The organism is Hydrogenophaga sp. NFH-34 (assembly GCF_021401345.1).
Lineage (GTDB): Bacteria > Pseudomonadota > Gammaproteobacteria > Burkholderiales > Burkholderiaceae_C > Hydrogenophaga > Hydrogenophaga electricum.
The window spans coordinates 1-225,852 of record NZ_JACBGE010000004.1 but is presented as its reverse complement, the minus strand read 5'-3'; the positions used below and the strand labels follow the sequence as shown (position 1 = coordinate 225,852).

Annotated in this window: 206 protein-coding genes, 4 pseudogenes and 2 riboswitches (1 of these 212 only partly in view); of the genes and pseudogenes, 134 read left to right on the top strand and 76 right to left on the bottom strand. The window is 68.2% G+C overall.

All coding sequences use genetic code 11. The features are described from left to right. The 5 genes from L0977_RS05790 to L0977_RS05770 form a co-directional block, all read left to right on the top strand. On the top strand, nt 1-638 hold the 3' portion of the coding sequence (locus L0977_RS05790) for a GntR family transcriptional regulator (RefSeq protein WP_234263877.1). It extends 115 nt beyond the left edge of the window; the window shows 638 of its 753 coding nt (coding positions 116-753); its start codon lies beyond the left edge, outside the window; the stop codon is at nt 636-638. Between the two features lie 217 nt (nt 639-855). Continuing rightward, on the top strand, nt 856-2,055 hold the full coding sequence (locus tag L0977_RS05785; RefSeq protein WP_234263876.1) for a urate hydroxylase PuuD: 1,200 nt from the start codon (nt 856-858) through the stop codon (nt 2,053-2,055). 19 nt (nt 2,056-2,074) lie between these two features. Continuing rightward, nucleotides 2,075-2,779: an alpha/beta hydrolase gene (locus tag L0977_RS05780; RefSeq protein ID WP_234263875.1), complete on the top strand. Its 705-nt coding sequence runs from the start codon at nt 2,075-2,077 to the stop codon at nt 2,777-2,779. A 109-nt stretch (nt 2,780-2,888) separates the two neighbouring features. Then, nucleotides 2,889-4,838, top strand: coding sequence for a methyl-accepting chemotaxis protein (locus L0977_RS05775; protein WP_234263874.1), 1,950 nt, complete (start codon nt 2,889-2,891; stop codon nt 4,836-4,838). 117 nt (nt 4,839-4,955) lie between these two features. After that, on the top strand, nt 4,956-5,708 hold the full coding sequence (locus L0977_RS05770; RefSeq protein ID WP_234263873.1) for an SDR family NAD(P)-dependent oxidoreductase: 753 nt from the start codon (nt 4,956-4,958) through the stop codon (nt 5,706-5,708). Between the two features lie 33 nt (nt 5,709-5,741). On the opposite strand, the gene L0977_RS05765 is transcribed toward L0977_RS05770, so the two are convergent. After that, a complete protein-coding gene (locus tag L0977_RS05765; RefSeq protein ID WP_234263872.1) occupies nt 5,742-7,199 on the bottom strand; it encodes an 8-oxoguanine deaminase in 1,458 nt (485 codons plus the stop codon). A gap of 1 nt (nt 7,200) precedes the next feature. After that, nucleotides 7,201-8,106: a LysR family transcriptional regulator gene (locus L0977_RS05760; protein ID WP_234263871.1), complete on the bottom strand. Its 906-nt coding sequence runs from the start codon at nt 8,104-8,106 to the stop codon at nt 7,201-7,203. 124 nt (nt 8,107-8,230) lie between these two features. On the opposite strand from L0977_RS05760, the gene gcl reads away from it, so the two are divergent. The 8 genes and pseudogenes from gcl to L0977_RS05720 all read left to right on the top strand — a co-directional run. Beyond that, nucleotides 8,231-10,090 carry a glyoxylate carboligase gene (gene gcl, locus L0977_RS05755; protein ID WP_234263870.1) on the top strand — a complete coding sequence of 620 codons (1,860 nt, stop codon included), beginning with the start codon at nt 8,231-8,233 and terminating at the stop codon, nt 10,088-10,090. Nucleotides 10,091-10,185: 95 nt separating this feature from the next. After that, entirely contained in the window at nt 10,186-10,983 is a 798-nt protein-coding gene (gene otnI / locus L0977_RS05750; RefSeq protein WP_234263869.1) for a 2-oxo-tetronate isomerase, read from the top strand. Nucleotides 10,984-11,007: 24 nt separating this feature from the next. Next, nucleotides 11,008-11,913: a 2-hydroxy-3-oxopropionate reductase gene (gene glxR / locus L0977_RS05745; RefSeq protein WP_234263868.1), complete on the top strand. Its 906-nt coding sequence runs from the start codon at nt 11,008-11,010 to the stop codon at nt 11,911-11,913. A 105-nt stretch (nt 11,914-12,018) separates the two neighbouring features. Beyond that, nucleotides 12,019-13,341, top strand: a complete 1,323-nt coding sequence (locus L0977_RS05740; RefSeq protein ID WP_234263867.1) for a glycerate kinase type-2 family protein — start codon at nt 12,019-12,021, stop codon at nt 13,339-13,341. Between the two features lie 227 nt (nt 13,342-13,568). Beyond that, the gene (locus L0977_RS05735; RefSeq protein WP_234263866.1) at nt 13,569-14,237 is read left to right on the top strand and encodes a DUF3348 family protein; all 669 of its coding nucleotides are present in this window, start codon (nt 13,569-13,571) and stop codon (nt 14,235-14,237) included. Then, a complete protein-coding gene (locus L0977_RS05730; protein WP_234263864.1) occupies nt 14,234-16,948 on the top strand; it encodes a DUF802 domain-containing protein in 2,715 nt (904 codons plus the stop codon). Before L0977_RS05735 ends, L0977_RS05730 begins: the two co-directional genes overlap by 4 nt. After that, nucleotides 16,945-17,598: an OmpA family protein gene (locus L0977_RS05725; protein ID WP_370465345.1), complete on the top strand. Its 654-nt coding sequence runs from the start codon at nt 16,945-16,947 to the stop codon at nt 17,596-17,598. Before L0977_RS05730 ends, L0977_RS05725 begins: the two co-directional genes overlap by 4 nt. Continuing rightward, nucleotides 17,499-18,023: pseudogene (locus tag L0977_RS05720) on the top strand (DUF2894 domain-containing protein); the annotation flags it as partial. The gene L0977_RS05725 and the pseudogene L0977_RS05720, both read left to right, overlap by 100 nt. Before the next feature lie 40 nt (nt 18,024-18,063). Here the strand turns inward: L0977_RS05720 and L0977_RS05715 are convergent. Both L0977_RS05715 and L0977_RS05710 read right to left on the bottom strand, forming a co-directional pair. Next, nucleotides 18,064-19,281: pseudogene (locus L0977_RS05715) on the bottom strand (CaiB/BaiF CoA transferase family protein); the annotation flags it as partial. Next, nucleotides 19,278-20,252, bottom strand: a complete 975-nt coding sequence (locus L0977_RS05710) for a hydroxymethylglutaryl-CoA lyase (protein WP_234263861.1) — start codon at nt 20,250-20,252, stop codon at nt 19,278-19,280. The pseudogene L0977_RS05715 and the gene L0977_RS05710, both read right to left, overlap by 4 nt. Nucleotides 20,253-20,360: 108 nt before the next feature. Between L0977_RS05710 and L0977_RS05705 the strand changes: the two genes are divergently transcribed. Then, complete coding sequence (locus tag L0977_RS05705) at nt 20,361-21,071, top strand: IclR family transcriptional regulator (protein WP_234263860.1); 711 nt, start codon at nt 20,361-20,363, stop codon at nt 21,069-21,071. A gap of 90 nt (nt 21,072-21,161) precedes the next feature. Here L0977_RS05705 and L0977_RS05700 read toward each other — a convergent pair whose 3' ends face one another. Next, entirely contained in the window at nt 21,162-22,049 is an 888-nt protein-coding gene (locus L0977_RS05700; RefSeq protein ID WP_234263859.1) for a LysR family transcriptional regulator, read from the bottom strand. A gap of 94 nt (nt 22,050-22,143) precedes the next feature. Between L0977_RS05700 and L0977_RS05695 the strand changes: the two are divergent. The 3 genes and pseudogenes from L0977_RS05695 to L0977_RS05685 all read left to right on the top strand — a co-directional run bounded on the left by L0977_RS05695 (nt 22,144) and on the right by L0977_RS05685 (nt 23,939). Next, a pseudogene (locus L0977_RS05695) lies at nt 22,144-23,164 on the top strand (NAD-dependent epimerase/dehydratase family protein). After that, nucleotides 23,161-23,640 (top strand): hypothetical protein, encoded by a 480-nt coding sequence (locus L0977_RS05690; protein ID WP_234263858.1) that lies wholly within the window; start codon nt 23,161-23,163, stop codon nt 23,638-23,640. Before L0977_RS05695 ends, L0977_RS05690 begins: the two are co-directional and overlap by 4 nt. After that, nucleotides 23,637-23,939: a single-stranded DNA-binding protein gene (locus L0977_RS05685; protein WP_234263857.1), complete on the top strand. Its 303-nt coding sequence runs from the start codon at nt 23,637-23,639 to the stop codon at nt 23,937-23,939. The genes L0977_RS05690 and L0977_RS05685 overlap by 4 nt, the downstream gene beginning before the upstream one ends. Before the next feature lie 3 nt (nt 23,940-23,942). On the opposite strand, the gene L0977_RS05680 is transcribed toward L0977_RS05685, so the two are convergent. The 10 genes from L0977_RS05680 to L0977_RS05635 form a co-directional block, all read right to left on the bottom strand. Then, nucleotides 23,943-24,710 carry an ABC transporter permease gene (locus L0977_RS05680; RefSeq protein WP_442786612.1) on the bottom strand — a complete coding sequence of 256 codons (768 nt, stop codon included), beginning with the start codon at nt 24,708-24,710 and terminating at the stop codon, nt 23,943-23,945. A gap of 1 nt (nt 24,711) precedes the next feature. Further along, nucleotides 24,712-25,680, bottom strand: a complete 969-nt coding sequence (locus L0977_RS05675; protein WP_234263856.1) for an ABC transporter ATP-binding protein — start codon at nt 25,678-25,680, stop codon at nt 24,712-24,714. Between the two features lie 66 nt (nt 25,681-25,746). Then, entirely contained in the window at nt 25,747-26,103 is a 357-nt protein-coding gene (gene mnhG, locus L0977_RS05670; RefSeq protein ID WP_234263855.1) for a monovalent cation/H(+) antiporter subunit G, read from the bottom strand. Continuing rightward, nucleotides 26,100-26,378 carry a K+/H+ antiporter subunit F gene (locus tag L0977_RS05665; RefSeq protein WP_234263854.1) on the bottom strand — a complete coding sequence of 93 codons (279 nt, stop codon included), beginning with the start codon at nt 26,376-26,378 and terminating at the stop codon, nt 26,100-26,102. The genes mnhG and L0977_RS05665 overlap by 4 nt, the downstream gene beginning before the upstream one ends. Beyond that, nucleotides 26,375-26,863 carry a Na+/H+ antiporter subunit E gene (locus L0977_RS05660; protein WP_234263853.1) on the bottom strand — a complete coding sequence of 163 codons (489 nt, stop codon included), beginning with the start codon at nt 26,861-26,863 and terminating at the stop codon, nt 26,375-26,377. The genes L0977_RS05665 and L0977_RS05660 overlap by 4 nt, the downstream gene beginning before the upstream one ends. After that, the gene (locus tag L0977_RS05655; RefSeq protein WP_234263851.1) at nt 26,860-28,506 is read right to left on the bottom strand and encodes a monovalent cation/H+ antiporter subunit D; all 1,647 of its coding nucleotides are present in this window, start codon (nt 28,504-28,506) and stop codon (nt 26,860-26,862) included. Before L0977_RS05655 ends, L0977_RS05660 begins: the two co-directional genes overlap by 4 nt. Next, a complete protein-coding gene (locus tag L0977_RS05650; RefSeq protein ID WP_234263850.1) occupies nt 28,506-28,850 on the bottom strand; it encodes a Na+/H+ antiporter subunit C in 345 nt (114 codons plus the stop codon). Before L0977_RS05650 ends, L0977_RS05655 begins: the two co-directional genes overlap by 1 nt. Continuing rightward, nucleotides 28,850-31,759, bottom strand: coding sequence for a monovalent cation/H+ antiporter subunit A (locus tag L0977_RS05645; RefSeq protein ID WP_234263849.1), 2,910 nt, complete (start codon nt 31,757-31,759; stop codon nt 28,850-28,852). The genes L0977_RS05650 and L0977_RS05645 overlap by 1 nt, the downstream gene beginning before the upstream one ends. A 125-nt stretch (nt 31,760-31,884) precedes the next feature. Beyond that, on the bottom strand, nt 31,885-33,423 hold the full coding sequence (locus L0977_RS05640; RefSeq protein WP_267966342.1) for an acetyl-CoA hydrolase/transferase family protein: 1,539 nt from the start codon (nt 33,421-33,423) through the stop codon (nt 31,885-31,887). A 125-nt stretch (nt 33,424-33,548) separates the two neighbouring features. After that, complete coding sequence (locus L0977_RS05635; protein ID WP_234263848.1) at nt 33,549-34,457, bottom strand: LysR family transcriptional regulator; 909 nt, start codon at nt 34,455-34,457, stop codon at nt 33,549-33,551. A gap of 111 nt (nt 34,458-34,568) precedes the next feature. On the opposite strand from L0977_RS05635, the gene L0977_RS05630 reads away from it, so the two are divergent. The 5 genes from L0977_RS05630 to L0977_RS05610 all read left to right on the top strand — a co-directional run bounded on the left by L0977_RS05630 (nt 34,569) and on the right by L0977_RS05610 (nt 39,241). Then, nucleotides 34,569-35,345, top strand: coding sequence for an SDR family oxidoreductase (locus L0977_RS05630; RefSeq protein ID WP_234263846.1), 777 nt, complete (start codon nt 34,569-34,571; stop codon nt 35,343-35,345). Nucleotides 35,346-35,441: 96 nt separating this feature from the next. Then, entirely contained in the window at nt 35,442-35,711 is a 270-nt protein-coding gene (locus L0977_RS05625; RefSeq protein ID WP_234263844.1) for a hypothetical protein, read from the top strand. A 4-nt stretch (nt 35,712-35,715) separates the two neighbouring features. Next, nucleotides 35,716-37,503, top strand: coding sequence for a monovalent cation:proton antiporter-2 (CPA2) family protein (locus tag L0977_RS05620; protein ID WP_234263843.1), 1,788 nt, complete (start codon nt 35,716-35,718; stop codon nt 37,501-37,503). Between the two features lies 1 nt (nt 37,504). After that, entirely contained in the window at nt 37,505-38,062 is a 558-nt protein-coding gene (locus L0977_RS05615) for a DUF924 family protein (RefSeq protein WP_234263841.1), read from the top strand. 84 nt (nt 38,063-38,146) lie between these two features. Continuing rightward, the gene (locus L0977_RS05610; RefSeq protein WP_234263840.1) at nt 38,147-39,241 is read left to right on the top strand and encodes a PA0069 family radical SAM protein; all 1,095 of its coding nucleotides are present in this window, start codon (nt 38,147-38,149) and stop codon (nt 39,239-39,241) included. Here the strand turns inward: L0977_RS05610 and L0977_RS25540 are convergent. The 4 genes and pseudogenes from L0977_RS25540 to L0977_RS05590 form a co-directional block, all read right to left on the bottom strand. Beyond that, on the bottom strand, nt 39,165-39,470 hold the full coding sequence (locus L0977_RS25540; RefSeq protein ID WP_326491052.1) for an oxidoreductase-like domain-containing protein: 306 nt from the start codon (nt 39,468-39,470) through the stop codon (nt 39,165-39,167). The genes L0977_RS05610 and L0977_RS25540 overlap by 77 nt on opposite strands. Before the next feature lie 51 nt (nt 39,471-39,521). Further along, nucleotides 39,522-39,755: pseudogene (locus L0977_RS05600) on the bottom strand (DUF1653 domain-containing protein); the annotation flags it as partial. 70 nt (nt 39,756-39,825) lie between these two features. Continuing rightward, a complete protein-coding gene (locus L0977_RS05595) occupies nt 39,826-40,461 on the bottom strand; it encodes a response regulator transcription factor (protein ID WP_234263838.1) in 636 nt (211 codons plus the stop codon). Next, nucleotides 40,440-42,449, bottom strand: a complete 2,010-nt coding sequence (locus L0977_RS05590; RefSeq protein ID WP_234263836.1) for a sensor histidine kinase — start codon at nt 42,447-42,449, stop codon at nt 40,440-40,442. Before L0977_RS05590 ends, L0977_RS05595 begins: the two co-directional genes overlap by 22 nt. A gap of 26 nt (nt 42,450-42,475) precedes the next feature. Between L0977_RS05590 and L0977_RS05585 the strand changes: the two genes are divergently transcribed. The 4 genes from L0977_RS05585 (at nt 42,476) to map (ending at nt 46,202) form a co-directional block, all read left to right on the top strand. Continuing rightward, the gene (locus tag L0977_RS05585; RefSeq protein WP_234263835.1) at nt 42,476-43,525 is read left to right on the top strand and encodes a DctP family TRAP transporter solute-binding subunit; all 1,050 of its coding nucleotides are present in this window, start codon (nt 42,476-42,478) and stop codon (nt 43,523-43,525) included. Nucleotides 43,526-43,700: 175 nt separating this feature from the next. Beyond that, complete coding sequence (locus L0977_RS05580) at nt 43,701-45,050, top strand: dicarboxylate/amino acid:cation symporter (RefSeq protein WP_234263834.1); 1,350 nt, start codon at nt 43,701-43,703, stop codon at nt 45,048-45,050. Between the two features lie 97 nt (nt 45,051-45,147). Beyond that, nucleotides 45,148-45,408: a ParD-like family protein gene (locus L0977_RS05575; RefSeq protein WP_234263833.1), complete on the top strand. Its 261-nt coding sequence runs from the start codon at nt 45,148-45,150 to the stop codon at nt 45,406-45,408. After that, entirely contained in the window at nt 45,408-46,202 is a 795-nt protein-coding gene (gene map / locus L0977_RS05570) for a type I methionyl aminopeptidase (protein WP_234263832.1), read from the top strand. Before L0977_RS05575 ends, map begins: the two co-directional genes overlap by 1 nt. Nucleotides 46,203-46,284: 82 nt before the next feature. Here the strand turns inward: map and L0977_RS05565 are convergent, their stop codons facing one another. The 7 genes from L0977_RS05565 to thiC all read right to left on the bottom strand — a co-directional run bounded on the left by L0977_RS05565 (nt 46,285) and on the right by thiC (nt 53,540). Next, nucleotides 46,285-47,367: a TRAP transporter substrate-binding protein gene (locus tag L0977_RS05565; protein WP_234263831.1), complete on the bottom strand. Its 1,083-nt coding sequence runs from the start codon at nt 47,365-47,367 to the stop codon at nt 46,285-46,287. Nucleotides 47,368-47,466: 99 nt separating this feature from the next. Then, nucleotides 47,467-49,071 carry a PfkB family carbohydrate kinase gene (locus L0977_RS05560; protein ID WP_234263830.1) on the bottom strand — a complete coding sequence of 535 codons (1,605 nt, stop codon included), beginning with the start codon at nt 49,069-49,071 and terminating at the stop codon, nt 47,467-47,469. Then, nucleotides 49,068-49,847 (bottom strand): thiazole synthase, encoded by a 780-nt coding sequence (locus L0977_RS05555; protein WP_234263829.1) that lies wholly within the window; start codon nt 49,845-49,847, stop codon nt 49,068-49,070. Before L0977_RS05555 ends, L0977_RS05560 begins: the two co-directional genes overlap by 4 nt. 38 nt (nt 49,848-49,885) lie before the next feature. Then, nucleotides 49,886-50,266 (bottom strand): aspartate 1-decarboxylase, encoded by a 381-nt coding sequence (gene panD, locus L0977_RS05550; RefSeq protein WP_234263828.1) that lies wholly within the window; start codon nt 50,264-50,266, stop codon nt 49,886-49,888. 26 nt (nt 50,267-50,292) lie between these two features. After that, complete coding sequence (thiS, locus tag L0977_RS05545) at nt 50,293-50,490, bottom strand: sulfur carrier protein ThiS (protein ID WP_234263827.1); 198 nt, start codon at nt 50,488-50,490, stop codon at nt 50,293-50,295. Further along, nucleotides 50,484-51,644, bottom strand: a complete 1,161-nt coding sequence (locus tag L0977_RS05540; protein ID WP_234263826.1) for an FAD-dependent oxidoreductase — start codon at nt 51,642-51,644, stop codon at nt 50,484-50,486. The genes thiS and L0977_RS05540 overlap by 7 nt, the downstream gene beginning before the upstream one ends. 3 nt (nt 51,645-51,647) lie before the next feature. Next, complete coding sequence (thiC, locus tag L0977_RS05535; protein WP_234263824.1) at nt 51,648-53,540, bottom strand: phosphomethylpyrimidine synthase ThiC; 1,893 nt, start codon at nt 53,538-53,540, stop codon at nt 51,648-51,650. A gap of 97 nt (nt 53,541-53,637) precedes the next feature. Beyond that, nucleotides 53,638-53,746, bottom strand: a riboswitch (TPP riboswitch). A gap of 304 nt (nt 53,747-54,050) precedes the next feature. On the opposite strand from thiC, the gene L0977_RS05530 reads away from it, so the two are divergent. Then, a complete protein-coding gene (locus L0977_RS05530; RefSeq protein ID WP_234263823.1) occupies nt 54,051-54,284 on the top strand; it encodes a hypothetical protein in 234 nt (77 codons plus the stop codon). 63 nt (nt 54,285-54,347) lie between these two features. Then, entirely contained in the window at nt 54,348-54,644 is a 297-nt protein-coding gene (locus L0977_RS05525) for an RNA recognition motif domain-containing protein (RefSeq protein WP_326491050.1), read from the top strand. A 69-nt stretch (nt 54,645-54,713) separates the two neighbouring features. On the opposite strand, the gene L0977_RS05520 is transcribed toward L0977_RS05525, so the two are convergent. Beyond that, complete coding sequence (locus L0977_RS05520) at nt 54,714-55,628, bottom strand: LysR family transcriptional regulator (protein ID WP_234263822.1); 915 nt, start codon at nt 55,626-55,628, stop codon at nt 54,714-54,716. A 99-nt stretch (nt 55,629-55,727) separates the two neighbouring features. On the opposite strand from L0977_RS05520, the gene L0977_RS05515 reads away from it, so the two are divergent. The 3 genes from L0977_RS05515 (at nt 55,728) to L0977_RS05505 (ending at nt 60,042) form a co-directional block, all read left to right on the top strand. Beyond that, a complete protein-coding gene (locus tag L0977_RS05515) occupies nt 55,728-56,057 on the top strand; it encodes a nuclear transport factor 2 family protein (protein ID WP_234263821.1) in 330 nt (109 codons plus the stop codon). Then, nucleotides 56,054-56,836 carry an SDR family oxidoreductase gene (locus tag L0977_RS05510; protein ID WP_234263820.1) on the top strand — a complete coding sequence of 261 codons (783 nt, stop codon included), beginning with the start codon at nt 56,054-56,056 and terminating at the stop codon, nt 56,834-56,836. Before L0977_RS05515 ends, L0977_RS05510 begins: the two co-directional genes overlap by 4 nt. A 230-nt stretch (nt 56,837-57,066) precedes the next feature. Beyond that, nucleotides 57,067-60,042 carry a TrlF family AAA-like ATPase gene (locus L0977_RS05505; RefSeq protein WP_234263819.1) on the top strand — a complete coding sequence of 992 codons (2,976 nt, stop codon included), beginning with the start codon at nt 57,067-57,069 and terminating at the stop codon, nt 60,040-60,042. A 116-nt stretch (nt 60,043-60,158) separates the two neighbouring features. Here L0977_RS05505 and L0977_RS05500 read toward each other — a convergent pair whose 3' ends face one another. The 4 genes from L0977_RS05500 to L0977_RS05485 are packed head-to-tail and all read right to left on the bottom strand — an operon-like array spanning nt 60,159 to nt 62,614. Then, complete coding sequence (locus L0977_RS05500) at nt 60,159-60,755, bottom strand: DNA-3-methyladenine glycosylase I (protein ID WP_234263818.1); 597 nt, start codon at nt 60,753-60,755, stop codon at nt 60,159-60,161. Beyond that, a complete protein-coding gene (locus L0977_RS05495) occupies nt 60,752-61,051 on the bottom strand; it encodes a YciI family protein (RefSeq protein ID WP_234263817.1) in 300 nt (99 codons plus the stop codon). Before L0977_RS05495 ends, L0977_RS05500 begins: the two co-directional genes overlap by 4 nt. Nucleotides 61,052-61,064: 13 nt before the next feature. Further along, nucleotides 61,065-61,649, bottom strand: a complete 585-nt coding sequence (locus tag L0977_RS05490; protein ID WP_234263816.1) for a TetR/AcrR family transcriptional regulator — start codon at nt 61,647-61,649, stop codon at nt 61,065-61,067. Nucleotides 61,650-61,690: 41 nt separating this feature from the next. Further along, nucleotides 61,691-62,614: a LysR family transcriptional regulator gene (locus L0977_RS05485; protein ID WP_234263815.1), complete on the bottom strand. Its 924-nt coding sequence runs from the start codon at nt 62,612-62,614 to the stop codon at nt 61,691-61,693. Nucleotides 62,615-62,709: 95 nt separating this feature from the next. Between L0977_RS05485 and L0977_RS05480 the strand changes: the two genes are divergently transcribed. Both L0977_RS05480 and ompA read left to right on the top strand, forming a co-directional pair. Continuing rightward, nucleotides 62,710-63,717 (top strand): sodium-dependent bicarbonate transport family permease, encoded by a 1,008-nt coding sequence (locus L0977_RS05480; RefSeq protein ID WP_234263896.1) that lies wholly within the window; start codon nt 62,710-62,712, stop codon nt 63,715-63,717. A gap of 180 nt (nt 63,718-63,897) precedes the next feature. Next, nucleotides 63,898-64,548 (top strand): outer membrane protein OmpA, encoded by a 651-nt coding sequence (ompA, locus tag L0977_RS05475; RefSeq protein ID WP_234263814.1) that lies wholly within the window; start codon nt 63,898-63,900, stop codon nt 64,546-64,548. A 24-nt stretch (nt 64,549-64,572) separates the two neighbouring features. Here the strand turns inward: ompA and L0977_RS25535 are convergent, their stop codons facing one another. Continuing rightward, nucleotides 64,573-67,179: a sensor histidine kinase gene (locus L0977_RS25535; RefSeq protein WP_234263813.1), complete on the bottom strand. Its 2,607-nt coding sequence runs from the start codon at nt 67,177-67,179 to the stop codon at nt 64,573-64,575. A 144-nt stretch (nt 67,180-67,323) separates the two neighbouring features. Continuing rightward, the gene (locus L0977_RS05465; protein ID WP_234263812.1) at nt 67,324-67,899 is read right to left on the bottom strand and encodes a mechanosensitive ion channel family protein; all 576 of its coding nucleotides are present in this window, start codon (nt 67,897-67,899) and stop codon (nt 67,324-67,326) included. 284 nt (nt 67,900-68,183) lie between these two features. Here L0977_RS05465 and L0977_RS05460 point away from each other — a divergent pair, with 284 nt between their 5' ends. Continuing rightward, nucleotides 68,184-69,371, top strand: coding sequence for a serine hydrolase domain-containing protein (locus L0977_RS05460; RefSeq protein WP_234263811.1), 1,188 nt, complete (start codon nt 68,184-68,186; stop codon nt 69,369-69,371). A 69-nt stretch (nt 69,372-69,440) separates the two neighbouring features. Further along, complete coding sequence (locus tag L0977_RS05455) at nt 69,441-70,460, top strand: AraC family transcriptional regulator (RefSeq protein ID WP_234263810.1); 1,020 nt, start codon at nt 69,441-69,443, stop codon at nt 70,458-70,460. A gap of 18 nt (nt 70,461-70,478) precedes the next feature. On the opposite strand, the gene L0977_RS05450 is transcribed toward L0977_RS05455, so the two are convergent. Further along, nucleotides 70,479-70,778, bottom strand: coding sequence for a hypothetical protein (locus L0977_RS05450; protein ID WP_234263808.1), 300 nt, complete (start codon nt 70,776-70,778; stop codon nt 70,479-70,481). Between the two features lie 33 nt (nt 70,779-70,811). Then, nucleotides 70,812-71,531 (bottom strand): TetR/AcrR family transcriptional regulator, encoded by a 720-nt coding sequence (locus L0977_RS05445; protein ID WP_234263806.1) that lies wholly within the window; start codon nt 71,529-71,531, stop codon nt 70,812-70,814. A 61-nt stretch (nt 71,532-71,592) separates the two neighbouring features. On the opposite strand from L0977_RS05445, the gene L0977_RS05440 reads away from it, so the two are divergent. After that, nucleotides 71,593-72,885: an aspartate aminotransferase family protein gene (locus tag L0977_RS05440; RefSeq protein WP_234263805.1), complete on the top strand. Its 1,293-nt coding sequence runs from the start codon at nt 71,593-71,595 to the stop codon at nt 72,883-72,885. A 37-nt stretch (nt 72,886-72,922) separates the two neighbouring features. Here the strand turns inward: L0977_RS05440 and L0977_RS05435 are convergent, their stop codons facing one another. Further along, a complete protein-coding gene (locus tag L0977_RS05435; RefSeq protein WP_234263804.1) occupies nt 72,923-73,831 on the bottom strand; it encodes a LysR family transcriptional regulator in 909 nt (302 codons plus the stop codon). A 113-nt stretch (nt 73,832-73,944) separates the two neighbouring features. Here L0977_RS05435 and L0977_RS05430 point away from each other — a divergent pair, with 113 nt between their 5' ends. Then, on the top strand, nt 73,945-74,706 hold the full coding sequence (locus tag L0977_RS05430; protein WP_234263803.1) for an SDR family NAD(P)-dependent oxidoreductase: 762 nt from the start codon (nt 73,945-73,947) through the stop codon (nt 74,704-74,706). 126 nt (nt 74,707-74,832) lie between these two features. Here L0977_RS05430 and L0977_RS05425 read toward each other — a convergent pair whose 3' ends face one another. Further along, nucleotides 74,833-75,741, bottom strand: a complete 909-nt coding sequence (locus L0977_RS05425; protein ID WP_234263802.1) for a LysR family transcriptional regulator — start codon at nt 75,739-75,741, stop codon at nt 74,833-74,835. 69 nt (nt 75,742-75,810) lie between these two features. Between L0977_RS05425 and L0977_RS05420 the strand changes: the two genes are divergently transcribed. Then, nucleotides 75,811-76,821, top strand: a complete 1,011-nt coding sequence (locus L0977_RS05420) for a bile acid:sodium symporter family protein (protein WP_234263801.1) — start codon at nt 75,811-75,813, stop codon at nt 76,819-76,821. A 52-nt stretch (nt 76,822-76,873) separates the two neighbouring features. Here L0977_RS05420 and L0977_RS05415 read toward each other — a convergent pair whose 3' ends face one another. The 5 genes from L0977_RS05415 to L0977_RS05395 all read right to left on the bottom strand — a co-directional run bounded on the left by L0977_RS05415 (nt 76,874) and on the right by L0977_RS05395 (nt 80,948). Beyond that, a complete protein-coding gene (locus L0977_RS05415) occupies nt 76,874-77,221 on the bottom strand; it encodes a c-type cytochrome (protein ID WP_234263800.1) in 348 nt (115 codons plus the stop codon). Between the two features lie 15 nt (nt 77,222-77,236). Then, nucleotides 77,237-78,457, bottom strand: coding sequence for a hypothetical protein (locus L0977_RS05410; protein WP_234263799.1), 1,221 nt, complete (start codon nt 78,455-78,457; stop codon nt 77,237-77,239). A gap of 2 nt (nt 78,458-78,459) precedes the next feature. Then, complete coding sequence (locus tag L0977_RS05405; protein ID WP_234263797.1) at nt 78,460-79,863, bottom strand: c-type cytochrome; 1,404 nt, start codon at nt 79,861-79,863, stop codon at nt 78,460-78,462. A 130-nt stretch (nt 79,864-79,993) separates the two neighbouring features. Beyond that, complete coding sequence (locus L0977_RS05400) at nt 79,994-80,401, bottom strand: DUF2946 domain-containing protein (protein WP_326491049.1); 408 nt, start codon at nt 80,399-80,401, stop codon at nt 79,994-79,996. Further along, a complete protein-coding gene (locus L0977_RS05395) occupies nt 80,394-80,948 on the bottom strand; it encodes a GbsR/MarR family transcriptional regulator (RefSeq protein WP_234263793.1) in 555 nt (184 codons plus the stop codon). Before L0977_RS05395 ends, L0977_RS05400 begins: the two co-directional genes overlap by 8 nt. 456 nt (nt 80,949-81,404) lie before the next feature. Between L0977_RS05395 and L0977_RS05390 the strand changes: the two genes are divergently transcribed. The 19 genes from L0977_RS05390 to L0977_RS05300 all read left to right on the top strand — a co-directional run bounded on the left by L0977_RS05390 (nt 81,405) and on the right by L0977_RS05300 (nt 101,282). Further along, on the top strand, nt 81,405-81,782 hold the full coding sequence (locus L0977_RS05390) for a DUF2946 family protein (protein WP_234263791.1): 378 nt from the start codon (nt 81,405-81,407) through the stop codon (nt 81,780-81,782). A 157-nt stretch (nt 81,783-81,939) separates the two neighbouring features. Next, on the top strand, nt 81,940-83,610 hold the full coding sequence (gene cydD / locus L0977_RS05385) for a thiol reductant ABC exporter subunit CydD (RefSeq protein ID WP_234263789.1): 1,671 nt from the start codon (nt 81,940-81,942) through the stop codon (nt 83,608-83,610). Next, the gene (locus L0977_RS05380) at nt 83,607-85,301 is read left to right on the top strand and encodes an amino acid ABC transporter ATP-binding/permease protein (protein ID WP_234263787.1); all 1,695 of its coding nucleotides are present in this window, start codon (nt 83,607-83,609) and stop codon (nt 85,299-85,301) included. Before cydD ends, L0977_RS05380 begins: the two co-directional genes overlap by 4 nt. A gap of 48 nt (nt 85,302-85,349) precedes the next feature. Then, nucleotides 85,350-86,933 (top strand): cytochrome ubiquinol oxidase subunit I, encoded by a 1,584-nt coding sequence (locus L0977_RS05375; protein ID WP_234263785.1) that lies wholly within the window; start codon nt 85,350-85,352, stop codon nt 86,931-86,933. A gap of 33 nt (nt 86,934-86,966) precedes the next feature. Further along, nucleotides 86,967-88,121 carry a cytochrome d ubiquinol oxidase subunit II gene (gene cydB, locus L0977_RS05370; protein WP_234263783.1) on the top strand — a complete coding sequence of 385 codons (1,155 nt, stop codon included), beginning with the start codon at nt 86,967-86,969 and terminating at the stop codon, nt 88,119-88,121. Nucleotides 88,122-88,149: 28 nt separating this feature from the next. Next, on the top strand, nt 88,150-88,269 hold the full coding sequence (gene cydX, locus L0977_RS05365; protein WP_234263782.1) for a cytochrome bd-I oxidase subunit CydX: 120 nt from the start codon (nt 88,150-88,152) through the stop codon (nt 88,267-88,269). Nucleotides 88,270-88,312: 43 nt separating this feature from the next. Further along, nucleotides 88,313-88,519, top strand: a riboswitch (cobalamin riboswitch). Between the two features lie 161 nt (nt 88,520-88,680). Further along, entirely contained in the window at nt 88,681-89,460 is a 780-nt protein-coding gene (locus tag L0977_RS05360) for an acyl-CoA thioesterase (RefSeq protein WP_234263780.1), read from the top strand. Next, the gene (locus L0977_RS05355; RefSeq protein ID WP_234263778.1) at nt 89,441-89,938 is read left to right on the top strand and encodes a hypothetical protein; all 498 of its coding nucleotides are present in this window, start codon (nt 89,441-89,443) and stop codon (nt 89,936-89,938) included. The genes L0977_RS05360 and L0977_RS05355 overlap by 20 nt, the downstream gene beginning before the upstream one ends. Before the next feature lie 152 nt (nt 89,939-90,090). After that, entirely contained in the window at nt 90,091-91,407 is a 1,317-nt protein-coding gene (locus L0977_RS05350; protein ID WP_234263776.1) for a GTP cyclohydrolase II, read from the top strand. Nucleotides 91,408-91,409: 2 nt separating this feature from the next. Continuing rightward, a complete protein-coding gene (locus tag L0977_RS05345) occupies nt 91,410-92,648 on the top strand; it encodes a URC4/urg3 family protein (protein WP_234263775.1) in 1,239 nt (412 codons plus the stop codon). 30 nt (nt 92,649-92,678) lie between these two features. Next, nucleotides 92,679-93,308 (top strand): uracil phosphoribosyltransferase, encoded by a 630-nt coding sequence (gene upp, locus L0977_RS05340; RefSeq protein WP_234263773.1) that lies wholly within the window; start codon nt 92,679-92,681, stop codon nt 93,306-93,308. Nucleotides 93,309-93,380: 72 nt separating this feature from the next. Further along, the gene (locus L0977_RS05335; RefSeq protein ID WP_234263771.1) at nt 93,381-94,382 is read left to right on the top strand and encodes a BMP family protein; all 1,002 of its coding nucleotides are present in this window, start codon (nt 93,381-93,383) and stop codon (nt 94,380-94,382) included. Between the two features lie 39 nt (nt 94,383-94,421). Next, nucleotides 94,422-95,402, top strand: coding sequence for a 5'-methylthioadenosine/S-adenosylhomocysteine nucleosidase (locus L0977_RS05330; protein ID WP_442786611.1), 981 nt, complete (start codon nt 94,422-94,424; stop codon nt 95,400-95,402). Continuing rightward, nucleotides 95,399-97,135, top strand: coding sequence for an ABC transporter ATP-binding protein (locus tag L0977_RS05325; protein WP_234263770.1), 1,737 nt, complete (start codon nt 95,399-95,401; stop codon nt 97,133-97,135). The genes L0977_RS05330 and L0977_RS05325 overlap by 4 nt, the downstream gene beginning before the upstream one ends. Further along, the gene (locus tag L0977_RS05320; protein WP_234263769.1) at nt 97,125-98,186 is read left to right on the top strand and encodes an ABC transporter permease; all 1,062 of its coding nucleotides are present in this window, start codon (nt 97,125-97,127) and stop codon (nt 98,184-98,186) included. Before L0977_RS05325 ends, L0977_RS05320 begins: the two co-directional genes overlap by 11 nt. 3 nt (nt 98,187-98,189) lie before the next feature. Next, complete coding sequence (locus L0977_RS05315) at nt 98,190-99,113, top strand: ABC transporter permease (protein WP_234263768.1); 924 nt, start codon at nt 98,190-98,192, stop codon at nt 99,111-99,113. A gap of 93 nt (nt 99,114-99,206) precedes the next feature. Further along, nucleotides 99,207-99,656, top strand: coding sequence for an HIT family protein (locus L0977_RS05310; protein ID WP_234263767.1), 450 nt, complete (start codon nt 99,207-99,209; stop codon nt 99,654-99,656). A gap of 41 nt (nt 99,657-99,697) precedes the next feature. Then, entirely contained in the window at nt 99,698-99,925 is a 228-nt protein-coding gene (locus L0977_RS05305) for a GNAT family N-acetyltransferase (RefSeq protein WP_326491048.1), read from the top strand. A 76-nt stretch (nt 99,926-100,001) separates the two neighbouring features. Beyond that, a complete protein-coding gene (locus L0977_RS05300) occupies nt 100,002-101,282 on the top strand; it encodes an amidohydrolase family protein (RefSeq protein WP_234263766.1) in 1,281 nt (426 codons plus the stop codon). Here the strand turns inward: L0977_RS05300 and L0977_RS05295 are convergent. The 4 genes from L0977_RS05295 to L0977_RS05280 form a co-directional block, all read right to left on the bottom strand. Beyond that, nucleotides 101,263-102,120, bottom strand: coding sequence for an alpha/beta fold hydrolase (locus L0977_RS05295; RefSeq protein WP_234263765.1), 858 nt, complete (start codon nt 102,118-102,120; stop codon nt 101,263-101,265). The genes L0977_RS05300 and L0977_RS05295 overlap by 20 nt on opposite strands. Next, entirely contained in the window at nt 102,120-103,493 is a 1,374-nt protein-coding gene (locus tag L0977_RS05290; RefSeq protein WP_234263764.1) for an MFS transporter, read from the bottom strand. The genes L0977_RS05295 and L0977_RS05290 overlap by 1 nt, the downstream gene beginning before the upstream one ends. Before the next feature lie 70 nt (nt 103,494-103,563). Continuing rightward, nucleotides 103,564-104,163 carry a TetR/AcrR family transcriptional regulator gene (locus L0977_RS05285; protein ID WP_234263763.1) on the bottom strand — a complete coding sequence of 200 codons (600 nt, stop codon included), beginning with the start codon at nt 104,161-104,163 and terminating at the stop codon, nt 103,564-103,566. A gap of 68 nt (nt 104,164-104,231) precedes the next feature. Beyond that, nucleotides 104,232-105,605 (bottom strand): ABC transporter substrate-binding protein, encoded by a 1,374-nt coding sequence (locus L0977_RS05280; protein WP_234263762.1) that lies wholly within the window; start codon nt 105,603-105,605, stop codon nt 104,232-104,234. Between the two features lie 90 nt (nt 105,606-105,695). Here L0977_RS05280 and L0977_RS05275 point away from each other — a divergent pair, with 90 nt between their 5' ends. Continuing rightward, nucleotides 105,696-106,949 (top strand): ABC transporter substrate-binding protein, encoded by a 1,254-nt coding sequence (locus L0977_RS05275; protein ID WP_234263760.1) that lies wholly within the window; start codon nt 105,696-105,698, stop codon nt 106,947-106,949. Continuing rightward, nucleotides 106,946-108,451, top strand: coding sequence for an ATP-binding protein (locus L0977_RS25530; RefSeq protein WP_234263759.1), 1,506 nt, complete (start codon nt 106,946-106,948; stop codon nt 108,449-108,451). Before L0977_RS05275 ends, L0977_RS25530 begins: the two co-directional genes overlap by 4 nt. Here L0977_RS25530 and L0977_RS05265 read toward each other — a convergent pair. Beyond that, a complete protein-coding gene (locus tag L0977_RS05265; protein WP_234263758.1) occupies nt 108,423-109,370 on the bottom strand; it encodes a ketopantoate reductase family protein in 948 nt (315 codons plus the stop codon). The genes L0977_RS25530 and L0977_RS05265 overlap by 29 nt on opposite strands. 217 nt (nt 109,371-109,587) lie before the next feature. Here L0977_RS05265 and L0977_RS05260 point away from each other — a divergent pair, with 217 nt between their 5' ends. The 7 genes from L0977_RS05260 (at nt 109,588) to L0977_RS05230 (ending at nt 117,285) form a co-directional block, all read left to right on the top strand. Then, on the top strand, nt 109,588-110,478 hold the full coding sequence (locus tag L0977_RS05260) for a transporter substrate-binding domain-containing protein (RefSeq protein WP_234263757.1): 891 nt from the start codon (nt 109,588-109,590) through the stop codon (nt 110,476-110,478). 59 nt (nt 110,479-110,537) lie between these two features. Continuing rightward, a complete protein-coding gene (locus tag L0977_RS05255; protein ID WP_234263756.1) occupies nt 110,538-111,437 on the top strand; it encodes an amino acid ABC transporter substrate-binding protein in 900 nt (299 codons plus the stop codon). Nucleotides 111,438-111,638: 201 nt separating this feature from the next. Further along, nucleotides 111,639-112,379 (top strand): amino acid ABC transporter permease, encoded by a 741-nt coding sequence (locus L0977_RS05250; RefSeq protein WP_234263755.1) that lies wholly within the window; start codon nt 111,639-111,641, stop codon nt 112,377-112,379. A gap of 150 nt (nt 112,380-112,529) precedes the next feature. Continuing rightward, a complete protein-coding gene (locus L0977_RS05245) occupies nt 112,530-113,195 on the top strand; it encodes an amino acid ABC transporter permease (protein ID WP_234263754.1) in 666 nt (221 codons plus the stop codon). Nucleotides 113,196-113,207: 12 nt separating this feature from the next. Continuing rightward, nucleotides 113,208-113,942: an amino acid ABC transporter ATP-binding protein gene (locus L0977_RS05240; RefSeq protein WP_234263753.1), complete on the top strand. Its 735-nt coding sequence runs from the start codon at nt 113,208-113,210 to the stop codon at nt 113,940-113,942. Nucleotides 113,943-114,031: 89 nt separating this feature from the next. Beyond that, nucleotides 114,032-115,921 carry an ATP-binding protein gene (locus L0977_RS05235; RefSeq protein ID WP_234263752.1) on the top strand — a complete coding sequence of 630 codons (1,890 nt, stop codon included), beginning with the start codon at nt 114,032-114,034 and terminating at the stop codon, nt 115,919-115,921. Further along, nucleotides 115,918-117,285, top strand: coding sequence for a sigma-54-dependent transcriptional regulator (locus tag L0977_RS05230; RefSeq protein WP_234263751.1), 1,368 nt, complete (start codon nt 115,918-115,920; stop codon nt 117,283-117,285). The genes L0977_RS05235 and L0977_RS05230 overlap by 4 nt, the downstream gene beginning before the upstream one ends. A gap of 18 nt (nt 117,286-117,303) precedes the next feature. Here L0977_RS05230 and L0977_RS05225 read toward each other — a convergent pair whose 3' ends face one another. From L0977_RS05225 to xdhA, 5 genes are all read right to left on the bottom strand, one after another. After that, nucleotides 117,304-117,573 (bottom strand): DUF167 domain-containing protein, encoded by a 270-nt coding sequence (locus tag L0977_RS05225; protein WP_234263750.1) that lies wholly within the window; start codon nt 117,571-117,573, stop codon nt 117,304-117,306. A gap of 1 nt (nt 117,574) precedes the next feature. After that, entirely contained in the window at nt 117,575-117,913 is a 339-nt protein-coding gene (locus tag L0977_RS05220; protein WP_234263749.1) for a zinc ribbon domain-containing protein YjdM, read from the bottom strand. Nucleotides 117,914-117,977: 64 nt separating this feature from the next. Then, a complete protein-coding gene (locus tag L0977_RS05215) occupies nt 117,978-118,613 on the bottom strand; it encodes a LysE family translocator (protein ID WP_234263748.1) in 636 nt (211 codons plus the stop codon). A gap of 9 nt (nt 118,614-118,622) precedes the next feature. After that, nucleotides 118,623-120,944 (bottom strand): xanthine dehydrogenase molybdopterin binding subunit, encoded by a 2,322-nt coding sequence (gene xdhB / locus L0977_RS05210; RefSeq protein WP_234263747.1) that lies wholly within the window; start codon nt 120,942-120,944, stop codon nt 118,623-118,625. Beyond that, nucleotides 120,941-122,440 (bottom strand): xanthine dehydrogenase small subunit, encoded by a 1,500-nt coding sequence (gene xdhA / locus L0977_RS05205; protein ID WP_442786610.1) that lies wholly within the window; start codon nt 122,438-122,440, stop codon nt 120,941-120,943. The genes xdhB and xdhA overlap by 4 nt, the downstream gene beginning before the upstream one ends. Before the next feature lie 95 nt (nt 122,441-122,535). Here xdhA and L0977_RS05200 point away from each other — a divergent pair, with 95 nt between their 5' ends. The 9 genes from L0977_RS05200 (at nt 122,536) to guaD (ending at nt 133,183) form a co-directional block, all read left to right on the top strand. Further along, a complete protein-coding gene (locus tag L0977_RS05200; protein WP_234263745.1) occupies nt 122,536-123,489 on the top strand; it encodes a LysR family transcriptional regulator in 954 nt (317 codons plus the stop codon). A 33-nt stretch (nt 123,490-123,522) separates the two neighbouring features. After that, entirely contained in the window at nt 123,523-125,064 is a 1,542-nt protein-coding gene (locus tag L0977_RS05195) for an ABC transporter ATP-binding protein (protein WP_234263744.1), read from the top strand. Next, on the top strand, nt 125,051-126,106 hold the full coding sequence (locus tag L0977_RS05190; RefSeq protein ID WP_234263743.1) for an ABC transporter permease: 1,056 nt from the start codon (nt 125,051-125,053) through the stop codon (nt 126,104-126,106). Before L0977_RS05195 ends, L0977_RS05190 begins: the two co-directional genes overlap by 14 nt. A gap of 12 nt (nt 126,107-126,118) precedes the next feature. Further along, nucleotides 126,119-127,039: an ABC transporter permease gene (locus L0977_RS05185; RefSeq protein ID WP_234263742.1), complete on the top strand. Its 921-nt coding sequence runs from the start codon at nt 126,119-126,121 to the stop codon at nt 127,037-127,039. 52 nt (nt 127,040-127,091) lie between these two features. Further along, nucleotides 127,092-128,237 (top strand): BMP family ABC transporter substrate-binding protein, encoded by a 1,146-nt coding sequence (locus L0977_RS05180; protein WP_234263741.1) that lies wholly within the window; start codon nt 127,092-127,094, stop codon nt 128,235-128,237. A gap of 157 nt (nt 128,238-128,394) precedes the next feature. Continuing rightward, nucleotides 128,395-129,462, top strand: a complete 1,068-nt coding sequence (locus tag L0977_RS05175; RefSeq protein ID WP_234263740.1) for an aromatic ring-hydroxylating oxygenase subunit alpha — start codon at nt 128,395-128,397, stop codon at nt 129,460-129,462. Between the two features lie 126 nt (nt 129,463-129,588). Further along, entirely contained in the window at nt 129,589-130,596 is a 1,008-nt protein-coding gene (locus L0977_RS05170) for an adenosine deaminase (protein ID WP_234263739.1), read from the top strand. A gap of 96 nt (nt 130,597-130,692) precedes the next feature. Next, nucleotides 130,693-131,805: a BMP family ABC transporter substrate-binding protein gene (locus L0977_RS05165; RefSeq protein WP_234263738.1), complete on the top strand. Its 1,113-nt coding sequence runs from the start codon at nt 130,693-130,695 to the stop codon at nt 131,803-131,805. Nucleotides 131,806-131,902: 97 nt separating this feature from the next. After that, nucleotides 131,903-133,183 (top strand): guanine deaminase, encoded by a 1,281-nt coding sequence (gene guaD / locus L0977_RS05160; RefSeq protein ID WP_234263737.1) that lies wholly within the window; start codon nt 131,903-131,905, stop codon nt 133,181-133,183. A gap of 48 nt (nt 133,184-133,231) precedes the next feature. Here the strand turns inward: guaD and L0977_RS05155 are convergent, their stop codons facing one another. After that, nucleotides 133,232-133,912 carry a GntR family transcriptional regulator gene (locus tag L0977_RS05155; RefSeq protein ID WP_234263735.1) on the bottom strand — a complete coding sequence of 227 codons (681 nt, stop codon included), beginning with the start codon at nt 133,910-133,912 and terminating at the stop codon, nt 133,232-133,234. A 149-nt stretch (nt 133,913-134,061) separates the two neighbouring features. On the opposite strand from L0977_RS05155, the gene L0977_RS05150 reads away from it, so the two are divergent. Further along, entirely contained in the window at nt 134,062-135,834 is a 1,773-nt protein-coding gene (locus L0977_RS05150) for a CocE/NonD family hydrolase (RefSeq protein ID WP_234263734.1), read from the top strand. 31 nt (nt 135,835-135,865) lie between these two features. Then, nucleotides 135,866-136,825 carry a Bug family tripartite tricarboxylate transporter substrate binding protein gene (locus tag L0977_RS05145; RefSeq protein WP_234263733.1) on the top strand — a complete coding sequence of 320 codons (960 nt, stop codon included), beginning with the start codon at nt 135,866-135,868 and terminating at the stop codon, nt 136,823-136,825. Nucleotides 136,826-136,858: 33 nt separating this feature from the next. On the opposite strand, the gene L0977_RS05140 is transcribed toward L0977_RS05145, so the two are convergent. Beyond that, complete coding sequence (locus L0977_RS05140; RefSeq protein ID WP_234263732.1) at nt 136,859-137,143, bottom strand: hypothetical protein; 285 nt, start codon at nt 137,141-137,143, stop codon at nt 136,859-136,861. Nucleotides 137,144-137,288: 145 nt separating this feature from the next. Here L0977_RS05140 and dcd point away from each other — a divergent pair, with 145 nt between their 5' ends. The 4 genes from dcd to L0977_RS05120 all read left to right on the top strand — a co-directional run bounded on the left by dcd (nt 137,289) and on the right by L0977_RS05120 (nt 141,489). Next, nucleotides 137,289-137,858, top strand: coding sequence for a dCTP deaminase (gene dcd, locus L0977_RS05135; protein WP_234263731.1), 570 nt, complete (start codon nt 137,289-137,291; stop codon nt 137,856-137,858). Nucleotides 137,859-137,877: 19 nt separating this feature from the next. Continuing rightward, a complete protein-coding gene (locus tag L0977_RS05130; RefSeq protein WP_234263729.1) occupies nt 137,878-138,810 on the top strand; it encodes an STING domain-containing protein in 933 nt (310 codons plus the stop codon). Between the two features lie 187 nt (nt 138,811-138,997). Beyond that, nucleotides 138,998-139,894 carry a KPN_02809 family neutral zinc metallopeptidase gene (gene ypfJ, locus L0977_RS05125; RefSeq protein ID WP_234263728.1) on the top strand — a complete coding sequence of 299 codons (897 nt, stop codon included), beginning with the start codon at nt 138,998-139,000 and terminating at the stop codon, nt 139,892-139,894. A gap of 125 nt (nt 139,895-140,019) precedes the next feature. Beyond that, nucleotides 140,020-141,489, top strand: coding sequence for a DEAD/DEAH box helicase (locus L0977_RS05120; RefSeq protein WP_234263726.1), 1,470 nt, complete (start codon nt 140,020-140,022; stop codon nt 141,487-141,489). 39 nt (nt 141,490-141,528) lie between these two features. Here the strand turns inward: L0977_RS05120 and L0977_RS05115 are convergent, their stop codons facing one another. Both L0977_RS05115 and L0977_RS05110 read right to left on the bottom strand, forming a co-directional pair. Beyond that, entirely contained in the window at nt 141,529-142,359 is an 831-nt protein-coding gene (locus tag L0977_RS05115; protein WP_234263725.1) for a symmetrical bis(5'-nucleosyl)-tetraphosphatase, read from the bottom strand. Between the two features lie 7 nt (nt 142,360-142,366). Next, nucleotides 142,367-143,329, bottom strand: a complete 963-nt coding sequence (locus tag L0977_RS05110) for a LysR family transcriptional regulator (RefSeq protein ID WP_234263724.1) — start codon at nt 143,327-143,329, stop codon at nt 142,367-142,369. Between the two features lie 113 nt (nt 143,330-143,442). Here L0977_RS05110 and L0977_RS05105 point away from each other — a divergent pair, with 113 nt between their 5' ends. The 4 genes from L0977_RS05105 (at nt 143,443) to L0977_RS05090 (ending at nt 148,923) form a co-directional block, all read left to right on the top strand. Continuing rightward, the gene (locus tag L0977_RS05105) at nt 143,443-144,864 is read left to right on the top strand and encodes a form I ribulose bisphosphate carboxylase large subunit (protein ID WP_234263723.1); all 1,422 of its coding nucleotides are present in this window, start codon (nt 143,443-143,445) and stop codon (nt 144,862-144,864) included. A gap of 129 nt (nt 144,865-144,993) precedes the next feature. Continuing rightward, nucleotides 144,994-145,347 (top strand): ribulose bisphosphate carboxylase small subunit, encoded by a 354-nt coding sequence (locus L0977_RS05100; RefSeq protein WP_234263722.1) that lies wholly within the window; start codon nt 144,994-144,996, stop codon nt 145,345-145,347. Between the two features lie 283 nt (nt 145,348-145,630). Further along, nucleotides 145,631-146,434 (top strand): CbbQ/NirQ/NorQ/GpvN family protein, encoded by an 804-nt coding sequence (locus L0977_RS05095; protein ID WP_234263721.1) that lies wholly within the window; start codon nt 145,631-145,633, stop codon nt 146,432-146,434. A 131-nt stretch (nt 146,435-146,565) separates the two neighbouring features. Beyond that, a complete protein-coding gene (locus L0977_RS05090) occupies nt 146,566-148,923 on the top strand; it encodes a nitric oxide reductase activation protein NorD (protein WP_234263720.1) in 2,358 nt (785 codons plus the stop codon). Nucleotides 148,924-148,988: 65 nt separating this feature from the next. Here the strand turns inward: L0977_RS05090 and L0977_RS05085 are convergent, their stop codons facing one another. The 6 genes from L0977_RS05085 to L0977_RS05060 form a co-directional block, all read right to left on the bottom strand. Continuing rightward, nucleotides 148,989-150,032 (bottom strand): aromatic ring-hydroxylating dioxygenase subunit alpha, encoded by a 1,044-nt coding sequence (locus L0977_RS05085; protein WP_234263718.1) that lies wholly within the window; start codon nt 150,030-150,032, stop codon nt 148,989-148,991. 127 nt (nt 150,033-150,159) lie between these two features. Next, entirely contained in the window at nt 150,160-150,642 is a 483-nt protein-coding gene (locus tag L0977_RS05080) for a MarR family winged helix-turn-helix transcriptional regulator (RefSeq protein WP_370465255.1), read from the bottom strand. 146 nt (nt 150,643-150,788) lie between these two features. Then, entirely contained in the window at nt 150,789-152,150 is a 1,362-nt protein-coding gene (gene creD / locus L0977_RS05075) for a cell envelope integrity protein CreD (protein WP_234263717.1), read from the bottom strand. A gap of 102 nt (nt 152,151-152,252) precedes the next feature. After that, complete coding sequence (gene creC, locus L0977_RS05070) at nt 152,253-153,710, bottom strand: two-component system sensor histidine kinase CreC (RefSeq protein ID WP_234263715.1); 1,458 nt, start codon at nt 153,708-153,710, stop codon at nt 152,253-152,255. Nucleotides 153,711-153,720: 10 nt separating this feature from the next. Next, nucleotides 153,721-154,440, bottom strand: coding sequence for a two-component system response regulator CreB (gene creB / locus L0977_RS05065; protein ID WP_234263714.1), 720 nt, complete (start codon nt 154,438-154,440; stop codon nt 153,721-153,723). 36 nt (nt 154,441-154,476) lie between these two features. Continuing rightward, entirely contained in the window at nt 154,477-156,828 is a 2,352-nt protein-coding gene (locus L0977_RS05060) for an ATP-dependent DNA helicase (RefSeq protein WP_234263713.1), read from the bottom strand. A gap of 49 nt (nt 156,829-156,877) precedes the next feature. Between L0977_RS05060 and L0977_RS05055 the strand changes: the two genes are divergently transcribed. Next, a complete protein-coding gene (locus L0977_RS05055; RefSeq protein ID WP_234263712.1) occupies nt 156,878-157,699 on the top strand; it encodes a hypothetical protein in 822 nt (273 codons plus the stop codon). 51 nt (nt 157,700-157,750) lie between these two features. On the opposite strand, the gene L0977_RS05050 is transcribed toward L0977_RS05055, so the two are convergent. The 3 genes from L0977_RS05050 to L0977_RS05040 all read right to left on the bottom strand — a co-directional run bounded on the left by L0977_RS05050 (nt 157,751) and on the right by L0977_RS05040 (nt 161,028). After that, nucleotides 157,751-159,199 (bottom strand): alanine/glycine:cation symporter family protein, encoded by a 1,449-nt coding sequence (locus L0977_RS05050; RefSeq protein ID WP_234263711.1) that lies wholly within the window; start codon nt 159,197-159,199, stop codon nt 157,751-157,753. A 69-nt stretch (nt 159,200-159,268) separates the two neighbouring features. Then, on the bottom strand, nt 159,269-160,297 hold the full coding sequence (locus L0977_RS05045) for an asparaginase domain-containing protein (RefSeq protein ID WP_234263710.1): 1,029 nt from the start codon (nt 160,295-160,297) through the stop codon (nt 159,269-159,271). Then, a complete protein-coding gene (locus L0977_RS05040; protein WP_234263709.1) occupies nt 160,294-161,028 on the bottom strand; it encodes an aspartate/glutamate racemase family protein in 735 nt (244 codons plus the stop codon). The genes L0977_RS05045 and L0977_RS05040 overlap by 4 nt, the downstream gene beginning before the upstream one ends. Nucleotides 161,029-161,227: 199 nt before the next feature. Between L0977_RS05040 and L0977_RS05035 the strand changes: the two genes are divergently transcribed. Beyond that, a complete protein-coding gene (locus tag L0977_RS05035) occupies nt 161,228-162,076 on the top strand; it encodes a helix-turn-helix domain-containing protein (RefSeq protein WP_234263708.1) in 849 nt (282 codons plus the stop codon). 23 nt (nt 162,077-162,099) lie between these two features. Here the strand turns inward: L0977_RS05035 and msrB are convergent, their stop codons facing one another. Next, on the bottom strand, nt 162,100-162,510 hold the full coding sequence (gene msrB, locus L0977_RS05030; protein ID WP_234263707.1) for a peptide-methionine (R)-S-oxide reductase MsrB: 411 nt from the start codon (nt 162,508-162,510) through the stop codon (nt 162,100-162,102). A 206-nt stretch (nt 162,511-162,716) separates the two neighbouring features. Here msrB and L0977_RS05025 point away from each other — a divergent pair, with 206 nt between their 5' ends. From L0977_RS05025 to L0977_RS04940, 18 genes are all read left to right on the top strand, one after another. Next, a complete protein-coding gene (locus L0977_RS05025) occupies nt 162,717-164,360 on the top strand; it encodes a 3-(methylthio)propionyl-CoA ligase (RefSeq protein ID WP_234263706.1) in 1,644 nt (547 codons plus the stop codon). Between the two features lie 4 nt (nt 164,361-164,364). Then, entirely contained in the window at nt 164,365-165,645 is a 1,281-nt protein-coding gene (locus L0977_RS05020) for an ABC transporter substrate-binding protein (RefSeq protein ID WP_234263704.1), read from the top strand. A 141-nt stretch (nt 165,646-165,786) separates the two neighbouring features. Then, nucleotides 165,787-167,019 (top strand): branched-chain amino acid ABC transporter substrate-binding protein, encoded by a 1,233-nt coding sequence (locus L0977_RS05015; protein WP_234263703.1) that lies wholly within the window; start codon nt 165,787-165,789, stop codon nt 167,017-167,019. A gap of 141 nt (nt 167,020-167,160) precedes the next feature. After that, the gene (locus L0977_RS05010; RefSeq protein ID WP_234263702.1) at nt 167,161-168,180 is read left to right on the top strand and encodes a branched-chain amino acid ABC transporter permease; all 1,020 of its coding nucleotides are present in this window, start codon (nt 167,161-167,163) and stop codon (nt 168,178-168,180) included. Between the two features lie 5 nt (nt 168,181-168,185). Then, complete coding sequence (locus tag L0977_RS05005; RefSeq protein WP_234263701.1) at nt 168,186-169,472, top strand: branched-chain amino acid ABC transporter permease; 1,287 nt, start codon at nt 168,186-168,188, stop codon at nt 169,470-169,472. A gap of 47 nt (nt 169,473-169,519) precedes the next feature. Further along, a complete protein-coding gene (locus L0977_RS05000) occupies nt 169,520-170,314 on the top strand; it encodes an ABC transporter ATP-binding protein (protein ID WP_234263892.1) in 795 nt (264 codons plus the stop codon). 13 nt (nt 170,315-170,327) lie between these two features. Further along, a complete protein-coding gene (locus L0977_RS04995; RefSeq protein ID WP_234263700.1) occupies nt 170,328-171,023 on the top strand; it encodes an ABC transporter ATP-binding protein in 696 nt (231 codons plus the stop codon). Nucleotides 171,024-171,235: 212 nt separating this feature from the next. Then, nucleotides 171,236-173,344 carry a 3-hydroxyacyl-CoA dehydrogenase NAD-binding domain-containing protein gene (locus tag L0977_RS04990; protein ID WP_234263699.1) on the top strand — a complete coding sequence of 703 codons (2,109 nt, stop codon included), beginning with the start codon at nt 171,236-171,238 and terminating at the stop codon, nt 173,342-173,344. A gap of 33 nt (nt 173,345-173,377) precedes the next feature. Then, nucleotides 173,378-174,553 (top strand): acetyl-CoA C-acyltransferase, encoded by a 1,176-nt coding sequence (locus L0977_RS04985; RefSeq protein ID WP_234263697.1) that lies wholly within the window; start codon nt 173,378-173,380, stop codon nt 174,551-174,553. Between the two features lie 147 nt (nt 174,554-174,700). Next, nucleotides 174,701-176,524, top strand: a complete 1,824-nt coding sequence (locus L0977_RS04980; protein ID WP_234263695.1) for an acyl-CoA dehydrogenase — start codon at nt 174,701-174,703, stop codon at nt 176,522-176,524. Between the two features lie 22 nt (nt 176,525-176,546). Further along, entirely contained in the window at nt 176,547-177,338 is a 792-nt protein-coding gene (locus tag L0977_RS04975; protein WP_234263694.1) for an SDR family oxidoreductase, read from the top strand. Nucleotides 177,339-177,492: 154 nt separating this feature from the next. Further along, nucleotides 177,493-177,921 (top strand): PaaI family thioesterase, encoded by a 429-nt coding sequence (locus tag L0977_RS04970; protein WP_234263692.1) that lies wholly within the window; start codon nt 177,493-177,495, stop codon nt 177,919-177,921. 43 nt (nt 177,922-177,964) lie between these two features. Beyond that, entirely contained in the window at nt 177,965-178,981 is a 1,017-nt protein-coding gene (locus L0977_RS04965) for an NADP-dependent oxidoreductase (RefSeq protein ID WP_234263691.1), read from the top strand. Between the two features lie 35 nt (nt 178,982-179,016). Continuing rightward, entirely contained in the window at nt 179,017-179,964 is a 948-nt protein-coding gene (locus L0977_RS04960; protein WP_234263690.1) for a glutathione S-transferase family protein, read from the top strand. Next, entirely contained in the window at nt 179,961-180,452 is a 492-nt protein-coding gene (locus L0977_RS04955; protein WP_234263689.1) for a GNAT family N-acetyltransferase, read from the top strand. The genes L0977_RS04960 and L0977_RS04955 overlap by 4 nt, the downstream gene beginning before the upstream one ends. A gap of 33 nt (nt 180,453-180,485) precedes the next feature. After that, a complete protein-coding gene (locus L0977_RS04950; protein WP_234263688.1) occupies nt 180,486-181,391 on the top strand; it encodes an SDR family oxidoreductase in 906 nt (301 codons plus the stop codon). Between the two features lie 127 nt (nt 181,392-181,518). Next, a complete protein-coding gene (locus L0977_RS04945; RefSeq protein WP_234263687.1) occupies nt 181,519-182,709 on the top strand; it encodes a multidrug effflux MFS transporter in 1,191 nt (396 codons plus the stop codon). Next, the gene (locus L0977_RS04940) at nt 182,706-184,148 is read left to right on the top strand and encodes an MFS transporter (RefSeq protein ID WP_234263686.1); all 1,443 of its coding nucleotides are present in this window, start codon (nt 182,706-182,708) and stop codon (nt 184,146-184,148) included. The genes L0977_RS04945 and L0977_RS04940 overlap by 4 nt, the downstream gene beginning before the upstream one ends. Here the strand turns inward: L0977_RS04940 and L0977_RS04935 are convergent. Next, nucleotides 184,116-185,213 (bottom strand): DUF72 domain-containing protein, encoded by a 1,098-nt coding sequence (locus L0977_RS04935; protein WP_234263685.1) that lies wholly within the window; start codon nt 185,211-185,213, stop codon nt 184,116-184,118. The genes L0977_RS04940 and L0977_RS04935 overlap by 33 nt on opposite strands. 129 nt (nt 185,214-185,342) lie before the next feature. Between L0977_RS04935 and L0977_RS04930 the strand changes: the two genes are divergently transcribed. Then, a complete protein-coding gene (locus tag L0977_RS04930) occupies nt 185,343-185,912 on the top strand; it encodes a methylated-DNA--[protein]-cysteine S-methyltransferase (protein ID WP_234263683.1) in 570 nt (189 codons plus the stop codon). On the opposite strand, the gene L0977_RS04925 is transcribed toward L0977_RS04930, so the two are convergent. After that, on the bottom strand, nt 185,876-187,468 hold the full coding sequence (locus tag L0977_RS04925; RefSeq protein ID WP_234263681.1) for a Fic family protein: 1,593 nt from the start codon (nt 187,466-187,468) through the stop codon (nt 185,876-185,878). The two genes, L0977_RS04930 and L0977_RS04925, sit on opposite strands and share 37 nt — an antisense overlap. A gap of 503 nt (nt 187,469-187,971) precedes the next feature. Between L0977_RS04925 and L0977_RS04920 the strand changes: the two genes are divergently transcribed. From L0977_RS04920 to L0977_RS04885, 8 genes are all read left to right on the top strand, one after another. After that, entirely contained in the window at nt 187,972-188,472 is a 501-nt protein-coding gene (locus tag L0977_RS04920) for an RIP homotypic interaction motif-containing protein (RefSeq protein ID WP_234263680.1), read from the top strand. Between the two features lie 93 nt (nt 188,473-188,565). After that, nucleotides 188,566-190,341 carry an ATP-dependent nuclease gene (locus L0977_RS04915; RefSeq protein ID WP_234263679.1) on the top strand — a complete coding sequence of 592 codons (1,776 nt, stop codon included), beginning with the start codon at nt 188,566-188,568 and terminating at the stop codon, nt 190,339-190,341. A gap of 113 nt (nt 190,342-190,454) precedes the next feature. Next, complete coding sequence (locus L0977_RS04910; protein ID WP_234263678.1) at nt 190,455-190,832, top strand: DUF1016 N-terminal domain-containing protein; 378 nt, start codon at nt 190,455-190,457, stop codon at nt 190,830-190,832. Between the two features lie 29 nt (nt 190,833-190,861). Beyond that, the gene (locus L0977_RS04905; RefSeq protein WP_234263677.1) at nt 190,862-191,932 is read left to right on the top strand and encodes a virulence RhuM family protein; all 1,071 of its coding nucleotides are present in this window, start codon (nt 190,862-190,864) and stop codon (nt 191,930-191,932) included. A gap of 82 nt (nt 191,933-192,014) precedes the next feature. After that, nucleotides 192,015-194,387 carry a Tex family protein gene (locus L0977_RS04900; RefSeq protein WP_234263676.1) on the top strand — a complete coding sequence of 791 codons (2,373 nt, stop codon included), beginning with the start codon at nt 192,015-192,017 and terminating at the stop codon, nt 194,385-194,387. Between the two features lie 119 nt (nt 194,388-194,506). Further along, nucleotides 194,507-195,334: an HDOD domain-containing protein gene (locus L0977_RS04895; protein ID WP_234263675.1), complete on the top strand. Its 828-nt coding sequence runs from the start codon at nt 194,507-194,509 to the stop codon at nt 195,332-195,334. Between the two features lie 122 nt (nt 195,335-195,456). Beyond that, nucleotides 195,457-196,284, top strand: coding sequence for an HDOD domain-containing protein (locus tag L0977_RS04890; RefSeq protein ID WP_234263674.1), 828 nt, complete (start codon nt 195,457-195,459; stop codon nt 196,282-196,284). Nucleotides 196,285-196,315: 31 nt separating this feature from the next. Continuing rightward, complete coding sequence (locus L0977_RS04885) at nt 196,316-197,431, top strand: patatin-like phospholipase family protein (protein ID WP_234263673.1); 1,116 nt, start codon at nt 196,316-196,318, stop codon at nt 197,429-197,431. A gap of 18 nt (nt 197,432-197,449) precedes the next feature. Here the strand turns inward: L0977_RS04885 and L0977_RS04880 are convergent, their stop codons facing one another. Beyond that, nucleotides 197,450-197,701: a DUF3297 family protein gene (locus L0977_RS04880; RefSeq protein WP_234263671.1), complete on the bottom strand. Its 252-nt coding sequence runs from the start codon at nt 197,699-197,701 to the stop codon at nt 197,450-197,452. Nucleotides 197,702-197,742: 41 nt separating this feature from the next. Further along, a complete protein-coding gene (locus tag L0977_RS04875; protein WP_234263670.1) occupies nt 197,743-198,003 on the bottom strand; it encodes a SlyX family protein in 261 nt (86 codons plus the stop codon). 138 nt (nt 198,004-198,141) lie between these two features. Between L0977_RS04875 and L0977_RS04870 the strand changes: the two genes are divergently transcribed. Continuing rightward, entirely contained in the window at nt 198,142-198,675 is a 534-nt protein-coding gene (locus tag L0977_RS04870; protein ID WP_234263668.1) for an outer membrane beta-barrel protein, read from the top strand. 72 nt (nt 198,676-198,747) lie between these two features. On the opposite strand, the gene L0977_RS04865 is transcribed toward L0977_RS04870, so the two are convergent. Beyond that, nucleotides 198,748-199,689 carry a LysR family transcriptional regulator gene (locus L0977_RS04865; RefSeq protein ID WP_234263664.1) on the bottom strand — a complete coding sequence of 314 codons (942 nt, stop codon included), beginning with the start codon at nt 199,687-199,689 and terminating at the stop codon, nt 198,748-198,750. Between the two features lie 120 nt (nt 199,690-199,809). On the opposite strand from L0977_RS04865, the gene L0977_RS04860 reads away from it, so the two are divergent. From L0977_RS04860 to fba, 9 genes are all read left to right on the top strand, one after another. Next, on the top strand, nt 199,810-200,517 hold the full coding sequence (locus tag L0977_RS04860) for an HAD-IA family hydrolase (protein WP_234263663.1): 708 nt from the start codon (nt 199,810-199,812) through the stop codon (nt 200,515-200,517). A gap of 23 nt (nt 200,518-200,540) precedes the next feature. Next, entirely contained in the window at nt 200,541-201,248 is a 708-nt protein-coding gene (gene rpe, locus L0977_RS04855; protein WP_234263662.1) for a ribulose-phosphate 3-epimerase, read from the top strand. A 39-nt stretch (nt 201,249-201,287) separates the two neighbouring features. Further along, complete coding sequence (locus tag L0977_RS04850; protein ID WP_234263661.1) at nt 201,288-202,382, top strand: class 1 fructose-bisphosphatase; 1,095 nt, start codon at nt 201,288-201,290, stop codon at nt 202,380-202,382. Nucleotides 202,383-202,539: 157 nt separating this feature from the next. Then, nucleotides 202,540-203,415, top strand: coding sequence for a phosphoribulokinase (locus L0977_RS04845; protein WP_234263660.1), 876 nt, complete (start codon nt 202,540-202,542; stop codon nt 203,413-203,415). Further along, nucleotides 203,412-205,487, top strand: coding sequence for a transketolase (gene tkt / locus L0977_RS04840; RefSeq protein WP_234263659.1), 2,076 nt, complete (start codon nt 203,412-203,414; stop codon nt 205,485-205,487). The genes L0977_RS04845 and tkt overlap by 4 nt, the downstream gene beginning before the upstream one ends. Nucleotides 205,488-205,522: 35 nt before the next feature. Beyond that, nucleotides 205,523-206,197 carry a phosphoglycolate phosphatase gene (locus L0977_RS04835; protein ID WP_234263658.1) on the top strand — a complete coding sequence of 225 codons (675 nt, stop codon included), beginning with the start codon at nt 205,523-205,525 and terminating at the stop codon, nt 206,195-206,197. A gap of 57 nt (nt 206,198-206,254) precedes the next feature. Then, complete coding sequence (gene gap / locus L0977_RS04830; RefSeq protein ID WP_234263657.1) at nt 206,255-207,259, top strand: type I glyceraldehyde-3-phosphate dehydrogenase; 1,005 nt, start codon at nt 206,255-206,257, stop codon at nt 207,257-207,259. Between the two features lie 12 nt (nt 207,260-207,271). Continuing rightward, a complete protein-coding gene (locus L0977_RS04825) occupies nt 207,272-208,465 on the top strand; it encodes a phosphoglycerate kinase (RefSeq protein ID WP_234263656.1) in 1,194 nt (397 codons plus the stop codon). Nucleotides 208,466-208,674: 209 nt separating this feature from the next. Next, on the top strand, nt 208,675-209,742 hold the full coding sequence (gene fba / locus L0977_RS04820; RefSeq protein ID WP_234263655.1) for a class II fructose-bisphosphate aldolase: 1,068 nt from the start codon (nt 208,675-208,677) through the stop codon (nt 209,740-209,742). Nucleotides 209,743-210,194: 452 nt separating this feature from the next. Here fba and L0977_RS04815 read toward each other — a convergent pair whose 3' ends face one another. From L0977_RS04815 to L0977_RS04805, 3 genes are all read right to left on the bottom strand, one after another. Beyond that, nucleotides 210,195-210,821, bottom strand: coding sequence for a c-type cytochrome (locus L0977_RS04815; RefSeq protein WP_234263654.1), 627 nt, complete (start codon nt 210,819-210,821; stop codon nt 210,195-210,197). 67 nt (nt 210,822-210,888) lie between these two features. Beyond that, on the bottom strand, nt 210,889-212,169 hold the full coding sequence (locus L0977_RS04810) for an FCSD flavin-binding domain-containing protein (RefSeq protein ID WP_234263891.1): 1,281 nt from the start codon (nt 212,167-212,169) through the stop codon (nt 210,889-210,891). A 24-nt stretch (nt 212,170-212,193) separates the two neighbouring features. Continuing rightward, entirely contained in the window at nt 212,194-212,496 is a 303-nt protein-coding gene (locus L0977_RS04805) for a c-type cytochrome (RefSeq protein WP_234263653.1), read from the bottom strand. Nucleotides 212,497-213,021: 525 nt separating this feature from the next. Between L0977_RS04805 and soxC the strand changes: the two genes are divergently transcribed. The 8 genes from soxC (at nt 213,022) to soxB (ending at nt 220,095) form a co-directional block, all read left to right on the top strand. Further along, nucleotides 213,022-214,365 carry a sulfite dehydrogenase gene (soxC, locus tag L0977_RS04800; protein WP_234263652.1) on the top strand — a complete coding sequence of 448 codons (1,344 nt, stop codon included), beginning with the start codon at nt 213,022-213,024 and terminating at the stop codon, nt 214,363-214,365. A gap of 8 nt (nt 214,366-214,373) precedes the next feature. Continuing rightward, the gene (locus L0977_RS04795) at nt 214,374-215,456 is read left to right on the top strand and encodes a c-type cytochrome (protein ID WP_234263890.1); all 1,083 of its coding nucleotides are present in this window, start codon (nt 214,374-214,376) and stop codon (nt 215,454-215,456) included. An 81-nt stretch (nt 215,457-215,537) separates the two neighbouring features. Then, the gene (locus L0977_RS04790; protein WP_234263651.1) at nt 215,538-215,876 is read left to right on the top strand and encodes a c-type cytochrome; all 339 of its coding nucleotides are present in this window, start codon (nt 215,538-215,540) and stop codon (nt 215,874-215,876) included. A 31-nt stretch (nt 215,877-215,907) separates the two neighbouring features. Then, on the top strand, nt 215,908-216,363 hold the full coding sequence (gene soxY, locus L0977_RS04785) for a thiosulfate oxidation carrier protein SoxY (RefSeq protein WP_234263650.1): 456 nt from the start codon (nt 215,908-215,910) through the stop codon (nt 216,361-216,363). A gap of 55 nt (nt 216,364-216,418) precedes the next feature. Next, nucleotides 216,419-216,730: a thiosulfate oxidation carrier complex protein SoxZ gene (soxZ, locus tag L0977_RS04780; protein ID WP_234263649.1), complete on the top strand. Its 312-nt coding sequence runs from the start codon at nt 216,419-216,421 to the stop codon at nt 216,728-216,730. 76 nt (nt 216,731-216,806) lie between these two features. Then, nucleotides 216,807-217,607 carry a sulfur oxidation c-type cytochrome SoxA gene (soxA, locus tag L0977_RS04775; protein ID WP_234263648.1) on the top strand — a complete coding sequence of 267 codons (801 nt, stop codon included), beginning with the start codon at nt 216,807-216,809 and terminating at the stop codon, nt 217,605-217,607. Nucleotides 217,608-217,624: 17 nt separating this feature from the next. After that, the gene (gene soxX, locus L0977_RS04770; RefSeq protein ID WP_234263647.1) at nt 217,625-218,284 is read left to right on the top strand and encodes a sulfur oxidation c-type cytochrome SoxX; all 660 of its coding nucleotides are present in this window, start codon (nt 217,625-217,627) and stop codon (nt 218,282-218,284) included. Nucleotides 218,285-218,370: 86 nt separating this feature from the next. Continuing rightward, nucleotides 218,371-220,095, top strand: a complete 1,725-nt coding sequence (gene soxB / locus L0977_RS04765; protein ID WP_234263646.1) for a thiosulfohydrolase SoxB — start codon at nt 218,371-218,373, stop codon at nt 220,093-220,095. 81 nt (nt 220,096-220,176) lie between these two features. On the opposite strand, the gene L0977_RS04760 is transcribed toward soxB, so the two are convergent. Together L0977_RS04760 and metK are read right to left on the bottom strand one after the other, a co-directional pair. Continuing rightward, on the bottom strand, nt 220,177-222,201 hold the full coding sequence (locus L0977_RS04760; RefSeq protein ID WP_234263645.1) for a PAS domain-containing sensor histidine kinase: 2,025 nt from the start codon (nt 222,199-222,201) through the stop codon (nt 220,177-220,179). A gap of 285 nt (nt 222,202-222,486) precedes the next feature. After that, a complete protein-coding gene (gene metK / locus L0977_RS04755) occupies nt 222,487-223,668 on the bottom strand; it encodes a methionine adenosyltransferase (protein ID WP_234263644.1) in 1,182 nt (393 codons plus the stop codon). A 191-nt stretch (nt 223,669-223,859) separates the two neighbouring features. Between metK and L0977_RS04750 the strand changes: the two genes are divergently transcribed. Both L0977_RS04750 and L0977_RS04745 read left to right on the top strand, forming a co-directional pair. Then, entirely contained in the window at nt 223,860-224,699 is an 840-nt protein-coding gene (locus L0977_RS04750) for a lysophospholipid acyltransferase family protein (protein ID WP_234263643.1), read from the top strand. A gap of 42 nt (nt 224,700-224,741) precedes the next feature. Continuing rightward, the gene (locus L0977_RS04745; protein WP_442786609.1) at nt 224,742-225,704 is read left to right on the top strand and encodes a lysophospholipid acyltransferase family protein; all 963 of its coding nucleotides are present in this window, start codon (nt 224,742-224,744) and stop codon (nt 225,702-225,704) included. Nucleotides 225,705-225,852: the final 148 nt, after the last annotated feature.

The following is a 225,852-nucleotide window of genomic DNA, read 5'->3' as shown; positions in this document are numbered from 1 at the left end:
CCGCCGCCATCGTGGAAAAGCGCATTCCCCCCGGCACCTGGTTGCGCGAAGAAGCCCTGGGCCGGGTCTATGGCGTGAGCCGCACCAAGGTGCGTGCGGCACTGCTCATGCTGGCCAAGGACAAGCTGGTCGAAACCATCCCCGACAAAGGCACCTACGTGTGCCAGCCCGGCGTGGAAGAGGCGCGCGAGGTGTTTTCGGCGCGCCGCCTCATCGAGGCCGAGATCGTGCGCCGCTTCGTGGCCCGGGCCCGGCCGGCCGACTTCGAACAATTGCGGCAGCACATCCGCATGGAACGCTCCGCGCTCAAGGGGCCGGCGCTCGGCGCCGTGCGCGAAAAGCTGCTGGGCGACTTCCACGTGGCGCTGGCCGAGGCCGCCGGGCACCGCATCCTGACCGAGATCCTCACCGAACTGGTGGCGCGCAGCTCGCTGATCGCCATGCTCTACCAGAGCAGCAACGACGCGCACTGCTCCACCGACGAGCACGAGCAGTTCCTGCGGATCTGCGAATCCGGCAACGTGTCGCTGGCGGTGGCCAACATGATGGACCACCTGCAGCGCCTGGAAGCCAGTCTCGATCTGGGCCAGGTGCGCGCCAGCCGGCAGCTCGATCTGGTCAACGCCCTGATGATGTGAATGCCTCGGCTGGCACGGCACGTGCTTGATGGCCACTCATCCATCGGGGTCAACCCTGTGGTGCTTGTCTTCAAAAAGTGTATACACTTCGCGACCGGTCGCAGCGGAGCCGGGGCTGGTCGATATCAGCTCCGAGCGCGGCCCTCAGCCGACTCAGAGCGCCCGCGGTGGTGAGTCGCAAACCCTGACGGCACGGCCGTCCTTGTGTTGAGGTGCCATGGAAACCTATCTGCTCGACTGGGCCAATCTGCTGCTGCGCTGGCTGCACGTCATCGTCGCCATCGCCTGGATCGGTTCTTCCTTCTACTTCGTCTTTCTCGACAGCAGCCTCACGCCGCCCGAAGACGAACAGCTGAAGCAAGACGGCGTCAGCGGCGAACTCTGGGCGCTGCATGGCGGTGGCTTCTACCACCCGGTCAAGTTCAAGGCCGCGCCGCCGAAGCTGCCCGAACACCTGCACTGGTTCTACTGGGAAAGTTATTCGACCTGGCTGTCGGGCTTTGCGCTGTTCCTCGTCTCCTACCTCTGGAGTCCCAGCGTCTACCTGATCGACCCGCGCATCATGGCGTGGTCGCCCGCCGGCGCCATCGCTGCGGCGCTGGCTTTCCTGGTAGTGTTCTGGCTCGCTTACGACACCATCTGCCGCACGCTGGGGCAGACCAAAAATGGCGATGCCAAGGTGGGTGCCCTGGTGCTGGTGCTGGTCTGTGTGGCCGCCGTTGCCGCCACCCACATGTTCGCCGGCCGCGCAGCGTTCCTGTTGATGGGCGCGATGCTCGCCACGTCCATGAGCGCCAACGTGTTCTTCTGGATCATCCCGGGCCAGCGCACGATGGTGGCCGACATGAAGGCCGGCCGCCCGGTGGACCCGATCCATGGCATCCGCGGCAAGCAGCGCAGCGTGCACAACACCTACTTCACGCTGCCGGTGCTGTTCGCGATGCTCAGCAACCACTACAGCTTCACCTACGCGCATCCGCAGAACTGGCTGATCCTGATCGCCATCATGTTCGCGGGCGCGGCCATCCGCCAGTTCTTCGTCATGCGGCATGGCTACAAGCTGGGCCGCAACCCGCATCCCTGGAAATACGCCGCGGTGGGGGTGGCCGTGCTGCTGGGTCTGATCGTCTGGCTCAAGCCCGCGCCCGTGGCCCCGGCCGCTGCGGCGCCGGCGGCGGTGACCTATGCCCAGTTGCAGCCGGTGGTGGCGCAGCGCTGTGTCATGTGCCACGGCGAGGCGCTGCAGAGCAAGGGCGTGCGCCTGGACTCGGCCGATGCGGTGAAGCAGCATGCCCAGATGATCTACCAGCAGGTCGTGGTGCAAAAACTCATGCCGTTGAACAACGCCACGGGGCTGACGGACGAGGAACGCGCGCTGTTCGCGCAATGGTTCCAGGGCGGCGCCGTGGTGCCATGAGGGCGCTATGCTCGGCGGCATGCATCCGGACACCTTCTCCCTCGATCTGCTTGAATTCCTGACGGGCCCCGACGCGGCCGCTGCGCCGGTGGCCAGTGTGATCGTGCTGCACGGCCTGGGGGCCGATGGCCGCGACTTCGTGCCCGTGGCCCAGGCCATGGACCTGTCCGCCGTCGGGCCGGTGCGCTTCGTGCTGCCCAGCGCGCCGGAGCGGCCGGTGACCATCAACGGCGGCTACCGCATGCGCGCCTGGTACGACCTCTACCCGCCCCCGGCCGATCCGGCCCAGCCCCGTCCGGAGGACGAGGCCGGCCTGCGCGGGTCGCAGGCCATCGTGCAGCAACTCATTCACCGCGAAGTGGCGCGGGGCGTGCCGGCCCACCGGGTGGTGCTGATGGGCTTTTCGCAGGGCTGTGCCATGAGCCTGCTCACGGGCCTGCGCGCACCCGAGCGCCTGGCCGGCCTGGTGGCGCTCTCGGGCTACCTGCCGCTGCCGGACACCACCGCGGCCGAGGCCAGCGAAGCCCACCGCGGTCTGCCGGTGTTTCTGGCGCATGGCACGGACGACGACATCGTGGTGCTCCCGCGTGGGGAGGCGGCCCGCGACGCGCTGACCGCCCTGGGCTGTGCCGTGACGTGGCGCACCTACCCGATGGCGCACGAGGTCTGCCTGGAGCAGATCCGCGACATCAACGCCTGGCTGGTGCAGCAACTGGCCGCCTGAGCCCGGCTACCGCCGGGGACGGTCAGCGGAGGGCCACCCTGGTTTTCCCGCCTTCAGTGTCGGGCGCAATGGCCGATAGACGGCTATCTTTTGCGTTTTGCCTGGTGCCATGCCGTCTTCCTCCCGAATCCCGACACCCCGCTCCGGTACCTGGTCGCTCACCGGCAAACTGGCCACCGCGGCCGTGCTGCTGTGTGTCGCCTGCGTCAGCGCCACCAGCGTGGTGGTCGGCCTCAATGCCAGCGGGCAGGCCCACGCCGCAGCGAGCGCGCAGGCGCAGGAGGCGGCCAATGGCGCGGCCGGCCAGGTGAGCGGTGAACTCGGGCGCAGCTTCTCGGCCGTGCTGGCCTTCGCCAGCCTGCTGGAGGGGCAGCGCGCTGCCGGGCACCCGCCGTCGCGCGACCAGCTTGATGACATGGCCCGGCACCTGTTGCAGCAGCGGCCCGACTTCATCGGCACCTATTCGATCTGGGAGCCGAACGCGCTCGACGGCCTGGACGCCGAGCATGTGAACCAGGCGCCGGCCCACGACGCCACCGGCCGCTACATCGCCTACTGGAACCGCGCGGGCGGGCCGATCGCGGTCGAGGCCCTGGTGGACTACGAAAAACCGGGCGCCAATGCCTGGTACGACACCCCGCGCCGCTCGCTCAAACCCGCGCTCCTGGAGCCCTATGTCTACACGGTGGGTGGCAAGGACGTGTTGATGAGCACCATGGTGGCGCCGCTGCTGGTGGGTGGCCGCTTCGTGGGGGCGGCGGGGGCCGACCTGCCGCTCGCTGGCCTGTCGGAACGGCTGGGCCAGCTGGAGCCGGTGCCCGGGGGGCGGGTGCAACTGCTGTCCAACGGCGGGCTCTACCTGGCCCACCGCGATGCGCAGCGCCTGGGCCAGCGGGCCGACGACCTGCCGGCGCCCGCGCTGGAGAAGGTGCGCCAGGGCGAACCCTATCGCTGGGACGACGGCCAGGGCTGGGCCCATGTCGCGTCGCCCATCACCGTGCTGGACGGCACCGCGCCCTGGAGCGTGGTGCTGTCGTACCCGCAGTCGGTCGCCGCCGAGGCCGCCCGGCGGCAGATTCAGGCTGCGGTGCTCGCGGCTGCGGTGGCCTGCGCGCTCGGGGCCGTGCTGATGATCTGGCTGGTGCGATCGCTGATGAAGCCCTTGCGCACGCTGGGCCACACCATGCATGCACTGGCCAGCGGCGACACCGACCTCTCGGTCGAGCTGCCGGTGCGCGGCAACGACGAGCTGACCGTGATCGCCCGGGGCTTCAACGCGTTTGCCGGCAAGCTGCGCCAGGCGTTCAGCGCCGTGGGCGAGGTGTCGACCGGTGTGGCCGATGCGTCGCGCGAGATCGCCCTGGGCAACACCGACCTGTCGGTGCGCACCGAACAGCAGGCCAGCCACCTGCAGCAAAGCGCCAGCGCCTTGCGCGAGCTGTCGGAAAGTGCGGTGCACAGCGCAGCGTCTTCCGACCATGCCGCGCAGCTGGCGCGCCAGGCGGTGGCGCAGGCACACGCCGGGCAGGACGTGATGGGGCAGAGCCGCCTGGCCATGGACCAGATCAACGACTCCAGCCGGCGCATCGCCGACATCACGGGCGTGATCGATTCGATCGCGTTCCAGACCAACATCCTGGCGCTCAACGCCGCGGTCGAGGCGGCCCGTGCGGGCGACCAGGGGCGCGGGTTCGCGGTGGTGGCCGGGGAGGTGCGTACCCTGGCGCAGCGCAGTGCCGAAGCGGCCAAGGACATCCGCCGCCTGACGCAGGATTCGGAGGAACGGGTCGAGACCGGCACCGGGCTGATGCGCCAGGCCGAATCGGCGCTGAACACCCTGGGGGACGCGGTGCGCCAGGTGGATCAGTTGCTCTCCGAAATCAGCGCCGGTTCGCGCCTGCAGTCCGAACGGGTGCAGTCGGTCACGCAGTCGATCGGCGAGATCGACCAGAACACCCAGCAGAACGCCGCCATCGTCGAGCAGGCCGCGGCCGCCGCCGACGCGCTCAAGCAGCAGTCGGCCCGGCTGGTCGACACGGTGCACCAGTTCGTGCGCTGAGGCCGGCGCGGGTGCCGACCGGTTTGACCGGATCGGTCCCGCCGCGCCGCATCCGGTCGCACAATGGTCCGGAGCAGGCCCAGCCGGTGGGCCTCGCCACAGCACAAGGAGCTTTGCATGCGACTCAAGGACAAGGTGATCATCATCACGGGCGGCGCCAGCGGTATCGGGCTGGCCACGGTGGAGCGCTGCCTCGCCGAAGGCGCCCGCGTCGCGCTGGCCGACATCCCCGCTTCCGAAGGCGCTGCGCGGGCGCAGGCTCTGGCCGCGCAGCACGGTGGGCGCTGCCTGTTCGTGCCGGTGGATGTGACCGCCACCGAGCAGGTCGATGCCCTGGTGGCGACCACGGTGGCGCATTTCGGCCGGCTCGATGGCGTGTTCAACAACGCCGGCATCGGGGGCCTCAACCCGTCGGACAGCTACGCCGACGCCGACTTCCTGCGGGTCATCGACGTCAACCTCAACGGGGTGTTCCGTGTCGCGCGCGCGGCGCTCAAGCCGATGTATGCCCAGGGCGGTGGCAGCATCGTCAACTGCGCGTCCATCCTCGGGGTGTTCGGCCAGAGCCAGACGGCGGCCTACACCGCCGCCAAGGGCGGGGTGGTCAACCTCACCCGAACCCTGGCGCTCGAGTGCGCCGCCAAGGGCGTGCGGGTCAACGCCGTCGGACCGGGCTACATCGACACGCCGCTGCTGTCGGGGCTCGATGACGGTTTCCGCCAGTTCCTGATCGGCCTGCACCCGATCGGCCGCCTCGGCCGGCCGGAAGAGGTGGCCCAGGCCGTGCTGTTCCTGCTGAGCGACGAGGCCAGCTTCATCACCGGCGCCCACCTCCTGGTGGACGGGGGCTTCACGGCCGGCAAGTCCTGATCGGCCCGGTCTGCCGCGCCGCGTCGCACCGTTTCAGGCCGCCGTGCGCGCGGTCTGGACCAAGGTCTGCGCGAGCTGGTTGTGCCGTTCCAGCAGGGGTTCCAGCGCCACGCTGGCCAGCCGGCCTTCGCGCACCACCACCCGGCCGTTGACCACGGTCCAGGCGGCCTGGGGGCTGGCACACAGCAGCAGGCTGGCGACGGGGTCGTGCACGGCGCCGCCCGCGAAGCCCAGCGTGCGCAGGTCGAACAGCGCGAGGTCGGCACACATGCCCGGCGCCAGATGACCGATGTCGCTGCGGCCCAGCACCTGCGCACCACCGCGGGTAGCGATGTACAGCGCGTCGCGCGCAGTCATCTCGGCCGGGCCGAGGTCGCAGCCGAAAAAGGTCTTGCCGTCGCGGGTTTCGGGGGCGGAGAGGGCGCGGCCCACGCGCGCCAGCAGCAGCGCCTGCCGCGCCTCGTTCACCATGTGCGCGCCGTCGTTGCTGGCGCTGCCGTCCACGCCCAGGCCCACCGGCACGCCGGCGTCCAACATGCGGCGGATGGGGGCGATGCCGCTGGCCAGGCGCATGTTGCTGCAAGGGCAATGCGCCACGCCGGTGCGGCTGGCGGCGAACAGGCTGATGCCCTCGTCGTCGAGCTTGACGCAGTGCGCGTGCCAGACGTCGTCGCCCAGCCAGCCCAGTTCCTGGGCGTACTGCGCCGGGGTCTTGTTGAATTTCTCGCGGCTGTAGGCGATGTCGTGGTGATTCTCGGCCAGGTGGGTGTGCAGGCGCACGCCCTGGCCTTTGAAGCTGCGCGCCAGCTCGGCGCTCTGCTTCATCAGCGCAGGGCTGACGGAGAACGGTGAACACGGCGCCAGCGCGATCTGCACCATGGCGCCGTGCGCGGCGTCGTGCCAGGTTTCGATCAAGCGCTGGCTGTCCTTGAGGATGGCGTCTTCGCTCTCCACCACGCGGTCGGGTGGCAGGCCGCCTTGCGACTGGCCCACGCTCATGCTGCCGCGTGTGGCGACGAAGCGCATGCCGATCGCCTGAGCGCCTTCGATGCTGTCCTCCAGCCGCACGCCGTTGGGGTAGATGTAGAGGTGGTCGCTGCTGGTGGTGCAGCCCGAAAGCAGCAGCTCGGCCATGGCGACCTGGGTCGAGACCCGCACCATCTCGGGCGTCAGCCCGGCCCAGATCGGGTAGAGCCCGCGCAGCCAGCTGAAGAGTTCGGCGTCCTGCACACCGGGGATGGCCCGCGTGAGCGACTGGTACATGTGGTGGTGGGTGTTGACCAGGCCCGGCGTGACCAGGTGGCCGCGCGCGTCGATCACCTCGCCCGCCGATTCGCGCAGGGCGCGCGGCAGCTCGGCGGTGGGGCCGATCCACTCGATGACGTTGTCGCTCACGAACAGCGAGGCGTCCTTCAGTTCGCGCCCCATCAAAGGGTCGGCGTGGTCGAAGGTGGCGATGCAGGCGGCGTTGTGGATCAGCAGGGAGTTCATGTCACTTCAACCAGTAGTTCGGTTTGGAGAAAGTCTTCTTCAGGTGCTCGATGAAAAAGCGCACCTTGGCTGGCAGATGGCGCTGCTGCGGGTACACGGCCAGGATGTCGTAGGCGGGCAGGGCGAACTCGTCGAGCACGGTCACCAGCTCGCCGCGCTGCAGCTGCGCCTGGATCTCCCAGGTGCTGCGCCAACCCAGGCCCAGGCCCTCGCTGACCCAGCGGTGCAGCAGCTCGCCATCGTTGCAGTCCAGGTTGCCCTCGGCACGCACCGTCACGGTCTTGCCGTCCTGCTGGAAGTACCAGCCGCGCTGCTGGCCCCCCTGCAGGTTGAAGGCCAGGCAGTGGTGCCGGGCCAGGTCGTCCAGTGTCTGCGGTTTGCCGTGCCGGCGGAAGTAGGCGGGCGTGCCGCACACCACGCGCTGGTTGGTGGCGAGCCTGATGGCGACGAAGTTCGGGTCGATCGCGCCGCCGATGCGGATGCCCATGTCGTAGCCCTCGCGCACCAGGTCCACCACCCGGTCGGTCAGGTTGAATGACAGCTTGACTGCGGGGTGGGCCTTGAGGAAGGCGCTGGCGTGCGGCGCCACGTGCAGCCGGCCGAAGGCCGCGGGCGCGGACACGATGAGGTGCCCGCTGGCCTGGTGCTTCTGTGCCGCCACGCTGGCCTCGGCCTGCGCCCACTGCGCCAGCAGCGGCCGGCATTCGTCGAGGAAGCGCGCGCCCGCGTCGGTCAGCACCAGGCGCCGGGTGGAGCGGTGCATGAGTTGCGTGCCCAGACGTTTTTCCAGCGCGTCGATGCGCCGGCCCATCATCACCGGCGTGATGCCGGCGTGCAGCGCGGCCGCGGCCAGGCTGCCGTGCTCCATCACCTGCACGAAGGCTTCGATCTCTTTGTAGCGGTCCATGGGGGCATGTTATCGGCGCGATTGCGTACCGCAAGTATCGAATCAACTGACCGCGGGTGGCATTCACAAGACCGTATGGCCTCCATAGCATCGACCCCAGTTCACAAACCACTGGAGACAGGCAATGGCCAAGATGAAAGCCGCGATGGCGGCGGTGCTGGTGATGGAGAAAGAAGGCATTGCCCAGGCCTTCGGTGTGCCGGGCGCAGCCATCAACCCGCTCTATGCCGCACTGCGCGAGCGCGGCAGTATCGCCCACGTGCTGGCGCGCCATGTGGAGGCCGCTTCGCACATGGCCGAGGGCTACACGCGGGCCCGGGCCGGCAACATCGGCGTGTGCATCGGCACCAGTGGCCCGGCCGGTACCGACATGATCACCGGCCTGTATTCGGCCAGCGCCGATTCGATACCAATCCTCTGCATCACCGGTCAGGCGCCGCGCGCGCGCCTGTACAAGGAGGACTTCCAGGCGGTGGACATCGAGAGCATCGCCAAGCCGGTGACCAAGTGGGCCGTGACCGTGCGCGAACCGGCCCTGGTGCCGCGCGTGTTCCAGCAAGCCTTCCACCTGATGCGTTCGGGCCGTCCGGGGCCGGTGCTGATCGACCTGCCGTTTGACGTGCAGATGGCCGAAATCGAGTTCGACATCGAAACCTACGAGCTGCTGTCGGTGTACAAACCCGCGGCCACGCGCAAGCAGGTGGAGAAGGCGCTGGACATGTTGGTCGCCGCACAGAAGCCGCTGATCGTGGCCGGTGGTGGAATCCTCAACGCCGATGCGGCCGACCTGCTGGTCGAGTTTGCCGAGCTGACCGGTGTCCCGGTGATCCCCACCCTCATGGGCTGGGGTTCCATCCCCGACGACCACCCGCTCATGGCCGGCATGGTGGGCTTGCAGACCAGCCACCGCTACGGCAACGCGACGATGCTGGCGAGCGACTTCGTGCTCGGCATCGGCAACCGCTGGGCCAACCGCCACACAGGCAGCGTCGAGACCTACACCAAGGGCCGCCAGTTCGTGCACGTGGACATCGAACCCACGCAGATCGGCCGCGTGTTCGAGCCGGACTTCGGCATCGTCAGCGATGCGAAGGTCGCGCTGGAACTGTTCGTGCAGGTGGCGCGCGAGCGCCGCGCCGCGCAGGCCTGGCCCAGCTACGCCGCCTGGGCCGAGCGCTGCGCCGAACGCAAGCGCGTGATGCTGCGCAAAACGCACTTCGAACAGATCCCCATGAAGCCGCATCGTGTGTACGAGGCCATGAACCAGGTCTTCGGCCGCGACACGGTCTACGTCAGCACCATCGGCCTGAGCCAGATCGCGGCGGCGCAGTTCCTGCACGTCTACGGCCCGCGCCAGTGGATCAATTGCGGCCAGGCTGGCCCGCTGGGCTGGACGCTGCCGGCCGCCCTGGGCGTGGTGGCGGCGTTCGCCGGGCCGCCCCAAGAACGACAGCACCCCCCTGGGGGGCCTGGCGAAGCCAGGGTTGGGGGCCATTTCCCGCCGACCAAGCAGGTGGTGGCGCTCTCGGGGGACTACGACTTCCAGTTCCTGATCGAGGAACTGGCCGTGGGCGCGCAGTTCCGCCTGCCCTACGTGCACGTGCTGGTGAACAACAGCTACCTGGGCCTGATCCGCCAGAGCCAGCGCGGCTTCGACATGGACTACTGCGTTCAGCTGGCTTTCGACAACCAGAACCTGCCGGAGGATGCGGGTGGCCTGCGCGGCTATGGCGTGGACCACGTGGCCGTGGTGGAAGGCCTGGGCTGCAAGGCCCTGCGCGTGACCGACCCCGCCCACCTGGAAGGCGCGCTGCGCCAGGCGCAGCAGATGGTGGCCGAGCACCGCGTGCCGGTGGTCGTGGAATGCATCCTCGAACGGGTGACCAACATCGCCATGGGCACCGAGATCGACAAGGTGGTCGAGTTCGAAGACATCGACTGCCGCGCAGCCCAGGGTCTTGAGACGGCAGGGCTGCTCGACTGACCCTCGCACCTCGCTCCGCGCCACCCCCACAAGGGCGACACCCGCCGTCCAGCCAGGCTGGCCTGGTGTTCCCTCTCGATACCGAAGGAAAGAAGATGCCGAAATTCGCTGCCAACCTCTCCATGCTCTGGAACGAGCTGCCCTTCCTCGACCGATTCGACGCGGCCGCCAAGGCCGGGTTCCAGGCCGTGGAATTTCTGTTCCCCTACGACCACCCGGCGGCCGAGGTGGCCGAGCGCCTGCAGCGCCATCGGCTGCAGTTGGTGCTGCACAACCTGCCGCCGGGCGACTGGGCCGCGGGCGAGCGCGGCATCGCCTGCATCCCGGGGCGGGAGGACGAGTTCCGGGCTGGCGTGGCCAAGGCCGCCGAGTACGCGCCGGTGATCGGCGTGCAGCGCTGGCACTGCATGGCCGGCCTCATGCCTGCGGGCGTGAGCGAAGCCCAGGCCCGCGCGACCTGGGTCGGCAACGTGCGTTTTGCCGCCGCCGAAGCGAAGAAGCTGGGGCTGCCACTGCTGATCGAGCCCATCAACACCTTCGACATGCCGGGCTACTTCGTCAACCGACCGCGCCAGGCCATCGCGCTGATGGACGAGGTGGGTGCCGACAACGTGTTCCTGCAGTACGACATCTACCACGCGCAGCGCATGGAAGGCGAGCTGTGCAACACCATCAAGGACCTGTTGCCGCGCATCGCCCACATGCAACTGGCCGACACGCCGGGCCGCCACGAGCCCGGCACCGGCGAGATCCACCACCGCCACCTGTTCGACCACATCGACGCGCTGGGCTACACCGGCTGGATCGGTTGTGAATACAAGCCCAAGGACGCCGCGCCTGGCGGCACGGACCGTGGCCTGGGCTGGATCGCGGCGCACGGGCAGACACTTTGATATCACCAGCGAAGGAACCTTCTCATGACCAAGAGCGGCACCAAAGTCGGCTTCATCGGCCTCGGCATCATGGGCGCACCCATGGCCCTGAATCTCATCAAGGCGGGGCACACGCTGTTCGTGTCCAGCCGCAGCAGAATCCCGGCCGAGCTGGCCGAGGCGGGCGCGACGGTCTGCACCAACGCCACCGAAGTGGCCCGGCGCGCCGACGTCATCATCACCATGGTGCCCGACACGCCGCACGTGCAGGATGTGCTGTTCGGCGAGACCGGCGTGGCCAAGGGCTTGTCGGCCGGCAAGGTGGTGGTGGACATGAGTTCCATCAGCCCGATGGCCACCAAGCAGTTCGCACAGCAGATCAACGCCCTGGGCTGCGACTACCTGGACGCGCCGGTCAGTGGTGGCGAGGTCGGCGCCAAGGCCGGCAGCCTGACCATCATGGTCGGCGGACCCGAAGCGGCGTTCGAGCGCGTGAAGCCGCTGTTCGAGGCCATGGGCCAGAACATCACGCTGGTGGGGGGCAACGGCGACGGCCAGACCACCAAGGTGGCCAACCAGATCATCGTGGCGCTCAATATTGAAGCGGTGGCCGAGGCCCTGCTGTTCGCCAGCAAGGCCGGCGCCGACCCGGCCAAGGTGCGCCAGGCGCTGATGGGCGGCTTCGCGGCCAGCCGCATCCTGGAAGTGCATGGTGAACGCATGGTCAAGCGCACCTTCCACCCGGGCTTTCGCATCGAGCTGCACCAGAAGGACCTCAACCTCGCCCTGCAGGGCGCGAAGGAACTGGGTGTGAGCCTGCCGAACACCGCGAGCGCCGCTCAACTGATGCAAAGCTGTGCCGCGCACGGTCTCGCCGGTCTGGACCATTCCGCGCTGTGCCGCAGCCTGGAAATGATGGCCGGGCACGACATTGCGACCGCACCGCTCTGACGGCCGGGGCCCTGTCCTGGTGAGCACATCGGAAGACCGGCAAGCCGGCTCCCGCCTGAAGTTCGACGAACCCACGGCCTGCCCCGGCATCGCTAGACTGCGCGCATGACTATCCCCCCATTGCCCAGCCTGAACGACCCGCAGGCCCTGCTGCGCCACCTCTACGACGTGGCGGTGCAGCGCGCGCTGCCGCTGCACAACACCGCCGCCAGCCTGCCAGCGCCCCCGAAAGGGCGCACCCTGGTGCTCGGCGCCGGCAAGGCCGGTGGCGCCATGGCGCACGCGGTGGAAGCGCTGTGGCCGGCCGATGCGCCGCTGTCGGGCCTGGTGGTCACGCGCTACGGCCACACGCCGCCGCGCCCGGCAGGGCTGGCCCAGCGCATCGAGGTGGTCGAAGCCGCACACCCCGTGCCCGACGCGGCCGGCCTGCAAGCCGCCCAGCGCATCCTGGCACTGACACAAGGCCTGACCGAGGACGACCTCGTGCTGTGCCTGATCTCTGGTGGCGGCTCGGCACTGCTGACCCTGCCGTGCGAGGGCCTGACGCTGGCAGACAAGCAGCGCATCAACCGCCAGTTGCTCGAAAGCGGCGCCCACATCGGCGAGATGAACACCGTGCGCAAGCACCTCTCGGCCATCAAGGGAGGGCGGCTGGCGGCAGCCTGCGCGCCCGCGCGCGTGGTCACGCTGACCATCAGCGACGTGCCGGGCGACGACGTCAGCGTGATCGCCAGCGGCCCCACCGTGGCCGACGCCAGCACCTGCGCCGACGCGCTGGCCATCCTGCGCCGTTACGGCATCGCCGTGCCCCCTGCGGTGCAGGCGCAGCTCGAAGCCGGCACGCTGGAAACCCCCAAGCCCGGCGACCCGCGCCTGGCGCGCTGCGAAACCCACCTGATCGCCACCCCGCAGCAAAGCCTGGAAGCCGCCGCCGAGGCCGCGCGCGCCCTGGGGCTGCGCGCCTACGTGCTCAGCGATGAGATCGAGGGCGAATCGCGCGAAGTGGGCAAAGTGCACGCCGCGCTGGCGCGCTCCACGGCGCAGCGCCGCAGCAGTTTCGAGGCGCCCTGTGTCCTCCTCAGCGGTGGCGAAACCACGGTCACCGTGCGCCCGCGTGCCGAGGGCCAGCCCAAAGGCCGGGGCGGGCGGGCTGGCGAGTTCTGCCTCGGGCTGGCGCAGGCGCTGGGCGGGCAGCCGGGTGTGTGGGCCCTGGCCGCCGATACCGACGGCATCGACGGCGTGGAAGACAACGCCGGCGCCCGGGTGGCGCCCGACACGCTGGCCCGTGCAGCGACCCAGGGCCTGAAGATCGCCGACCACCTGGCGCGCAACGACGCCTACGGCTTTTTCGCCCCGCTGGGCGACCTGGTGATGACCGGTCCGACCCACACCAACGTGAACGATTTCCGCGCCATCTGGGTGGCCTGAGGCCGGGGCCGGACGGTCGGCGCCGGGCCGGGGCGCCGGATCGTTTCTAATGTCGCCCTGGCCGCTGTCGCCGTTCTCCGGAACGGGCAGGGCCGGAGCCGCTGCCTGCGGGCTGTGCGGCCCTTTGCCGGCCGGGCGTCTGCCCAGGGCCGGCATGGCCGGCTCCCCGGGGGCTGGCGATGGTTCCCGATTCGACTCAAGCGCCCCTGCGGGGGCCTGGCAACGTTTTGCACGCATCCTTTCACCAACCTGCGCTGGTGCGCCTGCTCGCCGACTGGGCGCCGGCCGACAGCGCCGCGCCCGGCGGCGATCTGGCCGAACGGCTCGGCCACTGGCTGAACGTCGCCGACGCGATCACCCTGCGCTCGGCGCTGCAGGCCGTGCCGGCCGTGGCGTCGGCGCGCGCGGCCCGGGCGCCGGGCGCCGCGCCCGATCTGGCGGCCGAACTGCAGCGCCAGCGCAGCACGCTGAGTGCTTCGCTGAGCGCGAATGAGGAGCCGCCCGAGCCGGAGTTCGCGCTGCACCACCAGCGCTACCTGATGGGGCAGCGCCGCATGGAGATGGCCATCGACGCGCTGCGCGAACACGTGCGCCAGACCCTTGCCCGCACCTCGCCCCGGCTGGCGCAACTGGCCGCGCTCGACGCCGTGCTCGACCAGATGCTCGGCGGGCGCGAACAGCACCTGTTGGCCAGCGTGCCCGTCTTCCTCAAACAACGCTTCGAGCAGCGGCGCCGCGAACAGGCCGCCGACGCGCCCGACGCTCCGGCCGACGCCTGGCTCCAGGCCTTCGCGCAGGACTGCCGGGCCGCCGCGCTGGCCGAGCTGGACCTGCGGCTGCAGCCCGTGACCGGCCTGGTCGAGGCGTTCCAACAAGAAACCGCTTTTTCCGCATGACTCCCAAAGCTCTGATCGCTGCCTGCTTGCTGGGCCTGCTGGCCGTTGTCTGGATCGCCGTGGGCTTTGCCGCCTCGGGCAACCCGGTGGCGCTGGCCATGACCGTGCTGATTGGCGCCGTGTTCATCGCCGGCGCGCTCGAAATCCGGCGCTTTCGCACCGCCACCACCGGCCTGGGCGGCGCGCTCGACCGCCTCACCGCGCCCCCCGAGCGCCTCGACGACTGGCTGCCGCAGGTGCCCGCCGAGCTGCGCGACGCCGTGCGCCGGCGCGTCGACGGAGCCCGGGTACCGCTGCCCGGCCTGCCGCTCACGCCGTATTTCATCGGCCTGCTGGTCATGCTCGGCATGCTCGGCACCTTCCTGGGCCTGGTGATCACGTTCAAGGGTGCGGTGTTCGCGCTGGAAGGCTCGACCGATCTCAACGCCATCCGCGCCGCGCTGGCGGCGCCCATCCGCGGCCTCGGCCTGTCGTTCGGCACCTCGGTGGCGGGCGTGGCGACCTCGGCGCTGCTGGGCCTGATGGCGGCGCTGGTCCGCCGCGAGCGGCAGGCCGCCACGCAGCGGCTCGATGCCCGCATCGCGGGCGAGCTGCAGGCGCTGACCCCCGCCTACCGGCGCGAGCAGGGCTGGCAGGCGCTGCAGCAGCAGGCCACCGTGCTGCCCATAGTGGCCGAACGCCTGCAGACCCTGATGGCGCAGCTGGACGCCCGCAGCGAACAGCTCGACCAGCGCCTGAGCGAACGGCAGGCCCAGTTCCACACCGAGGCCGCCAGCGCCTACCAGGGCCTGGCCGCGGCGGTGGCGCAAACCCTGACGCAGAGCCTCGAAGCCAGCGCGCGCGCTGCTGGCGAGAGCCTGCGGCCGGTGGTGTCGGCGGCCATGGACGCCATCGCTGCCGATGCCCGACAGCAGCATCAGCACGTGAGCGAGACCGTGCAGGCCCGGATGGCCGAACTGACCGACCGTTTCGGCGCCCGTGCGGCCGCCGTGGCCGACACCTGGGCCGCCTCGCTGGACCGGCAGGCGCAGGCCGAAGAGCGCCGGCTGCAGGCCCTGGGCCAGACCCTGGACGGATTCAGCAGCGGTTTTGCGCGCCAGTCGGCCGAATTGCTGGCCAGTGTGCAGGCCACCAGCCACCAGGCCCTGACCGCGCAGGCCAGCGCCGACGCCGAACGGCAGGCCACCTGGGCGCAAGCGCTGCAGGCCCTGGCGGCCGACTGGCAGGGCCGCTGGGACGCCGTCGGGCAGCAGGTGCAGACCCAGCAGGAGGGCGTGGCCACCTTGCTGCAGCAGACCGCGCGCGATCTGGCCGAACAGGGGCAACGCCAGGCGGCCCAGAGCCAGAGTCATCTGGAACAGGTCACAGCCCGCACCGATGCGCTGCTGCAAGCGCGCACCGAGGCGGAAGCGCGCTGGGCCGACCAGCACGCCCACCACACGGCCGAACTGCTGACCTTGTGGCGCACCGAATTCGGGGCGCTGCGCGACGCGGAGCAGGCGCGCAGCCTGGCGCAGGCCGAGCAGGGCCAGGCCTTGCAGGCCGGCATCACCACCTTGCTGCAGCAGACCGCGCGCGATCTGACCGAACAGGGGCAGCGCCAGGCGGCCGACAGCCAGAGCCATCTGGAGCAGGTCACGGCCCGCACCGACGCGCTGCTGCAAGCGCGTACCGAGGCCGAAGCGCGCTGGGCCGACCAGCACGCCGGCCACACCGCGGAGCTGCTGGCTCTGTGGCGCACCGAACTCGGGGCGCTGCGCGACGCGGAACAGGCGCGCAGCCTGGCCCAGGCCGAGCAGGGCCAGGCCCTGCAGGCGGCCTGGACGCAGCAACTCGCCCAACTGCGCGCGGCCGAGGCCGAACGCGCCGAAGCCCAGGCGACCCGCCTGGCGGCTTGGCAGGCCGATGCGCAGGCCCAACTGGCTGCGCTGCGCAGCGACGAAGCCGCGCGCCACGAGGCCGTCGCCAGCGCCTGGACCGCCCGGCAGCACGAGCTGGCGACCCAGCTCGCGGCCCTGCGCGACGAAGAGGCCGCTCGCGGGCAGGCCGCCGTGGTACGGCTGGACGAACTGCAGGCCGCCGCCGCACGCCACCTGGCCGATCTGGGCAGCGCGCTGGAAGCCCCGCTGCAGCGCCTGCTGCACACCGCGTCGGAAGTGCCGCAGGCCGCGGCCGAAGTCATTGCCCAGCTGAAACAGGAAATGAGCCAGCTGGCTGAACGCGACAACCGCACCCTGGCCGAACGCGCCACGCTGGTGGGGCAGATCGGCGGCCTGCTCGACAACGTGCAGCAGGCCACGGGCGCGCAGCGCGAGGCCATCGAATCCCTGGTGGCCTCGGCGGCCGAGGTGTTCGACCGCGTCGGCCGGCAGTTTACCGACACCGTGGGCGACCAGGCCGGTCGGGCCGAAGCCCTGACCGAGCGGGTGGGCCGCAGCACCGACGAACTCGTGACGCTGGGCGAGGCCTTCCGCGAGGGCGCCCGCCAGATGGCCGACAGCCACGAAACGCTGGCCGCCAACCTCCAGCGTGTGGAAGGGGCGATCCAGCAGTCGCTGGCACGCAGCGACGAACAGCTGGCCTACTACGTGGCGCAGGCGCGCGAGGTGATCGACCTGAGCATCAGTGCGCAGCAGGGCATCGTGGAAGACCTGCGCCGCCTGCGCGCACCGCTGTCCGCGCGTGCGGGCGCCGGTGAGGGCGCCGCATGATGACCGCAGATGAACCGGACTTCGACGCCGAGGGCGAGGCCGAGCAGACGGCCCCCGTCTGGGCCGTGTTCGGCGACCTCATGGCCGGGGTGCTGGGCGCGTTCGTGCTCATCCTGATCGGCGTGCTGTTCACGCAGATGGATCTGGTGGCCAGCCTGCAGGCCGAAATGCACAAGCGCCAGGCCGAAGAGTCCCGCCGCATGGCGCTGGAAAAAGCGCTTGCCATCCCGCTGCGCAGCGGCCGCGTGACGCTGGACAACGGGCGCATCGGCATCAGCGGCAGCGTGCTGTTCGCGCTCAATGCCGACGAGCTCCGGCCCGACGGGCGCCAGTTGCTGGAAAGCCTGGTGCCGCCGCTGAAGGTGTATCTGGGGGAGCGCGACGAGATGCTGATGGTCAGCGGCTTCACCGACAACTCGCCGGTGCAGCCCGGCAACCCGCGTTTCGCCGACAACCTGGAGCTGTCGGCGCGGCGCGCCGTCACGGTGACGCGCGCGCTCATCGAGCAGGGCATGCCGCCCGACCGCGTGTTCAGCGCCGCTTTCGGCGAGCAGCAGCCGGTGGCGTCCAACGCCGACGAACCCGGGCGCGCGCTCAACCGGCGCGTGGAAATGGCGCCGGTGCCCAAGGTCACGCGCAGCGGCCCATGAACAAGCCAGTGTCGCGCAAGCTGCCGCCACCGCTGTCGCCGCTGGCCGCACTCAACGCCCACATCGCGCAGGCGACGCAGGCCGCACGCGCGGCCGAAGACGGCGGTGCCGCGTCGCCCGGGCGCTGGCCCGAGCTGCGCAGCGCCCGGCGCTTTCGCGCCACCTGGGCCACGTTGCAGGCCGAGGCTTCGCTGGTGCAGGCCGCCGGCCGGGCGCCGGAAAACGCCGGCCCGCTGAACTCGCACCGCCTGGTGCTGGGCACGCTGGCGCTGATGCGCGATCTGTCGCCCGAATACCTGAGCCACTTTCTGCAGCAGGCCGAAACCCTGCTCTGGCTCGATCAGGCGCAGGCCCGGCTCAAGGCGGGCGCGGGCAAGGCGGGCAGCGCCGGCAAGGGCAAGCCCGGCGGCCGCACGCGCCGCTGACAGCGGTTCAGGCTGCGGCAGCCAGTGCGGTGCCGGTGCCGACCACGCCGCTGGCCTGCAGTTCGGTGATCTCGGCATCGCCGTAGCCCAGCTCGTGCAGCAGTGCCAGGGTGTGTTCGCCCAGCGCGGGGGGCGGGCGCCGCAGGGGCAGGCGCTCGCCGTCCAGTGTCAGGGGCAGCAAGGCGGTGCGGGTGTCCACGGTGCGGCCGGCGCCGCTGGCGTCGGCCGGCAGCGTGACCGGGGCCAGGCCCCCGGTGGCCAGCAGGTGCGGGTCATCCAGCAGGTCCTGCGGCCGTGTGATGGGGGCGTGGGGCAGACCGATGCGTTCGAAGCGCTCGGCCAGTTCGGCCGCGCTGAACGCGGCGAAGCGCTCGCGCAGCAGGGGCAGCATCCAGGCGCGGGCCTGCACGCGGGCGTTGTTGCTGTCCAGCCGGGGATCGCTGCGCAGGTCGTCGAAACCGAAGGCCTCGCACATCAGGGCCCACTGGGTGTCGCTCACGGCGGCCAGGAAGATCTGCTCGCCACCGAGCACACTGAAGACGTCGTACACGGCCCAGGCGCTGATGCGGCTGGGCATGGGGGCTGCGGGCCGGCCGGTCACCGCGTATTGCATCATGTGCTGGGCCACCAGCAGCACGTTGTTTTCGAACAGCGCGCTTTGCACGGCCTGGCCGCGGCCGGTCTTTTCCCGCTGCGCCAGCGCCGCCAGGGCGCCGATGGCGCCGAACATGCCGCCCATGATGTCGTTGACGCTGGTGCCCGCACGCAGCGGCCGGCCTTCGGGGCCGGTCATGTAGGCCAGGCCGCCCATCATCTGCACCACCTCGTCGAGCGCCGTGCGGTGTTCGTAGGGGCCGGGCAGAAAGCCTTTGTGCGAGACGTAGACCAGGCGCGGGTTCAGGCGCGCGAGCGCGTCGTGGCCGAAGCCGAGGCGGTCCAGGGTACCGCTCTTGAAGTTCTCGCTGAACACGTCGGCACCGGTGACCAGGCGCAGCACGATCTCGCGCCCGCGTGGGTCTTTCACGTCCACCGCCAGGCTCAGCTTGTTGCGGTTGAACGTGCCGAAGAAGCCGGCGCCCGAGCCCAGCAGGCGGCGCGTGCTGTCACCGGCGATGGGCTCGACCTTGATGACCTCGGCGCCCAGATCGGCCAGGATCATGCCGCAGGTCGGACCCATGACCATGTGGGTGAATTCCACCACCCGCAGGCCTTGCAGGGGCAGGCTGTCGGGGGCGGTGTGCGGGGTGCTTGGGTTCATGCGGCGGCCTGTCGGGGAATGGAAGGGGTGCGGGGCAGCCGGCCGTCGGCGTAGGTGAAGCCCAGCGGCAGGCCGGCTTCCGGCAGCATGCCGTAGAGCGGTTCACCGGGCAGGCCGGCGCGCAGGGGCGCGCGCGCCGCCAGCAGGGCTTCGAGGTCGACGCCAGTGGCGATGCCCATGGCTTCGAACATGAACACCAGGTCTTCGGTGACCACGTTGCCAGAGGCCCCCGGCGCGTAGGGGCAACCGCCCAGGCCGGCCTGCGAGCTGTCGAAGGTCCGCACGCCGGCCTCGTAGGCGGCCAGGCAGTTGGCCAGACCCAGGCCGCGGGTGTTGTGCAGGTGCGCGGCGCCAGCGCGTTCACCCAGCGCGGCGCCCAGCCGGGTGAACAGGCGGCGCACCTGGGCGGGCTGCGCCATGCCGGTGGTGTCCGAGAGGCCGACCTCGTCGACCCCGGCCGCCGCAGCGGCTTCGGCCAGACGCAGAACCTCGTCTTCGGGCACCGGCCCCTGCAGCGTGCAGCCGAACGCGGTGGACAGGCCGACCTCGATGCGCACGGCGGGTGCCTGCGCGTCGCGCAGCGCGACGATGCGGCGCAGTTCGGCCAGCATGTCGGCGCGGGTCTTGCGCACGTTGGCCAGGGAATGGGCTTCGCTGGCCGAGACCGGCAGCGTCAGCTTGTGCACGCCGGTGGCCAGCGCCGCTTCGGCGCCCTGCAGGTTGGGCACCAGGGCCATGACCGTCCAGCCGGGCAGGGCGAGGGCGTGGCGCACCACGTCGGCCACATCGGCCATCTGCGGCAGGCGCCGCGCCGGCACGAACGAGCCGATCTCGATCTCGCGCAGGCCGGCGGCGTGCAGCGCGTCGATCCAGGCGCATTTGGCGGCGGTGGGCATGACCGATTTCACGCTCTGCAGGCCATCGCGGGGGCCCACTTCACTGATGAGAACGGTGGATTCGGAGAGGGGCATGGGTGTTGATGGGTTGTTCTGAAAGATAGAACTATTAATCATTAGATAGAACAATGGTAGGGTGTGGGTCCCGGCTTGTCAAACCGGGTTTGCCGTAAGCTCGGTGCCATGCCCAGAAAGTCCGCGCTTCCTTCCGTGGCCGACGAGCAGGCCGCCCCCGGCGGGGCCGCCGCTGTCGACCGCGCCCTCAGCCTGCTGGCCGCCTTCCGCCAGGGCGACGGCGCGCTGTCGGTCACCGTTCTGGCGGAGCGCACACGGCTGTACAAAAGCACGGTGCTGCGCCTGCTCGCCTCGCTGGCGCATGCCGGGCTGGTGCAGCGCACCCCGGATGGCCTGTGGTCGCTGGGGCCCGAAGTCGCACGCCTGGCCGCGATCTATGCCGACTCGTTTTCGCTCGAAGACGTGGTGCTGCCGGAGATGCGGGCCCTGGTGCAGCGCACGCAGGAAAGTGCGTCTTTTCATGTGCGCCAGGGCGATCAGCGGCTGGTGCTGTTCCGCGTGGACTCGCCGCAGTTGCTGCGCGACCACGTGCGGGCGGGGGACCTGCTGCCGCTCGACCGCGGCGCCGGGGGGCGCATCCTCATGGCCTACACGGGCGCGCGCGGCAAGCTCTACGACGCGATCCGGCAGGACGGCCACGTGATGGTCAGCAGCGACCGGGTGCCCGGGCTGGTGGGCATTTCGGCGCCGGTCTGGAAGGCGCCGCACGAACTGGTGGGGGCCCTCACGCTGACCGCGCCGGAGTCGCGCATCCAGCCCGTGTTCGTGGACGAGGTGCGGGCGTCGGCCGCGCGCCTGTCGGCGCGGCTGGGCGCTTAGGCGCCACGGCCGTCTCCGGGGGCGGTTCAGGGTGGCCCCGCATGGCACTGACGGCGGGCTTGGTGGCGGTGCGGGGCGTGTGGGGCGGGTTCAGCGCGTGTAGCGTCGGAGGCCTTTGACCAGGGCATCGAACGTGGCCTTGCAGCGCGGGCTGTTGCGCAGGCCCGCGTGCATGGTCACCCAGGTCGGCAGCTTCATGCTCAGCCGGGCAGGCAGCACGCGCACCAGTTGCGGGTCGCGCTGTGCCAGGGCGGACTGGCACACACCGATGCCGCCACCGGCCCGCAGCAAAGCGAGTTGGGCCAGGTCGCTGTCGCAGCGCCAGCTGAACTGTTCACGCTGCCAGAGCGGCAGCCGGGAAGCCGCTGCGCGAAGAAAGGGCGTTTCGCGGTCGAAGCCGATCAGCACATGCTGGCGCAGCGCGGCCACCGACGTGGGCTCCCCGTGGCGCTCCAGGTAGCTGCGGTGCGCGTGCAGGCCGAGTTCGACATCGCCCACGCGGGTGGCCAGCAACACGTCCTGCTGGGGAGCGGTCATGCGCACGGCGATGTCCACCTCCCGGTGCACCAGGTCCTGCAGGGCATTGCTCGTCACCAGCTCGATGCGCAGCCCCGGGTGCTGCGCCTGCAGGTCGACGAGCAGGGGTGGCAGCACCTCCACGCCCATCACCTCGCTGGCGGACACGCGCACCGTGCCCTGCACGCCATCGCCAAGGCTGTGGGCGCTGCGCTCCAGCGATGCCGCCATGTGGCGCATGGCTTCGGCGCCATCGCGCAGCGACTGGGCCGCTTCGGTGGGCAGCAGACCGGCCTGGGAGCGGGTGAACAGGGGCGTGCCGAGCGCGGTTTCGAGCAGTGTGATGTGGCGCCCCAGCGTGGGTTGGGTGAGGCCCAGCGAGCGGGCTGCGGCGGACAGGGAGCCTTCTTCCAGCACCGCCAGCAGCGATCGGTACAGCTCCCAGCCAATCGGTTTGGTCATAGAAAAATATATGGCAACTGTTAACGGTTCGGCAATTTTCTTTTGCCACGCGAAGCCCGACCATACCGCCATCCCATTTTTTCAGGAGATTTCCATGGCGGATGCATCAACGGCGCTCGTGCTCGGTGCCAGCGGCGGTATCGGGGGGGAGGTGGCGCGCCTGCTGGTGGCACGGGGCTGGCGGGTCCGCGCCATGAAGCGTGGACTGGGGGCCACACGCCGGGAGCAGGACGGCATGACCTGGGTGGACGGCGACGCGTTGCAGGCTGGTGACGTGATGGCCGCGGCGCAGGGCTGTTCGGTCATCGTGCACGCGGTCAATCCGCCCGGCTACCGCCACTGGGCCGAATGGGTGCTGCCCATGATCGACCACACCATCGCGGCGGCCCAGGCCCAGGGGGCCATGGTGGTGTTGCCGGGCACCGTCTACAACTACGGTCCCGACGTGTTCCCGCTGATCACGGAAGGCGCGCCGCAGAACGCCCACACCCCCAAGGGGCGCATCCGTGTGGCGCTGGAGCAGCGCCTGGAAGCGGCCACCCGGGCCGGCACCATGAAGGCGCTGGTGGTGCGCGGGCGACTTTTTTGGCCCGCTGGCGGGGAACAACTGGTTCAGCCATGGCATGGTCACACCCGGGCGCACGGTGCGCACCATCCGTACCCCGGCCGCGGCGGGCGTGGGCCACCAGTTTGCCTACCTGCCCGACGTGGCGCGGACGATGGTCGACCTGCTGCAGCAGCGCGACAGCCTGCCGGCCTTCGCGACCTTCCACATGGCGGGCCACTGGGACGCGAGCGGAACGGCCCTGGCAGAAGCCGTGCAGCGCGTGGTGGTTCGCCGGGGCGGCGTGGCGCCCGCCATCCGGCCGTTCCCGTGGTGGCTGGTGCGCCTGGCGGCGCCCTTCGTGGTCACCTTGCGCGAGTTGCTGGGGATGCGCTACCTGTGGCAACACGCGGTGCGCCTGGACAACCGCCGCCTGGTACAAACGCTGGGGCACGAACCCCATACCCCGCTGGACGAAGCGGTCGAAGCGACGCTGGTCGGTCTGGGCTGCCTTCCGCCCACCGGGCCGCAGGCGCGGCCGCCGGGCGCAGCGCGTACCATCGCCCCATGACCCAGGATACCCAGGACCCCATCCACGAAGACCGCGTGTGGAGCGACGAGCGCTGGACGGCGCGCGTGATCAAGAACGAAGACGACGATGGCTGGGCGGTGGCCATGTACCTCGATGGCGAGCCCGAGCCCGCGCTGGTCGGCCCCTGGACCATGGGGCGCGACAAGAAGAACCCCAAGCCGCTGGACGTGAACGCCTTCAACACGCTGGTGAAAACCGCGAGCGAGGTGATCCGCCGCACCGAGCAGCAGCGCCACGCCGAACTGAACAAGAGCGTGAACCTGGTGGTGGACGACCGCCGCGTGCGCGTGGCGCTGGCCATCGTGCCCGACGAAGAAGGCGCGACGGCCACGCTGCGAGCCACCGACGAGTACGGCGAAGAGCTGGCCCGGGTGCCGGTGCCGCCCACGTTCAAGCTGAACACCGCCAGCGCCGAGGCCTGGGTGGCTTCGGGGTTTGAAAGGCCTGCCCGATGATCGACGGACTGGTGGCCGGCCGCCTGATGGGCGAGGCCTCGCGCCGCGTGGACAAGGCGGGGCGAGGCTATGTGGTGGCGCGCGTGCTGGCGCGCAACCGGGTGGACGATGAGTACATCGTCAACGTGATCGCCTTCGACGAGGCGCCCGCGGCGGCGCTGCTGGCGCTGGCCGATGGCGACGCGCTGTCGCTGGCCGGCGGGCTCACGCCCAAGGTCTGGGTCGACAAGCAGGGTGTCGCGCGCCCCAGCCTGGACATGGTGGCCGCGCGGGTGCTGAGCGCGGGCGACGGCGGCTGAGGTTCACTGCCGGATGCGTTTGCCGGTCTTGAACACCCACCACACGACGCCCAGGCAGGCGAACATGAACACCAGCGTCATGCCCGTGCTGACGGCGATGTGCACGTCGGCCTGCCCGTAGAAGGCCCAGCGCAGGCCGCTGATGAGGTAGACCACCGGGTTGAACAGCGACACGGTCTGCCAGGGTTCGGGCAGCATGTTGATGCTGTAGAACGCGCCGCCCAGGAAGGTCAGCGGCGTGATGACCAGCAGCGGAATCACCTGCAGCTTCTGAAAGCTGTCGGCCCACAGGCCGATGATGAAACCGAACAGGCAGAACGACACCACGGTCAGCAGCAGGAAGCCCACCATCCACACCGGGTGGGCGATGGAATAGGGCACGAAGCAGCGTGCCGTCAGCAGGATCAGCGTGCCCAGCAGCAGGCTCTTGCTGGCTGCCGCGCCCACGTAGCCCAGCAGCACCTCGACCCAGCCGACCGGCGCTGACAGCAGTTCGTAGATGGTGCCCGACCACTTGGGCATGTAGATGCCGAACGAGGCGTTGGAGATGCTTTCACTCAGCAGCGAGAGCATGAGCAGGCCGGGGATGATGTAGGCACCGTAGTCCACGCCACCGATGTCGCCCATGCGCGAGCCGATGGCCGAGCCAAAGACGATGAAGTACAGCGAGGTGGTGAGCACCGGCGCGATCAGGCTCTGCATCCAGGTGCGGAACGCGCGGTTCATCTCGAAACGGTAGATGGCGCGAACGCCGTGCAGGTTCAGGCGCATTTCAGGCCCCCGCTTTCTGTTCGTGGACCAGGCTGACGAAGATGTCTTCGAGCGAACTTTCGCTGCTGCGCAGGTCCTTGAAGGCGATGCCCTGGGCGCCCAGCGCGGCCAGCAGTTCGGCGATGCCGGTGTCTTCCTGGTGGGCGTCGAAGGTGTAGGTCAGGGTCAGGCCGTCGGGCGCCAGCGTGAGCGGCCAGCGCGAGAGCGCGTCGGGCACCGCGGCCAGCGGTTGCGGCAGCGACAGCGCGAGTTCCTTGCGGCCGAGCTGGCGCATCAGCGTGGTCTTGTCTTCGACCACGATCAGCTCGCCCTTGCGGATCACGCCGATGCGGTCGGCCATGTCTTCGGCTTCTTCGATGTAGTGCGTGGTCAGGATGATGGTGGTGCCGGCCTCGCGCAGTTCGCGCACCAGACGCCACATGTCGTGGCGCAGCTCCACGTCGACGCCCGCGCTGGGTTCGTCGAGGAACAGGATCTGCGGCTCGTGCGACAGCGCCTTGGCGATCAGCACGCGGCGCTTCATGCCGCCCGAGAGCGTCATGATCTTGTTGTCCTTCTTGTCCCAGAGCGACAGGTCTTTCAGGATTTTTTCGATCAGCGCCGGTTGGGGCGCCTGGCCGAACAGGCCGCGGCTGAAGCTGACGGTGGCCCAGACGGTTTCGAAGGCGTCGGTGTGCAACTCCTGCGGCACCAGGCCGATGGCGGCGCGGGCCTGCCGGTAGTCGTGCACGATGTCGAAGCCGGCGGCGTGGATGGTGCCGCTGGTCGGCAGCGTGAGGCCGCAGACGGTGCCGATCAGCGTGGTCTTGCCAGCGCCGTTGGGGCCGAGCAGGGCAAAGATTTCGCCCCGCCGGATGTCCAGGTTGACGTTCTTGAGGGCCTGAAAACCCCCGGGGTAGGTCTTGTGCAGGCCGCGGATCGCAAGGATGGTGCCGTCCGGAGACGGTGCAGAGGCGGGGAGGGACGACATCCTCGCATTCTCACCGAATACTGTTTATGCGTACAGACCGCAGGGTTGATGCGCGGCCCGGGGGCGTCAGCGCGCGGGGGGCTCGGCCGTGGTCGACAGCGGCGGCGGCAGATCGTCCCCGGCACGCCGGCGGCGGAACAGGGCGGCGCGGGCCAGCACGATGGTGGTGACGGGGGCCGTGATCGACAGCACGATGATGATCAGCCACACGTGCAGCGCGAGCCCGGCACCGCGCGTGCTGAAGTGCAGGATGGAGCCAAAGGTGACCAGCCAGGCGGCCAGTGTGGAGGCCAGCGCCGGCGCGTGCATGCGCGAGAAGAAGTCGGGCAGGCGCCACAGGCCCAGCGCGGCGATCAGGACCACGATGCCGCTGCACAGCAGCAGCAGCGCGACGATGATTTCGGGGATCGGCGGCAGGCTCATTCGATCACCTCCCCGCGCAGCAGGAATTTGGCCAGCGCCACCGAGCCGACGAAGCCGAACAGCACCATCAGCAGCGCGCCTTCGAAGTACATGGCGCTGTCGTAGCGGATGGCGAGCACCAGCATGATGAGCATGCCCACCACGTAGAGGAAGTCGAGCGCCAGCACGCGGTCCTGCGCGCTCGGGCCGCGCAGCATGCGCAGCAGCCCGATGCCCATGGACAGCACATAGAGCAGCAAGGTGGCCGTGACGGCCCAGGAGAGCAGGGGGCTCATTCGAAGATCTCCTTGAGCGGGTGCTCGTAGTCGGCCTTGAAGTGCGCGATGAACCGGGCCTCGTCGGCCAGATCGAACACGTGGATCAGCAGGGCGCTGCGGTCGGCGGACAGCTCCGACCACACGGTGCCGGGGATCACGGCCGAAATCATGGCCAGGGCGGCCAGCGCGTGCACGTCGCGCAGCTCCAGCGGCACCGTGACGAAGTGGCCGCGCGGCGGTTGCCGGCGGGCACGCACCACGCCCGCGGCGACGTCGATGGCCGAGCGCACCACGTCGCGGCCGACGCGCAGGATCAGCGCGATCAGCACGCCCCAGCGGCGCAGCGGGCCGGGTGTCGGGCGCAGCGGGCCCATCAGCAGCGGCATGGCCACGGCCACCAGCAGGCCCAGCAGGATCTGGCCCGGGCTGGTGCTGCGCACCAGCAGCAGCCAGCCGGCAAACAGGCCCAGGGACAGCCAGGGCGAAGGGATCAGGCGCTTCATGGGGCGGCTCCGGAGGCGGCCACCGGGTTGGGCACGGGCCAGGTGCCCATCACGGCGTCGATGTACTGCGTGGGGGTGTGCAGGGATTCCGCCGTGGCGCGGGTGTAGCGCAGCACCGCGTCGGCCTGCCAGACCATGGCAATCAGGGCCAGCAGCAGGCCGGCGATCGGCAGGGTCTCGACCACCCGCAGGCGCGGCGCCGGGCGGTCCTGCGTGGTCCAGAAGTGGCGGATGCCCACGCGCATCAGCGCGGTGACGGCAAACAGGCCGGCGACGATCAGCAGGGCGAACAGGGTCCAGGCGGGGGCGGTGCCGATGTCGATCAGCGTACCCAGCATGGCGAGCTTGCCGACGAAGCCCGACAGCGGCGGCAGGCCCGCAATCACCATGGTGCAGATGATGAAGGCCACGCCCAGGAAGGCCAGCGCGGCGGGAATGGCGCGCCCGATCAGGGCTTCCTCGTCGTCGTCGAGGTTGGTGCCGGCCGGCGGCTCGGCGTCGAAGAAGGCGGGCAGGGCGTAGTTGCCGTCGTCCATTTCCGGCGGGTCGGCCTCGACCTCGCGGGCGCGTTCAAGCAGTTCGACCAGCAGGAACAAAGCACAGCCCGCCAGCGTGGAGCTGGCCAGGTAGAACAGGGCACCGCCACTGAGCAGCGGGGTGTCGAAGCCGATGGCGGCGATCAGCGTGCCCGAAGAGGCGATCACGCTGTAGCCGGCCAGGCGCGCCAGTTGCTGCGACGCCAGCATGCCCACGGCACCGAAGGTCAGCGTGGCCAGGCCGCCCCAGATCAGCGCTTCGCCGCCGAAGCCGGCCGAGTCGCCGGCGCTTTCGGGGAAGCACAGCGTCCACAGGCGCAGGATGGCGTAGAAGCCCACCTTGGTCAGGATCGCGAACACGGCCGCCGCCGGTGTGCTGGCGGCGGCATAGGCCGGCGGCAGCCAGAAATTCAGCGGCCACAGCGCCGCCTTGGCCAGGAAGGCGATGGCCAGGATGGCCGCCCCGGCGTGCAGCAGGCCGCGGTCGCTGGCCGGCACCAGGCTGAGTTTCTGCGCCATGTCGGCCATGTTCAGCGTGCCGGTCACGCCGTAGAGCACGGCCACCCCGATGAGGAACAGCAGCGAGGCCATCAGGTTGATGGCGATGTAGTGCAGACCGGTCTTGACACGGGCTGCGCCCCCGCCGTGCAGCAGCAGGCCGTAGCTGGCGGCCAGCAGCACTTCGAAGAACACGAACAGGTTGAACAGGTCGGCGGTCAGGAAGGCGCCGTACAGGCCCATGAGCTGCAGCTGGAACAGCACATGGAAGTACACGCCGGCGTGCTGCCAGCGGGCCAGCGCATAGAGCAGCCCGGCCAGCCCGACCGCACCGGCCAGCACGGCCATCAGGGCCGAGAGCCGGTCGGCCACCAGCACGATGCCGTAGGGCACAGGCCAGTTGCCGGGCAGGTAGATGCCGAAGGCCTCGGGGCCGCCAGCCTGCACGCGCAGCAGCAGCGCGATGGCGATGCACAGGCCGGTGGTCGTGGACAGGGTGTTGACCACGGCCTTGAGCCCGCGCCGGCCTTCGCCGAACATGAGCATCAGGGCTGCCGTGGCCAGCGGCAGCAGCACAGGGGCGACGATGAGGTGGTGGGTCAGGTTCATCAGCGGCGCTCCTCCTGGCCGTCCACGTGGTCGCCGCCGGACAGGCCCCGCAGGGCCAGCAGCACGACCAGGAACAGGGCGGTGGTGGCGAAACCGATCACGATGGCCGTGAGCACCAGCGACTGCGGCAACGGGTCGGTGTAGTTGGTCAGGTTGGCCACCTGGCCCGCGCGCACGATGGGCTCTTCATCGATCGACAGGCTGCCGACGCTGAAGATGAACAGGTTGACGGCGTAGGACAGCAGCGACAGCCCGATCAGCACCTGGAAGGTCCGCGGCCGCAGCACCAGCCAGATGCCGGCGCCGGCCATGACGCCGATGGCGAGGGAGACGATCAGTTCCATCAGAGGGTCTCCTCGGTGTCACCGGCTGCGACGGCCTGGCGGCGGCGCGCACGCAGCGACTGGTGGGCAATGGCGGTGAGCAGCAGCAGGGTCGAGCCCACCACCACGGCGAACACGCCCAAGTCGAAGAAGAACGCGCTGGGCAGGTGCACGTCGCCCACCAGCGGCCAGTGCGCGTGCGCGGTGTGCGTGGTCAGGAACGGGTAGCCCAGGAACAGCGGGCCCAGGCCGGTGGCCAGCGCGAGCAGCAAGCCGAAGGCGATCCAGCGGGGCGGCAGCAGGCGCATGCGTTCTTCCACCCAGCGCGTGCCGCTGACCATGTACTGGGCGATGAAGGCGATGGCCACCACCAGGCCGGCGACAAAGCCGCCGCCCGGCTCGTTGTGGCCGCGCATGAACAGGTGGAAGGCAAACACGCCGGCCACCGGCAGCAGCAGGCGCACCAGCACTGCGGGCACTTCGAGGTAGCGCTGAGGGGTGTCACCCTCGCCCTCGGTGCGGGTCAGCAGATCGCTTTCGGTGTTTTCGGGGGCGGCCCGCTGCTGGGCCGGCTGGTCGATGACCTCGACGGGCGGGCGGAAGCGTCGCAGCAGGGCGTAGACCGTGATGCCCACAATGCCCAGCACGGTGATCTCGCCCAGCGTGTCGAAGGCCCGGAAGTCGACCAGCATCACGTTGACGATGTTGGTGCCGCCACCGAGCGGCAGCGCGTTTTCGATGAAGTAGGGCGAGATCGACAGCGGGGCGGTGCGCGTGAGCAGCGCGTAGGACAGCGCGGCCAGGCCCATGCCGACCAGCACCGCGATCAGCAGGTCGCGCCGGCGGCGCCACCAGATGAGGGAGGTGAACGGCAGCTCGTCCCGCTCGATGCGCTTGGGCATCCAGCGCAGGCCCAGCAGGAACAGCACCATGGTCACGACCTCGACCGAGAGCTGGGTGAGGGCCAGGTCGGGCGCGGAGAACCAGGCGAAGGTGATGCACAGCGCCAGCCCGACCACGCTGAGCATGATCAGGGCCGCGAGCCGGTGGAACTTGGCCTGCACGGCCGCGCCGATGGCACAGGCCCCGGCGATCACCCACAGCGCCACGAACTCCGGCGTCGCCGGCACCCGGGCGCGGTCGCCCCAGGTGAGGGGCACGATCAGGGCCGAGCCGACCCCGGCGAGCAGCGCGATGACCACCATGGCCGCGAGTTGTGGCTGCAGCCGGCGGGTGCCCGTGCGGCGCAGCAGGCGGCGGGCGCCGTCGGTGATCAGTGCCAGCGTGATCTCGAACAGGTGTTTGCCGTTGAACCAGCGCAGGCCGGGCGCCCAGCGGGCACGCCGGGACTTGAAGCGCTTGGCAAAGAGCAAGTAGGCCACCAGGCCACCGGCCGTGGCCACCAGGCTCATCACCAGCGGGGTGTTGAAGCCGTGCCAGACCGCCAGGCTGTATTCGGGCAGCGGGCCGCCCACCACCGGCTGCGCGGCCGTGGCCAGCAGCGGGCCGATGGACCAGGCCGGCAAGGTGCCGACCACGATGCAGGCCAGCACCAGCAGTTCGACCGGCACGCGCATCCAGTGCGTGGGCTCGTGCGGCACGCGGGGGCAGTCGGGCGGCGCGCCGAAGAACACGTCGTGCCCGAATCGCAGCGAATAGACCACGGCGAAGATGCCGGCCAGCGTGGCCAGGGCCGGCAGGCCGTATTCGATGGCCGGACTGGCGTGCACGAACACGGTCTCGGCGAAGAACATTTCCTTGGAGAGGAAGCCGTTGAGCAGCGGCACGCCGGCCATCGCCGCGCAGGCCACGATGGCCAGCGTGCCGGTGATCGGCATCGACTTGAACAGGCCGTCGAGCCGGCGCATGTCGCGCGTGCCGGTTTCGTGGTCGATGATGCCCACCGACATGAACAGCGAGGCCTTGAAGGTCGCGTGATTCATCATGTGGAAGACGGCGGCCACCGCGGCCAGCGGGCTGTTCATGCCCAGCAGCAGGGTGATCAGACCCAGGTGGCTGATGGTCGAATACGCCAGCAGGCCCTTGAGGTCGTTCTGGAACATGGCCGCGTAGGCGCCGAGCAGCAGGGTGGTCAGGCCGGCGCCGCCGACGATCCAGAACCACATGTCGGAGCCGGCCAGCGCGGGCCACAGGCGCGCCAGCAGAAACACACCGGCCTTGACCATGGTGGCCGAGTGCAGGTAGGCCGACACGGGCGTGGGCGCTGCCATGGCGTGCGGCAGCCAGAAATGGAAGGGGAACTGCGCACTCTTGGTCAGCGCACCCAGCAGGATCAGCGCCAGCGCCACCGGGTACAGCGCATGGGCGCGGATCTGCGCGCCGGCGGCCAGCACCTGGTCGAGCTCCAGGCTGCCGACGATGTGGCCCAGCAGCAGCACGCCGGCCAGCAGGCACAGGCCGCCGGTGGCGGTGACGGTGAAGGCCATGCGCGCACCGCGCCGGGCTTCCTTGCGGTGGGTCCAGTAACCGATGAGCAGGAACGAGAAGACGCTGGTGAGTTCCCAGAACACCACCAACTGCACCAGGTTGCCCGAGAGCACCACGCCGAGCATGGCGCCCATGAACCCGAGCAGCAGCGAATAGAAACGCGCGGCCGGGTCTTCGGGCGACAGGTAGTAGCGCGCGTAGATGATCACCAGCAGGCCCATGCCGCTGACCAGCATGGCGAACATCCAGGCAAAGCCGTCGATGCGCACGACCAGGTCCAGGCCCAGGCTGGGCAGCCAGGTCAGGCGCTCACTGATCACGCCAGCGGCCGACACCTCGGGATACAGCAGCGCCAGTGGCAATGCCACTCCCAATGCCACGGCTCCCGACCACAGCGACTCCAGGTTGCGGGCGTTTGTGGGCAGCAGCGCGGCGACCGCGCTGCCGACAAAAGGCAGCAGGAGCAACAGGAACAGGGACATGTGGCTGAGTTTAGAGGACGTTTCCAGCCATCTGGACGGGAAGAACCGTTCGGGAAAACCGAAATTTCCCGAACGGGCCTTCTGCGGCGGCCAGCGCGTTGATCCCGGCGCCGCGGTGAAGGGGGTCAGCCGGCGCGCATGTCGCCCGCGCGCTCGTAGCGCTCGTGCCAGGCCAGCGCTTCGGGCAGCACGTGGGGCGTGTGCAGCCCGCCGAAACCGCTGCGGGCCACGGCTTCGGCGCGTTCGAGGTAGTCGGTGAGCGCGTCGCGGTAGTCCGGGTGGGCGCAGCGCTCGATGATCAGGCGGGCGCGCTGGCGGGGTGCCAGGCCGCGCAGGTCGGCCAGACCCTGTTCGGTGACGATGACCTGCACGTCGTGTTCGGTGTGGTCCACGTGGCTGGCCATGGGCACGATGCAGGAGATCTTGCCGCCCTTGGCCACCGAGCCGGTCATGAAGATGGAGAGGTAGGCGTTGCGTGCGAAGTCGCCCGAGCCGCCGATGCCGTTCATGATGCGCGTGCCCATCAGGTGGGTGGAATTCACGTGGCCGTAGATGTCGGCCTCGATCATGCCGTTCATGGCGATGATGCCCAGCCGGCGGATCACCTCGGGGTGGTTGCTGATCTCCTGCGGGCGCAGCACGATGCGCTGGCGGTAGAAATCCAGGTTGTCCATGAATTCCTTGATGCCGTCCGGGCTGAGTGAGAGCGCCGTGGCCGAGGCCATGGCCATCTTGCCGGACTTGAGCATCTCCAGCATGCCGTCCTGCAGCACCTCGGTGTAGGCGGTCAGGCCGGTGTAGGGGCCGTTGTTGAGCCCGGCCATCACCGCGTTGGCGGTGTTGCCCACGCCCGACTGCAGGGGCAGCAGTTCAGGGGGCAGGCGGCCCTGCTTCACCTCGTGGCCCAGGAAGTGAATGATGTGCTCGGCGATGCGCTGCGACACGGCGTCGGGCGGCGAGAACGGCGTGACGCGGTCGGAAGCGTTGGTTTCCACCACCGCGACCACCTTGGACGGGTCCACGTGCAGATAGGCTTCGCCGATGCGGTCGCCGGGGTGCAGCAGCGGAATGGGCTTGCGGTGCGGCGGCAGTGCGGTGCCGTAATAGACGTCGTGCATGCCCTCCAGCGCGGTCGGATGCCAGTGGTTGACCTCCAGGATCACGCGGTCGGCCTGGTCCAGCCAGGTCTTGTTGTTGCCGATCGACGAGGTGGGCACGAGGCGGCCGTCCGGCAGGATGCCGGCCACTTCCACCACCGCCACGTTGAGCTTGCCCAGGAAGCCGAACCAGACGAACTGCGCCACGTGCGAAAGGTGGATGTCGATGTATTCCATCTCGCCGGCGTTGATGCGCTGGCGGCAGGTCGGGTCGGACTGGTAGGGCAGGCGCATCTCGATGCCGCCCACCTTGGCCAGCGCGCCGTCCAGCTCGGGCGCGGTCGAGGCACCGGTCCAGACGCCGATGCGGAACGGGTCGCCGCCGGCGGCGTTCTGCCGTTCGATGTGGCGCGCCAGCGCGGCCGGCACCACCTTGGGATAGCCGGCGCCGGTGAAGCCGCTCATGCCGACGTTGTCGCCATGGCGGATCAGGGCCGCCGCCTCGTCGGCCGACATGAGTTTGGCTTGCAGGCCTGGGTGCTGGATGCGGGAAAGGGAATGCTTCAAGCGGGTCTCCGGATCGTGGGCAGGGCGGCTCAGACCCCGTCCGGCAGGCCGGTGCGGGCCCGGGGCGGGTGATCTAAGGGAAAACCCTAATTTTCGCTGCTCAGAAGGGCCGGATTTCTGGCTTGTCACATAGGCGACAAAAGATGGGGGTGAAGCAGGGCCTCCATCCAGTGCACGAAGGTCTGCAGCCGGCGCGAGAGGTGGCGCCGGTGCGGGTAGACCAGGTGCACCGGCATGGGGGCCGGCTGGGCGTCGGGCATCACCGCCACCAGCCGGCCGTCCGCGATCAGGTGTGCCACGTCGTAGGCCGGAATCTGGATCAGGCCCAGCCCGGCCAGCGCGCAGGCGATGTAGGTTTCGGCGTTGTTGGCGCTCACCCGGCTGGGCACTTTCCGGGTGCTGGTCTTGCCCTGCGCCAGCCATTCCCACGGAGCGGGGCGGTTGCTGGCCGGCGGCACATAGTCCACGGCCCAGTGGTGGTCGAGATCTTGCGGCTGAGCGGGCGTGCCGTGCCGGGCCAGGTAGTCGGGGCTGGCGCAGTTGATCAGGGCCAGCTGTCCCAGCGGGCGCGCGACCAGGCTGCTGGGCGCCAGCGTGCCGATGCGCAGCGCGCAGTCCACGCCTTCCTGCACCAGGTCGATGGTCCGGTCGCTCGACCCCAGGTCGAGCTGCAGCGCGGGATGTTCGGCCAGAAAGGCCGGCAGGGCGGGCGCGACCAGTCGCCGGGCAATGCGGCTGGGCAGATCGACCCGCAGGCGGCCGCTCAGCGAACCGGCCGAAGGGCGGAACTGGCGTTCCAGCTCGGCCATGTCGGCGATCAGCGTGCGGGCCCTCTCCAGCAGGGCCTGGCCATCCTGGGTGAGGCTGACGCGCCGGGTCGTGCGGTGCAGCAGGCGCGCACCGAGCCGGGTTTCCAACTGCTGCAGCGCCACCGACAGGGTGGCGCGCGGCAGGTTCAGCTGTTCGGCGGCCTGGGTGAAGCTGCCGCAGTCCGCGATGCGCACGAAGATGCCGAGGTGGTCGATGCGGTCCATGCCTATTGTTTGAATTTTTTGAAAGGTAATTTATTGAATGGCTGATTTATTTTATTTTTAACCATCAATAAGCTGCAAACCCTCTGAGTTCTTCGTTTCAGGAGTTTTTGCATGTCTTCATTGCACAGCATCCAGGGCAAGGTCGCCCTCATCGCCGGTGGCGCCAAGAACCTGGGCGGGCTGATCGCCCGCGATCTGGTGCAGCACGGCGCCCAGGCCGTTGCCATCCACTACAACAGCGCCGCCAGCCGGGCCGATGCCGAACAGACGGTGGCCGCCCTGCGGCAGGCCGGCGCTGTGGCGGTAGCGCTCCAGGGGGATCTGACCAGCGCCGCGGCGGTGGAAAAGCTCTTTGCCGACACGCTGGAAGCGGTGGGCCGGCCCCACATCGCCATCAACACCGTGGGCAAGGTGCTCAAGAAGCCGATCCTGGAGATCAGCGAGGCCGAGTACGACGCCATGAGCGACATCAACGCCAAAGCGGCGTTTTTCTTCCTCAAGGAGGCGGGGCGCCACGTCCAGGACCACGGCAAGATCGTCACGCTGGTCAGTTCGTTGCTGGGGGCGTTCACACCGTTTTACGCTTCCTACGCGGGCACCAAGGCGCCGGTGGAGCACTTCACGCGGGCCGCGGCCAAGGAATTCGGCGCGCGCGGCATTTCGGTCACGGCCGTGGGGCCGGGCCCGATGGACACCCCGTTCTTCTACGGCCAGGAAGGGGTCGACGCGGTCGCCTACCACCGGACCGCCGCCGCGCTCTCGCCCTTCAGCCAGACCGGGCTGACCGATATCGAGGACGTGGTGCCCTTCATCCGGCACCTGGTCAGCGATGGCTGGTGGATCACCGGCCAGACCATCCTCATCAACGGTGGCTACACCACCAAGTGAGGGTGCTGGTGGCATGGCCGCAGTGCCGGGTGCGCCGGCATGCCATTTGCGTCACACTGGCGCACCGATGCTGTTTTGTTCACGAGGAGATGCGTCATGCACATGGCCATGGTGATGGGGGCCGGCGTTCTGCTGCTGGTGGTGTTCGTGCTGTTCGGCTGGCTCTGGGGCGCCAGCGCCGCGGGCATGGCGCTGGCCGCCAAGGTGTTTGTGCCGGTCTGGCTGCTGGTCGCGCTGACCAATATGTGGGTCGGCGTCACCCACGCGGGCTACACCGTGCGCCAGGAGGCGCCGATCCTGCTGCTGGTGTTTGCCGTGCCGGCCGTGGTGGCCGCTGTGGTGGCGTGGCAACTCTCGCGTGCCTGAAGTCATGGCAGCGGAAGCCGGTTCGGGCAGCCTGATCCAGGTGGTGAGTCTGCTGGGCGCGGCCGTCGTGGCCGTGCCGCTGTTCAAGCGCCTGGGCCTGGGCTCGGTGCTGGGTTACCTGGCCGCGGGCCTGGCCATCGGCCCGTTCGGGGCTGGTCTGTTCACCGATCCGCAGAGCATCCTGCACACCGCCGAGCTCGGGGTGGTGATGTTCCTGTTCGTGATCGGGCTGGAGATGCGGCCTTCGCACCTGTGGAACCTGCGCCGCTCGATTTTCGGGCTGGGCAGCCTGCAGGTGGTGGTGTGCGGTGCGCTGCTCACGCTGGTGGGGGTGGCGTTCGGCTTTTCGTGGCCGGTGTCCTTCATCAGCGCCATGGGCTTCGTGCTCACGTCCACCGCCATCGTGATGCAGTTGCTGGGCGAGCGTGGCGACTTGGCCGCGCCGCGCGGGCAGAAGATCGTCGCCATCCTGCTGTTCGAGGATCTGCTGATCGTGCCGCTGCTGGCGCTGGTGGCCTTCATGGCGCCACCCGCCGTGGGCGAGGTGGCGGCCTCGGCCGGGGCGCGCTGGACGGCGGTGGGCATGGCCCTGGCCGCCATCGGCGTGCTGGTGGCCGCCGGCCTGTGGCTGCTCAACCCCCTGTTCCGTGCGCTGGCCAATGCCAAGGCGCGCGAGGTCATGACCGCCGCCGCGCTGCTGGTGGTGCTGGGGGCGGCGCTGTTGATGCAGTTGGGTGGGCTGTCCATGGCCATGGGCGCCTTCCTGGCCGGGGTGCTGCTGTCGGAGTCGACCTTCCGCCACCAGCTGGAGGCCGACATCGAACCCTTCCGCGGCCTGCTGCTGGGCCTGTTTTTCCTGGGCGTGGGCATGTCGCTCGACCTCGCGGTGGTGGCGCGCAACGGGCCGCTCATCGTTTCGGGCGTGCTGGCGCTGATGGCTGTCAAGGCGCTGTGCATCTATGGCGTGGCGCGGCTGGCCAGGAGCTCGCACACCGACGCGCTGGACCGCGCGGTGCTGATGGCCCAGGGTGGCGAATTCGCCTTCGTGCTGTTCGCGGCGGCGCTGGCGGCCCGGGTGATCGATCCGGTGGTCAACGCCAACATGACGGCCATCGTGGTGCTGTCGATGGCGCTCACGCCGCTGACCGTGCTGCTGCACAAACGTTTTGCCCGCCAGACCGCGGTGTCGATGGACGGCGTGGAAGCGGTGGGCGAGCACACGGCCAGCGTGCTCATCGTCGGCTTCGGCCGCGTCGGCCAGATCGCGAGCCAGGGTGTGCTGGCGCGCGGGGCCTCGCTGACCATCATCGACAACGACACCCAGGTCATCCGCGACGCGCAGTCCTACGGTTTCAAGGTCTATTACGGCGACGGCAGCCGGCCCGACGTGCTGCACGCGGCCGGGGCGCATGCGGCCAGCGCGGTGCTGGTGTGCATCAACGACCGGGCCGCCGCCACGCTGATTGCCGAGATCGCCAAGGAAGCCTGCCCGCAGGCCCGCGTGCTGGTGCGCGCCTTCGACCGCGAGCACGCGATCGAGCTGGCCAAGGCAGGCGCCGATTTCTTCGTGCGCGAGACCTTCGAGTCGGCCATGCTGCTGGGGCGCGAGGCGGTGATCGCCACCGGCGCCAGCGCCGAAGAGGCCGACGAGGTCATGGCCGAGGTGCGCCGCCGCGACGCGGGCCGCTTCGACCTGGAACTGGCCGGCGGCCTGTTTGCCGGTCGGGCCCTGGTGCTGCGCAACATGACGGACAAGGCCGCGCCTGCGGATGCCGCTCAGGCGGCCCACTGACATGACGGAAATGCCCGTGCCCGACGAGGCCCAACGCGTGGTGGACTACTGGCGCGACGCCGGTGAAGAGGGCCAGTGGTTCCGCCACGACCCGGCCTTCGACCGCGACTTCCGCGAGCGCTTCCTGGCGCTGCACGAGGCCGCCGCGCGCGGCGAGCGGGATGGCTGGGCCGTCACACCGACCGGCCTGCTGGCGCTGCTGATCCTGCTGGACCAGTTTCCGCGCAACGCCTTCCGCGGCACGGCGCGCATGTACGCCACCGATGCGCGGGCCCGCCACTGGGCGCGCCAGGCGCAGGCGGTGGGCGCCATGGACGGGGTTGAACCGGCGCTGCAACTGTTCTTCTGCCTGCCGTTTGCGCATTCCGAAGACCTGGCCGACCAGGACCTGTCGGTGGAACTCAACCAGCGGCTTGGGTCCGAAGCCCGCCGCCATGCCGAAGGCCACCGCGACATCGTGCGGCGCTTCGGCCGCTTTCCGCACCGCAACCCGCTGCTGGGGCGGGAGACCACCGAAGCAGAAGCCGCGTTCCTGCGCGCCGGGGGCTTTGCGGGTTGAACGCAGGGGCCGGCACCATGGCCCCCGTGGGGGCTTTGTTCCGGATGGCCAAAGCTGTTTATACTGTTTTTTTAAACAGTATTTATGGCCGAATACCGCATTCCACCGCAGGCGATCAAGGGCCGGGGCCTGGCTTGGCACCAGCCGCACCGGTTCGAGCGCGAGGCCCGGAATGCGTTTGACGACGGCTGGGGCGGCGCGGACGGTGAGGGCGCCGCCTTCGCCGAAGTGCCGCCGCCGGCCACGCAGGTGACCTGGGAAACTGCCCGCAGCGCCATCGCCCGCAACGAGTCGCCCGACATCGGCTTCACCTACGGCCTCAACCCCTACCGCGGCTGCGAGCACGGTTGCATCTACTGCTACGCGCGCCCCAGTCACAGCTACCTGAACCTGTCGCCGGGGCTGGATTTTGAAACGCGCATCATTGCCAAACACGGGCTGGCGGAACGCCTGCGCGACGAATTGCTGGCACCCCGCTACGTGCCCGAACGCCTGGCCGTGGGCACCGTGACCGATGCCTACCAGCCGGTGGAGCGCGAACTGCGGCTGACCCGCGCCGCGCTGTCGGTCCTGCACGCGGCCAGCCATCCGCTGGCCATGGTGACCAAGGGCAGCGGGGTCGAGCGCGATCTGGACCTGCTTGCCCCGATGGGGCAGCAGCGGCTGGCGGCGGTGTACGTCACCATCACCACGCTCGATGCGGCGCTGGCCCGCCGGCTGGAGCCGCGTGCCGCCGCACCGCACCGGCGCCTGCGCACCATCCGCACGCTGGCCGACGCCGGGGTGCCGGTGGGGGTGAGCGTCTCGCCACAGATTCCCTTCCTCAACGACGACATGGAGCAGGTGCTCGAAGCCGCGGCCGATGCCGGTGCGCGCGCGGCCTTCTACCAGGTGCTGCGCCTGCCCTGGGAACTGGCGCCGATGTTCCGCGACTGGCTGGCGCTGCATTACCCGGACCGTGCCGCGCGCGTGATGGCGCGCATGCACGACCTGCGCGGCGGCAAGGACTACGACGCCGATTTCGCCACGCGCATGAAGGGGCAGGGCGTGTGGGCCGACCTGCTGCGCCAGCGCTTCGCCAAGGCCTGCGCGCGCCTGGGCCTCAACCGCGATAGCGAACCGCTGGACCTGAGCCGCTTCCGGCCGGCGGCGCTGCGGGGGCAGGCCGATCTGTTCTGAGCGGGTGTGCCGCTATGTCCGCGGCGGCCGCATGGTCCGCCCGGTCGCCGTGCGCGGTCAGCAGGGCGCAGGCGTCGTCGCGCCAGTGGTGGATGGCGGTGTAGAAGCCTTCCCACACGCAACCGTTGCAGCCGCGGCCGCAGCAGGTGGTGGGCTCGGGCGGTGGCCGGCGCAGCGCGGTGTCCAGATCCAGGCCGCGCTGGTGGGCCTGGGCACGCAGGTGGGCCACCACGGCGCGGGCGGTGGGCAGGTCGGCCAGCAGCAGACCGGCCGGGTCGCGGCGCACGAAACGGGGCTGGGCGCGGCCTTCGAAGACGCCGCTTTCACCGAACATGGCGGCCGGCCGCACCCAGAGCCCGAAGCCGCCATAGAGCGCGCGGTACAGCGTCATGCCCTGCAGGGTTTCGCTGCAGCGCACGGTGTCGAGCACCTCGTACCAGCCGCCCTTGTAATGGCGGTACAGGCCGGGCGGGGTGGGCAGCAGCGGGGGCAAATCCGTGTCGGAGGCGCTCATTTCGGTGATCCGGGGGGCTGCGTCCGGCGCGGGGGATTTTGTCCAGGCGCGCGGTGGTGCAGAAGGGGCTTCACTCCAGGCCCAGCCGGCCGAGCCGGTGCGCCAGGTCCACCGCCGACCCCACCTGCAGCTTCTCGAAGATGTTGGCACGGTGGAATTCCACCGTGCGCTGGGCGATGCCCAGGTGGTCGGCGATGTTCTTGTTGTAGTGCCCCTGCAGCACCTCGCGCAGCACCTCGCGCTCGCGCGCGCTCAGGGCCGCCAGGGCCTGCTGCATCCGCAGCCGTTCCTGTTCGTGCTGCACCAGCTCCACGGCGGCCAGCCGCGCGGCTTCCACCTTGTCGACCAGCAGGTTGTTCTGGAATGGTTTTTCCAGGAAATCCCAGGCGCCGTTTTTCACCGCCGCCACGGCCATGCCGACATCGCCGTGGCCGGTGAGAAAGAGCACCGGCCAGGGCCAGGCCAGGGCCTTGAGCTGCTCGAAGGTGGCCAGGCCCGACAGCGGCTCCATGCGGATGTCCAGCAGCACCACGGCGCATTCGCGCGTCTGGGTGCCGCTGTGCAGGGCCTGGAGGAAGGCGTCGCCACCGGCCCAGCTGCGTGTGGGCAGGCCGCGCGATTCCAGCAGCCAGACCAGGCCTTCGCGAAAGTCCGGGTCGTCGTCGACCACGTGGACGGGAGGGTTCAGGGATTCAGGGGCAACCACAGGGTGAATTGTGCGCCCTGCAGGGTGGGGCTGTCGCTCACCTCGATCCGGCCGTGGTGCGCTTCCACGATGGAGCGGCAGATGGCCAGGCCCATGCCCATGCCGCCGGGCTTGCCGCTGGCGAAGGCGTCGAAGATCCGGGCGCGCTGCTCGGCCGGCACGCCGGGGCCGCTGTCGGCCACGCAGATGCCGACCTGGCCGCCGGGGGCCACGCTGTCGCCGGGGATGATCGCCACCTGCACGCGGCCGGGCGGGCGCGGTCCCTGGCGGGCCCATTCGCCGGCGTTGAGCACCAGGTTGTGCAGCGCGTTTTCCAGCAGCAGCGCGTCGGCCGGCACCACCGGCCCTTCACCGATCGGCAGGCGCAGGTCGAGCTGCACGCCTTCGGGCAGGGTCGTGCCCAGGGCCACGCGCTCGACAAACGGCGCCAGCGTCAGGGGCTGGCGGCGCATTTCCTGGCGGCGCGCGAAGGCGTTCACCCGGTGGATCACATGGCCGGCCTTTTCGGCCATGCGTTCGATGCGTTCGACCACGGGCACGATGTCGTCGTAGCCGATGCGGCGCTCGCGCATGCGGTTGAGCAGGCCGGTGGCGAAGCTGCTGAGCGCGCCCAGCGGCTGGTTCAACTCGTGCGCGAGGGTGGAGGCCACTTCGCCCACGGCCACTAGGCGTGCCGAGGCTTCGAGCAGCTCCTGCTGGCGCGCGGCCAGGCGTTCGACGCGGCGGCGTTCGGTGAGGTCGAGCACCGAGCCGACCCAGCCGACCACGGTGCCGTCGGCCAGCACCAGCGGGGCACTGTGCGTGAGCACGTCGATGCGGTGGCCTTCGTGGTGCAGCAGTTGCAGCGCCTGGCCGGCCTGCTGCAGTTCGGGCTCGGTGGCGCCGTGGCGCATGCGCTGGAATTCGTCACCCTGTTCGGGCGGCCAGTAGGGCGGGGGCTGGTCGGGCGGGCGGGCCGGGTCGGTCAGCACCGGTGCGGGCCAGCCGACCAGGCGGCTGAAGGCCGGGTTGGCGTAGAGCAGGCGGCCTGCGGTGTCCCAGGCGCGCAGGCCCAGCGTGACCGAGCGTTCCATGGCCGTGCGCAGCGCCAGCTGGGTCTGCAGCCGGGCTTCGGCCCGCTGGCGCCGCAGGGTGTCGCGCCACAGGCGCCACAGCGCCAGCAGCATGCCCACCAGGCAGATCAGGGCGACCACGAAGAACAGGCGCGGGGCCAGCGGCGCCTGCCGGCCCAGCAGGTCCACCTGCAGGCGCCACTGGGCACCGGGCAGGTTGATCGGCGCGAGAAAGCGCACGCGCGGACCGGCGGCGGCCAGGGCGGCGGCGCCATCGTCGCCGGCGCTGCTCAGGCGGTGGTCCTGCAGGAACCAGTCGGGAATCAGGCGCGCCAGCACCTGGTCGACCGAGACGGCGGCCACGTAGTCGCCGGTGAAGCGACCCTGCTCGAACTGCGGCACGGCCAGCCACAGCAGCGGCTGGCCGTCGGGGCCGGGCAGCGGACCGGCGTGCGCGGTGCGTTGCAGCCCGCGGGTGGTGTCGAGCAGCAGGGCCAGCGCGTTTGCGCTCTCGCCGCCCCTGGCCAGGGCCTGCAGGCCGGCGGGCCAGTTGCCGGCCTCGGCCGCACGGCCGTCGCCGGCCGGTACCCAGCCATGGAACACCACCAGGCCCGGTTGCTGCCACCAGAGGCCTGCGGGTTGTGCGGGGGCGGTGGGAGCGCCCGATGCGGGGCGCTGGGCCAGCGCGCCCAGGTCGTTTTCCAGACGGCGGAAATGGAAGCGCAGGGTCTGGTCGAGCCATTCCGCATCGGCCGTGCGGCGGCGGTCGGCTTCGCGGGCCTCTTCCTGGCGCAGGAACACCACCAGCAGCACCGCCGACACGGCCACCAGCAGCAGCAGGGCGACCAGGCCCGCGAGCGCGCGGCGCGTGAGCGCAGCGGCCCGGTGGGTGTCCAGGTCCAGCGTGTCGAAGTCGAGGCGGGGTTCGGTGGCCATGTGTGTTCGGCCCTAGCATAGCGGCCATGCCTGTCCCGCACCGCATGCCGCCGAACGTGCCCGCTCCCGCCGGGCGGGTGCGGCGCCGTGCCGTGCTGGTGGGTGGCGCGGTGGCCGCCGCGTGCGGCGTCGCCATGGCCCGGCAGGCCCCGCTGCTGCTGCGGTTTTCGCACGTGGTGGCGCCCGACACGCCCAAGGGGCAGATGGCCCTGCGATTGCAGGCGCTGCTGCACGAGCGCTCGGGCGGGCGCATCCGGGTCGAGATCTACCCCGATTCGCAGCTCTGGGGCGACGACGACGAGATGGAGGCGCTGCGCCTGGGCGCGGTGGAGATGCTGGCGCCCTCGCTGTCCAAGTTCGGCATGGCCGGCGTGCCCGAGTTCGAGGTCTTCGATCTGCCCTTTCTGTTCCGCGACCTGGCCCAGGTGCGGCGGGTGACGCAAGGGCGTGTGGGCCGCGAGCTGCTGGAGCGCCTGGGGCGCCAGCAGATGGTGGGCCTGGGCTTTCTGGACAACGGCTTCAAGCAGATGAGCGCGCACCGCCCGCTGCGCCGGCCGGCCGACTTCGCCGGGCTGCGGGTGCGGGTCCAGGCCTCGCAGGTATTGGGCGCCCAGATGCGGGCCCTGGGTGCGCGGCCCGTGGTGCTGCCCTTCGGCGAAACCCAGCGCGCCCTGGCCACCGGGGTGGTGGATGCGGCGGAAAACCCGCTGTCCAATTACCTCACCCAGCAACTGGCGCCGCTGCAGCCGCACGTGACGCTCACGCAGCACGGTTACCTGGGGTATGCCGTGGTGACCCATCCGCGCTGGTGGGAACACCTGGGCCGCGCCGACCGCGCGCTGGTGCGCCAGGCGCTCGACGAGGCGCTGCAGCACGGCAACCGCCTGGCGGCCGGGCTCGACCAGGCCGCCCTGGCCTCCCTGCGCACCCAGCCCGGGGTGCAGGTACATATGCTCGGCGCCACCAACCGCGACGCGCTGCGCCAGGCGGTGCAGCCGGTGGTCGAACAGTTCCGGCGCGGCGTCGGGCCGGAACTGCTGGACGCGGTGCACGGCGCCATCGGCGACGCCGCCTGAGCGCTGACACCCGCGCGACATACGTAGTTTCACGACTGTTGAACGCCACAGTTGGCGCGGCCGGGGGCGGTGCGTATCGTCCCGCCTGTCCCGAAAAGGGACGGTTGCGGCCCCGTCTGCTCCGCGGACGCCGGCCATCCAGATCGACAACAGGCCCCGGCCCGGAGACTGCACCATGTCCTCGAAACCCGAGCGCAAGCCGCTCTACAAGTCCCTCTACGTCCAGGTTCTGGTCGCCGTCACCATCGGCGTGCTGCTGGGTCACTTCCAGCCCGACCTGGGCACGCAGATGAAACCGCTGGGTGACGGCTTCATCAAGCTGATCAAGATGATCATCGCGCCCATCATCTTCTGCACCGTGGTGGTGGGCATCGCCGGCATGGAAGACATGAAGAAGGTCGGCAAGACCGGGGGCATGGCGCTGCTGTATTTCGAGGTGGTTTCCACCATCGCGCTGGTGATCGGCCTGCTGATCGTCAACCTGGTGCAGCCCGGTGCCGGCATGCACGTGGATGCGGCCACGCTGGACACCAAGGGCATCGCGGCCTACACCCAGCCCGGCCAGATGCAGGGCACGGTCGACTTCCTGCTGCACGTGATTCCCACCTCGGTGGTGGACGCCTTCGCCAAGGGCGAGATCCTGCAGGTGCTGCTGTTCTCGGTGCTGTTCGGCTTCGCGCTGCACAAGTTCGGCGGCCGCGGCACCATGGTGTTCGACTTCATCGAGAAGTTCTCGCACGTGCTGTTCGACATCGTCGGCATCATCATGAAGGTCGCGCCCATCGGGGCCTTTGGCGCCATGGCCTTCACCATCGGCAAGTACGGCATCGGCTCGCTGTTCTCGCTGGGCAAGCTGATGGGCACCTTCTACCTGACCTGCCTGCTGTTCATCTTCGTGGTGCTGGGCCTCATCGCCCGCGCGCACGGGTTCTCGATCTTCAAGTTCGTGCGCTACATCAAGGAAGAGCTGCTGATCGTGCTGGGCACCTCGTCCAGCGAATCGGTGTTGCCGCGCATGATGGAGAAGATGGAAAACCTGGGGGCGAAAAAATCGGTGGTCGGCCTGGTCATTCCCACCGGCTATTCGTTCAACCTCGACGGCACCTCCATCTACCTGACCATGGCGGCGGTGTTCATCGCGCAGGCGACCGACACGCCCATGACGCTGGTGCAGCAGATCACGCTGCTGGCGGTGTTGCTGCTCACGTCCAAGGGCGCCGCCGGCGTGACCGGCAGCGGCTTCATCGTGCTGGCGGCCACGCTGTCGGCCGTGGGCCACGTGCCGGTGGCGGGGCTGGCGCTGATCCTGGGCATCGACCGTTTCATGAGCGAGGCGCGCGCCCTGACCAACCTGGTTGGCAACGGTGTGGCGACGCTGGTGGTGGCCAAGTGGACGGGTGATCTCGACATGGCCCAGCTGCAGCACGGCCTGGACAACCCGGCGCCCGAAGAGGCCGACGAACCGGAGCTGATCCTCGACCAGCAGGTGGCACACATGGCGGTGCCGCAGCAGGCCCGTTCCTGAGCGGCCAGGGCCGGGCGCTCCCGGGGCGTCGGGCGCCCCGGGTGGTGGTTATGCAAAACATATATGATACGAATATGTTTTGTATATGGTTAACCCCATGGGTATCGTCAAAATCTCGGACCTGATGCACGAGAACCTGCGGGTCGCGGGCAACGCCCTGAGCCGCTCCATCAACGCCCAGGCCGAACACTGGATGCGCGTCGGCATGCTGGCCGAAATGCATCCGGAGCTGAGCCATCAGGCCATCTGCCAATGGCTGGTGCGGGCCGAACTGGCCGGGGGGCTGGACATCGCCGGGGTGGTCGCCAGCCCGGTAGACACCACCCCACCCGTGGTGGCACCGGCGGAGGCCCGCTGATGGCGGCCCCCGGCATCACCCTCAAATCGGCCGACGACATCGCGCAGGCGCGGGAGGCCGGGCGGCTGGCCGCCGAGGTGCTCGCCATGATCGCGCCGCACGTCGTGCCCGGCGTCAGCACGGAAACGCTCGACCGCCTCTGCCACGCGCACATCGTGAAGGTCCAGGGCGCCATCCCGGCCAACCTGGGTTACCACGGCTACCCCAAGACCATCCTCACCTCGGTCAACCACGTGGTCTGCCACGGCATCCCCTCGCCCGACAAGATCCTGAAGAAGGGCGACATCGTCAACATCGACGTGGCCGTCATCCGCGACGGCTGGCACGGCGACACCAGCCGCATGTACTTCGTCGGCGAGCCCAGCCCGCTGGCGCGGCGGCTGGTGGAGACGACCTACGAGGCGCTGTGCGCCGGCCTGCGCGAAGTGCGGCCGGGGGCGACGCTGGGCGACATCGGCCACGCCATCCAGTCGGTGGCGCACCGGGCGCATTTCAGCGTGGTGCGCGAATACTGCGGGCACGGCATCGGCCGCACCTACCACGAGAAGCCGGACGTGCTGCACTATGGGCAACGCGGCGAAGGGCTGCGGCTGGAGCCGGGCATGGTCTTCACCATCGAACCCATGCTCAACGCCGGCAAGCGCGACGTGCGCGAACTGGGCGACGGCTGGACGGTGGTGACGCGCGACCGCTCCCTCTCCGCCCAGTGGGAACACATGGTGGCGGTCACGCCCGAGGGGCACGAGGTGCTGACCCGCTGGCCGGACGGCACCGGGGCTTACGCGCCGGTCTGATTTCCCGCGCGCTGGCGGCCCTTCGGGGCGGGCATAAAAAAAGCGCCCAGAAGGGCGCTTGATGTCAGGGGCTGAGGCAGGCTCAGACCTTGGCGTTGGCGATGTAGCTGTCGTAGCGCCACTCGGAGAACTTGCTCCAGAGGATCTGGTCGCGCTGGAAGGCGCGCATGTCCTCGTGGATCTTCTTGAACTCGGGCGACTTGGCTTCGTGCTCGGCAAACACCTGCATGGAGGCCTTGAAGCCGGCGTCCATCAACTCCTTCGAGAACGGCTTGAGCTTGGTGCCGCCGGCCACCAGGCGCTTGAGCGCGCCGGGGTTCTGGGCGTCGTACTTGGCGGTCATGTCGCGCGCGGCCACGGCACCGGCGGCATGCACGATGGCCTTGTTCTCGGCCGACAGGGCGTCGAACGCCTTCTTGTTGATGAAGAACTCCAGCTCGGCGCCGCCTTCCCACCAGCCCGGGTAGTAGTAGTAGGGCGCCACGCGGCTGAAGCCGAGCTTTTCGTCGTCGAAGGGGCCGACGAATTCGGTCGCGTCCAGCGTGCCTTTTTCCAGCGCCTGGTAGACCTCGCCGGCGGGCATGTTCTGGGCCACCACGCCCAGCTTGGCCATGGCTTCGCCGAACAGGCCGCCGCCCAGGCGCATCTTCAGGCCCTTGAGGTCGGCCACGGTCTTGATCTCCTTGCGGTACCAGCCGCCCATCTGGGTGCCGGTGTTGCCCGCGCTCATGGAGACGATGTTGTACTTGGCGTAGAAGGCGTCCAGCAGCTTGCGGCCGTTGCCATGTTCCATCCAGGCGTCCATGTGGCGCGCGGTCAGGCCGAAGGGCACGGCGCAGCCGAAGGCGAAGATGGCGTCCTTGCCGGTGAAGTAGTAGGGCGCGGTCTGCGCCATCTCGATGGTGTTGTCCTGCAGCGCGTCGACCACGCCGAAAGCCGGCACCAGTTCACCCGCAGCGTGCACCGAGACCTCGAACTTGCCGCCCGAAATGGCCTTGACGGTTTCGGCAAATTTTTCGGCCGAACCGTAGATGGTCGGCAGGGTCTTGGGGAAGCTCGAGGCCATGCGCCAGCGCACCGCGGCTTGCGCGTGCACCGCCGGGGCCACGCCGGCAGACAGCACACCGGCCACGCCGGCGTGCTTGATGAGGGATCGACGATCCATGGTTTTTCTCCTGAGGATGAACAATGCCGGTGCCCCGGGGCGTCGTGCGCCCCGGTCGCCCGGCGGTGGCGAAACAGTCGACCTTACCAGAGACCCGGGTTACCCCTTATCGCCTGCCGGACAAAGGCCTGTGGGCAATGAGGCGTGGGGCAGTTCGGGCACCGGCAGACGGGCGGCATCGGCCCGCCCGCTGGCCCAGGCTTCGCGCCAGGCCGGCAGGGTCAGCGCCGGATCGGCGCCCAGGCCGCGCACCACGCAGCCGCCCGACGCACCGGCGCTGGCCACGGCATGCAGTTGCGCCGGTGCCAGCACGCCGCCAATGCCCACCACCGGCGCGGGCGCCATGTGCGCCCACCAGGCGAGGTTGTCCAGACCCTGGGGCTGCCAGGGCATGTCCTTGGTGGTGGTGGGCCATACCGGGCCACAGGCGATCAGGTCGGGAGCCAGGGCCGCAGCACGGCACAGCTCCCAGAGGCTGTGCGAACTCAGGCCCAGGGCCACGCCGCCATCGCGGGCGGCCTGCAGGGTGGCGCGCTCGTCGGCCGACAGCGCCAGCAGGTCTTCCTGCCCGAGGTGCAGCGCGCGCGCGCCGGCCTTCAGCGCCACCTGCCAGTGGTCGTTGACCACCAGCATCACGCCCGCCGCATCGGCGGCCCGCTGGCTGCGGCCGATGGCCTCGGTCAGCGCGGCCGCCCAGGCTGCGTCGTCCGCCGGCTCGGCCGGGCGCTTCATGCGCAGCTGGATCGTGTCCACCGTGGGTCTGGCGCGCAGCACGGCTTCCACACGCTCGGCGCTGTCCACGATGGCGTAGACGCCCGGCGCGCGGCCGCGCGGTCGCGTGGCCCAGGCGGACGGCGGCATCGCATCGAGCGAGAGCTGCGGCAGCAGGCCGGGGTCGGTGGCGAAGCCGGGGCGCGCGATGACCGGCCCCGCGCCCTGACCCACGGCGCGCGCATGGCGCAGGGCGTGGGTGGTCGCCATCTTGGCCAGCACCGCCGCATCGGCCGCGACCCAGCCCAGCGCAAGGGCTGCTGCCAGCGCGGTGGCGAAGGTGCAGCCGGTGCCGTGGTGGTGCACGGTGCGCTCGCGCGGCAGGGCCAGCCAGCCCTGGGCGTGGGGCGTGTCCAGCCAGTCGAGCGAGAGGTCGGGGTGGCGGGCGCTGGCATCGCCACCGGTGATGACCACCGCCGCCGCGCCCAGCGCGCGCAGGGCGCGGGCCTGCGCCGGCACGTCGGGTGGGCAGGCATCGCCCAGTAGGGCCGCGGCTTCGGCCTGGTTGGGGGTGATCACCGTGGTGCGCGGCAGCAGCCATTCGCGGTAGGCGGCGCGCAGTTCGGCGTCGGCCAGCGCCGCGCCGGTGCTGGCGCGCAGCACCGGGTCGACCACCAGCGCGACGGCCTGTTGCGCGCGCAGGCGGTCGACGAAGGCAGCCAGCACGCGCACGTTGTCGGCGCTGCCGAGCAGGCCGGTCTTGATCACGCGCGGCGGCATGTCGCGCGCCAGCGTGTCCAGTTGCGCCTGCAGCACGGCGGGTGCCGTGGCCGCGATGAGTGAGACCTCGGTGGTGCTCTGGGCGGTGATGGCCGCGACCACCGTGCCCAGGTGCAGGCCGAAAGCGTCGGCCGCGCGCTGGTCGGCGGCCAGGCCGGCGCCGCCGCCGCTGTCGGTGCCGGCGACGCTCCAGATGACGGGTGGGGCGTTCATGGGATCAGGAACGGGTGGCCGCTCACCGGCGTGGAGGCGACCGCCATGTCCTGCGGGGCCATCACGCCGGCTTCGAAGGCGGCGCGGCCGGCTTCGATGGCCAGGCCGAAGGCGCGCGCCATGCGCACCGGGTCCACCGCCTGGCTGACGGCGGAATTGAGCAGCACGGCGTCGAAGCCCAGTTCCATGGCCAGGGCCGCGTGGCTGGGCGCACCGATGCCGGCGTCGACCACCAGCGGCACGCCGGGCAGGCGCGCACGCAGGGTGCGCAGCGCGAACGGGTTGATCAGGCCCTGGCCCGAGCCGATGGGCGCGCCCCAGGGCATCAGCACTTGGCAGCCGGCGTCGAGCAGGCGCTGGCAGGTGACCAGGTCGTCGGTGCAGTAGGGGAACACGGCAAAACCGTCCTTCACCAGTTGCGCGGCGGCCTCCACCGTGCCCCAGGGGTCGGGTTGCAGCGTGTGTTCGTCGCCCACCACTTCCAGCTTCACCCAGCGCGTGCCATACAGCTCGCGCGCCATGTGCGCCAGGGTGATGGCTTCGTGCGCGGTGCGGCAGCCGGCGGTGTTGGGCAGCAGGTGCACGCCGCTGTCCACGATCTGGCGCACGAAACCGTTGTCGCCGGCGGCGGCCAGGGTGCGCTTGAGGCCGACGGTGACGACCTGGGTGTTCGACGCGGCGATGGCATCGCGCAGCACCCGGGGCGACGGGTAGCCCGCGCTGCCCAGCAGGAAGCGGCTGTCGAGCGTGGTGCCGTAGACGGTCAGTGAGGACATGGCGGGGTCGGATGGGGGGCAGGGGAGGGGATGTGGGGTCAGGCGGGCTGCACGGGCACGTGGTCCCGCGAGCCGTTGGCGCGGTTGTGCGCGTCGACGAACACCAACTGCGGCTTGTGCGCGGCGACCTGGTCTTCGTGCACCTGGGCGAAGGCCGCGATGATGATCAGGTCACCCACCGAGGCGCGGCGTGCGGCCGAACCGTTGACGGAAATCATGCCGCTGCCCCGCTCGCCCTTGATGGCGTAGGTGATGAAGCGCTCGCCGTTGTTGATGTTCCAGATGTGGACCTGCTCGTTCTCGGCGATGTTGGCGGCGTCGAGAAGGTCTTCGTCGATGGCGCAGGAGCCTTCGTAATGCAGCTCGCATTGCGTCACGGCGACGCGGTGGATTTTGGACTTGAGCAGGGTGCGGAACATGGGGTCTCCTGGGAAAGGGTTGGGAATCAGCCGCCGACGATGGCCTGGAAGGTCAGCACCGTGTCGCCGGGCCGCAGCAGCGTGGTGTCGCGCTGCGAGCGCGGCACGAAGGCGCCGTTGACGGCGGTGGCGACTGTACCGGCATCCACGTCCTGGGACGCCAGCAACTGGGACAGCGTCAGCCCCTCGGGGCAGGGCAGGGTCTGGTCGTTGAAGTTCAGCATGGGTGGACGGGCGCGAGCCCCAGTGGCTTCAGCGCGTCTTCCACCAGGGCCGGCGCCAGCAGCCAGCCATGGCGGAACAGGCCGTTGATGCGCAGCCGGCCGGGCGTGTGGTCGATGCGCGGTTCGTTGTCGGGCAGGGCCGGGCGCAGGTTGGCTTCCATGTGCACGATGCGGGCTTCGGCCAGGCCGGGCAGCACGCTGTGCGCCGCGGCCATGAGTTCGACCGCGCTGCGCAGGCTCACGGGCGAACGGTCTTCGCTTTCGATCTCGCTGGCACCGACCACGAACAGGTCGCCCGGGCGCGGCACGATGTAGACGCGGTGGCGCGGGTGCAGCAGGCGCACCGGGCGCTGCAGCCGCACGCCCGGTGCGTGCAGCCAGAGCACTTCGCCGCGCACGCCACGCACGGCCATGTCCTCTTCAAGGGCGCGCGCGGAACCGGCTTCGCCGGGTTGCTGTGGGCGCTCCGTGGAGGGGGCCACGTTCACCCCCCGCACGTCGATGGCCAGATCGACGTGCGCGGGCTCACCATCGGCCAGCACGATGCGCCCGGGCTCCACCTGTGCCACCCGCTCGTCCCAGCACCACCACACACCCGGGGCGTGCAGCGCCAGCGCTTGCAGCATGTCGCGGCCCATGACCTGGGCCTCCTGCGGCAGCAGCCAGGCGTGCAGGCCGGGCGTGACGGCCGGCTCCAGCGCGGCCAGTTCGGCGCGTTCGAGGGGCTGCGGTGCCGGCAGTTCGCTGGCCAGCGCGGGCGCGGCCTCCAGCCGGGCGAGCACCCGGCGTGCGGCGCCCAGGTCGGGGCCGTGCGCGAGCATCAGGCTGCCGTGCTGCGCGAACAGGGTGTCGGTGCAGCCCTGCTGGTGCAGCGCGTGCGCCACCCCGGCCCACAGCGCGAGCGAGCGCCAGCCCAGGCGCGCGATGTCGGGCCCGGCGTTGTCCAGCTCGGCCAGCGGGCTGAGCATGCCGGCGGCGGTGAAACCGGCGGCATGCGGCGCCATGGCAGCGCCAATCTGCCCGGTGGTCGGGGCCTGCGGGCCGGTGGCCGGATCGAACACGGTGACTGCGTGCCCGGCCCGGCCGAGCTGCCAGGCCAGCAGGCGCCCGAGCACGCCCGCCCCGGCAATGCCGATCTTCATTCGCGCGGCCATGGCTCAGGCCTTTTTCGCCAAGGTGTCGACGGGCACGTAGAACGTGCCCCCGACCGACTTGAACTCCGCACTCTTCTGCGCCATCCCATCGGCCAGCGCCTGCTCTTCGCTCAAACCCTTGGCGGCGGCGTAGTCGCGCACGTCCTGCGTGATCTTCATGGAGCAGAACTTGGGCCCGCACATGGAGCAGAAATGCGCCTCCTTGCTGCTGTCCTTGGGCAGCGTTTCGTCGTGGTAGGCCTCGGCGGTTTGCGGATCGAGCCCGAGGGCGAACTGGTCGCGCCAGCGGAATTCGAAACGCGCCTTGCTCATGGCGTCGTCGCGCGCGCGCTGGCCCGGGTGGCCCTTGGCCACGTCGGCGGCGTGGGCTGCGATCTTGTAGGCGATGATCCCTTGCTTGACGTCGTCGCGGTCGGGCAGGCCCAGGTGTTCCTTGGGTGTCACGTAGCAAAGCATGGCCGTGCCCATCCAGCCGATCATGGCCGCGCCGATGGCCGAGGCGATGTGGTCGTAGCCCGGCGCGATGTCGATGGTCAGTGGGCCCAGCGTGTAGAACGGCGCTTCGTGGCAGTGCTTGATCTGCTCGTCCATGTTGGCCTGGATCATGTGCATGGGCACGTGGCCAGGGCCTTCGATCATGGTCTGCACGTCGTGCTTCCAGGCGATCTGGGTGAGTTCGCCCAGCGTCTTGAGTTCGGCGAACTGCGCTTCGTCGTTCGCATCGGCGCCGCTGCCGGGGCGCAGACCGTCGCCGAGCGAGAAGGTCACGTCGTAGGCCTTCATGATCTCGCAGATCTCTTCGAAGTGCGTGTAGAGGAAGTTCTCCTTGTGGTGGGTGATGCACCACTTGGCGAGGATGGAGCCGCCGCGCGAGACGATGCCGGTGCGGCGCTTCGTCGTGAGGTGGATGAACGGCAGGCGCACGCCGGCGTGGATGGTGAAGTAGTCCACGCCTTGTTCGGCCTGCTCGATCAGCGTGTCGCGGAAGATGGCCCAGGTGAGGTCCTCGGCCACGCCGCCCACCTTTTCCAGCGCCTGGTAGATCGGCACCGTGCCGATGGGCACGGGCGAGTTGCGCACGATCCAGTCGCGTGTGGTGTGGATGTTCTTGCCGGTGGACAGGTCCATCACCGTGTCGCCGCCCCAGCGGATCGACCACACCAGTTTTTCCACCTCCTCCTCGATGCTGGAGGTGACGGCCGAGTTGCCGATGTTGGCGTTGATCTTCACCAGGAAGTTGCGGCCGATGATCATCGGCTCGATCTCGGGGTGGTTGATGTTGGCCGGGATCACGGCGCGGCCGCGTGCCACCTCGTCGCGCACGAACTCGGGCGTGATCACGTCCGGGATGCGCGCGCCCATGGGGTTGCCTTTGAGCCGCGTCTCGCGCTCCGCATCGCCCAGGTACTCGCGCATCCACTCGCGCTTGCCGTTTTCGCGGATGGCGATGTATTCCATCTCGGGCGTGACGATGCCTTGGCGGGCGTAGTGCATCTGCGTGACGTTAGCGCCTGACCTGGCGCGCAGCGGTTGGCGCTGCAGGCCGGCGGCCTCGGCGCGCAGCGTTTCGATGCGGGCGTCCGCCACCTCGCCGTGTTTGCCGCCGTCGTCCAGCGCCACGCGGCTGCGGCCTTCGTAGCTTTCGGTGTCGCCGCGCGCGGCCACCCATTCGCTGCGCACCGGCTTGAGGCCTTTGCGGATGTTGATGTCGGCGGCCGGGTCGGTGTAGGGGCCGGAGGTGTCGTAGACCGTGACGGTTTCGCCGTTGGTCAGCGCGATGGCGCGCATGGGCACCTGCACGCCGGGCAACGCGCCAGGCACGTAGATTTTCTGGGACTGGGGGAAGGGTTCGCGGGTGAGCGAGAGCAGTTGCTGCAGCTTGTCGGGGGCGTTCATGGGGCAGTCTCCAATTGAAGTGGATGAATGCCCCGCCATCGACGCCGTGGAATGCAGATGCGCAGGACCGCCCCGAAAGGGTGGACGGATGTGCGCGCCTCGGCGCTGCAGCTCTTCTTACGCTGGTACTAACCAGATCAAGTTCGCGGTTCCGGCGGTCAAGTCCGCCATCTCAGCACGCCATACGTGCACCCCGGAGCAGGGCAGAGTGTAGCGCGTCATCCCAAAGCCGGTTACACTGCGTGGGTTCGCTGCGACTTGCTCGCCATCGCAGCCTCCGTTGTTCGACACGGTTCGCGGTTTGCCTCAACACCGCCCAGCCAACCAGCAGGCCTTCTCTCACGGCCCCCGCTGGTGATCAAACTCCCCTCTCGGCAAGCTTCACTCTCGGCCCCCTTCTGTTCGGGCCCCTTCCTGGCCTGTGGTGACCACAGGCGCACCCGTCGCCGTCGTGGCGTTCCCGGTGCCATTTTTTGTTGCGCGCCCGCCAGGAAGGTTGCGCAGATTTTCATGAGCTTCAAACCTGAAACCCCTTTCCCCGTGGGCAAGTACCTTGTCTCACCCCTGAGCCGCCTCACCGACGCCGGTGACTACAGCGCCAGCATCTCGCTGCGCAGCGGGCGCGGTATGGCCACGCACGACCGCGTCTTTCGCCTCGTGCCGCGTTTTGCCTCTCACCACGCTGCCTTGCGCTACGCCGCCCGCGAGGGCCGAGCCCTTGCGCTGCAGCACGGCGTGGCCTGATTCGTTTTTTTCTTTTTCCAAACCCTGGCCCGATCCGGCCATTCACTTCGAAAGATCTACACCATGAACAACCGTCTCTACGTCGGCAACCTGCCCTACACCGTTGACGAAACCGCGCTGACCCACAACTTCTCCGAATACGGCAGCGTGCGTTCCGCCAAGCTCGTCATGGACCGCGACACCGGCCGCTCCAAGGGCTTCGGCTTCGTCGAAATGGGCAGCGACGCCGAAGCGCAGGCCGCCATCGACGGCCTGAACGGCATGCAGGTGCAAGGCCGCGCCGTCACCGTGAACGTTGCCCGCCCGCCGGAAGCGCGCTCCGGTGGCAGCCGCTTTGGCGGCGAGCGCCGCGCTTACTGAGCCGACGAGTGCGCGCAGTACGCTGCGCCGCGACCCTGAGTGCCGAGCCGGGGCTGGTGTGCAAAGGGGTTATGGACCGGACCTGGCCAGGTTCCGGTCCAGCAGGCAATCGATGAATGCACCCAGGATCGCCGGCTGGTGGTGCCGGTTCGGGTAGTAGACAAACAACCCTGGCCGTGTGATCGACCAGTCGGCGAGCACCTGCACGAGCTGCCCCTGGGCGAGGTATTCATCGACGCGCTCGCGGTCAAATGCATAGGCAATGCCCAAGCCCTGCAAGGCCGCGGCGACGCCAATGTCCGAGTGGTTGGTGACCAGTGGCCCGGACACCGCCACCTCGATCCGCCGCCCCCTTTTCTCGAACGCCCACTGGTAGGCCCGGCCGTCGGTCTGCAGCCGCCAGTTGATGCAATCGTGGTGGTGCAGGTCGGCGGGTGATTGCGGCAGACCGCGCCGCGCCAGATAGTCCGGCGACGCCACCGCCACCATCTTCACGTCCGGCGTGAGGCGCACGGCGATCATGTCTTTCTCCAGCCGCCCACCCACCCGGATGCCCGCGTCGAAGCGGCCCGCGACGATGTCGCTCAGCCCGTCGTCGACCACGATGTCCAGCGTCACGTCCGGGAACGCACGATGGAAGCGACCCAGCCGGGGCGCAATGATCTGCCGGGCCGCCATGCCCAGGGTGTTGATGCGCAGCGTTCCGCTCATCTGCCCCGCCGCCGCGCTGACCTCGGCTATGGCATCGGCCATCGCCCTGAACAGCGGTGCGATGCGGGCGTGCAGCTGTTCGCCGGCGGCGGTCGGTGCCACGCTGCGGGTGGTGCGGTTCAGCAGCCGCGCACCCAGCCGCGCTTCGAGCTGGCGGATGGTCTGGCTCAGTGCGGACGGCGACACACCGAGATGCTCGGCGGCACGCGCAAAGCTGCTGCGCTCGACCACCGCAGCAAAAGCTTTCAGTTCGGCGTAGTCGGAGCCGCGCATTGTGTATTCATTGCTAAATAACGACTTCAGATTCTAGAGGATTCACTAATTTCTCCAGCGGTCGCATCCTGAGGCCTTCAGCCCACAGGAGCCTTCACCATGACCGATCTGCATCTTCCCGAACCCATTGCCGCCTACTTCGCGGCCGACCGGCAGAATCCCGACGCACTGGCCCACTGCTTCACAGCGCAAGCCACCGTGAAAGACGAAGGGCAGACCCACGCTGGCCAGGCCGCCATCCGGGCGTGGAAGGCGGCCGCATCGGCCCGGTTCGCCTACACGACCGAGCCGTTCGCGCTTGAGCAGGACAGCGGGCACCACATCGTCCGCAGCCGGGTGACCGGCAACTTCCCCGGCAGCCCGGTGAACCTGCGGTACCGCTTTCGCCTGGAGCGCGGCCTGATCGCCTCGCTGGAGATAACGGCATGAGCTTTGATCTTCAACTTCAAGGAAAGCGCGCATTGGTCTCGGGAGGCACCAAGGGTGTGGGCGCCGCCGTGGTGCGCGCACTGCATGCGGCGGGCGTGCAGGTGATGACCACGGCGCGTTCGCTGCCCGCGGACGCCATCGACGGCGTGACCTACATCGCGGCCGATCTCACCACGGCACAAGGGGTGGCGAACGTGGCGCAGTCGGTGCTCAGCCAATGGGGCGGCGCGGACATCCTGGTCAATGTGCTGGGTGGCTCCAGCGCGCCGGGCGGCGGCTTCGCGGCCCTGGACGATGCGCACTGGTTCAACGAGCTGAACCAGAACCTGATGCCTGCCGTGCGACTCGACCGCGCGCTGCTGCCCGCCATGCTGGCCCAGGGTGCCGGCGTCATTGTTCACGTCAGCTCGATCCAGCGCCTGCTGCCGCTGCCCGAATCGACGACCGCCTACGCCGCGGCCAAGGCGGCCCTGTCCACCTACAGCAAGGCGTTGTCGAAAGAGGTGACCCCCAAGGGCGTCCGCGTGCTGAGCGTCGCGCCCGGCTGGATCGAGACGGAGGCCTCGGTGGCGCTGGCAGAGCGGCTGGCCCGCCAGGCCGGAACGGACTACGAGGGCGGCCAGCGGATCATCATGCAGTCGCTCGGTGGCATCCCGCTCGGACGCCCGGCCAGGCCGGAAGAGGTGGCCAATCTGATCACCTTCCTGGTGTCGCCGCGCGCGGGCGCCATCTCGGGTTCGGAGCACCTGATCGACGGGGGTACGGTGCCGACGGTGTAGAGCGTCGCAAACGACGCAAGGGCTTTCTCGCGGTGCAAGGTCGTTGCAGGCTGGGCAGAGACATTGGCAAGAGGCCCCATCAGAGCCGGCTACAGCAGCAAATGGCGCGCTAGCGGCTAATCGCCGTTCAGTATGTTTTCTGCCAGGAATTGACGCCCACGATCCTCATCGGCGGTTAATCATCCAAAATCGAGTCTCAAACCGTACGATCAAAGCTCAGGGAGGGCAGGATGATCACCCGAGGATCAGAGTGGCATCGCTGGGAACCGCACATTCACGGCCCCGGCACAGTACTGAATAACCAGTTCGGAGGGGGCGATCCCTGGGACGCCTATCTATCCGCGCTGGAAGGCTGCTCGCCGGTGGTCGAGGCCCTGGCGGTGACGGACTACTACACGACGGACACCTACGAAGAGGCCGTTCGCCGGAAGCATGCCGGCCGCTTGCCCAACGTCAAGTTCCTGATGCCCAACATCGAGCTGCGCCTTGATATCGCAGCCAAGAAGGGCTTCGTCAACTTGCACCTGTTGGTCAACCCCACCGACCCAGCTCACGTCGAGGAGATCCAGCGCTTCCTTTCCAGGCTCCATTTCAGCGCCTTCGATGATCGTTTTGACTGCACAAAGGCAGACCTGATTCGTCTGGGCAAAAAGTCGGACATCTCCATCAAGGATGATCACCGGGCCTTGGAAGAAGGGGCAACCCAGTTCAAAGTCAACTTTGGTTCACTGCGCACAGCGTTCAAGGACAGCGCTTGGGCCAAAGCCAACATTTTGATCGCCATCGCCGGAGGTGAAGGCGACGGTACATCTGGCGTCCGCCAGGCTGCTGACAAGACGATCCGGCAGGAGCTTGAGAAGTTCGCACACATCATTTTTGCCAGCAGTCCAGCGCAACGCGAGTTCTGGCTGGGCAATCGCGCCGTGCCCCTGGATCAACTACACGACAGGTATGGCGGTTGCAAACCATGCATGCACGGCAGTGACGCTCACGACCTCGCGTCCATCGGGCAGCCAGAAGATGACCGGTTTTGCTGGATAAAGGGAGCGTTGACATTCGACAGCCTAAAACAGGCTTGCATTGATCCGGATGGACGCGCGTATGTGGGGCGCGAACCGCCGAGCGGAGCAACTCCATCTCAGGTGATCTCGGAGGTACAAATTTTTAACGCTTCCTGGGCAGCAACCACTTCTGTACCTCTCAATACAGGGTTGGTTGCCATCATCGGTGCGAGAGGATCGGGAAAAACTGCCCTAGCTGACGTGATCGCCGCGGGCTGCGACGCCATACCAGAGGCTGCGTGGACAGCCGACGGCGACATCAGCCCCTCCTTCCTGGTTCGTGCTCGTCCGCTCATCGGAGAAGCCACGGTCAAGCTCGGCTGGGGCGGTGGAGAGGAGTCCGGCTGTCACCTCGACGGCCGCGATGCTGACGACGTTTTTTCCTTCCCTCGCGCCCGGTATCTGTCGCAACAGTTCGTCGAAGAACTCTGCTCCTCCAAGGGAGCTTCCGAAGGACTCGTGCGGGAAATTGAACGTGTGATCTTCGAGGCTCATGCGGCACAAGGGCAGGATGGCGCCTACAGCTTCGAGGAGTTGCGGGATCAGCGCACATCGCGCTTTCATCACGCACGTCGCCAAGAGGCCGAAGCGATCGCTGCGACGTCCGACCGCATCGCTGAGGAGCTGGAGAAGGAAGCCATTCTCAGCAGCCTCGCGACGCAGGTAGCAGCAAAGGAAAAACTGCTGGCCGGGTATGCGTTTGATCTCTCCAAGCTCGTTGTAAAGGGCGCGGAAGCGCAAGTCCAGCGGCACACCGATCTCACCGAAGCCGCGCAAGCCCTGAGCACGCGGGTCAATGCCCTTGCAAATCAGCGCAGGACATTTATTGCCATGCAGGATGAGGTTCAGAGCACGCGGACATCGAAAGCACCTGAAATGCTGCGCCAGGCCATGGCGCGTCATCCGAGCAGCGGCCTTGACCAGAAGCAATGGGATGACTTCTTGCTGGTCTACAAGGGGAACGTCGATATTGCGCTTATCAACTATGTAGCCTGGGCTGATAAGGAGATCGCGAAGCTCAACGGCGTTGCACCGCCTGAAGGCGACCCAGTCGTCCCACTGATACAGGTGGACGCTGACTTGAAGACGATTCAGTTGGCCGTGCTCAAGGCGGAGATGGCCCGCCTTGAAACGCGCATCAGCGCCGATACAGTGGTGCGAAACCAGTACACGACGCTGTCCAAGAAGATCTCTACCGAGAAAGCAGCCCTTCAGGCTCTGAAGACACGACTTGAGGATGCAAAGGGGGCGGCGGAACGACGCAAGGTCTTGCAGCAGGAGCGCGAGGCTGCATACCGCCGTCTTTTCGATGCTGTGGTCAAAGAGCAAAACGCCCTGACGGAGTTGTATGCGCCGCTCATGCAACGGCTTGCCACTATGCAAGGGACACTGAAAAAACTGAGCTTCAAGGTGTCGCGCATTGCCGACGTAGCTCGATGGTCCAGTATCGGTGAGCGCGATCTGATTGACTGCCGTAAGGCTGGCGACTTTTACGGTAGAGGCTCATTGGAGAAGACTGCGCGCACCGAGCTCCTGTCGGCCTGGGAAACGGGTACTGCTGCTGAGGTGCAGGTGGCGATGAGTGGGTTTATCGCCGCCCACTACAAGGCATTGAGGGCTCACGCACCGTTCGCACCAGCCGAACAGGATGCTTTCCGGCAATGGTCCAGAAACTTCGCCCATTGGCTTTTCAGTACAGACCACATCTCGGTTCGGTACGAAATTCTGTATGACGGCATCGACATTCGTAAGCTGTCGCCCGGCACGCGCGGCATTGTGCTGCTACTCCTCTACTTGGCACTGGACGACGCCGACGATCGGCCGCTAATCATTGATCAGCCCGAGGAGAATCTTGACCCAAAGTCTGTCTTTGACGAACTGGTGTCGCTATTCATCGCAGCCAAATCCAAGCGCCAGGTGATCATGGTGACTCACAACGCCAACTTAGTGATAAACACCGATGCGGATCAGATCATCGTGGCGAGCGCGAGCCCGCCGACAGGAGGCGGCCTTCCATCGTTCACGTACACATCTGGAGGTCTGGAAGATGCCGAGATCCGCAAGGTAGTCTGCGACATCCTGGAAGGGGGAGAAAAGGCCTTCCGTGAACGAGCACGCCGCTTGCGAGTTCGCTTGGAGCGATAGCCCCGATCCGACGCCCGCTGTACTCCCGAGAACTGACGCTGAGCAGACGGTGGCTGACCGACAGCACCCGCTGCGAATCAGTCATTCAGAGCACAAGACTGTCGAACGCGTGCGCGCTACACCGGCACCTTGAACGCGCGCCGCGCCGCTGCCACCTTCGCCCGCGCGTGGCAGCCCAGTTCGTGGTCGTTGACCAGGCCCATGGCCTGCATGAAGGCGTAGGCGGTGGTGGGGCCGACGAAGACCCAGCCGCGTTTCTTGAGGTCTTTGGCCAGGGCGACCGATAGCGCGTGGGTGGACGCGGTCTGTGGCGCGGGCAGGGTGTCCGGGTCGGGTTCGAAGCGCCAGAAGTAGGCGGCCAGCGAGCCGAATTCGTCCACGACTTTCTGCGCGGCGGCGGCGTTGCGAATGGCGGCTTCGATCTTGCCGCGGTGGCGCACGATGCCTTCGTCTTGCAGCAGGCGCTCGACGTCTTTGGGCCCGAAGGTGGCGACGCGGTGAAAGTCGAAGCCTTCGAAGGCGCGGCGGAAGTGCTCGCGCTTGCTCAGGATGGTGCGCCACGACAGGCCCGACTGGAAGGCTTCGAGGCAGACCTTCTCGAACAGGCGCCGGTCGTCCGCCACCGGGAAACCCCATTCGGTGTCGTGGTAGGCGGGGAATTCGGGGGCCGCGTTGCACCAGCGGCAGCGGGGAAGCGCGTCGTCTGTGTTCATGGCTGGGGTGATGGGGTGGGGGCGGCGAGCCCGGGCTGGGTCCGGTGGGGTTGGAAGCCGGTGATGTCGGCCGTGACGATGCCGTGCGCGACGAAGGGGTCTTGCGCCACGCGGGCGGCGATGGCGTCGGCCGCCACGCCGGCGGCCAGCACACAGCCGCCGGTGCCGTCGTGCAGGCTGCCGGCCGCGAGGAACGTGCCGTCGGCAAAGCCGGCGTCGAGCCAGGCGTTGTGGGCCGCCATCCAGTGCGGGGCGTCGGGGCGGCGGTCGGTGAAGCGCAGAACGATGAGGTGCATGGTCGTTGGCCGGTCAGGGGGTGGTGCGGGGTGGGCGCAGGCCGCGCAGCCATTGCTGCAGCGCGGCGACTTCGGTGTCGATGAAGGTGTGGTCGTCGAAGGCCTGGGCCAGGGTGGCGATGCCCTGGCTGCGGGCCAGCAGGTGCATGGCGTGGCGCTCGGCGTCGGGCGGTGCAAAACCGAGCGCGGCGAACTGCTCGGCCAGCCAGTCCCTGAAGAGCCGGAACAGGCCGTTGGCGTGCGCCTGCGCCGGGTGTTCGAGCTTGGCCAGTTCGGTGCACAGGGTGCCGACGGGGCAGCCGTGCTGGCGGATGGCGGCGCTGTTGCGCTGCATCATCTGCGCAAACTGCGCCAGCCGGGCGCGTGGGGCGGGCGTGGCGGCCGCCCAGGCGGCGAGCATGGCGCGGGTCTGTTCGGTGCGGCGTTCCACCACGGCGGTGAGGATGTCGTCCTTGGCCTTGAAGTGGTGGTAGAAGTTGCCGCGCGAGAGGCCAACGGCCTCGGCAATGCTGCCGAACGAGGTGTGTTCGTAGCCGGCTTCGTAGAAAAGCCGGTCGGCGGTTTCCACGATGCGGTCTCGGGTGCTGATCGGTGGCATGGGTGAAGTTTAGGACAACCGTCCTAGTTTGCGCAAGCCGGTCACCCCGATGGCGCCGTTCCCACCCCCAAAGCCCATTGCGCCGCGCTGCGCAGCAGGTGTTCGCGAAACACCTGGGCAATCGGCGAGAGCTGTTTGGCCTGCGGATACACCAGGTGCCATTGCGAACGGATGGGAAAGCCGCTGACCGGCAGCAGCACCAGGTCGCGCCCGATTTCTTCGGTCTTGAGCGCGTGGCGCGAGACGATGCCCACACCCAGGTGGCCGGCCACGGCTTCCTTGAGCGCCTCGTTGCTGCCCAGTTCGAGCGTGAGCGCGGGCGTGAAGCCGGCCCCGGCGAAGTGCCGATCGGTCGCGAGCCGGGTGCCTGAACCGCGTTCGCGCAGGATGAAGCGTTCGCCCGCCAGCGCCTTGAGCGTCACACGCTGGCGTTGCGCCAGCGTGTGGTGGGCGGGCGCGATCAGGTGCAGCGGGTTGTCGAGGAAGACCTGGTCTTCCAGGTCCATGTCGGCAGGGGGCTGCGACATGACGTAGAGGTCGTCGCGGTTCTCGCGCAGGCGTTGCACCACGCCGTCGCGGTTGAGCACTTCGAGCGCGATGTCGATGTTCGGGTAGCGCCCGCAGAAACCGCCCAGCAGGCGCGGCACGAAGTACTTGGCGGTGCTGACCACGGCCACGCTCAGGCGCCCGCTGGTCAGGCCCTTCATGGCGCTGACCCGCTGGCCGAAGCGGTCCCACTCGCCGGCGACGGCGCGTGCGGTCTGCGCCAGTTCCCGGCCGGCCTCGGTCAGGAAGACCTTGCGGCCGATCACCTCGTACAGCGGCAGGCCCACCGATTCGGTGATTTCGCGCAGTTGCATGGACGCGGTCGGTTGCGTCACGTGCAGGGCCCGCGCGGCGGCGCTGACGCTGCCGGTGTCGGCCAGCGCCAGGAACAGGCGCATTTGGCGGAAGGTGATATTCATAGATTTTTATCTATGTTGTGTCGCACAAAAATCGATTTTACGAAATGCATTTGAACCACCAGAATCCGCAGCCAACCAAGGAAAGCCCCGTGAATCTGCAGAACCTGATCGATCCCGCCATCCTGTTTTTTGTCGTCGGTGTGCTGGCCGGCTTGCTGCGCTCCAACCTCGAAATCCCGCCCGCCATTTCGCGCTTCCTCTCGATGTACCTGCTCATGGCGCTGGGGCTCAAGGGCGGCTTTGCGCTGGCGGCATCGGGTCTCAACGCCCAGGTGGCGGCGGGGCTGGGCATCGCGGTTACGCTGGCGGTGCTGGTGCCCTTGCTGGGGTTCACGATCCTGCGGCGCTGGGTGTCGGGCTTTGACGCGGCCGCGCTGGCGGCCACCTACGGGTCGGTCAGCGCGGTGACCTTCATCACCGCCACCGGCCACCTCGACAAGATCGGCGTGCCGTACGGTGGACACATGGCGGCGGCCATGGCGCTGATGGAGTCGCCCGCCATCGTGCTGGCGGTGTTGCTGGCCAACCGCCTGCGCCAGCAGGCCCAGCCGGCACCCGGGGTGGTGGTGTCTGGCGGCGCAGCGGCGCTGGCGGGCCCGCCCGGGGCGGGGGCCACGGACTGGCGCAAGCTGTTGCACGAGTCTTTCACCGATGGTTCGCAACTGCTGCTGATCGGCGCCATGCTGGTCGGCCTGATGACCGGCGAGGCGGGGCACACGGCCATGCAACCGTTCTCGGGCGACCTGTTCAAGGGCATGCTGGCCTTCTTCCTGCTCGACATGGGCCTGATGGCCGCGCGCAACCTGCCGGGGCTGCGCGGGCGCTCACCGGTGCTGCTGGCCTACGGCGTGCTGGCGCCGCTGCTGCACGCCTCGCTGGCCTGGGCGCTGGCGCGCGCTGCGGGGTTGTCGGTGGGCGACACCGCGCTCTTGATGACGCTGGCGGCCAGTGCGTCTTACATCGCGGTGCCGGCGGTGGTGCGTTACGCCATCCCCGAAGCCAGCCCGTCGCTGTATTTCGGCCTCTCGCTGGGGCTGACCTTTCCGCTCAACCTGTTGCTGGGCATTCCGCTGTATGCGCAGGTGGCGCAGGCCCTGGGCTGAGGCGCCGGCTGCCCGCCGTGCGTGCGGCAATGGCGTGTTGTCCTACAAGCGCACGCGGCGGCTGCCGATGATGCCTGCGCTGCGCAAAACCTAGACTGGGTTTCACTCGGCCGGGAAGAGGACCGACCCGCCAGAGTCCTTCAACCACGCCCTGCACGGGCACAGAGAAAAGGAACACCCATGAACAACAAGCACCCTTTCCATCGCATCGCCTTGCTGGCTGCCGCCGTCTCGCTGGCCACCGCTGCCGGCGCCCAGACGGTTGACAACTGGCAAAGCACCGATGGCCAGGTCTGGCGCAACGGGACCAACGAGCTGTGCTGGCGCAACAGCGCCTGGACACCGGCCACCGCCCACCCGGACTGCGACGGGGCCTTGCAGCCGCCTCCGCCGCCCGCCCCGGTGGCCCAGGCGCCGGCCCCGGCCCCGGTGGTCACGCCGGCTCCCGAGCCGCCGCCGCCCGCTCCGGCGCCCGTGATGGCCCTGAGCCTGCAGGCCGAGACGCTGTTCGACTTCGACAAGGCCGTGCTCAAGCCGGCGGGCAAGACGGCGCTGGACACGCTGGTGGCCGACATGGCGAAGGTGGACGTTGAAACCGTCATCGCCGTGGGGCACACCGATGCCATCGGCACCGAGACCTACAACCAGGCGCTGTCGGTCCGGCGTGTGGAGGCGGTGAAGGCCTACCTGGTGAGCAAGGGTGTGCCGGCCGACCGCATCAAGACCGAAGGCCGGGGCGAAACGCAGCCTGTGGCGTCCAACCAGACCCGCGAAGGCCGCGCCCAGAATCGCCGTGTCGAAATCGAGGTGGTGGGCACCCGCAAGCCATGACCGGGCTGTTGCGCCCCGGAGCCGTCAGGCCTCGGGGCGCAGCGTGAAGCAGAAGCGCGCGCCCTGGCCCGGCGCCGCTTCGGCCGTGATGCGGCCACCGTGCCGGTCGACGATGCGGCGCACGGTGGCCAGGCCCACGCCGGTGCCCTGGAACTCGCTGGCGGTGTGCAGGCGCTGGAAGGGCTCGAACAGGTGTTCCGCCTTGGCCATGTCGAAGCCCGCGCCGTTGTCGCTGACGCAAAAGCCTTGCAGGCCCAGCACCTCGGCCAGGCCAAAGCCGATCGTCGCCTGCGGGGTGCGGGCGCTGTATTTCCAGGCGTTGTCCAGCAGGTTCACCAGCAGGGCCTCGGCCAGAGCGGCGTCGCAATCGGCCACCAGATCGGGGGTGACGTCGGCGATCACCTGGCGCGACGGTTCGGCCTGGGCCAGTTCGGCAAGCCGCCGCGTGGCGATGGCCGACAGGTTGACGCTTTCGCGCGCCAGCGGTTTGTTGGTGTGGCGCGAGAGCGCCAGCAGGCCTTCGATGAGGCTGCCCATGCGTTCGCTGCCGAGCTGGATGCGTTGCAGGTGTTCGCACCCTTGCGGACCCAGCCGATCGGCAAAGTCCTCCAGCAGGATCTGCACGAACCCGTTGACAGTGCGCAGCGGTGCACGCAGATCGTGGCTGACCGTGTAGGCAAAGCTGTCGAGTTCGCGGTTGGCGGCGCTGAGTTCGGCCGTGCGTTCGATCACCCGCTGTTCCAGCTCGGCATTCAGGCGGCGGATCTCCTGGGCAGCACGTTCGCGGTCGGTCAGGTCCTGCACGTAGGCCACGCGGCGGACTGGCTGGCCCTGGGCATCGCGCAGCACGGTCACGTCGATCAGCACCGGGAAGATGCGGCCGTCCCGCGTCATGTGTTCGATCTCGAACACCAGGTGGTCCTGGCTGTGCACGGTGGCCAGCGCCGTCTCCAGCCGGGGCCAGGCGCTTTCGGGATACAGGCTGCGGATCGGCAGGCCGGTGAGGGCTGCGGTGTCGTAGCCGCGCTGCTGCGCAAAAGCGGGGTTGGCCACCACGATCGTGTTGGTCTTCACGTCGGAAATGAGCAGGCCGACCTCGCTGTGTTCGAAAGCCTCGGCCCACAGACGCAGGCCGGCTTCGGCCTGGCGCCGGTCCGTCAGGTCGTGCAGCGAAACGAGCATCCCGTCGGGCAGGGTGATGGCGCTGGCCTCGACGATGCGGGTGCTGCCGTCAAAGCAGCGCAGTTCGTATTCCATGGCGGACGGGGATTGCGGCGTCGCCGAGACCATGCGGGGCTGCAACTGGCGCCAGCGCGTGCGCGCTGCCTCGCGGGTGGGGCCTTCGGGGAAGGCGCGCAGAAACCACGCGTCGATGTGCGGAAGGTGGCGCACCTCGTAACCCAGCAACTGCGTGAAGCGTGCGTTGAGGAACTGCACCGCGCCGTCGGGGGCGACAAAGGCCATGGCGACCGGGGCCTGGTCGAACAGCGACTGGAAACGCTGGCGGCTTTCGCTCAGGGCGGTGACCAACTCGGTCATTGAGCGAGCGAACACCGCCACCTCGTCATGGCCTTCGACGGCGGGCAGGGTCACCTGGGGATGCTGGAGGTTGATGCGGGCGGCCGCCTGGCTCAGCGCCTCCATTGGGCGCAGCCGCCGGCCGACGGCCCACCACAGGACGGCCGCCAGCGCCAGCGCGGACAGCAGGCCCCCGACCAGCGCCGTCCAGCCCAGGGACCGGGCGTCGGCAAACGCGCTGACCTCGTCCTGCCGGACCAGCACGATCCAGCCCAGCCCCGGGCCTGAGGGCGTCCCGAGGGTGGGCGCCGCCGCCGTGAGGTAGCGCCGGCCGTCGGGCCAGACCTCGACCGCCGTGGCCACCTGTCCCGCGGCCGCGCGCTGCAGCACCGACAGCGGCAGCAGGCTGGGGGCCGACTTCACCGGCAGGGTGGGGCTGCCGACAATGACCTCGCCGTGGCGGTTGGTCAGCAGCATTTCCTGGTTCGGATCGTCGAGCTGGTCCATGAGCTGGTCGCGCAACTGGTAGGTCCAGTCCAGGCTGAGGTGGGTGGCCAGCACGCCCACGAAGCGGCCGTCCCGATCCTGCAAGGGCAGGGCGATGTCCAGCAGGCGCAGCGGCATCTCGTCCCGTTCGGGGCGGGGCAGCAGCTTGCCCAGCAACACCGCGTCGTGAATGTCTTCTTGGTACACACCCTGGCGACCGCCAACGAACCAGGCGCGTTGGGACACGTCGGTTCCGTTGATGCGGGGCTCGGTGCTGGCGACGATGCGCCCCTCGGTATCGGTGATGCCGATCCACGCGTGCACCGGGTGTGTGGCCTGCTTGTTCAGCAGGAGCGCCTGTTTGTCCTGAGGCGATCGCGACGGGTCGTGAAGGCGGTCCAGGGTGGCCAGGAAACGCAGTTCCTGGGTGCGGGCCGTCATGTCCTGGTTCAGGTGCGACGCCATGCGGGTGGCCAGCGTGCGCTGCAACTTGAACTGGTCTTTTTCAACCTGGGCCTGCACCAGGCGGGTCATCAGCAGCACGTAGGCGACGGCACTGATCACGGCCAGCAAGCCGATCAGCAGCACCAACTGCAGTCGAAGGCTGTTGCGCAATGACGGGAACACGTTGCTGTCCGGAGTGGCTTTGTGCCGATGCGCCGGATTCCCCCCTGAACGCATCCCTCATCCTGAAGATGATAGTCATCAAAGCGCTGCCGGAGGATGGGGTTCCGGGTAAACCCGGATGCCTGCCGGCGTGGGCCGGCGGCTTCAGTCCAGCAGCGAGCGCACCACTGGCTCCTTGGTGCGCAGCCGCATCATGCGCTGGAAGAACAGGCTGTTGGGGACACGCAGCCACGAGGGCTCGCCGCCTTCGGGCGGCAGCTCCTTGAGCGTGGTGTAGATGAGGTTGATGTCCATCACCTCGCCGCCCAGGCCCGGCTTGTCGCCGCTTTCCAGCAACTCGACGTGATCGTGCAGCCCGAAGGGGCGCGTGGTGTAGATCAGCAGCGCACAGAAGATGTTGGACAGCACGCTCCAGGCGGCAAAAAAGGCCACTGCCGCCACCGCGGCGAAGCCGGTGAAGGCGGTCCACAGCACCATGCCCGAAACCCCCAGGCGGTCCAGCACCAGCAGCAGGGCCGCGCCGAAGATGAGCACGCTGCTCAGGCGCCGGCTGCCGACCACCATCTCCAGCGGCAGGTGCTTGTCGGCACCGAGCCGGTTGATGAAGCGGTTCAGCAGCGCGCGCAGCAGCAGCGCGGCGAACACGATCAGGGCGATCTGCAGGCCCAGCGTGATGACATCGATCCAGGGGTGGGCCCAGTCGGGCAGGAGGTTTTTCATGTTCTGCATGCGGTCGCGAGGGGGGGATGCGCGCCAGAGGGCCGGGGCCGTGGGCGGTGTTCACACAAGGGCCAAGGATAGAGGCTGTGCGCCGGCGTGTTGTTCCCCGCGGTGCGGCGGCGCTGCGCTGCCCCGCCGGGCGAATTGATTGCCGGATCCGGACAGGCGCATGCCGGATCCGGATGGGGCTGGCGCGCTGGCGTGCCTAGACTGGCCCGCACTCGTGAAGCGGGGAGCCGCGGCCCGCTGCGAGCCGTCCGACAGCCGCGCGAAGGAGACATGCCATGACCATGGCCAAGATGAAAACCGCATTGGATGCGGTGCTTGCACAGACAGTGGGTCGCCACGGTGGCGCACCCGGCGTGGTGGCGATGGCCACCGACCGTTACGCCAATTTCTACGAAGGGGCGGCCGGTGTGCGCGAACTGGGCCGCGACGTGGCGATGGACACCGACGCGGTGTTTGCGCTGTTTTCCACCACCAAGGCCATGGCCGGTGTGTGCCTGATGCAACTGGTCGAAGAGGGGCAGCTCCGGCTCGACGACCCGGCCGGTGCCTACGCGCCGGAGCTCGATGCCCTGCAGGTGCTGGAAGGCTTCGATGCCGACGGTTCGCCGCGCACCCGGGCCCCCAGGCGGCGCATCACCGTCAACGACCTGATGCTGCACGCCTCCGGCCTGGGCTATGAATTCTTCAGCCCCGACGACCTGAAGTACCGCACCGCCCTGGGCATTCCCACCGTGGTGTCGTGCACCTTCGACGCCGTGCGCACGGTGCTGCTGCACGACCCGGGGGAGGCCTGGACCTACGGGGTGAACATCGACTGGGTCGGCCGCATCGTGGAGCGCCTGCGTGGCCAGCGCCTGGGCGAGGTGATGCGCGAACGGCTGTTCGAGCCGCTGGGCATGCAGGACATCGGCTTCACCCTGAGCCCGGCGATGGCACAGCGCCGCGTGACCATCCACGACCGCGCCGCCGACGGCCGCCTCACGCCGCTGCCCGACCTGGTGCTGCCGCAGCCGCCAGCGATGGATTGCGGCGGCCATGGCCTGTACGGCACGGTCGGTGAATACATGAAGTTCATCCGCATGGTGCTCAACGACGGCCAGGGCGCGCACGGCCGCGTGCTGCGCCCCGAAACGGTGGCCGCGCTGGCGCGCGACGGCCTGGCCGAGATGGGGCTGGCGGTCGGTGGCTGGACCGGCTCCATCCCGTCGCTGAGCAACAGCGGCGAGTTCTTCCCCGGCACCGACAAGGGCTGGGGCTACAGCTTCATGACCAACCGCGAAGCCACACCCAGTGGCCGGTCTGCGGGGTCGCTGATGTGGGCCGGCCTGGCCAATTGTTACTACTGGATCGACCGGGACAGCGGCGTCGGCGGCTACTGGGCGACGCAGATCCTGCCGTTCCAGGACGCGGTGTCGTACCCGGGGTTTGTGGAATTCGAGACCGCCGTCTACCATCACCGCTGACACGGCGGGCGGACGCACCGGGGCGCGTGCCCGGTGCGCCGCCACGCCGGCGATGGAGACAACAAGCCCATGGATGCCATCCGCCATGTGCTGGTGCAGGACGCGCAGGGTCGGCCCAGCGAACACCACCGCCTGGTTGCGTCGTGCGACTGGGACGCCATCCGCCTGTGGTCCGATCAGGTCTACATGCCCTACAGCGTCACGCCGATCGGCCCGGTGCGCCGGCCCGACTCGGTGCTGGACGCCACCCGCATCGGCCACTTCACGCTCAGCCGCTTCAAATACGGCATTCCGGTCAACATCCGGGATTTTTCGCCCGAAGCCGGCATGGGCATGGTGCTGACCACGCTCGGTGGTGCGGCGCGCCACTGGAGCGGTGCGCGCTCCTACAGCGACGCGGGTCTGGGTGACGCGTTCGTGGTCGACAACTCGCGCGCCAGCTACTGGGTGGATTTCGACGAACGCCACCTGCAGGTCAACCTCACGTTCCAGCACGACGCGCTGGCCGATCTGCACCAGCGCTGGTTTGGCGCCCCGGCCGACGAGCGGCTGTGGCGGCACAGCTTCCGGATCGGCGGCGGGCCGGGCTCACCCTGGATGGCCTTGCTGGGGTATGTCTGCCAGTGCGTCACGCACATGCCGGACGCGGTGGGCGAGGGGCCGCTGGGGCGGCATCTGGAAGAGATGGTTGGTGTGCACCTGCTCACGCAGTGGCGCCAGCAGATCGACGGCCCCGCCCCGGGCTCTGCCTACCGGCCGGCGCCGCGGCAGGTGCTGGCCGCCGAGCGGTACATCCGCGAGCACGCGCGGTACGCGCCGACCCTGGGTGAACTGGCCGCCGCGGCCGGGGTGAGCGTGCGTTCGCTGAGCCAGGCCTTTCGCGCCTACCGCGACTGCACGCCGATGGCGGCGCTGCGGGAAGCGCGGCTGCAAGGGGTGCGTGCCGAGCTGTCGATGGCGACAGCGCCGGCGACCGTGCAGTCGGTTGCTGCCGATTGGGGCTTCACCCACCTGGGGCACTTTGCCCGGCTGTACCGCGAGCGCTTCGGCGAACTGCCGGCGGCCACGCTGCGCGCGGGCCGCCACTGAGCGGCGGGCGGTGCGGGGTCAGACCGGATCGGCCAGCAGCTTGGAGATGGCCGCGATGTGCGCCGCGGTGGGCTTTTCGGGCGGCATTTCGTCTTCGGCGGCGGTGGCGTTTTCGTGCGCCTGGATGGCGTTGACCATGGCGTACTGGTTCTCCCACGACAGGGTCTTGCCTTCGGGACACATGTCGCGCAGGGTGCCGTACCAGTAGTAGCCGTCGCGGCCGCCGAAGAGCCGGTCGATGGCGGCGGCGTCGCCGGTCTGGATGCCTTGGCCGGAGAGGATGAGCTTGAGTTTGTGGTGCGAAACGGAGTAGTGCATGGTGTGTAGGGCCCAAAAAGGCGGGCCGCGATTCTACGTGCCACCGGACGGCGGCGCGCGCATCGCCGCCAACCCCTGCACCACGGTTTCGGTCCAGAACCGAAAGCTGCTGTCCAGCGGCGCCTGCGTGCCACTGGTGGCGCGCACCACAAAAGCACCCTGGCGCAGGCGCCCCATTTCGCGCGCCAGCAGCGGGTGCCTGGCGGGGTCGATGGCTTGCATGCGTTGGCGGTGCGCATCGGCCCAGGCGTCGGCGTCTTCGTCGGGCAGGGGAGCCAATTCCAGCGTGACAAAGCCCACCATCGCGGCGATCAGCGTGTTGTAGGCGTGGCGCAGAGGTGCGCCTTCGAAACCGGCGCGCACCAGCAGCGCCAGGATGTGCTCCATCAGTTCGGGCGGCATGCTTTCGTTGGACACCAGTTGCGCACCCAGCACCGGGGCAATGTGCGGATGCGCGCGCACCGCCTGGCGGTAGCGGCGCAGCAGATCGCGCACGCCGGCCTGCCAGTCCGGCGGCATGCGGCGCGGCGTGAGGTCGCGCAGGGCCAGGGCCACGGCACCGGCGATCAGCGCGTTGCGGCCCGGCACGTGCCAGTACAGGGCGGTGGGGTAGACGCCCAGTTCGCGGGCCAGGTCGCGCACGCTGAAGGCGTTCACACCCTTGCGGTCGATCAGGGCGAGCGCGGCGTTCAGCACGGCATCGCGCGACAGGCCATCGGTATGGGTGCCAGTGCCTTTGCCGGAAGGGGGCATGTGTTTCTGCATGGTCCTGTACACTGTACAGGAACCTTCTGAAAGCGCCCAAGGAGCCGCCATGAATCTCGCCAACGCCCTGGAAGACGCCCGTGCCCGCTACCGCGCGCGCAACCCTGCCAGCGAACGGCAATTGGCTGGCGCGGCTGCCCACCTGCCCGGGGGCAATACGCGCAGCGTGCTGTTCTTTCCGCCGTTTCCGCTGACCATGGTGCGCGGCGAGGGCTGCCGGCTCTGGGATGCCGACGGGCATGGCTATATCGACGCGCTGGGCGAGTTCACCGCCGGGCTCTACGGGCATTCGAATCCGGTGATCCGGCAGGCCATCACCGGGGCGCTGGCCGATGGCCTGACGCTCTCGTCGCACACCCGCCGCGAGGCGGACCTGGCGGCCGAGATCCACCGGCGTTTCCCCTCGATGGCGCTCATGCGCTTCACCAATTCGGGCACCGAAGCGAGCATGCTGGCCATCGCCCTGGCCCAGGTGCACACCGGCCGCCGGAAGGTGCTGGTGTTCGACGGCGCGTACCACGGCGGCGTGCTGAGCTTTGGTGGCGGGGGCTCGCCGATCAATCTGCCGCATCCGTATGTGGTCGCGCCCTACAACGACCTGCCGGCCGTGGCCGCGCTGGTAGAGGCCCATGGCCCCGAGCTGGCGGCGATCGTTGTGGAACCGGTGCTGGGCGCGGGCGGCTGCATTCCCGGCGATCCCGACTTCCTGCACGGTCTGCGCGCCCTGGCCACCCGGTGCGGCGCCGTGTTCATCCTCGACGAAATCCAGACCTCGCGCCTGTCACCGGGCGGGCTGCAGGCGGTGGTGGGGCTCACGCCCGACCTCACCCTGCTGGGCAAGTATTTCGGCGGGGGGCTGTCGTTCGGGGCGTTTGGCGGGCGTGCCGACCTCATGACGCGTTTCGATCCGCGTCAGCCCGGGGCACTGGGGCACGCCGGCACCTTCAACAACAACGTGCTGTCGATGGCCGCAGGGCTGGCCGGGCTGGAGCAGGTGCTCACGCCGCAGGCGCTGAACGACCTGAACCAACGCGGCGACCGCTTGCGCGAGCGCCTGAATACCGTGCTGGCCACGGCCGGTGTGCCCGCGCACTTCGCCGGTGTGGGCTCGGTCATGAACCTGCACGGCCTGCCGGGGCCCGTGCGCCGGCCTGCCGATCTGGCGGGCGCGAACCACGCCCTGCGCGAGCTGCTGTTTTTCGACCTGCTGGAACGTGGCGTCTACCTGGCCTTCCGCGGCTTCATCGCCCTGTCGCTGCCCTTTGACGATGCGGCCTGCGACACGCTGGTGGGCGCGCTCGACGATGCGGTCCACGTGCGCGGTGCGTTGCTGCGCGGCTGAGGATCAGTGCACGCCTGCGCGGTGGCGGCTGGCTGTGTCAGCTTTGCAGCCGGGGCGCTATCAGGTCGGCGAGCCAGTGCATGAACACCTGCACGCGCCGGGGCAACTGCCGCCGGTGCGCGTACACGATGGACACCGGCATGGGCGCCGCGCGCCAGGTGGGCAGGATCTCGATCAGGCGACCTGACTGCAGGTGGGCGCGCACGCCCGCTTCGGGCACCTGGATGATGCCCAACCCGGCCAGGGCCGCGGCGGCATAAGCGGCGGTGGTGTTGACGGTGAGCGCGCCGGCCATGGGCAGGGTGCGCAGTTCGCCCTCCGCATCCCCATACTCGAACCCGCCGGTGCGTGCGCCGAGGTTGGGCACGTAGTGCACCAACTGGTGCTGGCCCAGATCGGCCAGGGTGGTCGGCAGGCCCCGCTCTTCGAGGTAGGCGGGGCTGGCCACATTGACCATGCGGTAGTGGCCGATCGGACGGGCGACCAGGCTGGAGTCGCTCATGCGGCCCACACGCAGCACGCAGTCGAAGCCTTCGCGCACCAGATCGACACGCCGGTCGACCGACGACAGTTCGATCTCCAGCCCCGGGTGTGCGCGCAGGAAGGCGGGCAGGGCCGGCAGCACGAGGTCGTGCGCGATCGGCTGAGGCATGTCCACGCGCAGGCGGCCGCGCAGCGTCGCGGGCTCGGCCTGAAACAGCGCGCGCAGGTCGTCCAGGTCGGCCAGCAGGTCCTGCGCCCGCTCGTAGGCCGCCTGCCCGTCCTGGGTCAGCTGCACCCGGCGGGTGGTGCGGTGCAGCAGCCGGGTGCCCAGTTCGGTTTCGGCGGCACGCACGGCCGCCGACACGGTGGTGCGGGGCAGCCCCAACTGGTCGGCCGCTGCGCTGAAGCTGGCCAGCTCGGCCACACGCACGAAGATGCGCAGCGATTCGGTGAGGTCTTTCATGGGTCTATTGTGCTTTTTTGATGCACAGTCATGGCATCGCATAGGGTTTTATGGGATTTATTGCCTTCAATAGACTGCGGGTTCTGACTTGTTTTGGCTGTGAAAGGAACCCCATGACCACCCGTCCGATTGCCCTCGTCACCGGCGCCAGCCGCGGGCTGGGCCGCAACGCCGCCCTGAAACTCGCCGCCCGCGGCACCGACCTGATCGTGACCTACCGGCAGCAGGCTGCCGAAGCCGAATCGCTGGTGCGCGAGCTGCAGGCGCTGGGCGCGCAGGCCGTGGCGCTGCCCCTCGATGTGGGTGACAGCGCCGGCTTTCCGGCTTTCGCCGAAGCGGTGCGCAGCGCCTTGGGCCGCCACTGGCAGCGCGAACAGTTCGATTACCTGCTCAACAACGCCGGCACCGGGATCAACGTCGCCATTGCCGCCACCACCGAAGCCCAGTTCGACGACATGGTGCGCGTGCATCTGAAGGGCACGTTTTTCCTCACGCAGGCGCTGCTGCCGCTGATCGCCGACGGAGGGCGCATTCTGAACGTCTCTTCCGGTCTGGCGCGCTTTTCCCTGCCGGGCTATGCCGCCTACGCGGCGATGAAGGGCGGCATCGAGGTGTTCACACGCTATCTCGCGCTGGAATTGGGGCCGCGCCGCATCGCGGTGAACACCATCGCGCCGGGCGCCATTGCCACCGACTTCGGCGGTGGCGCGGTGCGCGACAACGCCCAGATCAACGGCCTGATTGCTTCCCAGACGGCGCTGGGCCGCGTGGGCCTGCCCGACGACATTGGCCATGTGATGGCGGCGCTGCTGTCCCCCGATCTGGGCTGGGTGAATGGTCAGCGCATCGAGGCGTCCGGCGGCATTCACCTCTGATCGGCCGCCTGCCCCGAGGTTGCCGTGGGCGCCTGGGCGGGGCGGCTGACCGGAAATCGCTCCGCGGAGACGGTCGGTCGGTGCGGGCACCCGCCAGGCTTGGCGTGCCTGCCCGCAGCGGGTCTCTCAGCCGTTGGATGGGCTTCGCAGAGCCGCCATTTCGCGAATCAGGGCCCACACCCGCGTGGCCAGGGGCGAAAGCGAGTGCTGGCGCCGGTGCACCATCACGATTTCGCGCTGGATGCGGGGCGTCAGCGGCCGCGCAACGACTCCGGCCGGGGTCGCCGGCGGCGGCATCGCGAGTGCCGGCATCACGCTCAGCCCCAGGCCGGCTTCGACCATGCGGAACACCGTGGTGGGGTGCCCCACCTCCTGGACCACGCGCCCCTCGGCGCCGTGTTCGGCCAGGGCGCGATCGATCAGGCGCCGGCTGCCGGAGGCGTGGTCGAGCAGCACCAGCGGCACGCCATCGAGCGCCTGCCAGCGCAACTGCCGCCGCGCCGCGAGCGGGTGGCCGGCCGGCAGTACGGCCACAAACGGGTCGTGCAGGATGGTTTCGCCGTGCAGGTCGTCGGGCGCCAGCGGCTCGATCACGACGCCGAAATCCACCTCGCCCGCGCGCACGCTGCTCAGCACGTCCTGCTGGATGCGGTCCAGCAGCATCAGCTCGATGTCGGGCTCGCGCTGCGCGCAGGCCGCGATGCACGCGGGCATGAGATGGGCGGAAATGGTGGGACTGCTGGCCACGCGCACCCGCCCGCGCCGGGTCTGACCCAGTTCGCGCACGTCGACCAGGGCTTGGTCCAGTTCGTCCAGCACCCGCGGCAGGCGCCCTGCGAGGGACTGCCCGGCCTCGGTCAGCGCCACCTCGCGGGTGCTGCGGTCGAGCAGGCGCAGGCCCATCTGCGCTTCCAGCTCGTGGATGGCGCGGCTGACGGCGGGCTGGGTCAGGCCGATGCGGTCGCCGGCGCGGCTGAAGCTGCGCTCGCTGGCAACGGCAAGGAAGACGCGCAACTGGCGGAGGCTGATGTTCATGATTGTTAATCATGAATTTATCAGATTAATCCATTTCACTTGGGTGGGAACCTGGCGTCCAATCGCGGCATGGCACGTTCAAGATTCCTCCCCGACAACTTCACCCTCACCCTGGTGGGCATGGTGGTGCTGGCCAGCGTTCTGCCGGTCAGCGGCGTCATGGCCCGTGTGTTCGATGGCCTGACCACCGCCGCCATCACGCTGCTGTTCTTCCTGCACGGCGCGCGGCTTTCGCGCGAGGCGGTGCTGGCCGGCATCACGCATTGGCGGCTACACCTGCTGGTGCTGGCGTCCACGTTCGTGCTGTTCCCGCTGCTGGGCCTGGCGCTGCAGCCGGTGCTTTCACCGCTGCTGCCGGCTGGCCTGTTCGTGGGCGTGTTGTACCTGTGCGTGCTGCCGTCCACCGTCCAGTCGTCGATCGCACTCACGTCCATGGCGCGTGGCAACATCCCGGCGGCCGTGTGCAGCGCCTCGGCCTCGACGCTGCTGGGCGTGTTCATCACCCCGCTGCTGGTCAATCTGGTGGTGGTGCCGGGCGGCAACGCGGGCGCTTCGCTCGACGCCATTGGCCGCATCTTCCTGCAACTGCTCGCCCCTTTCGTGGCGGGCCATCTGCTGCGGCCCTGGATCGGCGGTTTCGTCAAGCGCCACGCGACCATGCTCAAGCTGGTGGACCAGGGCTCCATCGTGCTGGTGGTCTACACCGCCTTCAGCGCGGCCGTGATCGAGGGCCTGTGGCGGAACGTCTCGCTCGTCACCCTGCTGGCGCTGCTGTTCATCTGTGCGCTGTTGCTGACAGTGGTGCTGTCGGTGACCACCTGGGTCGCTCGCCGCCGCGGGTTCTCGACGGAGGACGAAATCACCATCGTGTTCTGCGGCTCGAAGAAGAGTCTGGCCAGCGGCGCGCCCATGGCCAAGGTGCTGTTCGCCGCGCCGCAGGTGGGCGCGATCCTGTTGCCGGTGATGCTGTTTCACCAGATGCAGCTGATGGTGTGCGCCTTGCTGGCCCAGCGCTACGCACGGCGTCCCCAGGTGGCTGCGCCGGTCGTTGCGGAGGCGACCACCCGGGCTGTTTCCTGAGCCTGACTCAGGCCCTGCGCACCTGCCCCGAAAGGCGCGTGCGCAGGAGTCCTCAGCGAGCCGGGGTCCGGCTCAGCAGGCTGTAGTACGCAGCGATGTTGCGGATGTCGGCCTCCGACAGGGGGCGAGCCATGGCATTCATGGTCGGGTTCTGTCGTGTGCCTGCCTTGTAGGCGTGCAAGGCAGCTTCCAGGTAAGCGCGTTCCTGGCCGGCCAGATGTGGAGTACCGGGTATTTTCGAGATGCCGTTCGCGTTGTGGCAGGCAAAGCAGACCGCAGCCCGTTTCTGCCCGGCGCCCATGTCGGTCGCCACCCCGCTGAATTGCGCCCTGGCTGGGGAAGCGGTGCTGACCAGCAGGAGCAGAAGAAGGGCGATTGCGGTGTTTGTGGTTGATGTCATGTAGGGACTCCTGATTCAGAGAAAGCTGTTGCGGACCCAGATCCAGATGCCGTAGATGAAGAACACGGCGATCCAGAGGCTCAGAATGCCGACGGCGGCGCTGCCGAGTCGGGCGACGCCGGGTTCGGCGTTGTAGATCCCTTGCACGCGGCCCGAGCGGTACAGCAGCGTGAGGTAGAACCCGCCGACGAGCCCCCCCACACCCAGCAGAGTGGCAAAAAACAGCGCGGTGGAGGGCCAGTCGGCATGAACCGTGTAGCTCGTGATGTCGTAGCCGAAAGGGCGCAGCAATTGCACGCGGATCACTTCCCGCCAGACCGCCAACAGGGCCAGTAACCCCCATCCGGCCGACAACGGCGCATAGCCATGGGTGCGTTGGGGAAAGCGGCGGACCCAGACCGCCAGCGCGAGCACGGTTGCCACCAGGAGCCAGCCGATGGGGTGACGAGACAGGCCAGAGCCGATTGGGTGGGCGAATTGCCAAGCTAGCAACGGAATGACCGACAGTACAAACCCCCAACTGGCGATCTGGCGACCGAGGGCAACGGCAAACGAGCGGTAGGCCGGTTCGCGGTCTTCGCGAACGGCAAAGTAGTGGGCATAGGCGATCAGATAGACACCGACTGCGGGCACCGACAGGCTCATGATGAACAGGTAGCGTGGCCACTGGATGGCGTGCAGCGCTGCACCTCGTGTGTCGAGCATGCCGTCGGGCGCATACCACCGCATCCATTCGTCAGGCAGCAGGGCCTGGTAGGAGAGTGCATGCATGATCAGACCGTCGAGGCAGAACAGTCCTAGTGCTACCCAAGCGTACAGACCGATGTGCCGCTTCGCGCCTTCGTGGTTGGCATAGTAGAAGACGAACCAGGCGCAGTACGCGACGATCAACGTAAAGATGAATGCGATGGTCCAGCGCCCTGAGAGCACGTTGGATGCGTACCACTGCGGGTCGTAGATCACCTGTGTGAACAACAAAGGTGCCACCCCCAGCACGATCAGCAACGACACGCCTACCTTGGCCACCTTGGTCATGGCTATGGACAGTCTTTCCCAATTCGGGTTTTCTGCTCGTTTGTGGAAGGCGTAAATCGATAGGCCGGCTGCGCCCAGGGTCAGGTGCACAAAGGCGATATGAAAGACCCAGGTGAAGACCATCAATGCTTGAAACAGCACCGGATGCGCGGGTACCCCAGCGGGGTCACGCATGGTGTTCATGACGATTCCGATATCCATGGTCAGTCCTTTCTGGCGTCCACGACGGAGGTGCGTTGTTCGGCAATAACCGCGTCGATGTCCACGCCCTTGTTCACCGTGGCGATGAAGTGGGCGATGGCCTGAACCTCGGCTTCGGGGAGGTCGATGCGGGGCATGTAGGGCTGGGTGCCGTGCTTGAGCGGGCCGTTCAGGAACGCGGCGATCAGGTCTTCGTCCGTGGCACCATGGAACTTGTCCGGGATGTTGCGCAGCGGGGCGCCGGATTCCAGCGCATGGCAGTTGGCGCAGGCGATCTTCGCCAGCGTGCGTCCCACTTCCAGGCGGTTGCTGTCGGTCACGGTTCGCAGTCGATCGGGGATGAACGGGTGCAGCTTGAGCAGGCCGTTTTCCGCGATCTTGTCTACCTCGCCTTCGATGCCCTTGCCTGGTACGTCGCGTGCGATCACTTGGTTGCCGTAGATGTATTGGCCGGCCACGTACGGCTTGCGCATGGATTCACGCATGCGCTCTTCGGGCCAGACGCCCACCACCGCAATGAAGGCGAACAACGCTACCGCCAGCGAGGTGTGGATGTGGTGCGGTTTCCACCAGGCCAGCAGCAGCCACAGCGTCGACACCACAAAAACCGCGACCATGCCCTGGGCATAGACCGGCAGAAGGTGGGTGTTGAGCATGACGATGGCGTTGTTCGGCAGCGTCTGCAGGTAGTACAGGAACATCATCACCGCGAACAGGCCACCGACAAGTCCCACCGGGGCGATGAAGCGGGCCACGCTGGCGCGCAGCGACGCATCCTGCATACGGCTGGCCACCATGAGGCCCACGACCGCAGCCATCACGAACATGGAGCCCGTGCGCGTGCCCAGGTGCGCGAAGAAGTTGAGGTTGTAGAAGGCGTCGTTGGTCGAGCCAGTGAGGTACCAGTTCTCGTGGCCCGGCCACATCATGAAGGACAGGATGCCGACGATCAGCAGCATCGTGGCCCATGAAGCCAGGGCAAACGACCAGGTCAGCTTCAGGTGCGTCTTGGGATCCACCTTGCCGATCAGGTAGACCAGTGCATAGACGCCGATTACCTCCACGGTGAAGTAGACCCACTCGGCCGCCCAGACCCAGACGAAGTTGTGGATCAGGCCCCCCACGCCGCGTGGGCTGGCCACCGTGATGGCGTACCAGATGCCTGGCCCGGTGATGGAGCCGATGATGTATGAGAAGACCAGGAGGAACATGCCGTACTTCTTGATGAAGCTCATCAGCTCCGGCTTGTTCTCCCGATAGGCTTTGGTTTCCAGCAGCGCAAACAGAAACGATGCGCCGACCGACGTGTGGGACGCCACGACGTGTATCACACCGATGATGCCCATAACCCAGGCCGTACCCACGGCCGGGACGTAGAACGTCGGGTACATGCCAAGCATGTCCATACGTTTCTCCTAAAAATGAAAAGGGCAGGGGCGTGGCCGCGATGGCGCAGCACCCCAGACCGTGGACCCGAATGGTTCACGGACGACGCGAGGCCCATCCCATGTCTGGTGGGACGGCCTCAAGCAGGACTCAGGGAGAAGGTCTGGCGCGGGGCGGTGCCCGTGGGGGATTCGCTTTGCGCTCGAGGCGTTTGAAGCCGGTGGTGTGGCCGCCACCCACGCGAACCCGGTCATTCAACGCGCCGGCCAACGGCAGCAACGCGGCGGCCGACGGCAGGACCGGCGTGTGGTGCTGCAGTATGCAATAACCACAATGCTCGTTGAGTGCTGCCTTGGGGGCTGTGGGCGTGCCGTCGTCGGCGGGTAAGGCGACGCGCAGGACACCCTGATCCGTGCAGATGTCAACCCAGTCGATACCCCGCTGCGCTGCGCGGGCTTGGGAGATGGCCGGAGCCAGGGCGCCCAGGATCATGGCCCACAGAAGCAGCCTAGCTATGCGCCGATGCAGCCGGCGCCCGGTTCGCCAGCTCTCAGGCACGCGGGCCCCGCAACGCCTTCCGGGTGCGCTCCTTCACGACCAGGAATTTCTGGACCTTGCTGCCAAGGCTCATGAGTTGCTGCAGGGATTCCGGCGACAGGCGCTGCAACTCGTCGAACCAGTTGTTGGCCTGTTCGGCAAGCTGGTACATCTCCTGCATGCGTTCCAGAGCGTAGCGGTCCTCGCTGCCAGACGGTTTGCTCAACAGGGCCTGGCGCAACATGCTCAGCGTGGGCTCGACCTCGCGGCGACGGCGCTCCGCGGCCACCGCCTTGAAGATGTCCCACACGCTCCCCAGGGTGGTGTAGTACTCCCGGCGGTCACCGGTCTTGCGTGACAGTGTGACCAGTTGCCAGGCTTCGAGCTCCTTGAGGCCCATGCTCACGTTGGAGCGCGAAATGCCCAGCGTCATCCCGATCTCGTCGGCGTTCAGGGGCGTTTCCGAGACGAAGAGCAGGGCGTAGATCTGCCCCACCGTGCGATTGATGCCCCAGCGACTGCCCATTTCACCGAAGTGAACGACGAAGGCTTCAATGGTCGGGGTCATGCGGTGGGCTTTTGGGATTTTCAGAATTTCCTGAATTTTAGGCAGCCTTTGATGCGGATCAAACAGGCGGTAAGAACCCACGGGCACCAGGCAGGCTGCGGTCTTTGACATCTGTCAAGTGTCTAGACCGCCGCCGGTGCCGAAACGGGCGGTGACCTGCATGGACTACCGAGCCCCGGCGTGCGATGGCGGATGGAGGGGGGCTTGATGCTTGTCAATGCCGGTCGTGTGACTCGGGCGCGACAGCTCGCTGCGTCAAAACCCCAGCCGATGAAGGGGGATGGTCAGTGCCCGTTTCCAGATCCATAATTTCCTCAATTTTCAGAAATTATTGAAAATTCGGATGCCCAATTTTTCCTCTTATTGCTCACAGCGGTTGATGCCCGTCGCCCGGCCCGTTCCCGGACGGCGGGGGCGTGTGTTGTTTCGCGGCGAGGGAGGCATGCTGTGCTGATCATGGGCCGCTATCGCCGCCGGGTAATCCAGCTCACGCTGCTGGCTGTAATCTGGGGGATGGCCATGCCGCTGCTGGCGGCACTGCTGCCGGCCCGCGCCGCCACGGTGTGGGTGGATGTTTGCGAGAGTCCGGGTGTCCGGCAGGTGGCTCTGGACACCCTGGGCCCGGGGGATGCCGGACCCCACCAGTTCGCTACGGACCTCTGCACCTACTGCCGCCTCCAGCAGGACTCGCCCGCCACCGTGCCACCGCCGGCCTTGGCGTGGCGGATGGCCGTCGCTGGCGCCGAGGGGTGTCCGCCGTACAAGGCCGGGCCTGGGCGCACCAAGGTGGTCGCGCTATCCCATCCGAGCCGCGCGCCCCCTCCTGCCAGCTGACCACTCACCCCGCCGCATCCCCCCGGAGTGCGTGTGCGGGCGCGATGGTGCCGGCCCCTTCCCGTTCTTCTCCGCCCCCCTGCGCCTGCTGCCTTTCACAGAAAGCCGTTCTTTGGTCTCCGATCCTCTTCCCCTCCCGCAACCCGAGGCGCCTGCCATGGGGCCGGGTGCTTCTGCCCAGGGTGCTGCCGCTTTGCTGTGGGTACCGCAGGCGGCCTTGCTCGCGCTGGCGGTGCAGCGGCTGGCCGATGGCGGTGCGCTGGATGCCGTGTGGGGGCCGGCGCTGGGCCTGCTGTTGCTGGGGCTGGTGCGTGCCACGCTGGAGGCCTGGGGCGCGCGCCGGGTGTTCGACCAGGCGCGCGATTTTGTCCATGGGCTGCGGGCCGAGGCCGTGCGGGCGCTCGCGAGCCGGTCGCCACTGGACCGGAACCGGCCCGCCTCGGGCCTGGCGGCCAGCGTGCTTGGTGAGCAGGCCGAGGCGGTCGTGACCTGGCTGGTGCGTTTCCAGCCGGCGCGCTGGCGGGTGCGGTGGGTGCCGCTGGTCATCGCGGGGCTGGTGGCCTGGTTCTCGTGGGTGGCGGCGCTGATCCTTGTGCTGGCGATGCCCCTGATCCCGCTGTTCATGGCGATCATCGGCTGGCGCGCCCAGGCCGCGAGCGAAGCGCAGATGGTGGCGCTGGGCCAGATGAACGGGCTGCTGCTCGATCGCCTGCGTGGCCTGTCCACGCTGCGTTCGCTGGGCGCGGTCGACGCGACCGCGCTGCGCCTGCGCGCGGTGGCCGAATCGCTGCGGGTGCGCACCCTGCGCGTGCTGCGCATCGCTTTTCTTTCGTCGGCCTCGCTGGAGCTGTTTTCGGCGCTGGCGGTGGCGCTGGTGGCGGTGTATGTGGGTTTTCATCTGCTCGGCCAGATTCCGGGGGGTGCCTGGGGCGCACGCCTGAGCCTGGGCGAGGGCTTGTTCATCCTGATGCTGGCGCCCGCGTTTTTTGAACCCCTGCGCGATCTGGCTGCCGCCTGGCACGACCGCGCCGCCGGCGAGGCCGCGCTGGCCTCGCTCGCGCAACTGGCGCAGCCCGGCCTGGCCTTGCCCGGCGCTCTGGCGCCGGCCGCCTCAGCGTCCAGCGGTGCGCGCCCGCTGCCTCCCGAGGTGGAGGTGCGCAATGCGACGCTGGCCTATGGCGACGGGGCGGTGGTGTTCCGCGGCGTCAGCCTGCAGGTGCGCGCCGGCGAGCATGTGGCCCTGGTGGGCCCCAGCGGTGCGGGCAAGACCACGTTGCTGGCGGCACTGGCCGGCCTGCTGCCGCTGACGGCGGGCGAGGTGCGCGTCGGTGGTTTGCCGATGACGGACGAACACGCACCTGGCCTGCGCGAGGGCATGGCCTGGATCGGGCAGCGGCCCCACGTGTTTGCCGGCACGGTGCGCGACAACGTGGCCTTGCAGCGCCCCGGTGCCACCCGAGAAACGGTGGCCCAGGCGCTGCGGTTTGCCCATTTGGAGACGGTGGCCGGGGCGACGCCCGAGGGCGGTCTGGGCGAGGGCGGAGCCGGCCTTTCCGGCGGGGAACTCGTGCGGCTGGCGCTGGCGCGCGCGGCCGTGGCGCCCGGCGCCGGCCTGCTGCTGGCCGACGAGCCGACCGCACACCTCGATCCGGAAACCCGCGCCCGGGTGATCGAGGCCCTGCGGCAGCTTGCCCGGGGCCGCACGCTGATCGTCGCCACCCACGACGCCGCGCTGGCCGCGGGCATGGACCGCACCGTGCGGCTGGAAGATCTGGTGGCCGGCGCCGAAGCCCCCGGCGCGGCGGTTCCCGAACGGAGGGTGGCATGAAGGCCTGGAAGGATCTGCAGCCGGTGGCTCGCCTGTTCGGGCAGGCGGCACGGGGCCGTCTGTGGCTCGGGGCCGGGCTGGCCACGCTGACGGTGCTGGCCGGCATCGCCTTGCTGGGGGTCTCGGGCTGGTTCATCACCGCCACCGCGCTGGCCGGCCTGGCCACGGCCAGTGCGCTGGCTTTCAATGTGTTCGTGCCCAGTGCGGCCATCCGGCTGCTGGCCCTGGGGCGCACGGCCGGGCGGTATGCCGAGCGCCTGGTCACCCACGACGCCACGCTGGCCGTGCTGGCCGCGCTGCGCGAACAACTGTTCCGGGGCTGGGCGCAGCCCGAAGCCGCGCGGGCGCTGCTGCGGCAGCCGGCACGGCTGCTGTTCCGCCTGACGGGCGATGTCGATGCGCTTGAAGTTTTCTACCTGCGGTTGCTGGTGCCGGCGCTGGCCGCGTTCGGCGCGGCCCTGCTGGCGGGTGGGGTGCTGGGCAGTCTGGACCTGTGGCTGGGCCTGGCCCTGGCGCTGTGGCTGCTGCTGGCGGGCTGGGGCATCGCTGCGCTGGTGGTGCGCCGGGCGCGGTCTGCCGCCTGGCGCCGCGCGGTGGCCCTGGAGCGGTTGCGCTCGCGCGCCATCGATCTGGTGTCTGGCCAGACCGATCTGGCCATGGCCGGTCGCCTCGCGGCGCAATGCACGGTACTGGACGCGACCGATGCCCGGCTGGCCCGCGCCGACCGCGCGCTGCAGCGGCTCGAAACCCGGGCCGGCTGGGCCTATTCGGTGGCGGGCACCCTGGCTCTGGCGGGGGTGCTGCTGGCGGCCGGCGTGCTGGCCGGGCGTGGCACCCTGAACGCCCCGGCCGCGGCGCTGGCCCTGCTGGTGACGCTGTCGGCGATGGAGCCCTTTGCCGCGCTGCGGCGCGGCGCCATCGAGGCCGGGCGCAGCTGGCTGGCGGCGCGCCGGCTGGCCCCCCGTCTGCAGGCGGGCGAGGGCGCACCGGCCACGCCGGAACCGGTGCCTGCCGACGGTGCGGCACTCGTGGTGCACGAGGCCAGCGCCACCTACCTCGGTGTGCACCAGCCCACGCTGCACCCCTTGAGTCTGCACATCGCGGTGGGCGAGCAGGTGGCGGTGATCGGCCCCAGCGGGGCGGGCAAGTCCACCCTGCTGGCGCTGGCCGCGGCCGAGCTGCGGCCGTCTGCTGGCACGGCGTGCGCGCTGCCCAGCACCTGGCTCACCCAGCGGACCGAACTGTTTCAGGACAGCCTGCGCGACAACCTGCGGCTGGCCGATCCGCAGGCCCACGATGAGCGGCTGTGGGCGGTGCTCGACGCGGCCGGCCTGGCGGCCGACGTGCGGGCGCTGCCCAACGGGCTGGACACGCCGCTGGGCGAAGGCGGGCTGGGGCTGTCGGGTGGGCAGATGCGCCGCCTGGCGCTGGCCCGGCTGCTGCTGCGCCCGACCCCGCTGTGGTTGCTGGACGAACCGACCGAAGGCCTGGACCCACCCATTGCGCGCGACGTGTTGCAGCGGCTGCGGTCCCACGCCCAGGGGCGGACGCTGCTGATCGCCACCCATCTGCGGCGCGAGGCCGCGCTGGCCGACCGCCTGCTGGTGTTCCGGCAGGGCCGTCTGGTCGACGACCTGCGCCGGGGCTCGGCCGGATTTGCCGCTGCCTTGCAGGCCTTGCGGCCCGATTGACTGATTTTTTTGTGTTCTCGATCTGATCCCCTCGAAAGGAAACCTGCCATGGATCTCGACATCGTCGGCCTGTCAAGGCTGCAGTTCGCGATGACTGCGCTCTACCACTTTCTGTTCGTACCGCTCACGCTCGGGCTGTCGATCCTGCTGGCCATCATGGAGACCGTCTACGTGATGACCGGCCGCCCCATCTGGCGGCAGATGACCAAATTCTGGGGCGTGCTGTTCGGCATCAACTTCGCGCTCGGTGTCTCCACAGGCATCGTCATGGAGTTCCAGTTCGGCATGAACTGGAGCTACTACAGCCACTACGTGGGCGACATCTTCGGCGCACCGCTGGCCATCGAAGGGCTGATGGCCTTCTTCCTGGAAGCCACCTTTGTCGGCATGTTCTTCTTCGGCTGGGAGCGCATGTCCAAGGTGGCGCACTGCGTGGTGACCTGGCTGGTCGCGCTGGGCACCAACTTCTCGGCCCTGTGGATCCTGATCGCCAACGGCTGGATGCAGAACCCCGTGGGCGCCAAGCTCAACCCGCAGACCCTGCGCATGGAGGTGGACAGCTTCTACGAGGTGCTGTTCAACCCGGTGGCGCAGGCCAAGTTCGTGCACACGGTGTCGGCCGGCTACACCGTGGCCGCGCTGTTTGTGCTGGGCGTGTCGGCCTGGTACGTGCTCAAGGGCCGGCACACCGAACTGGCCAAGCGCTCGATGACGGTGGCGGCTTCGTTCGGCCTGGCCGCTGCGCTGTCGGTGGTGGTGCTGGGCGATGAAAGCGGTTACGCCACGAGCGAACACCAGAAGATGAAGCTGGCGGCCATCGAAGCCATGTGGAAGACCGAGCCGGCACCGGCTTCGTTCACCGCCATCGGTCTGCCCGACCAGGCCGCGCGCCAGACCCACTACGCGGTGCACATTCCCTGGGTCATGGGCCTCATCGGTACGCGCTCGCTGACCGAAGAGATCACCGGCATCGAAGACCTGGTGACGGCCGCCAAGGGCCGCATCCGCGAAGGCCAGCAGGCCTACGACACGCTGCAGAAGATCCGCGCGCTGGGCGCGGGCGTGCCCATCCCGTCGGACCTGCAACAGGCGTTTGACGCACAAGGGCGTTCGCTGGGCTACGCCCTGCTGCTCAAGCCCTATGTGGACGACCCGCGCCAGGCCACGGAGGCGCAGATCGAGAAGGCGGCCTGGGACACCGTGCCCCAGGTGGCGCCGCTGTTCTGGTCCTTCCGCCTGATGGTCGGCCTGGGGCTGTTCTTCATCGTGCTCACGGCCACGTTCTTCTGGCTGTCGGCGCGCCGCCGCCTGGATGCCCACCCCTGGCTGCTCAAGCTGGCGGTGTGGTCGATTCCCTTGCCCTGGATCGCCGCCGAAGCCGGCTGGATCGTGGCCGAACTGGGCCGCCAGCCCTGGGCGGTGGAAGGTGTTCTGCCCACGGCTGTGGCCGTGTCCGAACTCGGCGCCAGCACCGTGCTGTTCACGCTGCTGGGCTTCGTGGCCATCTACACGGTGCTGATCGTGGTGGAGATGAAGCTCATGCTCAAGGCCATCCGCAAAGGCCCCGAGCCGGACGCCCCGCCGGCTGCCGGCGCCGACGTGCCCCTCATCGGCAAGGTGCACACCGCCTGACCGCCCCACCCACGCTCACTGCGGAGAAATTCCATGATTCTTCATACCCTTCTGGACTACGACGTCCTGCGTGTCATCTGGTGGCTGCTGCTCGGTGTGCTGCTGATCGGCTTTGCCGTCACCGACGGCTTCGACCTCGGGGTCGGTGCGCTGCTGCCCTTCGTCGCCCGCACCGATCTGGAGCGGCGTGTCGTCATCAACACCATCGGCCCGGTGTGGGAAGGCAACCAGGTCTGGCTGGTGCTCGGCGGCGGCGCGATCTTCGCGGCCTGGCCCCACATCTACGCCATGTCTTTCTCGGGCTTCTACCTCGCCATGTTTGCGGCGCTGTTCGCGCTCATCCTGCGGCCGGTGGGCTTCAAGTACCGCAGCAAGCGCGAAAGCGCGACCTGGCGCAGCGCCTGGGACTGGGCGCTGTTCGTCGGCGGCTTCGTGCCGGCGCTGATCTTCGGCGTGGCCATCGGCAACGTGCTGCAGGGCGTGCCGTTCCGCTTCACCGATGACATGCGGATGATCTACGAAGGCACGTTCTTCGGCCTGCTCAACCCGTATGCGGTGCTGTGCGGTCTGGTGTCGGTGGCCATGCTGGTCATGCACGGCGGCGCCTGGCTGACGCTCAAGACCGAAGGCACCGTGGCCGAGCGGGCACGCCGCTTCGCCTCGCTGGCGGCCCTGGGCACCCTGGTGCTGTACGCGCTGGCCGGGTGGCTGCTGTGGGCCTTCGTGGCCGGCTACCAGTTGAGCAGCCCGCACCTGGCCAATGGCCCGTCCAATCCGCTGCTCAAGACCGTGACCGCCGGCGTGGCGGGCGCCTGGTTCAGCAACTACCAGCAGCACCCCTGGACCCTGCTGGCTCCGGCGCTGGGCTTTGCCGGCACGCTGGCGGCGCTGCTGGGCCTGCGCGCGCGCTGGGAAGGCCTCACGGTGGTGTTCAGCGGGCTGGGCATCGCCGGCATCATCCTGAGCGTGGGCGCGTCGATGTTCCCCTTCATCGTGCCTTCGTCGATCGACCTGCGCTCGGCGCTGATGGTCTGGGACGCTTCGTCGAGCCACAAGACCCTGTTCATCATGCTGGTGTGCGCGGTGATCTTCGTGCCGCTGATCCTGGCCTACACGAGCTGGGTGTACCGCGTCATGTGGGGCAAGGTGCGCACCCGCGACATCACCCATGGCGACCACGCCTACTGACCCCACCAGACCCTGAAAGGACATCCTCATGTGGTACTTCGCCTGGATCCTCGGCCTGTTGCTGGCCGCCGCTTTTGCCGTGCTCAACGCCATGTGGTACGAGCTGATGGACGACGAGGCCGCGAAAAAGCGCGCGCCGCAGCGCTGACCGACCCCCGGGGCCGGCCGGCCCGGCGGCACAGAGCGGCCGTATACTGCGCCGGCCCCGCGGTTTCTTGCCCCACCGCAAGAATGAAAAGGGAACGACAGAACGGTTGGTCACCAACCCAGTCTGTGGCTGCCCCCGCAACTGTGATCGGCGAGTCCGCTGCCCTCCACGCCACTGGCTTCGTGCCGGGAAGGCTGGCAGCGGACGACGACCCGAGAGCCAGGAGACCTGCCACGGGGCGGTGTGTGTGTCTGTGCCTGGGCGGGGTGTCCCGGAGCGGGACCGTTCCGCGTGGCAAACCCTTGTCTACCGCTGCCGTGGCGCTCCGTGCTGCGGGCATCCGGGCGGGCTCGCGCGCGGAGGCCGTCTTGCGATCGGTGTGCGCTTCGCCTCCTTCAACGGAGGTCTGTCTTGTCCGAATCTGTCGTTTTCCCGGCGCCCGCATCCGCGGCGGCGCTGCCCACCCCCCTGGTCGTGGTCGACCTGGTGTGGCCCGACCAATCCAACCACCACGGCACGCTGTTCGGCGGTGCGGCGTTGGCCATGCTCGACCGCCTGGCGTTCATCATGGGCAGCAAGGCGCTGCGCGGCGCGGTGGTCACCGCCGCCGTGGGGCGCCTGGACTTCGCGTCGCCCGCGCCGGCCGGTTTTGCGGTCGAATGCCAGGCCCGCGTGCTGCAGCGCGGCCGCCGTTCGGCCACCGTGGAAGCCAGTCTGACGGCCGAAGACCTGCTCAGCGGCGAGCGGGTGCACTGCCTGCGCGGCGAATTCGTGATGGTGCGCCAGGCCGGGACCGAACCGGCCACCGCCATCGCGCCGGAGGCGGCGGACGGTCCGGCCGATGGCGCCTCGCCGGCGGGCTGGGCACGGGTGGCCGAAATCGTGTTCCCGGGCCATGCCAACCACCGTGGCGTGCTGCACGGCGGGCCGGCCATGGCCTGGATGGCCAAGGCCGGGTTCGTTGCGGCCACGCGGCAGGTGCGGCGCAGCGTGGTGATGGCCGCGAGCGAACGCATGGACTTCGTCGCGCCCGCCGTCGTCGGCGATGTGGTCGAGGTCACGGCGCGCGTGACGGGCACCGGCCAGCGTTCGGTGCGGGTGCAGGTCGAGCTCTGGGCCGAGTCGCCGGTCACCGGGGGGCGCCACCGCTGCACATCGGCGGAGCTGGTCTATGTGGCGGTCGACGCTTGAGCTCGTGCCGCTGTCAGCGGAGGACCGCCGCGCGCTGGCGGTGCACCTGCTGGCCCTGGACGCCGACGACCGGTACGCCCGCTTCGGTTGCACGCTGGGCGACGCCGCGCTGCGGAACTGGGTGCGCGACATTTCCTGGCCGGCCCAGCGCTGGTGGGGCTGGCGCCGGCGAACCGGAGCAGGCCTGCTGGCCGCCCTGCAACTGGTGCCCACGGCCGAACCCGGGGCCTGGGAGCTGGCGCTGAGCGTGCAGCGGCCCGTGCGCCGCCTCGGGCTCGGCTCGGCCTTGCTGTCGGCCGCGGTCTGCCGGGCCGACACCGAACTGCACTGCCTGCTGGGCCACCACGGGCATGGGGCACTGGTGGCGATGGGGCGGCGGCTGGGGTATGGCGTGCAGCTGTCCGGACAGCCGCCTCGTGTGCGCCTGCAGGTGGGCACCCGGGGGGCGCCAGGGGAAGCTGAAATGGGGCAGGGCTGAAACGGTCGCTCCGCGCAAGGTGCACCGCATTGGGGCAAATCCGCTGTCGACGTGTGGCATGGTTTTTGTTACGGTTTTGACCAGTTGGTCCAAAAAACCGGCTCATACCGGCACCCCGTGTCCCCCTGCGCCTTTTTCTGAGGAGGCCTTTCATGTCTGAAGACGCCGCTCCCGCCGTGGCCCCGGCCGCGCTGCCGCCATCGGCCCAGTCGCCGCACCCGCGCCACATCCGGCTCACCTCGCATTCGGGCGGCTTCGGCGCCCTGCCCATCCGGTGGGGCGCGGTGACGGCGCGCGAGCGCGGGCCGCTGGTGGGCACCACCACCAACCGCGCGCACCGCAACGTGATCGGCACGCACAGCGGCAGCTACAGCGTCTACCGGGCGCTGGCCGTGGCGGCCGGCGCGCTCAAGCGCGAGCACAAGGCCGACCTGACGAACACCGCGCCGACCGACGTGATCGGGCCCTACCCGCAGTGGGCCGACCCGGGCAAGATCGTCAGCATGGACCCCTGGGGCGCCGAGGTGGCGCGCGAATACGCCACCGAACTGGCGGCGGGCTACGACATCCGCCCCACCATCGCGGTGACCAAGGCGCACGTGATCCTGCCCGAGGTGATCGAGGCGGTGCAGAAAGGGCGCCTCAAGCCCGACGGCAAGCTGCTGCTCGAAGGCGGCGCGGCGCTGGTGACCAAGGTGGCGGTCGAGCCCGTGTGGTACCTGCCCGAGGTCGCCAAACGTTTCGGCTGTTCCGAAACCGATCTGCGCCGCGTGCTGTTCGAAGAAACCGGCGGCATGTACCCCGAACTCGTCACGCGGTCCGACCTGGACGTGTTCCTGCCGCCCATCGGCGGGCAGACCGTCTACATCTTTGGCGACCCGCGCGATCTGGCCAACCCCGAGGTGGAACTGACCGCACGCGTGCACGACGAGTGCAACGGCTCCGACGTGTTCGGCTCCGACATCTGCACCTGCCGGCCCTACCTCACGCACGCCATCGAAGAGTGCATTCTGGGCGCGCAGGCCCAGGAGGCTGGTGGCCGTGGCGGCGTGGGCCTGGTGGCCTATTCGCGCAAGGAAGGCCGGGCGCTGGGCGAGGTGACCAAGTTCCTGGTCTACAACGCGCGCAAGCGCCAGGTCGGCGGCGACACGGCCGACCAGTACTTCGCCCGCACCGAATGCGTGGCCGGCGTGCAGGACATGCGCTTCCAGGAGCTCATGCCCGACGTGCTGCACTGGCTGGGCATCCGCAAGATCCACCGGCTGGTGTCGATGAGCAACATGAAGTACGACGCGATCACCGGCTCGGGCATCGAGGTCGGCGTGCGCGTGAACATCCCGGACGAACTCATCCCGGCCGATGCGCGCGTGGAGATGGACGCCAAGATGGCGGCCGGCTACTTCACCCCCGGCGCCGTGCCCGATGCCGAGGAGCTCAAGAAGGCCAAGGGCCGGGGGCTGGACGCGTGAGCATGGCCGATACCGACACCACCACTGCGGCGGGCGCGGCGCAGGCGCTGCGTGCCACCACCGCCATCCGCGAACGCGCCCATGCCTTGCTGGCGCTGGCGCGGCGCGGCGAATCGGCGTTTTTTGCCATCCACGACGGCGCCCTGCCGGAGGCGGCGCGCACCGTGGCCGAGGTCACGCGTTCGCGCTACCCGGATCTGCGCATTCCGTACCACAGCCGCTGGCGCCACTTCGAGGCCGGCGGGGTGGACCGCGCCGGCCAGCTGGATGTGCTGCTGGGTGCGGTGCCGGCTGCGGCGCGCGCGCGGGCACAGATCGATCTGGCGCTGGTGAGCGTGTTGCTCGATGCCGGTGCGGGCGCGGCCTGGGGCTACCAGGAGGCCGGCAGCGGCCAGCGCTTTACCCGCTCCGAGGGCCTGGGCGTGGCCAGCTTCCACGCCTTCGTGGCAGGGCTGTTCTCCAGCGATCCCGAACAGCCGCTGCGCGCGGATGCGGCCGGCTTGCGCGCCGTGACCGCCGAACGGCTCGGGGCGGCTTTCCAGGTGGGGGCCGACAACCCGCTGATCGGGCTGGAAGGGCGCGCCGCGCTGCTGCGCCGCCTGGGCGAGGTGCTGGCGGCGCAGCCCGGCAGCTTCGGCCCGCTGGGCCGGCCGGGTGGGCTGTTCGATGCGCTGGTGGGGACCGAGCGGCGGGCCATCGAGGCGCACGACGTGCTGCAGGCGCTGCTGGACACGCTGTCGGACATCTGGCCGGCGCAGAACGCCATCGACGGCGTGTCGCTGGGCGATTGCTGGCCGCACCCGGCCGTGGCAGGCCCGGGGCTCACGCGCGGCTGGATGCCGTTCCACAAGCTGTCGCAGTGGCTGACCTATTCGCTGCTGGAGCCCTTCGAATGGGCGGGCGTGGCGGTGCAGGGGCTCGATGCCCTGACCGGCCTGCCCGAATACCGCAACGGCGGTCTGCTGCTCGACGCCGGCGTGCTTCAGCCCCTGCCGCCCGACGCCACCACCCGCACCTGGCAGGTGGGCGATCCCTTCATCGTGGAATGGCGCGCGCTCACGGTGGCCCTGCTCGACGAGCTGGCCCCGCTGGTGCGCGGCGAACTGCGGCTGACCCCGGAGCGCCTGCCCCTGGCCTGCGTGCTCGAAGGGGGCACCTGGGCGGCCGGCCGCGTGCTGGCACAACGTTTGCGAGGCGGTCTGCCGCCTCTGGCCATCGACAGCGATGGCACGGTTTTCTGAACATTTCTCCCGACCCGAGAGGCCTTCACCATGAGCAATGTCCACGTCATCGATCATCCCCTGGTGCAGCACAAGCTCACGCTCATGCGCCGCAAGGACGCCAGCACCAACAGCTTCCGCCGCCTGCTGGGCGAGCTGGCCATGCTCATGACCTACGAGGTCACGCGCGATCTGCCGCTGCAGGACATCGAGGTCGAAACCCCGCTGGAACTCACCACCGGCAAGGTCATGGACGGCAAGAAGCTGGTCTTCGTGTCCATCCTGCGTGCGGGCACCGGCATCCTCGACGGCATGCTCAGCGTGGTGCCTGGCGCGCGCGTGGGCCACATCGGCCTGTACCGCGACCCCAAGACGTTGACCGCCGTCGAGTACTACTTCAAGATGCCCGGCGAGATGCAGGAGCGCGACATCGTCGTGGTCGACCCGATGCTGGCCACCGGCAATTCGGCCGTGGCGGCGGTGGACCGGCTCAAGGAACTGGGCCCGAAATCCATCAAGTTCGTCTGCCTGCTGGCCGCACCCGAAGGCGTGGCCACGCTGCAGAAAGCCCACCCTGACGTGCCGATCTACACCGCCGCGATCGACCGCGAGCTCGACAGCCACGGCTACATCCTGCCGGGGCTGGGTGATGCGGGCGACCGCATTTTTGGCACCAAATAGGGCTGCGTTCCCGGCCAGCGTTTTCCGGTTTTCCGTCCCGCCATCCTCCACCCCTTCGCAGGAGTTCCCGCCATGCCGTTCCCCGCTCTCCCACGCCGTCACCTGATGGCCCTGGCCGCCGCCCTGGCGGTTGCCGCGCCCGGCTTCGCCCAGGCCCAGGCCAAGCTCAAGGTGGCCGCCATCTACACCGTGCCGTTCGAGCAGCAGTGGGTCAGCCGCATCCACAAGGCGCTCAAGGCCGCCGAGGCGCGGGGCGAGATCGAATACAAGGCCAGCGAGAACGTGGCCAACGCCGACTACGAGCGCGTCATGCGCGAGTACGCCACGGGCGGCAACCAGCTCATCGTCGGCGAGGCCTTCGCGGTGGAGACGGCGGCGCGCAAGGTCGCCAAGGACTTCCCCAAGACCTCGTTCCTGCTGGGTTCCTCGGGCAAGCCGCAGGCGCCCAACTTCAGCGTCTTCGACAACTACATCCAGGAGCCGGCCTACCTCAGCGGCATGATCGCCGGCGGCATGACCAAGAGCGGCAAGATCGGCATGGTCGGCGGCTTCCCGATCCCCGAGGTCAACCGCCTGATGCACGCCTTCATGGCCGGCGCCAAGGAAACCAACCCGAAGGTCGAGTTCACGGTGACCTTCATCAACAGCTGGTTCGACCCGCCCAAGGCCAAGGAAGCGGCGTTCGCCATGATCGACAAGGGGGCCGACGTGCTGTACGCCGAACGCTTTGGCGTCAGCGACGCGGCCAAGGAGCGCAAGGTGCTCGCCATCGGCAACGTGATCGACACCCAGGCCGACTACCCCGACACCGTGGTGGCCTCGGCCCTGTGGCACATGGAGCCCAGCATCGACGCCGCCATCAAGGCGGTCAAGGCCGGCGCTTTCAAGGCCGAGGACTACGGCCCGTATTCGATGATGAAGCACAAGGGCAGCAGCCTGGCGCCGCTGGGCACGTTCGAGAAGAAGGTGCCGGCCGACATCGTGGCCAAGGTCAAGGCCAAGGAAGCCGACATCCTGGCGGGCAAGTTCACCGTGAAGGTGGACGACACCCAGCCCAAGTCCACCACCAAATGACCTGACTGACCTGACCGGTCGCCAGGAAGGGAGCTGCCCATGAATGTCTGGAAACACTGCCGCACCGCAGGCGCGGCCTGCGCCCTCGGGCTGGGGTTGTTGCTCGGGGGCTGTGCCGGCCCCGGGCCGCAGTCGGCCACGGCCGCGATGCCTGCCAAGGCCGCCGCCGCGGCCGCCCGCCTGGACAGCACCCCGCGTGTGGCGGTGCTCTCGGCCTTTGCGCCCGAGCTGACGCTGCTGCGCCGCCAACTGGCCGATCCGGTCACCCACCAGGTGCAGGGCGTGGAATTCACCACCGGCGTGCTGGCCGGTCGGCCGGTGGTGCTGTTCCTCTCGGGCATCAGCATGGTCAACGCCGCCATGAACACGCAGCGTGTGCTCGACCGCTTCAACGTGCAGGCGCTGGTGTTCAGCGGCATCGCCGGAGGCGTGAACCCGGGCCTGCACATCGGCGACGTGTCGGTGCCGCAGCAATGGGGCCAGTACCTGGAGGTGCTGATCGCTCGCGAAACCGCGCCGGGCCGCTACACGGCGCCGCCCTTCATGAAGGACGCCATGCACCCCAACTACGGCATGTTCTTCCCGCGCACGGTCGAGGTGGTGACGGCGCAGCAGCCCCAGGTGCACCGCAAGTTCTGGTTCGAGGTCGACCCCGGCATGTTGTCCGCGGCGCGCCAGTTGAAGGTGCCGCTGTCGGCCTGTACCGCGCCGGGCAAGTGCCTGTCGAACCCGCCCAAGCTGGTGGTGGGCGGCAACGGCGTTTCGGGCCAGGCCTTCATGGACAACGCGGCCTTCCGCGAATACACCTTCAAGACTTTTGAAGCCAACGTGCTCGACATGGAAACCGCGGCCGTGGGGCAGGTGGCCTACAGCAACGGCGTGCCGTACATCGCCTTCCGCTCGCTGAGCGACCTGGCCGGTGGCGGCGACGGTGAAAACGAAATGGGCACCTTCTTCGGGCTGGCGGCCGACAACTCCGCCAAGGTGCTGCTGGCCTTCCTGCGCGCGTGGCAGCCGTGAACCCAGCGCCGCCCGCGCCGGGCGAGCGCCCCACGGTGCTGCGCCTGGACGGCATCACCAAACGCTTCGGCGCCCTGGTGGCGAACGACGGCATTTCGCTGACGCTGCGCGAAGGTGAGGTGCTGGCGCTGCTGGGCGAAAACGGGGCGGGCAAATCGACGCTGGTGTCGATCCTGTTCGGGCATTACGTGGCCGATGAAGGGCAGATCGAGGTCTTCGGTCAGCCGCTGCCCCCCGGCAACCCGCGTGCGGCGCTGGCCGCCGGCATTGGCATGGTGCACCAGCACTTCACGCTGGCCGACAACCTGTCGGTGCTCGACAACGTGCTGATGGGCACCGAACCGCTCTGGCGCTGGCGTTCGCGCCGTGCCGAAGCCAGGGCGCGCCTGCTGGCCGTGGCCGGCCGCTTTGGCCTGCCGGTGGTGCCCGACGCCCTGGTGGGCAGCCTCTCGGTGGGCGAGCGCCAGCGGGTGGAAATTCTCAAGGCGCTGTACCGGGGCGCACGCATCCTCATTCTTGATGAGCCCACCGCGGTGCTCACACCGCAGGAGAGCGAAGGGCTGTTCGACACGCTGTCGCAGATGGTGGCGCAGGGGCTGTCGATCATCTTCATCAGCCACAAGCTGGCCGAGGTGCTGCGGGTGTCGCACCGCGTGGCCGTGCTGCGCCAGGGCCGGCTCGTGGCCGAAGCACCGGCCGCCGGCACCACGCCCGCGCAGCTGGCGCAATGGATGGTGGGCCATGCGGTGGCCGCGCCCGAACGCCACCCTTCGCAACGCGTGGGTGAGGTGGTGTGCGAGCTCGCGGGTGTGAGCACGCCGGCCGGCGTGCGCGACCGGCTCGACAACGTGTCATTGCGTCTGCACGCGGGCGAGATCGTTGCCGTTGCCGGTGTCTCCGGCAACGGGCAGGTGGCCCTGGCCGAGCTGCTGTGCGGTGTGCGCAGCGCCAGCGAGGGCGACGTGCGCCTGGGTGATCAGGGGCTGCCGGCTTCGCCCGCCTGGCTGGTGGCGCATGGCGTGGCCCGCATCCCCGAAGACCGCCATGCCGTGGGCGTGGTGGGCGATCTGCCGGTGTGGGAGAACGCCGTGTCCGAGCGCCTGCGCACGCCGGCGTTTTCGCGCGGACCGTGGGTCCGCCGCGACGCTGCGCGCCGGCACGCCCAGCGGGTCATCGATGCCTTCGACGTGCGCGGCGGCGGCCCGCTCGCCGCCGCGCGTTCGCTTTCGGGTGGGAACATGCAAAAGCTGATTCTGGGCCGGGCGCTGATGGCGCCGGAGGCGGACGAGACGATGAACGAAGACCCCGTCGCGCAGCCGGGGAGCGCGGGGGAGCCCGTGACTTTGGTGGATTCCCGCCTGCGCGGGAATGGCGGTGTTGGGGTGTCGGCGCCCCGCGCAGCGGTGGCGTGTGCGCCGTCTGCCCCCTCGGGAGGCAGCGAGCCGTGCCAGCAGCGGAACAGGGCTGCCCCCTTCCTCATCGTGGCCCACCAGCCCACCTGGGGGCTCGACATCGGCGCCGTGGCCTATGTGCAGCAGCAGCTCATTGCCGCGCGCGATGCCGGTGCCGCCGTGCTCGTGATCTCCGACGATCTGGACGAGGTGATGACGCTGGGCGACCGCATCGCGGTCATGCACCACGGCCATCTCACCCAGGCGCTGCCGGCCGAGACCTGGACGCGCGAAAGCATTGGCCTGGCCATGGCCGGGCACGGGAGCGGACATGCGGCTTGAGCGGCGCAGCCAGGCCTCTGCCGCCGCCCTGGTGCTGGCGCCGCTGGGTGCGGTCGCTTTCACGCTGCTGGTGAGCAGCCTGCTGGTGCTGTGGGCCGGCGCCCCGGTCGGGCAGACCTACGGTTTGCTGCTGCAGGGTGCTTTCGGTTCGCTGTTTGCGTGGAGCGAAACGCTCACGCGCGCGATCCCGCTCATCCTCACCGGGCTGGCGGCCACGGTGGCCTTCCGGGCACGGCTGTTCAACATCGGCGCCGAAGGCCAGTTGTATGCCGGGGCACTGGCCGCCGTGGCCGTGGGCGGCCTGCACGGCGGCGAGGGGCTGGCGCTGCCGCTGTGGTTGCTGTTCCCGCTGATGATGCTGGCCGCCGCGCTGGCCGGGGCGCTGCTGCTGCTCGGGCCCGCGCTCATGAAGCAACGCCTGGGCGTGGACGAGGTGGTGACCACGCTGCTGCTCAACTTCATCGTGCTGCTGCTGGTCTCGGCCTTGCTCGACGGCGCGATGAAGGACCCGATGGCCATGGGCTGGCCGCAGAGCGTGTCGCTGGTGCCCGAGCTGGAGCTGTCGCGCCTGGTCGAAGGCACGCGCGTGCACAGCGGCCTGATCGGGGCGGTGCTGCTGGCACTGCTGGTCTGGGCGCTGTTCAAGTACACCGTGCTGGGGTTCGACATCCGGGCCGTGGGTGCCAACCCGCGTGCTGCCGCGTTCGCGGGCGTGCCGGTCACCCGCACCGTGGTGCTGGTGGCCTTGCTTTCGGGCGCGCTGGCCGGGCTGGCCGGGGCCATCGAGGTCGCGGGCCGCGCCAGCTACGTGACCCTGGACATGTCGCCGGGCTACGGCTACAGCGGCATCGTGATCGCGATGCTCGCCGGGCTGAACCCGCTGGGCGTGATCGCGGCCGGGGTGTTCGTGGCCGGCGTGCTGGTGGGCGCCGACAGCATGAGCCGCGCCATCGGCGTGCCCACCTACCTGGCCGACGTGATCGTGGCCGTGGCGCTGTTGTCGGTGCTGGTGGGCACGCTGCTGGCGCAGTACCGCCTGAGGTGGAGGTAGGGCATGACCGAAATGATCGAGATCCTGCTCAACCCCGCGTTCTGGGTCGCGGTGCTGCGCATCGCCACGCCCTTGATCCTGGGCACGCTGGGCGTGTTGTGGTGCGAACGCGCCGGGGTGCTCAACCTGGGCATCGAGGGCATCATGGTCGCCGGCGCGTTCGCGGGCTGGCTCGCGGTCTACCAGGGCCTGCCGCTGTGGGGCGGTGTGGCGGTGGCCGCGCTGGCGGGCGCGGCCTTCGGCCTGCTGCACGCGCTGCTCACCGTGGGCCTGGCGCTGTCGCAACACGTGGCGGGTCTGGGCATCACGCTGCTGGCGACGGCGCTCTCGTACTACGGCTACCGGGTGGCGTTTCCGAAGGTGAGCACGCCGCCGACCATCGCGCCGTTCGCGCCCATGGAAGGGCTGGGCGTTCCGGTGCTGTCGGCGCAAACGCCGCTGACGCTGCTGGCCATCCTCCTGGTGCCGCTGTCGGCCTGGGTGCTGTTCCGCACGCCCGTGGGGCTGGCGGTGCGCATGGTGGGCGAGAACCCGCAGGCCGCCGAAGGGCAGGGCGTGTCGGTGGCGGCGGTGCGCACGGGCGCCATCGTGGCCGGTTCTGCGCTGATGGGGGTGGCTGGCAGCTTCCTCACGCTTTCGGCGTTCAACGCCTTCTTCTTCAACATGATCAACGGCCGTGGCTGGATCTGCGTGGCGCTGGTGGTGTTTGCCTCGTGGCGGCCGGGCAAGGCGCTGCTGGGGGCGCTGCTGTTCGCCTTCTTCGACGCGCTGCAACTGCGCCTGCAGCAAGCGGGCGCGAGCACCATTCCCTATCAGGTCTACCTGATGCTGCCGTATGTGCTGTCCATCCTGGCGCTGGTGCTGGTGGCCCGCAAGGCGGCCTATCCGCAGGCGCTGATGAAGCCTTATCGCCAGGGCGAACGCTGAGCGGCCTGCGCGCCGCCGTGCGGGCGGCGGCAGGCCCGGCGCTGGCGCACCCGGTGTACGCTCGCCGGGTTGTGGGTTCTCAGGAAGGAAGACATGCCCCAGTTCGTTGACACTTCGCCACCCGGTCAGTGCATTTTCTGCCGCCTGGTGGCCGGCGAAATTCCCGCTGCTCGCGTGTACGAAGACGCGCTCACCATCGCCTTCATGGACCTCGGCCAGGTCAACCCCGGCCACGTGCTGGTGGCCACGCGGCGCCATGCGGCCAACCTGCTGGAGATCACGCCCGAAGAAGCCGCCGCCGTGATGCAGACCGCACATCGGGTGGCGCGGGCGGTGAAGGCGGTGTTCGATCCGCCGGGCCTGACCCTGCTGCAGGCCAACGGCCGCGAGGGCGATCAGACGGTGTTCCATTTCCACCTGCATGTGGTGCCCCGCCACCAGGACGACGGCATTGCGCTGAGCTGGCCGCGCAAGGACCCGCCGGCCAGCGTGTTGCAGGACCATGCGGCGCGCTTGCGGGGCGCGCTGTCCGGTGCGGTGTGAGCGGCGGGCGTTCTCGCCAGGCACCGGCCGGTTGTTCGCTGGTGGCGCCGGATTGGCTGCGGGGCGAGCGTGTGCGGCTGCGTGCCTGGCGCGAGGAGGACCTGCCCGCTTTCGCTGCGCTGAATGCCGATGCGCGGGCCATGGCCCATTTCCCCGCGCCGCTGGATCGCGAGGCCAGCGATGCACTGGCGCGGCGTTGCCAGTCCCTCATCGATCAGCAGGGCTGGGGGTTCTGGGCCGTTGAACGCGGAGCCGCCCTGCTGCCTTGACCACGCGGGCGCGTTTCCTGCATGAAGGCCCGTTGCCCATCACCGAAACCACCCACGAAACCGCACCGGAACCACCATGCTCGACCTGCTCATCACCCAGGCTTCCCTGCCCGACGGCCGCACCGGCATGTCGGTGGCCGTGCGGGACGGCCGCATCGTTGACGTCGCCCCCGGGCTGGAGGCCCCGGCCCGCGAGACGGTTGACGCCGCCGGCCAGTTGCTGACGCCGCCGTTCTGCGATCCGCACTTCCACATGGACGCCACGCTGAGCTACGGCCTGCCGCGCGTGAACGCCAGCGGCACCCTGCTCGAAGGCATCGCGCTCTGGGGCGAGCTGAAGCCGCTGCTCACCGAAGAGGCCCTGGTCGAGCGCGCGCTGGCCTACTGCGACTGGGCCGTGGCCAAGGGCCTGCTGGCCATTCGCAGCCATGTGGACACCAGCGACCCGAGCCTGCTGCCGGTGCGCGCGATGTTGGAGGTGAAAAAGCGCGTCGCGCCCTACCTGGATCTGCAACTGGTGGCTTTTCCGCAGGACGGCGTGCTGCGCAGCCCTGGCGGGATGGAGAACCTGATCCGTGCGCTCGACCTCGGTGTGGACGTGGTGGGCGGCATCCCGCACTTCGAGCGCACCATGGCCGATGGCGCCGCCAGCGTGAAGCTGCTGTGCGAACTGGCGGCGCAACGCGGGCTGCGCGTCGACATGCACTGCGACGAGAGCGACGACCCGCTGAGCCGCCACATCGAAACCCTGGCCTGCGAGACGCAGCGTCTGGGCCTGCAGGGCCGCGTCAACGGCTCGCACCTGACCTCCATGCACAGCATGGACAACTACTACGTCAGCAAGCTGATCCCGCTGATCGCCGAGGCGGGCGTGAGCGCGGTCGCCAACCCGCTGATCAACATCACGCTGCAGGGGCGGCACGACACGTATCCCAAGCGCCGGGGCATGACGCGCGTGCCCGAACTCATGACTGCCGGCGTGACGGTGGCCTTCGGTCACGATTGCGTGATGGACCCCTGGTACAGCCTGGGCAGCGGCGACATGCTGGAGGTGGCGCACATGGGCCTGCACGTGGCCCAGATGACCAGCCAGACCGGCATGCGCCAGTGCTTCGACGCGGTGACGGTGAACGCCGCGCAGGTGATGGGGCTCGGCGGTTACGGCATCGAGACCGGCAAGGACGCCAGCTTCGTGCTGCTGCAGGCGCGGAATCCGGTGGAGGCGGTCCGCCTGCGCGCCACGCGGCTGAAGGTCTGGCGCCGGGGGGCGCTGCTGGCGCAAAGCGCCCCGGCCCAGGCGGTGCTGTCGGTGCCGGGGCGGCCGGCGAGCACGGCCTTCATGCCGCCGCAGCGCTGAGGGCCGCTGGCGGGGGGGATTCGGCGGCGAATCGCCGGATGGTCTGCAGCACGCCCGGGTCGTCCAGCAGGCGGAAATGGCCCAGCCCTTCCAGCGGGTGCCAGCGCGCGCCGCGCCAACGCTGTGCCACGGCGTGCAGGCCAGCGGCCGGCACCACGGTGTCGTCGGCCGAATGCATCAGCAAAGCCGGTGCGCTCAGCGCCTCGGCCTGCCGCGCCATGTCGATGCGGTCCGGGTGTTCGCCAGTGACTTCGTGCAGGCGCGCCAGCAGGGCCTCGGTCTGCGCGGCATCGAGGCCGCGTTGCCGTGCCGCGAGGCGGACGAACTGGCCGTAGTGGGTGGGGGCGGCGAGCAGCACCACCCGCTGGACGGCCAGGCCCTGCGCCAGCGCGTGCACCAGGCTGGCGCCGCCGTAGGAGTGGCCGATGGCCAGCGCGAACGGCCCGGCAAGCCGGCCGATCTCGCGCAAGGCGGTGGCCGCCTGCGGGATGGCCAGGTGCCGGCCACCGGAATGGCCGTGGCCGGGCAGGTCGGGTGCCCAGACCGAAAAGCCGGCCGCGATCAGGGCATCGCCCAGGGGCATCAGGTCGGCGGCCTGGCTCTGCCAGCCGTGCACCAGCAGGGCCGCTGGGCCCTCACCACGGCGATGCAGGGTCACCGGCACGCGGGGGCCGTCGGGCCAACCGGCCGGGGCCTCGATGTCGAAGGTGGTGCTCACGGTGCCGGTGGGCCAGGCGCGGGGTGGGCTGGGCCTGACGCGAAGGACCTGCTGCGCGGCCTGCAGGACCGGGTCGGTCGGGGCGGTCGGGGCGGACTGGAGTGGGGACAGGTTGGTCATCAACGGGCAGGGCGGGTGTTGACCGGTAGGCACAACACGGCCGCCAGCAGGGACAGGGCGGCGTAGCTGTGGCTCAGCTTCTGATAGTCGGCCAGGGTGAAAACGGCTCCCCCGAGCATCACCACCGTCAGTGCCACGCCGAGCACGCTGCCGAACTGGCGCACCGCCTGGTTGACGGCGCTGCCGACGCCGAAGTGGGTCGGCCCCAGGCTGGCCACGGCGGCGCCCGCCAGCGAGGGCATGGCCAGACCGACACCGATGCCGGTCATGAGCTGGCTCGGCAGCCAGTGCGTGAGGTAGGCGGGGGTCAGGCCGGGCACATGGGCTTGCCACAGGCCGCCGGCGGCCACCAGCAGGCAGCCGGCGATCAGCACCGGCCGGTGCCCGGCGCGCGCGGCGATGCGCCCGGCCAGCAGGGCTGTGGGCACCACCATCAACGGGCCCGGTGTCATGGCCAGGCCGGCGCGCGGCAGGCTGTAGTGCCAGATTCCGGTCATGAAGAAAAAGAAGCCGAAGAACATCATGGCGAAGGCGGTGCCGAAGGCCAGCGTGGCCAGGTTGACCGCGCGGTAGGTGGGGTGGGCGAACAGGCGCAGGTCCACCGCGGGCGCGGGGTGGCGGCGGGCCCAGGCCACGAACAGCGCCAGCACGGCCAGACCGGCCAGCAAGGCCACCAGCACCGGCGGCTGGTACCAGGCGTGCGATTCCAGGTGCAGCACCCCGCCCGTGAGCGCGCCCACGGCAGCGATCAGCAGCAGCACGCCCACCGCGTCGACGCGCCGTGGCGCGGCCGGCGCCGCATCGGGGGCGAGTCTTGATCGGGCGCGCCACAGCGACCACAGTGCCGGTGGCAGGTTGATGAAGAACGCCCAGCGCCAGCCCAGGCTGTCGACCAGCCACGACCCCAGGCTGGGGCCGACGGCCGCGGCCAGCCCGCTCACCGCGCCCCAGAGGCTCACGGCCACGGCCCGCTTTTCCACCGGGAAGGCGGCCAGCACGATGGACAGGGAAGCGGGCGTCAGCAGCGCAGCACCGGCGGCCTGCACGGCCCGCGCCGCCACCAGCGCCCCCACCCCGGGCGCGAGACCGCAGGCCAGCGAGGCCAGCAGGAACAGGCCCAGGCCGAGCAGGAACATGCGCCGCCGGCCGTGCGTGTCGGCCAGCCGGCCGGCGGGCACCAGCAGCGCGGCGTAGACCACGGTGTAGGCGTTGATCACCCAGGACAGGTCGGTGGCCGCGGCGGTTGCGAAACTCTGCCGCAGGGCCGGAAACGCGGCGAACAGCACGGTGGCGTCGAGCGAGACCAGGAACACCGCCACGCTGGCGGTGAAGAAGACGGGCCAGGGTGATGGGGTGGTTGAGGAGGCTTGCATATCTACCTACCAAAAGGTAGTTTAAAAGGGCAAAAAAACGCACAGGCAGGCCTGTGCGGGCGAGGAGGGGTCAGGCGCGGGGAAGGCGGTCGATCAGCGGGGCAACCGCCGCATCGAAGACTTTCGGGTCGCTCTGGACGCGGGCGTGCATCAGGGCGCCCTGGCAGACCGCGCTGACGTGGGTGGCCCATTGCCGGGCGGCGTCCGGGCCGCTGCTCCCCGACGGGGCCGGCAGATCGAGACGCTGGAACACCCCGGTCAGCCAGTCGGTCTGGGTGCGCCAGAGCGCCTGCACGGCACTTTGCAGCGAAGGCTCCAGGCAACTCCATTCGCCGGCGGTGGCCCCCACCGGACAGACCCGGGTGCCGGCACCGATCTGGTCGCGGAACAGGCGGATGTAGGCCAGCACCTGGCGCGCAGCGGGTTCGCTGGTGACGCCGGCCTGCCAGCGTTCGAAGCGTTGTCGGGCTTCGTCCACCAGGCTCACGCCGAGCGCTTCTTTGGACGGAAAGTGGTGGTACAGGCTGGCCTTGCGGATGCCGACCTGGTCGGCCAGCGCCTGGAAGTTCAGGCCCAGGTAAGAGCGTGTGAGCAGCAGTTCGCGCGCCAGCCGCAGGATGAGTTGGCGGGTGTCGGTCTGCGTGTGGCGGGAGACGGTGGCGGCTGGCATTTGCCTACTATAAGGTAGGCAAATGCGGCTGGCAAGCGCTTCGGTGATGGCCCGGTCTGGCGTGCGCCTCACGGCGCGGTGGCGCGATCGTTGCCCGGGCGGCGTGGCGGGCGCTCCTGCGCCCGTTGCTGGTCCAGGCGCCGCTGCAGGCGCGCAGCCGCCTGCGCTGGCGAGAGGTGGTGGTCCATCACCATCGCGCCCGCGTTCCAGAAGGCTTCTTCCATTCCGCTGTCGTCGCCATTGATCTGGTCGGCGTTGAGCCGGATGGTGGTCTGGCACTGCTGGCGCCACTGGCGCATGCGTTCGGCCAGCGGATCCCGGATGGTGACCGGGTGCTTCGACAGGGGATAGAAACCGATGGCCGCGTTGGCATAGAGCTGGCTGAAGGCGGGCGACGCCAGCCAGTCCAGAAAGACCCGGGCGGCCTGCACGTTCGGGCTGGCCGGATTGATGCCGATGCCCAGATCCATGTGGTCGGTGACCTGGCAGGGAGTGCCGGCCTGCACGGCCGGCGGCGGGAATGCGTCCAGATCCAGCCAGCGGTAGCGGCGCAGGGCCTGGATTTCCCACGAGCCCCCCGGGCGCATGCCGGCTGCGCCGCGGCCGAAGATGTCCATGGCTTCTTCGTAGCCCAGCGTCATGTAGTCGGGCGGCATGTAGTCCGTGAGGCGTTCCATCAGGGCCCAGGTGTCGACGAAGGGCGGATCGGTCAGCCGGGCCATGCCGGCCAGCAGGCGCTGGCGGCCCGCCTCGCCCTCCCAGCGGCTGGGGCCCAGGGTGGTGAACAGCAACTGGTGGGCTTCCCAGCGGTCGGCGGTGCCGAAGGCCAACGGGGTCAGTCCGGGGATGTCCCGCAGGCGTGCCATCGCGTCCAGCCATGCGGCCTCGTCGCGCGGCGGGGTCAGGCGCAGATGCCGGAACAGCGCGCGGTTGTAGAAGATGCCGTGTGTCACCGACGCCACGGGCAGGCAGTAGGTGTGGCGGCCATCTTCGGTCTGCCAGGCGCGCAGGGCGTTGGCCGGAAACTGGTTCAGGGCGGGCAGGCCATCGAGCGCGACCAGATGGCCTTGCCGGAACAGGCGCTGGGCCGCGTCGAAGGGCCGGCAACTGATGAGGTCGCCCGCCATGCGCCGCTCAAGCCGGGTGGTCAGGGCCTGGTCGTAGAGCACGCGCACGGTGGGCGCAAAGCGGACCCGGATGCCGGGGTGCCCCTGTTCGAACGCGGGCAGCAGGGTTTTGTCCCACAGCACCTGGTCTTCCGGGCGCCAGCTTTCCAGGATCAGCGTCTGGGCCGTTGCCGTTGCCGTTGCCGCTGTTGCGCAAGTTCCCAGCAGGACCACGGCGATCCAGCGGTACAGTGCGGTGACGGCGCGGTTCAGGGCACGGTGAACCCGACGCCGCACGGGGATCAGGCTGCAAATGGCGAAGGCAGAAACAGGCATCCTGGTCATCGAAAAAAAGAAACAGACATATGGGATGCGATCCGTCGTTGGGGTTGAAAGCTTATGGACAGATGGCGCCGGCAACGGCGGTTGACGTGCAAGTATCTGGCAGTGGCGCTGTCCGGTCTGGCAGACCCTGCCAGATCGGCACTGCGCGCGGCCGACAGTGGGCCGCTGGAGGTGCTGCACTGGTGGACGTCGTCGAGTGAGCGGCTGGCGCTGGACGCGCTGGAATCGGTCGCCAATCACGACCACAAGGTCTGGCGCAATGCGGCCGTGCCCGGCGGCGCGCGGCCTTCGGCCGCCACGGTGCTGCGCACACGCTTGCTGTCGGGCGACCCCCCCGATCTGGCCCATGTGCCGGCGGGCCATCTGCGCCAGCTGGGGGAGGGTGATTTCCTGGCCGAACTGGCGCAGGACGGTGCGGCGGCGCCGGCCTGGCTGGGTGGTTTGCTGCCGCAGGCCCTGGACGCGGTGCGGGTCGGTGGCCGGGTGATGGGCATTCCGCTGGGCGTGCACCGGCTCAACACCCTGGTCTGCCACAAGGGCCACTGGGACCGGCTCGGCCTGCCGCAGCCCACCAGTTGGGACGCGTTGCAGGAGGCGGCCCGGGCGCTCGACCGCGAGGGCATCGCGCCGCTGGTGTGGAGCGATCAGGGCTGGCAACTGCTGCACTTGTTCGAAAACCTGCTGCTGTCGGAACTGGGGGCGCAGGGGTTCGAGGCCCTGTCCGGCCCCGGGGGCTGGGAGCAGCCGGGGGTGGCGGCCGCGCTGGAACGCCTGCGCCGGCTGCGCGGGCTGGTGCCGGTGGCGCAACGCCGCATGACCGGGTGGGCTCAGGCCGGGCGCGAATTCCTGCTCGGGCGGGCGGGGCTGTGGTTCATGCCCGACTGGAGCCGGGGCGAACTGGCCGCGTGGGGGCTGCGTGAAGGGCGCGACTACGTGGTGACCGAAGTACCGGGCACCGAAGACCTGTTTCTGTTCCAGGTGGACAGCCTGGCCGCGTTCGACACCCCGCCCGAACGCAAGGCCGAGGTGCAGGCGCTCGCGCAGGTGCTGCTGTCGCCGGCCGTGCAAGTGGCCTACAACAGCGCCAAGGGGTCGGTGCCGGTGCTGCGCGCGCTGACGGCCTATTCGTCCGATCCGGCGCACCGCCAGCACTGGATGGCGCTTTCAGAGCCGGGGCTGCGCATGGTGGCTGGGCTCGCGCACCGCATCGGTTTCCATGGCCTGCGCAGTGATCTGATGGCTCAGCTCCTGAGGGATTACGTGGGGCAGCCAGCGCTGAGTGCGCGCACCGTCTGGCGCCAGATGGCCCAACTCAACCGATGGGGGCTGGCGTGAGCGAGGCGAGCGCACCGTTCGACGGCGGGCGCCTGGCGCGCTGGGGCCATCGGCTGCTGCCGGCCTCGCTGCGCAACCGGATCATCCTGTTCATGCTGCTGGGCGCGCTGGCGAGCCAGGGGCTGGTGCTCGGGATCTGGACCCACCAGCTGCGCGATCAGGCCCGCCTGCAGGTGCTGCAGACGGCGGGCTTGCTGACGCCCGCGGTGGTGCAGGCTTCGCGTTTCATGAAGGCGCTGCCCGTGCAGTACCGGCCCTTGCTCGTCGACCAGTTGCGCACCACGGGCGGATCGCGGTTCCTCATGCAGTTCAACCGGACCTTGCTGCCGCAACCCGGCGCCGCAAGCGGCGAACTGCCCGGGATGATGGTGGGCCTGGTCGAAGAAGAGCTGGGCCGCGAGCTGGCGCGGGAAGGGCTTTCGGGCGCGCGGGTGCACCTGGTGCCCAGCGACCGCCTGATCGTGGGCGACGACCGCACCACGCTGGCCGATCTGCCGCAGCGCTGGGTCGAGGCGTCGGGGCTGCCCCGCCACGAGAGCCAGCCGGTGCTGGTGGTGCAGACCAGTCTGGAGCCGGGCAACTGGCTGCTGCTCGCATCGGCGTTGCCCAATCCCGGCCTGTTTCTGCAGGCCAATCCCTACGCGCCCGACCGGCTGCTGCTGATGTTTGCGGGGCTGCTGTCGGTGTTGCTGGTCATGGTCGTGGTGGCGCGCGGGGTCACGCGCTCACTGGCGCGCCTGGACCAGGCCGCTTCGGCGTTCGCGCGCGATCTCACGGTCGACCACATTCCCGAGAGGGGGCCGCTGGAAGTGCGCCGGCTGGCCCATTCCTTCAACGAAATGCAGGCCCAGATCCAGCGCAACATCGGCGACCGCGAAACCCTGTTCCGCAGCGTGTCGCACGATCTGAAGACACCCATCATGCGGCTGGGTTTCCGCACCGAGCTGCTGGACGACCCGGAGCTGCGGGCCGGCTTCAAGAGCGATCTGCAGGAGATCGGAACCATGCTGCAGGGCGCCCTGACCACGATGCAGGGGGCCGAGCTGCCCGAGGCGACCGTCGCGGTGCCGCTGGACGCTTTGCTGCGCTCGCTCACCGAGGCTGCGACCGGCGCCGGTGCGCCGCTGCGCCTGCAGACGCTGCCGCTCACCGTGCCGGGCAAACCGCTGGCGCTCAAGCGGGCGCTGGGCAACCTGATCGACAACGCCCTGCGTTATGGCCACAGCGTGGAGGTGGACATGGCCGAAGAAGCGGGTTTTGCGGTCATCCGCATCCGGGACCACGGCCCCGGTCTGCCGGAGGCGGCGCTGGAACGCATATTCGACCCGTATCTGCGCCTGGAGCACGGCCGGCAGGCCAACAGCCAGGGCAACGGCCTGGGGTTGTGGATCGCGCGCAATGCCGTGCGCCGCCACGGCGGCGACATCGTGCTGAGCAACCACCCGGACGGGGGGCTGCTGGCGCGGGTGACCCTCAGGCTGGAAGCGCGGGGGGCGGGCTGATCGCCGCGTGGCGTTCCGCCAGCTTGACCAGGGTCCAGAGCGTGCGGTTGGCCGGCGTGGGCACTCCCAGCGCGTCGCCGCGCTGCACGACGTAACCGTTGAGGTGATCGATCTCGCTGGGCTTGCCGCGCATCAGGTCCTGCGCGGTCGACGAATACTGGCCCGGCATGGTCTCGGCGATGCGTCGCACCGCCAGATTCACATCGCCGGGCACCACCACGCCGTCGGCGTCGGCGACGGCCAAGCACTCGGCCACCACATCGCGCATCACCGCCGTCGCACCCGGCTGCTGCACCAGTTCGCCGTAGACGATGCTGCCCAGGGCCGACATCGCGTTGTAGGCGCAGTTGAGGATCAGCTTGGCCCACAGGGCCCCGCGCACGTTGTCGCTGACCTCGGCCGGCACGCCGGCGGCGATCAGCGCACGGGCCACGGCCTCGCTGCGGTGTGCGGGTTCGATCACCAGCTCCCCGCGCCCGTGGTGGCGCAGGTGGCCCGGGCCGGCCATTTCCGTGGCCACATAGACCACCGCAGCGGCCACTTCGTGGTCCGGCAGCACGGCGCGCAAACGGTCGGCGTTGTCCACACCGTTCTGCAGGCACAGCACCAGGGCCCCCGGCGCCAGGTGCGGGCGGATCTGGGCGCCGGCGGTTTCGGTGTCGGGCGACTTCACGCAGAACAGCACCACGTCGGCGTCCGTCACGGCGGCGGCTTCGGTGCTGGCCGCCATCGCGACGGCCTCGTCGAACTGCCGGGTGTCCATGCGCAGGCCATGGGCCTGGACGGCCTGGACGTGGGCGGCACGGCCGATGAGGGTGACCGCATGGCCGGCGCGCGCCAGCATGCCGCCGTAGAAGCAGCCGACAGCGCCTGCCCCCATGACGGCGATCCGCAGGGAAGGGGAAGAGGGAGGGTTCATGCGGCCCATTCTAGGAGGGCATGGCTTTCCGGACGGCATGGACGGAATTCCGTCGAAAGGGTTTTGGGAGGCGACGGGAAACCGGCCGCCAGCCCGGCCCAAAGTGGTGTTCGGTGCACCGGGGCAGGGAAAAGCTGCACCAGCGGCAGGAAAAGCACAGGGTTTGCCCGGAGTGGCACACGGCTTGCACTGAGGGCGTCCAAAGTCAGCCCTTTTCATGCGTTTCATTCCCTTCTGCTTGATGTCCGTGGCGTGCGCTCTGGTGGCGCATGCGGAGCCGCCGCCGCCCGGCACGCTGCACAAGATTTCGCAGACCGCCACCATCAGTCTGGGGCACCGCGAGTCGTCGGTGCCTTTTTCCTATTACGACGACCGCCGGCAGGTGGTGGGCTATTCGCACGAGCTGATGCTGCGGGTGGTCGACGACATCCGGGCCGAGCTGCGGCTGCCGGCACTGGCCGTGAAGCTGGTGCCCGTGACCTCGCAGAACCGCATCCCGTTGTTGCAGAACGGATCGGTCGACCTGGAATGCGGCTCCACCACCCACAACCTGGCCCGCGCCAGCCGGGTCGGCTTTTCGGTGTCGATCTTCGTGACCAGTTCGCGCCTGATCACCCGGCGCAGCTCGGGCATTGAACGCCTGGAAGACCTGCGCGGGCGCCGCGTCATGGTCACCGGCGGCACGACCAGCGAACGCCAGTTGCTGCTGCTGATCGAGGCCACGGGCCTGCGCACCGAAATCCTGCGCGCGCGCGACCACGGCGAGGCTTTTGCCATGGTGCAGGCCGGCCGCGCCGATGCGTTCCTGATGGACGAAGCCATGCTCTATGGCCTGCGCGCCAAAGCCGACCGCCCCGATGACTGGGTGGTGGTCGGGCAACCCATGGCGACCGAGGTTTACGGCTGCATGCTGCGCAAGGACGACGCGGATTTCAAAGCCGTCGTGGACCGCAGCCTCACCCGCGTGATGCAGTCGGGCGAGGCCCTGAAGATGTACCGCCGCTGGTTCCAGAGCCCCATCCCGCCCAGGGGCCTGAACCTCGATCTGCCGCCACCGGATGCGCTGCTGGAGCTGTTCCGCGCGCCCAACGATGTTCCTCTGGGATGAGCGCGCCTTCTGCGGCGCGCAAGTCCTCCTTTCCCAACCCACCACATGAAGGTGCCCTTATGAAAAAAGCATTGTTTGTCGCCGCGGCTGTTCTGGCCAGCTCGACGGTCATGGCCCAGGCCAACGACACCCTGAAGAAGATCAAGGACTCGGGCGCCGTGACGATGGGGGTGCGCGAAAGCTCCGGCGCGCTGTCCTACACGCTGGGTGACGGCAAGTACGTGGGCTACCACGTGGAGCTGTGCCAGCGCGTGCTGGCCGACGTGCAGAAACAGCTCGGCCTGGCCAAGCTGGACATCAAGTACCAGCCCGTGACGTCGCAGAACCGCATCCCGCTGGTGCAGAACGGCACCGTCGACATCGAGTGCGGCTCGACCACCAACAACGCCACCCGCCAGAAGGACGTGGCCTTTGCCGTGACCACCTTCGTGGAAGAAGTGCGCATCGCCGTCAAGGCCAACTCCGGCATCACCAGCATTGCCCAACTGGCCGGCAAGACCATCGCCACCACCACCGGCACCACCTCCGTGCAGACCCTGCGCAAGCACGAACGTGCCAACGGTGTGGACTTCAAGGAGGTCTTCGGCAAGGACCACGCCGACAGCTTCCTGCTGCTCGAAAGCGGTCGTGCCGACGCCTTCGTGATGGACGGCGCCATCCTGGCCGGCAACATCGCCAAGGCCAAGAACCCGGCCGACTTCAAGATCGTGGGGGAGGTGCTGTCGGTGGAGCCGATCGCCATCATGATCCGCAAGGACGACCCGGCGTTCAAGAAGGCCGTGGACGACAGCCTCAAGGCGGTGATGAAGTCGGGCGAGATCGCCTCGATCTGGAACAAGTGGTTCGAGCAGCCGATTCCGCCGGCCAACACCAAGGTCGGCATGCCCGTCAACGACGCCACCAAGGCGGCCTGGGCCAACCCCAACGACAAGCCGATGGAAGACTACGCGAAGAAGTGATGCCCCCACGCTCCGCCGCTGCGCGGGTCGCTGCCCCCCGAGGGGGCTGGGCCTGCCTTGGGGCGGCCCGGCGGCTGGCCCGTCGGCCCCCACGCTCCGCCGCTGCGCGGGGTGTGGCATCGGGCTTGCGTTGCGGGCTTTGGGGCTGTCGGCCTTTGGCGCCGATTTCGTTTGTTCTTCTGTTGACTTTGGGGAATCGCCATGAGTTCATGGGATTGGCAGGTGTTCTGCAAGGACACCATTGACGGTGAGGTCCGCCCGCGCTGTTTCGGCGACGGCGGCGACATCACCTACCTGGACTGGATGCTCTCGGCCTGGGGCTGGACCCTGTCCGTGGCGCTGCTGGCGCTGGTGGTGGCGCTGGCGGTCGGCGCGGTGATGGGCATCTTCCGCACCACGCCCAACAAATGGCTGGTGGCCCTTGGCAATGCCTGGACCGAGCTGTTCCGCAACATCCCGCTGCTGGTCCAGGTGTTTCTCTGGTACCACGTGGTGCCGGCGCTGGTGCCGCCGCTCAAGGACGTGCCCAGCTTCATCCTGGTGGTGATCGCCCTGGGTTTCTTCACGTCGGCGCGGGTCGCCGAGCAGGTGCGGGCGGGCATCCAGAGCCTGCCGAAGGGCCAGCGTTATGCGGGGCTGGCCATGGGGCTGACGCTGCCGCAGACCTACCGCTACGTGCTGCTGCCGATGGCGTTCCGCATCGTCATTCCGCCGCTGACCAGCGAGAGCATGAACATCGTCAAAAACTCGTCGGTGGCCTTCGCGGTGTCGATCGCCGAACTCACCATGTTCGCGATGCAGGCGCAGGAAGAGACCTCGCGCGGCATCGAGATCTACCTGGCCGTGACCGGGCTGTACTTTTTCTCGGCGTTTGTCATCAACCGCATTGCGCTGTTCATCGAGCACCGCGTGCAGGTGCCCGGCATGATCGGAGGGCATTGACATGAAGCACCCCCTGCGCCGCTTCGCGGCTTCCTCCTCTCTCGCCCGCGGCGGGAAGGGGCCGGCACCTGTGGCCGGGCAAAACCCGTTCCGCGGTGCCCCTGGCCATGGGCGTCCCATCGCTGTGGGCCTGCCTGCTGGAGAACCACGATGAATCTGGACTTTGCTTTTTTTGACTGGTCGGTGTTTTCGAGCTTCGTGCTCAAGGGCCTGGTCTTTTCGGTGCAACTGACCCTGGTGGCCATGATCGGCGGCATCGCGCTGGGCACGGTGCTCGCGCTGATGCGCCTGTCGGGCAAGAAGTGGCTGGTGCTGCCGGCGGCAGCCTACGTCAACACGCTGCGCTCCGTCCCGCTGGTGATGGTGATTCTGTGGTTCTTCCTGCTGATCCCGATGCTCATCGGCAAGCCCATGGGGGCGGAGCTGTCGGCCATCATCACCTTCACGGTGTTCGAAGCGGCTTACTACTCCGAGATCATGCGCGCCGGCATCCAGAGCGTGCCCAGGGGACAGGTCCACGCGGGCTACGCGGTGGGCATGACCTACGGCCAGACCATGCAGCTGATCGTGCTGCCGCAGGCCTTCCGCAACATGCTGCCGGTGCTGATGACCCAGACCATCATCCTGTTCCAGGACACCTCGCTGGTGTATGCCATCGGCGCCTACGACCTGCTCAAGGGCTTCGAGGTGGCGGGCAAGAACTTCAACCGCCCGGTCGAAACCTACCTCATCGCCGCCGCCGTCTATTTCATCATCTGCTTCTCGCTGTCGATGCTGGTGCGCCGCCTGCAGAAGAAGATCGCCATCATCCGCTGAGGAGCCATTCCCATGATCGATATCCAGAACGTTTCCAAGTGGTATGGCAGCTTCCAGGTGCTGACCGACTGCACCACCGCCATCCAGAAGGGGGAGGTGGTGGTGGTCTGCGGCCCCTCGGGGTCGGGCAAGTCCACACTGATCAAGACCGTCAATGCCTTGGAACCCTTCCAGAAGGGCGACATCATCGTGGACGGCACCAGCATCGCCAACCCCAAGACCAACCTGCCCAAGCTGCGCAGCCGCGTGGGCATGGTGTTCCAGCATTTCGAGCTGTTCCCGCACCTGACGGTGACCGAGAACCTCACGCTGGCGCAGATCAAGGTGCTGGGCCGCAACAAGGACGAGAGCATCCGGCGCGGCCTGCAGATGCTCGACCGCGTGGGCCTGATGGCGCACAAGGACAAGTTCCCGGGCCAGCTGTCGGGCGGCCAGCAGCAGCGTGTGGCCATTGCCCGTGCACTGTCCATGGACCCCATCGTCATGCTGTTTGACGAACCCACTTCCGCGCTCGATCCCGAGATGGTCGGCGAGGTGCTGGACGTGATGGTGCAACTGGCCCACGAGGGCATGACCATGATGTGCGTGACGCACGAGATGGGCTTTGCGCGCAAGGTGAGCCACCGCGTGATCTTCATGGACGCGGGCAAGATCATCGAAGACTGCCCCAAGGACGAGTTTTTCGGCAATCCCGACGCCCGTTCGCCCCGGGCGAAGGACTTTTTGTCGAAAATCCTCGCCCATTGAGGCCCTGAAGGGCCGCGTCCCTCCGAGAGGCTGCCATCCGTTCTGCCGCATCCCTGGAAACCGCTGCCCTGGCTCCCGCCCGCCCGCCGGTGCCGGCGCTGCGGCGCGTGCTGCTGGCGCTGGCGGCGATCGCGCTCATCGGCGTGGTGGGGGCCCTGGTCTACGGGCGCAGCTTTGATCGCGGCACCGCCAGCCTGAAGGCGGCCAGCAACGGGCGGCTCGACCTGTTCGCTTCGGTGGTCGAAGGGCGGGTGCGGCGGCTGGAGCCCGTGCCCGCGACCATCCAGCTCAACCCGGTGGTGGTGCGCCTGTTGCAGGACCCCGGGGTGGCCCAGGCCCGCCCGGCCAGCGACTACCTGACCCGCCTGAACGCCCACCTGGGCAGCGAAGCGGTGTTCGTGCTCGACGTGCGCGGGACCGTGCTGGCGTCGAGCAATGCGCGGCTGCCCGACGACAGCAGGCTGGGCGAGGACGTGGCCTTCCGCCCGTATTACCTCGAAGCGCTGGCCGGCCGCGCCACGCGCCATTTCGCCATCGGCACCGGTGGGCGCCCGGGTTACTTCGTCTCGCACCCGATCTACGATGGCTCGCGCGTCATGGGCGTGGCCGTGATCAAGATCGGCCTGGCGGCGCTGGAGCAGACCTGGGGCATGCTCGGCGCACCCGCGCTGGTGGCCGACGCGAACCAGGTCGTCATCCTGTCTTCGCAGGCGCCGTGGCGCTACACCACGATGGTGCCGCTGACGCCCGACCGCCGGGTCGACCTGCACCTCACCCGCATCTACGGCGCTTTGCACCTGCCGCAGTTTCCGCTGCGTGTGCCGCTGTCGGTGGACGAAGAGCGCCAGGAAGCCAAGGGCTTCATCTCGGCCGGCGACATCGCACGCCAGCCCGACCCGGGCCTGCCGCCCAGCCCTGCGGGGTACCTGGTGCTGGGGCGTTCGCTGGACGGCATGGACTGGCGGGTGCTGATCTTCACCAGCCTGGCGTCGGTGCATCAGCAGGCCTTGCTCGACGGGGTGGGCGGGGCGGTGGCGGCCGCTTTCCTGCTGTTGCTGCTGCTGTACGGGTCGCAGCGGCGGCGGATCGAGCGCCAGAAGATCGTCGCCAAACAGCTGCTGGAGAAGATCAACGCCGAGCTGGAGCTGGAAGTCGGTCGGCGCACCCAGGAACTCACCGACACCAACGCGCAGTTGCGCCGCGAAGTGGCCGAACGCGAACAGACCGAAAAGACCCTGCGCTCGGCGCAAGACGAACTGGTGCACGCCGGCAAGATGGCGGTGCTCGGACAACTGGCCGCCAGCATCACGCACGAGCTGACCCAGCCACTGGGCGCGATCCGCACGCTCTCCGGCAACGCGGCCGAATTCCTGCGGCGCGGCAATGCCGGGCAGGCGCAGGAGAACCTGTCGATCATGTCGCGCCTGGTGGAACAGATGGCGCGCATCATCGAGCCGCTCAAAAGTTTCTCGCGCAAATCGGTGGCCAGCCCCGAGCCCACCGACCCCGGCCGGGTGGTGGAACAGGCGCTGTTCCTGTTCCAGCTGCGCCTGCGGCAGGACAAGGTGTCGATCGACAACCGCTGCCCGCCCGGCCGCTGGACCGTGTGGTGCGACGCCAACCGGCTGGAGCAGGTGCTGATCAATCTGTTCGGCAACGCGCTCGACGCCATGCGCGAGTCGCCCGAGCGGCGGCTGACCATCGACGCCGCGCCCGACACCGACTGGCTGGTGGTGCATGTGCAGGACAGCGGCAAGGGCCTGAGCGAGACCGACCTGGCGCACCTGTTCCAGCCCTTCTACACCACCAAGGCCAGCGGCGCCGGCCTGGGACTGGGCCTGGTGATCTGTCAGGATATTGCCGCAGAATTCGGGGGCAGCCTCCAGGCCCGCAACGCGGCGGGTGGCGGCGCCGTCTTTTCGCTGACCATCCCGCTGTGGCATCCCGCCGCGCCTGCCCCGACCCCGCCGTCCCCATGAGCCCTTCCCTGACCGTCTACCTGGTGGAAGACGATGCCGCCGTGCAACTCGGTTGCGTGCAGGCCCTGCAGCTGTCCGACATGGCGGTGCAGGCTTTCGGCAGCGCCGAGGAACTGCTGCCGCGCCTGGTGCCCGGCCTGCCCGGCGTGGTCGTGACCGACATGCGCCTGCCCGGTGCCGACGGCCTCGCGGTGATCCGGCAGGCCCACGGGATCGACCCCGATCTGCCGGTCATCATGATCACCGGCCACGGCGACGTGACCCTGGCGGTCGAGGCCATGCGCAGCGGTGCCTACGACTTCATTCCCAAGCCGTTTTCGCCTGAGCAACTGATCGAGGTGGTGCAGCGCGCGCTGGAAAAGCGCCGCCTCACGCTGGAAGTGGCGCACCTGCGCCGGGCGCTGTCGCTGCGGGAAGGGCTCGAAGGGCAGCTTGTGGGCGATTCGCCGGCCATCCGGCGCGTGCGCCAGCTCGTCATGGAGGTGGCCGATTCGCCGGTCGACGTGCTCATCCGTGGCGAAACCGGTACCGGCAAGGAGGTCGTGGCCCGGGCACTGCACGACCATTCGCGGCGCAGCCAGGCGCCCTACGTGGCGCTCAACTGCGGCGGCCTGCCCGACACGCTGCTCGACAGCGAGCTGTTCGGGCACGAACCCGGCGCCTTCACCGGCGCACAGAAGCGGCGCATCGGACGCATTGAACATGCCCATGGGGGCACCCTGTTCCTGGACGAGCTGGAGAGCATGCCGCAGGGCGTGCAGGTCAAGCTGCTGCGCGTCTTGCAGGAGCGCAGCATCGAGCGCCTGGGCTCCAACCAGAGCGTGCCGGTGGACGTGCGCGTGGTGGCGGCGACCAAGGACGACCTGCTTGCCCGCGCGCAGCAGGGCAGCTTCCGGGCCGATCTGGTGTACCGCCTGAACGTGGTCAACATCGAATTGCCGCCGCTGCGCGAGCGGCGCGACGACATCCCGATGCTGATGGAGCACTTCATGCTGCTCGCCGCGAGCCGCTACGGCCGCCCCCAGCCCGTGCTGTCGGCGCTGCAGATGCAGCAGCTCATCGCCCGCGAATGGCCGGGCAATGTGCGCGAGCTGCGCAACGTGGCCGATGCGATGGTGCTCGGCGTGGGGCCGCAATGGGTCACGCCGGGCGCGGTGCCGGCGGATGCTTCGGCCGGTGACGACGCCCCTTCGCTGATCGACACGGTCAACCAGTTCGAACGCGGCCTGATCGCCGACGCGCTGGAGCGCCACGGTGGCAACGTGATGCAGACCGCCAAGTCGCTGCGGGTGGCCAAGACCACGCTGGCCGACAAGATCCGCAAACACGGCCTGGGCAAAGGCGAGCTCGGCGCGGACGGCTGAGCGGCCCCGGCCGCCGACTCAGGACGGTGGCAGGGCCAGCAGTGCGCGCAACCGGTCGTCGGTGAGGCCGTCCACGTTCACGCGTTTGGTGCGGCCTGAGCTGCCCAGCTCGATCGTGACGGCCGACTTGGGCACGCCACACAGCCCGGCCAGAAAACCGATCAGCGCCTGGTTGGCCGCGCCATCCACCGGCGGCGCCTTGAGCTGGATCTTGGGTTTGCCGTCGTGCAGGCCGACCAGTTGCGTCTGCTTGGCGCCGGGCTGGCAGTAGACGACGATGCGCGCCACGTCAGCTTTTGCGCACGAATGCCGACTTGAGCTGCATCGCGCCGAAGCCGTCGATCTTGCAGTCGATGTCGTGGTCGCCCTCGACCAGGCGGATGTTCTTGACCTTGGTGCCGACCTTGATGACGGCCGACGAACCCTTGAGTTTGAGGTCTTTGACCAGGGTCACGCTGTCGCCGTCGGCGAGCACGTTGCCGAAGGCGTCTTTCCAGACCCGGGCCTCTTCGGCGCCGGCGGGGGCCGCATCCGGGCTCCACTCGTGCGCGCATTCGGGGCAGATCAGCAGCGCACCGTCTTCATAGGTGAGGTCGGAATGGCATTGGGGACAGGGAGGCAGACTCATGCGCCGATCATAAACAGCGTCTCCAGGGGCGGCCCCGACGCCCCGAGGGGCTGGCTGGCCGGCCTCAGGCGCTGCCGCGCCGCGCCGCCAGCAGCCCCACGCCGGCCACGCCGAGCAGGCTGCCACAGAGGCGGTTGAACAGACGCTGGCGGTGCGGTGCCGAGAACCAGCGGCGCAGGTGGCTGCCGATGTAGGCGTAGGCAGCAATGGCCACCCACTCCAGCAGCAGGAACAAGGCCCCCAGCACGGCAAATTGGGGCAGCGATGGGCGCGCCGGATCGACAAACTGCGGCAGGAATGCGGTGAAGATCAGGATGGCCTTGGGGTTGCCGGCCGCCACCAGGCATTCCTGCCGGGCCAGCGCAAACAGGCTGCGCGTGCGGGCCGGGGTGGCCACGGTTTGTGCAGCGGGCGCAGCGCGCCAGAGCTGGACCGCCAGCCAGAACAGGTACAGCGCGCCGGTGACCTTGACCACCAGGAACAGCTTTTCCGACGCCTGCAATGCCACGGCCAGGCCGGTGGCCGCGATCGCAATCATGCCCACGAAGGCCAGGATGCGGCCCGCCCCGGCGGCGCAGGCGGTGGCAAAACCGTGCTGCGTGCCGTAGCTGACGGACAGCAGGTTGTTGGGCCCCGGGGCCATGTTCAGCGCGAAGCAGGCCGGGATGAAAAGCCAAAGGGTGTCGAGATCGAGCGGCATGCGCGGATGTTAGCTGCAGGCCCGCAGCACCTCTTCGGCCGTGGCGGGGGCGTTCATCGCCTGCGGCTGCCCGCCGGCCTGCGCCACCGCGTCGCGCAGCGCCTCGAACACGCTGATGCCCAGCATGAAGGGCGGCTCGCCCACAGCCTTGCTGCCGTGCACGTTGTCCTCGCGGTTGGGCTCGGGCCACAGGGCCACGTTGAAATGCGCGGGAATGTCGCCCGTGGCCGGGATCTTGTAGGTGCTGGGCGCGTGGGTTTGCAGATAGCCCTTGCCGTTCCAGACCAACTGCTCCGTCGTCAGCCAGCCCATGCCTTGCACGAAGCCGCCCTCGATCTGGCCGATGTCGATGGCCGGGTTGATGCTGCGGCCCACATCGTGCAGGATGTCCACTTTCAGCACGCGGCTCTCGCCGGTCAACGTGTCGATGGCGACTTCGGTCACCGCCGCGCCGTAGGCGAAGTAGTAGAACGGCCGGCCCAGCATGGTGACCTTGTCGTAGTGGATCTTGGGCGTGCGGTAGAAGCCGTCGCTCCAGAGCTGGATGCGGTTGGCATAGGCCGCGCCGACCACCGCTTCCCAGGTCCGCGTGGTCTTGTCGGTGATGACCTGTCCACCTTCAAAACGCACCGCGCCCGCGCCCACGCCGTCGAGCCCGGCGACGAAGGCCGCCAGGTTCTGGCGCACCTGGCGCGCCGCGAACTGGGCCGCGCGGCCGTTCAGGTCGGTGCCGCTGGAAGCCGCGGTGGCGCTGGCGTTGGGCACCTTGCTGGTGTCGCTGGCGGTGGACAGCACGCGCTCGAAGGGCACGCCCAGTTCGTCGGCCACGATGGCCGCGACCTTGGTGTTCAGGCCCTGACCCATCTCGGTGCCGCCGTGGTTCACCTGCACGCTGCCGTCGGTGTAGACGTGCACCAGCGCGCCCGCCTGGTTGAACAGCGTGGCGGTGAAGCTGATGCCGAACTTGACCGGTGTGAGCGTGATGCCGCGCTTGATGACCGGGCTGCCGGCATTCCACACCGCGATCTGCTCGGCGCGTTCGCGGTAGTTCGCGGTCTGCGCCAGCGTGGTGATCAGCGGCTGCAGGATGTTGTCCTCCACCGCCATCTGGTAGTGGGTGACGTTGCGCTCTTCGATGCCGTACAGGTTGGCCAGCCGCACGTCCAGTGCGTCGATGCCCAGGTGGCGCGCGATGTCGCCCATGATGCGCTCGATGACGATCACCCCCTGCGGGCCACCGAAGCCACGGTAGGCGGTGTGGCTCTGCGTGTTGGTCTTGCAGCGGTAGGAGTGGATGGCGACGTCTTCGAGGAAGTAGGCGTTGTCGGCGTGGAAGATGGCGCGGTCGGCCACCGGGCCCGACAGATCGGCAGAAAAGCCGCAGTTGGCCAGCATGTCCAGTTCCAGCCCGCAGAGCCGGCCGGTGTGATCGAAACCCACCTGGTACTGGTAGGCAAACGGGTGGCGCTTGCCGGTGATCATGAAGTCGTCGTCGCGGTCCAGCCGCAGCTTGACCGGGCAGCGGAAGGTCTGTGCCGCCACGGCGGCCCACACGGCCAGGTGACCGGCCTGCGTTTCCTTGCCGCCGAAACCGCCGCCCATGCGCCGGCATTCCACCGTGACCGAATGGTTGGCCAGGCCGAGCGCGTGCGACACCCAGTGCTGCACCTCACCCGGGTGCTGGGTGCTGCTGTAGACCCACCACTGGTTCTGCTCCAGCGGCAGCACGTAGGCGATCTGGCCTTCCAGATAGAAGTGTTCCTGGCCACCAACCTCGAAGGCGCCGGTCAGCGTGTGCGGCGCGCGCTGCAAGGCGGCGGCCGCGTCGCCGCGGGTCACGTGCACCGGCGGCAGCACGTAGCTCTGTTGGGCGTGTGCCTGCTGCGGCGTCAGCACGGGCTCCAGCGCGTCGATGTCCCACTTCACCAGCCGGGCGGCGCGGCGTGCGGTCATCACGTCGTCGGCCACGATCAGCCCGCCGACCTGGCCGAGGAACTGCACCGTGCCTTCGGCGAACACCGGCTCGTCGTGGGCGAAGGCGGCCAGCATGCGGTCGCCCGGAATGTGCTCAGGGCCGATGAAGCCACGCACGCCCGGCACCGCCAGGGCCGCGCTGGCGTCGAGCCCCTTCAGGCGACCATGCGCCACCGGGGAACACACCGGCGCGGCGTGCAGGGTGCCGCGCACCTCGGGGATGTCGTCGATGTAGGTCGCGGCGCCGGCCACCTGGGCGCGGGCACTTTCGTGGAAGCGCGAAACGCCGGCAGCGGCGTTGGTGCCGCCGAGGGGGGCCTTGTTGTCCACCACGAGTTTCAGGTCGGGAGCGTTCATGTCAGGGCCTCCACGTTCTGGAGGCTGTCCAGCTGGATGACGGCAGCCCCCTGGCTTTCCAGCCAGAGCCGTCGCAGCAGGTTGCCCAGCACGGTGGTGCGGTAGTGGGCGCTGGCGCGCATGTCGGAGATGGGCTGGAACTCGTCGCGCAAGGTCGCGGCGGCGGCCATGATGGTGTCTTCGGACCAGGCTTGGCCGGTCAGGGCCGCTTCGGTCCGGCGCGCCCGCACGGGGGTGGCGGCAACGCCGCCGGCGCCGATCGACGCCATGGTCACGCGGCCATCGGTGATGCCGAGGCGGATCGCCAGGCACACGGCCGAAATGTCGTCGTCGAAACGCTTGCTGATCTTGTAGACCCGCACCTGTTCTTGCGCGGTCGGTCGCGGCACCTTGATCCAGGCCAGGATTTCGTCTGGCCGCATGACGTTCGTGCGGTAGCCGGTGTACAGGTCTTCCAAGGGCAGCTCGCGATGGGCGATCTCGCCGCCGGCCGCGGTCTTCTTCCAGCGCATCAGCACGATGCTGGCGCCCAGCGCAATCAGCAGCGGCATCGAGTCGCCGATGGGCGAGCCGTTGGCCACGTTGCCGCCCAGCGTGCCCGAGTTGCGCACCGGCAGCCCGGCGAAACGCTGGCCGAAGGTCTTGAGCTGGGGACGTTCTTTCACCAGGGCGGCGAACGCGTCGGTCAGGGTGACGCCCGCGCCGATGGCGATGTGGTGCGGGTAGGTCTCGATGCGCTGCAACTCGCGGGCGCCGGTCACGTCGAGCACGCGCTCGAAACGCTTGTGCATCTTGGTGACCCACAGGCCGACGTCGGTGCAGCCCGCCACGATCTGGGCCTTGGGGTGGGCCGCGCGGGCTTGCAGCAGTGCGGCCAGGGTGCCGGGGCGCAGGTAGGGCGTGTCGGTGGCCGGCTTCTTTTTCAGTGCCTTGAGCGCGGTCACGGTGTCGGCTTCGTCCACGCCACAACCGGCGGGCAACGGCAGGGCGCCCATGCTCTGTGCCGCGTCAAGAATGGGGCGGTAGCCGGTGCAGCGGCACAGGTTGCCCGAAAGGTCGGCTTGCGCCTGTTCGCGCGTGATGCCCTGGCCACCTCCGGTGTTCTGGTACATGCCGAACAGGCTCATCACGAACCCGGGGGTGCAGAAGCCGCACTGGCTGCCGTGGCAGCGCACCATGGCTTCCTGGCTCGGGTGCAGACCCCCGGTGGGCGAGGCCAGGTCCTCCGCCGTCCACACGGCCATGCCGTCGACCGAATGGGCCAGCCGGATGCAGCTGTTGATGGCCTTGTAGGTGAGCTGGCCGTTCACCACTTCGCCCAGCACCACGGTGCAGGCGCCGCAGTCGCCTTCGCCGCAGCCTTCCTTGGTGGCGGTCAGGTGCAGGTCTTCGCGCAGCACCTCCAGCAGCGTGCGGTCGGGGGCGACGTGCGAAAGCGTCACGGGTTCGCCGCGGCGCAAAAATCTCAGGGTTTGTCCGGGGGCAGGGGGTTTCATGCGTGCCAGCATAGCGCCCGCCCCCGTGGCACAACATATGCTCAAACGTATGACGAAAATGCCCAAACCCCCATCTGCGCATACAGTCGGCGGGTATGAAATACGAGCCCATGTTCGACAAGATTGACCTGCACCTGATTCGCGTGCTGCACACCGTGCTCACGGAGCGCAGCGTGTCGCGGGCAGCCTTGCGGCTGGGCATGTACCAGCCGGCGGTCAGTGCGGCGCTCAAGCGCCTGCGCGAACTGGCCGGCGATCCGCTTTTGGTGCGCTCCGGCTCCAACATGGTGCCCACCGTGGCGGGCCTGCGCATGGTCGAGCCGGCGGCCGACATCCTGCGCAGCGCCGAGACCCTGTTTTCCGAGGCCCGGGCCTTCGATCCGGCCACCGCGCACCACACCTTCAGCCTGGCCGCCAGCGACTATCTGGACCCGCTGTTTCTGCCGCAGCTGGTGTCGCAGGTGAAGGCGGCAGCGCCCAACTGCCACATCGAGATCCACCCGCTGTCGGCCGACGCCGACTACCGCAGCCACCTGGCCCAGGGCCAGTACGAGGTCGTGATCGGCAACTGGCTCAAACCCCCGGACGATCTGCATCTGGGGCGTTTGTTCGGCGACGAGGTCGTCAGCCTCGTGGCCAGCCACCATCCGGCGGTGCGCCGGGGCTGGGATCTGGAGGCTTGGCTGGCGGCGGAACACATCGCGCCGACCCCCACGCACCCGGGCGCCCGGGGCGTGATCGACGACCACCTCGCGGCCCAGGGCCTGACCCGCAACATCACCGCGCGCTGTCCGCATTTCGGGCTGATCCCGTCCATGGTGGCCGGCAGCCTGCTGGTGCTGACCACGGGCCGGCAGTATTGCGAGCGTTTCGTCGGCGTGCTGCCGGTGCAGATCCTGCCGTGCCCGCCGGTGTTTCCCCGCATGATGTATTACCAGCTCTGGCACGAGCGCACCCACTCGTCCAACGCCGGTCGCTGGCTGCGCGAGCAGATCAAGAGCGTGGCTGCCGCCTTGCGCGGCACCCTGCCCGAGGCCGCGGCCGCCTGACCCCCCCAACCCGATGACGAGAAGGAGATCGCCTTGACGACCCCCCGATTGCAGCTGTCCGGCATCACCAAGCGCTATCCCGGCGTGGTGGCCAACAGCAACGTGTCGCTGTCCGTCGCCCCGGGCGAGGTGCACGCCGTGCTGGGCGAGAACGGCGCCGGCAAGTCCACGCTGATGAAGATCATCTACGGCTCGGTCAAACCCGACGAGGGCTCGGTGATGTTCAACGGCCGGCCGGTGCACATCCGCAACCCGCAGGAAGCGCGCGCGCTGGGCATCAGCATGGTGTTCCAGCATTTCAGCCTGTTCGACACCATCACCGTGGCCGAAAACGTCTGGCTCGGGCTGGACAAGTCGCTCACCCTCGCCGAAGTCACGGCCAGCATCTCGGCCAAGGCGGCCGAGTACGGTCTGGACATCGACCCGGCGCGGCCGGTGCACACGCTCAGTGTGGGCGAGATGCAGCGCGTGGAGATCATCCGGGCGCTGCTGACCAATCCGCAACTGCTGATCCTGGACGAGCCCACCTCGGTGCTGACGCCGCAGGCGGTCGAGCGCCTGTTCGTGGTGCTGCGCAAGCTGGCGTCCGAGGGTTGCAGCATCCTCTATATCAGCCACAAGCTGCATGAAATCCGCGAGCTGTGCAACGCCTGCACGGTGCTGCGCGGCGGGCAGGTCACCGGCGTGTGCGACCCGCGCCAGGAAAGCAACGCCTCGCTGTCGCGTCTGATGATCGGGGCCGAACCGCCTGCGCTGGCCGAGCGCGCGCAGAACCCCGGGGCCGACGTGCTCCAGGTCCAGGGCCTGACGCTGGCCAGCGACGATCCGTTCGGCACCCACCTGGCCGACATCGCCCTGACGGTGCGCGCGGGCGAAGTGGTCGGCATTGCCGGTGTTTCGGGCAACGGGCAGGGCGAACTGCTGTACGCGCTGTCGGGCGAAGACCGGCGCGCGCCGGCCGGCAGCATCCGGGTGCTGGGCAAGGACGCTGCGCGCATGGGCCCCGGCCGGCGCCGCGCGCTGGGCCTGCATTTCGTGCCGGAAGAGCGGCTGGGCCGGGGCGCCGTGCCCACGCTGTCGCTGTCGCAGAACCTGTTGCTGTCGCGCCGCGACGCGGTCGGCGCGGGTGGCTGGCTTCGGCTGGGGGCGCTCAAGGCCCAGGCCGAAGACATCATTGCGCGCTACCGGGTCAAAGCCAACGGGCCCGACGCGGCGGCCAAGTCGCTCTCGGGCGGCAATCTGCAGAAGTTCATCGTGGGGCGCGAGATCGAGGCCAAGCCCAAGCTGCTCATCGTCAGCCAGCCCACCTGGGGGGTGGACGTGGGCGCCTCGGCCCAGATCCGCGGCGAAATCCTGAAGCTGCGCGATGCCGGCTGCGCGGTGCTGGTGGTCAGTGAAGAACTGGACGAGCTGTTCGAGATCAGCGACCGCCTGCACGTGATCGCCAAGGGGCGCCTGTCGCCCAGCGTCGACCGTGTCGACGCCACGGTGGAGCGCATCGGGGAATGGATGTCGGGCCTGTGGGGCGCCGGCGCACAACAACCGTCCGAGGAGTCCGCCCATGCTGCGGCTTGAAGTCCGTCCCCAGCCTTCGAGGCGCTGGGGTTATGCCTCGCCGCTGCTGGCGCTGGCGATCACCGTCGTGATCGGGGTGATCCTGTTCGCCGTGCTCGGCAAAGACCCGGTGCGCGGGCTGCAGGTGTTCTTCTGGGAGCCCATCAAGAGCACCTACGCACTGTCCGAACTGATGGTCAAGGCCACGCCACTGCTGATCATCGCGCTGGGGCTGGCGGTCTGCTTCCGCTCCAACGTGTGGAACATCGGCGCCGAGGGACAGTACCTGATTGGCGCCATCTTCGCGGCCGGCGTCGCGCTCACCGCCGACAAGACCACCGGCGGCTGGATCGTGCCGGCCATCATCGCCGCAGGGGTGGTGGGGGGCATGGTCTGGGCCGGCATCACGGCCCTGCTGCGCGACCGCTTCAACGCCAACGAAATCCTGGTCAGCCTGATGCTGGTCTACGTGGCGGTGCAGGTGCTCAACTACCTGGTCTACGGCCCTTGGAAGGACCCGGGCGGCTACAACTTTCCGCAGACCAAGACTTTCGAGGCGGTCACCCAGATCCCGCGCCTGGTGCCCGGCTCGCGCCTGAACATCGGGCTGCTGCTGGCGCTGGCGGGCGTGGCGGCGGTGTGGGTGTTCCTGTTCCGCACCTATTCGGGCTTCGCCCAGCAGGTAGGCGGGCTGGCCCCGGCCGCGGCCCGTTACGCCGGGTTTTCGTCGCGCAAGGCGTTGTGGATCGCGCTGCTCACTTCCGGGGGCATGGCCGGCATGGCCGGCGCGCTGGAAGTGGCCGGACCCATCGGCCAGCTCACGCCCTATGTGCCGGCGGGCTACGGATTCGCGGCCATCATCGTGGCCTTCGTCGGCCGACTGCACCCGGTGGGCATCGTGTTCTCGGCGATCCTGATGAGCATGTTCTACATCGGCGGTGAACTCGCGCAGTCGCGCCTGGGCCTGCCCAAGTCGATCACCGGCGTGTTCCAGGGCCTGCTGCTGTTCGCGCTGCTGGCTTGTGACACCTTGATCGCGTATCGCCTGGTCTGGAAAAAATAAGGAGTCGCTGACATGGAATCCACCGCACTCCTCATCGCCGCCTCGCTCAATGCCGGCACCGTGCTGGCGATCGCCTCGCTCGGCCTGCTCATCAACGAAAAGGCCGGCATCGTCAACCTGGGCGCCGAGGGCATGATGCTCTGCGCCGCCCTGGCGGGCTTCGCCACCGTCGTGCACACCGGCAGCACCGTGGCGGGCCTGGGCGCCGGCATGCTGGCCGGCGCCTTGCTGGCCGCGCTGTTCGGCGTCCTGGTGATCTGGCTCAACACCAACCAGTACGCCACCGGGCTGGCGCTCTCGCTGTTCGGGGCCGGCTTCTCGGCCTTCGCCGGCACCGCCTACGTGCAGGAAAAGCTGCCCGAGCAGATGCGCTTCGCCGTGCCGGTGCTGTCCGACATTCCGTTTGTGGGACCGGCGCTGTTCAGGCACCACCCCATGGTCTACGTCTGTGTGGCGCTGGTGCTGGGGCTGATCTGGTTCCTGTGGCGCACCCGCGCCGGTCTGGTGCTGCGCAGCGTGGGCGAAAGCCCGGAATCGGCCCATGCCCTGGGCTACCCGGTGCGCCGCATCCGGCTCATGGCGGTGATGGCCGGCGGCGCGCTGTGCGGGCTGGCGGGCGCCTATGTGTCCACGGTCTATACCCCGCTGTGGGTGGAAGGCATGATCGCCGGCAAGGGCTGGATCGCCCTGGCCCTGACCACTTTCGCCACCTGGCGGCCGGCGCGTGTGCTGCTGGGCGCCTACCTGTTCGGCGGCGTGACGATGCTGCAGTTCCACCTGCAGGGCATGGGCGTGAACGTGCCCAGCCAGTTCCTGACCATGATGCCTTACGTGGCCACGATCGTGGTGCTGGTGCTGATTTCGCGCAACCCGACTTGGATTCGCATCAACATGCCCGCATCGATCGGAAAACCGTTCTACCCGGGCGCATAATCTTTGGCTTCCGGTTTCCTTTTCTCCTTTTTCTACCCACCAAGAGGTTTCCATGACTGACCTGAACAAGCGTTCCCTCATGAAGCTGGCGGCCCTGACGGCCGTGGCCAGCGCCGCCCTGATCGGCTGCGGCAAGAAGGAAGAGCCGGCACCGGCGCCCGCCCCGGCCCCTGCCGCCGAAGCCCCCAAGGCCGAGCCGCTGAAGGTGGCGTTTGCCTATGTCGGCCCGGTGGGTGACGGCGGCTGGACCTTCGCGCACGACAACGGTCGCAAGGCGCTGGAAGCCGAGTTCGGCGACAAGATCGTGACCAGCTTCGTCGAGAACGTGCCTGAGAGCGCCGACGCCGAGCGCGTGCTGCGCGATCTGGCCAGTCAGGGCAACAAGGTCATTTTCGGCACCACCTTCGGCTACATGGAGCCCATGCTCAAGGTCGCTGCCGACTTCAAGGACGTGAAGTTCGAGCACGCCACCGGCTACAAGCAGGCCGAGAACATGCGCACCTACGACAGCCGCACCTACGAAGGTGCCTACATGGCGGGCGTGATTGCCGGCGCCATGACCAAGACCAACACCCTGGGTGTGGTGGCTTCGATCCCAATCCCTGAAGTGATCCGCAACATCAACAGCTTCACGCTGGGTGCGCAGTCGGTGAACCCGAAGGTCAAGACCAAGGTGGTGTGGGTCAACGGCTGGTTCGACCCACCGAAGGAAACCGAAGCCGCCACCTCGCTGATCAACGGCGGTGCCGACGTGCTGATGCAGAACACCGACTCGTCGGCCGTGCTGCAGACCGCCGAAAAAATGGGCAAGCGTGCCTTCGGCTGGGATTCCGACATGACCGCCTATGGTCCCAAGGCCCACCTGGGTTCGGCCGTGATCAACTGGGGGCCGTACTACATCAAGGCCGTCAAGGATGCGCTGGACGGTACCTGGGCCGGCAACAGCGGCGTGTGGTGGGGCCACAAGGAAGGCGCCATCGACATGGTGTCCGTGGCCGAAGACGTGCCAGCCGAAACCAAGGCCAAGATCGACGAGATCAAGGCCGGCCTGAAGGACGGCAGCTTCCACATCTGGAAGGGCCCGATCGCCGGGCAGGACGGCAAGGAAGTGCTGGCGGCCGATGCGGTGGCCGACGACGCATTCCTGGGCGGGATCAAGTTCTACGTCAAGGGCGTGGAAGGCAAGCTGCCGAACTGAGTTCACCCCCCGCGCCGCTTCGCGTCACTCCCCTGAAAGGGGGGCGATGCCAGTGGCCCGGCAAAGCCGGTTCCACGGCATCCTGGAGCGAAGACCCGCGCGCCGGAAACACCTCAACGCCGCTGCTCCCACAGCGGCGTTTTTCTTTGGAGGTCGCATGATCGAACAACAACTCTGGCACCCGGTCATTGCGGGCATGCACCTGCGCGACGCGCCGTTGGCGGTCACGCTGCTGGGGCAGCCGCTGGTCCTGTGGCGCGAGCACGGGCACGAGGGCCAACCCGGCGTGGTGCACGCCTGGGCCGACCGCTGCCCGCACCGCGGGGCCCAGCTGTCCCTGGGGCGGGTGCTCACCCACCTGCACGGCGCGCGGCTGGAGTGTCCCTACCATGGCTGGCAGTTCGCTGGCGATGCTGCGGCGGCGCAGGGGCACCAGGGCACGCCGGTGGCGGTGGGTCGCTGCGTGCACGTGCCTGCGGCGCCGGCCTTCGAGCCACCGGCTGCCCACTGCGCGCAGGTGTTTGACGCCCAGGAACGGCACGGACTGGTCTGGGTGCGCCTGGAGCGGCCAGACCTGTCGCAACTGCCGGCTTCCCTGTCGCAGCCGCCCGCGTTCGAGCCCTGGGCCGATCCGCTGTGGCGCCAGGTGCTGTGCGGGCCCTACGAGGTCGCCACCAGTGCGCCGCGCCTGGTGGAAAACTTTCTCGATCTGAGCCATTTCGGTTTTGTGCACGAAGGCTGGCTGGGTGCGCGCAGCCATGCGCAGGTGGACACGGGGCGGGTCGAGGAGGGCGTGGACGGCGTGCTGGCGCGCGAATGCAAGGCCTGGCAGCCGCGTGCCTATGCGGGCGCACAGGACGGCGCCTGGATCGCTTACCGCTACAGCGTGCCGCACCCGTTTGCGGCCATCCTGCGCAAGGACGCGGCCGATGGCGACCCGGTGAGCAACGCCATCGCCCTGTTCATCCGTCCCGACGGCCCCGAGGCCTGCACCGCCTGGTTTGCCATGGCGACGCTGGGCGATCTCTCGGACGACGAAGAGTTGCGCCGGTTTCAGGACACGGTGTTCGGGCAGGACAAACCCATCGTCGAATCCCAGATGCCCAAGACGCTGCCGATCGGCCTGTCGGGCCGGATGGCCGAGGTGCACGGGCCGGCCGACCGCATGTCCAGCGCCTACCGCCGCTACCTGGCGCGCACCGGCATTGCGCTGGGGGTATCCTGACGCTCCCCTGCGCCGCTTTGCGGCTTCCCCTCTCCGTAGCGCGCCCGCGGCGCTTCGAGAGCGGACGGCACCTGTGGCCCGGCAGAGCCGGTTCTGCGGTACCCCTGGACAAGAAAGACCTGTGACATGAACCCCACCGAACTCGCCCGCGCCATCCCCAAGGCCGAGCTGCACATCCACATCGAAGGCTCGTTGGAGCCCGAGCTGATTTTTGCGCTGGCGCAGCGCAACGGCGTCGCGCTGGCGTACTCCAGTGTCGAGGCACTGCGTGCGGCCTATGCCTTCACCGACCTGCAGAGCTTTCTCGATATCTACTACGCGGGTGCCAGCGTGCTGCTCACGGCGCAGGACTTTCACGACATGGCCTGGGCCTACTTCCTGCGCGCCCAGGCCGATCACGTGGTGCACGCCGAGCTGTTCTTCGATCCGCAGACCCACACCGCCCGCGGTGTGCCCATGGCGGCGGTGATCGAGGGGCTCGCGGGCGCGTGCCGGCGCGCGGAGCAGGAGCTGGGCATCAGCGCCGCGCTCATCCTCTGTTTCCTGCGCCACCTCAGCGAAGCCGACGCCTTTGCCACGCTGGAAGCGGCCCTGCCGTACCGACAGCATTTCATCGGCGTGGGCCTCGATTCGAGCGAGGTCGGGCATCCGCCCGAAAAGTTTCAGCGCGTGTTCGCGCGCTGCCGCGACCTGGGGCTGCGGGTGGTGGCGCACGCGGGCGAAGAGGGGCCGCCCGAATACATGTGGCAGGCCATCGACCTGCTCAAGGTCGACCGCATCGATCACGGCGTGGCCGCGATGCAGGACCCGCTGCTCATGGCCGAGCTGGCACACACGCGCCTGCCGCTGACCGTGTGCCCGCTCTCCAACCTCAAGCTGTGCGTGGTGGACGACCTGCGCGATCACCCGCTCAAACGCATGCTCGACGCGGGCCTGTGCGTGACCGTCAATTCGGACGATCCTGCCTACTTCGGTGGCTACCTGAACGCCAACTATGTGCAGACCACCGAGGCCTTGTCGCTGTCGCGGGCCGACGTGGTGGCGCTGGCCAAAAACAGCTTCGAGGCCAGCTTCATCGATCCGGCGCAGCGCAGCGCCTTTCTGGCTGCGGTGGACCGCGTGGCGGCGGGCTGAGCGCGTTCGGCCCCCCGGCGCTACAATGACCGCCAGCGAGCCGGTGCTTCCCCGGCTCGCTTTTTTTGTCTTTCGGAAGCCATGTAGAGGAACACCATGTACAAAAACCTCGTGGCCCGGGCCGGCTGTGCCCTGGCGGTCAGCAGCCTGGCCGTCGCCACCTTGTTTTCTCCGATCTCCACCCGCGCCCAGACCGCACCTTCTGCTCCGGTCAAGGCCGCTTTCGTCTATGTGGCGCCGCTCACCGAGGCGGGCTGGGTGCGTCAGCACGACGAGGGTCGCAAGGCCGTCGAAGCCGCGCTGGGGACCAAGGTGCAGACCACCTATGTGGAGAACGTCGCCGAAGGCCCCGACGCCGAGCGCGTGATCCGCGACCTGGCCCAGCAGGGCCACCAGATCATCTTCACCCCCAGCTTCGGCTACATGGAGCCGACGCTCAAGGTGGCGCGCGAATTTCCCCAGGTGAAGTTCGAGTCCATCACTGGCTACAAGACCACCCCGAACGTGGCCACGGCCAACGCGCGCTACTACGAAGGCCGCTACCTGGCCGGGGTGGCGGCCGGGCGCCTGGCGACGCAGGCCGGCTACGTGGCGGGTTTCCCGATTCCCGAAGTGGTGCAGGGCATCAATGCGTTTCTGCTCGGCATGCGCTCGGTCAATCCGCAGGCCACGGTGCGGGTGGTGTTCCTCGGCGAGTGGTTCAACCCCGCGCGCGAGCGCGAGGCGGCGATGACGCTGATCAACCAGGGCGCCGAGGTGCTGGCCTTCCACACCGGCTCCAACGCGGTGATGGTGGCTGCGCAGGAGCGCGGCAAGCTGGCCGTGGCCTACCACTCCGACATGCGCAAGGTCGCGCCCGATGCCCAGGTGGTGGCGGTCACCCACCGCTGGGGCGATTACTACACCCGGCGCGTGCGCGCCGTGCTCGAAGGCACCTGGGCCAGCACCAGCCTGTGGGGCGGCGTGCGCGAAGGCATGATCCGTGTCGAAGGCTTCGGCTCCCGCGTGCCCAAGGCGGTGCAGGTCGAGGTGGAAGCCCGGCAGGCCGATCTGGCCAGCGGCCGCCTGACCGTGTTCGGTGGCGGTGCGCACGGGGTCCGGGACAACGAGGGCCGCATGGCCATTGCAGCGGGCCAGTCGCTGGACAACGCGGCGATCCTGGGCATGAACTGGCTCGCCGACGGCGTGATCGGCCGCATCACCCGCTAGGGGCAACCCTCGGCGCCGGGGCCGGCGCGGGTGGCTGCATGGAGACTATGCTGCACCCGGTATGCGCGCTGGCGGTGGTCCCGCTATCCTTGAGGGGATGAAAGCCTACCGCGCCGCTCTGCTCCGTTTCGACGAACACCAGCATCCGCTCTACGATGCCGATGGTCTGCTGGTGATCGGCCCGGATGCCCACGGGCGCCAGGTTGTGCGCGTTGCCGGCGCCCACGCCGACCTGGCCGGGCGCTTTCCGGGGGTGGCGGTCGAGGACCTGCGTGGCCTGCTCATCGCGCCGGGCTTCGTCGATCTGCACGTGCACTACCCGCAGACCGACGTGATCGGCGCGCCGGCTGCAGGTCTGCTGCCCTGGCTGGAGCACTACACGTTCCCGCACGAGTCGCGCTTTGCCGACAAGGCCTATGCCCGGGGCGTGGCCGACTTCTTCTTCGACGAGCTGGCGCGCCATGGCGTGACCACCGCACTGACCTTTGCCACCTCCCACCCGACCTCGGTCGATGCGGCTTTCGAAGCCGCCCAGGCGCGGGGGCTGCGTTTCATCACCGGCAAGGTGCTGCAGGACCGCCACAGCCCGGACGGCGTGCGCGATGACACCGAGCAGAGCCTGATCGATACCGAAGCCCTGATCCGCCGCTGGCACGGGGTGGACCGCCTGGGCTATGCCATCACGCCGCGTTTCGCGCCCACCAGCACCTCGGCCCAGCTGCACGGTGCCGGGGAACTGGCCGCGCGCTACACCGATGTGTGGATCCAGTCGCACGTGGCCGAAAACCGCGACGAGGTGAAGTGGGCGGCCGAGCTGTTCCCCGCCTCGCGCAGCTACCTGGGCGTCTACGATGACTTTGGCCTGCTGCGCCGGCGGGCGATCTACGCGCACTGCATCCATCTGGACGATGGCGATCGCCGGCTCATGGCCGAGTCTGGCACCGCGGCGGCGATCAGCCCCACGAGCAACCTGTTCCTGGGCAGCGGGTTTTTCGACTACCAGGCGGCCGACGCGGCCGGCATGGGCTACGGCCTGGCCAGCGATGTGGGCGGGGGCACCAGCTTCTCGCCGTTCCACACCATGCTGGCCGCCTACTACGTGGGGCGCGAAGGGCACACCAAGCCGGGCCTGAGCCTGACCCCGGCGCAGCTGTGGTGGCAGCACACCGCCGGTGCCGCGCGCGCGCTCGACCTGGAGGGCGTGGTGGGCAACCTGCAGCCCGGTTGCGAGGCCGATTTCGTGGTGCTCAACCCCAGGGCCACGCCGCTGCTGGAGCGCAAGACGGCCCAGGCCGAAAACCTGGATGAACTGCTGTTTGCCCTGATCGTGCTCGGTGACGACCGGCTGGTGGCGCGCACGGTGATCGGTGGGCGCTGACAGCCAGGGCGCCACGGCCTTCGCCGGTGCGCGCGCAGCGCATTCTGGCTATGCGGGCATGGCGGCCAGGATCGTTTCCAGGGTGCGCCGGACGTGCGTCTGCATGAGTTGCGATGCCTCGTCCGCGTTCCGGTTCAAGGCTGCGGTCACGATGGCCTGATGTTCCCCGTTGATGTCCCGGTCACGGGGGTGCAATGACAGGAACAGTCGGCGGTAGCGATCGCTGATGTCGTACAGGTTCAGGCAGTACTGCATCAGCAAAGGGGACGCACAGGCCTGGATCAGTGCGGTGTGGAACTGGCGATGCCAGTGCTCCCAGTCGCCCAACTGATCGGGCAGCCATCGCTGCGACTCCAGTTTGCGCAACTGGTGGTGCGTGGCCACCAACTCCCGCTCCCAGACGTCGTCGCCCAGTTCGATGGCGCGGCGCAGCGCCTTGGGCTCCAGCAGCAGGCGCATGTCCAGCACGTCGCTCAGTTCGTGGCGGGAAATGGGGGCGACGTGGTAGCCCCGGCTGCCATCGCTGACGACCAGCCCTTCAGCCACCAGCGCGGACAGGCTTTCCCGAAGCGGGCTCCAGCTGACGTCGAACTCTGTTCGGAGATCTTCCAGCCGCAACCAGGTGCCTGGGCGCAGGGTGCCCTGAAGGATGTCAGCCTTGATGCGGTTGCCGATCACGGTGGCCCGGGTGGCCGTTCCGCGGGCTTTTGGGGTGGTGTTGGCCGTCACGGTGTCGTCGGGGAGGGACGTGGCTGGATGGTGGGGGGCGGGCCTGGGTAAGCGATCGCACCCCAGCGTAAACCCCGATATTTTTCGCAAAAACGAAGGTGATACGATACACAATCTGTTTATCGTTAATTTGATTTTTATCGTTAAAAATGACTTCGCCCACCCAAATCCTCGACTCGCATCCCCGCACCGAAGTGCGGGACGGCATGCTGATCACCTGGCAGCTGCCGATCCGAATGGACGATGGGGTCGTGCTGCGCGCAGACCTCTTCCGTCCAGTGGGAGCGGCCCAGGTGCCGGTCATCATGAGTTATGGCTGCTACGCCAAGGGGCAGGCGTTTCAGGAGGCGTATGCGCCCCAGTGGAACGCCATGCTGGAAGAGTTTCCCGAGATCGCCGAGGGCAGCACCAACCGGTACCAGTGCTGGGAACTGACCGATCCCGAGCAGTGGGTGCCGCATGGCTATGCCGTGCTTCGCGTCGATTCGCGGGGGGCTGGCTGGTCGCCGGGTGTGCAGGACCTGTGGTCGGCGCGCGAGATCCAGGACTACTGCGCCTGCATCGAATGGGCGGGTTCGCAGGACTGGTGCAATGGCAGCGTGGGCCTGCTGGGCATTTCCTACTACGCCGCCAACCAGTGGCTGGCCGCCGCGGCCCAGCCCCGGTATCTCAAGGCCATCATTCCCTGGGAGGGGGCGTCCGACTGCTATCGCGAGCTGTATCACCACGGTGGCATTCGCTGCACCTTCCTCGATTCCTGGCTGCCCCGCCAGGAAGCCATGCAGTACGGGCAGGGCGAGCGCTCGCGCCGCCACCCGGTGACCGGTGAACCCTGTGGTGGCGACGTCACCCTGAGTGAGGCCGAACTGGCGGCGCAGCGTGTGGACAAGCGTGCCGAGGTCAAGGCGCACCCGTTGCTGGACGACTACTACCGTCCGGTCATCACGGACTTCGACCGGGTCGAGGTGCCCTTGCTCTCCAGCGCCAACTGGGGCGGGCAGGGGCTGCACCTGCGGGGCAATCTGGAAGGCTTCACGCGTTCGGCGTCGGCTCACAAGTACCTGGAGGTCCATGGCCTGGAGCACTGGACCCATTTCTACACGCGGTATGGCATGGACCTGCAGAAGCGCTTTTTCGACTGCTACCTGAAGGGTGACCCGTCCGGGTGGGCACGGCAGCCTCGGGTGCAACTCCAGGTCCGCCATGTGGACCGCTTCGAGCTGCGCGCCGAGAACGAATGGCCGCTGGCCCGCACCCAGTGGATGCGCTGGTACCTGGACGCCTCGGATACCCGCTTTGCACCCGATCAGCCACGCGGGGCGGGCGCCCTGCGGTTTTCGCCGGAGGGTGACGGCCTGACCTTCGTATCGGCGCCCTTGGCCCAGCGCACCGAAATCACCGGGCCGTTGTCGGCGAGGCTGCATATCAGCAGCAGCACAAGGGATGCGGACATCTTCGTGGTGTTGACGATGCGGGATCCGGATGGCAGCGAGGTGGCTTTCCGCGGCGCCATGGATGCCTACACGCCCCTGGCCCAGGGGTGGCTGCGCGCATCACACCGCGGGCTTGATCCCGTGCTCAGCCGGCCCGAGCGGCCCGTCCATCGGCATGACCGGGTCGAACCCCTGACGCCGGGGGAGGTCGTGGCGCTCGAGATCGAAATCTGGCCCACCAGCATTGTCGTGCCGGCGGGCTACCGGTTGGAGTTCCAGGTCCGGGGGCGTGACTACGTGTATTCGGGGCCTGTGGACCCACAGCGCAATGCCCGCCACCGCTACCCGTCAAAGGGTTGCGGACCGTTCCGGCACGACGACCCGGACGACCGGAGCCACCCGGATCTCAACGGTGTCATCACCCTGCACACCGGTGGCCAGTTCGACAGCAGTGTCCTGCTGCCGGTGATCCCCGTCGCCATGCCCTGAATCCACGCATTCCACCCAAGAGGAGACCCGCATGAACCTTGTCACTTTCACACGCCGCTGCCGGCATCATCTGATCGCCGCGCTGTGCATGACGGCCGCCATGGCCGCCCAGGCGACGGACTTCCCCAGCAAAACCGTACGGATCATCGTTTCATTCACGCCGGGGGCGGCCCCGGACATCGTTGCCCGGGCTCTGGGGGATGCGCTGGCCAAGAAGTGGGGCACAGCCGTCATCGTCGAGAACAAGACCGGGGCCGACGGGGTCATCGCCAGCGACGCAGTGGCCAAGGCCGCACCCGATGGCCACACCCTGTACCTGGCCACCATGGGCAACCTCGCCCTGGCCCCCGCCACCGTGGAGAGGCTGCCCTACGATGCCGCGACCGCTTTCCGCGGGGTGAGCTTCGTGGCCGGCAATCCCTTTGCCGTCATGCTGGGTAACGGTTCCCCCGTGAAAACGGTCGAGGAGCTCGTCCAGCTTTCCCGCAAGAAGCCGCTCACCTACGGGTCGGCGGGCACGCTGGGGCCCCTGATCGGTGCCCAACTGGTGAGGCAGACCGGTCTCGATGTGACCTACATTCCGTACAAAGGGGCTCAGCCGGCACTCATGGATCTTGCCGGAGGGCAGATCGACATGGTGATCGCCGACCTGCCCAGCCTGTTGCCGACCCAACGGCAAGGGCGCGGGCGGATCCTCGCGGTGACGACCAAGACCCGCTCCAAGCTGGCGCCCGAAGTGCCGACCCTGGTGGAAGCCGGTTTCAAGGACTTTGATTTTTCAACCTGGTACGCGGTGGTCGTGCCCGCCAAAACGCCGGATGCGCTGGTAGACAAGCTTCATGCTGACGTGTCCGACGCCCTGACGCAGACCGATGTGGTCCAGCGGCTGCTGACGCTGGGCATGACGCCGCAGGCCTCGACGCCAAAGGCCATGGACGATCTCATCAAGCGCGACTTGGCGCAGTGGTCCCGCATCGTCCGGGACAAGTGAGCGGGTCCCGGTCCTGAAGCGCCAGAGCCGTGTTCAGCGCGTCAGCTTCTTTTCCCGCAGGTAGCGCGCCAGCCCGCAATAGCCTTCGCGCATCAGGATATCGTTCTCGACTTTGGCCGGCAACAGGCTTTCCTTGAGCGCGGCAGCGGCCTGGTTGCCCTGGCTCTGGCGGACAAACCCGATGACCTGTTCAAAGCGGGACACCTCGGCACGGCAAGGGTCTTTGGGGCCCTGACTGGGGTCGACCTCGGCCAGGACAGGCCACGCGGCCAAGCCGGCCAGGAGGCCCAGGGTGAGGCGGAGCAGAGCGGTCTTCATGATGTCGGACAGGCAGACTCGGGTGGCAGGCCTTCCCGCGGCCCTGAACGGCAGCCCGCGGTACCGGGGCCATTATTCTCCCTTTTTGATAGCGCAAGCAGATCGCGTGCCTGGCTGCCTACAATCGCGGCAGGAGAAACGCTTCATGAGCATCAAGAGTGACAAATGGATCCGGCGCATGGCCGAACAGCACGGCATGATCGAGCCCTTCGAGCCGGGCCAGGTACGGTACGCGGCCGATGGCCACAAAATCGTGAGCTATGGCACCAGCAGCTATGGCTACGACATCCGCTGCGCACCCGAATTCAAGGTGTTCACCAACATCCACAGCACGGTGGTGGACCCGAAGAACTTCGACGAAAAGAGCTTCGTCGACATCAACGCCGATGTCTGCATCATTCCGCCCAACAGCTTTGCGTTGGCGCGCACGGTGGAATATTTCCGGATTCCGCGCAATGTGCTGACCGTCTGCCTGGGCAAAAGCACCTATGCCCGTTGCGGGATCATCGTCAACGTCACCCCCTTCGAACCCGAATGGGAAGGCTACGTGACGCTGGAGTTTTCCAACACCACGCCGTTGCCGGCCAAGATCTACGCGGGCGAAGGCTGCGCGCAGGTGCTGTTCTTCGAAAGCGACGAGGTCTGCGAGACCAGCTACAAGGACCGCGGCGGCAAGTACCAGGGCCAAGTGGGCGTGACGCTGCCCAAGACCTGAGCGTTTCGGCACCGCTGCCATGACCACCTCGCGGGCCCGCCCGTTGGCCAGCCTGGCGCCCTGGCGTCAGACCGCGCGGGCGTTCGTGGAGCTGGTGCGCGACTACCAGTGGCCGACCAGGGTGGTCACGGCTTTGCTCGCGGCACTGGCGGTGCTGGGCACTGCGGCGGCCGCACTGGGGCAGCCTGTGAGCCAGTGGCTGGGGGCGCACGCCAAAGTGGTCCAGGCCGAGCAGGCACTGACCAGTGACCCGTTCCTCACCCTGCTGGCCCTGCTGGTGGCGCTGTTTGTGGGCATCGCGATCAAGCGCCAGCAGCTGCTGGGACAGTTGGACGGCAGCGACCACTACACCATTGGCCGCGCGCTGGCCTATGGCTACTTCAAAAATTTCCTGGTCGGCGCGCTGCTGGTGATGGAAGCCAAGGGCAGCCGGTTGCATGTGGTGAAGCCAGCTTCGGTGGAAGACCTTCGCATGCTGGAGGACGAGGTCTGGCCGCAACTGCAGCCGGATCTGAATGCCCGCACAGAGGAGGTCGCGGCCGTGGCGCGTTTCGGGCACAAACCGCTGCGCCGCCGTGTCATCGTGCTGGCCGGATGGGGCGAGGCCACCGAGCCGTTCTACATCGATTTCCCGACCACGCTGTTCACCGTGGCCGACTACTACGCTTCGTGGAACCGCTGGGCGCGCCGCAACGACCGGCCCTACATCGATGACCAGCGCCTGGCCAGCTACCAGCAACAGCAGATCAACGACTTCTTCCGCCACCTGCATGAACTGGTGGACAGCACGGAGGGCGAGGTGCCGGTGGGTGTCGACGCGGTGGCCGAGCATGGCCTGCAGGCCGATGCTTTGCAGCGCCTGTTCCGCGACCATTTGGTGGAAATTTCGCTGGACGAATTGCGCCAACGCCTGGCACAACGGCCGGGCGCTTCGGCGGGGCAGACCTCCTGAGCGGCCGTTGGTGGCCAGCGCCGCTGGCGTCAGGGGTGTGCAAGTGCGCCACAACACTGGCAACTTGACACGCTCGCGGGTCGGGGCGTGTGCCACCGATCCGGCGCAAAAGCCTGGACATCCCCATAATCCGGGCACGTAAACCGTCCGGTGGTGCCCTGGGTCAGGGCTGTGAGGAGAGCACGTCATGAAATGGGAAAACAACCGCCAGTCCGACCAGATCGAGGACCGCCGGGCTTCGTCCGGGGGCTTTTCGGGCGCTGGCGGCCGCCGCGTGGGTGGCCGGGGGCTTGGGTTGGGCACCATCGTGATCGCGCTGGTCGCGGGCTGGATTTTCGGCATCAACCCATTGACCATCCTGGGCGCGCTGGGCGGCGGTGGGCTGCCTTCATCGCAGGAACAGGTGGCGACGGCACCGGCGGGCAGCACGGGGCAGCCCGCTGACCAGATGGGGCAGTTCGTGGCGGCCGTGCTCGGGGGCACCGAGGACGCCTGGGGGAGCATCTTCCAGAAAGCCGGCTCCCAGTACCAGAAGCCGCGCCTGGTGCTGTTCCGGGGGGCCACGCCCACGGCCTGTGGCACGGGCCAGGCGGCCATGGGGCCGTTTTACTGCCCGGGCGACCAGAAGGTCTACATCGACCTGAGCTTCTACGACACCTTGCGCAGCCAGTTGGGTGCGCCGGGCGACTTTGCCCAGGCCTATGTGATCGCGCACGAGGTGGGGCACCACGTGCAGAACCTCATGGGCGTCACCGATCAGATGGAGCAGATGCGCCGCCGGGTCAGCGAGCGCGAGTACAACGCCCTGTCGGTGCGGCTGGAACTGCAGGCCGACTGCTTCGCCGGGATCTGGGCGAACCACAACCACCAGAGCAAGGGCGTGCTGGAGCCGGGCGACGTGGAAGAAGCGCTCAATGCCGCGGCCGCCATCGGCGACGACGCGCTGCAGCGCAAGAGCCAGGGCATGGTGGTGCCCGACAGCTTCACCCACGGCACGAGCGAGCAGCGCCAGCGCTGGTTCCGCAAGGGGCTGGAAAGCGGCAGCGTGCAGGCCTGCGACACCTTCAACACCCGGGCGCTTTGACCGGTTGCCGCGCGCTGGGCGGGGCCGGGATCGTGCCGGTGTGCGGTGGTGGTGTGCCTTCCCGAGGGCCTTTTTGGGCGAAAAACACCTGAAGTGAGACAATAACGGGTTCACCCGGTATTGCCATGTCCCAATCTTTTTCCGAACTCCAGCTCTCACCCAACCTCGCTCGCGCCATCGCGGAGATGGGTTACGAGAGCATGACGCCCATCCAGGCGCAGGCCATCCCGGTCGTGCTGCAAGGGCGTGACGTGATGGGCGCGGCCCAGACCGGCACCGGCAAGACGGCCGCCTTCTCGCTGCCGCTGCTGCAGCGCATGCTCAAGCACGAGAACGCCTCGACTTCGCCGGCCCGCCACCCGGTGCGCGCGCTGGTGCTGCTGCCCACGCGCGAGCTGGCCGACCAGGTGGCCGACCAGGTCAAGCAATACGCAAAGTACACCCAGTTGCGCAGCACCGTGGTGTTCGGCGGCATGGATATGAAGCCGCAGACGGCCGAGCTGAAAAAAGGTGTCGAGGTGCTGGTGGCCACGCCGGGCCGGCTGCTGGACCACATCGAGGCCAAGAACTGCGTGCTCAACCAGGTCGAGTACGTGGTGCTCGACGAGGCCGACCGCATGCTGGACATCGGCTTCCTGCCCGACCTGCAGCGCATCCTGTCCTACCTGCCCAAGAACCGCACCACGCTGCTGTTCTCGGCGACGTTTTCGCCCGAAATCAAGCGCTTGGCCAGCAGCTACCTGCAGGACCCGATCACCATCGAAGTGGCCCGCTCCAACGCCACCGCGTCCACGGTGGAGCAGCATTTCTACCGCGTCGACGACGACGACAAGCGCGCCGTGCTGCGCCAGATCGTGCGCGAGCGTGGCGTGACGCAGGCCTTCGTGTTCGTCAACAGCAAGCTCGGCTGCGCCCGGCTGGCGCGCTCGCTGGAGCGCGACGGCCTCAAGACCACGGCGCTGCACGGTGACAAGAGCCAGGACGAGCGCCTGAAGGCGCTGGACGCCTTCAAGCAGGGCCAGGTCGACCTGCTGGTCTGCACCGACGTGGCCGCGCGGGGCCTGGACATCAAGGACGTGCCGGCGGTGTTCAACTTCGACATCCCGTTCAACGCCGAAGACTACGTGCACCGCATCGGTCGCACGGGCCGCGCGGGCGCCTCGGGGCTGGCAGTGTCGTTCGTGAGCGGCAAGGACACGCGCCTGATGGCCGACATCGAGAAGCTGATCGGCAAGAAGTTCGAGCTCGAAGCGGTGGAGCTGGAGGCCGATCGCAAACCCACAGGCCGCTTCAACGACGGCCAGCGCGCCTGGCGCGAAGGTGGGGGTGAAGGGGATCGCGATCAGCGCGACATCCGCGCCGCGCGCGAAAGCCGCACCGCCAGGGGCAGTGCCGAAGAGCGGCGCCAGCCGCGCGCACCGCGGGTGCCGGCCGATCCTCTGTTCGACCGCCCGTACGAACCGAGCCCGGCGGGCGATGCCAAGCCCGACTGGGAGGCCGCCAGCCCCAAGCCGGCCAGCCGCCTGTCGCCGAACATCAAGACCCGCAAAAAGGTGCCGGCGCTGTTCAAGAGCACGCCGCCCACCGAAGGCTGACGCGCGCTGTCTTCGGCCCGCTGCGGGCGGGCCGGTCCATCAACCCGGTTTCTGTGCCTGCGGGCAGCGCACGCTGATGCGCGCGACGGTGCCCGCCACCGCACCCAGCCGGGCGGCTGTCAGGCAGCCGCCCCACACACAGCCCGTGTCCAGAGCCAGGGCATCGGGACGGCCGGTGTCACCCAGCGTGGACCAATGACCGAACGCCACCGGCTGACCGTCGGTGCGCCGGCCGGGTACCGCGAACCAGGGCAGGAAGCCCGGCGGGGCGGCGTCGGCGCTGTCTTTGGTGGCGAACTCCATCACGCCCGAGGGCGTGCACAACCGCAGCCGGGTGAGTGCGTTGACGATCACGCGCAGCCGCTCGAAGCCGCGCAGGCGGTCGTCCCAGTGGTCGGGCTGGTTGCCGTACATGTTGTGCATCAGCACGCCCCAGTCGGCACTCTGGAGGGCAGCTTCCACCTCGCGCGCCAGCGACAGGGTCTGCGCCGCATCCCAGGCGGGCAGCACGCCGGCGTGCACCATCAGCCAGCCCTGGTGCTGCAGGGCCAGGGGCCGGTGGCGCAGCCAGTCCAGCAGGCGCGGGCGGTCCGGGGCGTGCAGGATGGCGTCGAGCGTGTCGCTGCGGTGGGGTTTGCGCACCCCGTGCGCCACAGCGAGCAGGTGCAGGTCGTGGTTGCCCAGCAGGCAGTGCGCGCTGCCTTCGAGCGCCATCAGGCGCTGCAGCACGGCGAGCGAATCGGGACCGCGGTTGACGAGGTCTCCGAGCAGGTACAGGGTGTCGCGGCTGGGGGAGAAATCGATGCGTTCGAGCAGGCGGCCGAGCGCATCGTCGCAACCCTGCACGTCGCCGATCAGGTAGGTGGCCATGGCGGAATTATGGGCGCTGGGTGGGGCGTGCCTGGGCGCGGCGGGCCCGCGCACCCGGCTCGGGCAGCGCGGCCGGCTGGTGGTGCGTGAACAGCCATTCCCGGAAGGCCACGGCCGCTGCCGAGAGCCGCTTGCCGCGCGGGTAGACCAGGTGCCAACGGCGAATCAGGGGAAAGCCCTGCACGTCCAACTGCACCAGTTCGCCCAGGGCCAGCTCCGAGACCACGGTGTGTGCCGACAGCACGGCCAGGCCGAGCCCGCCCGCCACGGTCTGTTTGATGGCCTCGTTGCTGCCGACTTCGAGCCGGTTCTTCAGCGCCACACCCTGGGTGGCGAAGAAGCGTTCGGTGGTCAGTCGTGTGCCCGAGCCGGGTTCGCGCAGGATGAAGGGCTCGCTGGCCAGGCGGCCCGGCGGCACCGCTGCCATGCCCACCAGCGGGTGGCCGGGCGGTGCCACCAGCACCAGCGGGTTGTCGGCGAAATCCTCGCAGACCAGATCGAGCTGCTCAGGCGGCTGGCCCATGATGTAGAGGTCGTCCTGATTCGCCGCCAGGCGCTGCAGCAGGTTCTCACGGTTGCCGACCACCATCGCCACGTCGATGCCCGGATGGGCGGCGCAAAAGCCGCCCAGGAGCTTGGGCACGGTGTATTTCACGGTGGTCAGGATGGCCAGCCGCAGGCTGCCTTTCTCCACGCCCTGCAAGGCGGCCAGGTCCTCGCCCAGTTGCTCCAGCCGGCGTTCGATGTCCTGGCAGGCGTCGGCCAGCGTGCGCCCGGCCGCCGTGAGGTAGATGCGTTTGCCCAGTTGCTCGAACAAGGGTTGGCCCACGGTTTCGGACAGTTGCTTGACCTGCAACGAGAGCGTGGGCGGCGAGAGATGCAGGTCTTCGGCGGCGCGGGCGAAGCTGTTGTGGCGCGCGACGGCCAGGAAGATGCGCAACTGGTGCAGGGTGGCGTGCCGAAGGTTCATAGGAGTCTCTAATGTTAGATTTTTGTCTAACGTAACATTAAAAACATTTTACTTTTATTTATTTATCGGCGGCCAAACAATGCGCTCCATTCAACCCCCAAGGAGCACAACGCATGGCCACCAAAACCTACAACGCGGGCGTCAAGGAATACCGCAGCACGTACTGGGAACCCCACTACACCCCCAAAGACACCGACATCCTCGCGGTGTTCAAGATCACGCCGCAGCCCGGTGTCGACCGCGAGGAAGTCGCTGCGGCCGTGGCGGCCGAGTCGTCCACCGGCACCTGGACCACGGTCTGGACCGACCTGCTGACCGACCTGGACTACTACAAGGGCCGCGCCTACAAGATCGAGGACGTGCCCGGCGACGACACCTGCTTCTACGCCTTCGTGGCCTACCCGATCGACCTGTTCGAAGAGGGCTCGGTGGTCAACGTGCTGACCTCGCTGGTGGGCAACGTGTTCGGCTTCAAGGCCCTGCGTGCCCTGCGCCTGGAAGACGTGCGCTTCCCGATCGCCTACGTGAAGACCTGCGGCGGCCCGCCCCACGGCATCCAGGTCGAGCGCGACATCATGAACAAGTACGGTCGGCCGCTGCTCGGTTGCACCATCAAACCCAAGCTGGGCCTGTCGGGCAAGAACTACGGCCGCGCGGTCTACGAGTGCCTGCGGGGTGGCCTGGACTTCACCAAGGACGACGAGAACGTCAACAGCCAGCCCTTCATGCGCTGGCGCCAGCGGTTCGACTTCGTGCAGGAGGCGATCGAGAAGGCGCAGCGCGAGACCGGTGAGCGCAAGGGCCACTACCTGAACGTGACCGCGCCCACGCCCGAAGAGATGTACAAGCGCGCCGAATACGCCAAGGAACTGGGTGCGCCGATCATCATGCACGACTACCTGACCGGTGGCCTGTGCGCCAACACCGGCCTGGCCAATTGGTGCCGTGACAACGGCATGCTGCTGCATATCCACCGCGCCATGCACGCGGTGCTCGACCGCAACCCGCACCACGGTATTCACTTCCGCGTGCTGACCAAGGTGCTGCGCCTGTCTGGCGGTGACCACCTGCACTCGGGCACCGTGGTCGGCAAGCTCGAAGGCGACCGCGCCTCGACCCTGGGCTGGATCGACATCATGCGCGACAGCTTCATCAAGGAAGACCGCAGCCGCGGCATCTTCTTTGACCAGGACTGGGGCTCCATGCCGGGCGTGATGCCCGTGGCTTCGGGCGGCATCCACGTCTGGCACATGCCGGCGCTGGTCAACATCTTCGGTGACGACTCGGTGCTGCAGTTCGGCGGCGGCACGCTGGGTCACCCCTGGGGCAACGCCGCCGGTGCGGCGGCCAACCGGGTGGCGCTGGAGGCCTGCGTCAAGGCCCGCAACGAAGGCGTGGCCGTCGAGAAGGAGGGCAAGGCCGTTCTGACCGAAGCCGCCAAGCACTCGCCCGAACTCAAGATCGCCATGGAAACCTGGAAAGAGATCAAGTTCGAGTTCGACACCGTGGACAAGCTCGACCTCGCCCACAAGTGACCTGGGGCCCAGGCCCCAGGTCATCCGGACGGGCAAAGCCCGCTCCGGGATCCACGAACCCACAGACCGTCATACCGGACCCGATCCGGGATCCACGCCACAAGGTCTCTTCTTCAAAGGACAAACACCATGAGCATGCAGGACTACCACAGCCGCCTTTCCGACCCCGCCAGCCGCAAGTTCGAGACCTTCTCTTACCTGCCCGCGATGAGCACCGACGAGATTCGCAAGCAGGTGGAATACCTGGTGAAGAAGGGGCTGAACCCCGCCATCGAGCACACCGAACCGCAGTACCTGATGGACTCGTACTGGTACATGTGGAAGCTGCCCATGTTCGGCGAGACCGACGTGGACAAGGTGCTGGCCGAGTGCGAGGCCTGCCGCAAGGCCAACCCGGACAACCATGTGCGCCTGATCGGCTACGACAACTTCTCGCAGTCGCAAGGCGCGAGCATGGTCATCTACCGCGGAAAAACTGTTTGACTGTTGCCCCCCGCGCTGCCTGCGGCGTTACCTCCCAGGGGGCGATGCCTGTGGCCTGGCAAAGCCAGTTCCACGGCATCTCTCGAACAAGGCGCGCGCTCTGGACGCTCGATGGCGTTTCTTCTTTGAGCGCCCGCGAGCGCGAGTCGGGGTGACCGGCGCAGTGAGGTCAAGGAGGAGCCGGCCGCAGGCCGGCGGGGGACACGAACGGAGCCGGTTGCCCCGGCTTGCGCGGTGCACCGCCAAAGAGCACATGCCCAGCCTGGAAATAGCGGAGATACCCATGAGCGAAACATTGGACGCCTACCGCGTCGCACAGCAACCCTACTACCGCCCCGTCGCCGACGAGGTCGAGCTGTTCGAGGCCGCGTACTCGGTGCGCATGCCCATGATGCTCAAAGGCCCCACCGGATGCGGCAAGACCCGCTTCGTCGAGTACATGGCCTGGAAACTCAGCAAGCCACTGATCACCGTGGCCTGCAACGAAGACATGACCGCTTCTGATCTGGTCGGCCGCTTCCTGCTCGACGCCCACGGCACCCGCTGGCAGGACGGCCCGCTGGCCACTGCCGCGCGCCACGGCGCCATCTGCTACCTCGATGAAGTGGTCGAGGCGCGCCAGGACACCACGGTCGTCATCCACCCGCTGACCGACAACCGCCGCGTGCTGCCGCTGGAGAAAAAGGGTGAGCTGATCAAGGCCCACCCGGACTTCCAGATCGTCATCTCCTACAACCCGGGCTACCAGAGCCTGATGAAAGACCTCAAGCAGTCCACCAAGCAGCGCTTCGGCGCGCTGGACTTCAACTACCCCGAGCACGCCATCGAGGCCGAGATCGTGGCGCACGAAACCGGGGTCGGCGCCGATGTGGCCGACAAGCTGGTGGGCATTGCCGAGCGGGCGCGCAACCTCAAGGGCCACGGCCTGGACGAAGGCATCTCCACCCGCATGCTGATCTACGCCGGCAGCCTGATCGCACAACAAGTGCCGTCCCAGGCGGCCTGCCGCGTGGCCCTGGTGAGGCCGATCACGGACGACCCGGACATGCGCGACGCGCTCGACGCCGCGGTGGCTACGTTCTTTTGACCCCCCGCGCCGCCTTCGGCGTCACCCCCCAGGGGGCAACGCTGGCGGCCCGGCAAAGCCGGTTCCGCGGCGTCCCCGAAAGGGGTGTTTGCTGTCGGTTTTCAGTAGTCACCTGCGAGGACCTGTCTGACATGAGTGTCCATCTTGAAGACCACGCCGAGTGGATCGAGCAACTGGCGCCGGCCTCGCGCGAGCTGCTGGAGCACAGCTGGTCCGACGCCACCAAGGTGTTCTCGGCCCGTGGGCTGGACAACTACGTGAAAGGTGCGGCCGCACTGCGCGGCCTGGGCCGGGGTGACGAACTCGTCAATGCCTGGATAGCCTCTGCGCCGCAGGTGGCCAAAGAAGTGGGCGAAGACGTGGTCGGCGAGCTCGCCACCAGCGCGCTCATGCTCGCGTCCAAGACCTCGGGTTCGGTAATCGAGCTGGTGCTGGCCACCGCGCCCACCGCGGCACGGCGCCTGGCCGATGGCGCGCTGTTCCTGCAGTACCTGCAGTTCCTCAACACCCTGGTGGCGCAGGCGCCGCGTGGTCTGCGACCCATGCTGGGCCAGCTCGACGCGCTGTTCGGCCAGCTCACGCTCGGCGGACTGCGGCGCTGGGCCACCTGGGGCGCGCAGGCGCACCGCACCCACTACGAAGAGCAGATTGCCTACTTCGGCCTGCAGTCCAAGGAGTCGCTGGCGATGCTGCAGAAGGAGCGCAAGGGCACGCTGCTGGTGGACGTGCAGCGGCGCATCAACATGTATTTGCGCGCCCTCTGGGGACGCGACTTCTTCATGCGGCCCACCGCGGGCGACTTTGAAACGCGCGAGGGCTACCGACCCTTCATCGAGGACCACTTCATCCACCTGCCCGACGCGGTCGACGCGGTCGACGGCAACGCCGGCACGGTCGGCGCCACCGAGCTCTACCGGGCCGCCGCCGCGCACGCGGCCGCGCACGTGGTGTTCACGCGGCAGCCGATCTCGGCCGAGTCGCTGAGCCCCTGGCAGATGGCGGTGATCGGTCTGGTGGAAGACGCGCGCATCGAAGCGCTGACGCTGGCGCGCTTTCCCGGTCTGCGCCCGTTGTGGGCGAACCTGCACACCGCGACCGCCGCGCAGGCGGCCACCGCGGGTGACTGGCTGAACCGCCTGGCACGGGCGCTGATCGATCCGGCGTATGAAGACGCGCACCCCTGGATCGCCCAGGGCCGCGCGCTGCTGGCCGAGGCCCTGCCGCGCATCCTGGCCGATCGGCACGACAACACCGTGTCGTGGGACATCGGCGTGCAGCTCGCGCACAGCTACCGCGAGCTGACGCAGGGCCCGGCCTTCCAGCCGCGCACCGACCTGCAGACCGCGGCCTACCGCGACGACAACCGCTACTTCTGGGCCTTCGAGGGCTTCGACTTCGAGCGTTCCATCGCCGCCGGCTACGAGCCGCCGCAGCCCGTGCGCAAGCAGGTCAACCTGATGGCGTTCGTCAACGAACTCGACGTGGAGACGGCGGGCGACGACGCGCAGGAAATCTGGGTGCTGGGCACCGAGCTGTTCCCCTACGAGGACCTGGGCGTGTCCTTCAATGAAAGCGAAGGCCGCGAGCCGGTGCTGCCGCCGGTGCACTATGGCGAGTGGGACTACCTGATCCAGCTCGAACGCCCGGCCTGGGCCACGGTGCAGGAGCGCCGGCCCAAGGCGGGTGATGCGACCTTGATCGACGGCATTCTGGCCGAACACCGGCGCCTGATCGGGCGCATGAAGTTCCTCCTCGACGCCATGCAGCCGCAGGGCGTGCAGCGCATCCGCAAGCTCGAAGACGGCGACGAGATCGACCTGAATGCCGCGCTGGCTTCGCTGACCGAGATGCGCGTGGGCCGCCAGCCCGACCCGCGGATCATGATGCGCAGCGTGCGCAAGATCCGCGACATTTCCGTGCTGGTGCTGCTGGACTTGTCCCAGTCCACCAACGACAAGGTGGCGGGCCAGGACCACACCGTGCTCGATCTCACGCGCTCGGCCTGCGCGCTGCTGGCCGATGCCATCCAGAAAGTGGGCGACCCGTTTGCCATCCACGGCTTCTGTTCCGACGGCCGCCACGACGTGCACTACTGGCGCTTCAAGGACTTCGATCAGTCCTACGACGACGTGGCCAAGGCGCGTCTGGCGGGCATGGAAGGGCAGCTCTCCACCCGCATGGGCGCGGCGATCCGCCACGCCACCGCGGCGCTGAAGGCGCAGCGCAGCAGCAAGAAGCTGTTGCTGGTCATCACCGACGGCGAGCCGGCCGATGTGGACGTGCGCGACCCGCAGTACCTGCGCCACGACACCAGGAAGGCGGTGGAGGAGGCCGGCCGCCACGGGGTCATGACCTACTGCATGAGCCTGGACCCGCGCGCCGACCCCTACGTCAGCCGCATCTTCGGCGCGCGCAATTACCTGGTGGTGGACAAGGTGGAAAGGCTGCCCGAGAAGCTGCCGGTGCTGTACGCCGGGCTGACGCGCTGACGGCGTCTGCCGCCACGCCGGCGTGAATGGGGCGGCGGCTTCTTGCGGCCGCCGGTGCTTTGGCGTCAGGCCGCTGCCGGTGCCGCCTGCTCTTCGGCGAGGATGCGGTCGATGATCTTGCGCGACTGCACGCCGCCAGCGTCGATGTTGAGCTTGAGCAGTTTGCGTTCGGGGAAGGCACTCAGGTTGCGCTGCTGGCGCTCCAGCATCTCCAAGTCTTCCGAGAAGATCTTGCCCTGGCCTTCGCGGATCTGCGCGGTCAGCGCGGCATCACCCGGGTTGAACTTGCGCGCCATGCCCCAGAAGTACCACATGCTGGTGTCGGTCTCGGGCGTGATGAAGTCCACCACCACGCTGTAGACCTTGTGCTCGGGCGGGGCTTCGTAGCCGCCGTGGCCGGCGTGGGCCACGCCAACCTCGATCATGATGTGGCTGGGCGGCGAGAAGCGGCAGACCTGCCAGCGATCGACCGGCACGTCGTCGGCCAGGCCGTTGGCGCGCAGAGCGGCCTGCCAGAAGGGCGGGGCGCTGATGTTTTCCATGAAGCGGCTGGTGATCACGGTGTCACCGTCCACCGTGGTCTTGCACGGGGTTTCGTCGATTTCCTTTTGGCCGATGCTGGTCGAATGCACGTAGGTTTCGTGCGTGAGGTCCATCAGGTTGTCGATCATGAGCCGGTAGTCGGCTTTGACGTGGTAGAGCCCGCCGCCATAGGCCCATTCGGGGTGGTCGTGCCATTCCAGGTGCGGCACCTTGGCCGGGTCGGCCAGCGCCTTGTCGCCGGGCCAGACCCAGATGAAGCCGTAGCGCTCCACCACCGGGAAGCTGCGGATGGCCGGGAAACCGCCCACGCGCTGGCCCGGCATGGAAACGGTCTTGCCGTCGCAGCCCATTTCCAGCCCGTGGTAGCCGCACACCAGTTTGCCGTCGCAGACCTTGCCCAGCGACAGCGGCGCGCCGCGGTGCGGGCAGAAGTCTTCCACGGCCGCGACCTGGCCCGGCTGCGGGCGGTAGAACACGATGGCCTGGTTGCAAATGGTGCGGCCCAGGGGCTTGTCGGTGATGTCGTCGGCCGTGCAGGCCACGTACCAGGTGTTGAGGGGGAACATGCGCGTCTCCGTGGGGTTTGTGTGCCGATGACCGGGGGCATCGATCTTCATTCAGTATGCTGAATGAAGGCATTCTAAAACCCCGGAAGGCGCCTGAAAAGGCCCTCCGGGGGGAAGAAAACAGGGGTTAACCCTGATCCGCCGGGGGCGTGCCGCCGAGGTGCACGAACTTGCGCAGCAGGCGCAGGAACTCGGCCTGTTCGGCCGGCGTCAGCGGCTGCAGCAACTGCTGGTACATCGGCGCCACGCGCGGCAGCATGGCGGCCAGCACCGCTTCGCCTTCGGGCGTCAGGTGCAGGGCGCGCTGGCGCCGCGGCAGCAGCTCGCGCACGATCCAGCCCTTGCCTTCGAGCCGGGTGGCGATGTCGGCGGTGGTGGAGGTGTCCAGCGCCACCTTGTCGGCCAGCGTCACCTGGTCGATGCCGGGCGCTTCCTGCAGTGTGCGCAGGATGGCGTACTGCACCGGGGTGACCTGCCGGCCGTGGGTGTCATGGAACACCGAAACGGCCATCTGGTGGGCGCGGCGGATCAGGTGGCCGGGTTCGCCCTGCAGCGCGAGGTCGCCGGGCGGCGGGGCGTCGGAGATCGGGGCGGGCGGTGTCAGGCTCATGGGCCAGGGATTATCAAGCCCCGCCGGCGCGCCACCCCGCCGCATGCGCCAGGCGCGTTCCAGCGCGCCCATCAACCGTTGCCGATGCTGCCGCGCCTGGCGTGGGCTGCGCGGAGCCAGGTCGGGGGTGGTGGTGTGCACGGCGTTCACCCGGGGTGGTGGGCGGTGGCGGCGGGCCGGGCGTCGGTGCCCATCACGCTGTACCAGTCGAGCCGGCGCGTGGCGACCATGATGGCGGCGAGCACACCGAACAGCAGCAGCGAGCCCATCATGAGCGCGTTGTCTTCCGACACCAGGATGCCGTAGAGCACGCCGTACAGCGCGACCAGCATGCCTGCGAGCCCGAGGCCGGCGTGCCAGCCGCCCAGCACGTGGCGCAGGTAGTGGCCGAGCAGGGTGATGCAGGCGCCGCTGGCGGTCAGGTAGGCCAGGGCAAAGGGCATGTGTTCCGAAAGCGAAAGCAGCAGCAGGAAGAACAGCACCATGGCCGAGCCCACCATCAGGTACTGCATGGGGTGGATGCGCCAGCGCTTGACCATCTCCAGCACGAAGAAGGCGGCGAAGGTCAGCAGCACGAACAGCAGGCCGTATTTGGTGGCGCGGTCGGCCAGGCGGTAGGGGTCGACCGGGTCCGACAGCGAGACCCCGAAGGCTTCGACCGCGCCGGCCGGCTCGCGCAGGTGGGTGAGGAACTGCTGCTGTGCCCGCGTCGACAGCGAGGGGATGCGCCAGGTGGCCTCGAAACCGCCTTCGCCCACCTGGCGCTGGCTGGGCAGCAGGTCGCCGTCGAAGCTGGGGTGCGGCCAGGGCGAGCGCAGGTGCACGGTGTTTTCGTGGGCCAGCGGCATCCAGGCGATGCGACCGGTGCCGGCCAGATGCAGGTCGAGCTGCACCTCCAGCACCGTGTCGGGTGTGGCCGCTGCCGCCGGCAGCAGGCCGGTCAGCGGCAGGGCGGCCGGGCTGCCGGCGGGGGACGGTGTCACGGTCAGGTCCTGGCCGTTGACCCGCAGACGCGGGGCGCTGCGCAGGCCGCGCAGGTCGCTGGTGCCCAGCAGCAGGCGCGGCTGCCCGAGCGTGACCTGGCCCTCGCTGGCGCGCGGCCGCACGGGCTGGACGACGAAGCGACCGCGTGCCTGCTGTTCGCTGGTGTAGACCGTGACCGGGAAGATGCCGCGCTGGCGCACCTCGGTGTCGAGGCTGGCATCCACCGCCCAGGTCTGCGGGAACTGGATCGCGACGGCTTCGCGCGTTTTCATCTCGGTGTGTGGCTGGCCGGGCAGGCCCGGTGTGTCCACGCGCACCGGGTAGGTTTCGGTGTAGGGAATGGCCAGCACCGGGCCGGACAGCGTCTGTTCGCCGGCATGCGCGCGGGCGATCTGTTCGACCGCCGCCTGGCGGGTCTGCCGGCGCTCGTCGACGAGGCCGCTCACCGTGGCCAGCGCGGTTGCCAGCAGCGCCGTCAGCAGGCCGATGGCGAGCAGTTTGCTCAGAAGGGGAAAACGGTTCATGGAAGCTCCTGTGAGGGGGGGCGTCCATTCTGGAAAGCGCTGCCGAAGCCGTCGCGGAGGGCGTGTGAAACCGGGGCGAAGGCGTGTGAAGCGGGGGTGAAATCAGCGCCCGGCCGGCGGCCGCAGCGGCAGGCGCCAGCGCACCTGGCAGCCTGGCGGCGGCTGCCGGTTGCCCAGGCTCACCTCGCCGCCGTGCAACTGGCAGACCTCGTGCACGAGGCACAGGCCGAGCCCGGAGCTGCGTTCCTGGCCGGCGCCGCGCGGCAGCGAGTAGAAGCGGTCGAAAACCCGCGCCAGCGCGTAGTCGGGAATGCCCGGCCCGCTGTCGGCGAGCGTCCAGACCCAGTGCGCGCCGTCGCGGGCGATGCCGATAGTCAGCGCGCTGTCTTCGGGCGCGAAGTCGATGGCGTTGTCCAGCAGGTTGCGCAGTGCCTGCGCCAGCAGGAAGCGGTTGCCGCGCAGCGGGGCGGCGGCCCACGGCCCGCCGTCGACCCGCAGCCGCTTGGTGCGCAGGCGGGGTTCGAGCGCGCGCAGCGCGTCGTGGGTGAGGGCGGTCAGGTCGACCTCTTCCACGTCGGTCAGCTGCCGCATGTGCTCGACCTCGGCCAGTGTCAGCAGGCGTTCGATGAGCTGCTGCAGCCGGCCGGTCTGGGTCTCGATGTGGTGGGCGAAGCGCTGGCGTTCCGCGTCGGGCAGCGGCTCCTGCAGCAGCTCGGCCGCACCGCGGATGGCGGCCAGCGGGCTCTTGAGTTCGTGCGTCAGCGTGTGCACGTAGTGTTCGACATAGGCCCGGTCTTCCAGCTTCAGGTGCATGCGTTCGAGCGCGCTGGCCAGGTCGGTGAACTCGGTGTTGCCGCTGAGCCGGCCCAGGCGCGGCAGCGGCACGCGCTCGCCGCGCGACACCGCCAGCGCGTAGCCGCGCAGCCGCGACAGCGAGCTGGCCAGCCACCAGCTCACCAGCAGGCCCATGACCAGGGTCAGGCCGAGCACGCCCCACGACCAGCGCAGCACGCGGTCCTGGCTGCGCCGGATGTAGGGCTCCAGCGATTGGTTGGGGCGCGAGACCGTGAGCGCGCCGATGATGCGATCGCCATCGCGCACGGGCGCGGCCACGTGCATCACGGTGTCGTTGGGCCGGTCGGCGCTGGCCGGGCTGGAGCGGGCGCCGTATTCGCCGCGCAGCGTGCGGTAGACGTCGTTCCAGCGCGAATGGTCCTGCCCGACGGTCAGGCCCTGCGAGTCGAAGCGCACGATGCCCTGCGCGTCGGTGACCGTGATCCGCAGGTCGACCCGGTCCTTGTCGAAGCCGTGGATGCGGGCCTGCGGGCGGGCGCTGGCCAGCGCCGTCATCGCGTCGGCGAACGCGCCGTCGCCGATGTGGCCGGCCTTCAGGTCGGGCGCGGCCAGTTGCGCCAGCGCCTGGGCAGTGTCGACCAGGCTGTCTTCCATGGCCAGGCGCGTGCCGGGCTTGATCTCTTCGGTGAAGACGCGCAGCACCACCACGGCCGACAGGCCCAGCACCAGGAAGAAGGCCAGCAGCAGCCGCAGTCCGATGCGCATGGTGGGCCGTTCAGTCCGGCAGGCGGATCGCGTAGCCCATGTGGCGGTGGGTCTGGATCAGCTCGCTCTCCAGCCCGCGTTCGCGCAGCTTGGCGCGCAGCAGCTTGATGTGCGCATCGATGGTGCGCTCGGAAGTGTCGGGCGCGTCGGCCCAGACCAGGTCCATCAGTTCGGCGCGCGTGAAGATGCGCAGCGGCCGGCGCATCAGCGTGGCCAGCAGCAGGTATTCGTAGCGGGTGAGGGCCAGCGGTTCGCCGCGGCAGTGCACGCGCTGCGCCGCTTCGTCGAGCACCAGCGTGCCCGCTGGCGGTGGCGGCGGTGGCACGGGTTCGGGCGGCCGGGCCGGCGGGGCATCGGGGTCCGGCCGGCGCGTGCGCCGCAGGATGGCGCGGATGCGGGCACAGACTTCGCGCGGCGAGAAGGGCTTGGTCACGTAGTCGTCGGCGCCCAGCTCCAGCCCGAGCACGCGGTCGATCTCTTCCGAGCGCGCCGTGAGGAAGACGATGGGCAGTTCGCTGTGGCGCTGGATCTCGCGGCACAGGTCGAAGCTGTTGCCGTCGGGCAGGCCGACGTCGAGCAGGGCCAGGTCGGGCGGCTGCTGCCGGAACGCGGCCAGCGCTTCCTGCACCAGGCGCACGTGCGTGACGCCGAAGCCTTCGCTGCGCAGCACGTAGAGCAGGGTGTCGGCGATGGCCTGCTCGTCTTCGAGCAGCAGGATCTGGGCGGCCATGGGTTCAGCGGGGCAGGGCGGAAGCGGTGCCGGCGATCATACCGGCGGGGGGCATTCGGTCACGGCCGGTGGCCACCATGCGGGCAGCAGGCGCCGCACCTCGGCCCGGGTGTAGCGGTCGTCGAGCAGCCAGACGGTGCCGTTGTCGTGTTCGGTCCGGATCACGCGGCCGGCCGCCTGCACCACCTTCTGCAGGCCGGGGAACAGGTAGGTGTAGTCGTGGCCGCGGCCAAAGCGGGTCTGCAGGCGCTGGCGCAACTGCTCGTTGACGGGGCCGACCTGCGGCAGCCCCAGTGTCGCCACGAAGGCGCCGATCAGGCGCTGGCCGGGCAGGTCGATGCCTTCGCCGAAGGCCCCGCCCAGCACGGCAAAGCCGATGCCCTGGCCGTCGGGCTGGAAGCGGGCGATGAAGGCGTTGCGGTCGGGTTCGCTCATGCCGCGGGTCTGGGCCCAGGTGGGCACGTTCGGGTGGCGCTGGCGCAGGCGGTCGAGCGCCTGTTCCAGGTAGTCGAAGCTGCTGAAGAAGGCCAGGTAGTTGCCGGGTGCCTCGCGGTACTGGCGGGCCAGCACCTCGGCGATGGGCGTGAGCGAGGCCTGGCGGTGCGACCAGCGGGTCGAGATGGCTGGCGCCACGCGCACCGCGAGCTGGTCGGGCGCGAACGGGGCCGGCACGTCGAGGCGGCGGGTGGCGGCCGGCAGGCCCAGCATGTCGGCCACGTAGTCCATGGGCGAGAGCGTGGCCGAAAACAGCGTCGTGGCGGGCGCGGCTTCCCAGCGGCTGGCCAGCAGCGGCGCCGGCACCAGGCAGCGCAGGCTGAGCACCGGTTGCGCGACCCGGGTGCGTGGCGGGCGCGGCCGCAGGCTGGGGGTGAGGTCGCACAGGGCGTGGTCGCCAAAGGTCTCGCTCACGCGCAGGAACTGCAGCGCGTCGAAGTACCAGCGCTGCAGCGGGCTGTCGCCCAGGCCGTCGGCCGGGTGCGTGGCCAGGTGGTCGGCGATCTCGCCGCACAGGGCCTGCAGCGCGGCCATGAAGTCGGCCGGCAGGCCGGGCAGCACCGTGTGGGCGCCCGCAAGCTGCCGGGCCAGGGCGTTCCAGGGCCGGTGCAGGCGCTCGAAGGCCTTGTGCAGGGCTGGTGGCGCGAGCGGGCGCAGGAGCTGGAAATCGGCGGGCTCAAGCGCGGCGCTGTACATGCCGCGGGCGCGCTCGATCAGGTTGTGCGCCTCGTCGATCAGCAGGGCCACGCGCCAGCCCTGCGCCACCGCCAGCCCGTGCCAGTGCGCGCCCAGGTCGAAGAAGTGGTTGTAGTCGCCGACCGCCACGTCGGCCGCGGGCAGCATTTCCTGCCCCAGGTGGTAGGGGCAGATCTGGTGCGCCAGCGCGGTCTCGCGCAGCGCGGCCTGGTCCAGGTGCGGCACGCGCACGGCGGCTTCGCGCGCTGCGGGCAGGCGGTCGTAGAAGCCGCGGGCCAGCGGGCAGGCGTCGCCGTGGCAGGCCTTGTCGGGGTGTTCGCAGGCCTTGTCGCGTGCCACGCGCTCGATCACGCGCAGCGGCGCGGCGGCCGGTCCGGCGCCCGCCGACAGGTGCGCCAGCGCGTCGAGCGCGAGCTGGCGCCCGGTGGTGCGTGCGGTCAGGTAGAACAGCTTGTCGTGCGCGCCGGCCGGCATCGCGCGCAAGGCGCCGAACAGGGTGGCGACGGTCTTGCCGATGCCGGTGGGCGCCTGCGCCATCAGCGGCTGGCCGGCCTTGTGACAGCGGTAGACGGCCGCGGCCAGGTCGCGCTGGCCGGCCCGGAAGCGGGCGAAGGGAAAGGGCAGGGTCTGGAGCCAGGCGTTGCGCGCGCGCCGGTGTGCCTGCTCCTGCCGGGCCCAGCCGCTGTAGCGTTGGCACAGATCGGCAAAGTGGGCCTGCAGCGCGGCGGCATCGTGGGTCTGCACGAGCGGGGTTTCCACCCCGGTGTCGATGTTGAAGTAGATCAGCGCCAGCGTGATCTGCGCCAACCCCAGTTGTTCGCACAGCATCCAGCCGTAGACCCGCGCCTGCGCCCAGTGCAGGGCCTGCACCGCCGGGCTGATGAGGTGGGCGTCGCCCCGATGGGTCTTGATCTCTTCGAGCCGCCGCGCCGCCGGGTCCCAGCCGTCGGCGCGCCCCTGCACGCGCAGCCCCTGCCAGTGGCTGGCCAGGGGCACTTCGCGCTGGTAGCCCTCGCCCCGGCGGGCCGTGACCGTGCCGTGGCCGGCAATGCCTTCGGCGCCGGTGGGCGACGGGGAAAAGCGCAGGTCCAGGTCGCCGCTGCGGGCAGCGAATTCGCACAGGGCCCGCACGGCCACCGCGCCGAGCGGGGCATCGGCATCGGGTTCCGGGACCAGGGAAGGGGCGGTGGCGGTCAAGGCGGCTCTCGGCTTGTGGCCCGGATGGTACTGGATATATAGTCAGTTCATGGAGTTCGTCGCCCCCGTTCTGACCCGCCAGCACCACCGCCGCCTGCGCGAGATTTACCGCTCCGCGGGCTGGCCCTGCGCCGACATGCTGGAGGTCGAGCTGCTGGCGGCCGGCCTGCTGGAGCGGCGCTGTTCGGACCAGGGACACGAGACCCTGCGCGTGACCGATGCCGGCATCCAACTGCTGGCGCAGGTGTTCGCCGGCAACAAGGCGGCGCGCTCGCCGCACGAAACCCTGGTCGAGCAGGTGGCGCAGGCCATGAGCCGCGCGGGCCGGCTGGCCTGGCGCGGGCTGATGCTGCGGGTGCCCTTGCCGCGCGCGCTGCTGGACGGTGAGGCGCAGGCCCCGGTGGTGGCCGAGCCCGCGCCGGCCTGGGCCGGGCAGTTGCCCGCGTTCGAGGCCGGCCAGCCGCCATCGGCCACCGAACCGGCGCACGGCTGGTGCATGGCCTGCCCCGATGTGTTTTCGGTCCGCCGTACCTCGGTCGAGGCCTACCTCGAACCCGTGGTGCACGAGATCAAGGTCAGCCGCGCCGATCTGTTGGGCGATCTGAAGAAGCCGGCCAAGCGGGCGGCGTACCTCGCGCTTGCGGGCACCTGCTGGTATGTGCTGGGCCACGACGCGCGCGGCCGGCGCATCGCCGAACCCGAGGAAGTTCCGGCCGAGTGCGGGGTCATGTACGCCCGCGATGGGGCGCTGACCATGGCGCGCGAGGCGCCCCGGCGTGCGCTGGAGCGCCTGCCGTTCCACGTCTGGATGGCGCTGGCCCAGACCGGCCCCGCCGTGCGGGACGAGGAGCCGCTGCAGGCGACCTTCTGAGCGCAAAAAAAGCCCTGCCGGGTGGGCAGGGCTTGCGGGGCTGGTGGGCGGTCAGTGGGTGGTCTGGCGCGGGCGATTGCGTTCGGGGTCCCAGGCGGTCTTGTCCAGGTCCAGCTCGGGAAAGCGGGCGGCGTCGAACACGGGGCGCTCGTTGCCGGCCTTCAATTGGGCCCGGTAGTCGTTGAGGACCCGGATCGCCACCGGGAACAGCATCAGGATCACGACCAGGTTCACCAGGGCGAGCAGGCCCATCAGCGGATCGGAAAAGAAGAACACCGAGGTCGCGCCCGGTGCGCTGGCACCCAGCAGCACGACGCCGATCACCAGCACGCGCAGCACGTGGATGGCGGCGGGGCGGTTGATGAACTCGACCAGGGCCGTTTCGCCGAGGTAGTAGTTGTACATGATCGAGCTGAACGCAAACAGGAAGACGGCGAAGGTCAGGTAGTACTGGGCCCAGCTGCCCAGGTGGTGCACCAGCGACTGCTGGGTCAGGACCACGCCGCTGACACCTTCGGCTCCGGGCACGTACACGTCGCCCAGCAGGATGACGAAGGCCGTGGCCGAGCAGACCAGGATGGTGTCGATGAACACCGACAGCGATTGCGTGATGCCCTGGCTGATGGGGTGGTAGACGTCGGCCGTGGCGGCCACGTTGGGCGCCGAACCCAGGCCGGCCTCGTTGGAGAACAGGCCACGGCGCAGGCCCTGGGCCACGGCCGCACCGACGCCGCCGCTGACGGCTTCCTCGAACCCGAAGGCGTTGGCAAAGATCGATCCCAGCACCCGGGGCAGCTCGCCGAGGTTCATGGCGATGATCAGCAGGGCCACGCCGATGTAGCTCAGCGCCATCACGGGCACGATCACGTCGGCCGCCTTGGCAATGCGGTGGATGCCGCCGTAGATGATGAAGCCCGTGATGACGGCCAGCACGCAGCCCGTGACCAGGCGGTCGATGCCGAGGCTGTCGTTGACGGCGCCGGCAATGGTGTTGCCCTGGAAGGCGTTGAAGCCGAAGGCGAACGAGCCGATCAGGCAGACCACATAGACGACGGCCAGCCAGCGGTAGGACTCACCCAGGCCGTGCCGGATGTAGGTGGCGGGGCCGCCCCGGAAGGCGCCGTCGGGCGTGCGCCGTTTGTAGATCTGGGCCAGCGTGCATTCGATCAGGCTGGTGGCCATGCCGACCAGGGCGATCGCCCACATCCAGAACACCGCGCCCGGGCCGCCCAGCGTGATGGCCACGGCGACGCCGGCGATGTTGCCGCCCCCCACCCGGCCGCCGACCGAAATCATCAGCGCCTGCCGGGCGCTGATCTGGTTGGGGTCGGCGGTCTCGTTGCGGGGCCACAGCACGCGGAACATGCGGCCGAAGAACCGCAACTGGACGAACCCGCTCATGAGGGTCATGAACACCCCGAAGATGACCAGAATGGGGATCAGCGACCACCCCCAGGTCAGGTCCTCCAGCAGGGTGAACAGTTTGGTGACGACTTCCATGGCACTTCTCCTACTTCGTTGAAAAACCGCGGTGCCCGCCCGCCAGGGCCGGCGGGTGCGACGGGGGCTTCAGGCCGGGGTGGCCGTGGGCGAGCATTCACCGCGCCAGGGGCGGGGGAGTTGCTGGCGGATCAGGTCGGGATCGAACCCCAGCGCCAGCAGGTGGTGCAGCTTGGTCACCGCCGCTTCCAGGGTGAGGTCCAGTCCGCCGACCACGCCGGCCTGGGCCCAGGCCGTGCCGGTGGCGTAGGCCGCGCTGATGCGGCCGCGCACGCACTGGCTGACGTTGACGATGACGGTGCCCCCGGCGCTGGCCTGTGCCAGCAGCTCCAGAAACCCGGGCAGGGAGACGGGGCCGTTGCCGGCGCCGTAGGACTGCAGCACCAGGCCGCCCAGGGGCGGTGCCAGGAAGCGGCGCAGCCGTTCCACCTGCAGGCCGGGCCACAGGCGCAGGACGGCGACGTCGGCGCGCGCTGGCGGCACGAGCTGGAACGCTTCGGCATCGGGCAGGGGCAGGGCCTGGCCCGGGCCGGTTTCGAGGGCGATGCCGGCGCGCGCCAGCGGTGCGCAGTGCGGCGAGTCGAAGGCGTCCAGTTCGTCGCTCGCGACCTTGGTGGCCCGGTTGCCCCGCATCAGACGGCCATGGAAGAACAGCATCACTTCCGGCAGGGGGTGGTCGGCCGCCAGTTGCAGCGCGCCGATCAGGTGGTTGCGCGCGTCGCTGCGGGCTTCGCCCAGCGGGATCTGCGCCCCGGTGAGGATGACGGGCTTGCGCAGGCCCCGCAGCGCGAACGACAGCGCGGACGCGGTGTAGGCCATCGTGTCGGTGCCGTGGATGACGACGAAGCCGTCGAAAGCGTCGTAGTGCTTGGCGAGGGTCTGGGCGATGGCCAGCCAGTCGGCGGGCAGGGCTTCGGCGCTGTCGATCAGGCGCTCGGTTTCGATCAGCGTCCAGTGCGGCAGCCCGCCCGTGCCGGGGGCTGGCAGGTGCTGGGCCAGGGCCTGCTGCAGCCCTCGATCCGGCACGTACCCGGCGGCCGAGCGCACCATGCCCAGCGTGCCGCCGGTGTAGAGCAGCCCGATGCGGCGCGCGCTCATGGCTGCATCCCGCCGGGCGGCGGTGTCAGGGAGCGGCGGGCCAGCGCCAGCGCCAGCAGGTCGGTCACGTCGATGGTGCGCAGGCGCTCGCTGTGGAAAGGGATCAGGGGCAGTTCGGTACAGGCCAGCAGCGCGGTGTCGGCGGCCAGACCGTCGAGCAGGCGGCCGAAGCGTTCGACGATGTCGGGGGCGTCGCCGCCCCGGTGCTTCACGTCGTAGATGATCCGGTGCAGCGCGTCCAGGTCGGCCGGCACCTCGATCTGTGCGGTGCGCGGCAGGTGCCGGTAGGCCGACCAGGGGCCCAGGTCCATCACCGGCCGGGCGCCCAGCAAGGCCACCCGCGACAGGCGCTGTTCGACCAGGTAGTCGCGGGCCACGTCGGCCATGGACACCAGTTGTGCGGGCAGGTTCAGGCCGGCCAGCGCCTCGGCATAGTGGTTGAGCGTGTTGCAGGCGATGCCGTAATGGTCCACATGGGCGGCCAGCGCCGTGGCGGTGCGCCGCATCGCGGCCCAGACCTCGGCATCGTGGGTGGCCAGCTCCATGGACAGTCCCAGGGAGGGGACCGAGAAGATCACCACCTCGGGCGCGTCGAGGTCGCCCCGGTAGGCCTCGCCCAGCAACTGGCGGTTGGCGCGCAGGATCTTGTTCCAGAGATCCACGCCGGCCTCGGGGCCGGAGCCGGTGATGATGCCGATGCGGCTGCGAGCGGGACGGGGGGCAAGGGACATGCGCGGCGGCTCCGGGGAAAAAAGGCGGGTTTCGGGGGGGGACGGCGCAATTTAAGGCGTCCGTTCTGCGGACGCAATTGCGCTGCCCGCGCAGCAATGGCGCTGACTGGTGCTAAGCTGGCGCCAAGTAGCGCCATGGCTGCCCGGATGGGGGCCCGGGTGTCCCCCAGAGCTGTGGCACGGCCACGGGAGCAGCGCCATGCAGACCGGTTCTCGCGACCACCACACCCCCGACGACTTCTGCCGCAATCTGCGGCTGGCGTGCAGCTTTCACCCCTCCATCGCGCAGGTGTGCCGGCGGCTCGACCTGAACCGCGCCCAGTTCAACAAGTACCTGAGCGGCGCGGCCAGACCGTCGGCGCACACCCTGCTGCGCATAGGCGACTTTTTCGGGCTGGAGTCGCACGAAATGCTGCTGCCCCACAGCCGCTTTGCCCAACTGCTGAGCCTGCGTCCGGCGCGGCCCGCCCGGCCGACCGAGGCGGACGATCCGCTGGCCCGCCACCTGGAAGGGCTGCGGCGGCGTTCGCGCGGCAGCCTTGACAAATACCTGGGCTACTACTTCGAGTACTACCACTCGATGGCCTTCCCCGGGTACGTGCTGCGCAGCCTGTTCGTGCTGTACCGGCAGGGCGATGACGTCTGCTACCGCCGCATGGAGCGGCTGAGCCACCTGGGGCAGCCGGCCAGCGGCTTTCGCTGCCGCTACCTGGGGGTGGCGCTGCTGCTGAACGAACGCATCATCCTGATCGACTACGAATCGCTCACCAGCAACGAGGTGACGGAGACCATCCTGTACCCGACCTACAAGAGCCGCGTGAACAGCCTCACGGGGCTGAAGATCGGGGTGTCAGCCGCCGACCGTCGCGAGCCGGCCTGTGCCCGCGTGGTGCTGCAGTTCCTGGGCCAGCGCATCCACGTGCGCGGGGCCTTGCGGCAGTGTGGTCTGCTGTCGCCCGATCCGGCGTTGATCGGGGCCGACGTGCTCAGCCGCATCGACAACCGCGGCACCGACGGCCAGCACCATTTTCTGGGGCTGCCTTATTGAATGCGGCTGGCCGGCGGCGTCGCTCATTCCGGCAGGTGCTCCAGCGCTGCCGAGTTCATGCAGTAGCGCAGGCCGGTGGGCGTGGGGCCGTCTTCGAACACGTGGCCCAGGTGGGCGCCGCACTGGCTGCACACGGTTTCGGTGCGCACCATGCCGTGGCTGCGGTCGACGATCTCGGTGATGGCGCCCGGGACGGCCTTCCAGAAGCTGGGCCAGCCGCAGCCGGCGTCGAACTTGGTGCCGGCATCGAACAGGTGGTTGCCGCAGCAGATGCAGTGGTAGCTGCCGTCGGCCCAGACGGCTTCGTACTTGCCCGTGAACGGGCGTTCGGTGTGTGCGTGGCGGGTGACCGCGAAGGCCGACGGCTCGGCACCTTTTTCGGCCAGGACGGCCTGCCATTCGGCATCGGTTTTCTGGATGGGGTAGTCGCTCATGGGGGCTCCTGGAAAAGGGGCGCCGGCCGCGGCCGGTGGCTTCGGTGCATTGTCTCTCCGGTGATCCGGGCGCGGTGGCCGCGGGGATATAGGGGGAGCCCCGGCTGGGAAGCCGGGGCCGAATCGGGCATGATGTGGGGTGTTCTGCGAACGACCGTTCGTTTTTCGGTTTCCACCTTTTTTCATAGATCACAGGAGATGCTCCCATGCTGGGACAGATGCAAAGCCAGCCGTTGTTGATTTCGAGCCTGATCGTTCACGCGGATCGCCATCACCACACCACGGAAATCGTGTCCCGCCGGGTGGAGGGTGACATCCACCGCACCACCTGGGGCGGTGTGGCCCGGCGTGCGCGCCAGATCGCCAACGCGCTCGACGCCCTGCACCTGGGCTTTGGCGAGCGCGTCGGCACGCTGGCCTGGAACGGCTACCGCCACCTGGAGCTGTATTTCGGTGTCAGCGGCTCGGGCCGTGTGCTGCACACCATCAACCCGCGCCTGCATCCCGAACAGCTGGCCTGGATCGTCAACCACTCCGACGACCGCGCCCTGTGTTTCGACATGAGCTTCCTGCCGCTGGTGCAGGCCATCTGGAGCAAGTGCCCGGGGGTCAAGCACTGGATCGCGCTGTGCGACGCCGACAAGCTGCCCGAAGGCAGCGGCATCCCCGGTCTGCAGAGCTACGAGGCCTGGGTCGATGCCCAGCCGGACACCTACACCTGGCCGGAGTTCGACGAAAACTGTGCCTCCAGCCTGTGCTACACCAGCGGCACCACGGGCAACCCCAAGGGCGCCGTGTACTCGCACCGCTCCACGCTGCTGCACGCCTACGGTGCGGCGCTGCCCGACGCGCTGGGCTGCTCGGCACGCGACGCCATCCTGCCGGTGGTGCCGATGTTCCACGTCAACGCCTGGGGCCTGCCGTATTCGGCGGCGGCCGTGGGCAGCAAGCTGGTGTTCCCGGGCCCGGCGCTGGACGGCAAGTCGGTGTACGAACTCATTGAAGGCGAGCAGGTGTCCATGGCCGCCGGCGTGCCCACCGTGTGGCAGATGCTGCTCGGCCACGTGCAGGGCAACGGCCTGAAGTTCAGCACGCTCAAGCGCACCGTGATCGGTGGCTCGGCCTGCCCGCCGGCCATGATCTCGGCCTTCAACGACCAGTACGGCGTCGAGGTGCTGCACGCCTGGGGCATGACCGAGATGTCGCCGCTGGGCACAGTCTGCACGCTCAAGAACGCGCAACTGGCCCTGCCGTCCGAAGAGCAACTGAAGGTGCGCCTCAAGCAGGGCCGCAGCGTCTACGGTGTCGACATGAAGATCGTCAACGACGCTGGCGAGGAACTGCCCTGGGACGGCAAGGCCTACGGCGACCTGCTGGTGCGCGGCCCCTGGATCATCGCCAGCTACTTCAAGGGCGAGGGCGGTGATCCGCTGCAGTACGACGCGGCCGGCCGCGGCTGGTTCCCCACCGGCGACGTGGCCACCATCGACGCCGACGGCTTCATGCAGATCACCGACCGCAGCAAGGACGTGATCAAGTCCGGCGGCGAATGGATCAGCTCCATCGACGTGGAAAACATCGCCATGGCGCACCCGGGCGTGGCCATGGCCGCCTGCATCGGCATGAAGCACCCCAAGTGGGACGAGCGGCCCATCGTGGTGGTGGTGAAGAAGCCGGGTGCCGAAGTCACGCGCGAGGAGTTGCTGCACTTCTACGACGGCAAGATTGCCAAGTGGCAGATCCCGGACGACGTGGTCTTCGTCGACGCGATTCCGTTGGGCGCAACCGGCAAGATGCAGAAGATGACGCTGCGGCAGCAACTGGCCGACTACCGCCTGCCGGGGCTCTGACACCATGCCACTGCCGGCACCGCTGAGCCGCAGGCGGTTGCTGGCCTGGCTGGCATCGGGCCTGCCGGCGGCCGGCATCGCGGGGCTCGGCGGCGTGGCGCCGGGGGTAAGGGCCCAGGCCCGCCGGGAAGTCCGGCTGGCGTTCATCGATCCCCTGTCGGGGCCCGCTGGTGACATCGGCCGCAACAGCCTGCGAAGCTGGCAGTTTCTGGCCGAAAAACTGGGCGGCAACGCCCATCCCGCGGGGCTGCAACTGCGGGTGGCGGGTTTCGACAACAAGGCCTCGCCGCAGGAGAGCCTGAACGCCCTGAAGGCCGCCATCGACCACGGCTTCCGCTACATCGTGCAGGGCAATGGATCGGGCGTCTCGGCGGCCCTGTCGGAGGCCATCGTCCGGCACAACGGGCGCTTTCCCCGGCAACAGGTGCTGCTGATCAACTACGCCGCGATGGACCCGGCCCTGACCAGCGAACGGTGCACCCCCTGGCACTTCCGGGTCGATGCCGACACCGCGATGAAAATGCGCGCGATGACCCGCTTCATCGCCGGGCATACCGAATGGCGGCGCATCTATCTCATCAACCAGAATTACGCGCACGGCCAGCAGTTCTCGCGCTGGTTCCGCACCGAGATGGCGCACCAGTCGGCCTATGTCGAGGTGGTCGGCGACGAGCTGCATCCGCCGTTTGCCCGGCAGGATTTCGGTCCCTATGTGGACCGCTGCCTGGCCTCGGGGGCCCAGGCGCTGGCGACCGGCAACTGGGGTGTCGACATGCTGGGCCTGGTCAAGGCCCTGCACCAGCGCGGGGCCCGCATTCCGCTGTTCGGCTACTACCCCTCACTCAACGGCACACCCGCCGCGCTGGCCGCAGGCGGCGAGCGCTTGCCGGTGTACCAGGTGGCCACCGGGCACACCAACCTGCCCGGTCCCATGAGGCCCCTGGCGGCGGAGTTCCGGCGGCGTCATGGCGAGGACCTGGTGGTGCATGCGGCCTACGACGGTGTGCGCATGCTGCTGCAGGCCATGCACGATGCCGCGTCCACCGATGTCGAGAGGGTGGGGGTGCGGCTGGAGAACCTGGTGTTCGAAGGGTTCAACGGGCCGGTGCGCATGCGGGCGCAGGATCACCAGTTGCAGACCGGGCTGTTCATCTCGCGCTGGCAGCACACCGATGCGGCCCATCCGGTGGGGGCCGAAGGCACGGACTACACCTTTGCACCGGTGGCGTATCTGGCGCCCGAGCAGGCCAGTGTCGGCACGGCGTGCCGCATGCTCCGCGGCTGAAACGGCGCGCATATAGTGCTACGGATGTGCGAGCGCAGTCGCCTGCGCGATAGGTGCTAGGGGCAATCCCTGAGTAGGTCTGCGCGGACTCCCGGTACGCTGACTGCTTCCTTACTCAACCTCGATGCAGGAGACAAGCCCGTGAAATTCGCCTACAAGTCCATCGCCGTTGCCGCGCTCGCACTCACGCTCTCCAGCGCCTTCGCCCAGAAGGGCGAAACGGTCAAGATCGCGCTGATCGATCCGCAGACGGGCCTGATGGGGCCGCTGGGTCTGAACCAGATGAAGAGCTGGCAGTTCTTCGCCGACAAGTTCACTGCCAGCAACCCGTCGGGTGTGAAGTTCGAGATCGTGGCGTTCGACAACAAGCTGAGTCCGGCCGAGAGTCTCAACGCCTTCAAGGCCGCGCTGGACCAGGGCATCCGCTACGTGGCCCAGGGCAACGGGTCGTCGGTGGCTGGCGCTCTGATCGATGCCATCAACAAGCACAACGAGCGCAATCCGGGCAAGGAGGTGGTGTTTCTGAACTATGCGGCTGTCGATCCCGACTTCACCAACAGCAAATGCAGCTACTGGCACTTCCGCTTCGACGCCGACACCTCCATGAAGCTCGAAGCGATGACGACCTTCATGAAGGACCAGAAGGATGTGCAGAAGGTCTATCTGCTCAACCAGAACTATTCGCACGGCCATCAGGTGGCCAAGTTCGCCAAGGAGAATCTGGCGCGCAAGCGGCCCGACGTGCAGATCGTCGGCGAGGACTTGCACCCGCTGGCCCAGGTGCGTGATTTCGCACCCTACATCGCCAAGATCAAGGCCTCGGGCGCCGACACGGTGATCACGGGCAACTGGGGCTCGGACCTGGCGCTGCTGATCAAGGCCGCCAACGAAGGGGGCTACAACGGCAAGTTCTACACCTACTACACGGGGGTGACCGGCACGCCGACCGCCCTTGGCACCGGGGGAGCCGGCAAGGTCTATCAGGTGGCCTACTCGCACTACAACATGGGTGGCCAGATGGGCCAGTGGATGGCTGACTTCAAGGCCAAGTACAACGACGACATGTTCACCGGCGCCGTGCCCTCGGCGTTCAACGTGCTCAGTGCCGCCATCGCCAAGGCGAAGTCCACCGACCCGGTGAAGGTGGCCGCTGCCATGGAAGGCCTGAAGATCAACAACTACAACGGCGAGGTCGAGATGCGCAAGACCGACCACCAACTGCAGCAGCCGCTGTACCTGACCGTCTGGCAGAAGGCCGATGCCAAGTACCCGTACAGCCCGGAGAACACCGGCATGACGCTGGCACCGGTCAAGGAATTCCCTTCCTACGTGTCCAGCACGCCCACCAGCTGCCAGATGAAGCGTCCGGGCTGAAGGCGGTTTGACAGGGACCCCGGGTTATCGTCGGGGCGTTGTCAAGGGGGCCGCTGGGCGGCCGCCGAATACCGATGACACCGTCTGATAAGCGGTGTCATCTTTTTTGCCGGCGATGCCGGCGCGTGAAAGGCTTTGCTCATGGAGTTCTTCATCATCTCCATGCTCAACGGGGTGAGCTACGGCTTGCTGCTGTTCATGTTGAGCTCGGGGTTGACGCTCATCTTCAGCATGATGGGTGTGCTCAACTTCGCCCACGCCAGTTTCTACATGGTGGGCGCGTACATCGGCTACACAGCCTCGCAGACGCTGGGCTTCTGGCCGGCGCTGGTGGTGGCCCCTGTCGCGGTGGGGGTGCTGGGGGCGTTGTTCGAGCGGCTGAGCCTGCGCAAGGTCCACAAGTTCGGCCATGTGCCCGAGTTGCTGGTGACCTTCGGCCTTTCCTACATCATCCTGGAACTGGTGCAGCTCATCTGGGGCCGCACGGCGGTGGAGTTCCCGCCGCCCGAGCTGCTGCGTGGACCGGCGTTCACGCTGGTCCACCACGCCAACGATTCGATCCAGTTGGTGTGGGGGGCCGCACGCGATGCGTGCAGCGTGGAAGGGACACTGTGCTCGCCGTTCCCGGCGACGCGCGCCTTCATGATGGCGGTGGCCGTGCTGATGCTGGTGGCGCTGTGGCTGCTGCTGACGCGCACGCGCATCGGCCTGGTGATCCAGGCGGCACTCTCGCACCCGGAGATGGTGGAGGCGCTGGGCCACAACGTGCCGCGTGTGTTCATGCTGGTGTTCGGCGTGGGGACGGCGCTGGCCGGCCTGGCGGGGGTGATCGGCGGCAGCACGTTCGTGACGGAACCGGCCATGGCGGCCACCGTCGGTTCGGTGATCTTCGTCGTGGTGGTGGTGGGGGGCATGGGCTCGCTGCCCGGCGCCTTCCTGGCTTCGCTGCTGATCGGGGTGATCCAGACCTTCGCGGTCGGCATGGACCATTCGTTCGTGAGCGTCGCGCAGCAACTGGGTGTGCAGCTCTCCGAAGGCCTGCAGAACAACTCCGTGCTGCGACTGACGTTGTCGCAGGTGGCGCCCATCCTGCCCTACCTGTTCCTGGTGCTCATCCTCATCTTCCGGCCCAAGGGCCTGCTGGGGACCCGGGAGACCTGAACGCCATGAAGTACTACCAATTCAAACCCCTGAACGTCGGCCGCTGGGTCATCTGGTCGCTGTTTGCGCTCGTGCTGCTGGTGTCGCCCAAGCTGTTCACCAGCAACCTGTCGGTGACCATGCTGTCGCAGATGGGCATCGCCATCATCGCCTGCCTGTCCTACAACATCCTGCTGGGGCAGGGCGGCATGCTCAGCTTCGGCCATGCGGTGTATTCGGGCCTGGGCTCGTACATGGCGATCCACGCGCTCAACAGCGTCTCGGCGGGCGATCTGGCGATCCCGGTGAGCCTGATCCCCATCGTGGGTGGTCTGGCGGGGCTGTTCTTCTCGATGCTGTTCGGCTACGTGACCACCAAGAAGGCTGGCACCACCTTCGCCATGATCACGCTCGGCATGGCCGAGCTGGTGTTCGCCATGTCGCTCATGTTTTCGGAGTTCTTCGGCGGCGAGGCCGGCGTTTCCGGCGACCGGGTGGCGGGCCAGCCCTTCATGGGCATCACCTACGGCCCGGCCGTGCAGGTGTACTACCTCATCGCCGTCTACACCTTCGTGTGCGTGGCGCTGATGTATGCCTTCACCCGCACGCCGCTGGGCCGCATCCTGAACGCGGTGCGCGACAACCCGGAGCGCGTGGAGTTCATCGGCTACAACACCCAGATGGTGCGTTACCTGGCGTTCATGATTGCCGGCTTCTTCGCCGGCATCGCGGGCGGTCTGGCGAGCATCAACTTCGAGATCGTGACCGCCGAAGTGGTGGGGCCGGTGCGTTCGGGCGGCTACCTGCTGTTCACCTTCCTGGGCGGTGCCACCTTCTTCTTCGGTCCCATCATCGGCGGCGTGCTGATGGTGCTGGCTTCGGTGCTGCTCTCCGAGCTGACCAAGGCCTGGCTGCTCTACCTGGGCCTGGTGTTTCTCTTCATGGTGATGTACGCGCCTGGCGGCATCGCCAGCCTGATCATGATGAACCTGCGCGTGGCCTCGTTCGGGCGCCTGCGCGAGGTGTGGGTCTCGTACCTGGTGCTGGGGGTGGGGGCCGTGCTCGTGCTGCTGGGGGCCGGGTCGATGATCGAGATGATCTACCACCTCAAGCTCGACGCCGCGATGGGTGACACCGTCAAGTACCTCGGCATGGAGCTGCACGTGCGCTCGGCGGGCACCTGGTTCGGCGCGCTGTTCGCCACCCTCACCAGCCTCGGAGTGTTCGAGCTGGCGCGGCGCCAGTTCCGCGCCCAGTGGTCGGCCATCCAGGCCGACATCGAGAAAGAAATCAAGCGACGGGAGACGGAATGAGCACGGCAATGCCCCCCACCGCAGAGAGCCAGCGGTTTGAACAGGCGATGAGCCACGTCCACGCGGGCGGGTTCGCGCTGGAATTGCGCGACCTGCGCAAGAGCTTCGGCAAGACCGAGATCATCCGCGGCGCCCATCTGGCGGTGCGCTCCGGCGAGCGCGTGGCCATCATCGGTCCCAACGGCGCTGGCAAGTCCACGCTGTTCAACCTGATCTCGGGCCGCTTCGCCCCCACCAGCGGCGACGTGCTGCTCAACGGTGCGCGCATCAACGGCAAGAAGCCTTTCGAGATCAACCGCCTGGGCCTTTCGCGCAGCTTCCAGATCACCAACATCTTCCCCAAGCTGAGCGTGTTCGAAAACCTGCGCTGCGGCGTGCTCTGGAGCCTGGGCTACCGCTACACGCTGTTCCGCTTCCTGGCCGGCATGGACGATGCCAACCAGCGGGCCGAAGAGCTGATGCAGATGATCCGCCTCGACAAGAAGCGCGACACCCTGGCGATGAACCTCACCTACGCCGAGCAGCGCGCGCTGGAGATCGGCATCACCATCGCTGGCGGAGCCAACGTGATCCTGCTCGACGAGCCCACGGCGGGCATGAGCAAGAGCGAGACCAGCCGCTTCATCGAGCTGATCCGCGAGGTCACGGTGGGCAAGACGCTGCTGACCGTGGAGCACGACATGGGCGTGGTGTTCGGCCTGGCCGACAAGATCGCGGTGGTGGTCTACGGCGAGGTGATCGCGTTCGACACGCCGGAAGCCGTGCGCGCCAATCCCAAGGTCCAGGAGGCCTACCTGGGTTCGGTGCTGGCCGACCAGCAGGCGGCCGAAGCCGGCCATTGAAGGAGGAATGGGGATGCTGAAAATCGAAAACCTCCATGCCTACTACGGCAAGAGCCACGTGCTGCATGGCGTGAGCTTCGACGTGGGCTCCGGCGAGATCGTGGCCCTGCTGGGACGCAACGGCTCGGGCCGATCGACCACGGCCAAGGCCATCATGGGGCTGGTGGATTGCGAAGGCACCATCGACTGGAAGGGCAAGGCCATCGCCGGGCGCAAGCCGTTCGAAGTGGCGCACCTGGGCATCGGCTACGTACCGGAAAACCGCGACATCTTTCCCAAGCTCACGGTGCACCAGAACCTGCTGCTGGGGCAGAAGGGCAGCGGCAAAGACTCGCGCTGGAACTTTGACGACATGTACGCCATGTTCCCGCGCCTGAAGGAGCGGCAGCACACCGAAGCGGGCGTGCTCTCGGGCGGCGAGCAGCAGATGCTGACCCTGTGCCGAACCCTGATGGGGGACCCGGACCTGATCATCATCGACGAGCCGACCGAAGGGCTGGCGCCGAAGATCGTGGAACTGGTGGGCGAATACCTGCAGAAGCTCAAGGCGCGCGGCATTTCGGTGCTGCTGATCGAGCAGAAGCTGACCATCGCCATGGCCATTTCCGACCGTGCGCTGGTCATGGGCCACGGCAGCATCGTCTTCCAGGGCACGCCCGACAGCCTGCGCGCCGATCCTTACACGCGCAAGGAGTGGCTGGAGGTCTAGATGGCCCCCATGCGCCACCCCTGCGAGGGTCGCTGCCTCCCGAGGGGGCTGATCCGGCCTTGGGGTGGCCCGGCGCCGATCGTCTTTCTTCGCGTGTTGCCAGCGCCGGTTGACTCCCTCGCGACAATCGGCCCTTGCCGCGCCGCACAATCTTTCTAAAATCGCACGACCGTTCTTTTTTGAACCGTTTTCGCTTCACCCGAGGAGATTCCATGACCGCTGAGTACCAGGTCCACGGCGATGTGGCCGTCATCACGCTGAACAACCCGCCGGTCAACGGTCTGGGGCTGTCCACCCGCCAGGCCATCGTCGATGGGCTGGAGAAGGCCGAGAACGATCCGGCCGTCAAAGCCGTCGTGCTCACCGGCGCCGGCAAGGCCTTTTCGGGCGGCGCCGACATCCGCGAATTCGGCACCCCCAAGGCCATCCAGGAGCCCAACCTCCTGTCGGTGATCACCCGGGTGGAAAACACCACCAAACCCGTCGTCGCGGCCGTGCACAGCGTGGCCATGGGTGGTGGGCTGGAACTGGCGCTGGGCGCGCACTACCGCATTGCCGCGCCGGGCACCAACGTGGCCCTGCCGGAAGTCAAGCTGGGCCTGATCCCTGGCGCCGGCGGCACGCAGCGCCTGCCGCGCGTGCTGGGCGTGGAAGCCGCGCTGAACATGATCGTCAGCGGTGAGCCGGTCAAGAGCGAGATGCTGGCCCAGTTGCCCGGCCAGAAGCTGTTCGACAAGCTGGCCGCTTCGGCCGAAACCCTGGCCGAGGAAGCCCTGGCCCTGGCCCGTGAAATGTCGGCCAAGCACGCCGACGGCTCCGCCTTCCCGCTGGTGCGCAACCTGCCCTGCAAGCACAAGGACGGCGACGCCTACTTCCAGTTCGCGCGCAACATGGTCAAGGGCATGAGCAAGAACTTCCCGGCGCCCGCCAAGTGCGTGGACGCCGTCGAAGCCGCGACCAAGAAGAAGTTTGCCGAAGGCATGGCTTTCGAGCGCGAGATCTTCATCAACCTGATGTGGACCGCCGAGTGCCGCGCGCTGCGCCACCTGTTCACCGCCGAGCGCGCCGCGAGCAAGATTCCCGACGTGCCCGAAGACACGCCGCAGCGCAAGATCGAGAAGGTTGCCGTCATCGGCGCCGGCACCATGGGTGGCGGCATCGCCATGAACTTCCTCAACGCCGGCATCCCCGTGATCATGCTGGAGATGAAGCAGGAAGCGCTGGACCGTGGCACCGGCGTGATGCGCAAGAACTACGAGGCGCAGGTCAAGAAGGGCAAGCTCAAGCAGGACAAATACGAGCAGCGCATGGCGCTGCTGAGCACCACGCTGAGCTACGACGACCTCAAGGACGCCGACCTCGTGATCGAGGCGGTGTTCGAGGAACTGGGCGTCAAAGAAGCGGTGTTCAAGGAGCTCGACCGCGTGATGAAGCCCGGTGCCATCCTGGCGTCCAACACCTCGACGCTCGACGTCAACAAGATCGCCCACTTCACGAAGCGTCCGCAGGACGTGGTCGGCCTGCATTTCTTCAGCCCGGCCAACGTGATGAAGCTGCTGGAAGTGGTGCGCGGTGACGCGACCGCCAAGGACGTGATGGCCACGGTGATGACGGTGGCCAAGAAGATCAAGAAGGTGGCCGTGGTGTCGGGCGTGTGCGACGGCTTCATCGGCAACCGCATGATCGAACAGTACGGCCGCCAGGGCGGTTTCCTGCTCGACGAAGGCTGCACCCCGGCCCAGGTGGACAAGGCGATCGAGAAGTTCGGTTTCGCCATGGGCCCGTTCCGCATGGGCGACCTGGCTGGCAACGACATCGGCTGGGCGATCCGCAAGCGCCGCTACCAGGAAAAGCCTGACATGAAGTACAGCAAGACCGCCGACCTGCTGTGCGAACTCGGCCGCTTCGGCCAGAAGGTGGGCAAGGGCTGGTACGACTACGTGCCGGGCAAGCGCGACGCCATCCCGAACGCCGAGGTCGAGCAGATGATTGTCGAGCACCGCAAGGCGCAGGGCATCACGCCGCGCAAGATCTCCGACGAAGAGATCGTGCAGCGCCTGGTGTTCTCGCTGGTGAACGAAGCCGCACACATCCTGGAAGAGGGCATCGCCAACAAGGCCAGCGACATCGACGTGGTCTACATCTTCGGCTACGGCTTCCCGGTGCACCGTGGCGGCCCGCTGAACTACGCCAACGAGGTGGGCCTGTTCAACGTGGTCCAGGCCATGAAGCGCTTTGCCAAGAACCCGCTGGACGACGCCAAGTTCTGGGAGCCCGCGCCGCTGCTCGCCAGGCTCGCCGCCGAAGGCGCCACGTTCTGATGACCGCACGAACCCCGATTTGAGGACACCACCATGACCAACGCCGTCATCGTTTCCACCGCCCGCACGCCCCTGACCAAAAGCTGGAAGGGCGCCTTCAACATGACCCATGGCGCCACGCTCGGTGGCCACGCGGTGCAGCACGCCGTGCAGCGCGCCGGCATTGAAGCCGCCGAAGTCGAAGACGTGATCATGGGCTGCGCCACGCCCGAAGGCGCGACCGGCGCCAACATCGCGCGCCAGATCGCCCTCAAGGCCGGCCTGCCCATCACCGTCTCGGGCATGACCGTCAACCGCTTCTGCTCATCGGGCCTGCAGACCATCGCCCTGGCCGCCCAGCGCATCATCGCGGGCGAAGGTTCGGTCTATGTGGCCGGCGGTGTGGAAAGCATTTCCTGCGTGCAGCAGGAAATGAACCAGCACATGCTCAAGGACCTCGCGCTGGAGAAGCAGAAGCCCGAGATCTACTGGAACATGCTGCAGACCGCCGAACAGGTGGCCAAGCGCTACAACATCGGCCGTGACGCAATGGACGAGTACGGCGCCGCCAGCCAGCAGAAGGCCACGGCCGCGCTGGAAGCCGGCCTGTTCAAGGCCGAGATCGCGCCCATCACCGTGACCGCCGGCGTGGCCGACAAGGTTATGGGTCTGATGACCAAACAGGTCACGGTCGAGAACGACGAGGGCATCCGCGCCGGCACCACCAAGGAAGGCATTTCCGGCCTGCGTTCGGCCCTGCCGGGCGGCCTGATCACGGCCGGCAATGCCAGCCAGTTTTCGGACGGCGCCGGCGCCTGCGTGCTGATGGACGAAACCCTGGCCCAGAAGAAAGGCCTGCAGCCGCTGGGTCGCTTCCTGGGCTTCGCCGTCGCCGGTTGCGAGCCGGACGAAATGGGCATTGGCCCGGTGTTCGCCATCCCCAAGGTGCTCTCGCGCCTGGGTCTGAAGATCGGCGACATCGACCTGTGGGAGCTCAACGAAGCCTTCGCCGTGCAGGTGATCTACTGCCGCGACAAGCTGGGCATCCCGGCCGACCGCCTCAATGTCAACGGCGGCGCCATCGCCGTGGGCCACCCCTACGGCGTGTCGGGCCAGCGCCTGACCGGCCACGCCCTGATCGAAGGCAAGCGCCGCGGCGCCAAGCGCGTGTGCGTGACCATGTGCATCGGCGGCGGCATGGGCGCGGCCGGGGTTTTCGAGGTGTTGTAAGCATATCGGGCATCCCGCTCGCGTTGCTGTTGCCTATCTTCCCGTCACTCCCGCGAACGCGGGAGTCCAGTGGCTCAACGTCAGCTGTGCCTGGATGCCCGCGTTCGCGGGCATGACGGGTTTGTTACCCGACTAGGATGGACCGTCATGAGCCTGCGCCCCACCCTCGACTTCCTGCTTTACGACTGGCTGGGCGCCGAACGCCTGAACCAGCGCGAGCGTTTTGCCGACCACAACCGCGAAACCTTCGACGCGGTGCTCGACACCTGCGAGCGCATCGCGCGCGAAAAATTCGCGCCTTTCAACCGCCTGGTGGACACGCAGGAGCCGCAGTTCGACGGCGAAAAGGTCATCCTGCCGCAGGCGACCCACGACGCGCGCCTGGCCTATGCCGAATCGGGCATGCTGAGCGCCGCACAGGATGACGACATCGGCGGCATGCAACTGCCGTTCCTGGTCGAGTCTGCGGCCAACACCTTCTTTGCCAAAGCCTCGATCAGCATCGGCTCCAACCTGCTGACCACGGGCAATGCCAACCTGCTGATGGCGCACGGTACCGAGTTGCAGAAGCAGGTGTTCGCGCTCAATGAGTTCAACGGCCGCTTCACCGGCACCATGTGCCTGTCGGAGCCGCAGGCCGGCTCCAGCCTGAGCGACGTGGTCACGCGCGCCGTGCCCGATGGCGACGGCCATGAAACCGATCCGCTCGGGCCGCGCTACCGCCTCACCGGCAACAAGATGTGGATCTCCTCGGGCGACCACGAACTGGCCGAGAACATCGTGCACCTGGTGCTGGCCAAGATCCCGGGCGCCGACGGCAAGCCGGTGCCGGGTGTCAAGGGCATTTCGCTGTTCATCGTGCCCAAGCACCTAGTGGACACCGACGGTCGGCTCACCGGCGAGCGCAACGACGTGGCCCTGGCCGGTCTGAACCACAAGCTGGGCTGGCGCGGCACCACCAACACGCTGCTGAACTTCGGCGAAGGCAAGTACCCGGTGCGCGGCGGCGCGGGCGCCATCGGTTACCTCGTGGGCAAGCCCGGCGAGGGCCTGCGCTGCATGTTCCACATGATGAACGAGGCCCGCATTGCTATCGGCATGGCGGCCACCATGCTCGGTTATGCGGGTTACGAGGCCAGCCTCGACTACGCGAGGAACCGGCCACAGGGCCGGCCCATGGGTGCGGCCGGCAAAGACCCGGCCCAGCCGCAGGTGCGCATCATCGAACACGCCGACGTCAAGCGCATGCTGCTGGCCCAGAAGAGCTACAGCGAAGGCGCGCTGGCGCTCGCGCTGTACGGCGCACGGCTGATCGACGAGCAGCACACCGGCACGACTGAGGCGGCCGACGAGGCACGCCTGCTGCTGGAGGTGCTCACGCCCATCATCAAGAGCTGGCCCAGCGAGTTCTGCCTGGAAGCCAATTCGCTGGCGATCCAGATCCACGGCGGCTACGGCTATACGCGCGACTTTGCGGTCGAGCAGTACTGGCGCGACAACCGGTTGAACATGATCCACGAAGGCACGCACGGCATCCAGGCCATGGACCTGCTGGGGCGCAAAGTGCTGATGGAAAACGGCCGTGGCCTGCAACTGCTGGCGGCCCGCATCAACGCCACCATCGAGCGCGCCATCCAGGTGCCCGATCTGGCGGCCCACGCCAACGCGCTGGGCCAGGCTTTGCAGGCCGTGGGCGCGGCCACCAAAGCCGCCTGGGCGACGGCCAACCCGACCGAGGCGCTGGCCAACGCCGTGCCCTACATGCAGGCCTTCGGCCACACGGTGCTGGCCTGGGTCTGGCTCGACGTGGCCCTGGTCGCGCACGCGGCGGTGGCGTCGCCTGCGCGTCAGGGCCGGCTGGCGGCCGCGCGCTATTTCTTTCACTATGAGCTGCCGCGCATCGGGGCCTGGCTCCAGGTCGTGCGCGAACGCGATCTGACCTGCGCCGAGCTGCCCGACGACGCTTTCTGACGAATCCAAGGAGACACCTGACATGACCCGCACCATCCAGCAACTTTTCGACCTCAAGGGCAAGACCGCCCTCGTGACCGGCGGCTCGCGCGGCCTGGGCCTGCAGATGGCCCACGCGCTGGGTGAAGCCGGCGCCCGCGTCGTGATCAGCTCGCGCAAGGCCGCCGACCTCGAAGCCGCCACCGCCGAGTTGCAGGCCGCCGGCATCGACGCCCGCTGGATCGCCGCCGACTGCCAGGACGAAACCCAGATCAGGCACCTGGCCGACGAGACCCTGCAGCGCGTGGGCGACGTGGACATCCTGGTCAACAACGCAGGCGCCGCCTGGGGCGCGCCGGCCGAAGACCACCCTGTCGACGCCTGGGACAAGGTGATGGACCTGAACGTGCGCAGCTACTTCATCCTGAGCCAGCTCATCGCCAAGGGCAGCATGATCCCGCGCCGCACGGGCAGCATCATCAACACCGCGTCCATCGCGGGCCTGGGTGGCAACCCCAAGGGCATGAAGACCATCGCCTACAACACGTCCAAGGGCGCGGTGATCAATTTCACGCGCGCGCTGGCGGCCGAGTGGGGTGCCCACGGCATCCGCGTGAACGCGATCTGCCCGGGCTTCTTCCCCAGCAAGATGACGGTCGGCACGCTCAAGGCCATGGGCGAGGACAAGCTGGCGGCCAGCGCTCCGCTGGGCCGCCTGGGCGACGACGAAGACCTCAAGGGCATCACCCTGCTGTACGCGGCCGACGCCGGCAAGCACATCACCGGCCAGTGGCTGGCGGTGGACGGTGGGGTGAGCATCATCACCGGGGGGTGATCGAGGGCTCCCCCCTGCGCCGCCGGAGGCGGCTTCCCCCCTCTGTGGCGCGGCTGCGCCGCTTCGAAGGGGGACGGCATCTCGGGCAGGCAAAGCCGGACCCTTGATACCCTGCGACGAAGACATTGCGCGCCATCGGTTGTATCGTCCACCCATGAAATTTGAAGTCCGTATTCCGTTTGTCGAACTCCTGGGTTTTGAGCTGCTGAAGTTCGGGGAGGGTGAGGCGGAGATCCGCTTCCGGCCCTCTGACGACCACCTCAATTCCTTCAGCGTGGTCCATGGGGGCGCCAGCATGACCCTGCTCGACGTGGTGATGGCGCACGCGGCGCGGTCTGTGGAGGCTTCCATGGGCTGCGTCACGATCGAGATGAAGACCAGCTTCACCCGCGCGGCCCAGGGCGAGCTGATCGCCAAGGGTGCGCTGCTGCACCGCACGGCCACCATGGCCTTCACCGAAGGCCGGGTGCTCGACGCCCAGGGCCGGCTGTGCGCCCATGCCACCGGCACCTTCAAGTACGTGCCGCGCCTGCCTGTGGGGGGCAAGGCCACCCAGCCCCTGAACACCATCCAGACCGATTGATCCTGCTGCCTGTCGGCAGCTTTCACACACCGGAGACAAGACCATGCCCACCAACCGCCAGATCCTGCTCGACAACCGCCCCCAGGGCGAAGCCACCACCGCCAACTTCAAGCTCGTCAGCGTGGACACCCCCGCGCTGCAGCCTCAGCAGGTGCTGGTGCGCCACCACTACCTGAGTCTCGACCCCTACATGCGCGGCCGCATGAACGACAGCAAAAGCTACGCCGCGTCGCAGCCGCTGGGCGAGGTGATGATCGGCGGCACCGTGGGCGAAGTGGTCGAATCGCAGCACCCCAGGTACCAGCCCGGCGACAAGGTCGTCGGCATGGGCGGCTGGCAGGAATACAGCGTGGTCGACGCCTCGCAACCCGGCGCGCTGCGCAAGGTCGACACCGCCCAGGTGCCGCTGTCGTACTACCTGGGCGCGGTCGGCATGCCCGGCGTGACCGCCTGGTACGGGCTGGTGAAGATCATTGCGCCCAAGGCCGGTGACACCGTGGTGGTGAGCGCGGCCACAGGGGCCGTGGGCAGCGCCTTCGGCGCGCTGGCCAAGGCGCGCGGCTGCCACGTGGTGGGCATTGCCGGTGGCGCCGAGAAGTGCCAGTACGCGGTGCAGGAGCTGGGCTTCGACGCCTGCGTCGACTACCGCCCGCACAAGGACATGTACTCGCTGGCCAAAGCGCTCAAGGAAGTGGCGCCCAAGGGCATCGACGGCTATTTTGAAAACGTCGGCGGTATGGTCATGGACGCAGTGATGCTGCGCATGAACGCCTTCGGCCGCATCGCCCTGTGCGGCATGATCGCTGGCTACGATGGCCAGCCGCTGCCGATGGCCAACCCGGCGTTGATGCTGATCAACCGCCTCAAGGTGGAAGGCTTCATCGTCAGCGAACACATGGAGGTCTGGCCCGAGGCGCTGGCCGAACTGGCCGGTCTGGTGGCGCAGGGCAAGCTGCGTCCGCGCGAAACCATTTCGCAAGGCATCGAGTCCGCGCCCGAAGCTTTCCTGGGCCTGCTCAAGGGCAAGAATTTCGGCAAGCAACTGGTCAAGCTGGTCTGAACGGCCAGCCGCGTTGTGCCCCTGACGGAGGTTCCATGTCCGAGCTGATCCTGCACCACTACCCCATGTCGCCGTTCGCCGAGAAGGCGCGGCTGATGCTGGGCTTCAAGGGCCTGGCCTGGCACAGCGTGTTCATTCCCAGCGTCATGCCCAAGCCCGACGTGGTCGCGCTCACCGGGGGCTACCGGCGCACGCCGCTGCTGCAGATCGGGGCCGACATCTGGTGCGATACCGCGCTCATCGCCACCGTGCTGGAGCACCGCCAGCCCGCGCCGGCGCTGTACCCGGCGGCGCTCAAAGGGCTGGCGCGCGTGGTGGCCGAATGGGCCGACAGCGACCTGTTCTGGGCCGCCATGGGCCACAACCTGAGCCCGAAGGGCGCGGCCGCACTGTTCGGCAGCCAGCCGCCCGCCGTGGGCCAGGCCTTTGCCGCCGACCGCGGCGCCATGAGCGCGGGCATGACCCGGCTGCGCCCGGGCGACGCCGTCTCGGCCTACCGCAGCTATCTGCGCCGCCTGGCGCACATGCTGCACGACCAGCCTTTCCTGCTCGGCGACGCGCCCTGCATCGCCGACTTCGCCGTCTACCACCCGCTGTGGTTCACCCGCGTGGTGAACCCGGCGGTGGCGGGCATCCTCGACGCCACGCCCGGCGTGCTGGCCTGGATGGACCGCATGGCCGCACTGGGCCACGGCCAGCCCGCCAAGATGAGCGCGGCCGACGCCATCGCCGTGGCCGCCGCGGCCGAACCCGCGCCGCTGCCCGACGAGGCCTTCCAGGACGACCACGGCATTCCCCTGGGCAGCCTGGTCACGGTGTCGGCGCAGAGCTTCGGCCAGGAACCGACCGAAGGCATCCTGCGCGCGGCCACCCGCACCCACTACACGCTGGAGCGCACCGACGAGCGCGCCGGGCGCGTGCACGTGCACTTCCCGCGCATCGGCTACGTGCTGCGCGCGGTGCGCCCGGAAGGCCGCGCTTGAGCGGACGCACCGTGCTGGCGCCGGCAGACGGCATCGTCTGGCGCTGCCTGCCGTTTTCCGCGCTGGCCGCCGACACGCTTTACCGCCTGCTGCGCCTGCGCTCCGAGGTCTTCGTGGTGGAACAGCAATGCGTGTTCCTCGACATGGACGACCTCGACGCCCACTGCCTGCACCTGCTGGGGGAGTCGGTGGACGGCAGCGGCCGGGTGCAACTGCAAGCGTCCGTGCGGCTGGTGCCTGCGGGGCGGGCGTTTGCCGAGGCCAGCATCGGCCGGGTGGTGACGGCCCCGGTGGCGCGCGGCGGTGGCCTCGGGCACCGGCTCATGGCCGAAGCGGTGCGCCAGCTCGAAGCCCTCTGGGGGCCGCAGCCCATCCGCATCGGCGCGCAGGCGCATCTGGAAGCGTTCTACCAGCGGCACGGCTTCGTGTCCGATGACAAGCCCTATGTCGAAGACGGCATCCCGCATCTGGAGATGTTGCGCCGCTGACCCCTCATCACCCAGGCAACAAGGAGACTTTTCATGATCACGGATTTCCAGGGCAAGACCGCCGTTCTCACCGGCGCCGGCTCGGGCTTCGGCCTCGAATGCGCGCGCATCGGTGCCGGGCTGGGCATGAACCTCGTGCTGGTCGACGTCCAGCAGGACGCGCTCGACAAGGCCCAGGCCGAGCTGGAGGCCACGGGGGCCGCCGTGCTGGCGCGCAAGGTCGACGTGGCCGACGCCGCGCAGATGGAGGCCCTGGCGCAAGCGGTGAAAGCGCGCTTTGGCGCCCCGCATTTCGTCTTCAACAACGCGGGCGTGGGCTCGGGTGGCCTGATCTGGGAAAACTCCGTGCGCGACTGGGAATGGGTGCTGGGCGTGAACGTCTGGGGCGTGATCCACGGCGTGCGCCTGTTCACGCCGATGATGCTCGAAGCCGCGGCGGCCGATCCGGCGTACCAGGGCCACATCGTCAACACCGCCAGCATGGCCGGCCTGCTGACCCCGCCCAACATGGGCGTCTACAACGTCAGCAAGCACGCGGTGGTGAGCCTGAGCGAAACCCTGTACCAGGACCTGCGCCTGGTGACCGACCAGATCGGCGCCAGCGTGCTGTGCCCGTACTTCGTGGCCACCGGCATCAGCCAGAGCCACCGCAACAAACCCGGCGATCTGGCCGGCGAAAAGCCCACACCCAGCCAACTCATCGGCCAGGCCATGACCGAAAAGGCGACCTCAGCCGGCAAGGTGACGGCGGCGGAGGTGGCGCAGCGCGTGTTCCAGGCGCTGCGCGACGACCAGTTCTACATCTACAGCCATCCCAAGGCGCTGGGCAACGCGCAGTCGCGCTTTGACGCCATCGTGGCGGGCACCAACCCGCCCGACCCGTTTGCCGAGCGGCCGGAGGTGGGCGTCGGCCTGCGCCAGGCGCTGCGCGCCGGCTAACACCGCGCCCCGGTTTCTGCCGGTCGCGACCTGAACGCACCCCGGTTGCGCGGGGTTGCCCGGCAGGGCCGTGTCGCGGTGCGCGCGAGCCGCGACAATACGTGGGATGCTTTCCCGTTATCTGAAAATGGCCCTCGTACTGGGCCTGCTCTCCGCCATCGGCCCGTTCGCCATCGACATGTACCTGCCCGCGCTGCCCGACATCGGCCGCAGCCTGGGTGCCGAGGTGGGCGCCGTGCAGCTCACGCTGACCGCCTTCTTCCTTTCCATCGGCCTGGGCCAGTTGCTCTACGGCCCGGTGTCCGACCGTTTCGGGCGCAAGCCGCCGCTGTACTTCGGGCTCGGTCTGTTCACGCTGGCCAGCATCGGCTGCGCGCTGGCCACCGACGTGCACACCCTGGTGGTCCTGCGCTTCCTGCAAGGCCTGGGGGCCGCTGCCGGCATGGCGATTCCGCGCGCCATCGTGCGCGACCTGCACACCGGTGCCGACGCCGCGCGGCTGATGGCGCTGCTCATGCTGGTGTTCAGCGTCTCGCCCATCCTGGCGCCGCTGGCCGGCAGCGCGGTGATCGCGCTCACCGGCTGGCGCGGCGTGTTCTGGGCCGTGGCGGTGGCCGCCGTGGCCGGTTTGCTGCTGGTGCGCGGCGCGCTGAGCGAAACGCGCACGCCGGCCGAGCGTGTCGGCGGCAGCCCGGGCGAGGTGCTGCGCGCCTACGCGCTGCTGCTGCGTGACCGGCACTACATGGGGCTGGTGCTGATCGGCGCGCTCGCCATGTCGGGCTTCTTCGTCTACCTGGCCGGCTCGCCCTTCGTGCTGATCAACCACTACGGCCTGTCGCCCACCGAATACAGCCTGGCCTTCTCGCTCAACGCGCTGGCCTTCATCGGCGCGGCGCAGTTCACCGGCTGGCTGGGGCGGCGCTTCGGCCTGGCGGCGCTGGCGCGCGTGGCGGCCACCGCCTCGGGCGTGGTGATGGCGCTGCTGCTGGCCTACTACCTGGCCGGGGGCGACCGGCTGGCCGTGCTGATGACGCTGTACTTCATCGCCAGCGCCTTCATGGGGCTGGTGATTCCCACGGTGTCGGTGCTGGCGCTGGAAGAGCACGGCGCACTGGCGGGCACGGCGTCGGCCCTCATGGGCACGCTGCAGATGCTGTGCGGCGCGGTCGCCATGGGCGTGGTCGGCCTGTTTGCCAACGGCGAGCCCTTGCCCATGGTGATCGGCATGGCGGTGGGCGCGCTGTCTGGCGTGGCGCTGGCCTGGGGCACCCTGGGCGGGCAGCGGCCGGCACCGGCCGTGCAGCGGGTGCGCGGATGACCGCACTCGAAGGCACCGACGGACTGCCCCCCGCGCAGCGCTGGCGCGCCGTGCTGGTGCTGGTGCTCGGCCTGGTGCTGGCCGTCATCGACACCAGCATCGTCAACATGGCGCTGCCTGCCATCGCGCGCGAGATGCAGGCCCCGGCCTCGCAGGCCATCTGGGTCGTCAACGCCTACCAGATCGCGGTGCTGGTGATGCTGCTGCCGCTGGCCTCGCTGGGCGACCGGCTGGGTTACCGCCGCGTCTACCTCGTCGGCATGGTGCTGTTCGTGCTCGCCTCGCTCGCGGCAGCGCTGGCCACCAGCGTGGTCACGCTGGCGCTGGCGCGCGGTGTGCAGGGGCTGGGTGCCGCCGGGGTGCTGAGCGTGAACACCGCGCTGGTGCGGCTGGCGTACCCGCGCCACCGGCTCGGCCGTGGCATCGCGCTCAATTCCATGGTGGTGGCCGCGTCGACCATGGCCGGCCCGGCGGTGGCGGCGGGCATTCTGTCGGTGGCTTCGTGGCCCTGGCTGTTCGTGATCAACCTGCCGCTGGGCGCCATCACCGTCTGGCTCGGGCGCCGGGCGCTGCCGGCCAACCCGCCGCCGGCCGGCGACCAGGGCCGCATCGCGCCGCTGGACGTGGTGCTCAACGTGCTGATGTTCGCGCTGCTGTTCCTGGCGGTCGAACAGCTCGGTGTGCGCGGCTCGGCACCGGGTGCGCCGCCGCTGCGCGGCTGGGTGCTGCTGGCGGCCGGCGCGCTGGTGGGCGTGGTCTACCTGCGCCGCCAGGCCCGGCAGGCCGCGCCGCTGCTGGCCGTGGACCTGCTGCGCCTGCCGGTGTTCGCGTTGTCCATGCTGTCGTCCATCGGCGCCTTCAGCGCCCAGATGCTGGGCTCGCTGGCGTTGCCCTTCCTGCTGCTGGAAGTGCAGGGCCGTTCGCCCATGGACGCCGGGCTGCTGCTGACCAGCTGGCCCATCGCCACCGTGCTGGTGGCGCCGGTGGCCGGGCGCCTGATCGGGCGCTTTCCGGCCGGCTGGCTGGGCGGCGCCGGCATGGTGATCTTTGCCGCCGGGCTGATGCTCATGGCCGCGCTGCCCGCCGACGCCAGCGGCGCCCAGCTGTTCTGGCGCATGGCGCTGTGCGGCGGCGGCTTTGCGCTGTTTCAGGCGCCCAACAACCACACCATCGTCACCACCGCCCCGCTGCACCGCAGTGGCGCCGCCAGCGGCATGCTGGGCACGGCACGCCAGACCGGGCAGATCCTGGGGGCGGTGTTGCTGGCGGCGATCTTCTCGATCTGGCCGCAGCACGACGGCTTCAGCGAATCGGTCGCGCTCTGGGTGGCTGGCGGGCTGGCGCTGCTGGCAGGGGTCAGCAGCTCGCTGCGCGTGCGCGCTGGTGGCGGGCCCGATGCCGGGGGCTCAGGCGCCGGGCCGCTGCGCCAGGTGGGCTGACACGCCCTCGGCCAGCGCCTGCGCCGACAGCGGCGCGCAGCCCTCGGCCTTGTTGCTGATGGTGATGTAGGCGTTCTGCCCGGCGCCGGTGATGCCGCAGGCCGTGCGCACCAGCAGGGCACGCGTGTCGGCGTCCACGTCGTGGATGCGGTCGTACGGGCTGTATTCGCGCTGCGCGTCTTCGTAGCCGTAGGCGCCGTGCAGCGGGTTCAGGTTCCAGCGGCAGACCATCGGCCCGGGCCAGAGCGCGCGCAGCAGCGGCAACTGCTCGGCCAGGCGCGGCATCTTGGCGTGCAGGCCCAGGCAGTAGGTGGCACCGGTCTCCTTGAGCACGGTCGCCAGTTGCGGCGCCACGGTGGGCGAGAGCCATTCCGGGTCGCGCACCTCCACCGCCACCACGCCGTCGGGCGTGGCGCCGCGCACATCGGGCAGCGCGCGCAGCATCGTGCGCAACCGCTCCAGCAGCAGCGGCAGGCGCTGCAACTGCACAAAGGGCAGGGGGCTGAGCTGGAACACCAGCGCGCCCACCTTGTCGCCCAGGCCGGCCAGCGCCGGGGCGATGAATTCGCTGACGGCCAGTGCCGGGTCCAGAAACGCCGGGTTGGGCTGGCGGCCCTTGCCGTCCTCGCCGCGCACCTGCGCGTCGGTCACCAAGGCTGGCGCCTTGACCACGAAGCGGAAGTCGTCGGGCACCTGGGCCGCATGGCGCTCGAACTGCGCTTCGGTCAGCGGGCGGTAGAAGCTGCGGTCGATGCAGACGCTGCGCAGCAGCGGGTGCTGGCCGTAGGCGGTGAGGCCGTGTTTGGACAGCGTGGCGTCGGTGTAAGGGTGGTCGTCCCACACGATGCCGGCCCAGCCCGGATAGCTCCACGACGAACTGCCCAGCCGCAGCCGTGCGGGCAGGGCGGCCGCCAGCGCCGCCAGCTCGGGGCCGTGTGCGGCGGGCCGCACATCGTCCGCCCGGCGCCGACGCGGCACGGGGCTTTCGCTGGCCGGGGCATCGGGTTTGCCGGGTGGCGTGGGCGGGGGCGGCGGCGCGGCGTCGCCGAACAGGTCGTCTTGCATCGGGCGTTGAGGGCGGTTCGGGCGATGGTAGCGGGCCGGCGACACCCCACAGACGCCCCCATGAACGATGATGCGGGCTCACCCACCTCTACCGACCATCGCCCCACAGCAGACCGGAGCGCCATCTGGATGACCCCCCTGGACCATGACAGCGGCCACACCCTGTTTGACACCACGCTCGGCCCCTGCGGCATCGCCTGGGGGCCGGCGGGCATCACCGCCGTGCAGTTGCCCGAGCTGATGCCCGAGGGCACGCGGGCGCGGCTGCTGCGCAGCCTGCTCCGGCCGGTGCCCGAAGCCGTGCCACCCCCGGCGGTGCAAGCCGCCATCAGCGGCGTGCAGGCCCTGCTGGCCGGCCGTGCCACCGGCGCCACGGCCGACCTGCGCCACCTGGTGCTCGACATGTCGCGCCTGTCCGCCTTCCACCAGCGGGTTTACGAGCGCGCCCGCGCCATCCCGCCCGGCCAGGTGCTGACCTACGGCGAACTGGCGGCCGAGCTGGGCGACAAAGGCCTGGCCCGCGCCATTGGCCAGGCACTGGGCGCCAACCCCTTCGCGCCCGTGGTGCCCTGCCACCGTGTGCTGGCGGCGGGCGGCAAAGCGGGCGGGTTTTCCGCCACGGGCGGCGCTGTGACCAAGTGGCGGATGCTGGAGACGGAGGGCTATCGGCCGGGTGGGGACGCGTCGCTGTTCGATTGAACGCCGTTACCGCTTTCAAACGCTGCGCACACTGCACTGACCAGCCGCTCGTGCACACCATAGTGCGCGCCGCCTTCTTCAAAAATCGCCGGCAGCTCCTGCCGCAGTTTGCCGCTGACCACCCACTGGCTTTGGTGCAGCGAACGGATGATGCGGTCCGCGTCCGCGTCCGGCATTTCCACCCAGCGCTTGATGGCGGCGCGCGCCGCGTCGTGCTGGCGCAGCAGCAGAGCCTCCTGCGCCATCTCGTGCTCCACCGTCTGGCGCAGCAACTCGCTCAGGTAGCGCGTGTGTGCCGTCAAGTCCAGGTAGCGCCAGACGTGCTGCGCGTCGTCGGCCTGCAGGAACTCGAAGTTCGTCTCCACCCCGTCGGCGCACAACCGGTGCTGGCCGAAGCGGTAGCCGTCGGCATAGGCCTGCATGAACGGGCGAGACACCACCTCCAGCACCTGGTCGTACTGCGCCCGATCTTTGGCCGAGCCGGCAATCGTGGCCGACACCGGCACCACGATGTTCGGCGGCACCACCTGGTCCGCCGCCAGCAGGTGGTTCACCAGAAAGCGGTGCACCCGCCCGTTGCCGTCGGCCAGCGGGTGCAGGTAGACAAAGGCGAACGACACCGCCGCCGCCCGCGCCACGCTGTTGGCGCCCCGCGTGCGACGCTCCGTCAGCCGCAACGCATCCAGAATGACAGGCACCAGGTCTTCACCCGGTGCGATGTAGTGCACCAGCTGCGCGCGAAAGCTGCTCTGGCCCACAAACACTGGCGACTGGCGGATGCCCAGCCTCAGCGCCTGCGGCCCCAGCACCGCTTTCTGCAAAGCCAGCAGGTGCTCGGGCGACATCGGGTCGTCCAGCCGGCCGCAGAACTCGCCGATGGCCGCAGCAAAGCGGCGCACCTTGTCGTCCTGGTCGGCCTCGTGCTCCACAGCAAAGCTCGCGCGCGACTCCTTGAACGTCAGCCAGGCCGCGCTGCGCAGCAACAGCTCCGGGCCGTAGGTGTCGTCCAGCCGCTGCACGCCGGCCGCCACGTCGTACAGCCAGCCGCGCTCGGCCTCCGGCTCCAGGTAGACCAGCGGGCAGAACGCTGGCCAGCCGGGCAGGTTGTCGTTGACGCGCCAGCGCCGCACCCGCTCGGGCCGAGGTGCGGAAAGGTACTGCCCGCCGTCGATGGCGTCCACATAGCCCATGTTGGCCGCCGTGTCGGGCACATCCAGCCGCCGCCCGGTAAACCACTCATACAAGAAAGCGGTGCGGCGCGCGTAGCGGCCTGTGGGCTCGTCCCGCACCCATGCCGCCACCTCGGCCGGGTCCAGCGCGGCAAACAGGCGCGAGAAGAACTCGAAGTGCAGCCGCTCGTACTTCAGCCCAAATTCGAAATGCCCCCGGAAGCTGTCCGCCGGCTGGTACTGAGCTGGCCAGGTCAACACCTCATGGCCGTCCACCACCTCGCGCTGGCGCACGGACCCCAGGCGGCTGCGGCTGAACAGCGGCTGCACGGGGCGGATGCCGTGGACTTGGGCCAGGCGTTGGAAACCGAGGAGGGTGTCGGCCATGGTGGCGTTTGGATAGGGGGAGCACCATTTTGATAGAAAACCGGCTTATTTGTGGAAAAACGATAGAACTTCGGTAGAGGGCCAGAGCGATGGCCCAAGCACTCGTTGCACGCCGCCACCTGTTCAAGATGCCAGGGGGCGGTTGTCAACTTGTGACAAGACGTTGCAGAATGGCCGCTCGAACGGACAACAACCAACAACGTTCCAGACCAGAGGGAGGCAATGGTCCATCAACATCCGACACCACCGCGAAGCAGGTCTGAACCATCGAGCTTTCAGGACTTGGCATATAGCGGGGGCAGTACCCGTCGGCCGCTCTTCATGGCATACAAATGGCGTGCATGTGCGCGAATTCCCGGATTAGGGCTTGCAGGTAAAAGGCAAGACCTGACCCCAATGTGCAATGTGTGACCCCAATGTGTGTGCTAGATGGATGTAGTCATTTGGCTTGCTGGATGAATTAAATTTATCCGCCTCATATTAATCAGAAGGAGTATCAATAAATGGATGAAGCTACTATTGCGAAAGTATTGCACAAGATGCTTTCCTCACTGTCTGATAACAAAGCGCTGCTCTGGCCTGATATACAAGTTAGATTTGAGGGTCTCACAGGAGAATCAATTAACGATCATCCTGATATGGTCGAAAAAGTTGTTAATGAACTTGATGACAAGAAAGTCTTGCGGTTTGATGCGGCTCCCAACGGTGTGCCAAGAATGTGGAAAGGAATTAACTTTGACAGTTTGGAGTCCGTGATGAGTCCTCGATCATCTAATAGCCACATAAGCATTGGCTCATTAAACGCCCAAAACGTTCAAGTTGGAAATGAAAACAGCATGAACATCAGTATCACTGCTGAGCAATTCGCAAATGCGCTATCTTCTCTCGCAAGCAAGCCGCCAGAAGAAAGCAAGTCGATTGTTGAAAAAGTAGCTTCTTGCGTGGCAACAGGTGCTACTGTTGCTGAAGCGGTCGCCGCATTTGTGGGATTGATAGGTGGCTAATCCCTTCGGTCAAGTTCGCGTTTCGGGCTAGGACTTCGCTAAAGCGCAGCCCCTAACCCACGTTTAGCATTCATAAGCACAGCAGGAGGAAACATGGCAACAGCAAAAAAGAGCGCAACAACCGAGGTTGTTTCTCTGATTCCAAATAATCCGGCGACTCCACGCCCCCGACTGCACAAGCTAATCGTAAAGAATTTCAGAGGCATCGGTACTAGCCCAGTCGAAGTTGAGCTAGATGACATAGTTGTATTGGTTGGGCCAAATAACGTCGGCAAGAGCAGCATTCTGCGCGCATATGAGGTCGTGATGAAGCAAGGCTCAAACGATGGAAAGCTACAGATAGACGACTTTCCAAATGGTGTCGTTGACGCCAATGCGTGTCCAGAAATCGAATTGCAAACTATTGTCTTTGACAATGCGCCAGGCGATCGCTGGCTCAGCCCAACAACCGCAGGCGAGTGGTTAATCCGAGAGCAATGGCGGTGGAGTAGCCCAAACATTAGTCCACAACGGCGCGGATTTGATGTCCAGAAAGATGACTGGGACGACCAAGTGCCTTGGGGTGCGCCAAACGTCGCCAACAGTAGACGCCCTTTGCCACATCGGATTGAAGCGTTTTCATCGCCAGACGTGCAGGCCAAAGAGATTATTGACCTATTGCTAAGTGTGCTTAAGGACAAGCTGAAAGCATTTCGATCAGATGGCGAAGAACAAGAGAAGTCTGACTACGAACTTCTTTTGGAGAAAATCGTTGATTTCCAGACCAAGGTGGTTGCTTCTGCTAAGGAAGAAACAGAAAAAATCGAAGTTGAAATTTCGACTCTACTTGCAAGAGTTTTCCCAAAACACCGCATCAAGCTAGATGCTAAGCCAGAGTCTGATATTGAAAAGTCCTACACCCCATTTAAGGCCTCCCCAGACCTTTTGATGGGACCGGAAGACGGCTACTTGGCAAAGATTTCTCAACAAGGCAGCGGTGCTCGTCGCACACTGCTTTGGACTACATTGCGATATCTTTCAGAGGCAGTATCGCCGTCCGATTCGAGTGCGCGACCTCACGTACTACTCCTTGATGAGCCAGAAATATGCCTGCACCCCACGGCAATTCGTGAGGCCAGGGAAGTTCTTTACAGCCTTCCCACAGCCAAAAATTGGCAAGTGATGATTACAACTCATTCGCCTATCTTCATCGACTTGTCAAAAGACAATACAACGGTTGTAAGAGTCGAGCGTCAGTTGGACAATCAAGTTCACAGCGTAACGCTTTACCGGCCTACAAAGGCAAAGCTAGACGAAGATGATCGCGCCAACTTAAAGGCACTTAATGCTTGCGACCCATATGTAAATGAGTTTTTTTTCGGCGGCGACGTAGTGGTAGTTGAAGGGGATACTGAATACACCGCCTTTTCAATGCTGAAGGCGCATGCGCCAGAAAAATATCGGAACTTGCATGTAGTCAGAGCTCGCGGGAAAGGCTCGATACTTACAATTCTGAAAATACTTAATCAATTCTCTACCAAGTACGCTGTTCTCCATGACTCGGACACACCACTAGCCAAGAACGGAGCCAGCCCAGCATGGGGCGCCAATGTGTCCATCAGAGCGGCAATTGATGGCGCAGCTCAGGCAAGCCAAATACGACATGTCGTATCAATCACAAACTTTGAAGTGGCACTTTTTGGTAAAGAGGCATCGGCTGAAAAACCGTACAACACGTTAGTGAGGCTCAATAGTACGGAGGAGCTCCGCGCTCGCGCGGAATCATTACTCGATGCGCTACTTGACACAAACGCAGCGGTTCCGGCCCCATTTGTCCGCTGGAGCAATCTGGCGGCACTCCAATTGAGCGTTGAGGCGGCAAATTCCTAATTTTGCGTTCAACGCGGACGCCACTTATTACTTATTAGGATGCAGGGTCAGGTCTTGCGTTTGGCGTGGTAAGGCGGGTTCTGGGTAGTTTGGGTTTGAATGAGAGCATCGTTATGTCGAATACCCCGGTGTCGCTAATGTCGACTCCAGATGGCTACGCCGACTGGCTGTCCGACCTGAAGGGCCGCATCCACTCAGCCCAGCAACGCGCCACGCTGGCGGTGAACCGCGAGCTGGTCTTGCTGTACTGGCAGGTCGGGCGCAACATCCTGGCGCGGCAGGCCGAGCAGGGCTGGGGAGCGAAGATGATCGAGCGGCTGGCGCACGACCTGCGCACGGCCTTCCCGGAGATGGAAGGCTTTTCAGCGCGCAGCGTCAAACGGATGCTGGCGTTTTGTCGGGGGTACGCCAGCCTGGCATTTGTGCAACTGCCTGTTGCACAAATGGGCGCAGAAGAAAAAGTCCAACAGCTTGTTGGACGGTTGCGCTGACGGCACAACGAATTGAGAGACTTTGCCCAATGAGCCCAAGCAAACGACAGCCACCAGCGAAGAAGTCCGAGGTCTCCCTCGTCCGCTCCTCTGCGGCCGAGTACCTGACCTTCGTCGCCGCCAGCGGGCAGGGCGGCGTCGAGGCGATCTATGCCGACGAAAGCATCTGGCTGACGCAGAAGATGATGGGCGTGCTGTACGACGTGAACGTGCGCACGGTGAACGAGCACCTGAAGAAAATCTTTGCCGACAGCGAGCTTCAGGAGGATTCAGTTATCCGGAAATTCCGGATAACTGCCTCTGACGGCAAGAGCTACAACACGCTGCACTACCAGCTGCCCGCCATCATCGCCGTGGGCTACAAGGTCAATTCCGAGCGCGCGGTGCAGTTCCGCAAGTGGGCCACGGGCATCGTCGAGCAGTTCACCATCAAGGCCTATGTGATGGACGACGAGCGGCTGAAGACGGGCGGCTCGGTGCTGACCGATCGGTATTTCGAGGAGCAGTTGCAGCGCATCCGCGAGATTCGTCTCTCGGAGCGCAAGTTCTACCAAAAGATCACCGACATCTACGCCACGGCGCTGGACTACGACGTGACGGCGCAGGCTACCCAGCGGTTCTTCGCCACGGTGCAGAACAAGCTGCACTGGGCGATCCACGGGCAGACGGCGGCCGAGTTGGTGGTCCGCCGGGCCGATGCGGCGCAGCCCCACATGGGGCTGACGACCTGGAAGGATGCGCCGCTGGGCAAGATTCAGAAGTTCGATGTGGTGGTGGCCAAGAACTACCTGACCGAGCCGGAAATGGCGCAGCTCTCGCGGCTGGTCAACGCCTATCTGGACGTGGCCGAGGACATGGCCCAGCGCAAGATTCCCATGACCATGCAGGACTGGGAGACGCGACTGAACCGTTTCATTGAGGCTACGGACCGGGCGGTGTTGCAGGACGCCGGCAAGGTCACCGCCGAGATCGCCAAGGCGCACGCCGAAAGCGAGTTCGAGAAGTACCGCATCGTGCAGGACCGGCTGTTTGAAAGCGACTTCGACCGCATGCTGCGGCATTTGGACGCACCACCGTCGGACACCGACGACAAGCTGTAACCAGCCCCCGGAAGTCCCTCGTTCCCCCTGTGGCAAACTCGCCCGCTTCGTTTGAAACCGGGCCGCTGGAGCCCCTTGGGACATGCAGAAAATCATCGCGCAGATCGCGCAAGAGATCCGGGTTGAGCAGCGGCAGGTGCTGGCCGCGGTGGAGTTGCTGGACGGGGGGGCGACGGTGCCTTTCATCGCCCGCTACCGCAAGGAAGTGACCGGCGGGCTGGACGACACCCAGCTGCGCGAGCTGGAGTACCGCCTGGGTTACCTGCGTGAGCTGGAAGACCGTCGTGGTGCGGTGCTCAAAGCCATCGACGAGCAGGGCAAGCTGACCGACGCGCTGCGGCTCGCGATTGCCAACGCGCCGACCAAGCAGGAGCTGGAAGACATCTACCAGCCCTTCAAGCTCAAGCGCCGCACCAAGGGGCAGATCGCGCGGGAGTTCGGCATCGAGCCGCTGGCCGACAAGCTGTTTGCCGACCCGACGCTGGACCCGCTGGCCGAGGCGGCCGCCTTCACCAAGCCGCCCGAGGTGCTGGACGACGGCAAGCCGGGCGCGGACTTTTCGACGCCGCAGGCGGTGCTGGACGGGGTGCGCGACATCCTTTCCGAGCGCTGGGCCGAAGACCCGGCGCTGGTGCAGGGCCTGCGCGAGTGGCTGTGGACCGAGGGTCTGCTCAAGAGCACGCGCGTGGCGACCAAGGACGAGAACAACCCCGACGTCGCCAAGTTCCGCGACTATTTTGAATACGACGAGCCGATCGGCCGCGTGCCCTCGCACCGCGCGCTGGCGGTGTTCCGCGGTCGGGCGCTGGAGATTCTGGATGTGAAGCTGGTGCAGCCGGTGGAGCCGGAGCCGGGCAAGCCGTCGCTGGCCGAAGGCCGCATTGCGGTGCACCTGGGCTGGAGCCACCAGGCGCGCAAGGCGGACGACCTGATCCGCAAGTGCGTGGCCTGGACCTGGCGCGTGAAGCTGAGCCTGTCCACCGAGCGCGACCTGTTCACCCGCCTGCGCGAGAGCGCCGAGGCGGTGGCGATCAAGGTGTTTGCCGACAACCTGCGCGACTTGCTGCTGGCCGCGCCCGCCGGCCAGAAGGCGGTGATGGGCCTGGACCCGGGCATCCGCACCGGGGTGAAGGTGGCGGTGGTGGACGCGACCGGCAAGCTGGTGGCGACCAACACGGTGTACCCGCACGAGCCGCGCCGCGACTGGGACGGCGCGCTGCACACGCTGGCGCTGCTGTGCCGCCAGCACGGCGTGCAGCTGATCGCGATTGGCAACGGCACCGCCAGCCGCGAGACCGACAAGCTGGCGGGTGACCTGATCAAGATGCTGGCCAAGGCGGGCATCGAAGGCGTGCAGAAGGTGGTGGTGAGCGAGGCGGGCGCATCGGTCTACTCCGCCAGCGAATTTGCCAGCCTGGAAATGCCGGACGTGGACGTGAGCCTGCGCGGCGCGGCGTCGATTGCTCGCCGCCTGCAAGATCCGCTGGCCGAGCTGGTGAAGATCGACCCCAAGAGCATTGGCGTGGGCCAGTACCAGCACGACGTGAACCAGAGCGAGCTGGCCCGCACGCTGGACGCGGTGGTGGAAGACTGCGTGAACGGCGTGGGCGTGGACCTGAACACGGCCAGCGTGCCGCTGCTCACCCGCGTGTCGGGCCTGTCGGGTTCGGTGGCCAAGGCGGTGGTGCGCTGGCGCGAGTCGCACGGCGCGTTCAAGAACCGCCAGCAGTTGCTGGAAGTCAGCGGCCTGGGCGCCAAGACCTTTGAGCTGGCGGCCGGTTTCCTGCGCATCCGCGACGGCGACAACCCGCTGGACATGACCGGCGTGCACCCGGAAACCTACCCGGTGGTCGAGCAGATCATCGCCAAGACCGGCCAGCCGGTGGCCAACCTGATGGGCCGCGCCGACATGCTCAAGACGCTCAAGCCCGAGCTGTTCGCGAACGAGAAGTTCGGTGTCATCACGGTCAAGGACATCCTGGGCGAGCTGGAAAAGCCGGGCCGCGACCCGCGCCCGGACTTCCAGGTGGCGCGCTTCAACGAAGGGGTGGACGACATTGCCGACCTGCGCGAAGGCATGGTTCTGGAGGGAACGGTGTCCAACGTCGCGCAATTTGGCGCCTTCGTCGACCTGGGCGTCCATCAGGACGGGCTGATCCACGTCAGCCAGCTCAGCCACAAGTTCGTCAACGACGCGCGCGAGGTGGTCAAGACCGGCGACATCGTCAAGGTCAAGGTGCTGGAGGTCGACGCGGCGCGCAAGCGCATCAGCCTGACCATGAAGCTGGACGCCGCGCCGGCCCGCAAGGACGGGCCGCGCGACAACCGTTTCGAGCCGGCGCGTGGCGGCCCACGCGGCGGGTATGCCGGAGGGCAGGGCGGCGGCCAGCGCCAGCCGGAAGCGGCCGGCGCCATGGCATCGGCCTTTGCCAAGTTGCAGGGTTTGAAGCGCTGAGTCCCGTGGGGGGCGGGTTGTCCCCCATCGCGTCCCGCGCTGGCCGGCCGATGTGCGACACTTGAAATCGACGAAAGCCCGCTGCCCTTTTCCCCGCGACCCCGAACACCGACAGCGCCATGGATCTCGAAGCCCTGCTCAACTACCCCCGCGCCCTGCCGGCCATGCCCCGTGCGGTGACCGAGCTGCTGGGCGAGATGAACAAGGAAGAACCCAGCCCCAAGCGCGTGGGCGAGCTGATCGGGCACGACCCGGCGCTCACCACCCGGGTGCTGCGTCTGTCGAACTCGGCGTTCTTCCGCGTCAGCCGCAAGATCGGCGATGCCGACGAGGCGGTGGCCATGCTCGGCATGACCCATGTGCGCTCGCTGGTGATGGCGGCCGCGCTGGGGGCCGGCTTCAAGAACGTGCCCGGGATCGACCTGCGCCAGTTCTGGCGCTACAGCCTGCGCGTGGCCGACATTTCCAAATCGCTGGCTGGCCTGCTCAAGCAGAACCAGGGCCTGGCCTTCACCTCGGGGCTGATCCACGGCATTGGGATCCTGGTCATGCACATCGCCATGCCCGACGCCATGCGCGTGCTGGACATGGGCTGCTCGCCCCTGTCGCTCAACCGCGCCGACGCCGAAAAGGCCCAGTTCGGGTACAGCTATGCCGACGTCGGGGCCGGCATGGTCGAGCGCTGGCAGTTCCCGCCCGAAATCGTCAGCGCCATGGCCAACCAGGTCGCGCCGTTCGAAGGCGATGCCTACGACACGCTGGGTGGGGTGCTGCACCTGGCGTCGTGGCGCGCCCGGGCCGAAGAGCTGCAGCTGGACAAGCAGGGTCTGGTCGCCACCTTCCCCGACATGGTGGGGCTGACGCTGGGGCTCGATCTGGACAGCGTGCTGGGCAAAGACCCGACGGAATGGTCGTTCAGCCAGACCATCGGTATCTTCACGGATTGAGGTCCGAGGCTGCCGGACCGACGGGTACCACCGGCAAGTGGGGAATACCCTCAAGTTCCTTGGGAAGCGGTCGATGAGGAGTTGACGGTCGTTTGCACCGGCTCCACGACGCGAGGTCCTTCATGCAACTCGAGAAGCTTCTGAAGCAGCCCAATGCGCTGCCGTCGGCCCCCAAGGTCATCCGCAAGCTGATGGAAACCTTCGAGCAGGACGAGGTGGACATCCTGCAGGCGGCTTCCTACATCGAATCCGACCCGGTGCTTACGGCCAAGCTGCTCAAGATGGCCAATTCGGCCTTCTTCGGCCTGAACCGCAGCGTCACCACCGCCAAAGACGCGATGAGCGTCATGGGGCTGATCAAGGTGCGCGCCCTGGTCATCGCGGCCGCCATGGGCGACAGCTTTCACGCGGTGGGCGGGGTCAACCTCAGCCAGTTCTGGCGCTACAGCCTCAATTCGGCCAACCTCTCGCGCTACCTGGCGCTGCCCATCCGCATCGACGAAAACAGCGCTTTCACCGCCGGCCTGGTGCACGGCATCGGTGAACTGGTGATGCACGTCGGCATGCCCGAAGCCATGATCGAGCTGGACCGGGCCGTGCCCATGCTCGACCTGAAGCGGGCCAAGGCGCAGCGCGGTCTTTTTGGCTACAGCTATGCCGACGTCGGCTCGGCACTGGCGCGCGAATGGCGCTTCCCCAAGAAGATGATCAATGCCATCGAGCATCAGGTCGCGCCCTTCGACAACGATGTGTACGAGCCCATTGCCGGGGTGATCCACATCGCTTCCTGGCGCGCGCGCGCTGAAGAGCTGTCGCTGGGCAGCGAGGGCCTGATCAACACCTACCCCGATCCGGTGGGGCTGGTGCTGGGCATCGACCCCGACACCGTGATCGGCGAAGAGATTCCCGCGCTCACGCGGAACAGGAGCAGCGACGAGGCGGTCGCCTGAGTCCGCCGCCGCTGCGCGAGAATCGGCGGCCATGCCGTCCGATCACCGTCCCGCCCTTCGTCTCTACGCCGGCCCGGCTGCCCGCCGGCACATCGAACAGCATGGCCTGCTGCCCGCCCACGTGGGTGCGGTGCCCGGGGCTGCGGGTGGGCCCAAGGGGCTGATCCTCGGTCCGCTGGACCGCCTGATCTTCGGCCGCTGGCTGCCGCGCGCCGACCAGCCGGTGCACCTGATCGGCGCTTCCATCGGTGCCTGGCGCATGGCCACCGCCTGCCTGCCGGACTGCATCAGCGGCTTCGAGCGGCTGGAGCGCGACTACATCGCCCAGGACTACGAGCTGCCGCCCGGCAGCGACCGCCCCACGGCCACGCAGGTGAGCGAGACCTTCGGGGCCAATCTGGCGCAGTTTTTCGGCGGCCACCTGGCGCAGGTGCTGCACCACCCGCGCTACCGCCTGCACGTGCTGACCTCGCGCGGGCGCCACCTGCTGCGGCGCGAACACCGCCTGCTGACGCCGCTGGGTTACGCGGGGGCGTTCCTGGCGAACGCGGTGCACCGCCGCGCGCTCGGTGCCTGGCTGGAACGGGTGGTGTTTTCCACGCCGATGCCCATGTCGCCGATACCCGCGCCGGTGCCGCTGCCGTTCGCGCCCGACGGTCTGCGCACGCGCCAGCGGCCGCTGACCGAGGCGAACTTCATGGCGGCGCTGCAGGCGAGCTGTTCGATCCCGTTCTTGCTGAAGGCCGTGCCCGACGTGGCCGGTGCGCCGCGAGGCGCGTACTGGGACGGTGGCATCACCGACTACCACCTGCACCTGCCGTACCGGCTGCCGGCGTCGTCGCCCATCGTGCTGTACCCGCACTTCCAGCGCGCCGTGGTGCCCGGCTGGCTGGACAAGGTGTGGAAGCGCCGGCACCGGCCGACACCGGCGCTCGACGGCACGCTGGTGCTGGCGCCCGACCCGCGCTGGGTGGCGGCATTGCCGGGCGGCAAACTGCCCGACCGCAGCGACTTCACCCGCTACGGGACAGACCTGGCCGCGCGCATGGCCGCCTGGGGCACAGTGGTGGCCATGGCCCGGCAACTGGCCGACGAATTCGAAGCGTGGCTGGAGCGGCCCGACCCGGGGCGGATCGAGCCGCTGTGAGGGCTGCGGCCCGTGAGGTCAGCGGTAGAAGACCTCGACCGTGCCCTTGAGCTTGATCAGCAGCGGCCGGCCCTTGCGGTCCATCGTCTTGCCGGCGGCCACGCGGATCCAGCCTTCGCTGACGCAGTATTCCTCCACGTCGAAGCGGTCGCGGCCGTTGAAGCGCACGCCGATTTCGCGCTCCAGAAACTCGGGGCGGTGGTGCGGGCTGCGCGGGTCGATGGACAGGTGATCGGGCAGTTCGGGGGTGGCGGCGGCGTTGTCGCTCATGTCGGATGAAAAGATGAAGGAACCTATCGGGGCGGAGCCCGTCAGTAGTGGGGGGGAAGTTCGTCCCGCAGGCTGCGCCAGGCCGGGCCAGTGTCGTCTTCGCGGCGTCGCCGCAGCTCGGCGACCTCGGCCTGCAGCCGCTCGATCTGGGTCTGCTGGCGCGCCACCAGGGCGTTGAGGGTGTCGAGCAGGTCTTCGGCGAAGCCGTTGCGGACTTCGAGCTGCTCCAGGCGGCGCTCGGTGTCGTCCGCAGACGCGGTGGACCCCGTGGCCTGGGCGCGGTGGGAAGAGTCGGATGCCATGGCCGCGAGCGTAACAGGCTTGCGGCGGGTGGCGCCGCTGCACCGGGCCCGGTTGCTTCCGGTCACGTCTGCAGGCCCCCGCGTGAACGTCTGAACCTTTACACTGTCTGTCCAACCGTTTCCTCACAAGGAGGCCACATGCGCACCAAAACCATTCTGACGGGCCTGATGGCCGCTTCCACCCTGGGCCTGGCGTCCACCGCCCAAGCCCAGAGCATCTATGGCGAAATCGGCTACATGGGACTGGACGTGGGGGCCCGTGTCGGCGGGGTGGGTATTTCCGCCAAACCGGCCAACCTGCGCGGCATCATCGGTTTCGACCTGGGGCCGCTGGCCATCGAAGGCATGACCAGCGTCAGCGAACGCGACGACACCGTGCGCGTGGGCGGCCTGAACACACCGATCCGCACCAAGGTGGACAACATCTCCGGGGTGTTCCTGAAACCCAACCTCAGCCTGGGCAATTTCGAGATCTTCGGCCGCGTCGGCGCGGCACGCACCAAGCTCAGCGTGGGCGGCGAAAAGGCCAGCGGCACGTCGCTCGCCTATGGCGCCGGCATCCGCTTCAACCTGACCGACAACCTGACGCTGGGCGCCGACTACATGAACTTCTACGACAAGGACCGCATCACGGTCGAGGGCGTGAGCATCGGCCTGGGCCTGAAGTTCTGACCGCCTGCGCGGCGTTTTCTTCCAGGGCTGCCTCCGGCAGCCCTTTTTGTTTTCAGGCCACCGCGCGGCGCTTCACTGGGGTTGCGGCAGGTGCAGCAGGCGCCCGTAGGTGTCGGCCAGGAAGCGCTCGGCGCGTTCGAGCATGAAGTAGCGGAACGCTTCGGCGGCGGGGGAGAGCAGCTTGGAGAGCGTGTGCACCACGTTCCAGGCGCGCACCACCGGGGCGCCTTCCACGTCCAGCGTGGCGATCAGCCGGTGTTCCAGTTCCAGGCCGATGGTGTGCAGCGACAGGAAGCTGATGCCCATGCCCGCCATCACGGCCTGCTTGATGGTTTCGTTGCTGGTCATCTCCATCACCACGCGCGGTTCCATGCGCGAGCGTTCCAGGAATTTCTCCATCGCGGCACGGGTGCCGGAGCCCCGCTCGCGCAGGATGAAGCCGTAGGGCCGCAGCGATTCCACGGTGGGGTGGCCCACGCGCAGCAGCGGGTGGTCGGTGGCGGCCACGAACACATGCGGGTGCGCGGCGAAGGGCTCGGCCCGGGTGGCCAGTTCAGTCGGGGGGCGGCCCATGATGGCGATGTCGACCTCGTTGCCCTGCAGCATCTTCACCAGCCGCTCGCGGTTGCCGACCTCGAGCCGGATTTCCACGCCTTCGTGTTCGTGCTGGAACCCGGCCAGCAGGCGCGGCAGGAAGTACTTGGCGGTGCTCACCATGCCGATGGTCAGGGTGCCGGTCTCCAGCCGCTGCAGGCGCGCGGCGGCGTCTTCGGCGTCCTTCAGCGTGGCGAGCATCTTGCGCGCATAGACCAGCATGTATTCGCCCGCGGTGGTCAGGGCGACCTGCCGGCCGCTGCGCTCGAACAGGGGCAGGCCGACGTGGCCTTCCAGCTCCTTGACCTGCATGGTCACGGCGGGTGGGGTCAGGTGCAGGGCCTCGGCGGCGCGGGCAAAGCTCAGGTGGCGCGCCACCTCGGTGAACACGCGCAACTGCCGGAATGTGGCGTTCTTCATTAAGTGATACCTGAATTGAAAATGAAGAATATGTGAATTTACCTTATCAATCAAGGCTTCTACAGTCCGTCAAACCCGTGAATTTCCACGGCATGAAAAAAACGACGAGACGACACCGCCATGCTCCAGGCCCTGATCTTCGATGTGGACGGCACCCTGGCCGACACCGAAAGCCTGCACCGGGAGGCCTTCAATCACGCGTTCGCGCAGGCCGGTCTGGGCTGGCACTGGGACGAGGCGCTCTACACCGGGTTGCTGGAGGTGTCGGGTGGCAAGGAGCGGTTGCTGCACTACTGGCGCTGCGTGCAGCCGGACCTGCGCGAGCTGGAAGCCGGCGCGGTGCAGGCCACCATCGACCGCCTGCACGCGGTCAAGACCGCCTGGTACGAAGACGCGGTCGGCCGCGGTGCGGTGGCGCTGCGCCCCGGGGTGCTGGCGCTGATGGACGAGGCGCGCGGCCAGGGGCTGCAACTGGCGATCGCCACCACCACCTCGCCGGTGAACATTGCGGCCCTGCTGCGCACCGCCATCGGGCCTGACTGGCGCCTGCATTTCCGCGCCGTGGGCGACGCCAGCAACGCGCCGGTCAAGAAGCCGCACCCGCAGGTCTACCGCCAGGTGCTGACCGACCTGGGCCTGGCGCCAGAGAACTGCGTGGCCTTCGAGGATTCGGCCAACGGCCTGGCCGCTGCGGCCGGCGCCGGGCTGCGCACGGTGATCACGCCGACGGCCTTCACCGCCCACCACGATTTCGCCGACGCGCTGCGCGTCGTTCCCGACCTGGGCCACGTGAGTCTCGCGCGCTTGCGCGAATGGCTCCGCGCCTGAACCCTGCCTAGCCTTCGTTTGCCATGAGTGCCATCCGCATCGCCCCGTCCATCCTGTCTGCCGACTTCGCCCGCCTGGGCGAGGAGGTGCGCGCCATCGAAGCCGCCGGCGCCGACCTCGTGCATTTCGACGTCATGGACAACCACCATGTGCCCAACCTCACCGTCGGACCGCTGGTGTGCGAAGCCATCCGCCCGCACGTGAAGATCGGCATCGACGTGCACCTGATGGTCGAGCCGGTGGATGCGCTGGTGCCGCTGTTCGCCAAGGCCGGCGCCAACCTGATCAGCTTCCATCCCGAGGCCAGCCGCCACGTCGACCGCACGCTGCAGCTGATCCGCGACCACGGCTGCAAGGCTGGGCTGGTGTTCAACCCCGCCACGCCGCTGGCCTGGCTCGACCACGTGATGGACAAGCTCGATCTGGTGCTGCTCATGAGCGTGAACCCGGGCTACGGCGGCCAGGCCTTCATCCCGTCCACGCTCGGCAAGCTGCGCGCGGCGCGCGAACGCATCGACGCCCACATGGCCGCGACCGGCCGTGAGATCTGGCTGGAGGTGGACGGCGGCGTGAAGCTCGACAACGTGGCCGAGATCGTGCGCGCCGGCGCCGACACGCTGGTGGCCGGCAGCGCCGTGTTCGGCGCCCCCGACAACGACGGCGGCTACCGCACCGTGATGCGCCAGCTCCGGCAGGCCGCCGGGCCGTCGCCGGCCATGCCGCGCCTCTGAACCCGACCGAATGTTCCCTTCCGCGAAAGACCCGCTCCCATGACCACCCGCCGTCGCTTCACGCTGACCCAGTACCTGATCGAACAACGCCGCCGCTTTCCGTCGGCCAGTGGCGACTTCAACGCCCTGGTGCTCGACGTGGCCCTGGCCTGCAAGGCCATCGCGCGTTCGGTCGCCTTCGGCGAACTCGGCAGCGTGCTCGGGAACCCGGTGGCCGACGTGGCCACGGGCGTGAACGTGCAGGGCGAGGAGCAGAAGCGCCTGGACGTGGTGAGCAATGCCTACTTCACCGAAATGACGGAGTGGGGCGGCCACCTGGCGGGCATGGCCTCGGAGGAGATGGACCACCCTTACCAGATTCCTTCGACGCACCAGCGCGGCAAGTACCTGCTGGTGTTCGACCCGCTCGACGGTTCGTCGAACATCGACGTGAACGTGACTGTCGGCAGCATCTTCTCGGTGCTGCGGGCGCCGCAGGCGGTGATCGACAGCGGGCGCGACGTGGTCGAGGCCGACTTCCTGCAACCCGGCACGCAGCAACTGGCGGCGGGCTACGCGCTCTACGGCCCGACCACCATGCTGGTGCTGACGGTGGGCAACGGCGTGGCCGGCTTCACGCTGGACCCGAACCTGGGCCAGTTCATGCTCACCCACCCCCAGCTGCAGGTGCCCGAAGACACGCAGGAGTTCGCCATCAACGCTTCCAACACCCGCTTCTGGGAGCGCCCGATCCGGCGCTACGTGGACGAGTGCCTGGCCGGCCGCACCGGTCCGCGCGGCAAGGACTTCAACATGCGCTGGATCGCCAGCATGGTGGCCGAGGCGCACCGCATCCTGATGCGCGGCGGCGTGTTCATGTACCCGCGCGACACCAAGGACCCGAGCAAGCCCGGCCGCCTGCGGCTGCTGTACGAGGCCAACCCCATCGGTTTCATCATGGAGCAGGCGGGCGGGCGCGCCAGCACCGGCCGCGAACCGATGCTGACGGTCGAGCCCACGTCGCTGCACCAGCGCATCGGTCTGGTGTTCGGCTCGCGCAACGAAGTGGAACGCATCGAGCGTTACCACCGCGAGCCGGCGGCCTCCAGGGACGACAACCCGCTGTTCGCCGAGCGCAGCCTCTTTAGGGATTGAGGCCACGCAGAACCCTGACTCGAAACAGACCCGCGGCGCACGAAGGGCCTTGACCAGAAAACCGCCGGGCCGGCTTTGCCGGACGGCTGGAGTTGCCCCCGGAAGGGGGTGACGCCGAAGGCGGCGCGGGGGAGATTTTTAACTTCGGAGCCCTCTCATGTCTGAAAGACATCCCATCATCGCGATCACCGGTTCGTCCGGTGCCGGCACCTCGACAGTGACGCGCACCTTCCAGAACATCTTCCGCCGCGAAGCCATCGAGGCCGCCGTCATCGAAGGCGACAGCTTCCACCGCTTCGACCGCCAGGCCATGAAGCAGCGCATGGCCGAGGAAGAAGGGCAGGGCAACCGGCACTTCAGCCACTTTGGCGCCGAAGGCAACCTGTTCGAAGAGCTGGAGACGCTGTTCCGCGACTACGCGGCCACCGGTTCGGGCCGCTGCCGCAAATACCTGCACAACGCGGCCGAGGCCGCGCCGTACGGCCTGGAGCCCGGCACCTTCACGCCGTGGGAGCCGCTGCGCCCGGACACCGATGTGCTGTTCTACGAAGGCCTGCACGGCGCGGTGAAGACCGACACGGTCGACATTGCGCAGTACCCGGACCTGCTCATCGGCGTGGTGCCCTCGATCAACCTGGAGTGGATCCAGAAGCTGATCCGCGACAAGACCCAGCGCGGCTACAGCCAGGAGGCGGTGGTCGACACCATCCTGCGGCGCATGCCCGACTACGTGAACTACATCGTGCCGCAGTTCGGCCTGACGCACGTGAACTTCCAGCGCGTGCCGGTGGTGGACACCTCCAACCCCTTCATCGCGCGCGACATTCCCACGGCCGACGAGAGCGTGTGCGTGATCCGCTTCGCCAAGCCCAAGGGCATCGATTTTCCGTACCTGCTGTCGATGATCGACGGCGCCTGGATGAGCCGCGCCAACACCATCGTGGTGCCCGGCGGCAAGATGGAACTGGCCATGCAACTGATCTTCACCCCCTTCATCTGGCGCATGCTGGAACGCCGGAGGAACGCGTCATGAACACCCCTTCGACATCTCCCGAACAGGCCCGCCGCCTGGCCAATGCCGTGCGCATGCTGGCCGTCGACGCGGTCGAAAAGGCCCAGTCCGGTCACCCGGGCGCGCCCATGGGCATGGCCGACATCGCCGAGGTGCTGTGGCGCCGCCACCTGCGCCACAACCCCGGCAACCCGAAGTGGGCCGACCGCGACCGCTTCGTGCTCAGCAACGGCCACGGCTCCATGCTGATCTACGCGCTGCTGCACCTCACGGGCTACGACCTGCCGCTGAGCGAGCTGCAGAACTTCCGCCAGCTGCACAGCAAGACCGCGGGCCACCCCGAGGTGGGCGTCACGCCCGGCGTGGAAACCACCACCGGCCCGCTGGGCCAGGGCATCAGCAACGCGGTCGGCATGGCGCTGGCCGAGAAGCTGCTGGCGGCCGAGTTCAACCGGCCGGGCCACACCGTGGTCGACCACTTCACCTACGCCTTCCTGGGCGATGGCTGTCTGATGGAAGGCATCAGCCACGAAGCCTGCTCGCTGGCGGGCACGCTGCGGCTGTCCCGGCTGATCGCTTTCTATGACGACAACGGCATCTCCATCGACGGCCACGTCGAGGGCTGGTTCACCGACGACACGCCGCAACGCTTCCAGGCCTACGGCTGGCACGTGATTCCGGTGGTCGATGGCCACGATCCGGTCGCGATCGAGGCGGCCCTGGTGCAGGCGCGGCAACAGGCGCAGCGCCCCGACGGGCGCCCCACGCTGATCTGCTGCCAGACCGTGATCGGCATGGGCGCGCCGCACAAGGCCGGCACGCACGACGTGCACGGCGCCCCGCTGGGCGCGGTGGAAGTGGCCGCCACGCGCGCTGCGCTGGACTGGACGGCCGGGCCGTTCGAGATCCCGGCCGACGTGGCCGAGGCCTGGGACGCGCGCGCCGCCGGCCAGGCGCTGGAGCGCGACTGGCGCCAGCGCTTCGAGGCCTACCGCACCGAGTTTCCCGACGAGGCGGCGGAGTTTGAGCGCCGCATGGCCGGCGATCTGCCGGCGGACTTTGCCGAGCGCCTGCCCGCGCTGCTGGAAGCCGTGGCCGCGCGCCCCGAGGCGGTGGCCACGCGCAAGGCCAGCCAGAACGCGCTGGACGCATTGGCGCCGCTGGTGCCGGAGTTCTTCGGTGGCAGCGCCGACCTGACGGCGTCCAACCTCACCAACTTCAAAGCTTGCACCCGCGCCGGGCGCGACGCCTGGGGCAACCACCTGAGCTACGGCGTGCGCGAATTCGGCATGGCCGCGATCATGAACGGCATCGCGCTGCACGGCGGCTACATCCCCTACGGCGGCACCTTCCTGACCTTCAGCGACTACAGCCGCAACGCCATCCGCATGGCCGCGCTGATGAAGCAGCGCGTGATCCACGTGTTCACGCACGACTCCATCGGCCTGGGCGAAGACGGCCCCACGCACCAGAGCGTGGAACACGTGCCCAGCCTGCGCCTGATCCCGCACCTGGACGTGTGGCGGCCGGCCGATGCGCTGGAGACCGCCGTGGCCTGGGTCTGTGCGCTCGAACGGCGCGACGGGCCGAGCGCGCTGTGCCTGTCGCGGCAGAACCTGCCGCGTGTGACCGAAGGCGTGCTGGCCGGCCACATCCGCAAGGGGGGCTACGTGCTCAGCGACATGGAGTCGCCCCAGGCGGTGATCGTTGCCACGGGTTCCGAGGTCGAGATCGCGCTGCAGGCGCAGGCCCTGCTGGCGGCCGACGGCGTGCGCTGCCGCGTGGTTTCGATGCCGAGCACCAACGTGTTCGACCGGCAGCCGCGCGCTTACCAGGACAAGGTGCTGCCGCTGTCGCTGCCGGCGGTGGCGGTTGAGGCTGCTCATCCCGACTTCTGGCGCAAGTACGTGGGGCGCACGGGCATGGTCGTGGGCGTTGCCACCTTCGGCGAGTCGGCGCCGGCCAAGGTGCTTTACCGGCACTTCGGCGTGACCAGCGCGCGCGTGGCCGATGCCGTGCGCACCCTCGTGCACCGCGCCGCGCACCGGCGCGAAGAGCCCCTGCCCGAGCAGATCGTGCCCGGCCTGCACTGACGGCCGTTCCCCTCCGAGACCCCCTGGACGACGCGATGACCCCGCCCCTTTACGACCTGATTCTTTTCGACCTCGACGGCACGTTGGTGGAAACCGCGCCGGAAATCGCCGATGCCGTCAACGATGCGCTGGCCCACCTGGGGCGTTCGCCCGTCACCCAGCGCCAGGTGGACGACTGGATCGGCCACGGCACGCGCGAGCTGCTGATCCAGGCGCTGGCCCACACCGGGCAGCAGCCGCCCGATGCGGTGCGCCACGACCCGGGGTTTGCCGATGCCGAGGCGGTGTTTGCCCGTTGCTACGAACAGCGCTGTGGCACCCGCAGCCGCCTGTACCCGCGGGTGCGGGAGACGCTGCAGGCGTTGCGTGCGGCCGGTGTGCGGCTGGCGGTGGTGACCAACAAGGAGGCGCGCTACACCCGCCCGGTGCTGGCCGCGCACGGCCTGGCCGACAGCTTCGACCAGGTCATCAGCGGCGACACCCTGCCGGTCAAGAAGCCCGACCCGATGGCGGTGGACGACTGCCTGCGCCGCTTCGGCGTGGGGCGCGAGCGCACGCTGTTCGTGGGCGACTCCTCCATCGACGTGGCCACGGCCCGCAATGCCGGCGTGGCGGTCTGGGCGCTGCCCTATGGCTACAACATGGGGCAGCCCATTGAAAGCTGCGACCCGGACCGCGTCATTCCCGACATCGCCGCGCTGTTGGCCTGAGCCGGCCAGCACCGCATCCCTTTTCTGGTTCATTTCATTCAAGGAGCCCTTCAGGCCATGGCTATCAAAGTCGGTATCAACGGATTCGGCCGCATCGGTCGCAACGTGCTGCGCAGCGCGATCCAGAACTTCCCGGACATTCAGATCGTTGCCATCAACGACCTGCTCGAACCCGAATACCTGGCCTACATGCTGCAGTACGACAGCGTGCACGGCCGCTTCAAGGGCAGCGTCAGCGTGGAAGGCAACACCCTGGTGGTCAACGGCAAGAAGATCCGCCTGACCGCCGAGAAAGACCCGTCCGCGCTCAAGTGGAACGAAGTCGGCGCCGACGTGGTCATTGAATCCACCGGCATCTTCCTGGACAAGGCCGGCGGCGAAAAGCACCTGGCTGCGGGCGCCAAGAAAGTCATCTTCTCCGCCCCCTCCAAGGACGACACCCCCATGTTCGTCTTCGGCGTGAACGACAAGACCTACGCCGGTCAGACCATCATCTCCAACGCCTCCTGCACCACCAACTGCCTGGCCCCCGTGGCCAAGGTGCTCAACGACAAGTGGGGCATCAAGCGCGGCCTGATGACCACCGTGCACGCTGCCACCGCCACACAAAAGACCGTGGACGGCCCCAGCAACAAAGACTGGCGCGGTGGCCGCGGCATCCTGGAAAACATCATCCCGTCCTCCACCGGTGCCGCCAAGGCCGTGGGCGTGGTGATCCCCGAGCTGAACAAGAAGCTCACCGGCATGAGCTTCCGCGTGCCGACCTCCGACGTGTCGGTGGTCGACCTGACGGTGGAACTCAACAGCGAAGCCAGCTACGAAGAGATCAAGGCCGAGATGAAGGCGCAGAGCCAGGGCGCGCTCAAGGGCGTGCTGGGCTACACGGAAGACAAGGTGGTGGCCACCGACTTCCGGGGTGAGACCTGCACCAGCGTGTTCGACGCCGACGCCGGCATCGCGCTGGACAAGACCTTCGTGAAGGTCGTGAGCTGGTACGACAACGAGTGGGGTTACTCCAACAAGTGCCTGGAGATGGCACGTGTGGTGGCACGCGGCGGCTGAGGAGGTCGGCTCATGAAGTTCCTCCGATTCAGCGATGTGTGCCGCAGCGGTTTTGCCCGCGATAAACGGGTCTTCATCCGCGCCGACCTGAACGTGCCGCAGGACGACGCCGGCCACATCACCGAAGACACCCGCATCCGCGCCTCGGTGCCCGCGATCCAGATGGCGCTGGACGCCGGCGCCGCGGTGATGGTCACCAGCCACCTGGGCCGCCCGACCGAAGGTGCGTTCAAACCCGAAGACTCGCTGGCCCCCGTGGCCGCCCGCCTGGGCGAACTGCTGGGCCGCCCGGTGCGCCTGGTGGCCGACTGGGTCGACGGCGCCTTTGACCTGCAGCCCGGCGAAGTCGTGCTGCTGGAAAACTGCCGCCTCAACAAGGGCGAGAAGAAAAACAGCCCCGAACTGGCGGCCAAGCTGGGCAAGCTGTGCGACATCTTCGTGCACGACGCCTTCGGCACCGCCCACCGCGCCGAAGGCACGACCTACGGCATCGCCGAAACCGCGCCCATCGCCTCGGCCGGCCCGCTGCTGGCCGCCGAAATGGACGCCATCGGCAAGGCCCTGGCCAACCCGAAGCGCCCGCTGGTCGCCATCGTCGCTGGCTCCAAGGTCTCGACCAAGCTCACCATCCTCCAGTCCCTCGCGAAGAACGTGGACGGCCTGATCGTCGGCGGTGGCATCGCCAACACCTTCATGCTCGCTGCCGGCCTGAAGATCGGCAAGAGCCTGGCCGAGCCCGACCTGCTGGGTGAAGCCACGGCCGTGATCGAAGCCATGAAGGCGCGCGGCGCCGAGGTACCGATCCCCGAAGACGTGGTCTGCGCCAAAGCCTTCGCGGCCGACGCGGAAGCCACGGTGAAGGCCGCCACCGACGTGGCCGACGACGACCTGATCCTGGACATCGGTCCCAAGACCGCGGCCAAGCTGGCACAGAAGCTCAAGCAGGCCGGCACCATCGTCTGGAACGGCCCGGTGGGCGTGTTCGAGTTCGCGGCCTTCGAGAACGGCACCAAAGTGATCGCGCAGGCGATCGCCGAATCGGATGCCTTCAGCATCGCCGGCGGTGGCGACACGCTGGCGGCGATTGCCAAGTACGGCATCGAGAAGGACGTGGGCTACATCTCCACCGGCGGTGGCGCCTTCTTGGAGGTGCTCGAAGGCAAGACGCTGCCGGCGTTCGAGGTGCTGGCGCGGCGGGCTCGGTGAAATATGCACCCCGCTTCTCGCCACTCCCGCGTCTGAAGCGGGTTTTCTCGTCACGCCCGCGAACGCGGGCGTCCACGGTCTTCCAAGACGCTCTACCGAGACCGACAGGGACTCCTGCATTCACGGGAATGACGAATCCACTCGGGCCCCGATGTCTCGCGCAGACGCCCACAGGCACGCCAAACGATCAACCCTCTCAAGGAACCCCCATGGCTCTCATCTCTCTTCGCCAGCTGCTCGACCACGCGGCCGAACACCACTACGGCCTGCCGGCCTTCAACGTCAACAACATGGAGCAGGTGCAGGCCATCATGCAGGCGGCCGCACAGGTGGACAGCCCGGTGATCTTGCAGGGCTCGGCGGGCGCGCGCTCTTACGCCGGCGAGCCCTTTCTGCGCCACCTGATCGCCGCCGCGATCGAGATGTACCCGCACATTCCGGTGTGCATGCACCAGGACCACGGCGCCACCCCGGGCGTGTGCTTCCGCTCCATCCAGTCCGGCTTCAGCTCGGTGATGATGGACGGCAGCCTGCTGGCCGATGGCAAGACGCCGTCGAGCTACGAATACAACGTCGCCACGACGAAACAGGTGGTGGACCTGGCCCACGCCTGCGGGGTGTCGGTCGAAGGCGAACTCGGTTGCCTGGGCTCGCTGGAAACCGGCAAGGCGGGTGAAGAGGACGGGCACGGCGCCGAAGGCGAGCTGGACCACTCCATGCTGCTGACCGACCCGGACGAGGCCGCCGACTTCGTGCGCAAGACCCAGGTCGACGCGCTGGCGATTGCCATCGGCACCAGCCACGGCGCCTACAAGTTCACCAGCAAGCCCAGCGGCAAGGTGCTGCGCATCGACCGCGTGAAGGAGATTCACCAGCGCATTCCCAATGTGCACCTGGTGATGCACGGTTCGTCCAGCGTGCCGGAAGACTGGCTGGCCATCATCAACCAGTACGGCGGCGACATGGGGCAGACCTACGGCGTGCCGGTGGAAGAGATCGTCGAAGGCATCAAGAACGGCGTGCGCAAGGTCAACATCGACACCGACCTGCGCATGGCCAGCACCGGCGCCATCCGCCAGCACCTGGCGCAAGACCGCAAGAACTTCGATCCGCGCAAGTTCTACAAGGAAGCTACCAAGGCCATGCAGGCGATCTGCGCCGCGCGCTACGAGGCCTTCGGCTCGGCCGGCATGGCGAGCAAGATCACGAAGGTACACAGCCTGGAGGCGATGCAGAAGCGCTACGACAAGGGCGAACTCGCCGCCCAAGTGGCCTGAGCGCGGCGAGGATCAGGGAGATCACCGGGCTGGGTGAGCTTGCTGGATTCCCGCCTGCGCGGGAATGACGGTGTCTGCGTGCCCTGACCCGCGCAGCGGCGGAGCGTGGGGGCTTCCGGGCCAGCCGCCGGGCCGCCCCCAGGCAGGCCCAGCCCCCTCGGGGGGCAGCGACCCGTGCAGCGGCGGAGCGTGGGGGCCGACGGGCCAGCCGCCGGGCCGTCCCAAGGCAGGCCCAGCCCCCTCGGGGAGCAGCGACCCGCGCAGCGGCGGAGCGTGGGGGCCGACGGGCCAGCCGCCGGGCCGTCCCAAGGCAGGCCCAGCCCCCTCAGGGAGCAGCGACCCGCACAGCGGCGGAGCGTGGGGGCTACCGGGCCAGCCGCCGGGCCGCCCCAAGGCAGGCCCAGCCCCCTCGGGGGGCAGCGACCCGCGCAGCGGCGGAGCGTGGGGGCTTCTTATTTACTGCTGACGTATTCCGCCACCGCCGCCATCTCCAGCTCGGTCATCTTCTCGACCACGGTGTGCATCACGGCGTTGTCGTTGGTCCGCTCGCGCTTGTGGAACTGCTTGAGCTGGGTGTGGATGTAGCCGGAGAACTGGCCCGCCAAGCGCGGCAGGTTGGCAGCGCCTTCGGCGGCCGTGCCGTGGCAGGCCACGCAGGCGGGCACGCCGCTGAACTTGTTGCCGTTGTGGAAGATGTAGCGCCCCATGGCGGCCAGTTGCGGGTCCTTGGCTTCTTCACGGGGGAGGCTCATCTTCTCGTAGTACCGGCCCAGGGCCAGCATCTCCTCGGGCGTGAGCTTGGCGACCATTTCGGCCATGGCCGTGCTCTTGCGCTTGCCGGTCTTGAAGGCGTCGAGCTGCTTGGCGATGTATTCGGCGTGCTGGCCGGCCAGGCGCGGAAAGATCTCGCTGGTCGACTCGCCCTGGGCACCGTGGCACAGGAAGCACGAGCCGCCCGCGATCTTCTTGGCCCGCGCTTCGTCGGCCTGGGCCCAGGCGGTGGCACCGGTCAGCAGCGCCGGCAGCAGGGCCAGGGCGCAGGCCAGGGGTCGGAGGGTCGGACGGGGAAACCCATTCATGGATAACTCTGTACGGATATAAGGCCGGTAAAAAAGCCCTGGCACGCGGCCAGGGCTGGCGATGCCATCAAGCCAGGGTGTCGGCCCAGATGTTGCGCGCCCAGGCGTGGGCGTAGCGGCCTTCGAGTTCGCTGGCCGCGCTGGAGACGCCACCGGCGCCGGCCACCGGCAGCATGGTCTTTTTCTCTGCGTCATAGCGGTGCACGCTGGCCACGTGCACCACGTCCTCGTCGGTCACGAAGCTGTAGCAGGTGTTGGCATACAGCGGCAGGGCAGGGGGCTCTTTGCCCTGCAGCAGCGAGACGACGGCGGCGGCGCAGGTCTTGCCATGCTGGTTGGCCATGTGGCCGGACTTGGGCATGGCGGGTGCGATCTGGATCGCGTCGCCGAGCACGTGGATGTTTTTCGCGGCCTTGGACTCGAAGGTCAGGAAGTCGACCTCGCACCAGCGGTTGTTGGCCGTGGCCAGGCCGGTCTTGACCGCGATGTCGCCCGCGCGCATGGTGGGCACGACGTTGGCGACGCTGGCCTTGAAGTCGTCGTTGAACTCGAACTTCAGGGTCAGGTTGGCGGCGTCGACATCGACCACCTTGTGTTTGGGGCGGTATTCGATGAGCCCCTTGTAGTGCTCGTCCCAGGCCTTGAGGAACAGGCCCTTCTTCGACTGGATGTCGTCGTTGGCGTCGAAGATGACCACCTTGCTCTTGGGTTTGGCCTTCTTGAAGTAGTTGGCCACCAGGCTGGCGCGTTCGTAGGGGCCGGGCGGGCAGCGGTACGGGGCCAGCGGGATCGACAGCGCGTACACGCCACCGTCGGGCATGGCTTCAAGCTGCTGGCGCAGGGCCACGGTCTGGGCGCCGGCCTTCCAGGCGTGCAGCACCTTGTCCTGCGCGCCTTCCTTGGCCATGCCGGGCAGGGTGTCCCACATGAAGTCGATGCCCGGCGAGACGATCAGCCGGTCGTAGCTGAGTTCACCGCCGCTGGCCAGCTGCACGGTGCGCTTGTCGGGGTCGATGCGGGCGACGCGGTCGCGCACCACCTTCACGCCGTGGCGTTTGGCGAGGTTGTCGTAGGGCGTGGTGACGTCGGCGATGGTCTTGCTGCCCTGCAGGACCAGGTTGGAGATCGGGCAGGACACGAAGGCCGGGTTGGGCTCGACCAGCGTGACACGGATGCTCTGGTCGGAAAACAGCCGGATGTACTTGGCCGCGGTGGCGCCACCGTAGCCCCCGCCGACCACCACCACGTGGGCACCGCTGCCCCCGGTGCTGGCGCAGCCGGCGGTCAGGCCGATGCCGGCCAGTGCCGAGCCGGCACCCAGGGTCTGAACAAATTGACGACGCTTCATCATGATCAGTGTTCCTCTCGTGGCTTATTTCTTCTGGGCGGCGAAGTACGCCGCGATCTGGCCCAACTGCTCGTCGGTGTACCCCTTGGAGAGCTGGTGCATGATGGTCGCGGGCTTGCGACCGGACTTGAAGTCCATCAGCTTCTGCACCAGTTCGTCCTTGTCTTTGCCGGCCAGCGATTCCATGCCGGTCTGTGCCCGGCCGTCCGTTCCGTGGCAGTTGGCGCAGGCTGCAGCCCAGACACGGACCTGATTGACCTGCGCCTGGGCAGCCAGGGCGGCGGTGCACAGCGCGCCGGCGGCGAGCCATTTCATCGTGGGGTTCATCGGGGGAGTCTCCTTGGGTCGAGTGGTGGAAAGTTGCTCGCGAAACTGTAGCGCATGCCACTGGATCCACAGCAGAATCAGTAGTTCTGCATATATCCATAAACCATACTAGCGCCGGTATCCCCACCACCAAACGGTGAAAACCCTAGCGGGGCGCCGGGGTGGCGAGGCCGTGCTGCCCGCCAGGTCGCCCCGGGGCAGAACCGGATCGATTCGGGTTTACACTAATCTATATATAGGCAATCAATCATATAGTTGTTGAAAACCATCAAACCCACGATCCGGAGACAAGCCTTGGAAGGTCAGCACGACGTGTTCGAGTCTGCCGCCCGTTGCTTCAGCGGGTTGGGCGAACCGACGCGTCTGCGCCTGCTCGTGCTGCACGTGCGGGGTGCTCAGGCGTGCTGCGTCCACCACGCCAGGCGCGCCACGGGCATGGCCCAGGCCCCTGTGTCCCGGCTCCGGGCCTGATGTACCAGGCCGGCCGGCCTTCTGTTTCCCCCGTCAATCACAAGGAACACACAAGTGTCTGATCAACTCGGTGACGTCATCGGACGCGTGCTGCCCGCGCCCGAAAATGGTCTGAGTACCGAGAAGCTGGAGGACGCCCGCAAGGCGCGCCGCCGCTTCATGGGCAAGGCCCTCGCCATGGGCGCGGGTGTCGCGGCTTCGGCCGGGGCGGCCACGCGGGCCCTCGCGGCCGAGGGCGAGGACGCCATCCTCAAGCTGCCGGCACACACCACCGGGCTGGGCCAGGCGGTGGCCACCGACGGCTACGGCAAGCCCAGCCAGTGGGAGGCCAACCTCCAGCGCCGCCAGAGCCCGGGGCTGACGCGGGTGAACCAGGCGTCGGTGAGCTTCACGCCCTTGCAAGGGCTGTTCGGCATCATCACGCCCAGCGGCTTGCACTTCGAGCGCCACCACCAGGGCTGGTGGGACATCGACCCGTCGCAGCACCGTCTGATGGTCAACGGCCTGGTCAAGCGCGAGCGCGTGTTCACCATGGACGACCTGATGCGCCTGCCCAGCGTCTCGCGCATCCACTTCATTGAATGTGGTGCCAACTCGGCCACCGAGTGGGGCAATGTGGCGGTGCCGACGGTGCAGTACACGCACGGCATGATCAGCTGCTCGGAGTTCACCGGGGTGCTGCTGTCGACGCTGCTGGAGATGTGCGGCATCGACAAGAAGAAGGCGCGGTACGTGCTGGCCGAAGGGGCCGACGGCTCGTCGATGACGCGCACGATCGACATCGAGCGCGCGATGGACGACTGCATCGTGGCCTGGGGCATGAACGGCGAGATGCTGCGTCCCGAAAACGGTTACCCGTTGCGGCTGGTGGTGCCGGGGATCCAGGGTGTGAGCTGGGTCAAGTACCTGCGCCGCATCGAGGTGGGCGATGAGAAGTACGCCACCAAGGACGAGGCGGTGCACTACATCGACCACATGCCCGACGGCACCCACCGCCAGTACACCGGCATCCAGGAGTGCAAGAGCGTGATCACCACGCCGTCCGGTGGGCAGATGCTGCTGGACAAGGGGTACTACAACGTGACCGGCCTGGCCTGGTCGGGTCGCGGCGCGATCAAGCGGGTGGACGTGAGCGTGGACGGTGGCCGCAACTGGCGCACCGCGCGCCTGGAAGGGCCGATTCTCCCCAAGGCGCTGACGCGTTTCAACATCGACTGGGTGTGGGACGGCAAACCCGCCGTGCTGCAAAGCCGCGCCATCGACAGCACCGGCTACGTGCAACCCAAGATCAACCAGCTGCGCGCCGTGCGGGGTACCCGCTCGGTCTACCACCAGAACGCCATCCAGAGCTGGCTGGTGTCCGAAAACGGTGAAGTCTCCAACGTGCAGGTGTACTGATGAACGCGATGTTGTTTTCCTCTTTCCGGGTGCTGGTCGCGGCATCGGCCCTCGCCTTGGGTGTGCAGGCCGCGCAGGCCCAGTCCCGCCCCTGGGACACCATCGGCCGCGACGCCACGCGCGCCGAGGTGAAGGCCTGGGACATCGATGTGCGGCCCGATTTCAAGGGGCTGCCGGCGGGTTCGGGCACGGTCTCGCGCGGTGAGACCGTGTGGGAAGGCAAGTGCGCGTCCTGCCACGGTGCCTTCGGCGAGTCCAACGAGGTGTTCACACCCATCATTGGCGGTACCACGCGCAAGGACATCGAAACCGGCCGCGTTGCGGCGCTGGTGGCGGGCAATCCGTCGGCCCCGCAGAAGACCACGATGATGAAGGTCGCCACGCTCTCGACGCTGTGGGACTACATCAACCGCGCCATGCCCTGGAACGCGCCCAAGTCGCTGAGCGCCGACGACGTGTACGCCGTCACCGCGTACCTGCTCAACCTGGCCGAGGTGGTGCCCGCCGACTTCACCCTCAGCGACAAGAACATCGCCGAGGTGCAAAAGCGCATGCCCAACCGCAACGGCATGGTGTTCTACGAACCGCTGTGGAAAGCCTCGGGCAAGGGCGACGTGAAGAACGTGGCCTGCATGAAGAACTGCGAGGTCGATCCCAAAGTGCATTCGAGCCTGCCCGGTTTTGCGCGTGACGCCCACGGCAATATCCTGGAGCAGAACCGCGTGATCGGACCGGTGCGCGGCGCAGACACCTCGCAGCCACCGCCGAAGGGGCCGGTCGGCAGCGCTCCGCCGCCGAAGGCCGTGGTCGTGGCCGCGGCGGCGCCCGCCGGGGGTGTGGACGCCAAAGCCCTGCTCAACAGCAACAGCTGCACCGCCTGCCATGGGGTCAAGAGCAAGATCGTGGGACCGGGCTTCAACGAGATTGCCGCCAAACACAAAGGCCGGGCCGATCTGGAGGCCTACCTGATGGGCAAGATCCGCAACGGCGGCGAGGGCGTCTGGGGGGCGGTGCCGATGCCGCCACAGGCCCAGGTGGGGGAGGCCGACGCCAAGGCCATCGCCCAGTGGATCGCTGCCGGCGCACCCTGAGCGGATCAAAAATCCCTATTCACAAATATTCGGAATTAATCGTTTACCCCGTACCTGTTTTTCCTAGGAGTGCCTAAGCTTATGAACATGAACACGAAGTCGCTCGCCGCGCTGCTGGCTTTGCTGGGGGCCGCTGCGTCTGCCCACGCCGTCGACGCCGTGGCGGCCAAAGCCCTGGCGAGCAAGAGCGCCTGCCTGGCCTGCCATGCGGCCGACAAGAAGCTGGTGGGGCCTTCGTACAAAGAGGTGATGGCCAAGCACCAGGGCCAGGCCGACGCCGTGGCCAAGGTGGCGGCACGCATCAAGTCGGGTGGTTCCGGCATGTACGGGCCCGTGCCGATGCCGCCGCAGCCGAACCTCAAGGACGACGAGCTCAAGCTGCTGGCCGAATGGGTGCTCGCCGGTGCCCCTGACAAGTAAACTTCCCGCCCTATTTCATAAGGAGTTCATCATGAACCAATCCCGTCGCCAAGCACTCAAGACCTCCGGTGCCTTTGCCACGCTGGTGTCGCTGGGCATCGTGACCCAGAGCCAGGCCCAGGCTGCGATCGACCAGGTCAACTTCCAGGGCAAGTCGCTGGAAGAGGCCCTCAAGGCCATCGGTGGCCAACCGGCCTCCAGCGACCAGATCACCGTGGTGTCTCCGGACATCGCTGAAAACGGTGCCGTGGTTCCCGTGGGCGCCACCAGCAAGCTGCCCAACACGACCGAGATCTATCTCATCGTCGAAAAGAACCCGACCCCGCTGGCTGCCGCCTTCATGATCCCGGCGGGCACCGCTTCCGAAGTGCAGACGCGTCTGAAGATGGGCCAGAGCACCAACGTGGTGGCGGTCGTCAAGGCCGACGGCAAGCTGTATTCGGCCGTCAAGGAAACCAAGGTCACGCTCGGCGGTTGCGGCGGCTGAACGCCGCCCCGCGTGTTCACCATTCCCTTTCCAGATACCGATTCAGGAGTCCCTCATGGCTGATCCGATGCGCATCCGCGCCGCCCTTTCCGGCGAAGAAACCACCGTCCGCGTGCTGATGTCCCACCCCATGGAACCCGGCACCCGCAAGGACGCATCCGGGGCGCTGATCCCGGCGCACTTCATCAAGGACGTCGAAGCCACGCACAACGGCAAGACCGTGCTCAAGGCCGTGTTCAGCGGCGCCGTGTCCCAGAACCCGTTCCTGTCCTTCAAGTTCAAGGGCGGGGCCAAGGGCGACAAGATCGTCGTCAAGTGGGTCGACAACAAGAGCGACTCGCGCACCGACGAAGCCGCCATCGCCTGACCGGGCCGGGCGGTTCATGCGGCCAGCCACGCAAGTTGCTGGCCGTTTGTTTTTCATCACAACAAGGAGACCCCAGATGAAACGCAAAGTGGTGGTGCTGGCCACGCTGGCGGTGGCATGTGCCGGAGGAGCCCAGGCGCAGGATGCGACGGCCGACGGGATTGCCAAGTACCGGGAAATGCTGCAGGACGGCAACCCGGCCGAGCTGTTCGAGATGAAGGGCGAGGAGCTCTGGAAGCAGAAACGCGGGCCGAAGAACGCGTCCCTGGAGCGCTGCGACCTGGGCAAAGGCCCGGGCGTGCTCGAAGGCGCTTTTGTCGAACTGCCGCGCTACTTCAAGGACACGGGGCGCGTCATGGACATGGAGACGCGCCTGATCCATTGCATGGAGACCCTGCAGGGCTTCAATGGCGCCGAGGTCATGAAAACCCCGTTCGGCCGTGGCGAGATGGCCAACGTCACCGCGCTGGCGACCTATGTGGCCACGCAGTCCAAGGGCATGCACTTCAACCTGCCCCAGAACACGGCGCAGGAAAAGACCATGTACGAAGTGGGCAAGCGCCTGTTCTTCATGCGGGGCGGCCCGCACGACTTTTCCTGCGCATCCTGTCACGGCGAAGAAGGCAAACGCATCCGCCTGCAGGACCTGCCCAACCTGACCAAGAACCCGGGCGACGGCGTGGGCTTTGCCGCCTGGCCGGCCTATCGCGTGTCCAACGCGCAGATGTGGGGCATGCAGTTGCGGCTGAACGACTGCTACCGGCAGCAACGCTTTCCCGAGCCCAAGTTCGGCAGCGACGCGACCATCGCGCTCGGTGTCTACATGGGCGTGAACGCCAAGGGGGCCGAGTCCATCGTGCCCGCCATTAAGCGCTGAGGCCGGAGGAGATTCGCATGAAACACACCCCAACCATCGTCTCCCTGGCGGGCGCATCCGTGCTGGCACTGGGCCTGAGCGCCTGCGGTTCGTCCGGTGGCACCGCCGACCACGACCGCATCACGGCCGACGTCGTCAAGGCCTCGTTCCAGGACCGGGGCATTGCCAAGGTCGACCGCCTGGTCCAGGACGACGCCAACCGCGAATGCGCGGCTGCCGATGTGGCGCGCAAGCCCATCGACGAAAAGGTGGCCAAGGCCATCGAGGCGGCCGAGATGAAGACCATGAAATGGCCTTCGGACGGCAAGTTCATCGGCGACTGGAAAGAGGGCGAGAAGATCGCCCAGAGCGGCCGTGGCCTGACCTGGTCCGACAATGAGAAGACGGTCAATGGCGGCAACTGCTACAACTGCCACCAGATCAGCAAGGAGGAAATCTCCTTCGGCACGCTGGGCCCGAGCCTGTACAACTACGGCAAGCTGCGTGGCGTGACCGACCCGAGCGCCGAAGCCTCCAAGGCCATCGTCGAGTACACCTGGGGCAAGCTGTGGAACTCGCGTGCCTACAACGCCTGTTCGCAGATGCCGCGCGTGGGGCACAAGGGCATCCTGAACGAAGCCCAGCTCAAGGACGTGATGGCGCTGTTGCTGGATCCGAAGTCGCCGGTCAACCGGTGATCTGGCCGGCCGCATCTGCCCGTGCAGGTGCGGCCTTCCGGTTTTTTTTGCGTCGAATATCAGTCATCAATTGAAAAGGAATGTTTATGAGCTTCAGCCGTCGTGAATTCATGCAGGTGCTGGCCGTGGCGAGCGCGGGCGGCATGGCCCTGGATCACAAGGACGTGCTGGCGGCCAAGCCCGGTGCCGGTCAGGCGCTGTACGACCTGCCCAAATTCGGCAACGTCAGCTTCCTGCACTTCACCGACTGCCACGCGCAGCTGATGCCGATCCACTTCCGCGAGCCCAACGTGAACCTGGGGGTGGGTGAGGCGGTGGGGCGCCCGCCGCACATCGTGGGCGAGGCGATGCTCAAGCACTACGGCATCCGCCCCGGCACGGCGCAGGCGCATGCCTTCACGTACCTGAATTTCGAGAAGGCCGCGCGGACCTACGGCAAGGTGGGCGGCTTTGCGCACCTGGCCACGCTGGTGAAGATGCTCAAGGCCGACCGCCCGCACGCGCTGCTGCTCGACGGGGGCGACACCTGGCAGGGTTCGGCCACCTCGCTGTGGACCAACGGCCAGGACATGATCGACGCGTGCAAGCTGCTCGGGGTGAACATGATGACACCCCACTGGGAGTTCACCTTCGGCGCCCAGCGCGTGCAGGAGGTGGTGGAGAAGGACTTCAAGGGCCACATTGAATTCCTGGCACAGAACATCAAGACCACCGACTTCGAGGACCAGGTTTTCAAGCCCTACGCGCTGCGCGAGATGAACGGCGTGAAGGTGGCGGTGATCGGCCAGGCTTTCCCGTACACCCCCATCGCCAACCCGCGCTACATGGTGCCCGACTGGACCTTCGGCATCCAGGACGAGCACATGCAGAAGATGGTCGACCAGGCGCGCGGCGAGGGCGCCCAGGCCGTGGTCGTGCTCTCGCACAACGGCATGGACGTGGACATCAAGATGGCCTCGCGCGTGCGGGGCATCGACGCCGTGCTCGGTGGCCACACCCATGACGGCATGCCGGCGCCGGTGATCGTGAAGAACGCCGGCGGCCAGACGCTGGTGACCAATGCCGGCTCCAACGGCAAGTTCCTGGCGGTGCTGGACTTCGACGTGCGCGGCGGCAAGGTGCAGGACTTCCGCTACAAGCTGCTGCCGGTGTTCGCCAACCTCCTGCCCGCCGACGCGGCCATGCAGGCCCTGATCGACAAGGTGCGTGCGCCCTACAAGGACAAGCTGGAAGAGCAACTGGCCGTCACCGAGGACCTGCTGTACCGCCGCGGCAATTTCAACGGTTCGTGGGACCAGCTCATCTGCGAAGCCCTGATGGAGGTCAAGGGGGCCGACATGTCCTTCTCGCCCGGGGTGCGCTGGGGCACGTCGCTGCTGCCGGGGGAGGCCATCACCTACGAGCGCATGATGGACCAGATGGCCCTGACCTACCCGGCGACCACGCTCAACGAGTTCACCGGAACGCAGATCAAGGAGATCATGGAAGATGTGTGCGACAACATCTTCAACCCCGATCCGTACTACCAGCAGGGCGGCGACATGGTCCGTGTCGGCGGCATGACCTACAGCTGCACGCCCAACGCGCCTGTCGGCCAGCGCATCAACAACATGATGCTCAAGGGCAAGCCCATCGAGGCCGACAAAAAATACAAGGTGGCAGGCTGGGCGTCGGTGCAGCAAGGTGCGCAGGGCGAGCCCATCTGGGACGTGGTCTCGGGCTACCTGCGCAACAAGAAGGTGATCAAGGGCGTCAAGGTCAACACGCCGGCGCTGGTGGGCATGCAGGGCAACCCCGGCATGGTGGTCTGAGCACCGCCGGCTTCCCAGCAAAAAGCCCATTCGCTGTTGGCGAATGGGCTTTTTTTGTGGAGATACTCGGGCCTTGGCGTCTCAGAGCGGCAGCTCGGCCATGGTCGAACTGGGGAATTCCAGCTCGGCATCCAGGCCTTCGAACGGCAGCGTGAAGTAGAACGTGCAGCCCTCATTGGGTGAGGTCTCCGCCCAGATGCGCCCGCCGTGGCGTTCGATGATGCGCTGCGACAAGGCCAAACCGGTGCCCGTGCCTTCAAAGTCCATCGAGTGGTGCTGGCGCTGGAACATCACGAACAGGTTGTGCGCCTTGGTCAGGTCGAAGCCGACGCCGTTGTCGTTCACGTAGAAGGTGCGTCCGCCCACGGGGTTGACGCGCCAGCCGATCTCGATGCGGGCCTGCTCGCGGGTGCGGGTGTATTTGACCGAGTTTTCCAGCAGGTTGGTGAACACCTCGGCCAGCAGCATGGCGTCGCCGCGGACCACGGGCAGGTCTTCTTCCAGCACCCATTCGATGGTGCGCGTCGCGTGTTCCTGCCGGAGGTGGCCGATGACACCGTCGACCAGGGGCTTGAGCGGCACCGGCTGCGACTCGATGTTCACGCGGCCGAGTCGGGCGTATTCGAGCAGGCCTTCAATCATCAGGCTCATGCGCTTGCTGGCCTTGACGATGGAGCCCAGGTACTGCTGGCTGATCGGGTCCGGGTGGCCGCTCATCTGTTCCTGCAACAGCGTCACGAAGCTGCTGATGTGGCGCAGCGGTGCGCGCAGGTCGTGCGACACCATGTGCGAGAACACGTCCAGATCCTTGTTGGCAGCCACCAGCTGCTGCGTGCGCTCGGCCACGCGCTGCTCCAGCTCGCGGTTGAGGTCGTTCATCACGTCCTCCAGGCTCTTGGCGGCGGTCATGTCGCGCGTGATGCTCGACAGGCCCTGCAGGTCACCGGCCTCGTTGCGCAGGGCGGTCAGCACGGTGTGGGCCCAGAACCGGGAGCCATCGTCGCGCAGGCGCCAGCCCCGGGTCTCCCACTGGCCATGGGTCTTGGCCAGGCGCAGCACCTGGTCCGGGTCGGTTTCGTCTTCTCCCGCGTTGTCGGCCGCCAGCAGGTGCTTGTAGGACTTGCCGACGATCTCCGCCTTGCCATGCCCGTGCATGCGCTGGGCGCTTTCGCTCCATTCGGTGATGCGGCCTTCCTCGTCGACGAAATAGATGCAGTAATCGTGAATCGCATCCACCATCAGGCGGAAGCGCTGCTCGCTCTGGAACAACTCGGCCGTGCGTTCGCGCACGTGCTCTTCAAGGTCGCGATTGGCTTCGAGCACAAACTCTTCGGTCTGGCGGCGTTCCGAGATGTCGTGCTGCTCGATGAAGATGCCCACGACCTCGCCGTTGTCCATGTCGGGTAGGTAGTGCACTTCGTAGAAGTGGCGGGTGCCGTCCGTCCACTGGCGCTCGGCTTCAAAGTTCTGCGGCTGTCCGCTCAAAGCCTGGGCCACGTGGGGCAGGATCTCCGGCAGCAGTTCCGGCGGGACGAGCTGGCTCAGGTGGCTGCCCACCATTTCGGGGGGTGTCTTGCCACTGCGCGCCGCATGCGCGGTGTTGCTGTAGCGGCAGATCAGGTCCTTGTCGTAATAGGCCAGGTGGGTCGGAATGCGGTTGATGAAGGTCTGCAGGAACCGGTCGTGCGCAGCCAGGCGTTGTTCCACGCCCTTGCGCTCGCTGATGTCCATGAGGGTGGAGTTGCTGCAGACGAACCGGCCGCCGGCGTCGAGCGTGGGCACGGAGGTCAGCAGGGCCTGCACGCGGCCACCGCCTTTGCAGCACAGCTCCAGCTCGACCGGCGGGGCCGGCAGCTGTTCGGTGAGTGCCTGTGCATGCAACTGCAGGGCAGGGTGTCCGGCCGCGTCGACATGGTCCAGCAGACAGGTTTGCACCAGCTCGGGGGCTTCGTAGCCGAGCCAGCGCAATAGCGTGCCGTTGACGCGCACGAGACGCAGGTCGGTGTCGAAAGACAGCAGACCGCAGGGGGCTTGATCGTAAAGGGCCAGGGTTTGCGCAGCCGCGTCAGAGGCGAGGGGGCTGTCTGGGCAGACAGGGTCATCCATGTTCGGTGCTCCGGATCGTTGCGTGGCAGGCAAGCATGCCTGTTCGTGGCATATCGGATGATTCCGGCCAAACTTCAGTCTAGGCAAGCCGGGATATGAAGGGGTTTCTACCCGGTTTTCCCCATGTTGGGGAGCGCAATACTTGATCTCGGGATGGGGGTATCGGGTGCCGGTCGGTAGCCCCGGAAAGAAGCCCGGCCTGCCGGTATCGCCGACAGGCCGGGCTTTTCAGGCGGACGCCCGGCGGCTACCGGGGGGGGCGCCCGGGTCCGACAGGCGGTCGGTTCAGAGGCCTGCCGATGCGCGCAGTGCAGCGGCCTTGTCCGTGCGCTCCCAGCTGAACTCGGGCTCTTCGCGGCCGAAGTGGCCATAGGCCGCGGTCTTGGCGTAGATCGGGCGCAGCAGGTCCAGCATCTGGATGATGCCTTTCGGGCGCAGGTCGAAGTGCTCCTGCACCAGTTGGGCGATCTGCTCGTCGGGGATGACGCCAGTGCCTTCGGTGTAGACGGTCACGTTCATCGGGCGCGCCACGCCGATGGCGTAGGCGACCTGGATCTGGCACTGGCGCGCCAGGCCGGCGGCCACCACGTTCTTGGCCACGTAGCGCGCGGCGTAGGCGGCCGAGCGGTCCACCTTCGACGGATCCTTGCCCGAGAAGGCACCGCCGCCGTGCGGGCAGGCGCCGCCGTAGGTGTCGACGATGATCTTGCGGCCGGTCAGGCCACAGTCGCCTTGCGGGCCACCGATGACGAAGCGGCCGGTCGGGTTGATCAGGTACTTGGTGTCCTGCAGCCATTCCTTGGGCAGCACCGGCTTGATGATCTCCTCGATCACGGCGTCGATGAAGCTCTGCTTCATCTTGGTCGCCGTCTCGGATTGGTCAGGGCTGTGCTGGGTCGACAGCACCACGGTGTCGATGCTGTGCGGTTTGCCGTCCACGTAGCGCATCGTGACCTGGCTTTTGGCGTCCGGGCGCAGGAAAGGCAGGCGGCCGTCCTTGCGCAGTTGGGCCTGGCGTTCCACCAGGCGGTGCGCGTAGTAGATCGGCGCGGGCATGAGCTCGGGCGTCTCGTCGCAGGCGTAGCCGAACATCAGGCCCTGGTCACCGGCGCCGATGTTGAGGTGATCGTCACTGGCGTGGTCCACGCCCTGGGCGATGTCGTTGCTCTGCTTGTCATAGGCCACCAGCACCGCGCAGCCCTTGTAGTCGATGCCGTACTCGGTGTTGTCGTAGCCGATGCGCTTGATCGTGTCGCGCGCGACCTGGATGTAGTCGACGTGCGCGTTGGTGGTGATCTCGCCGGCCAGCACCACCAGACCGGTGTTGGTCAGCGTCTCGGCGGCCACGCGGCTGCGCGGGTCCTGCTCGAAGATGGCATCCAGGATGGCGTCGGAAATCTGGTCGGCCACCTTGTCGGGATGGCCTTCGGAAACAGATTCGGACGTGAAGAGAAAATCGCTCGCCATATAAACTCCAGAGAAGGTGAATCGGCGTTGCCGGTCTTTCTGAGTTCGGCGAACGCTTTAGCGGTATTTGTGAATCGCCCCGCAATCAGTTCAGCAACTCGGCGATGTCTCCATTCTAATCAAGCTTGTGGCGCCGTGCGTGCTGGCCTCCTGAGCCAGCCCTTGCCGGACACCCTGTTTCCATCTCGGTCTTGAACTTCGTTGTTGCCCTGTTTCGCACCGTCGCGCGGTGCCCGTTGGTCCTGTTGCACGGGGCCGGCTGGTGTGTGGGCTGGATCACGTTCCTGTCGTCCCCGCGCTACCGGCGCCGGTTGCTGGCCAATGCGCGGCAGGCAGGCTATGGGTGGCGTGTGGCCAGGTCTGCCGTGGGTGAGGCTGGCAAGATGGCGCTGGAGATTCCCCGGCTGTGGCTGGGGGCGCCCGTGCCCTTGCGCTGGGACGGTGCCGAACTGATCGAAGCCGTGCAGGCCTCCGGTCAGGGGGTGCTGTTCATGACGCCCCACATGGGCTGCTTCGAGGTCACGGCGCAGGCTTATGCCGAACGTTTCGGCAGTCAGCGCCCGATGACGGTCCTGTTCCGTCCCGCGCGCCAGCCCTGGTTGCGTGAGCTGATGGCACAGTCCCGCCAACGGCCCGGTCTGCTGACCGCGCCCACGTCGCTGGCGGGGGTGAAGCAACTGATCAAGGCGCTGAAGGCCGGCGACACGGTCGGGCTGTTGCCGGACCAGGTGCCGCCTGCCGGGCAAGGAGTCTGGGCGCCTTTCTTCGGACGCGAGGCCTACACCATGACCCTGTCGGCGCGCTTGGTGCACAGCGGCCAGGCGAGGTTGCTGTTCGCCTGGGGCGAGCGCTTGCCCTGGGGGCAGGGCTATGTGGTTCGCGTCCGCGGACTGGAAAACCTGCTAGACGGGGCCTTGGAGGACGATCCTGGCCTGGCGGCGGCCCAGATCAACCGAGCCATGGAGCGCCTGGTTGCCGAGCAGCCTGCGCAGTACCTGTGGTCGTACAACCGGTACAAGGCGCCGGCATGACCTTGCCCTGCGCAACGCCGTGTCCGGCCGAAGATTGGCAGAATGTCGCTCCCGCCGTCAGTCCCATGGCCTTTTTCCGTTTCCTCGCCTGATCGCCGCATGCCCCGCCCGACTGCCCAGAGATTTTCCTTGACCAATCAGTTGGGGTTGGGCGCCATGAGATTGCTGTCGCGCTGGCCGCTGGGCTGGGTGCGGGCCCTCGGGTGGCTGGGTGGCTGGGTGTTGTACGCGCTGGCCGGTCGCCGGCGACGCATCGCCGAAACCAACTGGGCGCTGTGTTTCCCCGAGGATGAGCCGGCAGCACGCCGGCGTGCCGTGCGGCGCCACTTTGTGCTGTTTTTTCAGGCCTGGCTCGACCGCAGCTGGCTGTGGGAGGCGTCGCCGGAAACGGTTCGGCGGCGTTTGCGGCTGGTGGGGGATCCGTCGGTGCTCGCGTCGTCCGAGCCGACCGTGCTGTTCGCGCCGCACTTCGTCGGCATGGACGCTGGCTGGATCGCGCTCACCGCCCTGGTCGATCGCAAATTCTGCGGCATCTACGCGCGGCAGCAGAACCCCGACATCGACCGCTGGATGGCGCGTGGGCGGCAGCGCTTCGGCGAGCCGCACATCGTGGCCAAGAATGCGGGCCTCAAAGCCATGGTTTCCGCTCTGCGGGCCGGGGAGCCGCTGTACCTGCTGCCCGACATGGACTATGGACCTCGCGATTCCGTGTTCGTGCCGTTTTTCGGACAGACCGCCGCCACCATTCCTTCACTGTCGCGTTTTGCGCGCATGGCACGCGGGCGGGTGGTGCCGGTGGTGGCACGCATGACGCGCGATGGTTACGAGGTGACCGTGCATGCGCCCTGGGAGCACTTTCCCACTGACGACTTCGTGGCCGATACCGCCGAGATGAATCGGCGCCTGGAGGGGTTCATCCGGCTGCACCCCGAGCAGTATTACTGGGTGCACAAGCGTTTCAAGACGCGCCCGCCGGGCAGTCCGTCTCCTTACAGCTCGGACTGATCCGGTCGGTGCCTGGGCGCCGGGAGGGGCTTGTATCTTCATATCTGACTGGCGCGGTAGAGTGTGGCCGCCGTTGAGGCGGCCAGACCGGCCCGTGCAGTTTGGTAGCGGCTGGGGTGATCGAGCCCGTGACTGAGTACAGAACGCA

Coding starts and splice junctions, on each gene's coding strand:
- rpe (WP_234263662.1), top strand. CDS start 200,541: ATGAGTGCCATCCGCATCGCCCCGTCCATCCTGTCTGCCGACTTCGCC.
- L0977_RS05540 (WP_234263826.1), bottom strand. CDS start 51,644: ATGGCCGCGCGAATGAAGATCGGCATTGCCGGGGCGGGCGTGCTCGGG.
- L0977_RS05445 (WP_234263806.1), bottom strand. CDS start 71,531: ATGCCCCCTTCCGGCAAAGGCACTGGCACCCATACCGATGGCCTGTCG.
- L0977_RS05290 (WP_234263764.1), bottom strand. CDS start 103,493: ATGCAAGCCTCCTCAACCACCCCATCACCCTGGCCCGTCTTCTTCACC.
- upp (WP_234263773.1), top strand. CDS start 92,679: ATGAGCAATGTCCACGTCATCGATCATCCCCTGGTGCAGCACAAGCTC.
- L0977_RS04885 (WP_234263673.1), top strand. CDS start 196,316: ATGCCGTCCGATCACCGTCCCGCCCTTCGTCTCTACGCCGGCCCGGCT.
- L0977_RS05760 (WP_234263871.1), bottom strand. CDS start 8,106: ATGGACCGCTACAAAGAGATCGAAGCCTTCGTGCAGGTGATGGAGCAC.
- L0977_RS05230 (WP_234263751.1), top strand. CDS start 115,918: ATGAGCCCTTCCCTGACCGTCTACCTGGTGGAAGACGATGCCGCCGTG.
- L0977_RS05415 (WP_234263800.1), bottom strand. CDS start 77,221: ATGACATCAACCACAAACACCGCAATCGCCCTTCTTCTGCTCCTGCTG.
- L0977_RS04865 (WP_234263664.1), bottom strand. CDS start 199,689: ATGAAGAACGCCACATTCCGGCAGTTGCGCGTGTTCACCGAGGTGGCG.
- L0977_RS04870 (WP_234263668.1), top strand. CDS start 198,142: ATGCGCACCAAAACCATTCTGACGGGCCTGATGGCCGCTTCCACCCTG.
- L0977_RS05700 (WP_234263859.1), bottom strand. CDS start 22,049: ATGACCAAACCGATTGGCTGGGAGCTGTACCGATCGCTGCTGGCGGTG.
- ypfJ (WP_234263728.1), top strand. CDS start 138,998: ATGAAATGGGAAAACAACCGCCAGTCCGACCAGATCGAGGACCGCCGG.
- L0977_RS05690 (WP_234263858.1), top strand. CDS start 23,161: ATGACCCAGGATACCCAGGACCCCATCCACGAAGACCGCGTGTGGAGC.
- thiS (WP_234263827.1), bottom strand. CDS start 50,490: ATGCTGAACTTCAACGACCAGACCCTGCCCTGCCCCGAGGGGCTGACG.
- L0977_RS05500 (WP_234263818.1), bottom strand. CDS start 60,755: ATGAACACAGACGACGCGCTTCCCCGCTGCCGCTGGTGCAACGCGGCC.
- L0977_RS04860 (WP_234263663.1), top strand. CDS start 199,810: ATGCTCCAGGCCCTGATCTTCGATGTGGACGGCACCCTGGCCGACACC.
- L0977_RS05315 (WP_234263768.1), top strand. CDS start 98,190: ATGACCGAAATGATCGAGATCCTGCTCAACCCCGCGTTCTGGGTCGCG.
- L0977_RS05645 (WP_234263849.1), bottom strand. CDS start 31,759: ATGTCCCTGTTCCTGTTGCTCCTGCTGCCTTTTGTCGGCAGCGCGGTC.
- L0977_RS05355 (WP_234263778.1), top strand. CDS start 89,441: ATGTGGCGGTCGACGCTTGAGCTCGTGCCGCTGTCAGCGGAGGACCGC.
- L0977_RS05380 (WP_234263787.1), top strand. CDS start 83,607: ATGAAGGCCTGGAAGGATCTGCAGCCGGTGGCTCGCCTGTTCGGGCAG.
- L0977_RS05780 (WP_234263875.1), top strand. CDS start 2,075: ATGCATCCGGACACCTTCTCCCTCGATCTGCTTGAATTCCTGACGGGC.
- L0977_RS04970 (WP_234263692.1), top strand. CDS start 177,493: ATGAAATTTGAAGTCCGTATTCCGTTTGTCGAACTCCTGGGTTTTGAG.
- msrB (WP_234263707.1), bottom strand. CDS start 162,510: ATGAGCGACTACCCCATCCAGAAAACCGATGCCGAATGGCAGGCCGTC.
- L0977_RS05770 (WP_234263873.1), top strand. CDS start 4,956: ATGCGACTCAAGGACAAGGTGATCATCATCACGGGCGGCGCCAGCGGT.
- L0977_RS05105 (WP_234263723.1), top strand. CDS start 143,443: ATGGCCACCAAAACCTACAACGCGGGCGTCAAGGAATACCGCAGCACG.
- L0977_RS05045 (WP_234263710.1), bottom strand. CDS start 160,297: ATGAGCGCGCGCCGCATCGGGCTGCTCTACACCGGCGGCACGCTGGGC.
- L0977_RS04875 (WP_234263670.1), bottom strand. CDS start 198,003: ATGGCATCCGACTCTTCCCACCGCGCCCAGGCCACGGGGTCCACCGCG.
- L0977_RS04850 (WP_234263661.1), top strand. CDS start 201,288: ATGACCACCCGCCGTCGCTTCACGCTGACCCAGTACCTGATCGAACAA.
- mnhG (WP_234263855.1), bottom strand. CDS start 26,103: ATGAGCCTGCCGCCGATCCCCGAAATCATCGTCGCGCTGCTGCTGCTG.
- L0977_RS05555 (WP_234263829.1), bottom strand. CDS start 49,847: ATGTCCTCACTGACCGTCTACGGCACCACGCTCGACAGCCGCTTCCTG.
- L0977_RS05410 (WP_234263799.1), bottom strand. CDS start 78,457: ATGGATATCGGAATCGTCATGAACACCATGCGTGACCCCGCTGGGGTA.
- L0977_RS05200 (WP_234263745.1), top strand. CDS start 122,536: ATGAAATACGAGCCCATGTTCGACAAGATTGACCTGCACCTGATTCGC.
- L0977_RS04975 (WP_234263694.1), top strand. CDS start 176,547: ATGACCCGCACCATCCAGCAACTTTTCGACCTCAAGGGCAAGACCGCC.
- L0977_RS05450 (WP_234263808.1), bottom strand. CDS start 70,778: ATGCACTACTCCGTTTCGCACCACAAACTCAAGCTCATCCTCTCCGGC.
- fba (WP_234263655.1), top strand. CDS start 208,675: ATGGCTCTCATCTCTCTTCGCCAGCTGCTCGACCACGCGGCCGAACAC.
- soxY (WP_234263650.1), top strand. CDS start 215,908: ATGAACCAATCCCGTCGCCAAGCACTCAAGACCTCCGGTGCCTTTGCC.
- L0977_RS05345 (WP_234263775.1), top strand. CDS start 91,410: ATGGCCGATACCGACACCACCACTGCGGCGGGCGCGGCGCAGGCGCTG.
- thiC (WP_234263824.1), bottom strand. CDS start 53,540: ATGAACGCCCCCGACAAGCTGCAGCAACTGCTCTCGCTCACCCGCGAA.
- L0977_RS05005 (WP_234263701.1), top strand. CDS start 168,186: ATGAAGTACTACCAATTCAAACCCCTGAACGTCGGCCGCTGGGTCATC.
- L0977_RS04960 (WP_234263690.1), top strand. CDS start 179,017: ATGTCCGAGCTGATCCTGCACCACTACCCCATGTCGCCGTTCGCCGAG.
- L0977_RS05725 (WP_370465345.1), top strand. CDS start 16,945: ATGATGACCGCAGATGAACCGGACTTCGACGCCGAGGGCGAGGCCGAG.
- L0977_RS04815 (WP_234263654.1), bottom strand. CDS start 210,821: ATGAATGGGTTTCCCCGTCCGACCCTCCGACCCCTGGCCTGCGCCCTG.
- L0977_RS04995 (WP_234263700.1), top strand. CDS start 170,328: ATGCTGAAAATCGAAAACCTCCATGCCTACTACGGCAAGAGCCACGTG.
- L0977_RS05425 (WP_234263802.1), bottom strand. CDS start 75,741: ATGAACATCAGCCTCCGCCAGTTGCGCGTCTTCCTTGCCGTTGCCAGC.
- L0977_RS04925 (WP_234263681.1), bottom strand. CDS start 187,468: ATGGCCGACACCCTCCTCGGTTTCCAACGCCTGGCCCAAGTCCACGGC.
- L0977_RS04890 (WP_234263674.1), top strand. CDS start 195,457: ATGCAACTCGAGAAGCTTCTGAAGCAGCCCAATGCGCTGCCGTCGGCC.
- L0977_RS05620 (WP_234263843.1), top strand. CDS start 35,716: ATGGCAGCGGAAGCCGGTTCGGGCAGCCTGATCCAGGTGGTGAGTCTG.
- L0977_RS05495 (WP_234263817.1), bottom strand. CDS start 61,051: ATGCACCTCATCGTTCTGCGCTTCACCGACCGCCGCCCCGACGCCCCG.
- L0977_RS05660 (WP_234263853.1), bottom strand. CDS start 26,863: ATGAAGCGCCTGATCCCTTCGCCCTGGCTGTCCCTGGGCCTGTTTGCC.
- L0977_RS05240 (WP_234263753.1), top strand. CDS start 113,208: ATGATCGATATCCAGAACGTTTCCAAGTGGTATGGCAGCTTCCAGGTG.
- guaD (WP_234263737.1), top strand. CDS start 131,903: ATGAAAGCCTACCGCGCCGCTCTGCTCCGTTTCGACGAACACCAGCAT.
- L0977_RS04845 (WP_234263660.1), top strand. CDS start 202,540: ATGTCTGAAAGACATCCCATCATCGCGATCACCGGTTCGTCCGGTGCC.
- L0977_RS04880 (WP_234263671.1), bottom strand. CDS start 197,701: ATGAGCGACAACGCCGCCGCCACCCCCGAACTGCCCGATCACCTGTCC.
- L0977_RS05095 (WP_234263721.1), top strand. CDS start 145,631: ATGAGCGAAACATTGGACGCCTACCGCGTCGCACAGCAACCCTACTAC.
- L0977_RS05295 (WP_234263765.1), bottom strand. CDS start 102,120: ATGACCAACCTGTCCCCACTCCAGTCCGCCCCGACCGCCCCGACCGAC.
- L0977_RS05785 (WP_234263876.1), top strand. CDS start 856: ATGGAAACCTATCTGCTCGACTGGGCCAATCTGCTGCTGCGCTGGCTG.
- L0977_RS05220 (WP_234263749.1), bottom strand. CDS start 117,913: ATGAGTCTGCCTCCCTGTCCCCAATGCCATTCCGACCTCACCTATGAA.
- L0977_RS05625 (WP_234263844.1), top strand. CDS start 35,442: ATGCACATGGCCATGGTGATGGGGGCCGGCGTTCTGCTGCTGGTGGTG.
- L0977_RS05335 (WP_234263771.1), top strand. CDS start 93,381: ATGCCGTTCCCCGCTCTCCCACGCCGTCACCTGATGGCCCTGGCCGCC.
- L0977_RS05635 (WP_234263848.1), bottom strand. CDS start 34,457: ATGGACCGCATCGACCACCTCGGCATCTTCGTGCGCATCGCGGACTGC.
- L0977_RS05035 (WP_234263708.1), top strand. CDS start 161,228: ATGCAGACCGGTTCTCGCGACCACCACACCCCCGACGACTTCTGCCGC.
- L0977_RS05285 (WP_234263763.1), bottom strand. CDS start 104,163: ATGCCAGCCGCCACCGTCTCCCGCCACACGCAGACCGACACCCGCCAA.
- xdhA (WP_442786610.1), bottom strand. CDS start 122,440: ATGAAACCCCCTGCCCCCGGACAAACCCTGAGATTTTTGCGCCGCGGC.
- L0977_RS05110 (WP_234263724.1), bottom strand. CDS start 143,329: ATGAACCTTCGGCACGCCACCCTGCACCAGTTGCGCATCTTCCTGGCC.
- L0977_RS05085 (WP_234263718.1), bottom strand. CDS start 150,032: ATGTTCCCCCTCAACACCTGGTACGTGGCCTGCACGGCCGACGACATC.
- L0977_RS05165 (WP_234263738.1), top strand. CDS start 130,693: ATGTACAAAAACCTCGTGGCCCGGGCCGGCTGTGCCCTGGCGGTCAGC.
- L0977_RS05000 (WP_234263892.1), top strand. CDS start 169,520: ATGAGCCACGTCCACGCGGGCGGGTTCGCGCTGGAATTGCGCGACCTG.
- L0977_RS05515 (WP_234263821.1), top strand. CDS start 55,728: ATGACCGATCTGCATCTTCCCGAACCCATTGCCGCCTACTTCGCGGCC.
- L0977_RS05560 (WP_234263830.1), bottom strand. CDS start 49,071: ATGAACGCCCCACCCGTCATCTGGAGCGTCGCCGGCACCGACAGCGGC.
- L0977_RS05300 (WP_234263766.1), top strand. CDS start 100,002: ATGCTCGACCTGCTCATCACCCAGGCTTCCCTGCCCGACGGCCGCACC.
- L0977_RS05685 (WP_234263857.1), top strand. CDS start 23,637: ATGATCGACGGACTGGTGGCCGGCCGCCTGATGGGCGAGGCCTCGCGC.
- L0977_RS05170 (WP_234263739.1), top strand. CDS start 129,589: ATGAACCCCACCGAACTCGCCCGCGCCATCCCCAAGGCCGAGCTGCAC.
- L0977_RS05435 (WP_234263804.1), bottom strand. CDS start 73,831: ATGAAAGACCTCACCGAATCGCTGCGCATCTTCGTGCGTGTGGCCGAG.
- L0977_RS05525 (WP_326491050.1), top strand. CDS start 54,348: ATGAACAACCGTCTCTACGTCGGCAACCTGCCCTACACCGTTGACGAA.
- L0977_RS04905 (WP_234263677.1), top strand. CDS start 190,862: ATGAGCCCAAGCAAACGACAGCCACCAGCGAAGAAGTCCGAGGTCTCC.
- L0977_RS05040 (WP_234263709.1), bottom strand. CDS start 161,028: ATGTCCCTTGCCCCCCGTCCCGCTCGCAGCCGCATCGGCATCATCACC.
- creB (WP_234263714.1), bottom strand. CDS start 154,440: ATGGCCGCCCAGATCCTGCTGCTCGAAGACGAGCAGGCCATCGCCGAC.
- L0977_RS05575 (WP_234263833.1), top strand. CDS start 45,148: ATGGGTATCGTCAAAATCTCGGACCTGATGCACGAGAACCTGCGGGTC.
- L0977_RS05280 (WP_234263762.1), bottom strand. CDS start 105,605: ATGCCTGTTTCTGCCTTCGCCATTTGCAGCCTGATCCCCGTGCGGCGT.
- L0977_RS04745 (WP_442786609.1), top strand. CDS start 224,742: ATGTCGCTCCCGCCGTCAGTCCCATGGCCTTTTTCCGTTTCCTCGCCT.
- L0977_RS05245 (WP_234263754.1), top strand. CDS start 112,530: ATGAATCTGGACTTTGCTTTTTTTGACTGGTCGGTGTTTTCGAGCTTC.
- L0977_RS05320 (WP_234263769.1), top strand. CDS start 97,125: ATGCGGCTTGAGCGGCGCAGCCAGGCCTCTGCCGCCGCCCTGGTGCTG.
- dcd (WP_234263731.1), top strand. CDS start 137,289: ATGAGCATCAAGAGTGACAAATGGATCCGGCGCATGGCCGAACAGCAC.
- L0977_RS05590 (WP_234263836.1), bottom strand. CDS start 42,449: ATGGCCACCGAACCCCGCCTCGACTTCGACACGCTGGACCTGGACACC.
- L0977_RS04805 (WP_234263653.1), bottom strand. CDS start 212,496: ATGAACCCCACGATGAAATGGCTCGCCGCCGGCGCGCTGTGCACCGCC.
- L0977_RS05705 (WP_234263860.1), top strand. CDS start 20,361: ATGCCCAGAAAGTCCGCGCTTCCTTCCGTGGCCGACGAGCAGGCCGCC.
- L0977_RS05080 (WP_370465255.1), bottom strand. CDS start 150,642: ATGAGCCTGACACCGCCCGCCCCGATCTCCGACGCCCCGCCGCCCGGC.
- L0977_RS05520 (WP_234263822.1), bottom strand. CDS start 55,628: ATGCGCGGCTCCGACTACGCCGAACTGAAAGCTTTTGCTGCGGTGGTC.
- soxX (WP_234263647.1), top strand. CDS start 217,625: ATGAAACACACCCCAACCATCGTCTCCCTGGCGGGCGCATCCGTGCTG.
- L0977_RS05310 (WP_234263767.1), top strand. CDS start 99,207: ATGCCCCAGTTCGTTGACACTTCGCCACCCGGTCAGTGCATTTTCTGC.
- L0977_RS05265 (WP_234263758.1), bottom strand. CDS start 109,370: ATGAACCCTCCCTCTTCCCCTTCCCTGCGGATCGCCGTCATGGGGGCA.
- map (WP_234263832.1), top strand. CDS start 45,408: ATGGCGGCCCCCGGCATCACCCTCAAATCGGCCGACGACATCGCGCAG.
- L0977_RS05455 (WP_234263810.1), top strand. CDS start 69,441: ATGGATGCCATCCGCCATGTGCTGGTGCAGGACGCGCAGGGTCGGCCC.
- xdhB (WP_234263747.1), bottom strand. CDS start 120,944: ATGAACGCTCCCGACCTGAAACTCGTGGTGGACAACAAGGCCCCCCTC.
- L0977_RS04945 (WP_234263687.1), top strand. CDS start 181,519: ATGGCCCTCGTACTGGGCCTGCTCTCCGCCATCGGCCCGTTCGCCATC.
- L0977_RS05615 (WP_234263841.1), top strand. CDS start 37,505: ATGACGGAAATGCCCGTGCCCGACGAGGCCCAACGCGTGGTGGACTAC.
- cydB (WP_234263783.1), top strand. CDS start 86,967: ATGATTCTTCATACCCTTCTGGACTACGACGTCCTGCGTGTCATCTGG.
- L0977_RS05115 (WP_234263725.1), bottom strand. CDS start 142,359: ATGGCCACCTACCTGATCGGCGACGTGCAGGGTTGCGACGATGCGCTC.
- L0977_RS05180 (WP_234263741.1), top strand. CDS start 127,092: ATGACTGACCTGAACAAGCGTTCCCTCATGAAGCTGGCGGCCCTGACG.
- L0977_RS05585 (WP_234263835.1), top strand. CDS start 42,476: ATGCCTGTCCCGCACCGCATGCCGCCGAACGTGCCCGCTCCCGCCGGG.
- L0977_RS04760 (WP_234263645.1), bottom strand. CDS start 222,201: ATGGATGACCCTGTCTGCCCAGACAGCCCCCTCGCCTCTGACGCGGCT.
- L0977_RS05255 (WP_234263756.1), top strand. CDS start 110,538: ATGAAAAAAGCATTGTTTGTCGCCGCGGCTGTTCTGGCCAGCTCGACG.
- L0977_RS05010 (WP_234263702.1), top strand. CDS start 167,161: ATGGAGTTCTTCATCATCTCCATGCTCAACGGGGTGAGCTACGGCTTG.
- L0977_RS05485 (WP_234263815.1), bottom strand. CDS start 62,614: ATGAATATCACCTTCCGCCAAATGCGCCTGTTCCTGGCGCTGGCCGAC.
- panD (WP_234263828.1), bottom strand. CDS start 50,266: ATGTTCCGCACCCTGCTCAAGTCCAAAATCCACCGCGTCGCCGTGACG.
- L0977_RS04835 (WP_234263658.1), top strand. CDS start 205,523: ATGACCCCGCCCCTTTACGACCTGATTCTTTTCGACCTCGACGGCACG.
- L0977_RS05490 (WP_234263816.1), bottom strand. CDS start 61,649: ATGCCACCGATCAGCACCCGAGACCGCATCGTGGAAACCGCCGACCGG.
- L0977_RS05710 (WP_234263861.1), bottom strand. CDS start 20,252: ATGCCCCTCTCCGAATCCACCGTTCTCATCAGTGAAGTGGGCCCCCGC.
- L0977_RS04930 (WP_234263683.1), top strand. CDS start 185,343: ATGACCCCCCTGGACCATGACAGCGGCCACACCCTGTTTGACACCACG.
- L0977_RS04985 (WP_234263697.1), top strand. CDS start 173,378: ATGACCAACGCCGTCATCGTTTCCACCGCCCGCACGCCCCTGACCAAA.
- soxA (WP_234263648.1), top strand. CDS start 216,807: ATGAAACGCAAAGTGGTGGTGCTGGCCACGCTGGCGGTGGCATGTGCC.
- L0977_RS05020 (WP_234263704.1), top strand. CDS start 164,365: ATGCCACTGCCGGCACCGCTGAGCCGCAGGCGGTTGCTGGCCTGGCTG.
- L0977_RS05510 (WP_234263820.1), top strand. CDS start 56,054: ATGAGCTTTGATCTTCAACTTCAAGGAAAGCGCGCATTGGTCTCGGGA.
- L0977_RS05150 (WP_234263734.1), top strand. CDS start 134,062: ATGACTTCGCCCACCCAAATCCTCGACTCGCATCCCCGCACCGAAGTG.
- L0977_RS05395 (WP_234263793.1), bottom strand. CDS start 80,948: ATGACCCCGACCATTGAAGCCTTCGTCGTTCACTTCGGTGAAATGGGC.
- otnI (WP_234263869.1), top strand. CDS start 10,186: ATGCCGAAATTCGCTGCCAACCTCTCCATGCTCTGGAACGAGCTGCCC.
- gap (WP_234263657.1), top strand. CDS start 206,255: ATGGCTATCAAAGTCGGTATCAACGGATTCGGCCGCATCGGTCGCAAC.
- L0977_RS04895 (WP_234263675.1), top strand. CDS start 194,507: ATGGATCTCGAAGCCCTGCTCAACTACCCCCGCGCCCTGCCGGCCATG.
- glxR (WP_234263868.1), top strand. CDS start 11,008: ATGACCAAGAGCGGCACCAAAGTCGGCTTCATCGGCCTCGGCATCATG.
- L0977_RS05050 (WP_234263711.1), bottom strand. CDS start 159,199: ATGGAAGTCGTCACCAAACTGTTCACCCTGCTGGAGGACCTGACCTGG.
- soxB (WP_234263646.1), top strand. CDS start 218,371: ATGAGCTTCAGCCGTCGTGAATTCATGCAGGTGCTGGCCGTGGCGAGC.
- L0977_RS05655 (WP_234263851.1), bottom strand. CDS start 28,506: ATGAACCTGACCCACCACCTCATCGTCGCCCCTGTGCTGCTGCCGCTG.
- soxZ (WP_234263649.1), top strand. CDS start 216,419: ATGGCTGATCCGATGCGCATCCGCGCCGCCCTTTCCGGCGAAGAAACC.
- L0977_RS05330 (WP_442786611.1), top strand. CDS start 94,422: ATGAATGTCTGGAAACACTGCCGCACCGCAGGCGCGGCCTGCGCCCTC.
- L0977_RS05420 (WP_234263801.1), top strand. CDS start 75,811: ATGGCACGTTCAAGATTCCTCCCCGACAACTTCACCCTCACCCTGGTG.
- L0977_RS04795 (WP_234263890.1), top strand. CDS start 214,374: ATGTTGTTTTCCTCTTTCCGGGTGCTGGTCGCGGCATCGGCCCTCGCC.
- L0977_RS05650 (WP_234263850.1), bottom strand. CDS start 28,850: ATGGAACTGATCGTCTCCCTCGCCATCGGCGTCATGGCCGGCGCCGGC.
- L0977_RS04980 (WP_234263695.1), top strand. CDS start 174,701: ATGAGCCTGCGCCCCACCCTCGACTTCCTGCTTTACGACTGGCTGGGC.
- L0977_RS05430 (WP_234263803.1), top strand. CDS start 73,945: ATGACCACCCGTCCGATTGCCCTCGTCACCGGCGCCAGCCGCGGGCTG.
- L0977_RS05190 (WP_234263743.1), top strand. CDS start 125,051: ATGCTGCGGCTTGAAGTCCGTCCCCAGCCTTCGAGGCGCTGGGGTTAT.
- L0977_RS05090 (WP_234263720.1), top strand. CDS start 146,566: ATGAGTGTCCATCTTGAAGACCACGCCGAGTGGATCGAGCAACTGGCG.
- creC (WP_234263715.1), bottom strand. CDS start 153,710: ATGCGCATCGGACTGCGGCTGCTGCTGGCCTTCTTCCTGGTGCTGGGC.
- L0977_RS05740 (WP_234263867.1), top strand. CDS start 12,019: ATGACTATCCCCCCATTGCCCAGCCTGAACGACCCGCAGGCCCTGCTG.
- L0977_RS05580 (WP_234263834.1), top strand. CDS start 43,701: ATGTCCTCGAAACCCGAGCGCAAGCCGCTCTACAAGTCCCTCTACGTC.
- L0977_RS05100 (WP_234263722.1), top strand. CDS start 144,994: ATGAGCATGCAGGACTACCACAGCCGCCTTTCCGACCCCGCCAGCCGC.
- L0977_RS05175 (WP_234263740.1), top strand. CDS start 128,395: ATGATCGAACAACAACTCTGGCACCCGGTCATTGCGGGCATGCACCTG.
- L0977_RS04950 (WP_234263688.1), top strand. CDS start 180,486: ATGATCACGGATTTCCAGGGCAAGACCGCCGTTCTCACCGGCGCCGGC.
- L0977_RS05120 (WP_234263726.1), top strand. CDS start 140,020: ATGTCCCAATCTTTTTCCGAACTCCAGCTCTCACCCAACCTCGCTCGC.
- L0977_RS05260 (WP_234263757.1), top strand. CDS start 109,588: ATGCGTTTCATTCCCTTCTGCTTGATGTCCGTGGCGTGCGCTCTGGTG.
- L0977_RS05375 (WP_234263785.1), top strand. CDS start 85,350: ATGGATCTCGACATCGTCGGCCTGTCAAGGCTGCAGTTCGCGATGACT.
- L0977_RS05215 (WP_234263748.1), bottom strand. CDS start 118,613: ATGCCGCTCGATCTCGACACCCTTTGGCTTTTCATCCCGGCCTGCTTC.
- L0977_RS04790 (WP_234263651.1), top strand. CDS start 215,538: ATGAACATGAACACGAAGTCGCTCGCCGCGCTGCTGGCTTTGCTGGGG.
- L0977_RS04900 (WP_234263676.1), top strand. CDS start 192,015: ATGCAGAAAATCATCGCGCAGATCGCGCAAGAGATCCGGGTTGAGCAG.
- L0977_RS05140 (WP_234263732.1), bottom strand. CDS start 137,143: ATGAAGACCGCTCTGCTCCGCCTCACCCTGGGCCTCCTGGCCGGCTTG.
- L0977_RS04910 (WP_234263678.1), top strand. CDS start 190,455: ATGTCGAATACCCCGGTGTCGCTAATGTCGACTCCAGATGGCTACGCC.
- creD (WP_234263717.1), bottom strand. CDS start 152,150: ATGAACCGTTTTCCCCTTCTGAGCAAACTGCTCGCCATCGGCCTGCTG.
- L0977_RS05530 (WP_234263823.1), top strand. CDS start 54,051: ATGAGCTTCAAACCTGAAACCCCTTTCCCCGTGGGCAAGTACCTTGTC.
- ompA (WP_234263814.1), top strand. CDS start 63,898: ATGAACAACAAGCACCCTTTCCATCGCATCGCCTTGCTGGCTGCCGCC.
- L0977_RS05055 (WP_234263712.1), top strand. CDS start 156,878: ATGGAGTTCGTCGCCCCCGTTCTGACCCGCCAGCACCACCGCCGCCTG.
- tkt (WP_234263659.1), top strand. CDS start 203,412: ATGAACACCCCTTCGACATCTCCCGAACAGGCCCGCCGCCTGGCCAAT.
- L0977_RS05185 (WP_234263742.1), top strand. CDS start 126,119: ATGGAATCCACCGCACTCCTCATCGCCGCCTCGCTCAATGCCGGCACC.
- gcl (WP_234263870.1), top strand. CDS start 8,231: ATGGCCAAGATGAAAGCCGCGATGGCGGCGGTGCTGGTGATGGAGAAA.
- L0977_RS05565 (WP_234263831.1), bottom strand. CDS start 47,367: ATGGATCGTCGATCCCTCATCAAGCACGCCGGCGTGGCCGGTGTGCTG.
- L0977_RS05665 (WP_234263854.1), bottom strand. CDS start 26,378: ATGAGCCCCCTGCTCTCCTGGGCCGTCACGGCCACCTTGCTGCTCTAT.
- L0977_RS05505 (WP_234263819.1), top strand. CDS start 57,067: ATGATCACCCGAGGATCAGAGTGGCATCGCTGGGAACCGCACATTCAC.
- L0977_RS04965 (WP_234263691.1), top strand. CDS start 177,965: ATGCCCACCAACCGCCAGATCCTGCTCGACAACCGCCCCCAGGGCGAA.
- L0977_RS05610 (WP_234263840.1), top strand. CDS start 38,147: ATGGCCGAATACCGCATTCCACCGCAGGCGATCAAGGGCCGGGGCCTG.
- L0977_RS05765 (WP_234263872.1), bottom strand. CDS start 7,199: ATGAACTCCCTGCTGATCCACAACGCCGCCTGCATCGCCACCTTCGAC.
- metK (WP_234263644.1), bottom strand. CDS start 223,668: ATGGCGAGCGATTTTCTCTTCACGTCCGAATCTGTTTCCGAAGGCCAT.
- L0977_RS04810 (WP_234263891.1), bottom strand. CDS start 212,169: ATGAAGCGTCGTCAATTTGTTCAGACCCTGGGTGCCGGCTCGGCACTG.
- L0977_RS05730 (WP_234263864.1), top strand. CDS start 14,234: ATGACTCCCAAAGCTCTGATCGCTGCCTGCTTGCTGGGCCTGCTGGCC.
- L0977_RS05630 (WP_234263846.1), top strand. CDS start 34,569: ATGTCTTCATTGCACAGCATCCAGGGCAAGGTCGCCCTCATCGCCGGT.
- L0977_RS04940 (WP_234263686.1), top strand. CDS start 182,706: ATGACCGCACTCGAAGGCACCGACGGACTGCCCCCCGCGCAGCGCTGG.
- L0977_RS05675 (WP_234263856.1), bottom strand. CDS start 25,680: ATGTCGTCCCTCCCCGCCTCTGCACCGTCTCCGGACGGCACCATCCTT.
- L0977_RS04915 (WP_234263679.1), top strand. CDS start 188,566: ATGGCAACAGCAAAAAAGAGCGCAACAACCGAGGTTGTTTCTCTGATT.
- L0977_RS05390 (WP_234263791.1), top strand. CDS start 81,405: ATGGGCCGCTATCGCCGCCGGGTAATCCAGCTCACGCTGCTGGCTGTA.
- L0977_RS05350 (WP_234263776.1), top strand. CDS start 90,091: ATGTCTGAAGACGCCGCTCCCGCCGTGGCCCCGGCCGCGCTGCCGCCA.
- L0977_RS05405 (WP_234263797.1), bottom strand. CDS start 79,863: ATGGACATGCTTGGCATGTACCCGACGTTCTACGTCCCGGCCGTGGGT.
- L0977_RS05465 (WP_234263812.1), bottom strand. CDS start 67,899: ATGAAAAACCTCCTGCCCGACTGGGCCCACCCCTGGATCGATGTCATC.
- L0977_RS04825 (WP_234263656.1), top strand. CDS start 207,272: ATGAAGTTCCTCCGATTCAGCGATGTGTGCCGCAGCGGTTTTGCCCGC.
- L0977_RS04920 (WP_234263680.1), top strand. CDS start 187,972: ATGGATGAAGCTACTATTGCGAAAGTATTGCACAAGATGCTTTCCTCA.
- cydD (WP_234263789.1), top strand. CDS start 81,940: ATGGGGCCGGGTGCTTCTGCCCAGGGTGCTGCCGCTTTGCTGTGGGTA.
- L0977_RS05025 (WP_234263706.1), top strand. CDS start 162,717: ATGCTGGGACAGATGCAAAGCCAGCCGTTGTTGATTTCGAGCCTGATC.
- L0977_RS05460 (WP_234263811.1), top strand. CDS start 68,184: ATGACCATGGCCAAGATGAAAACCGCATTGGATGCGGTGCTTGCACAG.
- L0977_RS05250 (WP_234263755.1), top strand. CDS start 111,639: ATGAGTTCATGGGATTGGCAGGTGTTCTGCAAGGACACCATTGACGGT.
- L0977_RS05145 (WP_234263733.1), top strand. CDS start 135,866: ATGAACCTTGTCACTTTCACACGCCGCTGCCGGCATCATCTGATCGCC.
- L0977_RS05775 (WP_234263874.1), top strand. CDS start 2,889: ATGCCGTCTTCCTCCCGAATCCCGACACCCCGCTCCGGTACCTGGTCG.
- L0977_RS05130 (WP_234263729.1), top strand. CDS start 137,878: ATGACCACCTCGCGGGCCCGCCCGTTGGCCAGCCTGGCGCCCTGGCGT.
- L0977_RS04990 (WP_234263699.1), top strand. CDS start 171,236: ATGACCGCTGAGTACCAGGTCCACGGCGATGTGGCCGTCATCACGCTG.
- cydX (WP_234263782.1), top strand. CDS start 88,150: ATGTGGTACTTCGCCTGGATCCTCGGCCTGTTGCTGGCCGCCGCTTTT.
- L0977_RS05680 (WP_442786612.1), bottom strand. CDS start 24,710: ATGCGCCTGAACCTGCACGGCGTTCGCGCCATCTACCGTTTCGAGATG.
- L0977_RS04935 (WP_234263685.1), bottom strand. CDS start 185,213: ATGCAAGACGACCTGTTCGGCGACGCCGCGCCGCCGCCCCCGCCCACG.
- L0977_RS05440 (WP_234263805.1), top strand. CDS start 71,593: ATGAATCTCGCCAACGCCCTGGAAGACGCCCGTGCCCGCTACCGCGCG.